At 72.0% G+C, this 225,512-nt stretch carries 205 protein-coding genes and 5 pseudogenes (1 of these 210 only partly in view); 115 read left to right on the top strand and 95 right to left on the bottom strand.

Features of this window, described 5'->3' with window-relative positions:
- The 6 genes from AB0D74_RS22850 to AB0D74_RS22825 form a co-directional block, all read left to right on the top strand.
- Positions 1–916 carry the 3' portion of an ABC transporter permease gene (locus AB0D74_RS22850; protein ID WP_362589822.1) on the top strand. It extends 110 nt beyond the left edge of the window, so the window shows 916 of its 1,026 coding nt (coding positions 111–1,026); the start codon falls outside the window, past its left edge; its stop codon occupies positions 914–916.
- Between the two features lie 71 nt (positions 917–987).
- A complete protein-coding gene (locus AB0D74_RS22845; protein WP_362589819.1) occupies positions 988–2,337 on the top strand; it encodes an L-fuconate dehydratase in 1,350 nt (449 codons plus the stop codon).
- On the top strand, positions 2,334–3,089 hold the full coding sequence (locus AB0D74_RS22840) for an SDR family oxidoreductase (protein ID WP_362589816.1): 756 nt from the start codon (positions 2,334–2,336) through the stop codon (positions 3,087–3,089). The genes AB0D74_RS22845 and AB0D74_RS22840 overlap by 4 nt, the downstream gene beginning before the upstream one ends.
- Entirely contained in the window at positions 3,086–4,072 is a 987-nt protein-coding gene (locus AB0D74_RS22835; RefSeq protein ID WP_362589813.1) for an aldo/keto reductase, read from the top strand. The genes AB0D74_RS22840 and AB0D74_RS22835 overlap by 4 nt, the downstream gene beginning before the upstream one ends.
- On the top strand, positions 4,069–4,383 hold the full coding sequence (locus tag AB0D74_RS22830; RefSeq protein WP_362589811.1) for an L-rhamnose mutarotase: 315 nt from the start codon (positions 4,069–4,071) through the stop codon (positions 4,381–4,383). Before AB0D74_RS22835 ends, AB0D74_RS22830 begins: the two co-directional genes overlap by 4 nt.
- On the top strand, positions 4,380–5,210 hold the full coding sequence (locus AB0D74_RS22825) for an amidohydrolase family protein (RefSeq protein WP_362589808.1): 831 nt from the start codon (positions 4,380–4,382) through the stop codon (positions 5,208–5,210). The genes AB0D74_RS22830 and AB0D74_RS22825 overlap by 4 nt, the downstream gene beginning before the upstream one ends.
- Here AB0D74_RS22825 and AB0D74_RS22820 read toward each other — a convergent pair.
- A complete protein-coding gene (locus tag AB0D74_RS22820; protein WP_362589805.1) occupies positions 5,198–6,619 on the bottom strand; it encodes a lipase maturation factor family protein in 1,422 nt (473 codons plus the stop codon). The two genes, AB0D74_RS22825 and AB0D74_RS22820, sit on opposite strands and share 13 nt — an antisense overlap.
- A 155-nt stretch (positions 6,620–6,774) precedes the next feature.
- Here AB0D74_RS22820 and AB0D74_RS22815 point away from each other — a divergent pair, with 155 nt between their 5' ends.
- On the top strand, positions 6,775–8,874 hold the full coding sequence (locus tag AB0D74_RS22815; RefSeq protein WP_362589802.1) for a SpoIIE family protein phosphatase: 2,100 nt from the start codon (positions 6,775–6,777) through the stop codon (positions 8,872–8,874).
- A gap of 136 nt (positions 8,875–9,010) precedes the next feature.
- Complete coding sequence (locus tag AB0D74_RS22810; RefSeq protein ID WP_362589800.1) at positions 9,011–9,874, top strand: DNA-formamidopyrimidine glycosylase family protein; 864 nt, start codon at positions 9,011–9,013, stop codon at positions 9,872–9,874.
- A 19-nt stretch (positions 9,875–9,893) separates the two neighbouring features.
- Here the strand turns inward: AB0D74_RS22810 and AB0D74_RS22805 are convergent, their stop codons facing one another.
- The 3 genes from AB0D74_RS22805 to AB0D74_RS22795 all read right to left on the bottom strand — a co-directional run bounded on the left by AB0D74_RS22805 (position 9,894) and on the right by AB0D74_RS22795 (position 11,908).
- On the bottom strand, positions 9,894–10,550 hold the full coding sequence (locus AB0D74_RS22805) for a zf-HC2 domain-containing protein (protein WP_362589798.1): 657 nt from the start codon (positions 10,548–10,550) through the stop codon (positions 9,894–9,896).
- A gap of 149 nt (positions 10,551–10,699) precedes the next feature.
- Positions 10,700–11,215, bottom strand: coding sequence for a hypothetical protein (locus tag AB0D74_RS22800; protein ID WP_362589795.1), 516 nt, complete (start codon positions 11,213–11,215; stop codon positions 10,700–10,702).
- Between the two features lie 144 nt (positions 11,216–11,359).
- A complete protein-coding gene (locus AB0D74_RS22795; RefSeq protein WP_362589792.1) occupies positions 11,360–11,908 on the bottom strand; it encodes a sigma-70 family RNA polymerase sigma factor in 549 nt (182 codons plus the stop codon).
- A 221-nt stretch (positions 11,909–12,129) separates the two neighbouring features.
- On the opposite strand from AB0D74_RS22795, the gene AB0D74_RS22790 reads away from it, so the two are divergent.
- Entirely contained in the window at positions 12,130–13,278 is a 1,149-nt protein-coding gene (locus AB0D74_RS22790; RefSeq protein ID WP_362589789.1) for a CapA family protein, read from the top strand.
- Positions 13,279–13,290: 12 nt separating this feature from the next.
- On the opposite strand, the gene AB0D74_RS22785 is transcribed toward AB0D74_RS22790, so the two are convergent.
- Positions 13,291–13,764, bottom strand: a complete 474-nt coding sequence (locus AB0D74_RS22785) for a MarR family transcriptional regulator (protein WP_362589787.1) — start codon at positions 13,762–13,764, stop codon at positions 13,291–13,293.
- A gap of 73 nt (positions 13,765–13,837) precedes the next feature.
- Here AB0D74_RS22785 and AB0D74_RS22780 point away from each other — a divergent pair, with 73 nt between their 5' ends.
- Positions 13,838–14,749 carry an alpha/beta hydrolase gene (locus tag AB0D74_RS22780; protein WP_362589784.1) on the top strand — a complete coding sequence of 304 codons (912 nt, stop codon included), beginning with the start codon at positions 13,838–13,840 and terminating at the stop codon, positions 14,747–14,749.
- Positions 14,750–14,779: 30 nt separating this feature from the next.
- On the opposite strand, the gene AB0D74_RS22775 is transcribed toward AB0D74_RS22780, so the two are convergent.
- Both AB0D74_RS22775 and AB0D74_RS22770 read right to left on the bottom strand, forming a co-directional pair.
- A complete protein-coding gene (locus tag AB0D74_RS22775) occupies positions 14,780–16,192 on the bottom strand; it encodes an amino acid permease (RefSeq protein ID WP_362589781.1) in 1,413 nt (470 codons plus the stop codon).
- A 60-nt stretch (positions 16,193–16,252) separates the two neighbouring features.
- The gene (locus tag AB0D74_RS22770; RefSeq protein WP_362589881.1) at positions 16,253–17,203 is read right to left on the bottom strand and encodes a LysR family transcriptional regulator; all 951 of its coding nucleotides are present in this window, start codon (positions 17,201–17,203) and stop codon (positions 16,253–16,255) included.
- 102 nt (positions 17,204–17,305) lie between these two features.
- Here AB0D74_RS22770 and AB0D74_RS22765 point away from each other — a divergent pair, with 102 nt between their 5' ends.
- Positions 17,306–18,553: an MFS transporter gene (locus AB0D74_RS22765; protein ID WP_362589778.1), complete on the top strand. Its 1,248-nt coding sequence runs from the start codon at positions 17,306–17,308 to the stop codon at positions 18,551–18,553.
- Here AB0D74_RS22765 and AB0D74_RS22760 read toward each other — a convergent pair.
- The gene (locus tag AB0D74_RS22760; RefSeq protein WP_362589775.1) at positions 18,489–18,944 is read right to left on the bottom strand and encodes a universal stress protein; all 456 of its coding nucleotides are present in this window, start codon (positions 18,942–18,944) and stop codon (positions 18,489–18,491) included. The genes AB0D74_RS22765 and AB0D74_RS22760 overlap by 65 nt on opposite strands.
- 235 nt (positions 18,945–19,179) lie before the next feature.
- On the opposite strand from AB0D74_RS22760, the gene lysX reads away from it, so the two are divergent.
- Both lysX and AB0D74_RS22750 read left to right on the top strand, forming a co-directional pair.
- Positions 19,180–22,452 carry a bifunctional lysylphosphatidylglycerol synthetase/lysine--tRNA ligase LysX gene (gene lysX, locus AB0D74_RS22755; RefSeq protein ID WP_362589772.1) on the top strand — a complete coding sequence of 1,091 codons (3,273 nt, stop codon included), beginning with the start codon at positions 19,180–19,182 and terminating at the stop codon, positions 22,450–22,452.
- Positions 22,453–22,569: 117 nt separating this feature from the next.
- Entirely contained in the window at positions 22,570–23,403 is an 834-nt protein-coding gene (locus tag AB0D74_RS22750) for a polysaccharide deacetylase family protein (protein WP_362589770.1), read from the top strand.
- 28 nt (positions 23,404–23,431) lie between these two features.
- Here AB0D74_RS22750 and AB0D74_RS22745 read toward each other — a convergent pair whose 3' ends face one another.
- Entirely contained in the window at positions 23,432–24,106 is a 675-nt protein-coding gene (locus tag AB0D74_RS22745; protein WP_362589767.1) for a class F sortase, read from the bottom strand.
- 335 nt (positions 24,107–24,441) lie between these two features.
- On the opposite strand from AB0D74_RS22745, the gene AB0D74_RS22740 reads away from it, so the two are divergent.
- A complete protein-coding gene (locus AB0D74_RS22740) occupies positions 24,442–25,233 on the top strand; it encodes a hypothetical protein (protein ID WP_362589764.1) in 792 nt (263 codons plus the stop codon).
- Between the two features lie 65 nt (positions 25,234–25,298).
- Here AB0D74_RS22740 and AB0D74_RS22735 read toward each other — a convergent pair whose 3' ends face one another.
- The 3 genes from AB0D74_RS22735 to AB0D74_RS22725 form a co-directional block, all read right to left on the bottom strand.
- Positions 25,299–26,042: a hypothetical protein gene (locus AB0D74_RS22735; RefSeq protein ID WP_362589761.1), complete on the bottom strand. Its 744-nt coding sequence runs from the start codon at positions 26,040–26,042 to the stop codon at positions 25,299–25,301.
- A 197-nt stretch (positions 26,043–26,239) separates the two neighbouring features.
- A complete protein-coding gene (locus AB0D74_RS22730; protein WP_362589758.1) occupies positions 26,240–27,004 on the bottom strand; it encodes a DUF4239 domain-containing protein in 765 nt (254 codons plus the stop codon).
- Between the two features lie 31 nt (positions 27,005–27,035).
- Positions 27,036–27,650 carry a hypothetical protein gene (locus tag AB0D74_RS22725; protein ID WP_362589755.1) on the bottom strand — a complete coding sequence of 205 codons (615 nt, stop codon included), beginning with the start codon at positions 27,648–27,650 and terminating at the stop codon, positions 27,036–27,038.
- 272 nt (positions 27,651–27,922) lie between these two features.
- On the opposite strand from AB0D74_RS22725, the gene AB0D74_RS22720 reads away from it, so the two are divergent.
- The 3 genes from AB0D74_RS22720 to AB0D74_RS22710 all read left to right on the top strand — a co-directional run bounded on the left by AB0D74_RS22720 (position 27,923) and on the right by AB0D74_RS22710 (position 32,145).
- Positions 27,923–28,891, top strand: a complete 969-nt coding sequence (locus AB0D74_RS22720) for an SCO0930 family lipoprotein (protein ID WP_362589752.1) — start codon at positions 27,923–27,925, stop codon at positions 28,889–28,891.
- A gap of 300 nt (positions 28,892–29,191) precedes the next feature.
- Entirely contained in the window at positions 29,192–30,004 is an 813-nt protein-coding gene (locus AB0D74_RS22715) for an SAM-dependent methyltransferase (RefSeq protein ID WP_362589749.1), read from the top strand.
- Complete coding sequence (locus AB0D74_RS22710) at positions 30,001–32,145, top strand: EAL domain-containing protein (protein WP_362589746.1); 2,145 nt, start codon at positions 30,001–30,003, stop codon at positions 32,143–32,145. The genes AB0D74_RS22715 and AB0D74_RS22710 overlap by 4 nt, the downstream gene beginning before the upstream one ends.
- Before the next feature lie 94 nt (positions 32,146–32,239).
- Here the strand turns inward: AB0D74_RS22710 and AB0D74_RS22705 are convergent, their stop codons facing one another.
- Positions 32,240–33,124: a LysR family transcriptional regulator gene (locus AB0D74_RS22705; protein WP_362589743.1), complete on the bottom strand. Its 885-nt coding sequence runs from the start codon at positions 33,122–33,124 to the stop codon at positions 32,240–32,242.
- Between the two features lie 119 nt (positions 33,125–33,243).
- Here AB0D74_RS22705 and AB0D74_RS22700 point away from each other — a divergent pair, with 119 nt between their 5' ends.
- From AB0D74_RS22700 to AB0D74_RS22680, 5 genes are all read left to right on the top strand, one after another.
- Positions 33,244–33,915, top strand: coding sequence for a succinate dehydrogenase (locus AB0D74_RS22700; protein ID WP_362589878.1), 672 nt, complete (start codon positions 33,244–33,246; stop codon positions 33,913–33,915).
- 1 nt (position 33,916) lies between these two features.
- Complete coding sequence (locus tag AB0D74_RS22695; RefSeq protein ID WP_362589740.1) at positions 33,917–35,866, top strand: fumarate reductase/succinate dehydrogenase flavoprotein subunit; 1,950 nt, start codon at positions 33,917–33,919, stop codon at positions 35,864–35,866.
- Positions 35,863–36,612: a succinate dehydrogenase/fumarate reductase iron-sulfur subunit gene (locus AB0D74_RS22690; RefSeq protein WP_362589738.1), complete on the top strand. Its 750-nt coding sequence runs from the start codon at positions 35,863–35,865 to the stop codon at positions 36,610–36,612. Before AB0D74_RS22695 ends, AB0D74_RS22690 begins: the two co-directional genes overlap by 4 nt.
- Before the next feature lie 378 nt (positions 36,613–36,990).
- Positions 36,991–37,755 (top strand): GNAT family N-acyltransferase, encoded by a 765-nt coding sequence (locus AB0D74_RS22685; protein WP_362589875.1) that lies wholly within the window; start codon positions 36,991–36,993, stop codon positions 37,753–37,755.
- Positions 37,755–38,618, top strand: a complete 864-nt coding sequence (locus tag AB0D74_RS22680) for a lysophospholipid acyltransferase family protein (protein ID WP_362589735.1) — start codon at positions 37,755–37,757, stop codon at positions 38,616–38,618. Before AB0D74_RS22685 ends, AB0D74_RS22680 begins: the two co-directional genes overlap by 1 nt.
- Here AB0D74_RS22680 and AB0D74_RS22675 read toward each other — a convergent pair.
- From AB0D74_RS22675 to AB0D74_RS22665, 3 genes are all read right to left on the bottom strand, one after another.
- A complete protein-coding gene (locus AB0D74_RS22675; RefSeq protein ID WP_362589732.1) occupies positions 38,573–39,976 on the bottom strand; it encodes a DUF3500 domain-containing protein in 1,404 nt (467 codons plus the stop codon). The two genes, AB0D74_RS22680 and AB0D74_RS22675, sit on opposite strands and share 46 nt — an antisense overlap.
- A 43-nt stretch (positions 39,977–40,019) precedes the next feature.
- The gene (locus AB0D74_RS22670) at positions 40,020–42,365 is read right to left on the bottom strand and encodes an excinuclease ABC subunit UvrA (RefSeq protein WP_362589729.1); all 2,346 of its coding nucleotides are present in this window, start codon (positions 42,363–42,365) and stop codon (positions 40,020–40,022) included.
- A gap of 74 nt (positions 42,366–42,439) precedes the next feature.
- The gene (locus AB0D74_RS22665; protein WP_362589726.1) at positions 42,440–42,631 is read right to left on the bottom strand and encodes an antitoxin; all 192 of its coding nucleotides are present in this window, start codon (positions 42,629–42,631) and stop codon (positions 42,440–42,442) included.
- A 213-nt stretch (positions 42,632–42,844) separates the two neighbouring features.
- Here AB0D74_RS22665 and AB0D74_RS22660 point away from each other — a divergent pair, with 213 nt between their 5' ends.
- Complete coding sequence (locus AB0D74_RS22660) at positions 42,845–45,316, top strand: ATP-dependent Clp protease ATP-binding subunit (RefSeq protein WP_362589723.1); 2,472 nt, start codon at positions 42,845–42,847, stop codon at positions 45,314–45,316.
- On the opposite strand, the gene AB0D74_RS22655 is transcribed toward AB0D74_RS22660, so the two are convergent.
- Positions 45,313–46,320 carry an LLM class flavin-dependent oxidoreductase gene (locus AB0D74_RS22655; RefSeq protein WP_362589720.1) on the bottom strand — a complete coding sequence of 336 codons (1,008 nt, stop codon included), beginning with the start codon at positions 46,318–46,320 and terminating at the stop codon, positions 45,313–45,315. The genes AB0D74_RS22660 and AB0D74_RS22655 overlap by 4 nt on opposite strands.
- Before the next feature lie 41 nt (positions 46,321–46,361).
- The gene (gene rpmF, locus AB0D74_RS22650) at positions 46,362–46,532 is read right to left on the bottom strand and encodes a 50S ribosomal protein L32 (protein ID WP_362589717.1); all 171 of its coding nucleotides are present in this window, start codon (positions 46,530–46,532) and stop codon (positions 46,362–46,364) included.
- Positions 46,533–46,616: 84 nt separating this feature from the next.
- On the opposite strand from rpmF, the gene AB0D74_RS22645 reads away from it, so the two are divergent.
- The gene (locus AB0D74_RS22645; RefSeq protein ID WP_362589715.1) at positions 46,617–47,108 is read left to right on the top strand and encodes a hypothetical protein; all 492 of its coding nucleotides are present in this window, start codon (positions 46,617–46,619) and stop codon (positions 47,106–47,108) included.
- 10 nt (positions 47,109–47,118) lie between these two features.
- Here AB0D74_RS22645 and AB0D74_RS22640 read toward each other — a convergent pair whose 3' ends face one another.
- The gene (locus tag AB0D74_RS22640; RefSeq protein WP_362589712.1) at positions 47,119–47,334 is read right to left on the bottom strand and encodes a dodecin; all 216 of its coding nucleotides are present in this window, start codon (positions 47,332–47,334) and stop codon (positions 47,119–47,121) included.
- Between the two features lie 196 nt (positions 47,335–47,530).
- Here AB0D74_RS22640 and AB0D74_RS22635 point away from each other — a divergent pair, with 196 nt between their 5' ends.
- Positions 47,531–48,793, top strand: coding sequence for an extracellular solute-binding protein (locus tag AB0D74_RS22635; protein WP_362589708.1), 1,263 nt, complete (start codon positions 47,531–47,533; stop codon positions 48,791–48,793).
- A gap of 115 nt (positions 48,794–48,908) precedes the next feature.
- Here the strand turns inward: AB0D74_RS22635 and egtD are convergent, their stop codons facing one another.
- The 4 genes from egtD to egtA are packed head-to-tail and all read right to left on the bottom strand — an operon-like array spanning position 48,909 to position 53,324.
- Positions 48,909–49,871, bottom strand: a complete 963-nt coding sequence (gene egtD / locus AB0D74_RS22630; RefSeq protein WP_362589705.1) for an L-histidine N(alpha)-methyltransferase — start codon at positions 49,869–49,871, stop codon at positions 48,909–48,911.
- Positions 49,868–50,671, bottom strand: a complete 804-nt coding sequence (gene egtC, locus AB0D74_RS22625; RefSeq protein ID WP_362589702.1) for an ergothioneine biosynthesis protein EgtC — start codon at positions 50,669–50,671, stop codon at positions 49,868–49,870. The genes egtD and egtC overlap by 4 nt, the downstream gene beginning before the upstream one ends.
- On the bottom strand, positions 50,671–51,999 hold the full coding sequence (egtB, locus tag AB0D74_RS22620) for an ergothioneine biosynthesis protein EgtB (protein ID WP_362589699.1): 1,329 nt from the start codon (positions 51,997–51,999) through the stop codon (positions 50,671–50,673). Before egtB ends, egtC begins: the two co-directional genes overlap by 1 nt.
- Complete coding sequence (gene egtA, locus AB0D74_RS22615) at positions 51,996–53,324, bottom strand: ergothioneine biosynthesis glutamate--cysteine ligase EgtA (RefSeq protein WP_362589696.1); 1,329 nt, start codon at positions 53,322–53,324, stop codon at positions 51,996–51,998. The genes egtB and egtA overlap by 4 nt, the downstream gene beginning before the upstream one ends.
- Positions 53,325–53,625: 301 nt before the next feature.
- On the opposite strand from egtA, the gene AB0D74_RS22610 reads away from it, so the two are divergent.
- On the top strand, positions 53,626–54,474 hold the full coding sequence (locus tag AB0D74_RS22610) for a TIGR02452 family protein (protein ID WP_362589693.1): 849 nt from the start codon (positions 53,626–53,628) through the stop codon (positions 54,472–54,474).
- A gap of 4 nt (positions 54,475–54,478) precedes the next feature.
- Here the strand turns inward: AB0D74_RS22610 and AB0D74_RS22605 are convergent, their stop codons facing one another.
- From AB0D74_RS22605 to AB0D74_RS22590, 4 genes are all read right to left on the bottom strand, one after another.
- Positions 54,479–54,928: a type II toxin-antitoxin system PemK/MazF family toxin gene (locus tag AB0D74_RS22605; RefSeq protein WP_362589690.1), complete on the bottom strand. Its 450-nt coding sequence runs from the start codon at positions 54,926–54,928 to the stop codon at positions 54,479–54,481.
- Between the two features lie 172 nt (positions 54,929–55,100).
- Positions 55,101–56,591 carry an SPFH domain-containing protein gene (locus tag AB0D74_RS22600; RefSeq protein ID WP_362589687.1) on the bottom strand — a complete coding sequence of 497 codons (1,491 nt, stop codon included), beginning with the start codon at positions 56,589–56,591 and terminating at the stop codon, positions 55,101–55,103.
- Positions 56,592–56,724: 133 nt separating this feature from the next.
- Positions 56,725–56,943: a hypothetical protein gene (locus AB0D74_RS22595; RefSeq protein WP_362589685.1), complete on the bottom strand. Its 219-nt coding sequence runs from the start codon at positions 56,941–56,943 to the stop codon at positions 56,725–56,727.
- 46 nt (positions 56,944–56,989) lie between these two features.
- A complete protein-coding gene (locus tag AB0D74_RS22590) occupies positions 56,990–58,414 on the bottom strand; it encodes an amidase (protein ID WP_362589682.1) in 1,425 nt (474 codons plus the stop codon).
- Between the two features lie 225 nt (positions 58,415–58,639).
- On the opposite strand from AB0D74_RS22590, the gene AB0D74_RS22585 reads away from it, so the two are divergent.
- Entirely contained in the window at positions 58,640–60,028 is a 1,389-nt protein-coding gene (locus tag AB0D74_RS22585) for a glycoside hydrolase family 43 protein (RefSeq protein WP_362589679.1), read from the top strand.
- 473 nt (positions 60,029–60,501) lie between these two features.
- Here AB0D74_RS22585 and AB0D74_RS22580 read toward each other — a convergent pair.
- The 3 genes and pseudogenes from AB0D74_RS22580 to AB0D74_RS22570 all read right to left on the bottom strand — a co-directional run bounded on the left by AB0D74_RS22580 (position 60,502) and on the right by AB0D74_RS22570 (position 62,423).
- Positions 60,502–61,261, bottom strand: a pseudogene (locus AB0D74_RS22580) (transposase).
- Between the two features lie 230 nt (positions 61,262–61,491).
- The gene (locus AB0D74_RS22575) at positions 61,492–62,085 is read right to left on the bottom strand and encodes a hypothetical protein (RefSeq protein WP_362589676.1); all 594 of its coding nucleotides are present in this window, start codon (positions 62,083–62,085) and stop codon (positions 61,492–61,494) included.
- On the bottom strand, positions 62,085–62,423 hold the full coding sequence (locus AB0D74_RS22570; RefSeq protein WP_362589673.1) for a hypothetical protein: 339 nt from the start codon (positions 62,421–62,423) through the stop codon (positions 62,085–62,087). The genes AB0D74_RS22575 and AB0D74_RS22570 overlap by 1 nt, the downstream gene beginning before the upstream one ends.
- Before the next feature lie 133 nt (positions 62,424–62,556).
- On the opposite strand from AB0D74_RS22570, the pseudogene AB0D74_RS22565 reads away from it, so the two are divergent.
- Positions 62,557–62,975: pseudogene (locus AB0D74_RS22565) on the top strand (transposase family protein); the annotation flags it as partial.
- A gap of 502 nt (positions 62,976–63,477) precedes the next feature.
- Here AB0D74_RS22565 and AB0D74_RS22560 read toward each other — a convergent pair.
- Positions 63,478–66,639 carry a BTAD domain-containing putative transcriptional regulator gene (locus AB0D74_RS22560; RefSeq protein WP_362589670.1) on the bottom strand — a complete coding sequence of 1,054 codons (3,162 nt, stop codon included), beginning with the start codon at positions 66,637–66,639 and terminating at the stop codon, positions 63,478–63,480.
- A 267-nt stretch (positions 66,640–66,906) separates the two neighbouring features.
- On the opposite strand from AB0D74_RS22560, the gene AB0D74_RS22555 reads away from it, so the two are divergent.
- Positions 66,907–68,163, top strand: a complete 1,257-nt coding sequence (locus tag AB0D74_RS22555; protein WP_362589667.1) for a hypothetical protein — start codon at positions 66,907–66,909, stop codon at positions 68,161–68,163.
- A gap of 379 nt (positions 68,164–68,542) precedes the next feature.
- Here AB0D74_RS22555 and AB0D74_RS22550 read toward each other — a convergent pair whose 3' ends face one another.
- Both AB0D74_RS22550 and AB0D74_RS22545 read right to left on the bottom strand, forming a co-directional pair.
- Positions 68,543–70,687, bottom strand: coding sequence for an NB-ARC domain-containing protein (locus AB0D74_RS22550; protein ID WP_362589664.1), 2,145 nt, complete (start codon positions 70,685–70,687; stop codon positions 68,543–68,545).
- A gap of 117 nt (positions 70,688–70,804) precedes the next feature.
- Positions 70,805–71,254 carry a hypothetical protein gene (locus AB0D74_RS22545; protein ID WP_362589661.1) on the bottom strand — a complete coding sequence of 150 codons (450 nt, stop codon included), beginning with the start codon at positions 71,252–71,254 and terminating at the stop codon, positions 70,805–70,807.
- A gap of 902 nt (positions 71,255–72,156) precedes the next feature.
- Between AB0D74_RS22545 and AB0D74_RS22540 the strand changes: the two genes are divergently transcribed.
- The 3 genes from AB0D74_RS22540 (at position 72,157) to AB0D74_RS22530 (ending at position 74,803) form a co-directional block, all read left to right on the top strand.
- On the top strand, positions 72,157–72,951 hold the full coding sequence (locus tag AB0D74_RS22540) for a leucine-rich repeat domain-containing protein (protein WP_362589658.1): 795 nt from the start codon (positions 72,157–72,159) through the stop codon (positions 72,949–72,951).
- Positions 72,952–73,016: 65 nt separating this feature from the next.
- Positions 73,017–73,913, top strand: a complete 897-nt coding sequence (locus tag AB0D74_RS22535; protein ID WP_362589655.1) for an aminoglycoside phosphotransferase family protein — start codon at positions 73,017–73,019, stop codon at positions 73,911–73,913.
- Positions 73,914–74,650: 737 nt separating this feature from the next.
- Complete coding sequence (locus tag AB0D74_RS22530; RefSeq protein ID WP_362589652.1) at positions 74,651–74,803, top strand: hypothetical protein; 153 nt, start codon at positions 74,651–74,653, stop codon at positions 74,801–74,803.
- Here AB0D74_RS22530 and AB0D74_RS22525 read toward each other — a convergent pair.
- The 4 genes from AB0D74_RS22525 to AB0D74_RS22510 form a co-directional block, all read right to left on the bottom strand.
- Positions 74,782–75,057 (bottom strand): helix-turn-helix transcriptional regulator, encoded by a 276-nt coding sequence (locus AB0D74_RS22525; RefSeq protein ID WP_362589649.1) that lies wholly within the window; start codon positions 75,055–75,057, stop codon positions 74,782–74,784. The two genes, AB0D74_RS22530 and AB0D74_RS22525, sit on opposite strands and share 22 nt — an antisense overlap.
- Positions 75,057–75,548 (bottom strand): DUF2975 domain-containing protein, encoded by a 492-nt coding sequence (locus tag AB0D74_RS22520; RefSeq protein ID WP_362589646.1) that lies wholly within the window; start codon positions 75,546–75,548, stop codon positions 75,057–75,059. Before AB0D74_RS22520 ends, AB0D74_RS22525 begins: the two co-directional genes overlap by 1 nt.
- 81 nt (positions 75,549–75,629) lie before the next feature.
- A complete protein-coding gene (locus AB0D74_RS22515; RefSeq protein WP_362589643.1) occupies positions 75,630–76,391 on the bottom strand; it encodes an SDR family oxidoreductase in 762 nt (253 codons plus the stop codon).
- Positions 76,392–76,407: 16 nt separating this feature from the next.
- On the bottom strand, positions 76,408–77,598 hold the full coding sequence (locus AB0D74_RS22510; protein ID WP_362589640.1) for a phytanoyl-CoA dioxygenase family protein: 1,191 nt from the start codon (positions 77,596–77,598) through the stop codon (positions 76,408–76,410).
- A gap of 108 nt (positions 77,599–77,706) precedes the next feature.
- Between AB0D74_RS22510 and AB0D74_RS22505 the strand changes: the two genes are divergently transcribed.
- Positions 77,707–78,804: a LacI family DNA-binding transcriptional regulator gene (locus AB0D74_RS22505; protein ID WP_362589637.1), complete on the top strand. Its 1,098-nt coding sequence runs from the start codon at positions 77,707–77,709 to the stop codon at positions 78,802–78,804.
- Here AB0D74_RS22505 and AB0D74_RS22500 read toward each other — a convergent pair whose 3' ends face one another.
- Complete coding sequence (locus tag AB0D74_RS22500) at positions 78,805–78,981, bottom strand: hypothetical protein (RefSeq protein WP_362589634.1); 177 nt, start codon at positions 78,979–78,981, stop codon at positions 78,805–78,807.
- Positions 78,982–79,071: 90 nt separating this feature from the next.
- On the bottom strand, positions 79,072–79,506 hold the full coding sequence (locus AB0D74_RS22495) for a VOC family protein (RefSeq protein WP_362589631.1): 435 nt from the start codon (positions 79,504–79,506) through the stop codon (positions 79,072–79,074).
- A 230-nt stretch (positions 79,507–79,736) separates the two neighbouring features.
- On the opposite strand from AB0D74_RS22495, the gene AB0D74_RS22490 reads away from it, so the two are divergent.
- The gene (locus AB0D74_RS22490; RefSeq protein WP_362589628.1) at positions 79,737–79,919 is read left to right on the top strand and encodes a hypothetical protein; all 183 of its coding nucleotides are present in this window, start codon (positions 79,737–79,739) and stop codon (positions 79,917–79,919) included.
- On the opposite strand, the gene AB0D74_RS22485 is transcribed toward AB0D74_RS22490, so the two are convergent.
- The gene (locus AB0D74_RS22485; RefSeq protein WP_362589625.1) at positions 79,916–81,154 is read right to left on the bottom strand and encodes a glucuronyl hydrolase; all 1,239 of its coding nucleotides are present in this window, start codon (positions 81,152–81,154) and stop codon (positions 79,916–79,918) included. The genes AB0D74_RS22490 and AB0D74_RS22485 overlap by 4 nt on opposite strands.
- A 190-nt stretch (positions 81,155–81,344) precedes the next feature.
- Positions 81,345–82,010 carry a DUF4097 family beta strand repeat-containing protein gene (locus tag AB0D74_RS22480; protein WP_362589622.1) on the bottom strand — a complete coding sequence of 222 codons (666 nt, stop codon included), beginning with the start codon at positions 82,008–82,010 and terminating at the stop codon, positions 81,345–81,347.
- A gap of 238 nt (positions 82,011–82,248) precedes the next feature.
- Between AB0D74_RS22480 and AB0D74_RS22475 the strand changes: the two genes are divergently transcribed.
- The 4 genes from AB0D74_RS22475 to AB0D74_RS22460 all read left to right on the top strand — a co-directional run bounded on the left by AB0D74_RS22475 (position 82,249) and on the right by AB0D74_RS22460 (position 86,936).
- Positions 82,249–82,962: a helix-turn-helix domain-containing protein gene (locus tag AB0D74_RS22475; RefSeq protein ID WP_362589619.1), complete on the top strand. Its 714-nt coding sequence runs from the start codon at positions 82,249–82,251 to the stop codon at positions 82,960–82,962.
- A 130-nt stretch (positions 82,963–83,092) separates the two neighbouring features.
- Entirely contained in the window at positions 83,093–84,511 is a 1,419-nt protein-coding gene (locus tag AB0D74_RS22470) for a lamin tail domain-containing protein (RefSeq protein ID WP_362589616.1), read from the top strand.
- A gap of 166 nt (positions 84,512–84,677) precedes the next feature.
- The gene (locus AB0D74_RS22465) at positions 84,678–85,763 is read left to right on the top strand and encodes a hypothetical protein (RefSeq protein WP_362589613.1); all 1,086 of its coding nucleotides are present in this window, start codon (positions 84,678–84,680) and stop codon (positions 85,761–85,763) included.
- Positions 85,764–85,910: 147 nt separating this feature from the next.
- Positions 85,911–86,936 (top strand): alcohol dehydrogenase, encoded by a 1,026-nt coding sequence (locus AB0D74_RS22460; RefSeq protein WP_362589610.1) that lies wholly within the window; start codon positions 85,911–85,913, stop codon positions 86,934–86,936.
- Between the two features lie 62 nt (positions 86,937–86,998).
- Here the strand turns inward: AB0D74_RS22460 and AB0D74_RS22455 are convergent, their stop codons facing one another.
- The 3 genes from AB0D74_RS22455 to AB0D74_RS22445 form a co-directional block, all read right to left on the bottom strand.
- Positions 86,999–87,949, bottom strand: coding sequence for a UbiA family prenyltransferase (locus AB0D74_RS22455; protein WP_362589607.1), 951 nt, complete (start codon positions 87,947–87,949; stop codon positions 86,999–87,001).
- A complete protein-coding gene (locus AB0D74_RS22450; RefSeq protein ID WP_362589604.1) occupies positions 87,946–88,890 on the bottom strand; it encodes a polyprenyl synthetase family protein in 945 nt (314 codons plus the stop codon). The genes AB0D74_RS22455 and AB0D74_RS22450 overlap by 4 nt, the downstream gene beginning before the upstream one ends.
- A 114-nt stretch (positions 88,891–89,004) precedes the next feature.
- Positions 89,005–90,774, bottom strand: coding sequence for a SpoIIE family protein phosphatase (locus AB0D74_RS22445; protein ID WP_362589601.1), 1,770 nt, complete (start codon positions 90,772–90,774; stop codon positions 89,005–89,007).
- A 215-nt stretch (positions 90,775–90,989) separates the two neighbouring features.
- On the opposite strand from AB0D74_RS22445, the gene AB0D74_RS22440 reads away from it, so the two are divergent.
- The gene (locus AB0D74_RS22440; RefSeq protein ID WP_362589872.1) at positions 90,990–95,111 is read left to right on the top strand and encodes a bifunctional nitrate reductase/sulfite reductase flavoprotein subunit alpha; all 4,122 of its coding nucleotides are present in this window, start codon (positions 90,990–90,992) and stop codon (positions 95,109–95,111) included.
- Between the two features lie 23 nt (positions 95,112–95,134).
- On the opposite strand, the gene AB0D74_RS22435 is transcribed toward AB0D74_RS22440, so the two are convergent.
- Complete coding sequence (locus AB0D74_RS22435; protein WP_362589598.1) at positions 95,135–96,151, bottom strand: helix-turn-helix domain-containing protein; 1,017 nt, start codon at positions 96,149–96,151, stop codon at positions 95,135–95,137.
- A gap of 194 nt (positions 96,152–96,345) precedes the next feature.
- On the opposite strand from AB0D74_RS22435, the gene AB0D74_RS22430 reads away from it, so the two are divergent.
- The 4 genes from AB0D74_RS22430 to AB0D74_RS22415 all read left to right on the top strand — a co-directional run bounded on the left by AB0D74_RS22430 (position 96,346) and on the right by AB0D74_RS22415 (position 103,212).
- Complete coding sequence (locus AB0D74_RS22430; protein ID WP_362589868.1) at positions 96,346–98,400, top strand: molybdopterin cofactor-binding domain-containing protein; 2,055 nt, start codon at positions 96,346–96,348, stop codon at positions 98,398–98,400.
- Positions 98,401–98,441: 41 nt separating this feature from the next.
- Positions 98,442–98,900 carry a (2Fe-2S)-binding protein gene (locus AB0D74_RS22425; protein WP_362589595.1) on the top strand — a complete coding sequence of 153 codons (459 nt, stop codon included), beginning with the start codon at positions 98,442–98,444 and terminating at the stop codon, positions 98,898–98,900.
- 196 nt (positions 98,901–99,096) lie between these two features.
- Entirely contained in the window at positions 99,097–101,052 is a 1,956-nt protein-coding gene (locus AB0D74_RS22420; RefSeq protein ID WP_362589592.1) for a right-handed parallel beta-helix repeat-containing protein, read from the top strand.
- A 126-nt stretch (positions 101,053–101,178) separates the two neighbouring features.
- Entirely contained in the window at positions 101,179–103,212 is a 2,034-nt protein-coding gene (locus tag AB0D74_RS22415; RefSeq protein WP_362589589.1) for a TerD family protein, read from the top strand.
- A gap of 7 nt (positions 103,213–103,219) precedes the next feature.
- Here the strand turns inward: AB0D74_RS22415 and AB0D74_RS22410 are convergent, their stop codons facing one another.
- A complete protein-coding gene (locus tag AB0D74_RS22410; protein WP_362589586.1) occupies positions 103,220–104,194 on the bottom strand; it encodes an alpha/beta hydrolase in 975 nt (324 codons plus the stop codon).
- A 289-nt stretch (positions 104,195–104,483) separates the two neighbouring features.
- Here AB0D74_RS22410 and AB0D74_RS22405 point away from each other — a divergent pair, with 289 nt between their 5' ends.
- Positions 104,484–105,365, top strand: a complete 882-nt coding sequence (locus AB0D74_RS22405) for an LLM class F420-dependent oxidoreductase (RefSeq protein WP_362589583.1) — start codon at positions 104,484–104,486, stop codon at positions 105,363–105,365.
- 137 nt (positions 105,366–105,502) lie between these two features.
- On the opposite strand, the gene AB0D74_RS22400 is transcribed toward AB0D74_RS22405, so the two are convergent.
- Positions 105,503–106,060 carry an NAD(P)H-dependent oxidoreductase gene (locus tag AB0D74_RS22400; RefSeq protein WP_362589581.1) on the bottom strand — a complete coding sequence of 186 codons (558 nt, stop codon included), beginning with the start codon at positions 106,058–106,060 and terminating at the stop codon, positions 105,503–105,505.
- Between the two features lie 102 nt (positions 106,061–106,162).
- Here AB0D74_RS22400 and AB0D74_RS22395 point away from each other — a divergent pair, with 102 nt between their 5' ends.
- The gene (locus tag AB0D74_RS22395; protein WP_362589579.1) at positions 106,163–106,843 is read left to right on the top strand and encodes a TetR/AcrR family transcriptional regulator; all 681 of its coding nucleotides are present in this window, start codon (positions 106,163–106,165) and stop codon (positions 106,841–106,843) included.
- On the opposite strand, the gene AB0D74_RS22390 is transcribed toward AB0D74_RS22395, so the two are convergent.
- Positions 106,818–107,984, bottom strand: a complete 1,167-nt coding sequence (locus AB0D74_RS22390) for an NAD(P)/FAD-dependent oxidoreductase (RefSeq protein ID WP_362589576.1) — start codon at positions 107,982–107,984, stop codon at positions 106,818–106,820. The genes AB0D74_RS22395 and AB0D74_RS22390 overlap by 26 nt on opposite strands.
- Before the next feature lie 360 nt (positions 107,985–108,344).
- On the opposite strand from AB0D74_RS22390, the gene AB0D74_RS22385 reads away from it, so the two are divergent.
- On the top strand, positions 108,345–109,379 hold the full coding sequence (locus tag AB0D74_RS22385) for a LacI family DNA-binding transcriptional regulator (protein ID WP_362589573.1): 1,035 nt from the start codon (positions 108,345–108,347) through the stop codon (positions 109,377–109,379).
- Positions 109,380–109,431: 52 nt separating this feature from the next.
- On the opposite strand, the gene trxA is transcribed toward AB0D74_RS22385, so the two are convergent.
- On the bottom strand, positions 109,432–109,812 hold the full coding sequence (trxA, locus tag AB0D74_RS22380; protein ID WP_362589570.1) for a thioredoxin: 381 nt from the start codon (positions 109,810–109,812) through the stop codon (positions 109,432–109,434).
- Between the two features lie 136 nt (positions 109,813–109,948).
- Between trxA and AB0D74_RS22375 the strand changes: the two genes are divergently transcribed.
- The gene (locus tag AB0D74_RS22375) at positions 109,949–111,376 is read left to right on the top strand and encodes an NAD(P)/FAD-dependent oxidoreductase (protein WP_362589567.1); all 1,428 of its coding nucleotides are present in this window, start codon (positions 109,949–109,951) and stop codon (positions 111,374–111,376) included.
- 115 nt (positions 111,377–111,491) lie between these two features.
- Here the strand turns inward: AB0D74_RS22375 and AB0D74_RS22370 are convergent, their stop codons facing one another.
- On the bottom strand, positions 111,492–112,136 hold the full coding sequence (locus AB0D74_RS22370; RefSeq protein ID WP_362589564.1) for a peptide deformylase: 645 nt from the start codon (positions 112,134–112,136) through the stop codon (positions 111,492–111,494).
- Between the two features lie 124 nt (positions 112,137–112,260).
- Between AB0D74_RS22370 and AB0D74_RS22365 the strand changes: the two genes are divergently transcribed.
- The 3 genes from AB0D74_RS22365 (at position 112,261) to AB0D74_RS22355 (ending at position 115,076) form a co-directional block, all read left to right on the top strand.
- Complete coding sequence (locus tag AB0D74_RS22365) at positions 112,261–113,667, top strand: PepSY domain-containing protein (protein WP_362589561.1); 1,407 nt, start codon at positions 112,261–112,263, stop codon at positions 113,665–113,667.
- 65 nt (positions 113,668–113,732) lie between these two features.
- Positions 113,733–114,149 (top strand): BlaI/MecI/CopY family transcriptional regulator, encoded by a 417-nt coding sequence (locus tag AB0D74_RS22360; RefSeq protein WP_362589558.1) that lies wholly within the window; start codon positions 113,733–113,735, stop codon positions 114,147–114,149.
- 6 nt (positions 114,150–114,155) lie between these two features.
- Positions 114,156–115,076 carry a M56 family metallopeptidase gene (locus tag AB0D74_RS22355; RefSeq protein WP_362589555.1) on the top strand — a complete coding sequence of 307 codons (921 nt, stop codon included), beginning with the start codon at positions 114,156–114,158 and terminating at the stop codon, positions 115,074–115,076.
- Between the two features lie 19 nt (positions 115,077–115,095).
- Here the strand turns inward: AB0D74_RS22355 and AB0D74_RS22350 are convergent, their stop codons facing one another.
- Positions 115,096–115,443: a tetratricopeptide repeat protein gene (locus AB0D74_RS22350; protein WP_362589552.1), complete on the bottom strand. Its 348-nt coding sequence runs from the start codon at positions 115,441–115,443 to the stop codon at positions 115,096–115,098.
- 177 nt (positions 115,444–115,620) lie between these two features.
- On the opposite strand from AB0D74_RS22350, the gene AB0D74_RS22345 reads away from it, so the two are divergent.
- The 3 genes from AB0D74_RS22345 to AB0D74_RS22335 all read left to right on the top strand — a co-directional run bounded on the left by AB0D74_RS22345 (position 115,621) and on the right by AB0D74_RS22335 (position 117,519).
- Positions 115,621–116,193: a dihydrofolate reductase family protein gene (locus AB0D74_RS22345; protein ID WP_362589549.1), complete on the top strand. Its 573-nt coding sequence runs from the start codon at positions 115,621–115,623 to the stop codon at positions 116,191–116,193.
- A 101-nt stretch (positions 116,194–116,294) separates the two neighbouring features.
- Positions 116,295–116,510, top strand: coding sequence for a hypothetical protein (locus AB0D74_RS22340; protein WP_362589546.1), 216 nt, complete (start codon positions 116,295–116,297; stop codon positions 116,508–116,510).
- A gap of 148 nt (positions 116,511–116,658) precedes the next feature.
- On the top strand, positions 116,659–117,519 hold the full coding sequence (locus tag AB0D74_RS22335; protein WP_362589544.1) for a chitosanase: 861 nt from the start codon (positions 116,659–116,661) through the stop codon (positions 117,517–117,519).
- A gap of 73 nt (positions 117,520–117,592) precedes the next feature.
- Here the strand turns inward: AB0D74_RS22335 and AB0D74_RS22330 are convergent, their stop codons facing one another.
- From AB0D74_RS22330 to AB0D74_RS22320, 3 genes are read right to left on the bottom strand one after another with little or no spacing between them, the layout of a single operon-like run.
- Positions 117,593–118,399, bottom strand: a complete 807-nt coding sequence (locus AB0D74_RS22330) for an SAM-dependent methyltransferase (RefSeq protein ID WP_362589541.1) — start codon at positions 118,397–118,399, stop codon at positions 117,593–117,595.
- A gap of 38 nt (positions 118,400–118,437) precedes the next feature.
- Positions 118,438–118,725, bottom strand: coding sequence for a DUF397 domain-containing protein (locus AB0D74_RS22325; protein WP_362589538.1), 288 nt, complete (start codon positions 118,723–118,725; stop codon positions 118,438–118,440).
- Positions 118,722–119,597, bottom strand: coding sequence for a helix-turn-helix transcriptional regulator (locus tag AB0D74_RS22320; protein WP_362589534.1), 876 nt, complete (start codon positions 119,595–119,597; stop codon positions 118,722–118,724). The genes AB0D74_RS22325 and AB0D74_RS22320 overlap by 4 nt, the downstream gene beginning before the upstream one ends.
- 279 nt (positions 119,598–119,876) lie before the next feature.
- Here AB0D74_RS22320 and AB0D74_RS22315 point away from each other — a divergent pair, with 279 nt between their 5' ends.
- From AB0D74_RS22315 to sbnA, 7 genes are all read left to right on the top strand, one after another.
- Positions 119,877–120,317, top strand: coding sequence for an ATP-binding protein (locus AB0D74_RS22315; RefSeq protein WP_362589531.1), 441 nt, complete (start codon positions 119,877–119,879; stop codon positions 120,315–120,317).
- A 78-nt stretch (positions 120,318–120,395) separates the two neighbouring features.
- On the top strand, positions 120,396–120,674 hold the full coding sequence (locus tag AB0D74_RS22310; RefSeq protein ID WP_362589528.1) for a hypothetical protein: 279 nt from the start codon (positions 120,396–120,398) through the stop codon (positions 120,672–120,674).
- A 358-nt stretch (positions 120,675–121,032) separates the two neighbouring features.
- Positions 121,033–123,612 carry a Pls/PosA family non-ribosomal peptide synthetase gene (locus tag AB0D74_RS22305; protein ID WP_362589525.1) on the top strand — a complete coding sequence of 860 codons (2,580 nt, stop codon included), beginning with the start codon at positions 121,033–121,035 and terminating at the stop codon, positions 123,610–123,612.
- 13 nt (positions 123,613–123,625) lie between these two features.
- Positions 123,626–126,898 (top strand): amino acid adenylation domain-containing protein, encoded by a 3,273-nt coding sequence (locus tag AB0D74_RS22300; protein ID WP_362589522.1) that lies wholly within the window; start codon positions 123,626–123,628, stop codon positions 126,896–126,898.
- 39 nt (positions 126,899–126,937) lie between these two features.
- A complete protein-coding gene (locus AB0D74_RS22295) occupies positions 126,938–127,942 on the top strand; it encodes a TauD/TfdA family dioxygenase (RefSeq protein WP_362589519.1) in 1,005 nt (334 codons plus the stop codon).
- Positions 127,939–129,009 carry a 2,3-diaminopropionate biosynthesis protein SbnB gene (gene sbnB / locus AB0D74_RS22290; protein WP_362589516.1) on the top strand — a complete coding sequence of 357 codons (1,071 nt, stop codon included), beginning with the start codon at positions 127,939–127,941 and terminating at the stop codon, positions 129,007–129,009. Before AB0D74_RS22295 ends, sbnB begins: the two co-directional genes overlap by 4 nt.
- A gap of 36 nt (positions 129,010–129,045) precedes the next feature.
- Positions 129,046–130,164, top strand: coding sequence for a 2,3-diaminopropionate biosynthesis protein SbnA (gene sbnA / locus AB0D74_RS22285; RefSeq protein WP_362589514.1), 1,119 nt, complete (start codon positions 129,046–129,048; stop codon positions 130,162–130,164).
- Between the two features lie 81 nt (positions 130,165–130,245).
- Here the strand turns inward: sbnA and AB0D74_RS22280 are convergent, their stop codons facing one another.
- Positions 130,246–131,451, bottom strand: a complete 1,206-nt coding sequence (locus tag AB0D74_RS22280) for a cytochrome P450 (protein WP_362589511.1) — start codon at positions 131,449–131,451, stop codon at positions 130,246–130,248.
- An 86-nt stretch (positions 131,452–131,537) separates the two neighbouring features.
- A complete protein-coding gene (locus AB0D74_RS22275) occupies positions 131,538–132,305 on the bottom strand; it encodes a hypothetical protein (RefSeq protein WP_362589508.1) in 768 nt (255 codons plus the stop codon).
- A gap of 157 nt (positions 132,306–132,462) precedes the next feature.
- Between AB0D74_RS22275 and AB0D74_RS22270 the strand changes: the two genes are divergently transcribed.
- Complete coding sequence (locus tag AB0D74_RS22270) at positions 132,463–132,981, top strand: adenylate kinase (protein WP_362589506.1); 519 nt, start codon at positions 132,463–132,465, stop codon at positions 132,979–132,981.
- Between the two features lie 40 nt (positions 132,982–133,021).
- Here the strand turns inward: AB0D74_RS22270 and AB0D74_RS22265 are convergent, their stop codons facing one another.
- Positions 133,022–133,420 carry a VOC family protein gene (locus AB0D74_RS22265; protein WP_362589503.1) on the bottom strand — a complete coding sequence of 133 codons (399 nt, stop codon included), beginning with the start codon at positions 133,418–133,420 and terminating at the stop codon, positions 133,022–133,024.
- Positions 133,421–133,538: 118 nt separating this feature from the next.
- On the opposite strand from AB0D74_RS22265, the gene AB0D74_RS22260 reads away from it, so the two are divergent.
- Positions 133,539–134,534: a YafY family protein gene (locus AB0D74_RS22260; protein ID WP_362589500.1), complete on the top strand. Its 996-nt coding sequence runs from the start codon at positions 133,539–133,541 to the stop codon at positions 134,532–134,534.
- A gap of 34 nt (positions 134,535–134,568) precedes the next feature.
- Here the strand turns inward: AB0D74_RS22260 and AB0D74_RS22255 are convergent, their stop codons facing one another.
- Together AB0D74_RS22255 and AB0D74_RS22250 are read right to left on the bottom strand one after the other, a co-directional pair.
- The gene (locus AB0D74_RS22255; RefSeq protein WP_362589497.1) at positions 134,569–134,997 is read right to left on the bottom strand and encodes a VOC family protein; all 429 of its coding nucleotides are present in this window, start codon (positions 134,995–134,997) and stop codon (positions 134,569–134,571) included.
- Between the two features lie 58 nt (positions 134,998–135,055).
- Positions 135,056–136,543 (bottom strand): FGGY-family carbohydrate kinase, encoded by a 1,488-nt coding sequence (locus AB0D74_RS22250; RefSeq protein ID WP_362589494.1) that lies wholly within the window; start codon positions 136,541–136,543, stop codon positions 135,056–135,058.
- Positions 136,544–136,892: 349 nt separating this feature from the next.
- On the opposite strand from AB0D74_RS22250, the gene AB0D74_RS22245 reads away from it, so the two are divergent.
- From AB0D74_RS22245 to AB0D74_RS22230, 4 genes and pseudogenes are all read left to right on the top strand, one after another.
- A complete protein-coding gene (locus AB0D74_RS22245; protein WP_362589491.1) occupies positions 136,893–139,613 on the top strand; it encodes a lectin in 2,721 nt (906 codons plus the stop codon).
- 135 nt (positions 139,614–139,748) lie between these two features.
- The gene (locus AB0D74_RS22240) at positions 139,749–141,422 is read left to right on the top strand and encodes an esterase-like activity of phytase family protein (protein WP_362589488.1); all 1,674 of its coding nucleotides are present in this window, start codon (positions 139,749–139,751) and stop codon (positions 141,420–141,422) included.
- 119 nt (positions 141,423–141,541) lie between these two features.
- Positions 141,542–142,306, top strand: coding sequence for an SDR family oxidoreductase (locus AB0D74_RS22235; protein WP_362589485.1), 765 nt, complete (start codon positions 141,542–141,544; stop codon positions 142,304–142,306).
- A gap of 7 nt (positions 142,307–142,313) precedes the next feature.
- Positions 142,314–142,613, top strand: a pseudogene (locus AB0D74_RS22230) (IS630 family transposase); the annotation flags it as partial.
- Between the two features lie 855 nt (positions 142,614–143,468).
- On the opposite strand, the gene AB0D74_RS22225 reads toward AB0D74_RS22230, so the two are convergent.
- Positions 143,469–144,287: a MerR family transcriptional regulator gene (locus tag AB0D74_RS22225; RefSeq protein WP_362589482.1), complete on the bottom strand. Its 819-nt coding sequence runs from the start codon at positions 144,285–144,287 to the stop codon at positions 143,469–143,471.
- Between the two features lie 167 nt (positions 144,288–144,454).
- Between AB0D74_RS22225 and AB0D74_RS22220 the strand changes: the two genes are divergently transcribed.
- The 3 genes from AB0D74_RS22220 (at position 144,455) to AB0D74_RS22210 (ending at position 146,049) form a co-directional block, all read left to right on the top strand.
- Entirely contained in the window at positions 144,455–144,811 is a 357-nt protein-coding gene (locus tag AB0D74_RS22220; protein WP_362589479.1) for a nuclear transport factor 2 family protein, read from the top strand.
- An 8-nt stretch (positions 144,812–144,819) separates the two neighbouring features.
- Positions 144,820–145,677, top strand: coding sequence for an SDR family NAD(P)-dependent oxidoreductase (locus tag AB0D74_RS22215; RefSeq protein ID WP_362589476.1), 858 nt, complete (start codon positions 144,820–144,822; stop codon positions 145,675–145,677).
- An 84-nt stretch (positions 145,678–145,761) separates the two neighbouring features.
- Positions 145,762–146,049: a hypothetical protein gene (locus AB0D74_RS22210; protein WP_362589473.1), complete on the top strand. Its 288-nt coding sequence runs from the start codon at positions 145,762–145,764 to the stop codon at positions 146,047–146,049.
- 62 nt (positions 146,050–146,111) lie between these two features.
- Here the strand turns inward: AB0D74_RS22210 and AB0D74_RS22205 are convergent, their stop codons facing one another.
- Positions 146,112–146,810, bottom strand: a complete 699-nt coding sequence (locus AB0D74_RS22205) for a helix-turn-helix domain-containing protein (protein WP_362589470.1) — start codon at positions 146,808–146,810, stop codon at positions 146,112–146,114.
- Between the two features lie 237 nt (positions 146,811–147,047).
- On the opposite strand from AB0D74_RS22205, the gene AB0D74_RS22200 reads away from it, so the two are divergent.
- Genes AB0D74_RS22200 through AB0D74_RS22175 form a run of 6 tightly spaced genes read left to right on the top strand, consistent with a single transcriptional unit; the run spans position 147,048 to position 153,993 of the window.
- Positions 147,048–148,715: a CocE/NonD family hydrolase gene (locus tag AB0D74_RS22200; protein ID WP_362589467.1), complete on the top strand. Its 1,668-nt coding sequence runs from the start codon at positions 147,048–147,050 to the stop codon at positions 148,713–148,715.
- Positions 148,712–150,346, top strand: a complete 1,635-nt coding sequence (locus AB0D74_RS22195) for an ABC transporter substrate-binding protein (protein WP_362589464.1) — start codon at positions 148,712–148,714, stop codon at positions 150,344–150,346. Before AB0D74_RS22200 ends, AB0D74_RS22195 begins: the two co-directional genes overlap by 4 nt.
- Before the next feature lie 5 nt (positions 150,347–150,351).
- Positions 150,352–151,311, top strand: coding sequence for an ABC transporter permease (locus AB0D74_RS22190; RefSeq protein WP_362589461.1), 960 nt, complete (start codon positions 150,352–150,354; stop codon positions 151,309–151,311).
- Positions 151,308–152,180 carry an ABC transporter permease gene (locus tag AB0D74_RS22185; RefSeq protein ID WP_362589458.1) on the top strand — a complete coding sequence of 291 codons (873 nt, stop codon included), beginning with the start codon at positions 151,308–151,310 and terminating at the stop codon, positions 152,178–152,180. The genes AB0D74_RS22190 and AB0D74_RS22185 overlap by 4 nt, the downstream gene beginning before the upstream one ends.
- Positions 152,177–153,181: an ABC transporter ATP-binding protein gene (locus tag AB0D74_RS22180; protein ID WP_362589455.1), complete on the top strand. Its 1,005-nt coding sequence runs from the start codon at positions 152,177–152,179 to the stop codon at positions 153,179–153,181. Before AB0D74_RS22185 ends, AB0D74_RS22180 begins: the two co-directional genes overlap by 4 nt.
- The gene (locus tag AB0D74_RS22175; RefSeq protein ID WP_362589452.1) at positions 153,178–153,993 is read left to right on the top strand and encodes an ABC transporter ATP-binding protein; all 816 of its coding nucleotides are present in this window, start codon (positions 153,178–153,180) and stop codon (positions 153,991–153,993) included. Before AB0D74_RS22180 ends, AB0D74_RS22175 begins: the two co-directional genes overlap by 4 nt.
- A 75-nt stretch (positions 153,994–154,068) precedes the next feature.
- Here AB0D74_RS22175 and AB0D74_RS22170 read toward each other — a convergent pair.
- Positions 154,069–154,365, bottom strand: a pseudogene (locus tag AB0D74_RS22170) (transcriptional regulator); the annotation flags it as partial.
- A 207-nt stretch (positions 154,366–154,572) separates the two neighbouring features.
- On the opposite strand from AB0D74_RS22170, the gene AB0D74_RS22165 reads away from it, so the two are divergent.
- Positions 154,573–155,259, top strand: coding sequence for an alpha/beta hydrolase (locus AB0D74_RS22165; RefSeq protein ID WP_362589449.1), 687 nt, complete (start codon positions 154,573–154,575; stop codon positions 155,257–155,259).
- 33 nt (positions 155,260–155,292) lie between these two features.
- Here the strand turns inward: AB0D74_RS22165 and AB0D74_RS22160 are convergent, their stop codons facing one another.
- The gene (locus AB0D74_RS22160) at positions 155,293–156,042 is read right to left on the bottom strand and encodes a TetR/AcrR family transcriptional regulator (RefSeq protein WP_362589446.1); all 750 of its coding nucleotides are present in this window, start codon (positions 156,040–156,042) and stop codon (positions 155,293–155,295) included.
- Positions 156,043–156,119: 77 nt separating this feature from the next.
- Between AB0D74_RS22160 and AB0D74_RS22155 the strand changes: the two genes are divergently transcribed.
- Entirely contained in the window at positions 156,120–157,085 is a 966-nt protein-coding gene (locus AB0D74_RS22155) for an NAD(P)-dependent alcohol dehydrogenase (protein WP_362589443.1), read from the top strand.
- Between the two features lie 80 nt (positions 157,086–157,165).
- Here AB0D74_RS22155 and AB0D74_RS22150 read toward each other — a convergent pair whose 3' ends face one another.
- The 11 genes from AB0D74_RS22150 to AB0D74_RS22100 form a co-directional block, all read right to left on the bottom strand.
- Positions 157,166–158,185, bottom strand: coding sequence for an NADPH:quinone reductase (locus AB0D74_RS22150; protein WP_362589440.1), 1,020 nt, complete (start codon positions 158,183–158,185; stop codon positions 157,166–157,168).
- A 105-nt stretch (positions 158,186–158,290) separates the two neighbouring features.
- Complete coding sequence (locus tag AB0D74_RS22145; RefSeq protein ID WP_362589438.1) at positions 158,291–158,446, bottom strand: hypothetical protein; 156 nt, start codon at positions 158,444–158,446, stop codon at positions 158,291–158,293.
- A complete protein-coding gene (locus tag AB0D74_RS22140; RefSeq protein ID WP_362589435.1) occupies positions 158,443–158,997 on the bottom strand; it encodes a TetR/AcrR family transcriptional regulator in 555 nt (184 codons plus the stop codon). Before AB0D74_RS22140 ends, AB0D74_RS22145 begins: the two co-directional genes overlap by 4 nt.
- Positions 158,998–159,155: 158 nt before the next feature.
- A complete protein-coding gene (locus AB0D74_RS22135; protein WP_362589865.1) occupies positions 159,156–159,617 on the bottom strand; it encodes a type II toxin-antitoxin system CcdA family antitoxin in 462 nt (153 codons plus the stop codon).
- 399 nt (positions 159,618–160,016) lie between these two features.
- On the bottom strand, positions 160,017–160,412 hold the full coding sequence (locus tag AB0D74_RS22130) for a hypothetical protein (RefSeq protein ID WP_362589432.1): 396 nt from the start codon (positions 160,410–160,412) through the stop codon (positions 160,017–160,019).
- A complete protein-coding gene (locus AB0D74_RS22125) occupies positions 160,409–161,026 on the bottom strand; it encodes a WHG domain-containing protein (protein WP_362589429.1) in 618 nt (205 codons plus the stop codon). The genes AB0D74_RS22130 and AB0D74_RS22125 overlap by 4 nt, the downstream gene beginning before the upstream one ends.
- Positions 161,019–161,846, bottom strand: coding sequence for an alpha/beta hydrolase (locus AB0D74_RS22120; protein WP_362589426.1), 828 nt, complete (start codon positions 161,844–161,846; stop codon positions 161,019–161,021). Before AB0D74_RS22120 ends, AB0D74_RS22125 begins: the two co-directional genes overlap by 8 nt.
- 167 nt (positions 161,847–162,013) lie before the next feature.
- Positions 162,014–162,913: a homocysteine S-methyltransferase gene (mmuM, locus tag AB0D74_RS22115; protein WP_362589423.1), complete on the bottom strand. Its 900-nt coding sequence runs from the start codon at positions 162,911–162,913 to the stop codon at positions 162,014–162,016.
- Positions 162,914–162,927: 14 nt separating this feature from the next.
- Positions 162,928–163,677 (bottom strand): amino acid ABC transporter ATP-binding protein, encoded by a 750-nt coding sequence (locus AB0D74_RS22110; RefSeq protein WP_362589862.1) that lies wholly within the window; start codon positions 163,675–163,677, stop codon positions 162,928–162,930.
- Complete coding sequence (locus tag AB0D74_RS22105) at positions 163,677–164,507, bottom strand: amino acid ABC transporter permease (protein ID WP_362589420.1); 831 nt, start codon at positions 164,505–164,507, stop codon at positions 163,677–163,679. The genes AB0D74_RS22110 and AB0D74_RS22105 overlap by 1 nt, the downstream gene beginning before the upstream one ends.
- Positions 164,504–165,406 (bottom strand): ABC transporter substrate-binding protein, encoded by a 903-nt coding sequence (locus AB0D74_RS22100; protein ID WP_362589417.1) that lies wholly within the window; start codon positions 165,404–165,406, stop codon positions 164,504–164,506. Before AB0D74_RS22100 ends, AB0D74_RS22105 begins: the two co-directional genes overlap by 4 nt.
- Positions 165,407–165,575: 169 nt before the next feature.
- Between AB0D74_RS22100 and AB0D74_RS22095 the strand changes: the two genes are divergently transcribed.
- Positions 165,576–166,358 (top strand): IclR family transcriptional regulator, encoded by a 783-nt coding sequence (locus AB0D74_RS22095; RefSeq protein ID WP_362589414.1) that lies wholly within the window; start codon positions 165,576–165,578, stop codon positions 166,356–166,358.
- Between the two features lie 140 nt (positions 166,359–166,498).
- On the opposite strand, the gene AB0D74_RS22090 is transcribed toward AB0D74_RS22095, so the two are convergent.
- Positions 166,499–167,248, bottom strand: a complete 750-nt coding sequence (locus AB0D74_RS22090; protein ID WP_362589411.1) for an IclR family transcriptional regulator C-terminal domain-containing protein — start codon at positions 167,246–167,248, stop codon at positions 166,499–166,501.
- Between the two features lie 25 nt (positions 167,249–167,273).
- On the opposite strand from AB0D74_RS22090, the gene AB0D74_RS22085 reads away from it, so the two are divergent.
- From AB0D74_RS22085 to AB0D74_RS22045, 9 genes are all read left to right on the top strand, one after another.
- Positions 167,274–168,551: a TetR family transcriptional regulator gene (locus AB0D74_RS22085; RefSeq protein ID WP_362589409.1), complete on the top strand. Its 1,278-nt coding sequence runs from the start codon at positions 167,274–167,276 to the stop codon at positions 168,549–168,551.
- A gap of 318 nt (positions 168,552–168,869) precedes the next feature.
- Entirely contained in the window at positions 168,870–169,874 is a 1,005-nt protein-coding gene (locus AB0D74_RS22080; protein WP_362589406.1) for a TetR family transcriptional regulator, read from the top strand.
- Between the two features lie 280 nt (positions 169,875–170,154).
- Positions 170,155–171,675, top strand: a complete 1,521-nt coding sequence (locus AB0D74_RS22075; RefSeq protein WP_362589403.1) for an ABC transporter substrate-binding protein — start codon at positions 170,155–170,157, stop codon at positions 171,673–171,675.
- Positions 171,676–171,714: 39 nt separating this feature from the next.
- Positions 171,715–172,653 (top strand): ABC transporter permease, encoded by a 939-nt coding sequence (locus AB0D74_RS22070; RefSeq protein WP_362589400.1) that lies wholly within the window; start codon positions 171,715–171,717, stop codon positions 172,651–172,653.
- On the top strand, positions 172,653–174,473 hold the full coding sequence (locus AB0D74_RS22065; RefSeq protein ID WP_362589397.1) for a dipeptide/oligopeptide/nickel ABC transporter permease/ATP-binding protein: 1,821 nt from the start codon (positions 172,653–172,655) through the stop codon (positions 174,471–174,473). The genes AB0D74_RS22070 and AB0D74_RS22065 overlap by 1 nt, the downstream gene beginning before the upstream one ends.
- Positions 174,470–175,324: an ATP-binding cassette domain-containing protein gene (locus AB0D74_RS22060; protein ID WP_362589394.1), complete on the top strand. Its 855-nt coding sequence runs from the start codon at positions 174,470–174,472 to the stop codon at positions 175,322–175,324. The genes AB0D74_RS22065 and AB0D74_RS22060 overlap by 4 nt, the downstream gene beginning before the upstream one ends.
- Positions 175,321–175,989, top strand: coding sequence for a cyclase family protein (locus tag AB0D74_RS22055; RefSeq protein ID WP_362589391.1), 669 nt, complete (start codon positions 175,321–175,323; stop codon positions 175,987–175,989). Before AB0D74_RS22060 ends, AB0D74_RS22055 begins: the two co-directional genes overlap by 4 nt.
- Positions 175,990–176,019: 30 nt before the next feature.
- A complete protein-coding gene (locus AB0D74_RS22050) occupies positions 176,020–178,515 on the top strand; it encodes a glycoside hydrolase family 3 C-terminal domain-containing protein (RefSeq protein WP_362589388.1) in 2,496 nt (831 codons plus the stop codon).
- Between the two features lie 67 nt (positions 178,516–178,582).
- Positions 178,583–179,482 carry an arginase family protein gene (locus AB0D74_RS22045; RefSeq protein WP_362589385.1) on the top strand — a complete coding sequence of 300 codons (900 nt, stop codon included), beginning with the start codon at positions 178,583–178,585 and terminating at the stop codon, positions 179,480–179,482.
- Positions 179,483–179,585: 103 nt separating this feature from the next.
- On the opposite strand, the gene AB0D74_RS22040 is transcribed toward AB0D74_RS22045, so the two are convergent.
- The 4 genes from AB0D74_RS22040 to AB0D74_RS22025 all read right to left on the bottom strand — a co-directional run bounded on the left by AB0D74_RS22040 (position 179,586) and on the right by AB0D74_RS22025 (position 184,658).
- The gene (locus AB0D74_RS22040; RefSeq protein WP_362589382.1) at positions 179,586–180,167 is read right to left on the bottom strand and encodes an NAD(P)H-dependent oxidoreductase; all 582 of its coding nucleotides are present in this window, start codon (positions 180,165–180,167) and stop codon (positions 179,586–179,588) included.
- Positions 180,168–180,256: 89 nt separating this feature from the next.
- A complete protein-coding gene (locus AB0D74_RS22035) occupies positions 180,257–181,012 on the bottom strand; it encodes a dienelactone hydrolase family protein (protein WP_362589379.1) in 756 nt (251 codons plus the stop codon).
- Positions 181,013–181,038: 26 nt separating this feature from the next.
- Positions 181,039–182,673 (bottom strand): MFS transporter, encoded by a 1,635-nt coding sequence (locus AB0D74_RS22030; protein ID WP_362589376.1) that lies wholly within the window; start codon positions 182,671–182,673, stop codon positions 181,039–181,041.
- Between the two features lie 104 nt (positions 182,674–182,777).
- Positions 182,778–184,658, bottom strand: a complete 1,881-nt coding sequence (locus AB0D74_RS22025; RefSeq protein WP_362589859.1) for an amidohydrolase — start codon at positions 184,656–184,658, stop codon at positions 182,778–182,780.
- Positions 184,659–184,818: 160 nt separating this feature from the next.
- On the opposite strand from AB0D74_RS22025, the gene AB0D74_RS22020 reads away from it, so the two are divergent.
- The 6 genes from AB0D74_RS22020 to AB0D74_RS21995 all read left to right on the top strand — a co-directional run bounded on the left by AB0D74_RS22020 (position 184,819) and on the right by AB0D74_RS21995 (position 189,891).
- Complete coding sequence (locus AB0D74_RS22020; protein WP_362589373.1) at positions 184,819–185,757, top strand: LysR family transcriptional regulator; 939 nt, start codon at positions 184,819–184,821, stop codon at positions 185,755–185,757.
- 170 nt (positions 185,758–185,927) lie between these two features.
- Positions 185,928–186,890 (top strand): hypothetical protein, encoded by a 963-nt coding sequence (locus AB0D74_RS22015; RefSeq protein WP_362589370.1) that lies wholly within the window; start codon positions 185,928–185,930, stop codon positions 186,888–186,890.
- Between the two features lie 22 nt (positions 186,891–186,912).
- Positions 186,913–187,314, top strand: a complete 402-nt coding sequence (locus AB0D74_RS22010; protein WP_362589367.1) for a carboxymuconolactone decarboxylase family protein — start codon at positions 186,913–186,915, stop codon at positions 187,312–187,314.
- Positions 187,315–187,389: 75 nt separating this feature from the next.
- The gene (locus AB0D74_RS22005) at positions 187,390–188,124 is read left to right on the top strand and encodes a YoaK family protein (RefSeq protein ID WP_362589363.1); all 735 of its coding nucleotides are present in this window, start codon (positions 187,390–187,392) and stop codon (positions 188,122–188,124) included.
- A complete protein-coding gene (locus AB0D74_RS22000) occupies positions 188,121–188,909 on the top strand; it encodes an aquaporin (protein ID WP_362589360.1) in 789 nt (262 codons plus the stop codon). The genes AB0D74_RS22005 and AB0D74_RS22000 overlap by 4 nt, the downstream gene beginning before the upstream one ends.
- Before the next feature lie 16 nt (positions 188,910–188,925).
- The gene (locus AB0D74_RS21995; RefSeq protein WP_362589357.1) at positions 188,926–189,891 is read left to right on the top strand and encodes a D-2-hydroxyacid dehydrogenase family protein; all 966 of its coding nucleotides are present in this window, start codon (positions 188,926–188,928) and stop codon (positions 189,889–189,891) included.
- A 117-nt stretch (positions 189,892–190,008) separates the two neighbouring features.
- On the opposite strand, the gene AB0D74_RS21990 is transcribed toward AB0D74_RS21995, so the two are convergent.
- The gene (locus tag AB0D74_RS21990) at positions 190,009–190,797 is read right to left on the bottom strand and encodes an SDR family NAD(P)-dependent oxidoreductase (protein WP_362589354.1); all 789 of its coding nucleotides are present in this window, start codon (positions 190,795–190,797) and stop codon (positions 190,009–190,011) included.
- An 86-nt stretch (positions 190,798–190,883) separates the two neighbouring features.
- Between AB0D74_RS21990 and AB0D74_RS21985 the strand changes: the two genes are divergently transcribed.
- Positions 190,884–191,372 (top strand): MarR family transcriptional regulator, encoded by a 489-nt coding sequence (locus AB0D74_RS21985; RefSeq protein ID WP_362589351.1) that lies wholly within the window; start codon positions 190,884–190,886, stop codon positions 191,370–191,372.
- A 40-nt stretch (positions 191,373–191,412) separates the two neighbouring features.
- Here AB0D74_RS21985 and AB0D74_RS21980 read toward each other — a convergent pair whose 3' ends face one another.
- Positions 191,413–191,568: a hypothetical protein gene (locus AB0D74_RS21980; RefSeq protein ID WP_362589348.1), complete on the bottom strand. Its 156-nt coding sequence runs from the start codon at positions 191,566–191,568 to the stop codon at positions 191,413–191,415.
- An 89-nt stretch (positions 191,569–191,657) separates the two neighbouring features.
- On the opposite strand from AB0D74_RS21980, the pseudogene AB0D74_RS21975 reads away from it, so the two are divergent.
- A pseudogene (locus AB0D74_RS21975) lies at positions 191,658–191,891 on the top strand (ABC transporter substrate-binding protein); the annotation flags it as partial.
- A gap of 11 nt (positions 191,892–191,902) precedes the next feature.
- Here the strand turns inward: AB0D74_RS21975 and AB0D74_RS21970 are convergent.
- Entirely contained in the window at positions 191,903–192,901 is a 999-nt protein-coding gene (locus AB0D74_RS21970) for a DMT family transporter (RefSeq protein ID WP_362589346.1), read from the bottom strand.
- Between the two features lie 21 nt (positions 192,902–192,922).
- Here AB0D74_RS21970 and AB0D74_RS21965 point away from each other — a divergent pair, with 21 nt between their 5' ends.
- Complete coding sequence (locus AB0D74_RS21965) at positions 192,923–194,473, top strand: PLP-dependent aminotransferase family protein (RefSeq protein ID WP_362589343.1); 1,551 nt, start codon at positions 192,923–192,925, stop codon at positions 194,471–194,473.
- Between the two features lie 42 nt (positions 194,474–194,515).
- Here the strand turns inward: AB0D74_RS21965 and AB0D74_RS21960 are convergent, their stop codons facing one another.
- From AB0D74_RS21960 to AB0D74_RS21950, 3 genes are all read right to left on the bottom strand, one after another.
- Positions 194,516–195,463, bottom strand: coding sequence for an NADP-dependent oxidoreductase (locus AB0D74_RS21960; protein ID WP_362589340.1), 948 nt, complete (start codon positions 195,461–195,463; stop codon positions 194,516–194,518).
- A 64-nt stretch (positions 195,464–195,527) separates the two neighbouring features.
- Entirely contained in the window at positions 195,528–195,824 is a 297-nt protein-coding gene (locus tag AB0D74_RS21955) for a DUF2218 domain-containing protein (RefSeq protein WP_362589337.1), read from the bottom strand.
- 53 nt (positions 195,825–195,877) lie between these two features.
- Positions 195,878–196,459 (bottom strand): GTP cyclohydrolase, encoded by a 582-nt coding sequence (locus tag AB0D74_RS21950; protein ID WP_362589334.1) that lies wholly within the window; start codon positions 196,457–196,459, stop codon positions 195,878–195,880.
- A 178-nt stretch (positions 196,460–196,637) separates the two neighbouring features.
- On the opposite strand from AB0D74_RS21950, the gene AB0D74_RS21945 reads away from it, so the two are divergent.
- Together AB0D74_RS21945 and AB0D74_RS21940 are read left to right on the top strand one after the other, a co-directional pair.
- Positions 196,638–197,117: a MarR family transcriptional regulator gene (locus AB0D74_RS21945; protein WP_362589331.1), complete on the top strand. Its 480-nt coding sequence runs from the start codon at positions 196,638–196,640 to the stop codon at positions 197,115–197,117.
- 87 nt (positions 197,118–197,204) lie between these two features.
- Positions 197,205–197,576, top strand: a complete 372-nt coding sequence (locus AB0D74_RS21940) for a DoxX family protein (RefSeq protein WP_362589328.1) — start codon at positions 197,205–197,207, stop codon at positions 197,574–197,576.
- Positions 197,577–197,597: 21 nt separating this feature from the next.
- Here the strand turns inward: AB0D74_RS21940 and AB0D74_RS21935 are convergent, their stop codons facing one another.
- Positions 197,598–197,969, bottom strand: a complete 372-nt coding sequence (locus tag AB0D74_RS21935) for a DoxX family protein (protein WP_362589325.1) — start codon at positions 197,967–197,969, stop codon at positions 197,598–197,600.
- Between the two features lie 179 nt (positions 197,970–198,148).
- Entirely contained in the window at positions 198,149–199,108 is a 960-nt protein-coding gene (locus tag AB0D74_RS21930; RefSeq protein WP_362589322.1) for a LysR family transcriptional regulator, read from the bottom strand.
- A gap of 155 nt (positions 199,109–199,263) precedes the next feature.
- Here AB0D74_RS21930 and AB0D74_RS21925 point away from each other — a divergent pair, with 155 nt between their 5' ends.
- The 3 genes from AB0D74_RS21925 to AB0D74_RS21915 are packed head-to-tail and all read left to right on the top strand — an operon-like array spanning position 199,264 to position 202,261.
- A complete protein-coding gene (locus tag AB0D74_RS21925) occupies positions 199,264–200,265 on the top strand; it encodes a fumarylacetoacetate hydrolase family protein (RefSeq protein WP_362589319.1) in 1,002 nt (333 codons plus the stop codon).
- Positions 200,262–201,326: an amidohydrolase family protein gene (locus tag AB0D74_RS21920; protein WP_362589316.1), complete on the top strand. Its 1,065-nt coding sequence runs from the start codon at positions 200,262–200,264 to the stop codon at positions 201,324–201,326. The genes AB0D74_RS21925 and AB0D74_RS21920 overlap by 4 nt, the downstream gene beginning before the upstream one ends.
- Positions 201,323–202,261, top strand: a complete 939-nt coding sequence (locus tag AB0D74_RS21915) for a VOC family protein (protein WP_362589313.1) — start codon at positions 201,323–201,325, stop codon at positions 202,259–202,261. The genes AB0D74_RS21920 and AB0D74_RS21915 overlap by 4 nt, the downstream gene beginning before the upstream one ends.
- 61 nt (positions 202,262–202,322) lie before the next feature.
- On the opposite strand, the gene AB0D74_RS21910 is transcribed toward AB0D74_RS21915, so the two are convergent.
- Together AB0D74_RS21910 and AB0D74_RS21905 are read right to left on the bottom strand one after the other, a co-directional pair.
- Complete coding sequence (locus AB0D74_RS21910) at positions 202,323–202,739, bottom strand: ATP-binding cassette domain-containing protein (protein WP_362589310.1); 417 nt, start codon at positions 202,737–202,739, stop codon at positions 202,323–202,325.
- Positions 202,740–203,137: 398 nt separating this feature from the next.
- Complete coding sequence (locus AB0D74_RS21905) at positions 203,138–204,277, bottom strand: FAD-dependent monooxygenase (protein ID WP_362589306.1); 1,140 nt, start codon at positions 204,275–204,277, stop codon at positions 203,138–203,140.
- A gap of 651 nt (positions 204,278–204,928) precedes the next feature.
- Between AB0D74_RS21905 and AB0D74_RS21900 the strand changes: the two genes are divergently transcribed.
- From AB0D74_RS21900 to AB0D74_RS21885, 4 genes are read left to right on the top strand one after another with little or no spacing between them, the layout of a single operon-like run.
- Positions 204,929–206,032, top strand: coding sequence for a 3-hydroxyacyl-CoA dehydrogenase NAD-binding domain-containing protein (locus AB0D74_RS21900; RefSeq protein ID WP_362589303.1), 1,104 nt, complete (start codon positions 204,929–204,931; stop codon positions 206,030–206,032).
- Positions 206,029–207,489, top strand: coding sequence for an aldehyde dehydrogenase family protein (locus tag AB0D74_RS21895; RefSeq protein ID WP_362589300.1), 1,461 nt, complete (start codon positions 206,029–206,031; stop codon positions 207,487–207,489). Before AB0D74_RS21900 ends, AB0D74_RS21895 begins: the two co-directional genes overlap by 4 nt.
- A complete protein-coding gene (locus AB0D74_RS21890) occupies positions 207,486–207,968 on the top strand; it encodes a nuclear transport factor 2 family protein (RefSeq protein ID WP_362589297.1) in 483 nt (160 codons plus the stop codon). Before AB0D74_RS21895 ends, AB0D74_RS21890 begins: the two co-directional genes overlap by 4 nt.
- Positions 207,965–208,801 carry an enoyl-CoA hydratase-related protein gene (locus tag AB0D74_RS21885; RefSeq protein ID WP_362589294.1) on the top strand — a complete coding sequence of 279 codons (837 nt, stop codon included), beginning with the start codon at positions 207,965–207,967 and terminating at the stop codon, positions 208,799–208,801. Before AB0D74_RS21890 ends, AB0D74_RS21885 begins: the two co-directional genes overlap by 4 nt.
- A 5-nt stretch (positions 208,802–208,806) precedes the next feature.
- Here the strand turns inward: AB0D74_RS21885 and AB0D74_RS21880 are convergent, their stop codons facing one another.
- Positions 208,807–209,457, bottom strand: a complete 651-nt coding sequence (locus AB0D74_RS21880; protein WP_362589291.1) for a helix-turn-helix domain-containing protein — start codon at positions 209,455–209,457, stop codon at positions 208,807–208,809.
- Between the two features lie 307 nt (positions 209,458–209,764).
- On the opposite strand from AB0D74_RS21880, the gene AB0D74_RS21875 reads away from it, so the two are divergent.
- The 6 genes from AB0D74_RS21875 (at position 209,765) to AB0D74_RS21850 (ending at position 214,986) form a co-directional block, all read left to right on the top strand.
- Complete coding sequence (locus AB0D74_RS21875) at positions 209,765–211,006, top strand: NAD(P)/FAD-dependent oxidoreductase (protein ID WP_362589288.1); 1,242 nt, start codon at positions 209,765–209,767, stop codon at positions 211,004–211,006.
- 98 nt (positions 211,007–211,104) lie between these two features.
- Positions 211,105–212,118: a cyclase family protein gene (locus AB0D74_RS21870; RefSeq protein ID WP_362589285.1), complete on the top strand. Its 1,014-nt coding sequence runs from the start codon at positions 211,105–211,107 to the stop codon at positions 212,116–212,118.
- A 1-nt stretch (position 212,119) separates the two neighbouring features.
- Positions 212,120–213,070, top strand: a complete 951-nt coding sequence (locus AB0D74_RS21865) for a fumarylacetoacetate hydrolase family protein (RefSeq protein ID WP_362589282.1) — start codon at positions 212,120–212,122, stop codon at positions 213,068–213,070.
- A 12-nt stretch (positions 213,071–213,082) separates the two neighbouring features.
- On the top strand, positions 213,083–213,763 hold the full coding sequence (locus AB0D74_RS21860; protein WP_362589279.1) for a nuclear transport factor 2 family protein: 681 nt from the start codon (positions 213,083–213,085) through the stop codon (positions 213,761–213,763).
- A 22-nt stretch (positions 213,764–213,785) separates the two neighbouring features.
- Positions 213,786–214,343, top strand: coding sequence for a hypothetical protein (locus AB0D74_RS21855; RefSeq protein WP_362589277.1), 558 nt, complete (start codon positions 213,786–213,788; stop codon positions 214,341–214,343).
- A 34-nt stretch (positions 214,344–214,377) separates the two neighbouring features.
- Positions 214,378–214,986: a TetR/AcrR family transcriptional regulator gene (locus AB0D74_RS21850; protein ID WP_362589275.1), complete on the top strand. Its 609-nt coding sequence runs from the start codon at positions 214,378–214,380 to the stop codon at positions 214,984–214,986.
- Positions 214,987–215,065: 79 nt separating this feature from the next.
- Here the strand turns inward: AB0D74_RS21850 and dacB are convergent, their stop codons facing one another.
- The 3 genes from dacB to AB0D74_RS21835 form a co-directional block, all read right to left on the bottom strand.
- Positions 215,066–216,403 (bottom strand): D-alanyl-D-alanine carboxypeptidase/D-alanyl-D-alanine-endopeptidase, encoded by a 1,338-nt coding sequence (gene dacB, locus AB0D74_RS21845; protein WP_362589272.1) that lies wholly within the window; start codon positions 216,401–216,403, stop codon positions 215,066–215,068.
- Positions 216,404–216,557: 154 nt separating this feature from the next.
- Positions 216,558–218,030, bottom strand: coding sequence for an APC family permease (locus tag AB0D74_RS21840; RefSeq protein ID WP_362589269.1), 1,473 nt, complete (start codon positions 218,028–218,030; stop codon positions 216,558–216,560).
- Between the two features lie 51 nt (positions 218,031–218,081).
- Complete coding sequence (locus AB0D74_RS21835; RefSeq protein ID WP_362589266.1) at positions 218,082–218,816, bottom strand: FCD domain-containing protein; 735 nt, start codon at positions 218,814–218,816, stop codon at positions 218,082–218,084.
- Positions 218,817–219,032: 216 nt separating this feature from the next.
- On the opposite strand from AB0D74_RS21835, the gene AB0D74_RS21830 reads away from it, so the two are divergent.
- Positions 219,033–220,457, top strand: coding sequence for an amino acid permease (locus AB0D74_RS21830; RefSeq protein WP_362589263.1), 1,425 nt, complete (start codon positions 219,033–219,035; stop codon positions 220,455–220,457).
- Positions 220,458–220,551: 94 nt separating this feature from the next.
- On the opposite strand, the gene AB0D74_RS21825 is transcribed toward AB0D74_RS21830, so the two are convergent.
- Positions 220,552–221,016, bottom strand: coding sequence for a MarR family winged helix-turn-helix transcriptional regulator (locus AB0D74_RS21825; RefSeq protein ID WP_362589261.1), 465 nt, complete (start codon positions 221,014–221,016; stop codon positions 220,552–220,554).
- 90 nt (positions 221,017–221,106) lie between these two features.
- On the opposite strand from AB0D74_RS21825, the gene AB0D74_RS21820 reads away from it, so the two are divergent.
- The 3 genes from AB0D74_RS21820 to AB0D74_RS21810 all read left to right on the top strand — a co-directional run bounded on the left by AB0D74_RS21820 (position 221,107) and on the right by AB0D74_RS21810 (position 224,632).
- On the top strand, positions 221,107–222,033 hold the full coding sequence (locus AB0D74_RS21820; protein ID WP_362589258.1) for a zinc-binding dehydrogenase: 927 nt from the start codon (positions 221,107–221,109) through the stop codon (positions 222,031–222,033).
- Between the two features lie 47 nt (positions 222,034–222,080).
- On the top strand, positions 222,081–222,965 hold the full coding sequence (locus AB0D74_RS21815) for a pirin family protein (protein ID WP_362589255.1): 885 nt from the start codon (positions 222,081–222,083) through the stop codon (positions 222,963–222,965).
- A 143-nt stretch (positions 222,966–223,108) separates the two neighbouring features.
- Positions 223,109–224,632 (top strand): amidohydrolase family protein, encoded by a 1,524-nt coding sequence (locus AB0D74_RS21810; protein WP_362589252.1) that lies wholly within the window; start codon positions 223,109–223,111, stop codon positions 224,630–224,632.
- 117 nt (positions 224,633–224,749) lie between these two features.
- On the opposite strand, the gene AB0D74_RS21805 is transcribed toward AB0D74_RS21810, so the two are convergent.
- On the bottom strand, positions 224,750–225,478 hold the full coding sequence (locus AB0D74_RS21805; protein WP_362589249.1) for a class II aldolase/adducin family protein: 729 nt from the start codon (positions 225,476–225,478) through the stop codon (positions 224,750–224,752).
- Positions 225,479–225,512: the final 34 nt, after the last annotated feature.

The following is a 225,512-nucleotide window of genomic DNA, read 5'->3' as shown; positions in this document are numbered from 1 at the left end:
GGTGCTCCTCATGGTGCTCGGCGCGGTGGTCAACGACTCGTTCCTCACCGAGCGCAACCTGATCTCCATCCTCGGTGCCTCCGCCGCCCTCGCCATGGTGGTGCTCGCCGAGTCGCTGGTCCTGATCACCGGCAAGTTCGACCTCTCCCTGGAGTCGGTCGTCGGCATCGCGCCCGCCGTCGGCGCCCTGCTGGTGCTGCCGTCGGCCGAGTCCGGCTGGGGCACCGAACTCCCCGCCGCCCTCGCCATGGTGGCGATCCTCGTCGTCGGCGCGGCGGTCGGCGCCTTCAACGGCATCCTGGTCGTCAAGTTCAAGCTCAACGCGTTCATCGTGACGCTCGCGATGCTGATCGTGCTGCGCGGTGTGCTGGTCGGCGCGACCAAGGGCAAGACGCTGTTCGGGATGCCCGACAGCTTCTTCACCCTGGCCACCTCCACCTTCCTCAGCGTCCCGATGTCGGTGTGGCTGGCCGCGGTCGCCTTCGCGGTCACCGGTCTCGTGCTGAAGTACCACCGCGTCGGCCGCGCCCTGTACGCCATCGGCGGCAACGCCGACGCCGCCCGCGCCGCCGGCATCCGCGTCGACCGGGTGATGCTCGGGGTGTTCGTGGTGGCCGGGGTCCTCGCCTCCGTCGGCGGGATCATGCAGACCGGGTACGTGGGCGCGATCAGCGCCAACCAGGGCAACAACATGATCTTCACGGTGTTCGCCGCCGCGGTGATCGGCGGCATCAGCCTGGACGGCGGCAAGGGCACCATGTTCGGCGCCCTGACCGGCGTACTCCTTCTGGGTGTCGTACAGAACCTGCTCACCCTGGCGCAGGTGCCGTCGTTCTGGATCCAGGCCATCTACGGCGGCATCATCCTGGTCGCCCTCATGATCGCCCGTGTCACCACGGGACGGGCGCAGGACTGACCGACGGCGGCACGCCGGCCGCCGCCGTGACCCACCCGCGTCCCGAACTCCCCCCGAAGGAAAGGCAATCCGTGTCCCCGAGCCCCGGCCCCTCCGCCCGCGTCACCGCGCTCGAAACCCACGACATCCGCTTCCCCACCTCGCGCGAGCTCGACGGCTCCGACGCGATGAACCCGGACCCCGACTACTCGGCGGCCTATGTCGTGCTGCGCACCGACGCCGCCGACGGGCACGAGGGGCACGGGTTCACGTTCACCATCGGGCGGGGCAACGACGTCCAGGTCGCCGCGATCGACGCGCTGCGGAACCATGTGCTCGGGCGCCCGGTCGACGCCCTCTGCGACGACCCCGGATCCCTCTACCGGGACCTGATCGGCGACAGCCAGCTGCGCTGGCTCGGCCCCGAGAAGGGCGTGATGCACATGGCGATCGGCGCGGTGACCAACGCCGTCTGGGACCTCGCCGCCCGCCGCGCCGGCAAGCCGCTGTGGCAGCTGCTCGCCGACGCCGAGCCCGAGTGGATCGTCCGCCAGATCGACTTCCGCTACCTCACCGACGCCCTCACCCCCGAGGAGGCCCTCGCCATCCTCCGCCGGGGCCGGGAGGGTGCAGGGGAGCGCCGGGCCCGGCTCCTGGAGCGCGGCTTCCCCGCCTACACCACCTCCGCCGGCTGGCTCGGCTACGACGACGAGAAGCTGACCCGGCTCGCCGCCCAGGCGGTCGCCGAGGGCTTCCGGCAGATCAAGCTGAAGGTCGGCGCGGACCTGGCCGACGACATCCGGCGCTGCCGGGTCGCCCGCCAGGTCGTCGGCCCGGACATCCGGATGGCCGTCGACGCCAACCAGCGCTGGGACGTCGACGAGGCGATCCGCTGGACCCGGGCCCTCGCCGAGTTCGACCCGTACTGGATCGAGGAGCCCACCAGCCCCGACGACATCCTCGGCCACGCGGCGATCCGCCGGGCGGTCGCCCCGGTCAAGGTCGCCACCGGCGAACACGTCCAGAACCGGATCGTCTTCAAGCAGCTGCTCCAGGCCGGTGCCCTCGACATCGTCCAGATCGACGCGGCCCGGGTCGCCGGCGTCAACGAGAACCTGGCCATCCTGCTGCTCGCCGCCAAGTTCGGCGTCCCGGTCTGCCCGCACGCGGGCGGGGTCGGGCTGTGCGAACTCGTCCAGCACCTCTCGATGTTCGACTACCTGGCCGTCGCCGGCACCACCGAGGACCGGGTCATCGAATACGTCGACCATCTGCACGACCACTTCCTCGACCCGGTGGTGATCCGCGAAGGTCACTACACGGCACCCACCGCACCGGGCTTCTCGGCCGCCATGCGACCGGAGTCCGTCACGGAGTACACCTACCCCGGCGGCACCTTCTGGGCCGCCGACCCCGAGACACAGAAGGGACAGGCGGCATGACCGACTTCGAGGGTCTGAGGGCCCTGGTCACCGGCGGCGCGTCCGGGATCGGGCGGGCCACCGCCGAACTCCTCGCCGAGCGCGGCGCCCAGGTCGCCGTCCTCGACCTCGACCCGTCCGCCGTCGAGAAGCCGCTGCTCGGCTTCCGCGCCGACGTCACCGACGACGCCTCCGTGCGGACCGCCGTGGCGAGCGCCGCGGAAGCACTCGGCGGCCTCGACGTCCTCGTCAACAACGCGGGCATCGGCGCCCAGGGCACGGTCGAGGACAACGACGACGACGAGTGGCGCCGCGTCTTCGACGTCAACGTCCTCGGCATGGTCCGCACCGCCCGCGCCGCCCTCCCGCACCTGCGCCGCTCCGCGCACGCGGCGATCGTCAACACCTGCTCCATCGCCGCCACCGCCGGCCTGCCGCAACGCGCCCTGTACAGCGCCACCAAGGGTGCCGTGTACTCGCTCACCCTGGCCATGGCCGCCGACCACGTCCGCGAGGGCGTCCGGGTCAACTGCGTCAACCCCGGTACCGCGGACACCCCGTGGATCGGCCGCCTGCTGGACCGGGCGCCCGACCCGGCCGCCGAGCGCGCCGCCCTGGAGGCCCGCCAGCCCTCCGGCCGCCTGGTCTCGGCCGCCGAGGTCGCGGGCGCCATCGCCTACCTGGCGAGCCCGCTGTCCGGCGCCACCACCGGTACCTCCCTCGCCGTCGACGGCGGCATGCAGGGCCTCAGGCTCCGGCCGGTGGACCGGTGAACGCGCTCGGCCGCAGCGGCGTCCGGGTCAGCCCGCTGGGCCTCGGCGCCGCCGTGATCGGCAACCTGTACACCGAACTCCCCGACCAGCAGGCGTACGACACCGTCACCGCCGCCTGGCAGCAGGGCATCCGCTACTTCGACACCGCCCCGCACTACGGCCTGGGGCTGTCCGAGCGGCGGCTGGGCGAGGCCCTGCGGCCGTACGACCGGGACGCGTACACCCTCTCCACCAAGGTAGGCCGCCGCCTGAAACCGGGCCCTGGCGACGGCGACGACCTCGCCCAGGGCTTCGCGGTGCCCGACACCCTGCGCCGGGTCTGGGACTTCACCGCCGACGGCATCCGCCGCACCCTGGAGGCGAGCCTGGAGCGGCTCGGCCTCGACCGGGTCGACGTCGTCTACCTGCACGATCCCGACGACCACGCCGAGCAGGCCTTCCGCGAGGGCTACCCGGCGCTGGAGAAGCTCCGCGCCGAGGGGGTCGTGGGCGCGATCGGCGCCGGCATGAACCAGACGGCCATGCTCACCCGGTTCGTCCGCGACACCGACGTCGACGTGGTGCTGTGCGCCGGCCGGTACACCCTGCTCGACCAGAGCGCCCTCACCGACCTGCTCCCGGCCGCCGCCGAACGCGGCACCTCGGTGGTGATCGGCGGGGCCTTCAACTCCGGTCTGCTGGCCGACCCGAGACCGGACGCCACCTACGACTACGCCCAGGTCTCCGACGAGCTGCTGTCCCGCGCCCTCCGCCTCAAGGCGCTCGCGGAGGAACACGGGACCACGCTGCGCGCCGCCGCCCTCGCCTTCTGCGCCGCCCACCCCGCTGTGGCGAGCGTCCTGGCCGGTGCCCGCTCGGCGGCCGAGATCGCGGACGGGGCGGAGCAGTTCGCCGCCCACGTCCCCGCCGCCTTCTGGCAGGAGCTGCGCGCCACCGGCCTGCTGCCCGCCGACGCCCCCGTACCCCCGGAGGACCGGTCATGAGAGTCGCCCTGCACACCAAGGTCCGGGCCGACCGCATCCCCGCGTACGAGGCCGCCCACCGCGAGGTCCCCGCCGAACTCACCGACGCCATCCGGGCCGCCGGGGCCACCTCCTGGACCATCTGGCGCAGCGGCACCGACCTCTTCCACGTCCTGGACTGCGCCGACTACGGCCGCCTCCTCGCCGAGCTGGAGAAGCTCCCGGTCAACGTGGCCTGGCAGGCCCGGATGGCCGAACTCCTCGACGTGGTCCACGACTACTCCGAGGCGGGCCCGGCGGCCGGCCTGCCCGTCGTCTGGGAGCTGCCGTGACGATCGACGCCCACCACCACGTCTGGGACCTCTCGGTACGCGACCAGGACTGGATCACCGGACCCGGACTCCAGCCGCTCCGGCGGAACTTCACCGTCGAGGACCTGGCACCCGAGGCGGCGGCGGCCGGGGTCACCCGCACGGTCCTCGTCCAGACGGTCACCGTCGCCGAGGAGACCCCCGAGTTCCTCGCTCTCGCCGACACCCACGACCTGGTCGCCGCGGTCGTCGGCTGGACCGACCTGACCCGTCCGGACGTCGCCGACGAACTCGCCCGCCTCCGCGAACTCCCCGGCGGCACCTGCCTGAAGGGCATCCGCCACCAGGTGCAGGGCGAACCCGACCCGGAGTGGCTGCTGCGCCCGGACGTCGGCCGGGGCCTGGCCGCGCTCGCGGACGCGGGCCTCGTCTACGACCTCGTCGTCCAGGCCCACCAGCTCCCGGCCGCCGTCAAGGCCGCCGAGTCCCACCCGGACCTCACCTTCGTCCTCGACCACCTGGGCAAGCCCCCCATCGCCTCCGGCGCCCTCGAACCCTGGGCCACCGCCGTCCGCGCCCTCGCCGGCCGCCCCAACACCGTCTGCAAGCTCTCCGGCATGGTCACGGAGGCCGACCCCGCCTCCTGGACCGTCGACGACCTGCGCCCGTACGCCGCCACGGTCCTGGACGCCTTCGGCCCCGACCGCCTGATGTTCGGCTCGGACTGGCCGGTGTGCGTCCTGGCCGGGACGTACCGCGAAGTCTTCGACGCGGCAGCCGAGTTGACCGCCCCGGCCGACCGCACCGCCGTCTTCGAGACCACCGCCGCCCGCGTCTACGGCCTCTGAGCCGCCCCCGCCAGCCGGGTCGGCGGCAGGAACTCCCGTACGTACGTCCGCTCCCAGCACGCGCCCGTCTCCCGAAGCTCCCGCCAGGTGGTGTAGCGGTAGCGGAAGAGGCGGGCGCGGACGAAGCGCGGGGGCCGGCCGGGCGGGAACGGGGAGCGGCGCAGCAGCCGCAGGGTGTCCCGGTCGTTCTCCAGGAGGCGTTCCACCAAGCCGCCGAACCAGTCGCCGGCGTACGCGGGGGAGAGGGCGGCGAACCACATCAGCCAGTCCAGGCGGAGGTGGTAGGGCGCGAACTGGCGCGGCCAGCGCCGGGGATCGCCCGGCTTGCCCCTGAACTCGTACTCCCGCCAGTCCGATTCCTCGTGCGGCACGGCGTCCAGGGTGCCCTCGACCACCACCTCGTACCGGATCCGGCTGACGCTGCCGAACGCGCCGTAGGTGTTGACCAGATGGAGCGGGTCGAAGGAGCGGTTCATGACCTGGCGGCGGGAGACCATGTTCAGCACCGGGTGGTAGCTCAGGCAGAGCAGCAGCGCGGTCACGGCGAGGACGACCACCTCGTACCAGAGGGGGGTGGGCGGTGCGGCGGTGCGGTCCGTGGGCAGCCGGAGCGCGGACAGGGCGAGCACGATGGTGATCCAGTTCAGCCAGGAGAAGTTGCCGGAGACCACCAGCCACAGCTGGGTGAGGACCATCAGGGCCGCGGCTGCGGTCGCGATCGGCTGCGGGGTGAACAGCAGGACCGGGACCAGCAACTGGGTGACGTGGTTAGCGGCCACCTCCGCCTTGTGCACCGGCCCCGGCAGATGGTGGAAGAACCAGCTCAGCGGGCCCGGCATCGGCTGGGTCTCGTGGTGGTAGTGCAGGCAGGTCAGCTTCCGCCAGCAGGCGTCCCCGCGCATCTTGATCAGCCCCGCCCCGAACTCCACCCGGAACAGGATCCAGCGCAGCAGGAACAGGACGAGGACCGGCGGGGCCACCTCGTCGTTGCCCAGGAAGACGGCCAGGAAGCCGGTCTCCAGGAGCAGGGACTCCCAGCCGAACGCGTACCAGGTCTGGCCGACGTTGACGATCGAGAGGTACAGCGCCCAGGGGACCAGCCACAGCACCATCGCGGCCCACAGCGGGAGTTCGGAGTCCGCGCCCGCCAGCAGCGCCGTGGACACCGCGCAGCCCGCCCAGGCGCAGCCCGCGAAGAGACGGTCCGAGTAGCGCAGGTGGAACAGGCTCGGCGCCCGCCGGAAGGGGACGCGGGCCACGAACCGCGGGATCGGCAGCATCCCGCGCTCGCCCAGCAGGGCCCGGAACTGCAGCGCCGCCGTCAGGAACGCCACGAGGTACACGCCGGCCAGAGCCCGCTGGAAGACCAGCCGGCTCAGCCAGTACCCGGGGGCGGTGAACCAGTCCACGGCCGCGCGCTCCTCCCACTCTCCGGTGACAGGCCCCGTCCCGCAGGGGCCTGTCACCCTGTGTACCGCGCCTCCCCGCTTGCGTAACCCGAGCGAGTGAAGCAGACAATAAGGGATGAATTGCTCATAAGGGGTTCCCCTGGCATGGTGGCCCCATGGCTGACCGGGGAGCGAGCGCTCCGTCACTCCCGGACGACTGGCCCGCTCATCTGGACCACCCGATCCTGGCGCTCAACCACATGGGCACCTTCGACTGGGACCTCGACGCCGGCCTGTTCCACATGGACACCCAGGCGTACGAGGTGTTCGACCTGACCCCCGAGGAGTACGACGGCCGCCCCGAGTCCCTCGCCGTGCGGGTACCCCCGGCCGAGTCCAGCAGGCTGGACGCGGTGGTCTCCCGGGCCATCAAGGACGGCAGCGAGAACTACGGGACGTACTTCCGCATCCGGCGCCGCGACGGCACCCCGCGCTGGACCCACACCCAGGGCTACATCCGGCGCGACGAGACGGGCCGCCCGCGCCGGGTCGTCGGGATCGTCCGGGACGCCACCCAGGAACTGGAGGACAGCGAGGCCCGCAACCTGCGGGACGCCCAGGGACAGGCGCTGCGCCGGCAGACCGGCGTCGTCCAGGCGGTCACCGCCGCCCTCGCGCACGCCAGCAGTGTCCAGGAGGTCATCGACGTCCTCAAGGACACCCACGGCATCCCCAACCTGGGCGCCACCAGCCTGGTGATGGGCCTGGTCGAGGCCGGCCGGATCCGGCTGGTCGCCGAGGGGCCGGCCGGCAGCTTCGTGCCCGGCACCCGGATCACCCGGATAGACGAGCCGTACCCGATGGGCGAGGTGGTGCGGACCCTCAGCCCGTGCTTCATCGAGTCGCCGGAGGAGTTCGCCGACGGCTACCCGATACTGTGGCCGCACATCGTCGACCTGCACATCACCTCGGCCGCCTACCTGCCGCTGATCGCCCAGGCCCGCCCGATCGGCGCCATGGGCCTGCTCTACAACGACCGGCTCGGCTTCTCCACCGAGGAGCGCGCCGTCCTGGTCGCCCTCGGCAGCAGCATCGCCCAGAGCCTGCAGCGGGCCATGCTCTTCGAGCAGGAGAAGGACCTCGCCCAGGGCCTCCAGCAGGCCATGCTGCCGCGCACCATCCCCAGCGTGCCCGGCGCCGACGTCGCCGTCCGCTACCGCTCCGCCGCCGCCGGCGGCTCGCTGGGCCGGGACATCGGCGGCGACTGGTACGACCTCATCCCGCTCCCCGGCGGCCGGGTCGGCGCGGTCATCGGCGACGTCCAGGGCCACGACACGCACGCGGCGGCCGTCATGGGCCAGCTGCGCATCGTGCTGCGCGCCTACGCCGCCGAGGGCCACGCCCCGGCCACCGTGATGGCCCGCGCCTCCGTCTTCCTCGACGAACTCGACACCGACCGCTTCGCCACCTGCCTGTACGCCGAGGCCGACCTGGCCACCGGCGTCGTCCAGGTGGTCCGCGCCGGGCACATCGACCCGCTGGTGCGTGCCGCCGACGGCGGCTGCCGCCGGATGCCCGTCGAGGGCGGGCTGCCGCTCGGCCTGTCCGCCGAGTTCCAGAGCCTGGAGTACCCGGTCTCCACTCTGGAGCTCGACCCGGGCGAGACGCTGCTGCTGTGCACCGACGGGCTCGTCGAACAGCCCGGCAAGGACCTCGGGGACGGCATGCGGGCCCTGACCGGGCAGGTCACCGAGGGCCCGGAGGACGTGCGCGACCTCGCCGACCTGCTGATCGAGATCGCCGACGAGCGGGGCGGCGACGACGACGTGGCCCTGCTCCTGCTGCGCCGCCGCGGCTCCGACACCGCACAGACCGTCGGCCGCCTCCAGCAGCACGTGGCCTCCGGGGACCCCGAGGCGCTCGCCCTGGCCCGGCACATGGTCCGCGCCGCCGTCCGCGCCTGGGGCGCCGAGGACCGCGCCGACGAGATCGAGCTGGTCGCCGACGAACTGATCACCAACGCGCTGATGCACACCGAGGGCTCCGCGATCGTCACCCTCCGGGTCCTCGGCGGCAGCGACCGCCGGCTCCGCGTCGAGGTCGAGGACTCCTCCAGCGCCCTCCCGCGCCGCCGCGAGGCCGGCGAGGAAGGCGTCTCCGGCCGCGGCCTGCTGCTCGTCGACCAGCTCGCCGACGCATGGGGCGTGGAGGCCCGCGGCGGCGGCAAGGCGGTCTGGTGCGAGTTCCGCATGCCGGAGAAGCCGGACGGGACCTGATTCCCTACGGTTGGGCAGCGCCCCGTCAAGGGGCGCGGGGAACTGCGCGATCAGCCCCCACGCAGCCACAGCCGCAAGACGACCCGACGCGGCACTTCCGGCGGAGCGCACGCGCAGCGGATGGCACTCTGGACGCATGCCCGAACTGCCCGAGGTCGAAGCGCTCAGGGACTTCCTGACCGAGCACCTGGTCGGCCGCCAGGTCGTCCGCGTGCTGCCGGTCGCCATCAGCGTCCTGAAGACCTACGACCCTCCGGTGACCGCCTTCGAGGGCAGCGAGGTCGTCGCCGTGCACCGGCACGGCAAGTTCCTGGACATCGAGGGGGACCGCGGACTGCGGTTCGTGACCCACCTGGCCCGTGCGGGCTGGCTCCAGTGGAAGGACCGGCTGCCGGACGGGCTGCCCCGCCCCGGGAAGGGCCCGCTGGCGCTGCGGGCGGCCCTGGAGACCGGCGCGGGCTTCGACCTCACCGAGGCCGGCACCCAGAAGAAGCTGGCGGTGTACGTCGTCCGCGACCCGCAGGACGTCCCCGGTATCGCCCGGCTCGGCCCCGACCCGCTCGCCGCGGACTTCGACGAGGCCCGCCTGGCGGCCCTGCTGGCCGACGAGCGACGGCAGCTCAAGGGCGCCCTGCGCGACCAGAGCCTGATCGCCGGGGTGGGCAACGCCTACAGCGACGAGATCCTGCACGCGGCGAGGATGTCCCCGTTCAAGCTGGCCGCGTCCCTGACACCCGAGGAGACGCACCGGCTGTACGAGGCGCTGCGCACCACCCTCACCGAGGCGGTGGAGCGCTCCCACGGCCTGGCGGCGGGGCGGCTCAAGGCCGAGAAGAAGAGCGGGCTGCGGGTCCACGGCCGGACCGGCGAGCCCTGCCCGGTCTGCGGCGACACCATCCGCGAGGTCTCCTTCAGCGACTCCTCGCTGCAGTACTGCCCGACCTGCCAGACCGGCGGCAAGCCGCTCGCGGACCGCCGCATGTCACGGCTGCTCAGGTAGCCCGTTCGCACACCCGTGCTCACTTGGGGTCCAGGGTCACCAGGCGCTGCCCGTCCGCGTTGCGCACCTCGTAGCGGTCGATCTCGTCCGGGTGCATCGAGGAGCCGCCCGTCATGGTGCTCACCCGGCCGTCGTGGTCGCGCTCCGCCCAGGTGGTCACGATCTGCTCGGAGCCGTCGTCGCCGACCGCGATCAGGCGGCAGGAGCGCGGCCCGTCCGGGTCCTTCACCTGCAGCTCGATCGTGCTGCCGGAGTCCGTGTCCTCCGACTTCACCTGCGCCCAGATGCCGGACTGCGCGTCGGTGGCCGCGGTGACCTGCACGGACGGGGCCGCGTCGTGGCCGACGTAGGTCGCGATGCCGGGGCCGGCGACCGCGAACACCACCGAGGCGGCCAGGCCGTACAGCAGCTTGCGGCGCTTGGCCCGGTGCCGGGTCGCGACCTCGGCGAGCAGCCGGTCGAGCAGCCGGGGCCCGGGCTGGGCCATGGGGTGCACGAAGCGCGGCGTGGCCCGGCGGTACAGCATCAACTGCCGTGCCGCGGGGCCGAACTCGGTCACGTGTGCCGTACAGCTCGGGCACTCCATGAGATGGTCCTCGAAGCGGAAGGCCTCCGCCTCGTCCAGCACGCCGAGCGCGTACGCGCCGACGTCGCGATGCCTTTCCAGGGACCTCATGCCGAATCCTCGTGCCGATGGGTGCGGGTGGGGGTTACTCGTTGTTCCTTGCTCCCACCCGTACGCAGTCGGCAGCCGTTTCACTCAAGCCACGTACAGAATCGTAATCAACGGATTCGGAGCGGCCGGGCCCGCGGATTGGTCCTGAATCAAAAAAGATGGATCGCGAGGTGTCCGAGGGGCAGACCGAGCCGCCAGGCGGGGGTCCACACCTTGGGTCCGTCGTCCTCGCCGAACACCGAACCGCCGCCCGGCACCGCGTCCAGGTCGGGCGCGAGCAGCTCGGTCTCCTCCAGCCAGCGCCAGGCGGCCGTGGCCAGATCCAGGTCCGGTGACGGCCCGCCCGACTGGGCCGTCTCGGCCGTCACCACAGCCATACGTTCACCGACCCAGTCCTGCCAGGCCTGGTCGTACGCCGTCAGCGAAAGCCAGTTCTCCAACTGGGAGACGACCCGGATGCCCGACAGTTCGCCGTCCGTGTCGGAGAGGAAGATGGTCAGCGCCAGCGCGTCGCGGCCGGCCCGGAACTCGAAGGACGTCGGTGGCATGAGATCGCCGGTGCGCAGCAGCTCGTCGGCGATGTACTCGGCGTACAACCAGGCCATCGGGACCGCCAGTTCCCCGCTTCCGGCCCCGTCCGTGCTCTCTTGACCTCTGTGCAGCATCCCGTCCTGCCTTCCTCCGGTGCGCGCGTGGCCCCGACCCCGGGTCCGTCCCTCTCCCGGTGCGGAACACGGATGAAGACAGCTGATTGCTCAAACACGGTCCTCAGCAAGGCGCTTTACCGAGGTTTGACCTGGCTCACGGTTTCATCGCAGGTCGGGTGCATAACCGGGCAGAACTCGGCGCAGGGCGCGCAGCGCGTAGTACGCCCGCGATTTCACGGTACCGGGTGGAATACCCAGGGTCTCGGCGGCCTCCGCCACACTCGCCCCTTGGAAATACACCAGCACCAGGACTTCACGGTGTTCGGGGGTGAGAGTCTTCACAGCCTCCCGGACGTCGAGCGTCGCGGCGGCGCGTTCGGCGTGGTCGCCGGCGGCCCGGGTGTTCTCCAGGACGGCGTCGTGCACCTCGGCGGGCCGCGCCTGCCGGGCCCGGCGCGCGTCGATGGCGAGCCGCCGGCCGACCGTCAGCAGCCATGGCAGCACGGAGTCGAAGTCGTCGGCGCGCAGCGCCTCGGGATGCTGCCAGGCACGTACGAGGGTCTCCTGGACGAGGTCCTCGGCCCGCTGCCGGTCGCCGTCGCTGAGCCGGAGCAGCAGCGCGAAGAGCGGTCGCCCGTGCGCGCGCTGGAGCGCGACGAGCTCGTGCTCGGCGGTCGTCGTCCCGTGGGGAAGGGTGGTTCCGGCCGTCATGGCCGTATGGCATCGCAGGGCCGGGCCGGGGGACAGGGGGCGTACCGGGATGTGCGGCGGACGGTCGATCGCGTCGGCGAACGGTGCGACGAACGGTTCCTCATCCCCCGTACCCGACCCGGATGGGTCAATCGGGGCGCCTGAGTTGTTTGCGGTCGCCTCCACCTTCGTACCCATTGATCTGTAAATCGGACAAGGCTTGCGACTCTGGGGTGCTCCTGATGATCAATCGCAGACGCCAGGCGGCCCTGGCCCTGACCGCCCTGCTCGCCGCCGCTGCCGCCTGTCAGAACCACGTGCGGGAGGAGAGCGCCGCCCCGCCCCCGCAACCGGCACCGGCCGTGCCCGCCACCGGCTTCACCCTCGTCGCCTCCGGTGACGTCATGCCGCAGAAGTCCGCGCTCGACCACGCGAACTTCGACGCGGGCGGTACCGGCTACGACTTCCGGCCGATGCTCGTCGGCGTCCAACCCGTCGTCTCCCGCGCCGACCTGGCGCTCTGTCACCTGGCGACCGTCACCGCCGCGGACGGCGCCCACGCCGGCCTCACCTCCCCGCCACAGCTCGCCGAGGCCCTCGCCGCCACCGGCTACGACGGCTGCTCCACCGCCTCCGACCGCGCCCTCGACGACGGCGCCGCGGGCATCCAGCGCACCCTCGACGCCCTGGACCGGGTGGGCCTCAAGCACTCCGGGACCGCCCGCACCCAGTCGGAGGCGGGCACCCTCAGCCTGATGACCGCGGGCCGCGCCCGGGTGGCCCAGCTCTCCTACACCTACGACGTCAACGGCAACTCCCTGCCGCCCGGCCAGCCCTGGGCGGTCGGCCTCCTCGACGAGAACCGCATCCTCGCCGACGCCCGCGCCGCCCGGCAGGCCGGCGCCGACGTGGTCGTGGTCTCCGTGCACTGGGGCACCGAGGGCACGGACGCCCCCGACCAGCAGCAGCTCACCCTCGCCAAACGGCTCACCGAGGCGCGCACCGCCGGCCGCCCCGACATCGACCTGATCCTCGGCACCCACGCGCACATCCCGCAGGCGTACGAGAAGGTCAACGGCACCTGGGTGGTCTACGGGCTCGGCGACCAGCTGGCCGGCGAGATGTACAACAGCCAGGGCCGGCAGGACCCGCGCGGCAACCAGTCCACCCTCGCCCGCTTCACCTTCACCCCGCCCACTGCCCCGGGCGGGCGCTGGGAGGTCGCCAAGGCCGAGTTCGTCCCCCAGCTCTACGACGTCGACGCCGGCCGGGTCGTCGACCTCAACGCGGCCATCGACCAGGGCGCCGACTTCACCGCCGCCCGGGACGCCATCCGGGACGTCGTGCTCAGCCGCGGCGCCGCGAAGGACGGGCTGACCATGGGGGAGTAGCCCGTGCGGCCGTCACTCCACGTCGACGTGGTCGAAGGTCGCCAGCAGCTGCTTCAGCACCCGTACGCACGCCGTGATCTCGGCGTCGGTCAGGTCGCCGCCGACCTGCCGGTTCAGGGCGTGCTCGCGGGCCAGGACCGCGGTGACGGTCGCCCGCCCCTCCGCCGTGAGCCGGATCAGGGAGGACCGCTGGTGCGCCGGGTTGGGGGTCATCTCGGCCCAGCCGCGCGCCACCGCGTCGTTCACCATGCGCTGCACGAACTGCCGGCTCAGCGCCATGATCCGGCCCATCTGGGGCACCGTCATGGGCTCGTACCGGCGCAGCAGGTCCAGCACCGAGCGCACCCCGACCGAGGCCCCCTCGATCTGCTCGCCCTGCTCGATCTTGCGGAAGGCGCGCCGGTAGAGCGGTCCGATCAGATCGAACACCTCGGTGATGCGCTCGCCCAGCTCGTCGGGGGCGAGGGGCTTGTCGATGTCGTTCACCCGGCCATCATGCACCCCGATCAACATGACAACTCGGTTGTCAAAACTCCACGAAGATGACACCTTGGTTGTCATGAATGGTGCTGCGGACATCCGCTTCTTCCCGTCCTCCGACGGCGATCTCGCCCACCTCGACACCGGCTCCGGCGACCCGGTGGTCCTGCTCCACGCCGGGTACGTCGACCACCGCTTCTGGTACCGGCAGATCCCGGCGCTGGTGGCCGCCGGGTACCGGGTGATCGCGCCGGACGTACGCGGCCACGGCTTCTCCGCCCACGCGAGCGAGCCGTTCCGCTGGGCCGACGACCTCGCCGCACTCCTGCGCCACCTCGACGCGGGGCCCGCCGTGCTCGTCGGCCTGTCCATGGGCGGGGTGATCGCCACCGACACCGTGCTGGAACATCCCGAGCTGGTCCGGGCGGTGGTCACCTGCGGTGCCGCCACCGGCGACTTCCGGTACGCGGACCCCTGGCACACCGAGCTCCGGGCCGAGTACGCCCGCACCCTGGGCGCCGGCGACATCGAGGGGTGGCTCGACGCCTTCGTGAAGGTCGTGGCGGGCGAGCACCGCACCCCCGACGCCGTCGACCCGGAGATCCCGCGCCGGCTGCGCGAGCTGGCCCTGCACACGATCTCCCAGCACACGCCCGACGAGCCCGACCGGCTGGTGCGCGTGACCGACTCCTGGCCCCGGCTGCCCGAGATCGGCGTACCGGTCCTCGCGATCAACGGCGGCCTGGAACCCGCCGACCTCCTCGCCGCCACCGACCGCCTGGCCCGCGAGGTGCCGAACGGCCGCGCCGAGATCGTCGAAGGCGTCGGGCACTACCCGAACCTGGAGAAGCCGGAGGAGTTCAACGCCCTCCTGCTCGGCTTCCTCCGCGGCCTCCCGGCGAGCCCGTCGCCCTCCGCCGGGCTTCGCCGGCGCCCCGTGCGGGGCGCGGGGAACGGCGCGACCGGCCACGATGGTGCCGCGGTCGGCTGACGGCAGGTCGCGGGACTTCCAGCGGAGCGTTCAACGCCCAGCCAGCCGCGACCTCTTGTACGAGTAGCCGAAGTAGATCACGCACCCGATCACGAACCAGACCGCGAACCGCACCCAGGTCTCCCACTTCAGGAACGTGATCAGCCAGATCGAGAAGACGACACCCAGCGCCGGCACGAACGGCATCCAGGGCGTACGGAAGGTGCGCGGCAGCTCCGGCTGCCGGTAGCGCAGCACGATCACCGCCGTGCACACCACCACGAACGCCAGCAGGATGCCGATGTTGGTGAGTTCGGCCGCCTCGCCGATCGGTACGAACCCGGCGAGCAGCGCCGAGGCCACTCCCACGATCCAGGTCACCCGGGTCGGCACGTGCCGTGTCGGGTGCGTCTTCGCGAACCAGCCCGGCAGCAGCCCGTCCCGGGACATCGAGAACCACACCCGGGTCACGCCCAGCATGAACGTGAACATGACGGTCAGGATGCCGATGATCGCGCCCACCGCGATCACGTCCGCGAGACCGCTCAGCCCCACCGACTTGAACGCCGTCGAGAAGCCGCTCTCCGGGTCGATCTCCTTGTAGTTCTGCATGCCCGTCAGGACCAGACAGGCCGCCACGTACAGCACCATCGAGATCGCCAGCGAGTAGATGATCGCCTTCGGCATGTGCCGCTGGGCGTCCTTCGACTCCTCGGCCGCCGTCGACATCGCGTCGTACCCGAAGACGGCGAAGAACACGGTCGCCGCCCCGGTGAACGCGCCGCTGATGCCGAACGGGAAGAAGGGGTGGTAGTTCGACGTGTTGATGTGGAACACGCCGACGGCGATCACCAGCAGCACCACCAGCACCTTGAGTACCACCACGATCGTCTCGAAGCGCGCGGCGCTGCGGATGCCGAGGTTGAGCAGGTAGGCGATGAGGAGACAGAGCAGGGCGGCGAACAGGTCGACCCGGTGGCCGTCGCCCGTGCCGGGCGCGCCGAGCATCCAGTGCGGCAGGTTCGCGCCCATCTCCTCGACCAGGAAACTGAAGTACCCCGAGATGCCGATCGCGACCACCGCCACGATCGCCGTGTACTCAAGGAGCAGGTCCCAGCCGATGAACCAGCCCGCGAACTCGCCGAGCACCGCGTAGCCGTACGTGTACGCCGACCCCGCCTTCGGGATCAGCCCGGCGAACTCGGCGTAGGACAGCGCGGCGCAGGCGCTCGCCACCCCGGCGATGAGGAACGAGACCAGGACGGCGGGACCGGCCGTCTCGTTGGCGACCGTGCCGGCGAGGGTGAAGATGCCCGCGCCGATGATGCCGCCCACGCCGATCGCGGTCAGCTGCACCAGCCCGAGCGATCTGTCGAGCCGGGCGCCCTCGGTGACCTCCGTCTCCTCGATGTGTTCGATGGGTTTGCGACGGAGAATTCCTTCACCCATACGGAGCTTGGCCATGTGCCTCACCTCTTCGCCGATCGCGAACGGCTGACGGCCGATCATGATGGCCCAGAGGCGTCAGGGACGGAAGACGCCACGCACGGTCTCGGCCCAGCCCGGCGTCCAGCTGCGGGCGGCGGTGCGCGGCGGGCGGGCCCCGGCGAGATGCGCGCGCAGGGCGGTGAGCGCCGGGTGCGGGTTGGCGGCGGCCCAGAGCAGGGAGTGCGGGTAGAGCGGGGTCGGGTCGAGCAACGGGATCCGGCGCAGGCCGTGGCCGTCCGGCCAGACCAGCCCGGTCCGCTCGCTGACGAGGGTCGCCAGGCTGCCGGAGCCCGCGAGCGCGTCCTGCAGAGCCCCGGAGAAGTTGGGGCCCGAGGAGTCGATGGCGAGCCCGAACTCGGCGGCGAGCGAGGCGTAGTACGCGGCCCACTCGGTGCCCTCCACGATCCCCGGGATCCAGATCCGGTGCCCGGCCAGCTCGCCGGGCGTCACCGAGGTCCGCCCGGCCAGGACGTGCCCGGGGCCGGTGAGCAGCTGGACCGGCTCGTCGTACACCCGGGCGGCCTCGATGCCCCGCGGCAGCGGCCGGCCGGGCATGGCGACCGCCCGGAAGGACGCGTCGACCGCACCGGAGCGCAGCGCGGTCAGCGCCGACTCCACGTCGAAGAGGGTGACGACGTCCAGGGCGAGCTCCGGGTGCGCCTCGTGGAAACCGCGCAGCAGCGCCGCCGGCGCGAGCCGGGCGCCGACCACGTCGACCCGCAGCGGGCGCCCGCCCCGCCGTACCGAGGCGGCGGCCCGCTCCTCGGCCAGCAGCAGCTCGCGCGCGTACGGCAGGAAGGCCCGCCCGTCCACGGTCGGCTCGGCGCCCCGGGCGGTCCGGGTGAACAGCCGGACCCCCAGCTCCCGCTCCAGCGCCGCGATCCGCTTGGACACCGCCTGCTGGGTGACCCCCAGCACCGCCGCGGCCTCCTGGAACTGCCCGTAGTCGGCCACGGTGACGAAGGTGCGCACGGCGGTGAGGTCCACGTCCTCACCGTACAACCGGTGGTTGTGGCAGTCGCCCCGGGAGTTGTTTGATTCGGCGGCCACCTGCGCGTTTTCATGTCCCGGGTCAACGGGAGGTTGTGCATGGGGCGGCGGTTCGGATGGCTGTGGGCCGCGTACTCGGTGAGTGCGCTCGGCACCTGGCTCGCCTTCGACGTGTTCTCGGTGATCGCCGTCATCGCGCTGCACGCCGGGCCGGCCGAGGTGGCGCTGCTCGCCGCGACCGGGCCCGCCGTGGGCGCGGTCGCGGCGCTGCCGCTCGGGCCGTGGGTGGAGTTCCGGCGCAAGCGGCCGGTGATGATGGCGATGGACCTGGTCAGGTTCGCCGCGCTGCTCACCGTCCCCGCCGCGTACGCCCTCGGCGCCCTCGGTCTCGGGCAGCTGCTGCTGGTCTCGATGATCGTCGCGGCGGCCGACATCACCTTCAACGCGGCCTCCGGCGCCTTCCTGAAGTCCCTCGTCCCGGCCGACGGGCTGCTCACCGCGAACGCCCGGTTCGAGTCCACCAACTGGACCGCGCTGGTCCTCGGCCCGCCCCTCGGCGGTGCCGCGATCGGCCTGTTCGGGCCGGTGACGACCGTCGCGGCGAACGCGGTCAGCTTCCTGCTGTCGGCCCTCGGCATCCGGGCCGTCGGCGGCGGCGAACCCCCGCCCGCACGCCGGGACGCACAGCGCCTGCGCGCCACCGACCTGCTCGACGGCTGGCGGTTCATCCTCGGCAGCCCGGCCCTGCGGCCCCTCTTCTTCAACAGCCTCGCGGGCAACGCCCTGATCATGGTCGCCGCACCGCCGCTGGCCGTCCTCATGCTCGGCCGGCTCGGCTTCACCCCCTGGCAGTACGGCCTCGCCTTCGCCGTGCCCTGCCTGGGCGGTCTCCTCGGCGCCCGGCTGGCCCGGCCGCTGGTCGCCAGACACGGCCAGTGGCGGGTGCTGCGCACCGCGAGCGCCCTGCGCGCCGTCTGGCCCCTCGGGCTGGCCTTCGTCGGACCCGGGCTGCCCGGACTGCTCCTGGTGATGGTCCTGGAGTTCGGCGTGATCACCTGCTCGGCCGTCTACAGCCCGGTGTACGCCACCCGCCGCCTGGAACACACCCCGGACGACCGGGTCGCCCGCACCCTGTCCGCCTGGTCGGTCACCGGCAAGGCCACCACGGCCGCCATGACCGCCCTGTGGGGCCTGCTGGCGAGCCTCACCGGCCCGCGCACCGCGATCGCCCTCGCCGGGATCCTGCTCCTGGCGACGCCGCTGCTGCTCCTGCGGGAGACCGCTACGGCACGACCGTCACCGGCCACCGTCCCGCCTTCACCAGACGGATCGCGACCGAGCCGATGAACCGGTGGCCGGCCTGCTCGGAGGCGCCCACCACGACCGCGTCGGCCTTCAGCTCGTCGGCCGCCTTCACCATCCCGTTGAAGGCGTCCCCGCGGAAGGTGTGGAACTCCCAGCGCACCTCGAATATCCCCTTGAGCCGCTCGGCAGCCTCCCGGATCTGCGCGACCAGCTCCTCCGCGATCTCGTCCGTGGTCTCCGCCACCGGCGCCCCGAGCGCCGCGCCGGCCGCCAGGACCGGCTGGACGTACACGACGGCCAGCAGCGCGTGCTGCCGCCGGGCCAGACCGGCGGCGTAGGAGGTCGCGCGCCACGAGGAGTCCGAGCCGTCCATACCGACCACGATGACCTTGGGGCCGTCCGTGCCCCGCTCGAACTGGTGTTGTTCCGCCACGATCCGAGGCTATCGGAATCCACAGGTCCGGTCAGTGCCCGGGGCCTCCCGCCGGGTCGGCCGTGCGCTGTTCGGGTGCGGGCCGGTGGGGGCTGGTCGCGCAGTTCCCCGCGCCCCTGAAGGGGCGCCGTGCAACCCCCTGCCTTCAGGGGCGCGGGGAACTGCGCGAGCAACCACCCACGGCCCGCACCCGCTCGACGGGCGAGCCCGCCGCCCCCTTCCTACAGTCGGAGACATGAGTGCCGCCGTGGAGCCCGCCACGGGCAAGGAGCCGGCGGGCCCGATACGCCCGCCCCACGACGGGCGGCTGACCTGGGTTCCGGAGGCCTTCGGGACCTTCTTCGGTGCCCTCGCCCTGCTGTGCGCCCTGCTCTCCTTCATCGCCCCGCTGCGCCTGCTGCTCCGCCCCGTCGTGCACTTCGTGGACGCCGTCGTGGTGCCGGTCAGCCCCAACCTGGCGTACGCGGTCTTCCTGTTCCTGCTCGGCGGCGCCACCGCCGCCCGCAAGAAGGTCGCCTGGTGGCTGGTGGTGATCTACCTCGGCCTGCTGGTGCTGGCCGACGTCCTGACCGTCGCCTTCCGCTTCGACTGGTACTCGTTCAGCTCACTGCTGGTCTGCGGACTCGCCCTGGCCCTGCTGATCGTGGCCCGCCGCGAGTTCTACGCCGCCTCCCGCAGAGCCGCGGTACGCCGGGCCCTAGCCGTCCTGCTGATCGGCCTGCTGGTCGCGATCCTGGCCGGCTGGGGCCTGGTCTCGCTCTTCCCCGGCTCGCTCCCGCACGGCCAGCACCTGGCCTGGGCCGCCGACCGGGTCTGCGGCGGCCTGGTCTCCGGCGGCAGCTACGGCGGTCGCCCGCCCCGCTTCGTCGCCTTCCTGCTCGGCCTGTTCGGCGCCCTCGCCCTGCTCAACGCCGCCGCCACCCTGTTCCGTTCGCAGCGTCTGGAAGCGGCCCTGCACGGCGACGAGGAGGCCCGCATCCGCGCCCTCCTCAAGGCCTACGGCGACCGGGACTCCCTCGGCTACTTCGCCACCCGCCGCGACAAGGCCGTGGTCTTCTCGCCCAGCGGCAAGGCCGCCGTCACCTACCGGGTCGAGGCCGGCGTCTGCCTGGCCAGCGGCGACCCCGTCGGCGACCCCGAGGCCTGGCCGCACGCCATCGCCGCCTGGCTGGACGCGGCCCGCCGGCACGCCTGGGTGCCCGCGGTGATGGGCGCCTCCGAGGACGGCGCCAGGGCCTACGTCCGGGCCGGCCTCGGCGCCCTGCAACTCGGCGACGAGGCGATCCTGCACGTCGCCGACTTCGACCTGGGCGGTCGCGAGATGCGGGTCACCCGGCAGGCCGTCAACCGGGTCCGGCGCACCGGCGCCACCTGCCGTGTCCACCGCCACGCCGACCTCACCGAGACGGAGATGGAGGAGGCCGTCGACAAGGCCGACGCCTGGCGCGACACCGAGACCGAGCGCGGCTTCTCCATGGCCCTGGACCGGCTCGGCGACCCCGCCGACGGCGACTGCCTGCTCGTCGAGGCCATGGCCGAGGACGGCCGGCTGCTCGCCCTGCTCTCCTTCGTGCCCTGGGGCGGCGACGGCATCTCCCTCGACCTGATGCGCCGTGACCGCACCGCCCCCAACGGGGTCATGGAGTTCATGGTCGCCGACCTGTGCGCCGCCGCCCCCCGGCTGGGCGTGCACCGCATCTCGCTGAACTTCGCCGTCTTCCGCTCGGTCTTCGAGGAAGGCGCCCGCATCGGCGCCGGACCGGTGCTGCGGCTGTGGCGCCGGCTGCTGCTGTTCTTCTCCCGCTGGTGGCAGCTGGAGGCCCTGTACCGCTCCAACGCCAAGTACCGCCCCGAGTGGTACCCGCGCTTCCTCTGCTACGGCGACGCCGGCTCCCTCGCCCGGATCGGCCTCGCCTCCGGAATCGCCGAAGGCTTCGTCTCCGTACCGTCCCTGCGCAAACTCTGGGGAAAGGGGCACCCGCAGACCGGACCGCCGCCCGCCGAGGCACCGCGGTCCGCGCCGGTGCCCGGTGTCGACGGAGGGGACGGAACCGGGCCCGGCGCACCGGACGCCGGCCTGCCGGACCAGTTCCGGGTCCGGCGCCGCAAGCTGGACCGGCTGCGGGCGGCGGGCGTCGACCCCTACCCGGTGGCCACCGGCCCACCGCCCCGCGCCCTCACCGGCGTCCGCGACGGCGAGACGGCGACCGTCGCCGGGCGGATCATGCTGGTCCGCGACTTCGGCGGCATCGTCTTCGTGACGCTGCGCGACTGGTCCGGCGACCGGCAACTCGCCCTCACCCGCGAAGGGTCGGGCCCCGCCCTCGACCGGTTCACCGCCGACACCGACATCGGCGACCAGATCACCGCCACCGGCCGTCTGGGCGTCAGCGACCGGGGCGAACCGACCCTCTTCGTCACCGGCTGGCAGCTCACCGCCAAGTGCCTGCGCCCGCTGCCCGACAAACACCGAGGCCTCGCCGACCCCGAGGCCCGGGTCCGCCGCCGCTACCTCGACCTCGCCACGGGACCCGCCGCCCGGGACGTGGTCCGCGCCCGCTCCGCCGCCGTACAGGCGCTGCGCCAGGGCCTCCTGGACCGTGGCTACCTGGAGGTCGAGACCCCGATCCTCCAGCAGATCCACGGCGGCGCCAACGCCCGCCCCTTCACCACCCACAGCAACGCCTACGACCTCGACCTCCACCTGCGCATCGCGCCCGAGCTGTACCTCAAACGGCTCTGCGTCGGCGGCCTGGAGAAAGTCTTCGAACTCGGCCGCACCTTCCGCAACGAAGGCGTCTCCCACAAGCACAACCCCGAGTTCACGATGCTGGAGGCCTACCAGGCGTACGCCGACTACGACGTGATGCTCGACCTCGCCCGCGAACTGGTCCAGGGCGCCGCGACCGCCGCCCTCGGCGCCCCGGTGGCCCGCAAGGACGGAGCGGAGTACGACATCTCGGGAACCTGGCCGGTGAAGACCGTGTACGGGGCGATCTCCGAGGTGCTGGGGGAGGAGATCGGCCCCGGCACCGAACTGCTCCGGCTGCACCGGCACTGCGACCGCCTCGGGGTGCCGTACACCGCCGACGACGGACCCGGCGACGTGGTCCTCGAAATGTACGAGCGACTGGTGGAGGAACGCACCGAGCTGCCCACCTTCTACAAGGACTTCCCGACCGACGTCTCCCCGCTCACCCGGCAGCACCGCACCGACCCCCGGCTTGCCGAGCGCTGGGACCTGGTCGCGTTCGGCACCGAACTCGGCACCGCCTACTCCGAACTGACCGACCCCCTCGAACAGCGCCGCCGGCTCACCGCCCAGTCGCTGCTCGCGGCCGGCGGCGACCCCGAGGCGATGGAACTCGACGAGGACTTCCTCGACGCCCTCGAATACGCGATGCCGCCCACCGGCGGGCTCGGCCTCGGCGTCGACCGGCTGGTCATGTTCCTCACCGGCCTCACCATCCGCGAGACCCTCCCCTTCCCGCTGGTCCGCCGCCACTGACGTTTTTTAGGCCTTTTCTTACCCAAACCTCCCCCTGCTGGTCCGTGCGGGTGCTTTCCCACCGCCGCACCGGTGTTGATGTGCTGCGCCGGACTCCTGCCGGGCGACTGATGACTCATGCAGAAGGATCAGTTGTTCACCCGACGCCGGCTGCTGCTCGCCGGCGGCGCCGCTCTGGGAGCCGCGGGCACCGCGGGCATCGTGCTGGCGAGCAGCGCCGAGGAGGCGGGCGGCGGGGCCGTCCCGGCCGCGGGACCGCAGGCCCGCCCGGCGCTCAAGTCCTCCGCCTTCCGGCTCCAGCCGCTCACCGGATACGGCCCGCCGCGCACCGCGCCGCGCAAGCTCAAGGTCCGCAAGGAACCCATCACGGAGATCTCCCGCAGCGGCAGACGCATGATGCTCACCTTCGACGACGGCCCCAACCCGAACTACACCCCGCACATCCTGGACACCCTCGCCAAGTACGACGTGCGGGCGATGTTCTTCCTGTGCGGCGAGTGCATCGTCGTCAACCGGGAACTGGTCGCGCGGATGGCCGAGGCGGGCCACGTCGTGGGCAACCACACCTGGACGCATCCGCTGTTGACCACCCTGAACCGCCGTGAGATCCGCGACGAGATGACGAGCACCAGCGACGCCATCGAGGACACCTACGGCGAACGCCCGCAGTGGTTCCGCGCCCCCTACGGCGCCTGGAACCGGGCGGCCTTCCAACTCGGCGCCGAGATGGGCATGGAGCCGATGGCCTGGACCGTCGACAGCACCGACTGGACCGAACCGGGCACCCGCACCATCGTCGACACGATCGAGAACGGCTCCGCCCCCGGCGTCGTCGTCCTCTCCCACGACGCCGGGGGCGACCGCTCGCAGAGTGTCCAGGCCCTGCGCGAGTACCTGCCCTACCTGCTGGACAACGGCTACCGCCTGACCGTGCCGCGCCGCCGGACCTGAACGGGACCGCGCCCGCCCGGTGGTGGCCTCAACGGGCCTCGACCAGGCGGGCGAAGACCACGACGTTCCCGTCGTAGCCGTTCTGCTTCGAGAAACCGCCGCCGCAGGTGATGACCCGCAACTCCGGTGTGCCCTTGGAACCGTAGACCCGGTCGCCCGGGAAGCCGGCCTTCGCGAAGACCTCGATTCCGTAGATCTCGAACACGGCCGTCCGGCCGTCCTGGCGGTCGACCTCGATCCGGTTTCCCTTCTTCAGGGAACCGAGCCCGTAGAAGACCGCCGGGCCCTTCGTGTTGTCGACGTGGCCCACGACGACGGCCGTGCCCTTCTCGCCGGGCGAGACGCCCCCGCTGAACCAGCCGGCCAGATTCGGGTCGTCCGGCGGCGGCGCCGCGATCCAGCCGTCCGTGTCCAGACCCACCGGCATCACCGGCGCGTCGACCCGGATCGCCGGGATCCTGATCCGGTCCGCCGTGGCGAACGGCAGGGCGGCCGGCGCCGTGGCGAAGGTGCCCGGAACCGTGGTACGGCTGTCCGGGGCGGCGGCCGAGGCCGGCTGCGGCGGACCGGTGTCGAACTCTCCCGAACCGTTCCGGATAAGTGCCAGACCGGTCAGCAGAACGAGCGCTATCACGCCCCAGGGGGCACGCTTCCGCCGCCGCTCCTCCTCTTCGGCCACCTCGGAAAGTCCGGACGCAGACATTCGCCATCCCCTCTCGACGCGGTCGCCTTCGGGTCCGTATCGGGCATGGGAAAAAGCTAAGTCCCCCGCGCGCGTGCGGCGACGGGGCGACGGGCGAACGGGTGGCCCGCGCGTATGCGGGTGCGCCATCCGAGTTGCCGTTCCCAGGATTTTTCTGACGGTCCGTGACCTGCGGCAATATCCGATTGTGTGCTTTTCGCGCGGCGTGTCCCCTCACCAGGACGGACCATTCTCGAAATGCGGGCGTGTTCCGCGCATCTGAGGGTCTATTCGGGAGGTGCTTTCTCGCCGATCCACCGGGGACCGTTCCCGGGGCGCCTTCCGCGGAGGAAGAGATGCGAAACTCACGTGCGCTGGCGGCCGCGTGCACCGTGGTCGCCGTTCTCGGCGCCGCCGCCCCCATGGCCGTCGCCGACGGACTGGGCAACCCCGGCGGCCCGCCCAACACCCAGGCCCCGGTCGTCGGTGGGACGGGCGTCGCCCCCGGGACCGGAGTCGGCGGTGTCGGTGGAGTCGGTGGAGTCGGTGGAGTCGGTGGTGTCGGCGGGGTCGCGGGTGTCGGCGGTGTCGGCGGAGTCGCCGGTGTCGGAGTGGTCCCCGGCGTCGTGGTCCCCGGATACGCGGTGGGCGGGATCGGCGACGGGCGTTTCAACGGCGGCTACCGAGGCCGGGGCGACGAGGGGCGCTTCGACGACTTCGGCGGCCGGGGCGACGACTTCGGCGACCGGGGGGACGGGGGCCGCGACATCAACGTCCAGCCCCGGTCGATCGCCACCGGCCAACGGCTCACCGTCACCGTCAACAACTGCCGCAGCGGCTCCATGACCTCCCGCGCCTTCCGTACGACATCGCTGTTCCCGTTCGGCGGGGACATGGCCCGCGGTGTCGCCACCATCGAGCGCAACGCCAGCCCCGGCCCGTACGACCTGACCGTGCGCTGCGACGGACGCACCCTGGTCCGGCGGGACGCGTTCTTCGTACTCGGCGGGGTGCACGGCGGGCTCGGCGGCAGCGTCTCCAGCGGGGCCACCCCGGCGGACATGGCGATCGGCGGCGGCCTGGTGGGCGCGGCCGTGCTCGCCGGCTGCGGGTTCTGGCTGCGCCGCCGGAGCGAGAAGCGCTTCTGAGCCGGCGGGCTCGTGTCCCGGTCCCGCGGCGGACCGGGACGCCGGCCGGGCCGACCGCACCGTGCTCAGGTGCCTTCCTCGCCGGCGTGCCTGCGCGAGCGCCGGTACGCCGTACCGACCGACCCCACGACGAGCGCCGCGCCGAGGCCGATCTCCTGGAGGTCGAACCCGTCGATGCTGCCGCCCTCACCGGCCTGGACACCCCGTCCGGGCGGCAGGGGCTGCGGGTTGAGCCCCACACCGCTGCCGGAACCGTCGCCGACCGTACGGCCGTCGGCACCGGCACCGGCACCGGCGTCCGCACGACTGTCGCTGCCGCCGGAGGTGTCGCCGTCGCTACGCGTGTCCGTGCCGCCGTCGGTACGGCCGCCGGTCTGTGTGTCGGTGCGTCCGTCAGCCGCGGTGTGCTCGTCCGGGTGCCCGTCGGCGTGCCCGGCCGCCGTGCTGCTCGCGATGGCCAGCTGGGTCGACATGCTGGAGCCGTCGCAGTTGAACGTCACCCGGTACGACGACTGCGACTTCGCCGTCCGGTCGACCGTGGCCGTCACCGAGTCCTGCTCCGACGGGATGCGGACCGTGTCGAACAGGCCCGAGGTGACCGTCGCGGTGCCCCGGCAGCCGCTGCCGCGGTCCAGGTGCAGGCTCACCCGGCCGCCCGCCGCCACGGTGGTGGGCGTGACCCGGAAGCCGAAGTGCGCGCCGTCGGCCCGCCGGGCGTCGCTGGTGTCGCTCGCGAGGATGACCGGAGCGGAGAGGGCGAGGCCGCCGAGACCCAGCAGTGCGGCCGAAGCAACGCGTATCGCGCGCATGGTGGTTCCTCCGGTCCGCGAGGAGCGGCACGCGGACCAGTTCCGCCAGTGCCGGAAATGCACCTCGCTGATCGGAACGCTAGAAACCTCCGTACACGCGCGCGAACGCTGTAGGGCGAACGGGGGAGAGACGTGGGCCGTACGGGGGACACCGGCGGCGTGGCGCGGTGCGGCGCCGGTGTCCCCGGGGACGTCCGCTACCCCTTGATGTGCGGGAAGAGGTTCAGGAACGGCTGTGCCGTCGCCGTGATGCCCCGGCTGTACGGTTCGTCGAAGTCCCAGATCAGGAACAGCATGAAGGTGATGGTCGCGGAGAACAGGCCGGCCAGGATCAGCTCGCGCCTGGTGCGCCTGATCTGCAGCGCGAAGACCATGCCGATGGTGATCGCCGCCCCGGTGAGCAGTCCGATCCACACCACGTTCGGCATGGTCGCCCCGGTCGAGTCGGCCCGGGCGCTGCGCGCCTGGTCGAGCGCGGCGACCTGGTCCACCAGCGGCTGGTAGGCCTGCGCCTGGAAGTCGGTCTTCGGCTGGTAGTCGGTGACGTCCTGCCGGATCTGCGCGAGCAGTTCGGCACCGTGCTGGGAGAGTCGGCCGTGGTCGGCCATCTCCTTCCACTCCTTGTCGACGACCTGGGCCACGTACGCGTCGACGTCCGCCCGGATCCGGTCACGTGTGTCGGGCGGATAGACCCGGACCCGTTCGTAGATCTCGTGCAGCGCCTGCGCCTCCGCCTGCACGTGGTCCTGGGCGGCGCTGCGGGCCTCCCACACCCCGGCCACCGCCAGCCCGAGGACGATGGCGTAGATGACGCCGATCCACATGGTCATGTACTCGATGACGTCCGGCGTCTCGGAGGGATCCTCGTCCTCCGCCGCCCTCTTGTCGCGGACGAGGGTGATGATGACGACCACGGCAACGGCCGCGAGCATCGCGAGGACGAGAACAAGCCAATCCGGCAACGGAAGCCTCCAGGAATCAGTGGGCCGGCCGTCAGCGCGCGCGGAACGCGGCGACGGCGATGATCGCGGGTACGGCGATGAGCAGGACGTAGGTGACGGGGGAGGTGCGGTTCGGGGCCGTCGCACCGGCCGACCGGACGTGGTACGGCGGGTAGGTCACCGGGGTCGGCGAAGGCCGCGGAGTGGGCTTCGGCGGCGGGGTGGGGGTCGGCGTCGGCTTCGGCCGGGGTGCCGGTGGTGGTGGGGTGGGCGTGGGCTTCGGGGCCGGTGCCCGCCGGGGCGGTGGCGGTGGGGCCGGGCGCGGCGCCGGCGGGGTGGTGCGCGGCGGCTTCGGCGTCGGCGTGGGCTTGGGTTTCGGGGTGGGCTTGGGCGACGGGGTCGGTGTCGGCGTGGGGGTCGGTGTGGGCGTGGGCGTGGGGGTCGGTGTGGGGCAGGGCGGCGGGGTGGGTGTCGGACACGGCGGGGGAGTGGGCCAGGAGCCCCCGGCGACGGCCACCGCGTAGCTGCCGTCGGGGCCCGTCGAGGCGTAGGCGCAGGCGTCGGCCGATGCCGTGCCGACCGGGCAGCCCACCAGGGTCCACGTCAGCGTCAGCAGGGCCAACACCCTCGGGACGGGCGCGAGTCTGGTCGCTTCGGGTGCATGCACGACGGAGATCATGGGGCGTCGGGCGCCGTCGCACGCCGGAGTACCGGATGATTGGCCCGAACGGGGGACATGTGGCGTAAACCGGTTTGAATCACACCGTCTTGCGAATGGCTCGAAGCGTACGCCCGTGCGGGACGCGGTCCGCGGGCACGGTGCGCCGAAAGAAATTTGTGCGCCCGTTGAACACTCCGGCCCCCGGCATCCGTACCTGGTGTCGTGCGGCGGCACAGAGGCGCTGCGATAACCAGGCGATTGATTATGGGGAGTTGACGATGAAGACCTCGTGGAGGAGCGCCTCGCTGGTGGCCACGGCCGCGGGGGTGATGGTGTTCGCGACGGCGTGCGGTCAGGACAACACGACCACTCCGTCCTCGGCGGCCCAGAACGTCGGCGCCACGGCGCCGGCCGGCATCGGCAGCATCACCAACCCCTCCGCCTCCACCGGCACGGGCAACGGCTACGGCGCCGACGGCAGCCAGGCCTCCAGCTCCCCGGCCGTGGTCGCCCCGGCCGGCAAGCTGACCGTTGCCTCCAACCCCGACCTGGGCAAGGTGCTGACCGACGGCAGCGGTCTCACCCTCTACCGTTTCGACGCGGACACCGCCAATCCCCCCAAGTCCAACTGTGACGGCGACTGCGCCACCACCTGGCCGCCGGTGCCCGCCGACGACGCCACGGCCGGCGAGGGCATCGACAAGGCGCTGCTCGGCGAGGTCACCCGTACCGACGGCACCAAGCAGCTGACCGTCGCCGGCTGGCCGGTCTACCGCTACGCCAAGGACGTCAACGCCGGTGACGTCAACGGCCAGGGCGTGGGCGGCAAGTGGTTCGCGGCGGCCCCCGACGGCAAGAAGGCCACGCTGGCCGCTCTGCCCGGCCTGTCGGTCCGCAAGGACGCCAAGCTCGGTGACATCGTCGTCGACAAGAACGGCATGACGGTCTACCGCTTCATCAAGGACAAGGCATGGCCCAAGTCCGTCTCGAACTGCACCGGTGACTGCCTCGCGAAGTGGCCGGCCGTCGCCGAGGTCGCCTCCAGCGACACCAAGGGCGTCGTCAAGAAGGGCCTGATGGGCTTCACCCGCCCCGACAACGGCGAGAAGCAGCAGACGGTCGACTGCTGGCCCATCTACACCTTCTCCGGTGACGCGAAGGCCGGGGACACCAACGGACAGGGCGTCGGCGGCACGTGGTACGCCGTCTCGCCCGAAGGAAAGCTGGTCGGCGCGCCGAGCAACTAGGGATCACCTCCCCAGGGTTGATCGCCCCGCCCGAGTCCACGTTCGCGCATCGCGGAAGGGAGGGCAGAGGCCAGCGAGAGTCCCGGAAGACGACACAACGGCGCACGACCGCCCGCCCCCTCCACACCGCACGGAGGGGGCGGGCTTCTGCGCGTCCCGGTCCGGCGCCCCGAACCCGCACACCGAATTCCCTGCTCCTGACCGGGAACGGACGGTCAATTTCCGTTTCGGCTACCCCCGTTCGCAGGCGATCAGTAGCCTCAGCTCGAACACCGGATCGCCTCAGCCTTGGAGAGATACATGGAGCGTCCCGCCTGGGCCCCACGGAGCATCGACATCTCGGTGCCGAGCGTTTCGCGTATCTACGACTACTACCTGGGCGGTTCGCACAATTTCGAGGTCGACCGGGAAGCGGCCCGCAAGGCGATGACCCACCTGCCGGGACTGCCGAAGATCATGCAGGCCAACCGCGCCTTCATGCGCCGCGCGGTCCGGCACGCCGCGGACTCCGGCATCGACCAGTTCCTGGACATCGGCTCCGGCATCCCCACCTTCGGCAACGTCCACGAGGTCGCGCAGGCGGCGCATCCCGGCGCGCGCGTGGTGTACGTCGACCACGACCCGGTGGCCGTGGCCCACAGCAACGCCGTACTGGCGGGCAACGAGGACGCGGACGTGGTCGCCGCCGACCTCCGCAAGCCCCAGGAGATCCTGTCCAGTCCCCAGGTGGAGCGCCTGATCGACCTGAATCGGCCAGTGGCGTTGCTTCTCGTTGCCATACTGCACTTCGTGGAAGACGCGGACGACCCGTACGGGGCAGTGGCACAGCTGCGCGACGCACTCGCGCCCGGCAGCCTGCTTGTTCTCACGCATGCCTCGTACGAGGGAATCCCGCTGCCGGCCGAGCGGGCCGAGGGGGCGGTGGACGTATACAAGGACATTCGCAACCCACTGATCATGCGCTCGCGCGACGAGATCGCGCGGTTCTTCGAGGGGTACGACATGGTGGAACCCGGACTGGTGCCGATGCCGCACTGGCGGCCGGAGTCGGCGCCGGAGGACGAGGATCCGTATGCCTTCTCCGGATTCGCCGGCGTGGGGATCGCGGCGTGACCGCGGAGCCGGGCGGCCCGGAGGACAGACTGCGCAGGTTCGCGACGATCTGGAGCCGGGCGGTGTTCCCGGTGACCTCGACGTCCCTGACCCGTCCCGAGTTCGAGGAAGAGCTGCTGCCGCTGGCCCGCCGGCTGAGCGAGATCCTGCTGGCACACGGCTTCGACACCGACGAGGCCCGGCAGGTCGGCGCCGCGCTGATCGACGCGCACTGCACCGACCCGGAGGCGCTGACCCGCTCCCTCGACTGCGTCGACGCGTACCTGGTCCTGTACTGCGGCGAGGACGGCCCCCAGGACGAGCTGCGGATGCGCTCCTCGCGGATCCAGCACGCGATGGCAGCCGGGTTCGCCCAGGCGCTGCGCGAGCGCACCCTGGCCGAGCAGGAGGCCATCGCCCAGGCCGCGTTGCGCGCCCAGGGCGTGGTGGCGCAGGCGCTGCACGCCAGCGAGGCCCGCTTCCGCGCCGTCTTCGAGGGCGCGGCGATAGGGATCGGCATCGCCGACCTCGAAGGCAACGTGCTCCAGGTCAACGGCGCGCTGCTGCGCATGTTCGGCGGCTCGGAACAGACTCTGCGCGGTCGCAACGTCCTGGAGTGGGGGCATCCCGAGGACGCGCCGCAGACCTGGCGGCTCTACGAGGAGCTGGTGCGCGGCGAACGCGAGCACTACCACGTCGAGAAGGCCTTCAACCGCTCCGACGGGACGGTCCTGTGGACCAATCTGACCGTCTCCCTGCTCCGGGACGCGGACGGCGAACCGCAGTACCAGCTGGCCCTGATGGAGGACACCACCGAGCGTCGCCTGCTCAACCTCCGGCTGCGCTACGAGGCCACCCACGACGCGCTCACCGGCCTGCCCAACCGCACCCTGTTCTTCGAGCGGCTGGAGAAGGCGCTGTCGGCCGGCGAGGGCCAGCGCTTCGGCCTGTGCTACCTCGACCTGGACGGCTTCAAGACCATCAACGACAGCCTCGGCCACTCGGCCGGCGACCGGCTGCTCGTGGAGGTCGCCGACCGGCTGCAGTCCTGCGCGACCGCGCCCGGCGAGATGGTCGCCCGGCTCGGCGGCGACGAGTTCGTGGCCCTGACCACCGGACCGGCCACCCAGCGCGAGGTCGACGACCTGGCCGACCGCATCATGAACGCCCTGGTCACCCCGATCAGCATCGACGGCCGTGAGCTCATGGTCCGCGGCTCCATCGGCATCGTGGAGGGCCCGGCGGGCGAGCGCACCCCGGCCGAGGTGCTGCGCAGCGCCGACATCACGATGTACCGGGCCAAGTCGGCGGGCGGCAACCGCTTCGAACTGGCCGACCCCGAGGCGGACGCCCGCGCGATCACCCGGCACGGCCTGACCACGGCACTGCCGGCCGCCCTGGACCGGGGCGAGTTCTTCATCGAGTACCAGCCGCTGGTCCACCTCGGCGACGGCAGTGTCCGCGGCGCCGAGGCCCTGGTCCGCTGGCTGCACCCGCAGCACGGCGTCCTCGGCCCCGACCGGTTCATCCCGCTCGCCGAACACACGGGGCTCATCGTCCCGTTGGGCCGCTGGGTCCTGGAGGAGTCGATCCGCCAGGCCCGCGAGTGGCGAGAACGCTACGGTGACCACGACGGCGCCGGCCCGCTGCGGATCAACGTCAACCTCTCCCCGTGCCAGCTCTCCCACCCGGGCCTGGTCCAGGACACGGTGGACATCCTGGAGCGGACCGGGGTGGCCCCAGACGCCCTCTGCCTGGAGGTCACCGAGTCCGCGCTCATCGGCGCCGACGACGACCTCCTCAAGCCCCTGCGGCGCCTCGCCGAGATGGGCGTGGACATCGCCCTGGACGACTTCGGCACCGGCTACTCGAACCTCGCGAACCTGCGCCGCCTGCCGGTGAGCATCCTCAAGCTGGACCGCTCCTTCACCCAGAGCATGCAGCAGTTCCCCGCGGACCCGGTCGACCTCAAGATCGTGGAGGGCATCGTCACCCTGGCCCACAGCCTGGACCTCGCGGTCACCGTGGAGGGCGTGGAGACCGGGGCCCAGGCGGAACAGCTCCGGATACTGGGCTGCGACACGGCCCAGGGCTGGTACTACGCCCGCCCGGGCCCACCGGAGAGACTGCACGACCTCGCATTGGTGGATGCGACGGGTTGAGCGCCCCCAAGGGGCGCGGGGAACTGCGCGACCAGCCACGCACAACCCCCGCGCCCCGCACGGCGATCCACCACAACGGCGTGACCGGGCACCGTCACCTCTCCAGCAGCATCCGCTGAAGCTCCCGCGCGGCCCGAGGCGGCGCCACATCGCTCCGGTGCGCCAACGCGATCGTCCGATGCAACCCCGGCCGGGCCAGCGGAGTGACCCGCAACCCCCGCCCCGACCGCGCCGCCACCATCCGCGGCACCACGGCCACCCCCAGCCCCGCCCGCACGAACCCCAGCACCGCGTCCATCTCACCCCCCTCGACCGCGAACCCCGGCTCGAACCCCGCGGAGCGGCACGCGGCGACGGTCAGCTCCCGCAGGTCGTACCCGTGCCGGAACATCACCAGGCGCTCCCCTTCCAGATCCGCGATCTTCACCCCGCCCCGCCCCCGCCCGGGCACCGTCGCCTCGGGCGAGGACACGACCACCAGGTCCTCCCGCAGCAGCTCCACGGTCGTCAGCGCGGGCGACGCCGGCGGCAGCGGCAGCACGATCAGGGCCAGGTCCAGCGCCCCGCGCGCCAGCTCCCGTACGAGATCGTGCGAGCCGCTCTCCTCGATCAGCAGCTGGATCCCCGGGTACCGGTCGTGGAAGGCCCGCAGCACGTCCGGCAGCAGCCCGGTGCACAGACTGGGCGTCGCCCCCAGCCGCACCCGCCCGCTCCGCAGCTGCACCAGTTCCTGCACCTCGTGCCGGGCGGTGTCGGCGTCCGCGAGGATCCGCCGGGCCAGCGGCAGCAGCGCCTCGCCCGCGTCGGTCAGCGTGATGTTCCCGCGCGCCCGCAGGAACAGATCCGCCCCGAGCTCCCGCTCCAGCGTCTTGATCTGCTGGGACAGCGACGGCTGGGCGACATGCACCAGCTCGGCGGCCCGCGTGAAGTGCCGGGTCTCGGCCACGGCGACGAAGTACTGAAGCTGCTGGAACTGCATGGTGACACGATAGCTTCCGGCTATGGAATCAAGCCGGACCATGTCTTGGACCGATCGGGTGGTCCGGCCCTAGCGTCGTCCCCATGGCTCTGGCAACGCGGACGGACCGACGGCCGTCCATGGCGCGCACGATGTGGGACAGCTCCGTCGGCAAGAAGACCGTGATGGCCGTCAGCGGCCTGATCATGCTGCTCTACCTGGTCGTCCACATGATCGGGAACCTGAAGATCTACTTCGGGGCGGGCGAGTTCAACCACTACGCCCACTGGCTGCGCACCGTCGGCGAACCGTTCATGCACTACGAGTGGACGCTCTGGCTCATCCGGATCGTCCTGGTCGTCGCCGTGGTCGCCCACGCCACGTCCGCCTACCAGCTCAGTCGCCGAGACATCAAGGCACGCCCCAGCAAGTACGTGCACAAGAAGCCACGGGCCTCCTACGCCACCCGCACCATGCGCTGGGGCGGGATCATCCTCGGCCTGTTCATCGTCTGGCACATCCTGGACCTGACCACCGGCACCGTGCACTCGGGCGGCTTCCAGGAGGGCCACCCGTACCAGAACGTCGTGGACACCTTCTCCACCTGGTACGGCGACGTCATCTACATCGTCGCGATGCTCGCGCTCGGCCTGCACGTGCGGCACGGCTTCTGGAGCGCCGCCCAGACCCTCGGCGTCGGCAGCCGCACCCGCGACCGCGCCCTCAAGATCACGGCCGACGTCCTCGCACTGCTGCTCACGGCCGGCTTCATCGCCGTACCCGTGGGCGTCATGACCGGAGTGGTGAGCTGACATGACCGACTACGTGAACTACCCGACCGGCACGCCCGTCTCCGACGGCAAGGCCCCCGACGGCCCGGTCAACGAGCGCTGGGACAAACGCCGGTTCGAGGCCAAGCTCGTCAACCCCGCCAACCGGCGCAAGCACACCGTGATCGTCGTCGGCACCGGTCTCGCGGGCGGCTCCGCCGGCGCCACCCTCGCCGAACAGGGCTACCACGTCGTCCAGTTCTGCTACCAGGACTCCCCGCGCCGCGCACACTCCATCGCCGCCCAGGGCGGGATCAACGCGGCGAAGAACTACCGCAACGACGGCGACTCCGTCCACCGGCTGTTCTACGACACCGTCAAGGGCGGCGACTTCCGGGCCCGCGAGTCGAACGTCCACCGCCTCGCCCAGATCTCCGTCGAGATCATCGACCAGTGCGTGGCGCAGGGCGTGCCGTTCGCCCGCGAGTACGGCGGTCTGCTCGACACCCGCTCCTTCGGCGGCGTCCAGGTCTCCCGCACCTTCTACGCCCGCGGCCAGACGGGCCAGCAGCTGCTCCTCGGCGCCTACCAGGCGCTGAGCCGGCAGATCGCCGACGGGAACGTCGAGATGCACCCGCGCACCGAGATGCTCGACGTGATCGTCGTCGACGGACGGGCGCGCGGGATCGTCGCCCGGGACCTGATCACCGGGAAGATCGACACGTACTTCGCGGACGCCGTCGTCCTCGCCAGCGGTGGCTACGGCAACGTCTTCTACCTGTCGACGAACGCCATGAACTCCAACGCCACCGCGATCTGGCGGGCGCACCGGCGCGGCGCCTACTTCGCCAACCCGTGCTTCACCCAGATCCACCCCACCTGCATCCCGCGCACCGGCGACCACCAGTCCAAGCTCACCCTGATGAGCGAGTCGCTGCGCAACGACGGCCGGATCTGGGTCCCCAAGGCCAAGGGCGACACCCGGCCCGCGAACCGGATCCCCGAGGACGAGCGCGACTACTACCTGGAGCGCATCTACCCGTCCTTCGGCAACCTCGTCCCGCGCGACATCGCCTCCCGCGCCGCGAAGAACGTCTGCGACGAGGGGCGGGGCGTCGGCCCCGGCGGGCAGGGTGTCTACCTGGACTTCGCCGACGCCATCCAGCGGATGGGGCGCAAGGCCGTCGAGGCCAAGTACGGCAACCTCTTCGACATGTACCAGCGGATCACCGACGAGGATCCGTACGAGGTGCCCATGCGGATCTATCCCGCCGTGCACTACACGATGGGCGGGCTCTGGGTCGACTACGACCTCCAGACCACCGTTCCCGGCCTGTTCGCGGTCGGCGAGGCCAACTTCTCCGACCACGGCGCCAACCGGCTCGGCGCGAGCGCGCTGATGCAGGGCCTGGCCGACGGCTACTTCGTGCTCCCGGCCACCATCAACGACTACCTCGCCCGCAACCCCCACCAGGACGCGGTGACCGACGAACACCCCGCCGTCCAGGAGGTGCTGGCCGAGACCGAGGACCGGCTGAACCTGCTGCTGTCCGTCGACGGCGACCGTACGCCGGACTCCTTCCACCGCGAACTCGGCGAACTCATGTGGGAGTTCTGCGGCATGGCCCGTACGGACGCCGGGCTGCGCAAGGCACTTGAGCGGATCCCGCAGATCCGTGAGGAGTTCTGGCGGCGGATCAAGGTGCCTGGGACCGGTGAGGAGTTCAACCAGTCCCTGGAGAAGGCCAACCGCATCGTCGACTACCTGGAACTGGCCGAGCTGATGTGCCTCGACGCGCTGCACCGCGCCGAGTCCTGCGGCGGCCACTTCCGGGAGGAGTCCCAGACGCCCGACGGCGAGGCCGCCCGCAAGGACGACGAGTTCGCCTACGCGGCGGCCTGGGAGTTCACCGGCACCGGGGACGCCCCGGTGCTGCACAAGGAAGACCTGGTCTTCGAGTACGTCCACCCCACCCAGCGGAGCTACGCATGAAGCTCACCCTGCGCGTCTGGCGGCAGCGGAACGCCGACGCCGACGGAGCAATGTCCACGTACGAGGTGGACGGCATCTCCACCGACATGTCGTTCCTGGAGATGCTCGACACCCTCAACGAGGAACTCATCCTGCGCGGCGAGGACCCGGTCGCCTTCGACCACGACTGCCGCGAGGGGATCTGCGGCGCGTGCTCCCTCGTGATCAACGGGGACGCGCACGGGCCGGAGCGGACCACGACGTGCCAGTTGCACATGCGGTCCTTCAAGGACGGCGACACGATCGACGTCGAGCCGTGGCGGGCGTCCGCGTTCCCGGTGATCAAGGACCTGGTGGTGGACCGGTCGGCGTTCGACCGGATCATCCAGGCCGGCGGGTACATCACCGCGCCGACCGGGGCGGCGCCGGAGGCCCACGCCACGGCGGTGCCGAAGGCCGACGCCGACTTCGCCTTCGAGCACGCGGAGTGCATCGGGTGCGGGGCGTGCGTCGCGGCCTGCCCGAACGGGGCGGCGATGCTGTTCACGTCCGCCAAGGTGAACCACCTGAACGTGCTGCCGCAGGGGGCGCCGGAGCGGGAGACGCGGGTGCTGGACATGGTGGGGCAGATGGATGCGGAGGGGTTCGGGGGGTGCACGCTGACGGGGGAGTGTGCGACGGCTTGCCCGAAGGGCATTCCCCTGGTGTCGATCACCAGTATGAATCGGGAGTGGCTGCGAGCTGCCCGGAAGGCCGGGAAGCGGTAGCGCCGTCGGGGACTGCTGCGTCGCCGTGGCTGGTCGCGCCCGCGCGGCGGTAGCCGCATATCGAATACAGCCCCGCGCCCCTTCGGGGCGCTCCAGTGCGGGGCGCTGCCAAGTGAAAGACGTTCGCCGGAAGGTGCGGACGGGCGGGGTCGGGGAGTGGTGCTCACCGGCCCCGTCTCGCGTTCTTTACGGCCGTTTGATCACGGTGGCGTTACTCTCAGGCGTCTGTGAGTGACCGGAAAGGGGGCGACCCCCGGCATTCAGCAGTCGCACATCCACGGGTCCCGCGCATGTCACGCCGAGTCCAGCCTGCCACGGAAGAAAGCAGGTGCAGATTTCCTCAGCTTCCGCTCGGCGCAGGAGACCTCCATGACCGCCATGCCCGCCTCACCCCCCGCTCTCGCCGCCCCAGCCGGGGACTCCGGCTACCTGGTGCAGCTCGCCCGTGACGAGGACGACGTCCGGGCCGCACAGCGGCTGCGCTACCAGGTGTTCGCCGGAGAGATGGGAGCCCGGCTCGACGGGCCGGAGCCGGGACTGGACGTGGACGCCTTCGACGCGTACTGCGACCACCTCCTCATCCGCGAGGCCCTCACCGGCGAGGTCGTCGGCACCTACCGGCTGCTGCCGCCGGAGCGTGCCGCGGTCGCCGGCCGCCTCTACTCCGAGGGCGAGTTCGACCTGAGCACGCTCGCCCCCATCCGCTCCGGCCTCGTCGAGGTCGGCCGCTCGTGCGTGCACCCCGCCCACCGCGACGGTGCCGTCATCGGCCTGATCTGGGCCGGGATAGCCCGGTACATGGTCGACCGCGGCCACGAGTGGCTGGCCGGCTGCTGCTCTGTCCCGCTCGCCGACGGCGGCGCCCTCGCCGCCGCCACCTGGGACCGGGTGCAGGCCAAGCACCTCGCACCGGAGGAGTTCCGGGTACGGCCCCTGAACCCCTGGGTCCCCACCGTGCCGGCCGCCGAGGGCCGTACCGAGCTGCCCGCCCTGCTGCGCGGCTACATCCGCCTCGGTGCCTGGGTGTGCGGCGAGCCCGCGCACGACCCGGACTTCGGGGTGGCCGACATGTACGTGCTGCTGTCGATGCGCCGTGTCAACGCGCGCTACCTGCGGCACTTCCTCTCGCTCGTCCCGGCCTGATGAGCGTCTGGCTGCCCAGCGCGCCCTGCACACCGGGCGCGTGCGTGGGGCGTGCGGGGTCCCTGACGACCCTGCCCCGGGCCGTGCTGCGGTTCGCCGCGGTGGTGTTCCTGATGCTCGTCGCGATCGCGCTGCTCCCGCTCGGCGGGCGAATCCCCACCGAGTGGGTGCGCCGGTTCTCCCGGACGCTCGTCCGGGCGGCCGGGGTCCAGGTCCGGATCACCGGGAGCGCGCCGGGCACCGGCGGCGTGCTGCTGGTCGCCAACCACATCTCCTGGATGGACATCCCGCTGCTGGCCGCCGTGCGGCCGGCGCGGATGCTCGCCAAGAAGGAGATCCGCGAGTGGCCGGTGGCCGGCGCGCTGGTGGCCGGGGCCGGGGCGCTGTTCATCGACCGGGACCGGCTGCGCGCGCTGCCGGACACGGTCGGCCGGATCGCGGGGGCGCTGCGCGAGGGCGCCGCGGTGGTCGCCTTCCCCGAGGGCAGCACCTGGTGCGGCCGGGCCCAGGGCCGGTTCCGGCGGGCCGTGTTCCAGGCCGCGCTGGACGCGGGCGCGCCCGTGCAGCCGGTGCGGCTGCACTACCGGCTGGAGGCGGGAGCGGCCAGCACCGTGCCCGCCTATGTCGGCGCGGACACGCTGCTGGCCTCCCTGTGGCGAGTGGTGTCGACCCGCGGCCTGGTGGCCGAGGTGGACATACGGCCGCTGATAGCGGCCGGCAGCCACCCGGACCGTCGCACCCTCGCCCGCGCCGCCCAGCCGGTGACCCACGAGCCGGCCTGGACGCACGCGGCTCTGGTGAGCTCCGAGCGGGCCTCTCAGTGGTCGGTCTCCAAGTGGAGCCTGAGCAAGTCGACACCGTAGTCGCCGCCGTTGGGCGTGCGGATGATGGTGTGGATGTGCTGCTGGGTGGGCGTGCCGTTCGGGCCGCCCATGCCACCGCCGCCGCCCGGCCCACCGGAGGGCATACCGCCGGTGGGCTGCCCGGTCATCTGGCCGGTGGGCTGTCCCGAGGGCTGACCCGAGGGCTGCCCGCCGCCGGTGCCGGTCTTCGTGCCGTAGGCGAGCGGCGACTGGGCGTCGTACTCGATGAGCACGACGGGGCTGTGCACCCGGTAGTAGAAGGCCGAGGTGTCCTTGGTCTTGCCGAGCCAGTAGAAGTACGTCTGGTCCAGGTGCTTCTCCACCTCGGTCATCTTCACCTCGGCGTGGCCGTCGTCCATGTATCCGACGTAGACGCGGACCAGGTCCAGGAGCTTGTCCCGCTGGGCCGAGGTGAGTTCGGAGCCGGGCAGGCCCTGGTAGGCGAGCTTGAGGTTGTCGGAGCCGGCGCCCGCCTTCATGTCGGTGCCGGACTTGCTCACCTTCGAGTCGATCGCCTTGGCGCGCTGGGTCGCGGTGAGGGAGCGGATCACGGCCAGACCGGCCTCGGTCTCCGGCTTGAAGAGGGTGATCTTCTCGCCCTCGTAGGTGGCCGAGGTCGGCTCCGAGCCCATGAAGGTCGGCGTCATCACGACCTGGTCGCCGAGGACGAAGTAGTTGATGGCGACATGGTGGCCCTCGTACTGGAAGCCCCACGGCTTGCTGGTCGACGGCGTGCCCATGAAGGTGAAGAAGTAGGCGCCCTCGGTCAGGGTCTCCCGGTTGCCGCCGTTGTAGTCGCCCAGGAACTGGTTGAGCTTCATGATGTTCCGGGTCTGGGTGAGACCCTTCGCGGACAGCGCCGAGCCGAGCAGCGCGAACCCCGACTCCCGCTTCTCGTCCGTGATGTCGCCCATCCGGACGCCCTTGCGCTCGTACCCGTCGACGTTGCTCCAGGCCAGCCACTCGTCGTCGGCCACGTCGAAGGTGCAGGACGTGCGTTCCTTCGCGCTGAGGCCGTCCAGGAACGCCTGCGCGGCCTTGACGACCTTGTCCGTGGAGACGCCGGTGGAATGGACCGAGTACAGGCCGTCGACGACCTTGCCGTCCGTGGTGAGGCCCGTGAAGTCCTTGTACTTGACCTCGGTCTGGCCGGGGCCCATGCCGCCGGCTCCGCCGGGGCCGCCCGAGGGCATGCCGCCGCTCGGGGCTCCCGAGGATGAACTCGACGCGTTCGAGGAGCCGTCGGAGCAGCCGGTCATGGTCGCCAGCGCGGCGACACCGCCGGCGAGCAGCGCCTTGTTCATGAACCAGCGGCGGCTGCGTTCGGCTTCGGGGGTGCGGGGGTGGTGTCCGTGCATGCGCCCAAGGTTCCGGGGCAACCTGAAGCGTTCCTGAAGACCGTCAGGGCAGGGAGCGGGACAGATAGGGCGCGGTGACGCTGCCCTCGGCCCGGGCGACCTCGGCCGGCGGGCCCGCCGCGACGATCCGGCCGCCCCGGTCCCCGCCGCCCGGCCCCAGGTCGATCACCCAGTCGGCGTCCGCCACCACCGTCATGTCGTGCTCGACCACCACGACCGTGTGCCCGGCATCGACCAGCCCGTGCAACTGCTGCATCAGCACCTCGACATCGGCCGGGTGCAGTCCCGTCGTCGGCTCGTCGAGGAGGTAGAGGGTGTGGCCGCGCCGCCCGCGCTGCAACTCACCGGCCAGCTTGATGCGCTGGGCCTCGCCACCGGACAACTCCGTGGCGGGCTGCCCGAGTCGCAGGTAGCCGAGACCCACGTCGAGCAGTGTCGCCAGGCTGCGTACGGCGGCCGGGGTGTCCGCGAAGAACTCCGCCGCGCCCGCCACGGTCAGGTCCAGCACCTCGGCGATGTTCCGCCCCCGGTACGTCACTTGCAGGGTCTCGGGGTTGTAGCGCGCCCCGCCGCAGTCCGGGCACGGTGCGTAGGTGCTCGGCAGGAACAGCAGCTCCACGCTGACGAACCCCTCGCCCTGGCAGGTCTCGCAGCGGCCCCCGGCCACGTTGAAGGAGAACCGTCCGACGCCGTAACCGCGCGCCCGTGCCTGCCCGGTGTCCGCGAACACCTTCCGTACGACGTCGAACAGGCCGGTGTAGGTGGCCAGGTTGGACCGCGGGGTGCGGCCGATCGGCTTCTGGTCGACGGAGACCAGGCGGCCGACCTCGGCCGGTTCCCCGGTGATCTCACCGATCAGCGTCGACTTGCCGGAGCCGGACACCCCGGTGACGGCGGTCAGGACGCCGAGCGGGAACTCGGCGGTGACCGCGCGCAGGTTGTGCCGGGTCACCGGGCCGACCGTCAGCCGGCCCCTGGCGGGACGCGGTGCGCGTACCGGGGCGGGATCCCGCGCGAACAGGTGGCGGGCGGTGGCGGACTCCGCGACCCCGGCCAGCTCCGCGACCGGTCCGCTGTGCAGCACCTCGCCGCCGTGCTCGCCGGCCCGCGGACCCACGTCCACCAGCCAGTCGGCGCCGCGCACCACGTCCAGGTGGTGCTCCACCACGAACACCGAGTTCCCGGCCGCCTTCAGCCGCGCCAGGACGGTGAGCAGCGCCTCGGTGTCCGCCGGGTGCAGGCCTGCCGACGGCTCGTCCAGGACGTAGACGACACCGAAGAGCCCGGAGCGCAACTGGGTGGCCAGGCGCAGGCGTTGCAGCTCGCCCGCGGAGAGGGTGGGCGTGGCCCGGTCGAGGCTGAGATAGCCGAGGCCCAGCTCGGCGACCGGGTCGATACGGGAGACGAGGTCCGCGGTGAGCACCCGCACGGTCTCCGACCCGCTCCGGTCGGCGGCGTCGCCCAGCAGCCCGGCCAGTTCGGTCAGCGGCAGTGCGACGAGGTCGGCGATCGTACGGCCGGCGAACGTCACCGCGAGGGCCTCGGGCCGCAGCCTGCCGCCGCCGCACAGCGGACAGGGCGCACTGGTCAGGAACCGCTCCGCCTTCGCCCGCAGCGCGGGGCTCTTGGAGTCGGAGAAGGTCTTCAGCACATACCGGCGGGCGCTCGTGTACGTGCCCTGGTAGGGCCGTTGGATGCGGTCGGCGTCCCGGACCGGATGCACGGTGACCACCGGCTGCTCGTCCGTGAAGAGGATCCACTCGCGCTGCCCGGCGGGCAGGTCGCGCCACGGCCGGTCGACGTCGTGGCCGAGCGCGTCCAGGATGTCCCGCAGGTTCTTGCCCTGCCAGGCGCCCGGCCAGGCGGCGATCGCGCCCTCGCGGATCGACAGCGACGGATCGGGGACCAGCGACTCCTCGGTCGTCCGGTGCACCCGGCCAAGGCCGTGGCACTCGGGGCACGCGCCCGCCGCGGTGTTGGGCGAGAACGCGTCGGAATCGAGCCGCTCGGCGCCCGGCGGATAGTCCCCGGCACGCGAGAACAGCATGCGCAGGGAGTTCGAGAGGCTGGTGACCGTGCCGACCGAGGAGCGGGAGGTGGGGGCCGAGCGGCGCTGCTGCAGCGACACCGCCGGCGGCAGCCCGCTGATCTCCGCGACCTTCGGCGCCCCCACCTGGTGGATCAGCCGGCGCGCGTACGGCGCGACCGACTCGAAGTAGCGCCGCTGGGCCTCGGCGTAGATCGTGCCGAACGCCAGGGACGACTTCCCTGAGCCGGACACTCCGGTGAAGACGGCCAGCACATCCCGGGGGATGTCCACGTCGACACCCTTGAGGTTGTGCTCACGGGCACCGCGCACCCGGACGTACGGGTCATGGGGGCTGTGCATCGAACGGACACTCCGTGACGGACGGCTCGCGGGGCAGGGACAAACCCCGCGATCCTAGCCCTCGCAGCCGCTTGCTACTGCGGAGGGTTGCCCTGCCCGCGCTCCCGTTCGATGTAGTCGTCGGCCTGCTTCTGGGCCATGTCGACCTGGGACTGGTACTTGTTCCCGGTCCGCTGGTCGATCATGTCGCCGCCCTTTTGGACGCCTTGCCTGGCCTGGTCCTCGTGGCCCTTCAGCATCCCCTTGAGCTTGTCCAGCATGGACATGGCAGCCCTCCTCGCTGGTTGCGGCTTCCACCCCCAGCGTCACCGGCCGGGGCGCCGTCCGCATCTCGGCGGATGTCCCCGTGCGGGCCCGGCGTGCCTGTGCGAGCTTGGAAGACGCGGATTTCCGCCGATCGCGGAGCCCTCCGGAGAGGCTCCCGCGCAGCCGCCCCGCGGAGCCGCCCCACACAGCTGTCCGCAGAAAGGCCCGGCCCCATGAGCACTTCCGGTTTCGGATTCGGACGCAGTCCCTTCGAAGACTTCGACGAGCTGATGTCCCGCTTCTTCGGCGGCTCGGCGGCGGGTGCCCAGCCCCGCCGCCCGCAGCGCGTCGACATCGGCAGCCTGCTGTCCGAGCGGGCCCGGGAGCTGGTCGCCGAGGCCCGGGACCTCGCCGCCGCCGAGGGCAGCGAGGAACTGGACGCCCGGCATCTGCTGGCCGCGGCCACCACCCTCGACTCCACCCGGCGGATGCTCACCGAGGCGGGCGCCGACCCCGACCAGCTCCGGGCACGGCTCACCGCGGGGCACGGCGGCGGCGCGAGGACCGAGCCCACCGCGCTCACCCCGGCCGCGAAACGCGCCCTCCTGGACGCCTACCAGATCTCCCGCGCCGAGGGCGCCTCCTACATCGGCCCCGAGCACCTGCTGCGCGCGCTCGCCGCGAACCACGAGTCGGCGGCCGGCCGGGCGCTCGGCGAGAGCGGCTGGGAGCCGACCCGGATGCCGGCCGAGGGTGCGGCGGAGCGCAGGAAGCCCAGCACCACGCCGACCGTCGACGAGTACGGCCGTGACCTCACCGAGGACGCCAGGGCCGGGCGCCTGGACCCGGTGATCGGGCGGGACGAGGAGGTCGAGCAGACCATCGAGGTGCTCTCCCGGCGCAGCAAGAACAACCCGGTGCTGATCGGTGACCCGGGTGTCGGCAAGACCGCCATCGTGGAGGGCATCGCGCAGCGGATCGTCGCCGGGGACGTGCCCAAGATCCTCGAAGGCAAGCGGCTGGTCTCCCTGGACCTGGCCGGGATGGTGGCCGGCACCAAGTACCGGGGCGAGTTCGAGGAACGGCTGAAGAAGCTGCTCGACGAGGTCCGCGAGCACGGCGACGAACTCGTCCTGTTCCTCGACGAGTTGCACACGGTCGTCGGCGCGGGCGGCGGCGGGGACGGCTCCCTCGACGCGGGCAACATCCTCAAACCCGCCCTGGCCCGTGGCGAGTTGCACCTCATCGGTGCGACCACCGTCGACGAGTACCGCAAGCACATCGAGAAGGACGCGGCTCTGGAACGCCGGTTCGCGCCCATCCTGGTCGGCGAGCCCACCGTCGACGACACCATCGAGATCCTGCGCGGCCTGCGCGACCGCTACGAGGCCCACCACCAGGTCCGCATCACCGACGAGGCGGTGGTCGCGGCGGCCGAGCTGTCCGACCGCTACATCACCTCCCGGTTCCTGCCGGACAAGGCGATCGACCTGATGGACCAGGCGGCGGCCCGGGTCCGGCTGCGCTCGAAGACCCCGCCCACCGACACCCGGGACATCGAGGACCGGGTCGCCGCCCTGAACCGGGAGAAGGACCAGGCCGTCGCCGACGAGGAGTACGAGCGCGCCAAGGAGCTCCGCGACCGCATCAAGGCGACCGAGGCCGAGCTGGAACAGGCCGGCACCGCGGAGGAACACGCGCCCAAGGTCACCGCCGAGGACATCGCCGAGGTCGTCTCCCGCACCACCGGAATCCCGGTCGCCGAGCTCACCGAGGAGGAGCGGGAGCGGCTGATGAAGCTGGAGGAGCACCTGCACGAGCGGGTCGTCGGCCAGGACGAGGCGATCACCGCCGTCGCCCGTGCGGTCCGCCGCGCCCGCGCCGGCATGAGCGACCCCAACCGGCCCGTCGGCAGCTTCCTCTTCCTCGGCCCGACCGGCGTCGGCAAGACCGAACTGGCCCGCGCCCTGGCCGCCGCCCTCTTCGGCGACGAGACCCGCATGATCCGCCTCGACATGAGCGAGTTCCAGGAGCGCCACACGGTCTCCCGGCTGGTGGGCGCCCCGCCCGGATACGTCGGCCACGAGGAGGCCGGGCAGCTCACCGAGGCGGTGCGCAGGCAGCCGTACGCCGTGCTCCTCCTCGACGAGGTGGAGAAGGCGCACCCGGACGTCTTCAACACCCTGCTCCAGCTCCTCGACGACGGCCGCCTCACCGATGCCCAGGGCCGCACCGTCGACTTCAAGAACACCGTCGTCATCATGACGTCGAACATCGGCGCCGACCGCATCCTGGCCGCCGGCACGGAGGACTACACCAAGGTCCGCGAGGCGGTCATGCCGGCCCTCCAGCAGCACTTCCGGCCCGAGTTCCTCAACCGCATCGACGAGATCATCGTCTTCCGCGGCCTGGACCGCACCCAGCTGCGCGAGATCGTCGACCTGCTCCTCGAACACACCCGGAGCCGGCTGCGCGCCCAGGACGTCACGCTCGAAGTCACCGACGCGGCGGCCGTGCTGCTCGCCAACCTCGGCCACGAACCGGACTTCGGTGCCCGTCCGCTGCGCCGCACCATCCAGCGCGAGGTCGACGACCGCCTCGCCGACCTGCTGCTCTCCGGCCAGCTGGTGGCGGGCGAGCGGGCGGTGGTGGATGCGGAGCACGGCGAGATCGTGATCCGCTCGGACAAGCCGGCGACGGTCTAGACGGTCCGGGGGCGCACGATCGAGGCCAGTCGCCGGTAGGAGTCCAGCAGGGCCGTCCGGTCGTAGGTGCTGGTGGTGACCAGGACCTCGTCGGCGGCGGTCTCTTTGAGGACCGTCTCCAGTTCGTCGGCCACCTGGTCCTCGGTACCGGCGAGGTGCCCGGCGAGCCCGGACTCGTAGAGGCCGCGTTCCTTCGCGGTCATCGTCCGGGCCTCGACGGCCTCGACCGGGGGCAGCGGCGGGAACGAGCCGTGCGTGCGCGAGTACGCCATCGACCAGGCCTCCGGCACGAGCAGCCGGTGCGCCGCCTCGGGCGTGCCGGCGACGGCGACCGTCCCGGAGATCACCACATACGGCTCGGCCGCCCACGGGGAGGGGCGGAAGCGGTCGCGGTAGTGGTCGATGCCGCGCCGCATCTTCTCCCGGTTGCGCAGGTCGCCGATGACCATCGGCAGCCCGGCGCGGGCCGCGATGTCGGCGCCCTCGCCCATCGCCAGCACGAACGGCGGCACGCGCAGCCCCTCGGCCGGGCGGGCCCGCACCCCGGTCGGCGACGTCCCCTCGAACCAGCCGAGCAGCTCGCCGAGCTGTGCCGCGAAGTCCTCGGCGTCGTCCCGGTCGCGGCCCAGGGCCTTGCGCACCCCGCCGGTGAAACCCACCGACCGGCCGAGCCCCATGTCGATCCGCCCCGGGTACAGCGACTCCAGCACGCCGAACTGCTCAGCCACGACGAGGGGTTGGTGGTTCGGCAGCATCACGCCGCCGGTCCCGACCCGGATGGTCCCGGTCGCGGCGGCCACGGCGGCGGCCAGCACGGTCGGCGCGGAACCGGCGACCCCGGGCACACCGTGGTGCTCCGAAACCCAGAAGCGGTGATAGCCCAGCGCCTCCAGCTCCCGCGCCAGCGCCACGGTGTCCCGCAGTGCCTCGGCGGGCGAGTGGCCCTCCCGGGTGCGGGAGCGGTCGAGGACGGAGAACCGGGTCCGGGCGGTCAGCGCGTTCACAGAGGGTTCAACACCGGCGCGGCCACAGGATTCCCGCCGGCTCAGCCCCCGGGGCGCAGCAGCCCGCGCTCGTAGGCCCTGACCAGGTGCTGCGGGACCAGGTGCCGGACGCCGTCGACCGTCACCGGTACCAGCGGCGGGGTGCTGGCCTTCCACCGGGCGCGGCGGTGGCGGGTGTTGCTGCGGGACATCCTGCGTTTGGGAACGGCCATGGAGCTTCTCCTCGGTGCTGTGGCGGGCAGACACCGGGACGCTGTATGAAAATGGATCCCATGAGCAATTGATAGGGTGGCCGGGTGGCAGAGAGCAGCAGGCGTCCGATCGCCGTGTTCGACATCGACAACACCCTCGCCGACACCGCGCACCGGCAGCGGTTCCTGGAGGGCGGACCCCGGGACTGGGACGCGTTCTTCGCGGCGGCGCCGCACGATCCGCCGATCGCCGAGGGGGTCGCGCTGGCCGTGGCGACCGCCGAGGAGTGCGACATCGTCTATCTCACGGGGCGGCCCGAGCGCTGCCGGCGCTCCACGCTGGACTGGCTCGCCGCCCACGGGCTGCCCGAGGGCCGCGTGCACATGCGGCGCAACGCCGACCGCAGGCCGGCCCGGCAGACCAAGCTGGAGATCCTGCGGCGGCTCGCCGAAGGGCGTTCGGTCCGTGTCCTGGTCGACGACGACGAGCTGGTGTGCGACGCCGCCGAACGGGCCGGTTTCACCGTCGTACGGGCCCGCTGGGCCGACCGCTCGGCCGCGCTGGAGCAGGCCCAGGAGGGGGAGGGGCGGACCTGACGGTACGGCGTCAGCCCTCTTCGTCGATGCGGAAGCCCACCTTCAGGCCCACCTGGTAGTGCTCGATCCGCCCGTCCTCGATCTGGCCCCTGACCTGCGTCACCTCGAACCAGTCCAGGTTGCGCAGAGTCTGGTTGGCGCGCGCGACACCGTTGCGGACGGCCTGGTCGATGCCCTCGTGCGAGGTGCCGACGATCTCGGTGACCCGGTAGGTGTGGTTCGTCATCGGGAAGCTCCTCTCGTCGTCACTCCACGGTGCCGCATCAGGAAGCGGAGCGCGAGGCGTCGGTTCCGAAACGCAGACAGCCCTTGACCCTCCGTATTGGTCCATACCAAAATCCCGTACACCCGCACGAGCCCCGGTGCTCGCTCCCCCCACGTCGGGCCTCTTCGCCTGTCCGCCAGACAGAACAGGAACCCTCGTGACACATCGCCGCCCGCTCGCCCTCGCCTGTGTGTCCGCCGCCCTGCTGAGCGCCTGTGGAGTCCTGCCGGGCGAAGGGGGCGGGCGCCACACGGTCACGGTCTGGCTGATGCGGAACAGCGCCTCGGCGGACTTCCTGCACCGGTTCACCGCGGACTTCGAGCGCACCCACAAGGACATCCGCCTGGACATCCGCATCCAGGACTGGACCGGCATCGTGGACAAGGTGCAGGCGGCCCTGAAGAGCGACTCCGCCGACGCGCCCGACGTCATCGAGGTCGGCAACACCCAGGTCCCGCAGTACGTCGAGGACGGCCGGCTCACCGACCTCACCCTGGAGTCGATGCGCGACTGGGGCAAGGAGCACTGGCTGCCCGGCCTCGCCGAACCCGGCCGGGACGACTCCCGCCAGTACGGCATCCCCTGGTACGCCGCCAACCGGGTCGTCATCTACCGCAAGGACCTCTTCGAGAAGGCCGGGATCACCGCCCCGCCGAAGACCCGCGAGGAGTGGCTGGCCGACACCGAGAGGCTCAACTCCGGTGGCGACCAGGGGATCTACCTCGCCGGACAGGACTGGTACACCCTCTCCGGGTTCATCTGGGACGAGGGCGGCGACCTCGCCCGGGAGTCGGACGCGGACTGGAAGGGCACCCTCGACAGCCCCGCCGCGCTGCGCGGGATGGACTTCTACCGGCAACTCCAGGCCCTCGGCAAGGGACCCGTCGACGCCGACGAGGAACACCCGCCCCAGGCCCAGGTGTTCGCGGGCGGACAGGTGGCCCAGATCGTCGCGGTGCCCGGCCTCGCCCAGTCCGTCGTGCAGGAGAGTCCCGAACTGAAGGACGAGATCGGCTACTTCCCGGTGCCGGGGCTCACCGCGGACCACCCGGGCGCCGTCTTCACCGGCGGCTCCGACCTCGTCGTACCGCAGAACACCGACCGGCCCTACGACGCGACCGCCGTCGTCGGCGCGCTGACCGGCGCCAAGTGGGACACCGACCTGGCCCGCACCATGAACTACGTGCCCAACAAGACGACGCTGGCGGGTGCGGTGGCCGGGGAGGAGGGGGTCGCCGCCATGGCGGCGGGCGCCGCACGGGGACGGGCGACCCCCCACACCCCGGACTGGCCGGCGGTGGAGGCCGAAAACCCGATCAAGACCTACATGACCAAGGTGCTCCGCGGAGCGGACCCCGAGACCGAGGCCCGCCACGCCTCCCAACAGATCACCGACCTACTCGCACCGGACTTCGGGTGAGCGTCCGCGCCCCGCAAGGGGCGCGGGGAACTGCGCGACCAGCCACGTCGGCGCCGCAGACGACCGACGACGTGGCACGGCCCCCCGCGGAGCGTCCGGCGCCCGGCGGACTACTTCAGCGCGCCACGCTCAGCGACAGCGCAAAGCGCCCCTCCGCGTCGGTCCACCAATTCGTCAGCTCCAGCCCCGCGGCGGCCAGTTCGCCCGTCACCCCGGCCCGCCGGAACTTCGCCGACACCTCGGTCCGCAGCTCCTCGCCCGCCGCGAAGTCCACGGCCAGATCGAGCGCCGGCACCTTCACGGTCTGCGCCACCCGGGAGCGCAGCCGCATCTCGATCCACTCGTTCTCCGCGTCCCACAGGGCGACATGGTCGAAGGCGTCCGGGTCGAAGTCGGCGTCCAGCTCCCGGTCCACGACGGCGAGGACGTTCTTGTTGAACTCGGCCGTCACCCCGGCCGCGTCGTCGTACGCCCGGACCAGCACCCCCTCGTCCTTGACCAGGTCGGTGCCGAGCAGCAGCGCGTCGCCCGGCGCGAGCCGCCGTCGGACCGAGGCCAGGAACTCCGCCCGCTCGGCGGGCAGCAGGTTGCCGATCGTGCCGCCGAGGAACACCAGCAGCCGGGGCCCCGGCGACTCGGGCAGTTCGAGGCGGCCGGTGAAGTCGGCGATCAGGGCGTGCACGGTCAGCCCCGGCCGCTCCGCGACGAGCGCCTCGCCGGCCTGGGTCAGCGCGCTCTCGCTCACGTCGACCGGGACGTACACCTCGAGTCCGGTGAGCGCGTCGATGAGCAGGCGGGTCTTCTCGGAGGAGCCCGAGCCCAGCTCCACCAGGGTGCGGGCCCCGCTCGCGGCGGCGATCTCGCCGGACCGGGTGCGCAGGATCTCCCGCTCGGCCCGGGTCGGGTAGTACTCGGGCAACTCGGTGATCTGCTCGAACAGCTCGCTGCCCCGGGCGTCGTAGAACCACTTCGGCGGCAGTGTCTTGGGCGTTGCGGTGAGGCCGGTCAGGACGTCGGCGCGCAGCGCGGCGTCCGTCGCGTCCTCGGGAAGGGTGCGGGTGACACGGAAGGGACTCACGTACAAGGCTCCTTAGGTGGTACCGATGCCAGGTCCTCGACCGGGTTCTCGACCGGGTCCTCGACGGGCGTGAGAGCGACGCCCGCGCGGCTCGCGGTGAGCAGTGTGCGGTCGGGGACCTCCTGCCAGCGCGGGTCGTCGTCGTACGGCTCGGAGGCGACGACGGTGCGCAGGCCGGGTTCCACGAGGTAGTGGAGGCTGTCGCCCCAGGTGGTGGCGGTGATGGTCTCGCCGTCGGTGAGGAGGAGGTTCAGCCGGGCCGCGGGTGCCGCCCCGGCCACCTGCTGAACCGTTTCGGCAAGGGCCGGGCCCGGCTCCGTGCCCGACCGCAGCCGGTGCAGGGCCAGCGCCCAGACGAACGCCGAGTCGGTGCGGGCCTCCATCGACAGCAGGTCGGCCGGGGGCAGCAGCGGGACCAGGGGCGCCATGGCCCCCGGCCAGCCCGGGATCGCCCCGTTGTGGCTGAACAGCCAGCGGCCCGCGGCGAACGGTGCCGCCGCGGCCTCCCCGTCCGCGCCCGCCAGGGTCGCGTCCCGTACGGCGGCCAGCAGCGCGCCGGTGCGTACGACCCGGGCCAGGTCGGCGAAGGACGGGTCGGCCCAGATCGGCCCGGCGCGCCGGTAGCGGGCCGGCTGCGGATCACCCGGGGCGTACCAGCCCACCCCGAAGCCGTCCGCGTTGACCGTCCCGTACCGCTGGTGCCGGGGTGCCCAGGACTGCCGGTAGAGGGAGTGCTCGGGCTCCACGAGGAGCCGGCCGAGCGGCTCCTCGGGTCCCAGGCAGGCCAGGTGACGGCACATCAGGCGGTCTCCGCGTCACGGGCGGTGCGGAAGCCGGAGAAGATCTGCCGCCGGATCGGGTAGTCCCAGTTGCGGAACGTCCCCCGGCAGGCCACCTGGTCCACGGCGAACGAACCGCCGCGCAGCACCTTGTACTCGGGGCCGAAGAACACCTCCGAGTACTCCTTGTACGGGAAGGCGGCGAAGCCCGGGTACGGCTCGAAGTCGCTGGCCGTCCACTCCCACACGTCACCGATCAACTGCCGTACGCCGAGCGGGGACTCGCCCTCCGGGTAGCTGCCGACCGGGGCCGGGCGCAGGTGCCGCTGGCCCAGGTTGGCGTGGTTCGGCGCCGGGTCGGCGTCGCCCCACGGGTAGCGCCGGGACCGGTTCTCGCCCGGGTGGTGCCGGGCGGCCTTCTCCCACTCGGCCTCGGTGGGCAGCCTGCGCCCGACCCAGCGGGCGTAGGCGTCCGCCTCGTACCAGGACACGTGCAGCACCGGCTCGTCGGGCGGTACGACCTCGGTGACCCCGAACCGGCGGCGCAGCCACTGGCCGGCCTCCCGGTGCCAGAAGTGCGGCGCGGAGATGGCGTGTTCCCGGATGTGCGCCCAGCCCTCGGGCGTCCACCAGCGCTCGTCCTCGTAGCCGCCGTCCTCGATGAACGCCAGGTACCGGCCGTTGGTCACCGGGACGGTGTCGATCCAGTAGGACGCCACCTCCCGCCGGTGTGCGGGGCGTTCGTTGTCCAGCGCCCAGGGCTCGGTGGAGGTGCCCATGGTGAACGGGCCGCCGGGGACCAGGACTTCGGCCGGGCCGGTGAACGGCGGCACCGGGGCCGGGTCCGGGGCGGTCAGGGCCTGCGGGCCCTTGCGGAGCTGATGGGTGATCAGCATCGTCTCGTCGTGCTGCTGTTCGTGCTGCGCGATCATCCCGAAGGCGAAGCCCGCCTCGGTCAGCCGGGTGCCGCCCTGGAAGGCCGAGCTCTCCAGCAGGTCCAGGGCCCGGCCGCGCACCTCCGCCGCGTACTGCCGGGCCTCCGCGGGCGGCAGCAGCGGCAGCGAGGGCCGCTCGGAGCGCGGGTGCTCGAAGGCGTCGTAGAGGCTGTCGATCTCCGGGCGCATCGCCTCCCGGCCGCCGACGTTGCGCAGCAGCCAGAGTTCCTCCTGGTTGCCGATGTGCGCGAGGTCCCAGACCAGCGGGGACATCAGCGGGGAGTGCTGGGCGGTGAGGTCGGGCCCCTCCACGCAGCTGGTCAGCAGCGTGGTGCGGTCGCGGGCCGTGATGAGGGACTTCAGCGCCCGGTCCCGCAGGGTCTCGATATCGATGTCGGCGTCGGTCTCGGTCATGCGCTGATGTCCTTCCCATGGGCGCGACCGGCCGTGCCGCGCAGTCGGTCCAGCAGGTCGTCGGCCGGGCAGCGGCCCCGCAGCACGTACCGGTCCCGGAACGCCGCCACGGCGTCCGTCACCTCGGGGGCCGCGCCGATCCTCGGCAGGGCCTCCAGGGCTGCCGTGAAGCAGGCGACGGCGGCCTCGTGCAGCTCGGGGTCGCGGAGCCCGGTGCGGGCCGCGTCGATCCACAGCGGGTTGTTCGGGGCGGGGCGCGGCCCCGCCCGCTCGGCCAGCGGCTTCACCGTCCGGTACGCGGTCTCGGCGGCCTCCGGGTCGTCGAACAGCGCCGCCGTCACCGCCAGCGGCACGATCCACCCGTCGTCGCCGGGCTGCGCGTCGATCATCCGCAGCTCCAGATGACCCCGCGGCCTGACCGGCGGGAACAGGGTGGTGAGGTGGTACGCGAGATCCGCGCCGGTGGGCGCCCCCGACCGGGTCCAGGCCCGGAAGGTCAGACCCTCGGGGACCTCCCAGGGGCCGCCGTCCCGCCGTACGCACATCACCGGTGCGTCGAGCACGTGCCGGGCCCAGGCGGTGCGCGGGTCGCCGTCCAGCGGGGGCCCGCCCGCGCGGCCCGCGCCGATCTCCATCCACAGCAGCTGCCGGGTGGAGAGCCAGCCGGTGGGCCGTTGCCCGACCAGCGGGGAGTTCGCGAACGCGGCCACCAGCACCGGGCCGAGCTGATGGGTCAGCCACCAGCGCCGGACGTACCCGAGCGGGCCGGGCTCCTCGTGGCCGGCGTCCAGGCAGACCTGGACGGACGCCGAGGAGCACATCATGTGGCGGCCGGCCGTGCCGGTGCGGTCCAGGCAGCTCTCCATCGCGTCGTAGCGCGGCTCGCGCAGGAAGCGGCGGGGGATGTGCCAGGGATCGTGACCGACGCCCACAAGCCCGAGGTCCTGTGCTGCGAGGACCCTGCGGACGGCGTCCAGGTCGGCGGAGACGGTGCCTATGCACTCCGTGAGGGAGGCGGCGGGCGGCGAGCTGAGCTCCAGCTGGCCGCCGGGTTCGACGGTGAGCGCCGACCCCAGGGGCACCGTGCGCAGTGCGGCGTAGGCCGCTTCGAGTCGTTCGGGTGTCACCGGGAGCTGCGGCCTGCGCAGCTCGTGGACCAGCCATTCCACTTCGACCCCGAGCGTGCGGGGCGGGCCGGTCTTGAAGCAGATGCCCTTGACCAGGGCCTCCACCTCGGCTTCGGTGACAGCCGTGCGGTCGTCCGAGAAGTCGGTTTTCACCGACCCGTCGGTACAGTCGCCGCTGTCGGATATTGAGTCGGACATGTCGGGATCCTCCTGAGATTCCACCATGCCACCGTCCCGGCCGTGGATACGTCCGGGGCGGCATCGTCCGTCCCACCCAAGACCTTCACGTCCGTTCGCACAAGGGCACCTATCGGCACGTTCTAGATCGGTAACCTCTGCTTCCTCGCCGCTTCGTTGCTCCTTCGTTGCCTGTTTCCAGCCGGTTTCGGGCCAGGGAAACTCCGTTGCACGGCACCACCAGCATCGCCCAGGATGCGTGCATGAGCACGACGGGGGAGGCCGCGCGGGCCGCGGCCATGGCGTCCACGGGGGTGGCGCCATGAGCGCGCGCCTGCGCGGCATCGCACGGCAGACCGAGGAGATCGTGGCGGCGGGGAGCTACCGTGCGCCCGACGGCCGGGAGGTCCCGCTGGCCGCCGACATCGCTGCCGCACGGGCCGGGACGCGGCTGTACGGCCCGGAACCGGTGCCGGTCCCGCCGTCCCCGGATCGCGATCCCGTCCCGGCCGTTGCGGACACCGTCTTCGAGGTCACCGGCGAGAGCAGCCTGGAGGCCGCCCGCCGACTCGCCGACGCGCCGGTGGCCGTGCTCAACTTCGCCTCGGCCCGCAACCCGGGCGGCGGCTACCTGAACGGCGCCCAGGCGCAGGAGGAGGCCCTGTGCCGGGCCTCCGCGCTGTACACGTGCGTGCGCGAGGCCGCCGCCTACTACGACCACCACCGCGCACACCGCGACCCCTTCTACACGGACCGCGTGATCCACTCCCCGGCCGTCCCGGTCTTCCGCGACGACCGCGGCGCACTGCTCGCCGAGCCCTACCGCGCGGGCTTCCTCACCGCCGCCGCGCCCAACGCGGGCGTGATCCGCCGTACGGCTCCGGAGCGCGCCGGTGAACTGCCGGCTGCCCTCGCCGTACGGGCCGAGCGGGTACTGGAGGTGGCCGCCGCGCACGGCTACCGGCGGCTGGTGCTCGGCGCCTGGGGCTGCGGGGTGTTCCAGAACGACCCCGCGCAGGTCGCGGGCGCCTTCCGGGAGCTGCTCGGCCCCGGCGGACGGTTCGCGGGCACCTTCGCACACGTGGTGTTCGGGGTCCTGGACCGCACGCCGGGATCCGCGGTCCGGGGAGCCTTCGCGGAGGCGTTCCGGACCGTCGCCGTCCGCGACTAGCGGCTCACTTCCAGCCGTAGCGCTCGTGCAGCCGGTGGCGTACGAGGTTGAAGCGGCCGCGGTCGAGTGCGCAGGCCTCGCGGCGCATGCCGTCCTCGTGCAGGCGCAGGACGCGGTCCACGTCCACCCAGGAGTCGCGTCCGGTGCGGTCCCACGGCCCGCTGCCGATCGCCACCCACTCGCGGTCGTTGTCGTGCCGCTTGCTGGACAGCTGGACGGCGAGCAGGGTGCCCTCCGCCTCCCGGGCGACGACCAGCACCGGCCGGTCCTTGCCCCGCCCGTCGTTCTCCTCGAACGGGACCCAGGTCCACACGATCTCACCCGGGTCGGGGTCGCCGTCGTGGGCGGGGGAGTACTCGGTGCGCACCGGGCCGACCTCGCGCGGGTCGGCCTCGGCGGTCGCGGTGGGGCCGTACCGGCCGGGGATGTTCTCGTCGTCGATATACGCAGTCACGAGGGCACCCTAAGGGGCCTCAGCCTGCGAGAACAGGCGGGGTGCCCGGGCGGTGCAGTTCCGCCTCGACCAACTCGGCGATCATGTCGGGTCGTTCGAGGTGCGGCAGGTGAACGAGGGTGCCCCCGGCCGCGGCCGGGGGCACCCCTGCGCTCCGGTCGTTCGCCGGCTGCTACTCGCCGCCCTCCTCCACCTGCACCTTCTGCGACGGCGGGGCCGTGACCCCGTTGAGGGCCGGTGAAGTCCCGTTCGGCGTCTGCCCGTTCTGGTTCATCGACGCGAGGAGCTGACGGGCGAGACCGAGCCCCGTGCCGCCCATGGTGAGCGCCTTGGCGAACAACTCGGCCATGCCGTCGGCGCCGTTGAGCAGCACCATGTTGTCGACGTTGCCGAAGGCGGACGCGCCCGCCTTGACGATCTCCGGCCAGTTCTCGGCGAGTTGCTGGGCGACGACCGCCTCCTGGTTCTCCGCGAGGGCGGCGGCACGGGCCTTGATGGCCTCCGCCTCCGCGAGTCCCTTCGCCCTGGCCGCCTCGGCCTCCGCGAGCCCCTTGGCCTGCGCGGCTGCCGCCTCGGCCTCACCGGTGGCCCGGGTCGCCGCCGCGGTGGCCGCACCCCGGGACTTGGTCGCCTCGGCCTCGGCGCCCGCGGCCGCCTTGACCCGGGTCGCCTCGGCCGCCGCCGCCAGCTCCGTCTCCTTCGCCTTGGCCTGGGCCGCCGAGATACGGGCGTCACGCTCGGCCTCGGCCAGCGTCCGCTTCTCGTAGGCCCTGGCGTCGGCCGGCTTGCGGACGTCCGCCTGGAGCTGCTGCTCGCGCCGCTGCGCCTCCAGCTCGGCGACCCGCGTCTCCTGGACCACGACCTCCTGCCGGGAGGCCGCGTCGGCGAGCGGACCCGCCTGGCGGGCTTGGGCCGCCGCCTTGTCCCGCTCGGCCTGGTAGCCGGCCTGGAGGATCTCGCTGTCCCGGGTGGCCTCCGCCATCCGGGCGAACGACTGCTGCTCCGCCTCCGTGGCGAGCCGGTTCGCCTCCGCCTGCGCGATCCGCGCGTCCCGCTGCACGGCCGCCGCGTGCGGCATCGCCAGGTTCCGTATGTACCCGGTCGGGTCCTCGATCTCGTGGATCTGCAGGGAGTCCACGATGAGCCCCAGCTTCTCCATCTCGGTGCCGCAGGCGGCCCGGGTCTGCCCGGTGAGCTTGTCCCGGTCGCGGATCATGTCCTCGACCGTCAACCCGCCCACGATGGACCGCAGATGACCCGCGAACACGTTGTGCACCCGCTCGGACATCATCTTCTGCTGGTCCAGGAAGCGGCGGCCCGCGTTGGCGATCGACACGAAGTCGTCGCCCACCTTGAAGATGACCACGCCCCGCACCTTCAGCGGAATGCCCTGCTGGGTCACGCAGTCGACCGACAACTCGGTCTCGTTGAGATCCAGGGACAGCTTGCGCACCGCCTGCACGCCCGGCAGCACCAGCGTGCCCCGCCCCGTGACGATCCGGAACCCCATGCCCTCTTCGAGCCCCTCGGTCCGATGCTTCGAACCGGAGATGATGAGCGCCTCGTTCGGCTCGGCGACCCGCCACATCATCTTGAACACACCGATCAGCACGAGAACGGCGAGAACCGCCACCCCCGCAACGACGCCGACAACCATCGGCATACGCCCCCTTTGAATGGTGCCCTTTCGGCACCGAACGAAGGGAGTGTGCGCCCGCGCGGGCGCCGGGTGAAGACGCTGACGATTCCTTGTTGCAATCTTGACGCATACGCCCCTCACCTGGGGCTTAGCGCGCTCAACTGTCGTACGCGGGCGTGACGTAGACCGTGCGCGGCGGCAGGTACTCGACCACCATCACCACGGTGCCCCGCTCGATCCGGCCGGCGCCGTCGGCGGCGTACGCGAGGAAGTGCTCGGCGCCGCCGCGGACCCGGACGATCACCTCGCCGACGAGCCCGGGCCCGACCGTTCCACTGACCCGCCCCACGAGCCCGACCATCGCCGCATCGTCCATGGTCAGAGGGTACGGGCAGGTCAAGCGAGGGGAAAGTGGCCTGCTCCTATGCCGCCGGGGCGTCGACGGCCGCGGCCTGCGGCGGCCAGAGCTCGTGCCAGCGCAGTTCGGCCTCCAGTTGGGCGGCGACGGAGACGAGCAGCGGCTCGCTGTCCGCCGGCCCGAGCAACTGGGCGCCCACCGGCAGCCCGTCCCCGACGAACCCGGCCGGCACGTTCACCCCCGGCCACCCCAGCACGTTCCACGGCCAGGCGTAGGGGCAGGCGGCGATCATCGCCCGGTCGGTGGCGAACTGACCGAGGCCCAGCAGCGCGCCGACGCGGGGCGGGGGCGCGGCGGTGGTCGGCGCGAGGACGACGTCGTACGACGTGAAGAAGGCGCCGATCCTGCCGCGCAGGGCGGCCTCCGCGCGCCGGGCGGCCCGCAGCGGGGCCCCGCCGAGCAGCCGGCCCAGGCGGGCCGCCTCCAGCGTGCGCGGGTCGAGCAGGTCCGGGTGCGGGGCCTCGCGGACCCGTTCGGCGATCCCGACGGTGGCACGCGGGACGAAGGTGAGCCCGATCTGCCCGTAGGGCGGGTCGGCCTCCTCGACGGTGTGGCCCAACGCGGCGAGCCTCTGGGCGAGTTCGAGGACCCGGGTGCGCACCTCCGGCTGGAGGCGCGCGGGGAGCGCGGTGAACGGCGGCTTGAGGGAGAGCGCGATACGCAGCCGGCCGGGGTCGCGGCCGACCGCGTCGGTGAGCGTCAACGGGGTCGGCCGGTGCGGGTCCTGCGGGTGGTTCCCGCTCGCCGCGTCCAGCAGCAGGGCCGCGTCGGCGACCGTGCGGGCCAGGGTGCCGTTGACCGTGATGCCCTGGAAGGACTCGCCGCGCGGCCAGGTGGAGATGCGACCGCGCTGCGGTTTGATGCCGACGAGGTGGGTCCAGGCGGCCGGGATGCGCACGGATCCGGCGCCGTCCGAGCCGAGGGCGGCCGGCACGAGACCCGCCGCGACGGCGGCGGCCGACCCGCCCGAGGACCCGCCCGGCGTGTGGCCCGGCTGCCAGGGGTTGCGGGTGGCGCCGAAGGCCGGCCCCTCGGTGAACGGCCACTGCCCCAGCTCACATGTGTTCGTCTTGCCGACGATCACGGCCCCGGCCGCGCGCAGCCGCCGTACCGCCTCGCCGTCCTCCGCCGCGGGCGGGAACTCGCCCGGGCAGCCGAAGGCGGTCGGCTCGCCGGCCACGTCCGTGTCGTCCTTCACCGCGACCGGCACCCCGAGCAGCGGCCGGCGCACCCCGGCCACCAACTCACGGTCGGCGGCGTCCGCTTCGGCGAGGGCGGCGGAACGGCGCACGATCCGGAAGGCGTTGAGGGAGCCCTGGGTGGCCTCGATCCGCGCGAGGCACTCCTCGATGAGCTGACGGGACGTCAATTCACCTGCGGCCAGCGCGCGCACGGACTCGGCGAGGCCTGCGGAACGGTCGTACGGCATGCGGTGACCCACCTCCGGGCGCGGCGTTTACCGGAGAGTAACGTCGATCCGGCTCCGGCAGGACAGGTTTCGCACAGCCGGCGTCCAGCTGCGCCCCAGTCCTGCGCAAAGCATTGACGTGCACCTGGCGTGACTTCTACTTTCTGCGTCGACTTATCGAACTCAGTTCGAAATACCGGACGCTTCGCCGTGTCCGGGTCTGCACGAGCCCCCCGGAGAGCCGCCGTGACCACACGTCCCCCCGCCCCGTCCCGTCGCACCCTGCTGCGCGCCCTGGCCGCCCTGCCCGCGACGGCCCTGGCCCTGGGCGAACTGCCCGGCCTGCTCGGCACGGCCGACGCCGCCGCCCCCGCGAGCGGCTACGCGACCCGCTACACCATCGTCCCGTTCCTCGACAGCGACGACGGCACCGTGAACGTCTACCAGTCCGACGACGCCACCGACTTCCGCCTCCTGCAGGCCTCGGCCTACACCCCGCCCAGCAACCGCATCCGCGACGCGAGCGTCTTCAGGCACACGGACGGCTACTACTACGTCACCTACACCACCCACACCTGGGAGGACGAGAGCACCACGATCGGCTTCGCCCGCAGCGCCGACCGGGTCGGTTGGAGCTTCCTGTACGACTACACGGTCCCCCTCGCGAACCTGTCCCGGGCCTGGGCGCCCGAGTGGTTCGTCGACAGCGACGGCAGTGTCAACGTCATCGTGTCCTGCTCGACGACCGACGACGAGTGGATCTTCACGCCGTACCTCCTGACGGCGACCGACTCGGCCCTCACCGCCTGGACTTCACCGGTAGCCCTGTCCGGCATCGGCACGAACCACATCGACACGTACATCGTGCGGATCGGCTCGACGTACCACGCCTTCACCAAGAACGAGACGGCCAAGTACATCGAGTACGGCACGGCGACCAGCCTCAAGGGCCCCTACACGATCTCCAGGACCGGCGACTGGGCGGGCTGGGGCAGCTACCGCGAGGGTCCCTCGGTGATCCAGCTCGACAACGGCGGCTGGCGGATCTTCTTCGACGGCTACGGCGACGGCACCTACTACTACAGCGACAGCTACGACACGTTCGCCACGTGGTCCACGCCGACCGCCCTGCCGACCCTCTCGGGTACGGCCCGGCACTTCACGGTGATCAAGGAGACGGTGTCCGGCGGCACGTCGGTCACGAAGAACGCGACCCGCTCCTTCCGGTCGGCCAACTACCCCACCAGGTACTGGGAAGAGGTGTCCGCCCTCCTCAACCTCCCGGTGGTGACCAGCTCCAGCGCCACCGCCGACAAGCAGGCGGCCACCTTCACCGTCGTCGCGGGCCTCGCCGACGCCAACGGCTGCTCCTTCCGCGACGCCAGTGGCAACTACCTCCGCCACTACGACTTCCGGGGCCGCTTCGACGCCAACGACGGCACCACGACGTTCGCCCAGGACGCCACGTTCATCGCCCGCACGGGCTCGGCCGACGGCTCGGTCCGCTTCGAGTCGTACAACTACCCCGGCCGCTACCTGCGCCACTACAACTACCAGCTCCGCGTGGACATCCCGGACGGCACGGACCTGTTCCGCCAGGACAGCTCCTTCGTACCGGTGACGGCCTGGGCTTGAGCTGGGGCGTCGCTGACCTGGGTGGATGTGCCAGCAGCAGCGGAGGACTCCCCTCCAGTTCCTGGGTTTTCCCGGGAGATACCGCGAAAACGTGCACTGGTTGTGCACTGGACCCGGTGAGATGGGAGTGGGGTGGCCGGTTGGTGAGCAGGCCGGCCACCGCGGGCATCGAGGTGGACAGGACGGTGCCGTCGATCGAATTGGCTGACCAGGCCGCTACCCCAAGCCGTGCGACCGATTGATTACCCGCACGGTCGGCAGGTCGGCCATCGTTCGGAGCTGTGCAGGCTACGGACACCGTCACCACGATCCGGGCATCTTTCCGACAAACGTCATGGGGGAACCAGGGGTGATCTCACTGCCGGTAAGTGGGAAGGCGTTCCGCACGGTCAAGCGGCTGTCTGCGGTGATCTGGCGCTCAGCGTGCCGCCCCTCGCGGTCATCGGCCTGCTCACAGCCTTGTGTAACACCGTTTAAGGGCTGTCCCATAAATGATTGCTGAGCCACTGAGGGGTGGGTCGCCATGCGGCCCTTGCCTGTCCGATGAGGGCAAGGTTGTGCATGCGGGCGATGCCGAGCATCGCGTGGTGGACACCGTCTCCCATGAGGCGACAGCCGCGTAGGATCTTCCAGGTCTTCATGCGGGCGAAGACGTGTTCGCCCCGGGCCCGGACCGGCTTGTGAGACCAGTTGTGCTCTTCTTTCCAGTCCGGGAGTTCGGGCTGGACGCGCTCGCGACGGTGCGGGATGACGAGTCCGGTGCCCGAGTAGCCGCCGTCGGCGATCACGAGGGTCTTGCCGACCGCGGCCTTGGCGCTGGACTCCTCCCCGGCCCTGCAGTCGTTGCGGTTCCCGGCGAGTGGCCGACCGATCATGACGACGCGCCGAGTGTCGGCGTCGATGGCTCGGTGATCATGTGGTCCCGGGTGGGGACCAAGGTCCCATCCACGATGAGCACGGTGCCCTTGGTGAGAAACTGACGGCGCTGAAGTGCGAGCTTCGGTCCGAGGTGATCGATGATCAGGTCCGCCGCCGACTTGGACGCACCTAATAGCGGGGCGAGCTGGCACATGGTCAGGTCCGTACGCCAGTACGCGGCCACCAGCAGGGCCCGGTCCTCCAGCGGGAGGCTCCACGGCTGGCCCTTGCGGACACCATATCGGTACCTTCACGTCGCAGCACGGTCACCAGCTTCCCGAAAGCGCGAAATCTCAGCCCTGAAGATGCGGCGATCCAAGACGGCTCTCACACCGCAATCACACCAGCCACACCGTGATTTTTCCGCCCAAGCGAGGCCGAGCGAGTGCTCTCCGCCCAAGTCCCAGCGGCTTCCGGGCCTTTGCCCGCCGACAAAGAAATGGGTTAGCACATCGAGCGGGGGGATGGGTACCACCGCAATTGGATGTACGACCTGGTCGCGCGGGATGCGCTGCACCACAGGTTCACGATCTTCTGACTATCATTCAGTGCAGGAACAGGAAAACGGCGATCGCCGCGATGCCGACCGCGTACATACATCGGGTCTTCCAGTCCTGAAGCTCCTGCTCCAGCTTCTTCAGCTTCGCGGTGTACTGCCGTTTACCCAGCTCCTCCTGCCGGTGATACCTTTCCGCGAGGGCTACCACGTCCAGCTTGACGAGGGAATTCTTCGCTTCCGCGAGCCCTCGGTTTGCTTCGGCGATGAGGGACAGCGTTTCCCTCTTGGTCTCCACCAGCTTCTTCATGTCCTCCAGGACCCGGCCAAGGTCCGAGACCGCGGGATCGCTCTCCAGGTAGTTCACGGCCCGTGAGAAGTCTTCCAACCGCCTCGAATCCACCAGATGCGCGGTGCTGGCGAAACCTTCGAGGATATCCATGCTCAGACCGTTGGCCGCCTGGCTGAACATCTCGGCCATCGACCAGTTCATCTTGTTCGACAATGCGTTAGAGAAGTCCTTGAGGACCTTTGTGTCCAGGCGGTTGAGGGCTGACGCGACCTCGGGGAACTCCTTCGCCACTTCGTTGATCACGACGTGGGTGTCCCGGCCGGAGTGGAAGGAGAGGTGCTTGTCGCCCATCAGAGGTTGATGGTGCCGCTGAAGTCTCTGCCCACGTTGTAGTTGGTCTGAGCGTGCACTTCGCCGAACGTCACGGTGGAGGTCGAGTTGTCGACCGTCAGGTTGTGCTGGATGAGCCTGACCCTCCAGTAGGTGGCGATGTCCTCCAGCGAGAGAGCTTCCTCCCTGAGTAGGACCGCGTGGTCGGCAGCCTCCTCCGCGTACCGGTCCTGGACTTCCCGGGGCACACCGGAGACGAGCGCCCTGACGCGTTCGCGTACGCGGTCGAGGAGCCCTGTGGCTGCGCCTGCGGCGACAGCTTCGGTGACTGCGACGGCGGCTTCAGCGGCGTTGACCATGCGAGGAAAGTATCGAAGCGGGACATCCGTCGCAGGGAAATGCGATATTTGGCAGGTATGGAACTGGAGCGGCTGCTGGACTAGCTGGAGACGCCGGCGGCAGGCAAGAACGCGAGGTGCGACAGCGCTTTGGCGGCTGGTGACGGTTCTGCGGCACAGGGGTGCGGGCGCGGTCCACAGAGCCAGCCGCGGAGTCTTCCGCTTGAGGACCGGGCCCTGCTGGATGCGGCGTACTGGCGAACGAACCTTACGGTGCGCCAGCTTGCCCCGCTGTTCGGGATCTCGAAGTCGGCAGCGGACCGTATCATCGACTACGTCGGACCCAGGCTCGGGTTCCGGCCCCGCAGATGCTTCGTCAAGGACACCGCGCTCATCGTGGACGGCACCCTGGTCCCTACCCGCGACCACGCCATCGCCGAGCGGTCGAAGAACTACCGGTACTCCACCAATCACCAGGTTGTCATTGATGCCGACACCCGCCTTGTCGTCGTGGTCGGCCGGCCGCTCGCCGGGAACCGTACCGACACCAATGCACGGGAGGAGTCCGGCGCTGCTCGCTGCGGTTGAGTCCGGTTCCATGACGACATCCTGGACCGAATCGATCGGATCGTCCCGTCGGCATCCTTGACCCATCCTGCATCGGCTACACCCTGCCCGTCCTCGCTGATGCCGGGCAGCGGCGCAGGGCAGCCCGTCTCACTGAATCCGGATGATTGTGGGCTGTACAGCCTGACGGCGATCCACGACCAGGGGAATGCGCTGCGAACGACAAGTTCTGACAACTGATCATCTCTTGATGATCGCATCGCTCCTACCACGCCTGTTGGGCTTTCGCAAATGGGCAGTATTGCTCCTGGTGTCTCCGCTACGGTCTGTCGAGCCGGTGATCATCCGCGCTTGACCAGGGAAAACCGCACGCATTGAGGGACAACTTGAAGACTCTCCTGAAGCTTTGCCCCGCCGCTTTCCACGTCATGGGCGTCGCCTCCGTGTCAGTGGTGGTGCTTCGCTGGATGTGGTGACAGCGCGCGTCGACCGGCTTCTGAAGATGAGTTCAAGAGCCGGTCGACGCGTGCCCCGCCAGCACTTGAAGCAACTGGTCCGCCTCGTTGTCGGCTCCGAGGCGCCGGTACAGTGCGACCGCCTGCTTGCCGTACTGCCGGGCTTGGTCGGTGCCGTCAGGGCGTAGGAAAGCCGTCCGGGCCAGGCCGGCGAGTGCGTGGGCCGAGCCCAAGGGAAAGTTGACGCTCTGAGCCACCCCGAGAGCTTCTTCGTAGCCGTGGCGCGCGATCCCGAGCCTTCCGGATTCGCGCTGGACGTCCGCTGCCCCGATCAACGCCCGCAGCCGCTCGTAAGGGTTGTCTATACGGGCAGCGACCTGTTCCGCCATGGTGAAGTGCAACAGCGCCTCGCCCCTGCGCCCCGACTGCGTGTGGGCCATCCCCATGCTGATCAGGGTATCGGCCTCGCCCAGAACATCGCCGCTGGTCTGGTGGGCGGCAAGGGCTCTGCGATAACAGGCCAGAGCACGGTCCGTGTGTCCTGCGGCCTGATGCACCGCACCTAGATTGGTGTCGAGGATCGCGAGCTCCTGGCGGCCGCCGTGCTCACGCATCAGGACCAGGGACTGTTCGTAGCAGTCACGGGCTTCGTCGTAGCGTCCTTGGAGATAGTGCAGCTCTCCTCGGTTGTTGAGTGCCTGTGCCAGTCCGTACGGGTCCGGTAACGTCTCGTAAATGTGTTGCATGAGCTGTACCCGTTGAAGGGCCTCGCCGTACTGGCCTGCGTAGTACAGCAGCGCCCCCTGCACATTGAGGCTCTCGGCTTCTCCGGACCGGTCGCCGACCTCGCGGTACAGAGCCAGCGACTGTTCCAGGGCGAGCATGGCCGGCCCGCCGCGGCCGGCTGCGAACCGAGCGCGGCCCGACTGAAGGAGTGCGTCGGCGCGACCGCTGGCGTCGCTCAGATCCTCGTAGATCGAGAGAGCCTCGGTCGCGCAGCGTAAGGCCTCTCCGTGGTTTCGCTGTGCCAGCAGTTCGGCCCGGTCCGTCAGGGCGCGAGCAAGTACGGAGCGGCTGCCGGAGGATCGGAGAACCGGGATAGCCGCGTCAAACAAGTCTGCCGCGAACTCCCACGTTCCCCACAACTTGAGGGAGCGTGCTAGGACGCTGGGGAGCAGTCCGGCATACTCCGGGTGCTCCAGCGCCGCGGTACGGGCGATTGCCAGGAGATTGGCGCGTTCCACCGTGAGCCACACCGAGGCCTCGTCCGGGTCGGAGAACTCCAGAGCGTATCGGGAGGTTTGCTCTGGACTCAGGGAGAGAGCTCGACGGTGGGGATGGGCCAGCCGGTCGGCCCGTTGGGCAGTCGTGAGATGGAAGGCGACAAGACGGCCGACCGACGCGTGACGGGTGTTCTGGTAAGGCGTCACTGCGCCAGTCCGCAGAGCGAAGGCCCGGGTCAGGTCATGGAATCGGAACCGCCCGCGCACCGGCTCGTCCAAGAGGCTGAAGTCGAGGAGTTCCTCGACGTGTCTCTCCAGCGGCTTCGGATCACTCCGCAGGCTCGGTCCGACCAAGGCCGCTGCCGCCTGCAGAGTGATGTCGGGACCAGGGTGCAGTGCGAGCTGACGGAACAACTGCTGGGCGGAAAGGCTGAGTTCGGCATACGAGAACTGGAAGACAGCCAAGATCCGTTCGTCGAATTCTTCGAGCGATCCGGTTGCGCCCGTGAGACGGTCGAGCAGGTCCTGTACGGCCCAGGAATTCCGGTGGCGGAAGCGGCTCGCTATGAGCTGCAGGGCCAGGGGATGGCACCCGACCGCGTCAACGAGCTTCACCAGGACTTCGGGCTCTGTGGATACTCTCGCAGGGCCGACGATGCGTGTGAAGAGAGCGGCCGCCTCCGCTTGGGACAGGGCGTCAACAGATACCGAGGTGGCACTGTCGAGTTCGGCCAGTCGGCTGCGGCTGGTCACGATGGCCCGGCAGGTGGGGCTGCCGGGCAAAAGAGGCCTGATCTGGCCGACGTCCCTGGCGTTGTCGAGCACCACGAGGGCGCGTCGCCGCGCGGTCCACTCCCGCCACTTGGCCGCCCGTTGCTCCAGCGTGTCGGGCAGGTCGCCTGACCAACCGGTCGAGTGCAGGAGGATGGCCAAGGCTTCCGTCGGGTCGAGCGGCTGTGGGCTGCTGTAACCCATGAGGTCTACGAAGAACTGGCCATCGGGGTAGTCGGCAGACAGCCTATGCGCGGCATGCAGCGCTAGCGCGGTCTTGCCGATGCCCGGCATACCGTATACGAAGGTGACCGGTAGGGCGGTAGTCGGCTCGCACTCGGTCGGCTCCAGCAGGATGCGCAATTCTCCGGCCCGCCCGGTGAAGTCCCGGGTGTCTCTGGGCAGGCAGTTGCGGGATTCCCGTAGCACTGTCGAGTCGGGTGGCGACATCTCCGTGTGCAGGAGGGTGCGGTCCTGGCCGAGCATGCGCAGATGCAGGTCCTGAAGTTCCACCCCCGGTTCGATGCCCTGGCTCTCGTGGAGCCTTTCGCGTGTGTCCCGGTAGACGGCAAGGGCCTCGTCGTGGCGTCCCGAGCGGTACAGAGCGAGCATCAGCGAGCTGATCACCTTCTGTGCGAAGGGACTTTGCGACGCAAGCTCCTGGAGCTCGCCGATCAGGTCCGCGTGCCGGCCCAACTCCATTTCCAGGCCGATCCGCTCCTCCCGCACCCGGCGGTGGTCCTCGATCAGCCGTGAACGTGCCGACAGCGCCCAGGCGTTGTCGGTGAACTCGGTCAACGGTTCGCCCCGCCACAGCGCTTCGGCCGTGTACAACAGCCCGATGGCCAGCTCGCGTTCGCCCCGCTTCGCTGCCGCCGCCGCGTCCGTACGCAGGCGCTGGAAGCGCAGCAGGTCGATGTCTTCCGGATCGGCGCGCAACTGGTAAAGCCGTGGTGAGGGGTGCGCTACCTGTGCCAGTTCGTCGCCCACCGCCCGGCGCAGCCGCCTGCGCAGGCGAGACAGATAACTGTTGAGCGTATCCAGAGCGGTTGGTGGCGGCTCGCCATTCCAGACGCGATCCATCAGCGTGTCCACGGAGACTGGTTCACCCCGAGAGTGCAGCAACGCGATCAACACGCAGCGTTCCTTGAGAGAACCGAGTTGGTACTGCTGCCCGCAGTGCCACAGCTCAAGAGGTCCCAGAGCGAGAAGATCCACCATCACCCCCGACGGGTGCGCTTCTGCCTGCCACCTTCGACAGTGTCCGCACAAATGTGCGTCACTCACTCAAATGTTCAGCGATGAGTGCGGGGGAGACAGGGGCGCACGGGGGCGTGTCAGGCGCACAGGGGCGTGTTCAAGCCGAGGTCCACAGGAGTGCAAGGTTCCTGCAAGTCCGCCATCCCGTCTCCCGGGCACCCCTCAGTCGAGGCCGCGGAAGCCGCGGTGAAGCCATCGAACGCACGAAGGGAACCGGGGGATACGACGATGAGCGTGACACAGTCCGAGTCGCACTGGCGGCATGTGCCGGTACGGCTGGACGTCGACCGTTGGGCCACCCGTCGGACTCGCAGGCGAGTCCTGGTTGTGGTTCACACGGTGATCGCGGGGGAGAGGCTCCTCGACGCGATACATCTACTGGAAGGCGATGTCAGGGTACAGATCATCTTCACGCAGGCGCCCGATGTGTTCAGCAATGGTGTGGGCGAGTTCCTGGAAAAGCTGAGCGGCTTGGTACTTCCGTGGGGCCAGGCGGTGGAGACGCACTTCGACCTCGCACTGGCCGCAAGCCACGGCAGTCTCCATGAATTGCATGCACCCGTGATCGTGCTTCCTCACGGGGCCGGACACAACAAGATCACCCCAGCTGACCGGAACGGTGTGACGGCCGCACAGCGTGGTGTGTACGGCCTCAGCCGACAGCGACTCGTGCGAGACGGCGCTGTCGTCCCCGAGGCGATCGTCCTGGCCCATCACGAAGAGCTGACCAGACTCGGTCGTGAGTGCCCCGAGGCCGTGCCGGCGGCGGAGGTGGTGGGCGATCCGTGTTACGACCGTATCGCGGCCAGCCTCGGCTTCAGGGCGCTTTACCGGGACGCCCTGGGGACCAGGGCTGGGCAGCGGCTGGTCCTCGTGTGTTCTACCTGGGGACCCGACTCACTCCTGGGGCGGGGATGGGACATCCTGGAACGACTTGTCGGCGAGCTACCGCGCGACGAGTTCCGTATCGCCGCGCTCCTGCATCCCCACGTCTGGAACGCGCACGGCAGATGGCAGGTCCGTGCCTGGCTCGCCGGTCTGGCGCGCTCAGGGCTGATCCTGGTCAGTCCACACGGAGACTGGGCCGGGGCGGTCGTCGCAGCCGACTACGTCGTGGGCGACCACGGTTCGGTTTCGCTCTACGGTGCGATGACCGGTGTGCCGGTACTGATGGCGGGCCAGCCCGACGCCGACGTGGATCCGGGCTCTCCTCTTGCCGAGCTCATGTCCTTCGCACCGCGGTTGTACGGGGACCGTCCGATGCTTCCCCAGCTGAAGCGGAGTTCCGGGACCAGCCGCTCGCGTCGGTACGAGCGGGTCGCCGCCCGCATTTCGTCGGAGCCCGGCCGCTTCGCGCACAAGATGCGCGCGCTGCTCTATCGCAAGTTGCACCTTCGGCCTCCTGCCGCGCGCACGACGATACAGCCGGCGCGCCTCCCCCTGACGGTCCGGTACGACGAACCGGGCAGCGTGACAGTGCTATGACCTCGGGACGCCAGGTACATGTCGTGCTGGTGAACCCGGTATCCGGAGCCCTGATCGAGGATGAGCACCGGAGAGCTCGGCTTCCCGCCGCCGCCCGTTGGTCTCAGCTCAGCGACGTACTGCTCGAGCACGGCCAAGGGGCGACGAGGGCCGCAGCAACGGCGGTATCCCATCCGGGCGTTCTGGTGGCCGCGGTGTACGAGGGCTCTCGCTGCTGGATGTGCCTCGGTCCCGAGAGGGTGGTGCGTGAATTCGAAGTTGAAGGTTCCGGTGACCCGGAAGACGTGTGGGCGACTCTGACCTCGCTGGCTCATGCGTGGCTGACGGCCGGGTTGCCGGCTGCGGAGTTCGGAGCAACCCCGCTGTGGGTCCTTCGGATTCAGTCACCGGGCTCAGCAGGATCCGACTCCTGGAGTCGGCGTAACGCGGACTCGGCGTTCTCCGCTTGCCGGGACCGCCCCACAGAGGAGTAGAGAGCCATGGCGTTGCGATAGTGGTCCTGGGCAGCGCGCGCGTTCCCGCGCTGCTCGGCGGCCACTGCAAGGCCCTCGACGGCACGGGCGATCTCGTAGTTCGCGGTCATGTTACGCAGCGTGGTCAGCGCCGCGGACAGGCATTCTTCTGCCTTCCCTGGCCGCCCCAGCGCGAGATGCCCGAGCCCAAGCAGTGTGTCCGCCCGTGCGGTGTTGTACGTGTCGCCCGCGTTCCGAAGTTCGACGCGGGCGACACCGCCTTGTCGGACCGCCTCTTCCGGTTGTCCGGTGGTGAGGGCGATGTCCGCGAGGTTCAGCCGGGCCAGTGCGCCGGCCCGCGGATCTCCGCAAGCCGGCAGCTCCGTAGCGGCGAGCCGAAAGAGTCTGGCGGCCTCGCTCGGTCGTCCGAGACGTTGCACTGCGAGTCCGCGGTAGTTGAGCGTACGCGCCTGGCCTAGCCGGTCGCCGCGATGCGAGAAGAGGTGGGCCGCACGCTCGAACATCTCCAGTGCGAGGAGATGGTTTCCAGAGCCGAGCTCCCCGACTCCGCCAGAGGTGAGCATCCGGCATTTCGCCACCGTGTCTCCGAGCTCCGTTGCCGCTGCCAGTCCTTCCTCATGTGCGGCGTGCCAGTCGTCGTAGAACTTGCGCCGGAGGAAGAGAGGCCACAAGGCGTCGGCGAGCTGCCATGCGATCGTCGGGAACCCTTCGGTTCGGGCATGGCGGATCACCGACATCAGATTGGGCAGTTCCTGCTCCAGCCAGTCCAGTGCGGCCTCCGCGTCGTCACCCACACTCGCTGTGACCAACGGCCCGGGACCGTAGTCACGGGCCATGGTGCGATGTTGCGGGTCGATGATTCCCTCGGCGTGTGTGGCGCTCACGAGATAGAGGTCTGCGATACGACGGGCTGCCTGTGCCCGATCTTCGGGCGATTCGTCTTCCTGCGCCATCATGGCAGCGTGCAGGCGTACGAGATCGTGAAAGCGATAGCGCTCTTCTCCGGCGTCGACGAGGAGGCTTGCGTCATGCAGGGTCTCCAACAGGTCGGTGGCGTTCTGCTCGCCGGCGAGCACGGCGGCAGCAACCGGGCCCCCGAACTCCGGGCCGGGGTGCAGTCCCAGCAGCCGATACAAGCGGGCTGCCGAAGGTGAGAGAGATCGATAGGACAGATCCAGCGTCGCCCGCACGTCGTGGTCGCCGTCGATCGCCAACGCCTCCAGACGGTCATGCTCCTCGGTAAGGGTGCGCACCATTGTCGTGATACGCCGCTGCGGCCTCGCGGCGAGCAGCGCACCGGCGACACGAACGGCCAGGGGCAACCCGGCACACAGGTCGACCAGGGTGCGTGCTTCATCGGGCTGTGCTGCCACTCGGCCGTCGGACAGGGTGTGGTCGAGCAGTTCCACCGCGGCCTCGGGAGCGAGCGACTCCAGATGGATGGGATAGCAGCCGTCGACGGTCAGTCCAGGCAGTCGACTACGGCTGGTCACCGCTGCCACGTTTCCGGAACCGGGCAGCAACGGGCGCACCTGCGCCGCGGTCGCGGCGTCGTCCAGCAATACCACGAGCCGTCGGTCTGCGGTCAACGACCTGTACATTGCTGTCCGTTCGGCAAGTGTCGCGGGAACCTGTTGCGCAGGAACACCCAAGGCACGCAGGAACCGTCCGAGTACCTCAGCCGGGATCGTCGGCCCACCGGCAGCCTGCGCCCCGAGATCCCCGTAGAGCTGGCCGCCTGGGAAGTGGGGGCGCAGTGCGTGCAGCCATCTCAGCGCGAGGGCGGTCTTGCCGACGCCGCCCAGACCGCTTACCGCGGTGAGGATGGGGCGCCCCTCTCGCAGGGCACGAGCTCGGTGCCGCTCCAGTGCCTCAAGTTCCGGTGACCGGTCGACCATGTGTCCTGCGGATGGAAGCTGCCAGGGCGTCCCTCCGGCGAGATTCGCCTCGGAACCGATGTGCACACTGCCGTAGATCACACCCGCCTGGACGGTCGCGCCGTGCACTGTGCCGCTCAACTCGTTGTGCGCACCGAACTCGTGCCCCTGCACTCGTCCCCCCGAAACGCCTGTCAGTACCGAAGCCCTGAGTAGATCCTTTCCGTACAAGGAGTCGATACCCACAGGTGAGAGAAAATCCGCTGAGGGGCACCGCCGTAGGCCTTCTTCTCAGCCAGTTCGATCCGGAGGGGTGTCCCCAGGAGCGTTGATGGTCAGGTGCGTGAAGGTGTGCCCCTGGACGACTGGGCCATGTTGCGTGCCGCCGGTGATGCTGTTGCGCACGGTGCCTGAGGGGTCGATGAGGCTTCTGGAGGCGAACTCCTCAACCAAGGCACGGAGTTCGGGTACCGCGTCGGGGTTCTGCTCTACCAGTCGGCGCAGCCTGAGCCGTAGCGAGGCCGTCAGGTCGGAGGCGTGGTCCCCCTCGTCACGGGTACCTGTTGCTGCGATCAGAGCTGTGCGGGACTCCTCCAGGTCCACGGCGATGGCGTTGCCGTCACTGCCGCGTGCCAGGAGCCGCACTACGCGCTGCTTCGCCTGTTCCCAGGCATCGGTGACCATGAGAGCGACCAGCGTCGTCGCTCCGGTTCCGACCAGGCTCACCAGTTCCGCTTCCACGGGGCTTCCTCGTCTCTGCCGGTCTTTCGCACTGCGAGCTGTTGTGCCAGTCGTCCACCGTATGGCGCGACTCGCAGTCGATGCCATCGATAGCCGGCGGGCAGGTGCATCTGCGAGATGGCCCGTTTTGCCGGCGTACAAGGAGTATTCGTTCTCTGGCAAAGGGGAGCGGCGCTCTCGCCTGTGCAAGCATTCCGAAACTGAGACTGGCTTCGTACGCGAGGTGACTACGGCTACGGCGCGCGCAGCTTTCGCGGTGGCGTCCGCGGAAGTCCTCGTGATCACCTCCACCGAACTCGCAGCACCCGAGACGAACCGCCCCCCCATTGGCGGGGTGATCCATCTCCGCGCCGAGGAGGACCATCGTTGTGGCACCGGTTGACCGCGACACCGGGAGATTGGATCCGCTGAACAGCGCGGCGAGCGCCCACCACGTCGACGGTCGCCAGTGCGGACTCCACCTCAGCCCGGCGAGCAGATCCGCTCGCGGGGCACGCCGTAATTGAGGCAGGCCCACGCGGGCGGGCAGCAGCGAGGTGATCCCGGACACCGAGCCCGGCTGATTCGCGAGTTCATTGCGCGGCGGAGTTCCGCAACTTGGCCAGTAACTTGTTCTGCCTGGCCAGTATCCGTGTCAGGATCCGCCGCGCTGCTCGTGCCAGGCCGGCCACACACCCGCCTGCCAGTTCATAGACGGCGGTCGAGTCCTCGCGGGCCGACGCAACGATTCTCGAGTGGCGCCGCGCCGCCAATGTCTGGCCTACGCCGAACATGACGCACCGGCCCCGATCCTCCCCTTTCGCGCAGAACCTCTGCCTAGACCTCGACGCCGTCACCTGTGACGCCCTGGGCCTGACCGGCAGACGGTGCCGCACCGGGCACCGACTCCCTAGTGTTGCGCCATGACGGACGAACAGCTGCCCGCGCAGGTCTTCCCGAACCGCTTCCCCGAGGCGGTGGATTCCCGGCCCGGAGTGCCACAGGACCACTGCGACTGCTTCAGCCAGGGCCGGGTGAGTCCGCCCGGCGCGACGGTGTCCTTCCACACCGAGATCCAGGACACCGGTGCTCCGGGCTGGCTCCGGCTGCTGGAGCTGATCGAGGAGGCGGCGGCAGACGGGCGGGAGGAGTTCCGCCCGCTGCCGGAACTCAGTCCTGACGAACGGCGGCAGATCGTCACGCTGCCCGCGTCGATCGGGCGGCTGACGGCGGTGCGGACCCTCGTGCTGTACGGCAGCAACCTGGTCCGGATACCTCCGGAGATCGGCGGCATGACAAGCCTGGAGGAGTTCAGCCCCTACACCTCACGACGGCTGCACTGGTTCCCGTACGAGGTCACGCGGTGCGCCCGGCTGGCGAACAGCACGGTGAGCACGCGCTCGATCTACGGCAACCACAAGTACCGGCCACCGTTCCCGCGGCTCCTCCCGCCCGGCGACACGGTCCTGGACCTCGGCGGCCTGGCGCCCGCCCGCTGGGGCACCACCGCGGCCCGCACCTGCAGTGTCTGCACCGGGCCCGTCCCGGCGACGGGCCCGCACCAGGCATGGCTCTCGCGGGCGGTGGCGACCGATGTGCTGCCGATGCTGGTCAACGCCTGCTCGCAGGCGTGCCTCGACGCTCTGCCCCCTGGGACGAAGGGCTATATCCCGACACCCCACCGGGGCGGCGCGATCGAACAGCCGCCGAGGCGCTGACCGCCGGCACCGGGAGTGACGCGGAGCGCTGCCTCCGAAACGGCCGACAAGTACGGTGACTTCGCATGAACGAGACCGAGACCGAGATCACCGCGGACCTGGTCCGCGACCTGTTGCGGGAGCAGCATCCGGACCTTGCGGGGCTGGCCGTCCGCGAGGTGGCGGGCGGCTGGGGCAACCAGATGTGGCGCCTCGGGGACGAGTTGGCCGTGCGCATGCAGCGCATGGATCCCACCCCGGAACGCCAGCTGAAGGAGCGGCGGTGGCTGCCCGTGCTGGCGCCGCGCCTGCCGCTCCCGGTGCCGACCCCGGTGCGGTTCGGTTCGCCCTCCGAGCGTTTCCCGAAGCACTGGACCGTGATGACGTGGGTTCCCGGCGAGCCGCTCGACCACGGCTCGATCACCCGCGGCGCGCACGCGGCCGACACGCTGGCGGGCTTTCTCCGGGCGCTCCACGTGCAGGCGCCCGCCGAGGCACCGAGCGCCACGGACCGCGGTGCCCCGCCCAGGGACTGCACGGACGGTTTCGAGAAGTTCTTCCGGGCCGTCGTCCCCGACGACATCGCCGCCGACGTCCGGGCCGTCTGGGACGACGCCGTTGCGGCCCCCGTGTGGGAGGGCCCGCCGGTGTGGGTGCACGGCGACCTCCATCCCGCGAACGTCGTCGTCTCGGACGGAACGCTCTCGGGCATCGTCGACTTCGGTGACATGTTCGCCGGAGACCCGGCGCTGGACCTCGCCGCCGCATGGGCGCTGCTACCCGCGGGTACGGCCACACGGTTCTTCGACAGGTACGCGCAAGCGGACGAGGCGGCGATCCGGCGCGCCCGCGGGCTGGCGGCCATGAGGAGCCTCTTCCTGATGCTCATGGGGCAGAACGGAGACCGGGGCATTCCCGGCGGCAAGCCGCACTGGGGGCCGGTGGGCCGGGCGGCCCTCGACCGTGTGCTGCGGGGCCTGTGACGCACGCTTCTGCGGCCGTCCGTCTTCGCGGGTTCGCCGACGGCCCCGGCTTGAGGCCGTCGGCGTTCGGATAGACAGTGAGAATCATGAACCGGCACCGGCAGCCACCGCGACGGGCTCCGTGGATCGTGGGCGGAGCGGCCGTGGTCGCCCTGGGGGGCGGTCTGGCGGCCTGGGCGCTGCTGTCGTCCGGCGGCGGCAGCGCCCCCCACGCGACGCCGTCACCCACGCCGCCCCCCACGGCGTCGGCGTCGGCGTCAACGTCGACGCCGAGTCCGTCCCTGTCCCCTTCGCCGCGACCGTCGGCCACGCGCTCACCGGCCCCGGCGACCCCGGCGACGCCGAGGCCCACGCACACTCCCGCGCCCCGGCCGACCCGGACCGTGCCGCCGGCGCCGACCGCCCCGGTGCCGACCGCCCCGGTACCGACTGCGCTGGTGCCGACCGTCACCCGTCCGGCCCCCCACGGAACGACCTCGGCTCTTCCGCCGCCGCCCGTGCACACGCCGACCACGAAGCCGGCACCTCCCCACACGCCGACCCCCAGACCGTCCGTGACCTCGCCCCGGCCGAGCCCGCCCCCGCCGTCCCCGACGCTGACGCGGCCGAGCCCGCCCCCGCCCCCGCTCACCGCGCGGCCTTCGCGGACATCAGCGCCCCTGACTCCGGCGACTCCGGCCCCGACGACGACCGGCAGCGGACCGGGAACGACCACCTGGGTCACGTCGCCGGAGGCCGTGGCCGCCGCCAAACGGATGGCCGCCGCCCAGGTGGTCGGCGACCCGGTCTGCTCGCTGTCGGCCGTGGGGCAGCCGAACCCGAACCTCGTGCCCCGCGTCGGGCGCATCGGCATCGGGCACTACGGCGACTACTGGTGCTTGATCTGGTAGCCCGGGGCGGCGGGGGTGGGCCGGCCGTTCACGGTCTCCTCCTCGTCGTCCTCGGCCTCCCAGCGCAGCAGGTCGCCCGGCTGGCACTCCAGGACCTCGCAGAGTGCGGCGAGCGTCGCGAAGCGCACTGCCTTGGCGCGGCCGTTCTTGAGGACCGCCAGGTTGGCGGGGGTGATCCCCACCCGGTCCGCGAGTTCGCCCACGGACATCTTCCGCCTGGCCAGCATCACGTCGATGTCGACGGCGATCGGCATCAGATGACCTCGTCCAGCTCGGCCTGCATCTGCGTCGCCTCGACGTCGCGGGCGACCGCCTGGGCGAGCAGCATCCGCAGTACGAGCACGATGAGCGCCACCCCGAGGACGGCCACGCCGATCCCGGCCATGATGACGCTGACGCCCGGGTCGTCCCGCTGGCCCGGCGCGTTGACGGCGGTCACCGCGAACCACAGGAGCGCGATCGCCACGATCGCGCCGATCACACCGTCCACGTACCGGAAGGCGGCGTGGGAGAACACGGTTCCGCTTCGCACCATCGTCACCAGCCGCCACACGCAGACCACAGCGACCTGGACCGAGGCCATGCCCAGGATCGTGATCAGGCGGAACGCGGTCAGCGGGAGCGTTCCGTCCTCCGGGTCGTTCCCGCTGACCAGCGTCCACAGCATCATGACCTGTATGAGCACGGTGCCACCGAGCACCAGCGCGAGCACGGCGCGCAGCGCGCGTACGGTCAGCTTTCCCACAGCCCATCCTTCCATCGACTCACGATGGGAATCTATCGAGAATCGATAGATTGAGCAAGGGGTCCACGGCGGGCGGCGTACTCAGTCCATGCCGCCGAAGACGTTCTGGTCCCAGTCGATGACGGATCCGGTCACCACCCCGCTGCGGTCGGAGAGCAGCAGGACGACGAAGTCGGCGATCTCGTCGACCTGGCCGAGCTTGCCCATGGGCTGGGCGGCGGCGGCCTTCTCCCGCCAGTCGTCGTCGGCGTCGTGGAAGGCACGCTGGACGGCGTCCTCGCCCTCGGTGTCGGTCCAGCCGATGTTGAGGCCGTTGATCCGGATCCGGTCCCAGCGGTGGGCGTGGGCCGCGTTGCGGGTCAGCCCGGCGAGTCCGGCCTTGGCCGCGGAGTAGGGCGCCAGGAAAGGCGGGCCCCCGTGGGCACAGTTGGAGATGATGTTGACGATGGTGCCGGGTGCCTCGCGGGCCTTCATGTCGGCCACCGCCGCCTGCATCGCGAAGAACGGTGCCCGCAGGTTGATCGCCATGTGCTGGTCGAACAACTCGGGTGTGGTGTCCAGGAGCGAGCCGCGGGACGTCAGGCCGGCCGCGTTGACCAGGCAGTCGATCCGGCCGTGCGCCTCCACGGTGCGTGCGACGGAGTCGCGGGCCTGCGCCGGGTCGGCGAGGTCGGCCCGTACGAAGCGCGCGCCGGTGTCGGCGGCGAGTTTCCCGCCCACCTCGGGGCGCCGGCCGGTGAGCACGACGGCCGCGCCCTCGCGTACGGCCGCCCGCACGATGCCGGCGCCCACGCCCTGGCTGCCGCCGTTGACCAGGACGACCTTGTCCTGAAGAAGTGCCATGAGTGCGGTGTTCCCTTCAGCCGTGGCGGCGTTCGGCGCCGGCGCGGAGTTCCCGGCGCAGCCGCTCGGGGGTCCAGCCCTCGTCGACGGCCTGTCGGAGGGTGTCCGCCTGGGAGGGCGGGGCGAGACCGTCGACCGGCGGGTCGAGGTCCAGGTCGGTGGGGAAGGGATAGCCCTCGGCGGTGGCGGCGACCACCCGGTGTAGCCAGTCCTGCGAGACGCCCTCCGCCTTGCGGCGCAGCAGCACCGGGAAGACGGCGTTCGCCATCGCCTCGCGGTCCACCGTCTCCATCGCGCGCCCGAAGGCGGAGGAGACCTGGAGCAGGTTCGCCATGCGGCGGATGCCGGTGGAGCGGTTGTGCCCGGCGGCGTGGAAGAGCGCGGGATTGAAGAAGACCGCGTCGCCCTTGTCCAGGGGGAGCTGGACGTGGTGGGCGTCGAAGTACCCGACGAACTCGGGGAGCCGCCAGGCGAGATAGCCGGGCTCGAACTTCTGCGAGTGCGGCAGGTAGAGGGTCGGGCCGGACTCGACGGGCATGTCGCAGTGGGCGACGGCGCCCTGGAGGGTGAGGACGGGCGACAGGCGGTGGACGTGCGCCGGATAGCCGGCGGCGCGTTCCTGGGAGAGGAACCCGAGGTGGTAGTCGCGGTGCACACTCTGCGCGGCGCCGCCCGGGTTGACGACGTTGACCTGTGAGGTCACCTGGTAGGCGGGGCCCAGCCAGGCCTCGGCGACCAGCGCCAGCAGGTCGTTGGCGTAGTAGTCGGCGAACACCTGCGGCGCCCGTACGGCCATCTTGTCCAGCGCGTTCCAGACGCGGTCGTTGGCGCCCGGCCGGGCGAAGTGGTCGCCGCGAGCGGTCCCGCTCGCACGCTCCTCCTCGATGAGGGCCGTGAAGGCCTCGGTGGCCCGGTCGACGACGTCCGGGTCGCCGAACGCGCCCTTGAGGACGACGACACCCGGGCCGTCGAGCAGCGCCCCGACCAGCTCGTCCTGGATTCCGATGCGGCCTTCGTCGGTGGTGGCGAGGGTGCGCAGCCGGTCGCTGTCGTAGAGGGGCACGTTCTGTTCCACGCGCTCCGCGCGAGGGTGGTCGGCGGCGTCGGTCTGCTGCTCGACGAGCGAGCGGAACGCGTCGAGGTCGCAGTCGGCCTCGGTCAGCCGAGTCGTCGGCCGAGTCCGCCGTGCCGTGGTCTGGGAGGGCATCCGGGTCCTTTCGCCGTGCCTGTTCTTCTGCCAGTCTTGAGAACCCGAACCCATCATTCAATCCTCAGCAGTGCATCAAAAGTCCATCACCGTCCACCGGGATCCGTCATGCGCCACCCCTATACGGTCAGGGAAATCGCCCGTCAGGCAGGGCTGAGCACGGCCACCGTCGACCGTGTCCTCCATCAGCGGGGCAATGTCCGGGAGGGCACCGTCCGCGAGGTCCACCAGGCCATCAAGGACCTGGACCGGCAGCAGGCCCAGGTCCGCATCGGCGGCCGTACCTTCATGATCGACATCGTGATGCAGGCCCCGGACCGGTTCTCCACCGCCGTACGCGAGGCGCTGGAGGCCGAACTGCCCGCCCTGCACCCGGCCGTGGTGCGCTCCCGGTTCCACTTCCGCGAGACCTGCCCGCCCCGGGACCTGGTCGCGGCCCTGGAGAAGATCGCCGGGCGCGGCACCCAGGGCGTGATCCTCAAGGCCCCCGACGTGCCGGAGATCACGGCCGCGGTGGGGCGGCTGGTCGCGGCCGGGATCCCCGTCGTCACCCTGGTGACCGACCTCCCGCACAGCGCCCGCCTCGCCTACGTCGGCATCGACAACCGGGCGGCCGGCGCCACCGCCGCCTACCTCCTCGGACAGTGGCTCGGCGACCGGCCCGGCAACGTGCTCACCACCATCAGCCGCGGCTCGTTCCGCGGGGAGGAGGAGCGCGAGATGGGCTTCCGCGGCGCCATGCGCGCCGACCAGCCGCGGCGGACGCTGGTCGAGGTCACCGACAGCGACGGCCTGGACGCCACCCAGTACGACCTCGTGCTCGACGCGCTCGAACGCGACGAGGACATCGTCGCCGTGTACTCCGTGGGCGGTGGCAACCACGCCACCCTGGAGGCCTTCGCGGCCCTCGGACGCGGCTGCGCGGTGTTCGTCGCGCACGACCTCGACCACGACAACACCCGTCTGCTGCGCGAGCGCCGCCTGTCCGCGGTCCTCCACCACGACCTGCGCCAGGACATGCGCCGCGCCTGCCAGATCGTCATGCGGGCCCACGGGGCACTCCCGGAGGACGGCCCCGCCCTGCCCTCGGCCATCCAGGTCGTCACGCCGTTGAACCTGCCGCCCGGGACCGCGACCGCCGCACCGGCCGGTCAGCCGTACCGGAACTCCCGGGACTCGCCGGGCCCACGGCCGCGGAACGCGTGATCAGCGGCGTCGGCTGCGGTACGACCAGCCGGTGCCGATGCCCGCCACGTGCAGGGCAAGGGCGGTCAGCCCCAGCAGCATCACGTTCGTGGAGGTGAACGTGTCGTTGGTGCTGATGTCCGCCGCGTTGATCAGAAAGGCGATGAAGAACAGGACTGCCGCAACAATGCCGGGCATGGACGGGCTCCTCTCGATGGGGTGACATCCCGTATGCCCGCACATCGCCTCCACAAGCCCGTCACCCGACCGCACCGGCTCGACGGACGCTCAGTCGAGGCAGAACTCGTTGCCCTCGACGTCCTGCATCGTGATGCAGGACTCGTTCTCGTCGTCGGCGGGCAGCAGTTGCACGCGCACCGCGCCGAGCGCGACCAGCCGTGCGCATTCGGCCTCCAGCGTGGTCAGGCGTTCTTCGCCCACGAGTCCGGTGGCGGCGCGCACGTCGAGATGGACGCGGTTCTTGACGACCTTGCCTTCCGGGACGCGCTGGAAGTACAGCCGCGGGCCGACCCCCGAGGGATCACTGCAGGCGAACCACGCACCCCGGTCCTCGGGAGGCAGCGAGCGGTTGGCGTCGTCCCAGGTGGCGAAGCCCGCGGGTGGCGGCGGTGCGACGTACCCCAGCACCTCGCACCAGAAACGGGCGACGCGCTCGGGTTCCGTGCAGTCGAAGGTGACCTGGAACTGCTTGATCGACGACATCGGCGCACCATAGCAGGGGCCTTGGCAGGGGTTCGCCCACGGACAATCGTCAGTTCCCTCTGATAACGGGTCAATTACCTTGCGGATTTCGCAATGTGGCGCGACAGCCGGGGAAGGCGGCCAGAATGTGGCGGTGAGGCCGGTGGTGTGGGGCGCCGGTTGTCGCGTGCTGTGAAAAGAGAGTTCCGTCTTCGGGCAACGGCGTACGCTCCGCGTCGAAGGAGGGTGCCATGGCCGCTCACGCGAAAGCGATCGGGATCTGGTGGCTGGCCACGATGGCCGCCCTGACCACGGCGGTCATCGCGGTCGTCCTCATGGTCCAGGCCGACTCGGGGGAGGCGTCCCCGCCCTCGCCGACCCCGCTCACCGCACCGCCGGCCGACACGCCCCGGACGACGGGCGCCACGCCCTAGCGGTCGTCGGCGACCGTCGACAGGTCGATCGCGCGGTCCAGGTCGTGCGGTCGCAGGACGCGCAGGATCGCTTCGAGGAGGTAGTAGTCGGCGTAGGGGAGGGAGATCTCGATGCCGTCCTCGGCCGGGCGGTTGCGGGTGCAGCGGGCCACCACGGCCTCGGCGCGGGTGGAGTGGGTGGTGAGGCAGGTCCCGCACAGGGCGCCGAGGATGCGCAGCGCGGTGGTGCGGTAGCGGCCACGGCCCGTGGCGGCGGCCAGGTCGAGCAGTCCGCAGGCCATGACGGCCGCGGCGGAGGCGTCCTTGACGTCGTACGGCTGCTGCGGTGCGCGGTAGTCCCAGACGGGTATGTGGTCCGGGCCCAGGGCCTGGACGGCGTAGTCCGCGAGGGCGCGGGCGGTGTCCAGGAACCCGTGGTCGCCGGTGCGGCGGTACATCGTGGTGAAGCCGTAGATGCCCCAGGCCTGTCCGCGGGCCCAGCAGGAGGTGGGGCTGTAGCCCTGCACGGTGTTCGGGCCGATGGGCGTGCCGGTTGCGGGGTCGAGGTCGTAGACGTGCGGGGTGGAGCCGTCAGGTCGTGGGAAGAGCCGCCGGGCGGTCTGCGCGTGTCCCACCGCCGCGTCCATGAACGCGCCGTCGCCGGTCTGCCGGGCGGCGAAGACGAGCAGGTCGAGGTTCATCATCGTGTCGATGATCATGCGCCCCGCGTTGTCGGAGGTGTTGAGCGCACCCCAGGCCCGCAGGTAGCGGCCCCGCGGGTTGTAGCGCTGGAGCAGTGAGCGCGCCGCCTGTACGGCGCCGTCCCGCCAGGACGTGTCGCCGGTCAGCCGCCAGGCGGTGACCCAGGACGGGGTGAACAGGAAGCCCAGGTCGTGTGTGCCGGTGTCGTACTGGCGCGGGGCCAGTTTCGCGGCCGACGCGAGGGCGAGGGAGCGCAGGCCGTCGTCGCCGCTGTACAGCCAGCTCATCCAGAGGACGCCGGGCCAGAACCCGCCCACCCAGTCGCCGTTCTGGGAGTAGACCCACTTCTCGGACTTCGTCCCGGTGGGGAAGCCGCTCACCCCGGGCGCGACGGCGCGCACCTTCGCGACCGCGTAGTCGGCCGCGTCGCGCAGCACCGCCTCAGTCGCCGTCGGCGCCCGGCCGGTGAGCGCCTGCGCGGACTGCGGTACGGCGGCGGAAGCGACCGCGGCGCCGCCTGCGGTGGCCAGCACGGCCCTGCGGGACATGTGCATGGGCTGCCTTCCTCTCCAACTGAACTGATGAGTGGGGGAGTTGAAGGAGTCTCGCATGCGGCGACGCGTGCGTACATGCATGTGCGCAATATTCAGATACGTGAACATCCTCTTGGGTGGTGCCGGTCAAGCCGACGGGCCCGGCGCCCCGCGCGCCGGGCCCGTCGGGGCGGACGGTCGGTCAACCCGCCTACAGGCTGCGGGCGGTGATGTCGCCGCGGGACGTGGTGGCGCGGATGTCGAGCTCGGTGGTGCCGTCGTTCTTCAGGGCGTTGCTGGCGCGGCCGTGGCCGGTGCCGGCGTCCAGGGCGGCCGAGACGCCGGTGGCGGCGGCGATCGAGATGTCGCCGTCCTGGGTGCGGAGCACGACCGTGCCGCGGGTCGCCTCGCCGATCCGGATGTCGCCCCGTGCGGTGCTGATCTCCGCGGGGCCGTCCAGCCGGCCGACCTCGATGTCGCCGTCGGTCGCGGTGAGGCGGAGGCTCGCGGCCTCGTCGATCTTGATCTCGCGGTACGCGCCGTCGAAGACGACGTCGCCGAGGCGTCCGACGCCGCGCAGCTCGGTGCCAGCTGCCTTGACCTCGACACGGGAGCCGGTGGGCAGCTGAACGGTGACCTCCACGGAGCCGGAGGGGCCGAAGAGCTGGTTGCCGGGGGTTCCGGACGTGATCCGCAGGACGCCGTCGGCGTAGGAGACGGCGGTCGCCTCCGCCGCCTTCACGTCGCGGCTCCTGGCGGGGCCGGTGGGCAGAACCTCGACGGTGGTGTCGGCGCGGTCCGCCGCGATGAACTGGACGCGTCCGGCGGGGATGTCCAGGACGGCGGAGATCGGGGCGGGGGTGTCGAACTTCTGCATCGTGGTCTCCCGTTGGTCCTCGTTGTTTCTGACATCGGAAACGCTACGTTGCTTTCCATGTCGCGACAACAAGTTCGTTGCGTATGGATCAAATAGAAGCAGGTCAGAGTGTATAAACTGTTGCAACGACCCGGAAGATAACGCAACGCCAGACGGGCTCACCATTGCAATGAGTCGAGAGTGAACGCTATGCTCACGAGGTCAGGGACCGCCCTGCGGGAACAGCGAGGAGATCGCGATGCCGGGAGGCAGGCTCAGCCAGCAGGAACGCCAGCAGATCGCGCTGGGGCTGGCCGACAGCCTCCCCTACGCCGAGATCGCCCGCCGTATCGACCGTCCGACCTCGACGGTCACGCGTGAGGTGATGCGCAACGGCGGTCCCGCCGCCTACCGCGCCGACCTGGCCCACCGCGCCACCGAGCGCCGCGCCCACCGCCGCCGGCCCGCCTCCTCCCGGGGCCCGGGGGCGGTCCCACAGCCGCACGGACGGGACGCCGACGCCGTGGCCGAGTACCAGGAGACGCTCACCACCGTCTTCATGCAGTCGGGCACACCCAAGATGATGGCCCGGGTGCTGGCCTGTCTCTGCATCAGCGACGCGGCCAGCCTCACCGCGTCCGAACTCGTCCAGCGGCTCCAGGTCAGCCCCGCGTCCGTCTCCAAGGCGGTCGCGTTCCTGGAGGAGCAGGGGCTGGTCCGCCGGGAGCGCGACGAACGCCGCCGCGAGCGGTACTTCGTCGACGACGACGTCTGGTACCAGTCGATGCTGGCCAGCGCGCGCGGTACCGCCCAGGTCGCCGAGACCGCACGACAGGGGGTCACCGTCCTCGGCCCGCGCACCCCCGCCGCCGACCGCCTGGAGAACATCGCCCGCTTCCTCGACTTCGTCAGCGAGAGCATCGCCCGCGCCGCCGAGCAGGCCCGCGAAGTCCTGCACAGCAGACGCGCGTAGGCGCCCGGCCGGATCGATCTTGGTGGTTCGCCCACCGTTCACAACCCCCTCACCTGCGCGAAGGCGGCCGTTCGGGCTGCGCAGGAAAGGTCCTGGCGGCCTGTCACAACGACACCCCAGGACGGACTTCGTGACCGAATCACGTGCACGCCGGTGGCGCCGCAGCCTCCGTGTTCTGCTCGTCGCCGTCGCCGGACCGACGCTCGCCGTCGGCGCCCTGACTGCGTCGCCCGCCCACGCGGCGGCGGCCGACGACATCCGGATCAACGAGGTGGTGACCACCGGAGACGTCAACGACTCCGTGGAGCTCTACAACAAGGGCACCGCCACGGTGGATCTCTCCGGCTGGATCCTCCGGGACGACAACGACAGCTCCAAGTACGCGATAGCCTCCGGCACCACGCTCGCCCCCGGTGGCTTCGTCGCCTTCGACGTGCACAGCTCCTTCGGTCTGGGCTCCGACGACGAGGCGCGCCTCTACCTCGCCGACGGCACCACTCTGGTCGACAGCTTTGCCTGGACCCAGCACTCCGACCCGTCGTGGTCGCGCTGCCCCGACGGCACCGGCGCCTTCGGCTCGGCCGCGCTCACCCTCGGCGCCGCCAACGACTGCGGCTCCGGCGGCATTTCGGCGACCGCGTGGCCGGGCGGCAGCTCGGTCGCCACCGCCGACACCAAGAACGCCTTCGGCTCCGACATGAGCGGCCTCTACCAGGAGGGCAGCGTGCTGTGGGCGGCACAGAACAGCGGCAAGCTGTGGCGGCTGGTGCCGAACGGCTCCACCGCCTGGAAGGCCGACACCGCCAACGGCTGGACGTCCGGCAAGACGCTCAAGTTCCCCGGCGGTTCGGGCACGCCCGACGACGAGGGCGTCACGCTGGCCGGCTCCGGTTCCGCCGGGGGCGTCTTCGTGTCGAGTGAGCGCAACGCGGACTCCTCCGGCACCAGCCGGCTCTCCGTCCTCAAGTACGACGTGAGCGGCACCGCCACCACCATCACCGCCTCCACCGAGTGGAACCTGACCTCCGACCTGCCGTCGGTGGGCTCCAACCTCGGCCTGGAGGGCATCACCTGGGTCCCCGACGCCACCCTGACCGCCGCCGGCTTCAAGGACGCCTCGACCGGCGCCGCCTACAACCCGGCGAACTACGGCTCGCACTCCGGCGGGGTTTTCTTCGTCGGCGTCGAGGGCACCGGCATGATCTACGGCTACGTCCTCAAGGACGGCGGCACCTTCACCCGCGTCGCGTCCGTCAGCAGCGGCATGGCCGGCGTCATGGAGCTCCAGTGGGAACCGCAGGCGTCCCGCCTCTGGGCGGTCTGCGACGACACCTGCTCCGGCCAGCACCGCACCCTGCAGATCAACTCCTCCGGCGTCCTCGCCACCACCGCCGTCTACAACCGCCCGACCGGCATGAGCAACTACAACAACGAGGGCTTCGCCGTCTCCGGCTCCGACGCGTGCAGCGGCGGCACCAAGCCCGTGTGGTGGTCCGACGACAGCAACGACAGCGGCCACGCGCTGCGCAGGGGCACCATCACCTGCTGAGGCCTGCCGGGCCGCCCGCACCGCGCTGTATCGTACGCGCGGCATCACACGCACCACCGGAACATGCGTCAACTCCCGTACCGGCACGTCGACTTCACCGACGTGCCGGTTCCTTTCGCCGCTCCCCGGAGGAACCGTGGCAACCAGCCGCCCGCACCGTTTCCGTGTGCCGCTGACCCGACGCAGATCCCTCGCCGTGACGGCCGCGCTGGCCGCGGTCTGCGCTGCCGGTCTCACCCGGCCGACCCCCGCCGCCGCGGACGCCGCGACCGACCGCGCCGCCCTCGCCCAGTGGTGGGCCCCGGTCAACTTCCAGGACGTCGACTCCACCGGCGAGACCGCGCTCGGCGGCAAGTCCGACTACATCACGTCGTACGACTACGACGGTGACCTCAACGGCCGCAACAACTGGGAGAACACCAGCCAGTTCCCGCTCGCCGCGCACGTCTACTACTCGGTCGTCCAGACCCCGTCCTTCTCCTACCTGCTGTACACGTACTTCCACCCGCGTGACTGGTCGGACGGTGTCCTCGACAACTACCAGGAGGACCTCACCGAGCACGAGAACGACGCCGAGGGCGTCCTGGTCGTCGTGGCCAACGACGGCTCCGCGCACGGTCAGTTGAAGGCGGCGATCACGGTCGCGCACAGCAACTTCTACTCCTGGGTGCCCGCGGGCAGCGACTTCACCAGCGGCCAGGAGAGCGTCGACGGCACGCTGAAGCTCCAGGGCGACCCGCACGACGACGGGCACGGGCGGCCGTTCACCACCCAGCAGCCCAACACCCACGCCGCCTGGGCCGAGGGCTACCTGTCCCAGGAACGCAGCCAGTACGCGAGCGGCGACGGCATCGTCTACTACCCCGGCTCCACCGCCGAGGTGCCGTCCGGCTCCGACGACCGTGACGTGCAGTACACCCTGACCGACGTCTTCGCCGCGAACGGCATGTGGGCGAACCGCACCCTGACAACGTTGTTCGCGACACCGGACAACTTCGCCGGCGACGACAGCTCCAACCCCTACGGCGCCAAGTGCGGCGCCGGTGGCGTCCTCGGCCCGGCCAACGGCGCCTGCGACACCGACGCCGCCAACCCGCCCTGGGCCTGGGACGACGCCGACGACCTGCCCGGCCGCGGCTACCTCGCCACCAACCCCGCCGAACTCGTCTGGGACTACTTCGACTGGCCCGGCAAGCCCTCCTCGCCCGACCTCGCCTACACCTGGGACCAGTACAACGGCATCACCTCCTGACCGGGCCTTCCCCGCGCCCCGTCAGGGGCGCGGGGAACTGCGCGACCAGCCCCCCACCGGCCCGCACTCGACGCGCGGGATCGGCCCGGAGCTGGTGTGCTGGGGGAGGGGTGACCCTACCCGTCGTACCCGTTCCGGGAGAGACGCATGAGTAGCTACCGAGTCGCGCAGGTGACCGCTCCGGGCGGGCCTTTCGAGATCGTCGAGCGGGAGGTGCCGAGGCCGGGTCCCGGCCATGTGCGGATCGCCGTGGAGGCCTGCGGCGTCTGCCACAGCGACGCCTTCTTCGTCACCGCCGCCCTGCCGGGCGTCACGTTCCCGGTGGTACCCGGTCACGAGATCGCCGGGCGGATCGAGGAGCTCGGCGAGGGCATCGAGGACTGGGGCTGGCAGCTCGGCGACCGCGTGGGAGTCGGCTGGTTCGGCGGCAGCTGCGGCCACTGCAAGCCCTGTCGGCAGGGCGACTTCATCGTCTGCGAGAACCTGAAGGTGCCCGGCTGGACCTACGACGGCGGCTTCGGCGAGCAGGTGATCGCACCGGTCGACGCCCTGGCCCGCATCCCCGACGGACTGACCTCGGCCGACGCGGCGCCCCTGGGCTGCGCGGGCGTGACCACCTTCAACGGCCTGCGGCGCAGCCCGGCCGAGCCCGGTGACCTGGTGGCCGTCGTCGGCCTCGGCGGACTCGGTCACCTCGGCGTGAAGTACGCGGTGGCCATGGGCTTCGAAACGGTGGCCGTCGCCCGCGGCGCCGACAAGGCCGACTTCGCCAAGCAGCTCGGCGCCCACCACTACGTCGACTCCACGGCCCCGACCCCGGTCGCGGAGGCGCTCCAGTCGCTCGGCGGCGCCAAGGTCGTGCTCGCCACCGCGGGCAACTCCCAGGCGATCACGGCGGCCGTGGACGGACTGGCACCCCGCGGCGAACTGGTGGTGATCGGAGCCGACCCCGAGCCCCTCGGGATCAGCCCGCTCCAGCTGCTGCTGAGCGGCCGGGTGCTCCGCGGCCATCCGTCCGGCACCGCACAGGACGTACAGGACACCATGGAGTTCAGCGCCCTGCACGGGATCCGCCCGACGATCGAACCCGTACCGCTGGAGCAGGCCGGCGAGGCCTACCAGAAGATGATGACCGGGGCCGCACGCTTCCGCATGGTCCTCACCTACGACTGAACCTTCGACTGAAGCTACGACTGGGCCTGGGCCTACGGTGGGCCTGCGGCCGAACCCAGGGCTCACGCACCGATCGCGCCGCCCTTCTCGTACGGCTCGGGCCGCAGCATCGGCCGGGACGTCAGCCGCAGCACCCCGGCCGAGGCCGCCGCGACCGCCACGGCGACGGCGGTCCTGCCAGTCAGCGCCCACAGCGCCGCGGGCAGCAGCACCCGCTCGTACATGTGCAGTTCGACGGCCCGGTCCGGACAGCGCCGCACGGTGCCGAGCACCGCGACGGCCGTTGCCGCGGCGGCCAGGCCCAGCAGCAGGAACACGGGTGCGCCGGCCGGCCCGAGCCGGCCCGGCACGAGCGGCACTCCCGCGTACTCGGCCGCCGCCAGCGCGGTCAGCACCGTCCGCGCCCGGCCGGGACCGTGCCGTACCGGCAGGGTGCCGCAGCCCGCGCGCAGGTCGTGCGGACGGTCGTCGAGGGCGAGCAGCAGATTGCCGAAGGTGCCCTGCAGGCCCAGCAGCAGCGCCGGTGCCACCAGCCGCGCGGGCGGCCAGGGCGCGGCGCAGCAGGCCCCCGCGAGCAGCGTGCACGACCACCCCGAGAAGCCGACGGCCAGGTCCCCCCACAGCCCCCGGCCCTTCAGGCTCCGCCCGTAGGCGTCCTGGGCGAGGACCGCGAGGCCGACGAAGAGCAGGGAGCGCCAGTTGGCCCACATGGCCAGCACGAACGCAGCCAGCCACAGGAGGACCGCGCACCGGCGTGCGGTGGCGGCCCGCAGCCGTCCGGAGGGGACGGGACGGTACGGCTTGGTCCGCGCGTCCTCGTGCCGGGTGAGGTAGTCGGCGGTGTAGAGCGCCCCGGCACAGGCCGTGAGGCCGAGCATGCCCGCCAGGACCAGCCGCGCGGGCTGGACGGAGGGAGCTGCCAGCGCGGCGCCGAGCGCCGTGATGACGGGGATGACCACCAGGTCGTACGGGCGCAGCGTCTCCAGATGGCCGGACAGCCGTGCCGACCTCAACCGGTACCGCCCGCACGCCACGGCCCGGGTGCCAGCGCCTCGGCCGTCCGGCACAGCGCGGCCCGGTGCGGGCCCGGCGGCAACGCGTCCAGCTCCCGGCGGGCCCGTTCCGCGTAGGCGCGCGCGAGCCGCGTGCACTCCTCCAGCGCGCCCGTCTCCACCAGCAGCCGCCCCACCTTCTCCGGATCCGCCGAGACCGGCCCGGCCAGCAGCAGGGGCAGGCTGGGCCGGTCGTTGCGCAGGTCGCTGTCGGCGGGCTTGCCCTCCCGGCCGGCCTCCGGGCCGTACGGCAGCAGGTCGTCGCGGATCTGGAACGCCACCCCGAGCGCCTCGCCGTACCCGGCCAGGGCCCGCGCCTGCCCCGGCGAGCCGCCGCCCAGCACCGCGCCCGCCTCGCAGCACGCGCTCAGCAACGCCGACGTCTTCAGCCGGACCATCTCCAGATACCCGACCACCGGGTCCGGCGTCCGCACCGGGTCCAGTTCCCGGGCCACCCCCTGCGCCATCCGCCGGCCGGCCCGCGCCAGCGTGCCCACGGCCCGGAGCACGGCCGCCTCCGGCACCCCGCGCCCACCGCACTCCACCACCTGCTCGAACAGCGCGAACATCAGCGCGTCACCGCCCAGGACGGCCGCGCCGGGACCGAACCTGGCGTGCCCCGACGGCTTGCCCCGGCGCAACCGGTCGTCGTCGAGGATGTCGTCGTGCAGCAGGCTCGCCACATGCACCAGCTCCACCCCGACCGCCGCCGGCATGACCCGCTCGTACGCCCCGCCCACGGCCGCCGCCGACTCCAGCAGCAGCACCGGCCGCACCAGCTTTCCCGGCGGGTGCAGCGCCCAGCGGTGCACCTCGGCGAGCGGCTCCCCGGCGGCCCGGGACAGCCAGTCCCGCAGGCCCTGCTCGACGGAGGCCGCCGTGCCGTTCTCGTCGTACCGCATACCCGGTCCTCACTGCTGATCGTTCCCCTGGCGGTGAACGAGCCACGCTCGGCGGTGTCACGAGGCTGCCGGAGGCACGACGGGCGCGCGCCCCGGCGTACGGGCGCGTCCGGCTCAGCCGGATACCACGCGCGCCGCGAGCAGCGCGATGTCGTCCTCGGAGCCGGCGGCGAGGTGCGCCAGGACTGTGTCCAGGATCTTGTCCAGCGGATCGGTGGGGCACAGCGACAGTCCCGTCAGCCGGGCCAGACCGCGGTCGATGTCCTCGCCGCGCCGCTCCACGAGACCGTCGGTGTACAGGAGCAGCACCCCGCCGCGTTCCGGGGTGACACCCTGCTCGTACCGGCCGAGTCCGCTGCCCAGCGGCGGCCCGACCGGCACCGGGACCAGCTGCATCTCGCCCTGCGGGGTGAGCCAGACCGGCGGCAGGTGGCCGGCGCTGGCATAGGTGAGCGTGGCGACGTCCGAGTCGCCGAGCGCGAGGAAGCAGGTGGCCACCCGCTCGAAACCGGAGTCGGCGACCATGCGGTCCGCGTGCTGGAGGATGCGGCGCGGCGAGAGTCCGGCGAGGGCCAGGGCGCGCAGCGTCGAACGGTAGTGGCTCATCGCCACCGCCGCGTCCACCCCGTGGCCCATCACGTCCCCGATGACCAGCATCGTGCGGCCGTCGGGCAGCGCCAGGACGTCGTACCAGTCGCCGCCGATCAGCGAGCCGTCGTCGGCGGGACGGTAGCGGGCGGTGGTCTCCACACCGCCGTGCCGCTGCAACTGGCCGGGCTCGGCCAGCAGGGCCCGCTGCAGCTCCAGGGCCATGGTGTGCTCGCGTTCGAAGCGGACCGCCCGGTCCAGGGCGCGGGCGGCGCGGGCGGCGAGCTCGCGGGCCACCGTGGCGTCCTCGTTCGAGAACGGCGCGGAGTCCCCGGCCCGGGCCAGCATCAGGATGCCGAGCACCCTGCCGTCGGAGACCAGGGGCGCGAGCAGCACCGAGTGGACCCGGGCGGTCAGACACGCCTGGGCGGGCGCCCAGCGCGGGATCAGCGACCGCCACTGCGCCACGGTGATCGCGTCGCGCCGCCAGATCCGGCCCGCCGCCAGGTTCCGCCGGGTCCCGGTGGCGCGCGGCCAGCCGACCAGCTCCCCGCGCGCGTCGAGGGCCGCGAGACCGGTGACCAGCCCGGGACGCGTGGCGTACGCCGCGAGCCGGGTCGGCGTCCGCCGCGCCGACGCCGTGTCCGGCGGAGTGAGCTCCACCCCGGCCGCGTCCGCCAGTTCCGGTACGACGAACTCCGCCAGCTCCCGGCAGGTCCCGGCGACGTCGGTGCCGGTGCCGATCCGGGACGCGGCCGAGTCCAGCAGCGCCAGCCGCCGGTGGGCGCGCTCCAGCTCGTACACGTACTGCTGCGGCTCGCTGATCTCCAGGCCCACCGCCGCGACGCCCACGACCTTGCCGGTGCCGTCCACGAGCCGGTGGTAGACGCACCGCCACTCCCGGACCTGGTACGGCGAGTCCACCCAGGTGCGTCCGGTGACGATGGCCTCGCGCGGCCGTCCGTCGTGGAGGACGTCCCGCAGCACCTGGTCGGGCCGCTGGATGTGCGGCAGCACCTCGTGCTGGGTGCGGCCCAGGTAGGCGGCGGCGGGCAGGCCCGTCGCCCGGGCCATGTGCGGGTTGACGTACAGGTAGCGCAGATCGGTGCCGAGGACGGCGAAGCCGACGGCCGCGCCCTCGACGATCCCGCGCAGCATGTCGAGGTAGGCGATGCCGTCGGGGGGTGCGTCCGCGGCGGCCGGAGCCGGTGCGCCCCGCGCGCCCGGCGTCTTCGGGGCGTCCCGTGCGGTCGCCGCCGGTGCGGTCGCTCGTCGTGAGGAGGTGTCCCTGTCCACCCGGTCCTCCTCGCCTGCCCCCTCCCTCGGCCGCCCTCATCGTGCAACAGGTCCCGGCACGGCGCATCCCGGGCGGATCCGCTCACAGCGTCCCGAGCGCGGCTGTGCGGCGGCCTTAACCCCCGTTGATCAGGAGCGGTGACGCCGGTGTAATCAGCCGTACCTACCGTCGGGGTCGGATGGAAGAAGCCGACCAGCAGGAACAGGGGGCGCCCGTGGCCGCGCCGGACTCGCGCAGCACCGACACCGGCAGGGTGCGGACCGTCTGCTCGTATTGCGGGGTCGGCTGCGGCATGGTCCTGGACATCGGCATGGGCCCGGACGGCCGCCGTACCGTCCTGAAGGCGTCCGGCGACAAGGAGCACCCGGCGAACTTCGGCCGGCTGTGCACGAAGGGCGCCACCACCGCCGACATGCTCGCCGCGCCCGGCCGGCTGACCACCGCCCTGCTGCGGCCCGAGCGGGGCGCGGAGGCGGTGCCGTCGGCCGTGGACGCGGCCGTCGCCGAGACCGCCCGGCGGCTGCGCGCGATCGTCGACGAACACGGCCCGGACGCGGTCGCCCTCTACGTCTCCGGGCAGATGAGCCTGGAGGCCCAGTACCTCGCCAACAAACTCACCAAGGGGTATCTCCGCACCAACAACATCGAGTCCAACTCCCGGCTGTGCATGGCCAGCGCCGGCACCGGCTACAAGCTCTCGCTCGGCGCCGACGGCCCGCCCGGCTCGTACCAGGACCTCGACAAGGCCGACGTCTTCCTCGTCATCGGCGCCAACATGGCCGACTGCCACCCCATCCTCTTCCTGCGCCTGATGGACCGGGTGAAGGCGGGCGCGAAGCTCATCGTCGTCGACCCGCGCCGCACCGCCACCGCCGCGAAGGCCGACCTGTTCCTCCAGGTCAGGCCGGGCACCGACCTCGCGCTCATGAACGGCCTGCTGCACCTGCTGCACGCGAACGGGCACACCGATCCCGACTTCGTCGCCGCTTGCACCGAGGGCTGGGAGGCGATGCCGGAATTCCTCGCCGACTATCCGCCCGCCACGGTCGCCGAGGTCACCGGCATCCCGGAGGCCGACCTGCGCGCGGCGGCCCGGCTGATCGGCGAGGCGGGGGAGTGGACCAGCTGCTGGACCATGGGCCTCAACCAGTCCACGCACGGCACCTGGAACACCAACGCCCTGGTCAACCTGCACCTGGCGACCGGGAAGATCTGCCGCCCCGGCAGCGGCCCGCTCTCCCTCACCGGCCAGCCCAACGCCATGGGCGGCCGGGAGATGGGGTACATGGGACCGGGCCTGCCCGGCCAGCGGTCGGTGCTCGTCGACGCGGACCGCGCGTTCGTCGAGGAGCGATGGGGGCTGGCGCCCGGTTCGATCCGCGCCGACGGCGTGGGCAAGGGCACGGTGGAGATGTTCCGGAAGATGGCCGACGGCGAGATCAAGGCCTGCTGGATCATCTGCACCAACCCGGTCGCCTCCGTCGCCAACCGCAGGACTGTCATCGAGGGCCTGGAGGCCGCCGAGTTCGTCGTCACCCAGGACGTCTTCACCGACACCGAGACCAACGCCTACGCCGACGTCGTCCTGCCGGCCGCCCTGTGGACCGAGACCGAGGGCGTCCTCGTCAACAGCGAGCGCAACCTCACCCTCGCCCGCCCCGCCGCCGACCCGCCCGGCGAGGCCACCGCGGACTGGCGGCTGATCGCCGGGGTGGCCCGCGCGATGGGATACGAGGACGGCTTCTCCTACGACAGCGCGGAGGAGATCTTCGAGGAGATCAAGGGCTTCCACAACCCGCAGACCGGCTACGACCTGCGGGGCGTCACCTACGACCGGTTGCGCGCCACCCCCGTCCAGTGGCCGGCCGCCACCGCGGAAGGACCCGACCGCAACCCCGTCCGGTACGTGAACGCCGACGGCTCCCTCACCTTCGCCACAGCCTCCGGACGCGCCGTCTTCCACGCCCGGCCGCACCTCGATCCCGCCGAGATGCCCGACGACGACTACCCGTTCGTCCTGAACACCGGCCGCCTCCAGCACCAGTGGCACACCCTGACCAAGACCGCGAAGGTCGCCAAGCTGAACAAGCTCAACCCGGGCCCGTTCGTCGAGGTCCACCCCGAGGACGCGGCCGGGCTCGGGCTCGCCGACGGCGACTCCGTGGAGGTCGCCTCCCGGCGCGGCCGGGCGGTGCTGCCGGCGGTGGTCACGGACCGGGTGCTGCCCGGAACCTGCTTCGCGCCCTTCCACTGGAACGACCTGTTCGGCGAGTACCTCAGCGTCAACGCGGTGACCAGCGACGCGGTCGACCCGCTGTCGTTCCAGCCCGAGCTGAAGGTGTGCGCGGTGTCGCTGACCAAGGTGGCCACAGCGGTGAGCGTGCAGGCACCGGGTGCCGAGGCGACCCCGGCCGTCGCCGCCGCACCCACGACTGCTTCCGCCGCCGTACCCGGTGCCGCCGCGCTCCCCGCCACCGTCGCCGTCGCGCCCACCGCGGTGCCGCTCTCCGCCGCCTCCGTCTTCGGCCTCGACCCCGCCCCGCCGCCGGTCCTCACCGCAGCCGAACGGCAGTACCTGGTCGGTTTCCTGGCCGGCGTCCCGGTCGGCGTCCCGGGCGTGCCCGTGCTGCCGCCGGACGCGCCGTTCAGCCCCGAGCACGCCCGGTGGGTCAACGGCACCCTCGCCGGCATGTACTCCCGGTCCGCCGCGACCCCGGCTCCGCCGCCCACGCCCGGCCGCCAGGTGGTGGTCCTCTGGGCCTCGCAGACCGGCAACGCCGAGGACTTCGCCGCCACCACCGCCGAGCGCCTCACCGCGGGCGGCCACGCGGCCTCCCTCGTCGCCATGGACCAGGCCGACCCGGCCGCCCTGCCCGCGGGCGCCGACCTGCTCCTGATCACCAGCACCTTCGGTGACGGCGACGCCCCCGACAACGGCGCCGGTTTCTGGGACGGCCTCGCCGCCCTCGACAGCGGGCGCCTCGAAGGCCGCCGGTACGCCGTGCTGGCCCTCGGCGACTCCAGCTACGACGACTTCTGCGGGCACGGGCGGCGCCTGGACAGCAGGCTGGACGAGCTCGGCGCGGTCCGGATCGCGCCGCGCACCGACTGCGAACCGGACTACGAGACCCGGGCGGAGGCCTGGCTCGACCAGGTGCTGACCGCGCTCAAGGACGGCCCCGCGGCACCGCCCCCCGCCCCCGCCAGGCCCCGGCGCCCCGCCCCCACCACCGCCCGCCTCGTCGGCAACCGGCCGCTCAGCCTGCCCGGCGCCGGCAAGGAGGTCCGGCGCTTCACCTTCGACACCCGCGACAGCGAGACCCCGCTGGTCTACGAGGCGGGCGACGCGCTCGGCGTCCGCCCCCTCAACTCCGCAGCCCTGGTGACGGAATGGCTGACCGCCACCGGACTCGACGCCGCAACCGGCGTGCAGGTCGACGGAGTCGGCGAAGTCCCCCTCGCCGAGGCCTTCTCCCGCCACCTGGACATCACCCGCGTCACCCCGGACCTGCTCCGCTTCACCGCCGAACGCGCCCGTGACCCGCGTGAGTTGCGCAAGCTGCTGCGCCCCGACAACAAGGACGAACTGGCCAAGTGGTCCTGGGGCCGGCAGGCGGTCGACGTCGTCGCCGAGTTCGGCGTCCGTGCGCCCGCCCAGGAGTGGGCGGGCGTCCTCGGCAGGCTCCAGCCGCGCCTGTACTCCATCTCGTCCAGCCCGCTGACCGACCCCCACCAGGTCTCGCTCACCGTCTCCGTCGTCCGCTACGAGAACCTGCGCGGCACGCCCCGGCAGGGCGTCTGCTCGCCGTTCCTCGCCGACGCCGAACCCGGGACGCCGGTCCCGGTGCACGTCCAGCGCTCCCCGCACTTCCGGCCGCCCGCCGACCCCGCCACCCCCATGGTCATGGTCGGCCCCGGCACCGGTGTGGCGCCGTTCGTCGGCTTCCTGGAGGAGCGCCGGGCCCGCGGCCACCGCGCTCCCAACTGGCTGTTCTTCGGCGAGCAGCACCGGGCCACCGACTTCTACTACGAGCAGGAACTCACCGCCCTGCTCGCCGAGGGGACCCTGAGCCGCCTCGACACCGCCTTCTCCCGCGACCAGCGGGCCAAGGTCTACGTCCAGGACCGGATGCGCGAACACGGCCCGCTGCTGTGGTCCTGGCTCCAGGACGGCGCCCACTTCTACGTCTGCGGCGACGCCTCCCGGATGGCCAGGGACGTCGACCGGGCCCTGAAGGACATCGCCACGGTGCACGGCGGACTGACCGAGGACGAGGCGACGGCGTACGTCAAACAGCTGGCCGCGGACCGGCGTTACGTCCGGGACGTCTACTGACCCCCGCTGACCTGCACTGACCTCTACTGGTTGTCCATCAACTGGTGCATGGTGAGGGCGAGTTGCAGCCGGAACCGGCCCTGCGGGGTGCGCACCGACCAGCCCAGCAGATGCTCGGCGTGCGTCAACCGGTCCTGGAGCGTGGAGTGATGGACGCTGACGTCGGCCGCCGCCGCCCGCAGGCTCGCCGTCGACGCGACCGCGTGCAGCGTACGCAGCATCCACGGCGCGTCCGCCGCGGCGGCCCGCACGGCACGGACGTCCGGTGCCGGTTCCGCACCGGGCACGACGAGATCGGCGAGCAATGCGACCCCGCCCAGCTCGTCGGCGTGCACGACGGGCTGGCCGCCGGGCTCCCGCGCGCCGCCGTCGGAGGTGAACCGCAGCGCGGTACGGGCCGCCGACCAGGACCGGGGGAGGTCCACGGCGGCCACGGCCGTCCCCACGCCCGCACGTCCCGCGGGCAGGACCGGCGGCGGCCCGGCGGCCACGATCAGGGGCGGCCCGCCGGCCGCCGCCACCGCACGGTAGCGGGCCGCCGGGTCGGTGGTGTCCAGGCCGAGCCTGCGGGCCGCGTGCAGCCGGGCGGGCAGCGGGGCGCCGGCGTCCAGGACCGTCTCGACCAGCGCGGGGTCGTCCACCGGCGGCCCCGGGGCCCGCCCCCGGGTACGGTCGAGCACCGATCGTACGGCCGCCGAGGCCCGCTCCAGGATCACCGCGTCGACGACGCTCGGACCGTCGGCCCCGGACCGCTCCAGCCACAGCGCCGGCGGCCCGTCCGGCACCAGCGGGGCGCACGGCCACCCGGGCTCGGGCGCGCCCACCAGATCCGTCCGCCGCCCGTCCGGCTCCACCCGCACCCGGACCCGCCGCTCCTCGTCGGTCAGCCGCGCCGGACACCCGGCGAGCACGGCGGCCCCGCGCACCAGCGCCTCCAGACCGGCCCTGGTCTCGGCCAGCCGGTCGAAGTAGGCGATGACCGCGACGGCGGCCCCGGCATCCGGGTCCACCGCGGCCAGCCGCCCCGCCAGCTCTTTCATACGGCCATGATGCGCCATCCGGCCCGGAGCCGAGGAGAGCCCGGCACGGCAGGCAACCGATGCGGGCGCCCGCCCCTCCTAGCTGTCGAGACCGGGCGGCGCACAGCGCCGGCACAGGAACCCGACCGAAGGAGCCCCGCTTGGACCGCCACGAGCCCGCGCGGGCCGCCGCCGGACCGTCCCGCCGCAGATTCATGGTGTACACGGTGGCCGCGGCCACCCTCACGGTCGCCGCCCCGCTCGGCTGCGACGCCCCGCGGGCCGACGGCGCCACCGCGGCCCCCGGCGTCCTGGTCACCGGCACCGACGAGGAGATGCTCGTCCTGGAGGTCACCGCGGCCAACGAGGTCGTCGTACGGCTGCCCCGCGTCGAGGTCGGCCAGGGCATCACGACCGCCGTCGCCATGATGATCGCCGAGGAGCTGGACGCCCGCCTCGCCGATGTCCGGATCCCGCTCGCCGACGCCCGCAGCAAGGGCAACCAGTACACCGGCGGCTCCAGTTCGGTCAGCTCGCTGTACGGCCCGGCCCGGCAGCTGGCCGCGACCGCGCGCGCCCGGCTGGTGACCGCCGCCGCCCGCCGCTGGCGGCTGCCCGCGCGCAGCCTGCGCACGTGGAACACCATGGTCGTGGCCCCCGACGGCCGGCTCGCCACCTTCGGCTCCCTGACCGCGAGCGCGGCCCGGATCCGCACCCCGGACGTCTCCAGCAAGCCCAAGCCGGCCTCCCGGCACCGGGTGATCGGCAAACCGACGACCAGGATCGACGCCCGGGACATCGTCACCGGCGCCGCGAAGTACGCCGGGGACCTGGCGGTGGCGGGTGCCAAGCCGACCGTGGTGGCCCGGCCGCCCACCCTGCGCGGCAAGCTGGTCTCCCTGGACGACACGGCGGCCCGCGCCCTGCCCGGCGTCCACGCGGTCGTGCGGGTGCCGGGTGGGGTCGCCGTCGTGGCGGACACCTTCCACCACGCCTTCCAGGCCCGGGACGCGCTGCGGATCACCTGGGCCGACGGCCCGCTCGCCCCCCTGTCCGACAAGGAGATCCGGGCCCGGCTGCGGGCCGCGGTGCCCCGGCTCGGCACCCCGCCGCGCGGATCGACTCAGGTCGAGGGCGAGTTCGCGTTCGCGTTCGTCAGCCATGCCCCGATGGAGGTGCTGACGGCCGTCGCCGACGTCCGCGCCGACCGGGCCGAGCTGTGGTTCGCCACCCAGACGCCGATGGAGGCCCGGGAGACCGTCGCCGACCTGCTGGGGCTGTCGAAGACCGCCGTACGGGTCCATGTGCTGCGCGGCGGCGGCTCGTTCGGGCGGCGGCTCAATTTCGACCAGGCGATCGAGGCGGTCCTCGTCTCCAAGGCGGCCCGCCGGCCCGTCAAGCTGATGTGGAGCCGCAACGACGACATCCGGCACGGCAGGATGCGCCCCGCCGACCACCACCGGATCCGGGCCAGTGTCGCCGGAGGCCGGGTGGTGGCCTTCCAGCACATGACGGCCTCGGTGGGGGAGTCCTCCGACGAGCCGGGCGCGACCGCGCAGTCCGCCGGCGTACGGCCGTTGCCCAGTGACAGCGGGCTGTACAACTTCGGCCGGGTGGGCGGCGATTCGGGCGGCATCGAACTGCCGGTGCCGCTCGGCGCCTGGCGCTCGGTGGACTCCGGCACCATGCGCACGGCGGAGGAGATCGTCGTCGACGACATCGCCCGCGCGCTGGGCCGGGACCCGGTCGCCTTCCGCCGTACCACGTTGCGCGGCAAGGCGGTGAAGGCCGTCCTCGCCAAGGCCGCCGCCGCCGGGCACTGGGGGCGCCGGATGCCCGCGGGTACCGCGCAGGGCGTCGCCGTCCACGAGGAGTACGGGTCCGCCGTCGCCTGCCTGGCCGAGATCGACGCCACCGACCCGAGGAACCCCCGGGTCACCAAGGTGGTGATGGCCGCCGACGTCGGTACGGCCGTCAACCCGCGCGGCCTGGAGGCGCAGCTCATGGGCACCGTCGTCGACGGCATCTCGACCGTGCTGCGCGCCGGGCTGCACATCGACCGGGGCGCGGTCCGCGAGGGCAGCTTCGCCGACTTCCACTACGCCCGCCAGCGGCACGCCCCGCTGGTCTTCGAGGCGCACATCGTGCCGTCCGGCGGGGACCCGGGCGGCGCCGGTGAACTCGGCGTCCCCGCGGCGGCGGGCGCGGTCGCCAACGCCTACGCCCGCGCCACCGGCAGGAAGCCGCGCAGCTTCCCCCTCGACTTCTGACCGCCGCCCCTCCCGCCCTTCCCAACTCCCAGAAGGCACCGATGCGTTCGTATTCCTTCGTGCTCAACGGCAAACCGGTGACGGTCGAGGCCCCCGCCGACATGCCCCTCCTCTGGGTCCTGCGCGACCTGCTCGGCGTCACCGGCCCCAAGTACGGCTGCGGGGTGGGCGTCTGCCGCGCCTGCACCAGCCACCTCGACGGTGAGGAGATCCAGCCGTGCACGGTCCCGGTCGCCGACTGCGCCGACCGCGCGGTCACCACCATCGAGGGCCTGGCCGACGGCGACACCCTGCACCCCGTCCAACAGGCCTGGCTGGACTGCGACGTGGCCCAGTGCGGTTTCTGCCAGCCCGGCCAGATCATGGCCGCCGCCGCCCTCCTGAAGCACACCCCGCACCCGACGGACGCCGACATCGACGCCATCGAGAACGTCTGCCGCTGCGGCACCTACTCCAGGATCAGAGAGGCGATCAAGAAGGCCTCGGCGAACGGGGGTTGAGCCCCGGCCCGCTCCACCGCCCGACGTGGGGACGGCGACCGAGGACGATGGTTCAGGGACTTATGGAGGCCGAGGCACCGACGTAGGGACGCTCAGACATAGACGAACGGACGCCCTGACACAGCCCATCGGCCGACGCCCCCGAACCCGCTCCCGCCCCACGATGGGTCCAGCCGACGAGCGGGAGGTACGAGACGTGAGGACAGCACGGGGGAGGGCGGTCGCCGCCGCCCTGGTCATGGCGGCGGCCGTACCGGCGTCGACGGCCGCCGTACCGGCCCCGCACCACCACCGCCACCACCCGTCACCACCCACCCGGCTCTACGTGGCCCCTTGGGGTGACGACCACGGACCCGGCACCTTCGACCGCCCCTTCGCCACCCCGGCCCGTGCCCAGCGCGCGGTACGGGCCGTCGCCCCGCGCATGACCTCGGACATCACGGTGAACCTGCGCGGCGGCACCTATCGCCTCACCTCCCCTCTCCGCCTGACCACCGCCGACTCCGGCCGCCACGGTCACCGGGTGGTCTACCAGGCGTACGGCTACGGCACCGCACACCAGGAGCCGGTCACCCTCAGCGGCGGCCGGCCGGTCACCGGCTGGCGCCCCGACCCCGCCCGGCCCGGCGTCTGGCGGGCCGACGTGGGCGGCCTGGAGACCCGCCAGCTGTACGTCGACGGCCACCGCGCCCCCCGCGCGTCCCTCGGAGCCGCCCTGCCCGGCAAACTCACCGTGACCGCCACCGGCTACACCACGACCAGCAGGATCCCCCGCTCCTGGCACCGCCCCGCCGACCTCGAAGTCGTCTACCGCTACGACTACGTCGAAGGCCGCTGCGGTGTGAAGGCGGTCTCCGCGTCCGCCCCCACCAGGACCACGATCACCATGGACCAGCCCTGCTGGCGGCTGGCCCGGGCCCTCTACGGCGCGGACGCCGTCACCCGCACCCACGACGTCGAGAACGCCCCCGACTTCCTCACCCGGGCCGGCACCTGGTACCTGGACCGCTCCCGCCCCGGCCACCACACCCTCCTCTACCGCCCCCGCGCGGGCGAGGACATGACCCGCACCGAGGCCGTCGCGCCCACCCTCCGGACGCTGCTCGCCGGCACCGGGGCCTCGGCCTCCCGCCCCCTCCACGACCTCACCCTGCGCGGCCTGACCCTCGCCCACGCCACCTGGCTGGCACCGAACGAACCGGCCGGTTTCGCCGCCGCCTGGAGCATGTACATGCGCCCGGGCCGGGGCGGCGACATCACCGCCCTCACGGTCCCCGGCAACGTCACCTTCCGCCACACCGACCGCATCACCCTCACCGGCAACCGCTTCGTCCACCTGGGCGCCCAGGGCCTCACCCTCACCGCCGGCACCTCCCGCACCACGGTCACCGGCAACGTCTTCACGGACATCTCCGACGGGGGCATCTCCCTGGGCGTCCTGCCACCGGCCACCCGCGGCACCAACACGGGCAACCGCATCACGGACAACCGGATCCACCACGTCGGCGCCGAGTACCGCGCCGCCTCCGGCATCTGGAACAGCGCCACCCAGGACACCCTCATCGCCCACAACCAGGTCGACCACGTCCCCTACACCGGCATCCTCTCCGGCCCCAGTGAGGACCTGCGCGGCCTGACCCGCCGCAACCGCATCATCGGCAACCGGGTCTTCGCCACCAACCGCCTGCTGGCCGACGGCGGCGGCATCTACCTGCGCGGCGACCAGGGCCCCGGCTACGCCGACGGCGCCCTGGTCGCCCGCAACGCCGTCACCGACAGCCCGGGCACCGTCTGGAACGTCGGCATCTACACCGACGACTCCAGCAACCACATCACCGTCCGCGACAACGTCGTCCACGACTACGTCGCCTCCATCGGCGGCTGCAGCGAGAACTGGGGCAACCGCCCCGTCCGTAACATCCGCTACACCGGCAACTACTGGGACGACAAGGTCCCCGCCTGGCTCGCCCGCCGCCCCTACCCGGGAGCCTGGCCCCCCGCCCCCGACTGCGGCGACCCCCACCACCTCCACTTCACCTCCAACACCCTCCTCACCCCGACCACCCCCTGCACCACCCACCCGACCTGCACCACCATCACATCCACCGCGGGCCCGAGGCCGCCGTACCGCAGGGTGCTCGGCCTGCGCTGACCAGGAGCTTCCCCGCCCACCTGGTCAAGATCGTAAAAAGTCGGTCGTTTCCGGACTGAAGGCGCCGCCGAGCTCGGTGCGCACTACAGTTAGCCGAGCTCAACGGTGGGGATCCTGGGGGGATTCATGCAGGAGATGGTGAAGGGGTCCAACGTCACGTTGTCGGCCCTGAGCGAGAACGTCGGCTCGGTGGTCGTCAGCCTGGGCTGGGTCAGCTCCAGCGGCGAGGGCGACGCGGACGTGTCCGTCCTGCTGGTCGGCGCCGACGGCAAGGTGCGCGGGGACACCGACTTCTACTTCTACAACAACCCGGTGGCGGCCGACGGCAGTGTGCAACTGCTCGGCAAGACGCCCACGGAGGCCGGCGACGAGGACCGGATCGGCTTCGACCTGACCGCCGTACCGCAGGACGTCGACCGGATGGTCGTGGCGGCCAGCCGGTACCGGGACGCACGCTTCGGCGAACTGGAGAACCTCACCGTCACCCTGGCCGACGCGGCCGGCGACGGGCTGCTCCGGTTCACCATCGCCGACGCCGACGCGGTGAGCGCCGTCATCTTCGGGGAGCTGTACCGCAGGGCGGGGGAGTGGAAGTTCCGGGCCGTCGGCCAGGGATACGCCGACGGACTGGCCGGTCTGGCGACCGACTTCGGCGTCGACATCGACGACGACGCCGCGCCGCAGGAAGCGCCGGCAGGCCCCGCCGACGACGAACGGGCCGGTCCCGAGCCCGTGGTCGAGCAGGAGGCGGCGGACAACCTGGACGGCGTCCCCGCGCCCCGCCCGCCCGCGGACGACACCGCGGCGAAGCCGTCGGCCGCCCGGCCCCGCACGGCGAAGAAGAAGGTCACCCTGCCGAAGGCCGCCGGGAAGTCCCTCGCGGAGAACGAGTCCTGGCGTCGGGCCCGGCTCTTCCCCGTCTCGGCCCTGAAGAGCGACCGCGACCGCGAGACGCGCGCCACCTCCGTCCTGCTCTCGGTGATGGCCCAGGTACCCGAGTTCGGCCGACGGCTCACCGCGGGCTTCGGCGCCCCGGCCGGACGCATGGAGACGTTCACCGAGGTGTCCCTGCCGCACGGCGACACCCCGCGGCGCCCCGACGGGGTCGTGCGCGTCGAGCGGGCCGGCAAACTGTGGACGGCCCTGGTCGAGACGAAGACCAACGGCAACGCCCTGAGGTCCGAGCAGGTGCAGGCCTACATGGACATCGCGGCCCGCCGTGGCTACGAGGCCGTGATCACGCTCTCCAACGACGTCGCCCTCGACGGCAGTCCGCTCGTCGACGTCAAGATCGACGGGCGGCGCAAGCACAAGGTGGCGCTGCGCCACCTGTCCTGGGCCGAGGTCGCCCACCAGGCCCAGATGCTGATCCGGCACGAGGGCGTCGGCAACAAGGCGCACGCCTGGCTGCTCCAGGAACTGCTGCACTACCTCCAGCACGAGAACTCCGGCTGCCACGGCTTCCAGAACATGGGCCCCGCCTGGGTCCCGGTGCGCAACGGCATCGACGACGAGACCCTGTGCCAGGGCGACCCGCGCGCCCTCGACGTGGTGGAGAGCTGGGAGCGGCTGATCCGGCAGGTCTGCCTGGGCCTGGGCGGCGAACTCGGGCAGAAGGTGCTCCCGGTCCGTGGCTCCAGGGCCGGCCGGGACCCCAAGGAGCGCCGCGGCCTGCTCGCCGACCAGCTGTGCCTGCAGGGCCGGCTCCAGGCCGAGCTGCGCATCGAGGGCACGCCGGGCGTGCTGGAGATCGAGGCCGATCTGCGCACCGGCCGGCTCCGCACGGCCATGCAGATCCCGGCCCCGGAGCAGGGCTACCCCCTGAGCTGGGCCAAGCGGCTGGTGCGGTCGCTGGCCGAGGCGCCGGCCGATCTGCACATCGAGACCCTGGTCGAGGGCGACACCGCCGGTCCGCGCGGCACCCTCGAACGGCTCCGCCCCGAACCGGCCGACCTGCTGCCGAAGGCGGACGGCGCCCGGATCACCGGCTTCCGGCTCTCCCTCCTCAAGAGCATGGGCAGCGGCCGGGGCAACGCCGAGACCGGGTTCATCCGCAGCGTCGACGACGCCGTGCAGCGGTTCTACGGCACCGTGGCGGTCCACCTGGACCGGGCGACGGCCCGACGGGCCCCGGCGAAGCAGCCGGAGCCCGTCGGCTGACGGCCGCTCAGCCCGCCAACAGCCTTCGCAGCCAGTCCACATGGGCCGCCCGGGCCGACTGGGAGAGGGCGGCCTGTGGGGCGAAGCCGTCGAAGCCGTGGAAGCCGCCGGGCCAGACGTGGAGTTCGGCGATGCCGCCGGACTGCCAGATGCGGGAGGCGTAGGCGACGGTCTCGTCGCGGAAGGTCTCCGCGGAGCCGACGTCGAGGAAGGCCGGGGGGAGGTTCGTGAGGTCGGCGGCGCGGGCCGGGGCCGCGTAGGGGGAGACGTCGGGGCCGCCCCGGCGCTCGCCGAGCAGGGCGGTCCAGCCGGTCTCGTTGGAGGTGTGGTCCCAGACGCCGAGGCCCTTCATCTGGTGGCTGGACGGGGTGTCGTTGCGGTCGTCGAGCATCGGGCACATCAGCATCTGGCCGATCACGGAAGGGCCCTGACGGTCCCTCAGGAGGAGAGCCAGGGCCGCGGTGAGGCCGCCGCCCGCGCTGGCACCGGCGATCACGATCCGCTCCGGGTCGCCGCCGATCTCCGCCGCGTGCTCCGCGGTCCACAGCAGGCCCGCGTACACGTCCTCCACCGGGGCCGGATGCGGATGCTCGGGCGCCAGCCGGTACTCGACCGAGACCACCACCGCGCCCAGCTCCTTCGCCCAGGCCAGCGGGACGTCCACGCCCACCCGGTTGTTGCCGAGAACCATGCCGCCGCCGTGCACGTGGTAGATCACCGGGAGCGGACCGGCGGCGGCAGGGGCGACCGGGCGGCAGATCAGGAGCGAGATCTCCGGCGCGTCGACCGGGCCGGGCACCGTGCGGTCCTGCACCTCGAACGTGCCCTCCACCGTGAGGTCCAGCTCCGCGAGGAGCTGAATCCCCGCGCCCTGCCGGATGTCGGCGATGTCCGCCATCGTGAACGACGGGGAGATCACGTCCTTGATCAGCTCCAGGGCGGCGGAGAGTTCGGGGTCGAACGGGGGCGGTACGGAGGTCATGGCGGCTCCTCGTGGTGGTGCGCTGCGGCTCGTACCCCCATGATCCGCGCGGTCCTGCGCTCCCCGGGGGCCGCCGGACGGCGGAACCTCCCCGCCATCCGGCGGGTGCTGTCCGGAAACCCGCCAGGACACGCCGGGCCGACGGTGCCGGGGCTTGACTTCGAGCGCGCTCCAGGATCTAGCGTCGAGGAGGCAGAAGACGATCAGCGCGGAACATCCGTGCGGAACATCGTGCGGAACACCACTGCCGACATCGGTGCAGAACATCCGGGCGGAACGGAGAACGGCCATGCGCGTGGGCGTGCACATCAACCGGTTCAACCACCCCGGCGGCGGACCCGCCCTCGGCGCCGAACTCGCCGCCGCCGGTGCCGCGGCCGAGGCGGCGGGCGTCAGCTGGGTCTCGGTGATGGACCACTACTTCCAGATGGAGTTCAACGGCGGCGCCGAGGACCCCATGCTGGAGGCCTACACGACCCTCGGCTACCTGGCCGGCCGTACCTCCACGGTGCAACTCGGCGCCCTGGTGACCGGGGTGACCTACCGGCACCCCGGACTCCTCGCCAAGATCGCCACCACCCTGGACGTGGTGTCGGGAGGCCGCGCCACCCTGGGCATCGGCGCCGCCTGGTACGACCGTGAGCACCACGGACTCGGCGTGCCCTACCCGCAGCTCGCGGAGCGCTTCGAGCGGCTGGAGGAGACGCTCAGGATCTGCCTGCAGATGTGGGACCCGGAGAACGACGGCCCCTTCGAGGGCCGGTACTACCAGCTCGCCGAGACGCTCTGCGTGCCCGCGCCGGTGAGCACCCCGCACCCCGAGATCATGATCGGCGGCCAGGGCGAGAAGAAGACCCTGCGCCTGGTCGCCCAGTACGCCGACGCCTGCAACCTCATCCCGTCCTCCCCGGAGGAGCTGCGGCACAAGCTGGAGGTGCTGCGCGGCCACTGCGACACCGTCGGGCGGGACTACGACACCATCCGCAAGACCATCGCGTACGGCGCCGAGCCGGCGACCGCGGGTGACCTGGACGCCTTCAGCCGGGACATCGAGGGCTACGCCAAGCTCGGCCTGGACACCGTCATCCTGTCCCCGCGCCTCGGCGAGACGTCGGGGTGGATGGAGACCTTCGTCGCGCCGGCCGTGGAGCGGCTCGCCGGGATCGAGTGACCCACCGAGTGACCGATCGACTGATCGGGAGCGGGACCTGGAGGACGCGAAAGGGGACGTGAAAGGGGACGCGAGGGAGGACGCGAAAGGGGCCGGCGGGTGCCGGCCCCTTTCAGGTGGTGCCTCGGGGGGGTGCCTCAGGCGGCCACGCCCACGTTGCCGTGCAGACGGGCGACGACCTCGGTCAGCTGGGCGGCGACCTCGGTGTCGTCGGCCGGGTGGGTCTCGGCGAAGCGGGTCACCGAACCGGGGATCGACAGCTTGATGTCCTCGATCACCTTGCCGCCGGCGATGCCCACGGCCTTGCGGGCCTCGTCCTGCGCCCACACGCCGCCGTACTGGCCGAAGGCCGTGCCGACGACGGCGACCGGCTTGCCGCCGAAGGCGCCGGCGCCGTAGGGGCGGGACAGCCAGTCGATGGCGTTCTTCAGGACGGCCGGGATGGTGCCGTTGTACTCGGGGGAGAAGAGCAGGAACGCGTCGGCGGCCTGGGCGGCCTCGCGCAGCTTCGCGGCGGCGGCCGGGACGTTGCCCGCGACGTCGATGTCCTCGTTGTAGAACGGGATCTCGGCCAGGCCCTCGAAGACCTCGACGACGGCACCCTCGGGGGCGAGCTTGACGGCCGCCTCCGCGAGCTGGCGGTTGTGCGAACCGGCGCGAAGGCTGCCGACGAGCGCAAGGATGCGGACAGACATGGGGAACTCCAAGTGGGGGTGAAACACTGCCGTAACGAATCCGGACCGAGGTCCGCTTAATTTCTAACACCTTAAACGGACCTCGGTCCAGTTCTGTTCCTCATGCTTTACGCTGTCTTCATGTCCAGCGTCCTGCCGCCCCTTCCGCAGCCCCAGGAGCCCTTCGACACCCCGCAGTTGCTCGAAGTCGGGCCTGGCCCCGAGGAACCGTGCCTGCGCGCCGACGCGGCCCGCAACCGCGCCCGCCTGCTGGAGGCCGCCGCCAGACTGATCGCCGAGCACGGGGTGGCCGGCGTGACCATGGAGGCGGTGGCGGCGGCGGCCGAGGTGGGCAAGGGCACGGTCTTCCGCCGCTTCGGGGACCGCACCGGACTGCTGATGGCCCTGCTCGACCACTCCTCGCGGCAGCTCCAGGCGGATTTTCTCGGCGGCCCGCCGCCACTGGGCCCCGGCGCCCCGCCGGTGGAGCGGCTGCGGGCGTTCGGCGTCGCGGTGCTCTACCGCGCGGCCGAGCAGCTGGACCTCCAGCTGGCCGCCCAGCCCGAGCCCACCCGGCGCTACGCCAACCCGCCGATCCAGGCGCTGCGCACCCACGTCACGATGCTGCTGCGGCAGATCGAGCCGGGCGCCGACTGCGAACTGCTCGCCCAGACGCTGCTCGCCTACCTCGACCCCGCCCAGATCCACCATCTGACCAGGCAGTGCGGGATGCCGATGGAGCGCCTGGAGGCCGGCTGGACCGACCTGGTCGACCGCGTCACGCGGACGCTGCCGCCCCGCTGACGTCCGGCCCGGCAGCGGTGAACATGTCGACCAGGCCCTGCGGCGCGTCGGTGCGGAACAGCAGGACCCCGCCCCGGGCGGAGTCGGCCGCGGACCGCTCGGCGCGCGCGAACATCTTCTCCTCGTAGGCGGCCACGGCGGCCTCGGTGTCGTCCGGGTGGGCGACCAGCGCGAGGGCCAGGTCCGCGCCGTCGATCAGCGCCAGGTTGGCGCCCTCGCCGGCGAACGGCGACATCAGGTGCGCGGCGTCGCCGAGCAGCGTGACCCCGGGCGTCCGGTCCCAGCGGTGCCCGGTCGGCAGGGCGTGGATCCGCCGGGGCACCGGCGCGCCCTCGGCGTCCGCGACCAGTGCCCGCAGGCTCTTGTCCCAGCCGCCGAACTGATCGAGCACGGCCCGCTTGGCCGCGTCGGCGTCCGTGAAGTCGATCCCGTCCAGCCACTCCTCGGGCGCCTCCACCGCCGTGTACACGTGCAGGCTGCCGTCGGTCTCCCGGTGGGCGAGGAACCCGCGGCCCGCGCCGAGCGCGAACAGCGCGCCGCCGCCGACCACCTCGGCGCTCACCGGATGCCGTACGTCCGCGTCCGGCAGGTCCGTCTCCACGAACGAGATCCCGGTGTACGCGGGCCGCGCGTCCGAGACCAGCGGGCGGATCCGGGACCAGGCGCCGTCCGCGCCGACCAGCAGGCCGGTGGTGAAGGAACTGCCGTCGTCGAGGTCCACCTCGTGCCGGCCGCCGCCGAGCGGGCGGGCGCCGGTCACCTTCGCGCCCCAGCGGATCACGCCCTCGGGCAGGGAGCCGAGCAGCAGCCGGCGCAGCTCGCCCCGGTCGATCTCCGGCCGCCCGCCGGCGCCGTCGTCGGGCAGGTCGAGCATGACCCGGGCGTCCTTGTCCAGCACCCGAGTCGCCTGGCCGCCCGCGTGGACGTGCGCCAGGAACACGTCGTGCAGCCCGGCCGCGCGCAGCGCCGACTGGCCGGAGTCGTCGTGGATGTCGAGCATGCCGCCCTGGGTGCGGGCCGCGGGGGAGGCGTCGAGGTCGAAGACGGCCGCCTCGACACCGTGCACCCGCAGCACCCGGGCGAGCGTGAGCCCGCCGGGACCGGCTCCGACGATCGCGATGGGGTGGTGGGGAGTGGACATGTGGGTCTCCTCGGCATGGGGGCGCTCCCGGCGGAAACGGGGAGGCGCTGACACGCGACCACCATAACGAACGTGTTCGGCGCGAACAAGTTCCTGACGAACATGTTCGGCCCGTGCGACGGCAGACCCGTGGATCGGATACGACGACCGCACGGATCAGATGCGACGAGCGCACGGATCAGGCGCGACGGGCCCGCGGATCAGGTGTAACGAGCCCGACGGATCAGGTGCGACGGGCCTGGCCGATCGGGTGCGGCGAGCCCGCGGATCAGGCGGGCGAGTGCCCCAATTTGTCGAACGGTCAACCACCTTGACCCGCCGGTCCCCCTTCCCCGGGCTTCTGCCAAGATGCCGTACGTCATGGTGCACATCCCGAAACCGCCCTCGGCAGCGTCGCCGGTTCCGCGCTCGGTCCCCACGAGCGCCGATGTGGCCCGCCTGGCCGGCGTGTCCCGCGCGACCGTCTCCTACGTCCTCAACAACACCAGTGCCGTCCGGATCAGCGAGCCCACCCGCCGCCGGGTTCACGAGGCCGCGAAGGAACTGGGGTACGTCCCCCACGCAGCCGCCCGCAGCCTGCGCGCCGGTCACAGCCGGATGGTCCTGATGCCTGCCCCGGCCATCGCGATGGGCCCGCTGTACGGGCAGTTCATCAACGATCTCCAGTGGGCCCTCAGCCGCCTCGACTACACGGTCGTCCACCACGGCACCGCGGGCCTGCGCGGTGACGAAGCCGCCCGCGCCTGGGCCGAGTTGAGGCCGGTGGCCGTGCTGGTCCCCGGCTCCGAACTCGGCCCCGAAGGCGTCGCGGTCCTCAAGCGGGCCGGCGCCCGCGCCGTGGTCACCTTCGGCCCCGAACGCGTCGAGGGCGCCCACGCCCTGCTGATGGACCACGACGCCGTGGGCCACTGCGCCGGACGGCACCTGTACGCCCGTGGCCGGCGCCGGATCGGCGTGGTCGTGCCCGAGGAGACCGGCCTGGAGACCTACTCCCGGCCCCGGCTCGAAGGCGTACGCCAGGCGCTGCGCGGCACCGACGCCGAGGTGACCGGGGTGCCGCTCGGCTACACGGAGGAGTCGGCGGCCGAACTCGCGGCGCGGTGGCCGGAGTTGGGGATCGACGCGGTGTTCGCGTACAACGACGAGTACGCGATGCTGTTAATGCGCGCCCTCCAGGACGAGGGCGTGCGCGTTCCCGAGGACACCGCGGTGCTCGGCGCGGACGACCTGATGCTCGGCCGGCTGCTGCGGCCCCGGCTCTCCACCATCCACATCGACCTGCCCTCCGGCCGGGACCTCGCCGGACTCGTCGACCGCGTGGTGCGCGACCCCGGCGGCGAACCGGAGACGCACCGGGTGCTCGGCGCGTCGGTGGTCCAGCGCGAGTCCAGCTGATCCCGGCCTTCCCGACCTTCCCGGCTTCTCGGAAGCAGAGGCCTGCCGGGCCTCACTCGCCCTGCGCACCGCCCTGCTGTGCGGCGATGCTCTTGCGGACCTCGTCCATGTCCAGCTTGCGGGCCTGGCCGATGACGTCCGTCAGGGCGGCCTCCGGCAGGGCGCCCGGCTGGGCGAAGACGGCGACCTGGTCGCGGACGATCATCAGGGTCGGGATCGACTGGATGCCGAAGGCCTGCGCCAGCTCCGGCTGGGCCTCGGTGTCCACCTTGCCGAACACCAGGTCGGGATTGGCCTCGGCGGCCTTCTCGTAGACCGGGGCGAACATCCGGCACGGGCCGCACCAGGACGCCCAGAAGTCGATGAGGACGAACTCGTTCTCGGTGACCGTCTGGTCGAAGTTCTCCTTGGTGAGCTCCACGGTGCTGCTCATGCGTGCTTCCCTCTTCCTGATGCGGGGGGCGCCCCGGGGCGGGGCGGAACCGCTCGCGACAACATGTCCGGCCGGGCAGGTATTCCGGCTGCCTACCCGTGTGGCCTCCGCGCACACCACCCGCAAGACTGGCCCCATGACGGAAACGGAAACCATCGCTTACGACGTCGTGGTGCTCGGGGCCGGGCCCGTGGGGGAGAACGTCGCCGACCGCACCCGTGCGGCCGGCCTCACCACCGCGGTCGTGGAGAGCGAACTCGTCGGCGGCGAATGCTCGTACTGGGCCTGCATGCCCAGCAAGGCCCTGCTGCGCCCGGTCATCGCCCAGTCCGACGCCCGCCGCCTGCCCGGCCTCGCCCAGGCGGTCCAGGGCCCCCTCGACACCGCCGCGGTCCTCGCCCGCCGCAACTACTTCGCCTCGGACTGGAAGGACGACGGCCAGGTCGCCTGGCTGGACGGCATCGGCGCCGACCTCCACCGCGGCCACGGCCGCCTCGCCGGACCCCGCACGGTCACCGTGACCGGCCCCGACGGCACCCTGACCACCCTCACCGCACGGCACGCGGTCGCCGTCGCCACCGGCACCCGCGCCCAGCTGCCCGACCTGCCCGGCCTCGCCGAGGTCAAGCCCTGGACCAGCCGCGAGGCCACCAGCGCGCAGGAGGCGCCCGGCCGGCTGATCGTCGTCGGCGGCGGTGTCGTCGCCACCGAGATGGCGACCGCCTGGCAGGCCCTCGGCTCCCGGGTCACCCTCCTGGTCCGCGGCAAGGGCCTGCTCAACCGCATGGAGCCGTTCGCCGGCGAGTTCGTCGCCGACGCGCTCAAGGAGGCCGGCGTCGACGTCCGCACCGGTACGTCCCTCCGGTCGGTCACCCGGGAGAACGGCACGGTCGTGGCCGTGACCGACGGCGGCGACCGCATCGAGGCCGACGAGATCCTCTTCGCCACGGGACGCGTCCCGCACACCGACGACATCGGCCTCGACACGGTCGGCATGGAGCCGGGTTCCTGGCTGTCCGTCGACGACACGCTCCTGGTCGAGGGCACCGACTGGCTCTACGCCGTCGGGGACGTCAACCACCGGGCGCTCCTCACCCACCAGGGCAAGTACCAGGCCCGGATCGCGGGCGCGGCGATCGCGGCGCGCGTCGCGGACACGCCGCTCCTGGACGCGCCGTGGGGTGCGCACGTGGCCACCGCCGACCACCACGCCGTACCGCAGGTCGTGTTCACCGACCCGGAGGCGGCGGCCGTCGGGCTCTCCCTCGCGGAGGCGGAGCAGGCCGGGTACCGGGTGCGGGCCGTCGACGTCGAGTTCTCGTCCGTCGCCGGGGCCGGGCTGTACGCCGACGGCTACAAGGGGCGCGCCCGGATGGTGGTCGACCTGGAGGCCGAGATCCTGCGCGGGGTCACGTTCGTGGGGCCGGGGGTGGGCGAGCTGATCCACTCGGCGACGATTGCGGTCGCCGGGGAGGTGCCGATCAGCCGGTTGTGGCATGCGGTGCCGTCGTATCCGACGTTGAGCGAGGTGTGGCTGCGGCTGCTGGAGGCGTACCGGGGGTAGGCCGAAGGGGGCCCGGGTCGTCGGTCTTCGGCGGCCCGGTGGGGGCTGTTCGCGCAGTTCCCCGCGCCCCTTTCGGGGCGCTGACGAGCACCGCGCCATGTGAAGCGCTGTCAGTTCACGGAAGGTGGAAACCCAGGGCCTCCGCCGCCGTCGCCGGGGTCGGCTGGGTCCAGCGGTCCGTCATGGCGGCGTTGGAGGACAGGGAGCGCAGCTCGGCCCGGTCCAGGTAGAGCATGCCGTCGAGGTGGTCGGTCTCGTGTTGGACGATGCGGGCCGGCCACCCGGTGAACACCTCGTCCAGCGCGTGCCCGTGCTCGTCGGCGCCGGTCAGCCGGACGCTCGTGGGCCGGGCCACCACCGCCTGCCAGCCCGGCACGCTCAGGCAGCCCTCGAAGAACGCGGCACGGGCGGTGCCGACGGGCGCGTAGACCGGGTTGACCAGCACCCGGAACGGCTGCGGGACCCGGCCCCTGGCCGCCGCCACCTCCTCCGGTACCGGTGCCGGGTCCTCGATGACCGCGATGCGCAGCGGGACGCCCACCTGGGGCGCGGCCACGCCCACGCCCGGTGCCTCGTGCATGGTGACGCGCAGTGCCTCGACGAAGCGGGCCAGCAGGGCCGGGGCCAACTGGCCGTCGTACGGCTCGGTTCCGCGCCGCAGGACCGGGTCGCCGGCCGCGACGATGGGCAACGGGCCGCCGGGGGCGAGGAGTTCCTCGACCCGCTCGGCAAGAGGTGCGCGATCACTGGGAGATGCCATCGGGCCAGCATGCCATGGCATGGCCCTGTGACTCAGGTCACTTCGGCCGTGGGGAACTCGGCCCGGGTGCGGTCCGACTACTGGACCGTCCCCGCTCCGCCACCAGTCCCCGGAGAAGCCCCCGATGTCCATCGCCCCCTCGACGGCCACGGACGAGGTCCCGCAACCCACCGTCCCGGCCGCGTCCCCGAGCCGCTGGGCCCCGCTGCGCCCCCTCGTCCTGCGCCTGCACTTCTACGCCGGCCTCCTGGTCGCGCCCTTCCTGCTCGTCGCCGCCGCCACCGGCCTGCTGTACGCCTTCTCCTTCCAGGCCGAGAAGCTGGTGTACGCCCAGGAGCTGACCGTCCCGGTGGGGAAGACCGAGCTGCCGGTCTCCGAGCAGGTCGCCGCCGCCCGCAAGGCCCATCCCGAGGGCACGGTCTCCGCGATACGGCCGGCGCCCGAGGCGGGCGCCACCACCCGGGTGCTGCTGTCGGGGGTCGAGGGGGTGAACCCGGACCACACCCTCGCGGTCTTCGTCGACCCGTACACCGGCAAGGTGCGCGGCGCGCTCGAACAGTACGGCTCGACGGGCGCGCTCCCGCTGCGCACCTGGATCGACGAGCTCCACCGCGACCTCCACCTCGGCGACACCGGACGGCTCTACAGCGAGCTCGCGGCCAGCTGGCTGTGGGTGATCGCGGGCGGAGGCCTGGTGCTGTGGTTCGCCCGGCGGCGGGCACTGCGCAAGGTGCGCGGCACCAGCGGCCGGCGGCGCACGCTCGGCCTGCACGGCACCGTCGGCGTCTGGGCCGCCGCGGGTTTCGTCTTCCTCTCGGCGACCGGCCTGACCTGGTCCACCTACGCCGGCGCCAACATCGACGAGCTGCGCACCTCCCTCGGCCAGGCCACCCCGTCCGTCTCCGCCGCCGCGAGCGGCGGCGAGCACGCGGGGCACGGCGCGGCGGCCGGGATCGGCGGTGACGCCGAGCACGGCGTCGGCCTGGACAAGGTGCTCGCCGCCGCCCGCGCGGAGGGACTCGGGGACCCGGTCGAGATCGTCCCGCCCGCCGACGCGAACAGCGCCTACGTGGTGCGGCAGGTCCAGCGCAGCTGGCCCGAGAAGCAGGACTCCGTCGCCGTGGACCCGGGCACCGGCGAGGTGACCGACGTGCTGCGCTTCGCCGACTACCCGGTGCTCGCCAAACTCACCCGCTGGGGCATCGACCTGCACACCGGCATCCTCTTCGGCCTGGTCAACCAGCTCGTCCTGGCCCTGCTGGCGCTCTCCCTGATCCTGCTGATCGTGTGGGGCTACCGCATGTGGTGGCAGCGCGGCCGTGGCTCGGCCTTCGGCCGGCCGATCCCGCGCGGCGCCTGGGCGCAGGTCCCGCCGTACCTCCTCGTCCCGGCGATGGCGGTGGTCGCGGTCCTCGGCTACTTCGTGCCGCTGCTCGGGATCCCGCTGGCCGCCTTCCTCGCGGTGGACATCGTGCTCGGCGAGATCGCGCACCGTCGCGGCAGGCGGACGTACGGGGGCGGGCCGGCGTGAAGTAGCGTGGTGAGACGCGCTGGTGAGCCTGTCACCAGACGCCGACGCCGGAGGGAGACGGGACTATGGCGCGGGCCCGGCGGGGGCAGGGGGAGCTGGAGGGCCAGGTGCTGGGCGCGCTGCGCGAGGCCGGCGGTCCCGTCACCGCCGCCTGGGTGCAGGAGCGGCTCGGCGGCGACCTCGCCTACACCACCGTCGTGACCATCCTGACCCGGCTGCTCGCCAAGGACGTCGTCGCCAGGGAACGGCAGGGCCGCTCGTTCCTGTGGACCCCGACCGCCGACGTGGCCCGGCTCGCCGCCCTGCGGATGCGCCGGCTCCTCGACGGCGAACGGGACCGCGAGGCGGTGCTCGCCAGTTTCGTCACCGCCCTGCCGCCCGGTGACGAGCAGGTGCTGCGGTCCCTCCTGGAGGCCGCCGGGCCGGGCCCGGTGAACACTCGGCACGTCCCGCCCGCGGACCATGGCGGTACGGAAGACTGACCGTCCATGGGGGTCTTCGTCTTCCTGCCGCTGGTCCTGCCGCTGACCGCGTGGCCCGTCGCCCGGCTGGCCGAGGGGCGGCTGCATCCGCGCACCGCCACCCGGCTGCTCACCGCGATGGCCGTGGTGATGGCCGGGTGCAGCACGCTCTGCCTCGCCCTGCTGATGGTGGTCGGCACCGCCCAGCTTCCAGGCAACCCCCTCCCGGACGGCTGGTCCGACCCGGAGGTTCGGGCCGCCGTCCCGCACGACGAGATCGCCGGCCGTGCCGCCATCCCCGCCCTCGCCGCGGTCGCGGTCGTGGGCGGCCGTACCCTCCTGCGGCACCGCCGGGTCACCCGGCGGGCCCGCCGGGCGCTCACCGGGCTGCCCGGCCGTGCGGTCGCCGTGCTGCCCGACAGCACGCCCTACGCCTACGCGCTCCCCGACCGGATCGTCGTCACCAGCGCGCTCCTGGACGGCCTCGCCCCGGGCGAGCGCCGGGCCCTCTTCGCCCATGAGCGCGCCCACCTCGCGGCCCGGCACCACCGGCACCTGCTCGCCGTCCACCTGGCGGCACGCGCCAACCCCTTCCTGCGGCCCCTGCGCACCGCCGTCCGCTACACGGCCGAGCGCTGGGCGGACGAGGAGGCGGCCCGCTCGGTGGGGGACCGGCGCACGGTCGCCCGGGCCATCGGCAAGGCGGCCCTGCTGTCCGTGGGCACCCCGGCGCCGACGCTGCCCGCGGTGGCCGCCACCGGTCCCGTGCCGCGCCGGGTCGTCGCCCTGCTCGGGCCCGCCCCGGTCGCCCGCGACTGGCCCTCCGCCTTCACTGCGGCCGGGCTCGCCGTCTGGGGCGCCGCCGCGGGCACCGTCGTCTCGGCGATGTCCTCCGCGAACTCCGCGGTGACGCTGTTCCTGATCCTGCGCGCCGCCGCGCCGCTGTGACGGTGCGGCCGGCGGTTTCTCACTGCTCCGGGAAGTCCCCGGCCAGCACCGAGGCGATCCGCAGGTGCGACTCCGCCTCCTCGTGGCGGGCCTGCCGCTGGAGCGTACGGCCCAGCATCAGCCGGGCGTAGTGCTCCACCGGGTCGCGCTCCACGATCTCGCGCAACTCGGTCTCCGCGCGGCGCAGTTGGGCCGAGTGGTAGTAGGCGCGCGCCAGCAGCAGCCGGGGTCCCGTCTGCTCCGGCACCTCCTCGACCAGCCCGGCGAGCACCTGCGCGGCGCCCGCGTAGTCCTTGGCGTCGAAGAACAGCTGGGCCCGGGCCCAGCGTTCGGCGGCGGTTCCCTGGTCGTAGTACGTCGTGTCCACCTCTGACCTCCTTCGCCGCCGACAACAGGCGGAGGTTGTTGAAAATTCCACCAACTCGACCCCGGGGACCCTTCACCGACAAGATGAGTTTCCTTGACAAATTTTGTTGTCGGATGAAGGGTGTGGAGGGCGGTGCCGCGGAGCGCCGCGGCAGATCCCGGACGGCGAGGAAACCCGATGCGAACCCTGATCAGCACTGCCTTCATCTCCCTCGACGGAGTCGTCGAGGGTCCGGGCGGCGAGCCCGGCTACCGGAACTCCGGGTGGACCTTCAAGGACATCGCGTTCGTCCCCGAGGTGTTCGAGATCAAGGGCCGGGAGCAGGAGGAGTCGACCGCGCTCCTGCTGGGCCGGGCCAGCTACGCGGCGTTCAGTCCGGTCTGGCCGGACATGCCGGAGTTCGCGCGCTACCGGACGCTGCCGAAGTACGTCGTCTCCACCACCCTCGCCGACGGCGACCTGGTGCCGGACTGGGGCGAGACCACGATCCTGCGCTCGCTCGACGAGGTCGCCGCCCTCAAGGAGACCGAGGGCGGCCCGGTCATCGTGCACGGCAGCGCCTCGCTCCACCACGCCCTGTCCGACGCGGGCCTGATCGACCGCTACCACCTGCTCGTCTACCCGCTGCTGCTCGGCGCGGGCAAGCGCCTGTTCAGTGCGACGGACAAGGACACCCAGCAGCTGAAGCTGGTCGAGCACGAGGTCTACGCCAACGGCGTGCAGAAGAACGTCTTCGACGTCGTCCGCTGAGCCGGCGCCGCCGCCTTGCCCGCCCTGGGCTCTGCCCCCCAGAGGGGTGCAAGCTGCGGGGTTGCCGCATGATCCGTGCCGCTCGGGGGCATCCGGACACTATGGAAGGCGCGCCTGTGATCGTGCAGCCGCCGGGCCCCGACGGCGGCCGGCGGGTCACCATCCGCGGAGAGTATGTCGGCACCGCGTACCACCTGCTCGACATCGTCGAGTTCCTGCGCCGCGCGGGCCTGCCCGAGGCCAGTACGACGGTCGACGACCCCGAGCTGATCGAGTGGCGTGGCATCGGCCCGAGGGCCTGGACCGCCACGGGCTGAACCCGGCCGGCCGCCCCGGACCGCCCCGGATCGCGTCGGCGGACTTGTTCGACCCTACGAACTTTCTGCGTGACGGGTACACATCAGTGGGTTCAACTGATAGGAAACCTTCCTATCGGTGAACTTCTCACCCCCCACTGGAGCCACTGTGCGGAACCCGAACGACACCACCACGACGCACCCCGTCCTGACCTCCCGCCGTACCCTGCTCGCCCTGCTGGGCGCCTCCGCGGTCGGCGCCGGAGCCGTCCTGCTGCGCCCGGAGCACGCCTCGGCCGCCGCCCCGTCGGCGGCGGGCTGCGTGGGCCTCGACGACCCGGCGAAGAAGGAGATCGCCATGAAGCTGGTGTCGAGCGCGGAGAACTCCTCGCTCGACTGGAAGGCGCAGTACAAGTACATCGAGGACATCGGCGACGGCCGCGGCTACACCGCCGGGATCATCGGCTTCTGTTCCGGCACCGGCGACATGCTCGACCTCGTCCAGCTCTACACCGACCGCAAGCCCGGCAACGTGCTCGCCAAGTACCTGCCCGCCCTGCGCCGGGTCAACGGCACCGACTCGCACAGCGGCCTCGACCCGAACTTCCCCGCGGACTGGCGCAAGGCGGCCCAGGACAGCGCCTTCCAGCAGGCGCAGAACGACGAGCGCGACCGCGTGTACTTCAACCCTGCGGTCCAGCAGGGCAAGACGGACGGGCTGGGCACGCTCGGGCAGTTCACCTACTACGACGCCATCGTCATGCACGGCGACGGCGACGACCCCACCAGCTTCCGCAACATACGCAAGCGCGCCCTCGGCCACGCCAAGCCGCCGGCCCAGGGCGGGAACGAGACGACGTACCTCAACGCCTTCCTCGACGCCCGGGTCTGGGCCATGAAGCAGGAGGAGGCGCACAGCGACACCACCCGGGTCGACACCGAGCAGCGGGTCTTCCTGAAAAAGGGCAACCTGTGCCTGAACACCCCGCTGGACTGGAAGGTGTACGGCGACAGCTACCACATCGGCTGACACCCCCGGGCTGTCGTACCGCACCCCCATGCGGTACGACAGCCCGGAGGCTCTTCCCCCCTCGCGGTGGCTCCTACGGCTTGATGCCCACCCCGGTCCACAGGCTGACCTCCGCGTCGGTGGCGGTCGGCTCGCTGTCCGGGCGCCAGCGGTGGCCGACGGACACGCCGGGGTCGAGCAGTTCCAGCCCGTCGAAGAACCGCGTCACGTCCGCCTGCGAGCGGAACTGCACCGGCGTACCGGCGTTGTTGTAGATGTCGGTGACCTTCTGCCAGGTGTCCGGGTCGAAGTCGGGCGTGCAGTGGCTCAGGGCGAGCGCGCTGCCCGAGGGCAGCACGTCCAGCAGCCGGCTCACGATGCCGTACGGGTCCTGCGCGTCCGTCACGAAGTGCATCAGGGCGTTGAGCGAGAGTGCCACCGGCCGCCCGAGGTCCAGCACCTCCGCCAGTTCCGGGGCGTCGAGCAGCGTCTGCGGGTCGTTGACGTCCGCCTCTATGTAGGTGGTACGGCCCTCCGTCGTGCTGCGCATCAGCCGCTCGGCGTACTTGAGCACCAGCGGGTCGTTGTCGGCGTACACCACCCGGGCCTCCGGGACCACGGACTGGGCCACCTGGTGCAGGTTGGGCTCGGTGGGGATGCCGGTGCCGATGTCGAGCCACTGCCGGATGCCGTGCTCGCGGGCGAGGACGCGGGTGGCCCGGTGCATGAAGGCACGGTTCTCCCGGGCGCAGACGAAGATGCCCGGGTAGGCGGACGCGACGGTCTCGGCGGCGACCTTGTCGACGTCGAAGTGGTCCTTGCCGCCCAGGTAGTAGTCGTACATGCGGGCGGAGTGGGGCCTGCTGGTGTCGATGTCCCGCGCCGCGTGCGAGTTGGTCATCCTGAACCTTTCAAAAGGGGGGAGCGTGGGGGGAGAGGTCAGCCGGTGGTGAGGTGGTCGGCGAGGCCCCGTTTGACCCCCGCGACGAACGCGGTGATCTCCTCCGGGGTGTAGATCAGTGCGGGGCCGGCCGGATCCGTCGACTGCCGCAGCGCGATCCTGCCGTCGGCGAGCTGCTTCGTCTGTACGCACTGACCGCCGTTGGGACCGCTCCAGGGCGACTCCCAGCCCTGTTCCCCCAGGTCCGATGCGGGCATGCCGTTGTACACGTCGTGGGCGCGGCCGTCGAAGACACTGCCGTCGAAGGAGGTGCCGAAGGTGGTCATGAGTACTCCTTGCGCATGTGGTTCAGGAGCGCCCTGCTCTGCGCGTCGGAGGTGAGCAGGGACATGCGGTTGTGCGCCTCCAGATGGGCGACGACGTCGGAGCGCTGGTCCAGGTACATCGCGCCGGAGAGGACCTCGGTGTAGACGACGTCCGGCAACTCCGGCTCCGCGAAGCGGAAGTAGGTGAACGGGGCGCACACGCCCACATGGGCGCCGGCGGTGAACGGGACGACGTCGACGCTGACGTGCGCCAGCTCCGAGACCTCCAGCAGCCGCTCGATCTGCTCCCGCATCACCTCGGGACCGCCGACCACCCGGTGCAGGACGGCCTCCTCCATCACCACCCACAGCGTCGGCGCGTCGGAGCGCTCCAGCAGGGCCTGACGGCGCAGCCGCAGGTTCACCCGCCGCTCCAGGTCCTCGTCGCTGTCGTTGGGGAAACCGCCGCCGAGCACGTGGCGCGCGTACTCCCGGGTCTGCAGCAGACCCGTGGCGTAGTGCGGCTCGTACGTGCGCAGGGTCGTCGCGCCGGTCTCCAGGCTCACATAGGCGCTGAACCAGGTGGGCAGCACATCCCGGTAGGTGTGCCACCAGCCGGGCTCGTTGGCCCGCTCGGCGAAGGCGACGAACTCGTCCCGCTCCTGCCGGTCGGCACCGTAGGTCTCGAGCAGCTTCTCCACGTACAGGGGCTTGAGCGTGACCTCCGCCTTCTCCAGCCGGCGGATGGTCAGACTGGTGACCCGAAGCGCCCGCGCCGCGTCCTCCAGGGACACGCCCGCTCCCTGACGCCGCTCCTGGAGCCTGCGGCCCAGGATCATGCGCAGCACGGTGGGCGCACCGGCGCTCCCCGCGTTCGAACGGCCTTCGCTCACGCCCTACCTCCTGAGGGACTGTCACCCGGAAGAGTGTGACAGGCACTTGCTGAAGCGACCAGACCGATACCGGCATTCTGAAATTATCAGGGAGTCGGTTGCAGCCTGAACTTGCATGCGCGCATGATTACTTGAGTAAATCGCGGTCACGATCACGGGCGATGTCGCGCTCCCTGTGCGGTCGTTGCCCCGTCCTGCCCGCTGTGCCGCTCTCCGCTCCGCCCGTTCTGCCTGCTCAGCCCGCTCTTCGCCGCGCCCGCCTTACGGAAGGCAGCCATCGTGTCCCCCCACGCGACCTCCCCCCGCGACCTGTTAGACGTAGCCGCGCCCGACCGTGCGCACTGGATCGAGCTCCCCTCGCACCGCTCCAGCGTCAGAGTCGCCCGCCGCTCCGTGAGAGCCCGGCTCACCGAGTGGGGACTCTCCCGCGAGCTGTGCGAGGACGCGGTGCTGCTGGTGTCCGAGCTGGCCACGAACGCCGTCATCCACACGCTGAGCGTGCGGATCCTGTGCGGGATGGGGCTGGTCGCCGACGGATGCCTGCGACTGGAGGTCCACGACCACGACTACTCCGGCCACGGTCTGCCCCGGCGCGATCCGGGCCCCGACGACGAGGGCGGCAGGGGGCTGCTGCTCGTCGAGCAGCTCGCCGACTCGTGGGGCGTCGACCGGTCGCGGCTCACCAGCGGCCACGCGGTCTGGGCGACGCTGACGGCCTGACGCGGGAGTGAACAGGGGTTCGAGGGGCCGCAGTTGCCGATTTCGTGCGGGTGCACGGACCCGCATATGATCTTGGTCGTGACTGTGCAGAACTCTGACAAAACGCTGTCCCGCAAGCAGCGGCTCCAGGAGAAGCAGCGCCGCCAGCTGGCGGTGGTCGACACCGTGGACAAGGCCGAGGTCAAGGTCCGCAAGGCGGAGGTCGAACTGGCCGTGGCCGTCGCCGAGGCGGTGCAGGCGTTCGGTGACGAGCATGCCGCCTCCGAGGGCCTCGACATGCCCGTGGAGGCCGTACGCCGCTTCGTCGGCATCGCGGCGCACGAGACCGCCGCGGCGCCGGACGGTGCCGACGACTGACCGTGCCGACGACCGACGTCATCCGAGGAAGCCGAGGATCCGTGCCCATGCGCCGCCGGTGAGGACACCCGCCGGCGCGGCACGGATCCGGGTGCGGCCCCTCGGCCCTCCCCCCATGTGACGGCCCCGTTCCCCGGCCGATGCCGGTGCCCGCGAGGCGGGCTGCCGGCCGGGGGGCCGCCGTTCGGGTGATTCGCACGCCCCCCTTCCGGGCGTGAAACCAAGGGAATGCGGGCCTGACGGCTCATGCCGGGCGCTCGCTGCCCCCCATGGGACAAGTGGCACGTGAAGCCCTTATCCGGACAGACTGAATCCGCCGGTTCGTGATCAGGAACATCCACGTTCTCCAGGAGATCGCATGGTGGAACAGTCCTCCGAGGTCGTTTCGGAGCCGGATGAACCTGCCGTCGCCCTGAGCGGAACCGGCCCCGGAGGGGCGGAGACCGAGCGGAGGCTCGCGCAGGCACTGGCCGACCTCCTCGACGCCGAGACCGTCCCGGTCGGCAGCCACTTCTTCACCGACCTCGGTGCCAACTCCCTGGTCATGGCCCAGTTCTGTGCCCGAATACGCAAGGCCGACGATCTCCCGTCGCCGTCCATGCGGGACATCTACCGGCACCCCACGATCCAGAGCCTGGCGGCGGCACTGGGCCCGACCGCCCCCGCTCCCGCCGATCCGGTGCCCGCCCCGCAGCCGCCCGTGCCGTCACCGGCACCGGGCCCGCGCGCCGGCCGGTGGAACCATCTGGTCTGCGGAACCCTCCAGTTGCTGGTCTTCCTCGGCTACTCCCTGGTATCCGGATTCGTCACCGCCAGGGGATACGAGTGGATCGCCACCGGCAAGGGACTGGCCGACGTCTATCTGCGGTCGCTGCTCTTCGGCGGCGGCGCGTTCGTGGCGCTGTGTGCCTTCCCCGTCGCCGCGAAATGGCTGCTCGTCGGCCGCTGGCGCCCTCGTGAGTTCCCCGTCTGGGGCCTGACGTACTTCAGGTTCTGGCTCGTCAAGGCGCTGCTGCACGCGAACCCGATGGTCTTCCTCACCGGGACCCCGCTGTACGTGCTGTACCTGCGGGCCCTCGGCGCACGGATCGGCAAGGGCGTCACGATCCTCTCCCACTCCGTTCCCGTCTGCACCGACCTGCTGACCGTCGGGGCGGGTACGGTGATCCGCAAGGACTCCTTCTTCCTCGGCTACCGGGCGCACGCCGGACACATCCAGACCGGCCGCATCACCCTCGGCACCAACGCCTTCGTCGGCGAGAAGACCGTCCTGGACATCGACACCTCCCTCGGTCACGGAGCCCAGCTCGGCCACTCCTCCGCCCTGCACCGCGGCCAGGCCGTCCCGGACGGCGAGCGCTGGCACGGATCCCCCGCGGAGCCCACGCGGACCGACTACATCAGGATCGCCCCGGCGAACTGCGGCCCCCTGCGCCGCGCCTGGTTCGGCCTGGGCACGCTGCTCCAGCTGCTCGTCCTGTACGTCCCGCTGGCCGTCGGCGGCGCCTACATGCTGTTCACCGAAGTACCGCTGATCGGCAAGCGACTCGACCCGAACACGGTCTCGCTCGGCTGGTCGGAACTGCTCCCCGACGCCCTGCTGCTCTCCGCCGTGCTCTTCGTCGGCTTCCTCGTCCTGGGACTCGCGGCCCTGTGCACCCTGCCGCGCCTGCTGGGCCTCCTGGTCAAGCCCGACAAGGTCTATCCGCTCTACGGCTTCCACTACGCGCTGCAGCGGACCACGGCCCGCATGACGAACGTCAGGTTCTTCGCCTGGCTCTTCGGCGACAGCTCCTACATCGTGGGCTACCTCCGCGGCATCGGCTACGACCTGTCACGGGTCGAGCAGACCGGGTCGAACTTCGGCACCGAAGTGCAGCACGAGACACCGCTGCTGGTCTCCGTCGGCAGCGGGACGATGGTGGCCGACGGCCTCTCCGTCCTCAACGCCGACTTCTCCAGCACCTCCTTCCGGCTGTCCCGGGCCTCGATCGGGGCGCACAACTTCCTGGGCAACAACATCGCCTACCCGGCGGGCGCCAGGACCGGGGAGAACTGCCTGCTCGCGACGAAGGTGATGGTGCCCCTCGACGGCGAGGTCCGGGAAGGCGTGGGACTCCTCGGCTCACCGTGCTTCGAGATCCCCCGCTCGGTGGAGCGCGACGCCGGCTTCGACCACCTCAGGACCGGAGAAACGTTTCACCGGCGGTTGGCGGCGAAGAACCGCTACAACCTCTGCTCCATGGCGCTCATGCTGTTCGTGCGCTGGCTGCACACCTTCGCGCTCACCCTCTTCGGCCTCGCCTCCGTGGACCTCTACGGTGTGGTCGGCCACGTGGTGATAGGCGGCTACCTGGCGCTCACCCTCGCCTTCTCCGCCGCCTACTACGTCCTGGTCGAGCGCTGCCTCGCCTCCTTCCGGGCGCTGCGCCCCCGGCTGTGCTCCATCTACGACCCGTACTTCTGGTGGCACGAACGGCTGTGGAAGGTACCGGACCACTTCCTCAACATCTTCAACGGAACCCCGTTCAAGAGCCTGGTCTGGCGGCTGCTGGGCGTGCACATCGGCCGCCGGGTGTTCGACGACGGCTGCTACCTGACCGAGCGGACCCTCGCCACCATCGGCGACGACTGCACCCTCAACGCCGGCAGCAAGATCCAGTGCCACTCGCAGGAGGACGGCACCTTCAAGTCCGACGTCACCACGCTCGGCGACGGCTGCACCCTGGGCATCGCCGCCCATGTGCACTACGGCGTGACCATGGGCGACGGAGCGGTGCTCGAACCCGACTCCTTCCTCATGAAGGGCGAGGAAGTCCCCCCGCACGCCCGGTGGGGCGGCAACCCCGCGGTGGACATGCCGGACGGCGTGAGCCGGTCCGCCGGCGTCGCCCGGGTCACGACAGCAGCCGACGCCGCCACGGCGACCGTGAGTTGAGGAAGGCCATTCGATGCGAACGCGCGTGGAGACGGACCGGGAGTTCTGGACCCGGACACTGACCGCCGGCGGTGCCACCCCCGTACCCCGCTGGGTCCGGGAACCGGTGCCGGGCACGGCCGGGCACGAGACACCGCTGCCGACCGACCTCGCCCGGGCGGTGCGTGAACTGGCCGCGCGGCACGGCCTGCCGACCGGCACGGTGCTGCTGGCCGCCCACCTCAAGGTGCTGGCCGCGCTCTCCGGCGAGCCGGAGGTGGTCACCGGCCACACCACCGTCTCCGGCGGCGCACCGCTGCCGTGCCGGGTGTCCGTCCCCGCCGGAAGCTGGGCGGCCCTGCTCTCGGCCGCCGCACACGCCGAGGCGGAGGTGCAGGCGCACCAGGACCACCCGGTGGCCGCACTGCGGCGCGAACTCGGCCTGACGGAGCCGTCGTACGAGGTGGTGTGGAGTCCCCCCGGCGCAGCGGGGACCCACACCGACGACGGCGCCCTGCACGTGCGCGGGTCCGACCGGGACGGCCGGCTCACGCTGAGCCTGCGGTACCGCACGGACGTCCTGGACGCCGGGGCCGCCGCCCGCATCGCCGGCTACCACCTGACCGCGCTGCGGCTGCTGACCGCTGACCCCGACGCCGACCACACCCGGCAGAGCCTGCTCTCGGCCGAGGAACGGCACGAACAGCTCGAAGGCCTGGCCGGGCCGCACCGCCCACTGCCGGACGCCCGCGCCCACGAACTGTTCGAGCAGCGGGTGCGGGCGCATCCGCAGGCCGTGGCGGCCGTGCACGGCACCCGGGAGTGGACCTACGACGAACTCAACCGGCGCGCCAACCGGCTGGCCCGCGCCCTGCTCGCCCGCGGCCTGGGCCGGGAGGACGTCGTCGCCGTCGTCTCCGAGCGCACCCTCGACTGGCTGGCGGCGGTGCTGGCGGTGTTCAAGGCGGGCGGCGTGTACCTGCCGATCGAACCGCACTTCCCGGCCGGCCGCATCGAGACCACCCTGTCCCGGGCCGGGTGCCGGCTGGCGCTGACCGAACCCGGCAGCACGGACACCCTGGACCGGGCGCTGACCGCCCTGCCGGACGTCACGAAGCTGCCGTTCGACACGGCCTACGCCGAACCGCACGCCGACGACGACCCCGGGATCCGCGTCGAACCCGGTCAACTCGCCTACATCTACTTCACCTCCGGCTCCACCGGCGAGCCCAAGGGCGCGATGTGCGAGCACGCGGGCCTGCTCAACCACCTCCACGCCAAGATCGACGACCTGGAGATCGGCGCGGGGACCGTGGTCGCCCAGACCGCCCCGCAGTGCTTCGACATCTCCCTGTGGCAGCTCGTCGCCCCGCTGCTGGCCGGCGGGCGGACCCTGCTGGTCGAGCAGGACGTCATCACGGACGTGGCACGGTTCACCGAGACCCTGGAGCGCGGCCGGGTCGGCGTGGCCCAGCTCGTGCCGTCGTACCTGGAGGTCGTGGTCTCCTACCTGGAGCAGCAGCCGCGCGCCCTGCCGGACCTGCGGTACGTGTCGGTGACCGGCGAGGCACTGAAACGGGAACTGGTCCAGCGCTGGCTGGCGGTCCAGCCGGGCATCGGCCTGCTCAACGCCTACGGCCTGACCGAGACGTCCGACGACACCAACCACGAGCTCCTCCGGGAGGTGCCCGAGCGGGTGCTGCTCGGCCGGGCCGTCAACAACGTCCGCGTCCACGTCGTGGACGAGCACCTGGCGCTGGTACCGCTCGGCGCCCCCGGCCTGATCGCCTTCTCCGGCGTCTGCGTGGGCCGCGGCTACGTCAACGACCCCGAACGCACCCGCGAGGCGTACCGCACGGACCCCTACCGGCCCGGTGAACGGCTCTACCTGGGCGGCGACTGGGGGCGCTGGCACCCCGGCGGCAAGCTGGAGTTCCTCGGCCGCCGGGACAGCCAGGTCAAGATCCGCGGGTTCCGGATCGAGATCGGCGAGATCGAGAACTGCCTGCTGCGGGTGGCCGGCGTACGGGACGGCGCGGTGGTCGTCGCCGAACGGACCGGCGGCGGCAAGCAGCTCATCGCCTTCTACTCCGGCACCCGGCAGCGGCCCGAGGCCCTGCGCGAGGAACTCGGCGCCGCGCTGCCCGGCTACATGGTGCCCTCCGCCTTCCACTGGCAGGACAGCCTCCCGCTGACCGCCAACGGCAAGATCGACAAGAAGGCCCTGACCAGGCAGGCCGAAGCCGCCCCGACCGGTGAGGCACACCGGGCGACCGGCGACCCGCACCGGACGGCAGCCGGCGAACTCGGCGCGACCGAACGGCGCGTGGCCGCGGCCTGGGCCGAACTGCTCGGCGTGCCCGAGGAACAGGTCGGCCGCACCGACCACTTCTTCGACTCCGGCGGCACCTCCCTGACCGCGGTCAGGCTCAGCCTCGCCCTCGACCGCGCGGTGTCCCTGAAGGACATCACCCGGCACCCCGTCCTCGCCGACCTGGCCGCCCTCCTCGACGGGCCGGCCCGGCAGCGCCCGGAACTGCTGCTGACCCTGGCGGACGGGACCGGCACCGACGAGTGCGCCCTGGTCTGCTTCCCCTCCGCGGGCGGCAACGCGGTCAACTTCCAGCCGATGGCGAGCGCCCTGGCGGGCAGCGGCCTCACCGTCCTCGCCGTGGACCCGCCCGGCCACAACCTCGCCGCACCCCCCGAGCCGTTCGCGTCCGTCGAGGAGGTCGCCGAGCAGGCCGCCGCCGAACTCGCGGCGCGCGGACCGACCCGGGTCATGCTCTGGGGCCACTCCTCCGGAGCGGCACCGGCCATGGAGACGGCCAGGAGGCTCCAGCAGCGCGGCATGCACGTGGAGCGGCTGTTCCTCGGCGCGCAACTCCTCGGCACCGCCGCCGAACGGCACACCGCCGTCACCGAACTGGCGCACCTGAGCGACCCCGACATCGCGACGCGCCTGGCCGCGGACGGCGGCCACCCCGAACTCGCCGAGCTGAACCCGCGGCACGCCGCCCACATCGCCGCCGCCTACCGGCACGACTGCGTCGCGGCCCACCGCTACTTCGGCACGGCCCTGGAAGCCCCGCCGCCCGTCAAGGTGTCCGCGCCGCTCACGGTGGTCGTCGCCGCCGACGACCCGCACACCGCCGGCCACACGCGGCACCACCGGGACTGGCTGCTCCTGGCCGACCGCGTCGAGCTGCACGAACTCGCCGACGGCGGCCACCACTTCCTGCGCACCCGCCCCGCCGAGGCCGCGCGGGCCGTCCTGACCACCGTCCTCCCCCTCGCCTCCTCCTGACCCGTCACACCCCAGGCGGTCGACCGAAAGGAACCCGAGATGCCGTTCTCCTCCCTGGCATCACCGCTCGACGTGGAGCTGCGGCCGGACAAGCCGGCACTCCTGCGCGTCGATCCCCCCGACGACCCCCCGAAATGGGCGGCCGAGCACCGCGAGGCGCTGCGCGCCCAGGTCACCGAGCACGGGGCACTGGTCGTCCGCGGCCTCGGACTGCGCGACACCGCCCAGACCGGTGCCGTCTTCGGGCACCTGGCCGGGGACCTCATGACGGAGCGCGAGGCCTTCGCCCCCCGCGAGACCCACGGGCCCGGCGTGTACGCGTCCACGCCCTGGCCGGCCAACCAGCCCATGTGCATGCACCACGAGCTGAGCTACCTCCGCCAGGCGCCCGGCCTGATGCTGTTCGCCTGCCTCACCGCGCCCGAGCAGGGCGGGGCCACGGCGGTGGCCGACGCCGAGGAGATGCTGCGGGCGCTGCCCGCCGGGCTCGTCGAACGGTTCGAGCGGGAGGGCTGGATCCTGACCCGCTCCTACAACGACGAGATCGGCGCGAGCCTCACGGAGTCCTTCGGCACCGCCGACCACGCCGAGATCGAGCGCTACTGCCGGGCCAACGCCGTCGACTTCACCTGGCAGCCCGACGGTTCGCTCCGCACCGAGCAGCGCCGCAGCGCCGTCGTCCGGCACCCGGTCACGGGCCGCCGCTGCTGGTTCAACCAGATCGCCTTCCTCAACGAGTGGACCCTCGCACCCGAGGTGCGCGAGTACCTGGTGGACGTCTACGGCGCGGACGGACTGCCGTTCAACACCCGCCACGGCGACGGCACCCCGATCGGCGAGGACGTCGTCCAGCTGATCAACAGCACCTACGAGGCGCACACCCGGCGCGAACCCTGGCAGCGGGGCGACCTGCTGCTCGTGGACAACATCCGCACCGCGCACAGCCGGGAGGCGTTCACCGGAGACCGGCAGGTCCTCGTCGGCATGGGCGAACCCGTCCGGCCGGCCGAGGACCGCCCGGCGACGGAGGCGAGCGAGCGATGACCGACACACTGTCGACCGGCACCCGGTCCGACGCCCCCCGGCGGCCCGCCGTACCGACCTTCGCGGTCATCACCGGCGAGCAGGTGCACCAGGCGCTGAGCGGGCGCGAGAAACAGCTCACGGAGCTGGTCGAGACCGTCTACCGGCTGCACGACGCGGGCGACTCGGTCAACCCGCCCTCGTACTTCCTGCGCTTCACCGACCGGCCGACCTCGCGGATCATCGCGCTGCCGGCCTCCCTCGGCGGCTCCGTCCACGTGGACGGACTGAAATGGGTCTCCAGCTTCCCGGAGAACGTGAGCAGCGGGCTGCCGCGGGCGTCCGCGGTGCTCATCCTCAACGACCAGCAGACGGGCTACCCGTTCGCCTGCCTCGAGAGCTCGATCATCAGCGCCACCAGGACCGCGGCCTCCGCCGCCCTGGCCGCCGACTGGCTCAGCCGCACCCGCACCCGGCCCCGCCGGGTCGGCTTCTTCGGCACCGGACTGATCGCCCGCTACATCCACACCTTCCTGGCCGGCACCGGCTGGGACTTCGACGAGATCGGCGTGCACGACCTGTCCGCCGACAGCGCCGGCGGCTTCCGCGGCTACCTGGAGCAGACCGGCGGCGGCGCGCGGATCACCGTCCACGAGACCGCCGAGGACCTGGTCCGCGGCAGCGACCTCCTGGTCTTCGCCACCATCGCAGGACAGCCCCATGTCACGGACCCGGCCTGGTTCACCCACAACCCGCTGGTCCTGCACGTGTCCCTGCGCGACCTCGCCCCCGAGATCCTGCTGGGCGCGGCCAACTTCGTCGACGACGTCGACCACTGCCTCAAGGCCGACACGTCACCCCATCTGGCCGAACAGCTCACCGGCAGCCGGGACTTCCTCAACGGAACCCTCGGCGACGTCATGGCCGGCCGGGCCGCCCCGCCGCCCGACCGCCCGGTGGTCTTCTCGCCCTTCGGACTCGGCGTCCTCGACCTCGCCGTCGGCAAGTACGTCTACGACGAGGTGTCCCGGGCCGGGGACCTCGGTCTCATCGATGACTTCTTCCACGAACTGCGCCGCTACGGCTGAGGCCGTCGTCCTCGGCCCGGCACCAGGAGGCCCGCCGTGCCTGTCATCTCCGCTCCCTACGCCTTCAACGAGGGCGACCTCTACGTCGACCTGGAGTCGATCTGCGGACACCCGCTCTACCTGAAGTGCGAGGCCTTCAACTTCGCCGGATCCATCAAACTGAAGGCCGCCAACGAGATGGTGGAGAAGGCCGAGCGGGACGGAATCCTGAAAGCGGACTCCGTCCTGGTCGAGTCCTCCTCCGGCAACCTCGGCGTCGCGCTCAGCATGATCGCCGCGAGCAAGGGTTACCGGTTCCTGTGTGTGACGGACTCCCGTTGCAACCTGTCGACCAGGCTCCTGATGGAGGCGCTCGGCAGCGAGGTGCACATCGTGGCCGACCAGGACGCCAACGGCGGGTTCCTGGGCACGCGGATCGAGTACGTCCGCTCGCTGTGCGCGTCGGACGACCGGTACGTGTGGCTCAGCCAGTACACCAACGCGGGCAACTGGATGGCGCACTACCGCACCACCGCCCCGGAGATCGCCCGCCGGTTCCCCGAGCTCGACGTGCTGTTCGTCGGCGCGGGCACCACCGGAACCCTGATGGGCTGCGCCCGCTACTTCCGCGAGTGGCACCGTCCGGTGCGGATCGTCGCGGTGGACGCGGCCGGCTCGGTGGCGTTCGGCGGCGAGCCCGGCCGCCGGATGATCCCCGGTCTCGGCATGAGCATGCGCCCGCCGCTGCTCGACGAGTCCTTCGTCGACGAGGTGATCCAGGTGGAGGAGCCGGACACCATCCGGATGTGCCACCGCATGGCCCGGCACGGCTTCCTCTTCGGAGGCTCCACCGGGACCGTGGTCAGCGGCTCGGCGGACTGGCTGACCCGGCACGACGCCCGTGACCTCACCGCGGTCGCCATCGCACCGGACCTCGGCGAGCGCTACCTCGACACCATCTACCAGACCAACTGGCTGCAGGACCTGTACGGCGACCAGGTGCTCGCCACCGAGGACGTCGGCCGGGTGCCGGGCACCGGCGACGTCGACCGGGTACCCGGCTCCGTGGACGGCGGCCAGGTGCTCGACACCAGGGACACCGCACCGCGCAAGACCCTGCCCCGGGAGCCCAAGTCCGCCTCCCGCGCACCGGCCCGTCGGCGCAGCAGCACCTGACGGCGGCGCAGGCCCGAGCACGGCCCCCCGGAGACGCCCGCGCGGCGCCGCCGGGGGGCCGCGGCATGCCCGCCGGGCCGCTCAGTAGCGCACCGGCAGGGCGCGCAGTCCCCGGGTGCGCAGCGACGGACGCCAGTCCAACCGCTCGACCGGGACGTCGAGTTCGAGGCGGGGGAAGCGTTCGAGGAGTGCGCCGAGGGCGATCTCGGTCTCCAGCCGGGCCAGCGGTGCGCCGAGGCAGTAGTGGATGCCGTGGCCGAGGGCCAGGTGCCCGGTGGCGTCGCGGCCCAGGTCGAGCCGGTCGGGCTCGGGGAAGCGGCGCGGGTCGCGATGGGCCGCCGCCAGGGACAGCAGCACCGTCTCGCCGGCCGGGACGGTGACCCCGCCGACGGTGACGTCCTCGGTCGGGAAGCGGCGGATGGCGAGCGGCGCGGGCCCGTCGTAGCGCATCAGTTCCTCCACGGCGGGCCCGAGCAGGTCCGGATCCGCCCGCAGCGCCGCCAGCTGCCCGGGGTTCCGCAGCAGGGCAAGAGTGGCGTTGCCGATCAGATGGACGGTGTTCTCGTACCCGGCGAACAGGATCAGGAAGGCCAGCGACACCAACTCGTCCTCGCTGAGCCGGTCCTCCTCGTCCCGTACCGCGATCATGGCGGAGAGCAGGTCGTCGGCGGGCTCGGCCCGCTTGCCGGCGAGCAGCCGCGCGAAGAACGCCAGCAGCGCCCCGACGGCCTCCTTCGCCCGCTCGGGCCGGGCGGGGTCCGGGACGACGAGGGCGTCGGTCCAGGCCCGGAAGTCCGGCCGGTCGCCCTCGGGCACGCCCAGCAGCTCGCAGATCACGGCGATGGGCAGCGGTGCCGCGTAGGCGGCGACCAGATCGGTACGGCCGAGGGGTGCCATCGCGTCGAGCAGGGCGTCGGCGGTCCGCCGGACGGGTTCGCGCAGCAGGGCGACACGGCGGGGCGTGAACGCCCGGGACACCAGGCGGCGGACGCGGGTGTGGTCCGGCGGGTCCATGTTCAGCAGGTTGGCGTCGAGCGCGGGCGGCAGCGCGAGCCCGCGGTAACCGCCGGGCTTGGCATGGGCCTTGTCGAGGGAGAGCCGAGGGTCCGCCAGGGCCTGCCGCACGTCGTCGTACCGCGTCACCAGCCAGGCCGGCAGCCCGTCGGTGCCGGCGACCCGGTGCACGGGCCCGGCCTCCCGCAGCCGGGCGTACCCGGCGTACGGGTCGGTGAGCAGCTCTGCGGGGTCAACGACCGCCGGGGCGGGGGGTGTTGTACTGGCGTCCATGCCTCAACCCTAGACAGCGCGGACGCCGACCACGGCCGGTCATCCGACGGCGGTCACCCGGCGGCCGGTCACCCAGTCGCTGCCTGTCACCCGGCGGCCGGGATGCCGTCGGAGGCGTCGGCGGAGTGCAGCAGCCGCAGGAACGCCTTGACGCCCGCGATGAGTTCCTGGTTGTCGGTGAGCCGGTTCACCGTGGACTCGAACTCCCTGCCCAGCGCCGTGATCCTGCGGTCCGCCCGCTCGGCGCGCTCCTCCGAGCCCAGGGCCAACGCGTCGACGGTGCGGCGCAGTTCGGCGAGGGCCCGGTACTGTTCCTCCGCCTTCTCCTCCAGAACCCGGGTCCCGGCCTCGGCGCGGTGCAGCCGGGCCTGCAACTCGACGACGTCGTCCCGCGGATACGTGACGTCCTTCAGGAGGCTGCCCAGGCGCCTGCGCAGCTGGCCGAAGTACGCGCCGGCCGGCCGGAAGAAGGTGCTCAGCAGGAAGAACCCGGCGAACCAGTACCCCGTGAACTCGCCGGTCGCCCACGCGACCGCGACGACGGCCGCGGCCGTGACGACGTGCCCCGCGACCGCCGCCCGGAGCATCGCGCGGGCGATGCGCGCGGCCTCGGCGTCCCGGGCCGCCGGAACCGTCATGCCCTTCTCCCGGCTGACGGAGATCTCGGCGAGCACGGCATGCGCCCGGAAGTACAGGTTCCAGGGCAGGGTGAGCAGGAGCAGCAGCCACAGCAGGCTCAGCACCCCCGCCCCCACCGCGAACACCACCGCCGTCGGCGCCCCCGTCACATACGCGAGGACCAGCGCCGTGGCCGCGGCCACGACCGCCGCCACCGCCCCGAGAAGTCTGCCCATGGTCCGTGCCCCCGTCTCCCGCCCGCCCGTCCGCCGGCACGACCCATCGTCCCCGCCCTGGCGCGGGCCGGCATGAGTAGCGGTACTCAGGGGAGCACGGCACCCGCTGCCGGAGCCGGCCCGGACGAGGGAGTCGCGCGCGGGGTAGGGTGCAGCGGTGGAACGGATCTTGGTGGTGGGTGTGACGGGTGCGGGCAAGTCCACCCTCGCCCGGACCTTGGGCAGCCGTCTGGGCCTGCCGTACCACGAGATGGACGCCCTGTACTTCAACGGCCCCGGCTGGGCCGTCAACGGCGAACTGGCCGAGGACGTCGTACGGCTCACCGCCGGGCCTCGCTGGATCATCGACTCGCTCGGCTATCCGGAAGTCCGTGACCTGCTGTGGGACCGGGCCGACACCGTGATCTGGCTGGACTATCCCCGACGCGTCGTCATGCCCCGCGTGCTGCGCCGGTCCGTCCGGCGCACCGTCACCCGCGAGTCCCTCTTCGGCGGGAACAGGGAGACCTGGTCGGGGTGGCTGAGCCGGGAGCACCCGGCCTGGTGGGCCTGGTCCCAGCACGGCGCCCGGAGCCGCGAGATCGGGCGCCGGGTCGGCGATCCCCGCTTCGCCCCGCTCCACACCCACCGCTTCGCCCACCCGGACGACACGGCGGCCTGGCTGGCATCCCTCTGAGGCCAGGGCCGGGACGCCGGTCGAGAGACAGGCCGGGGCGTCAGCGGCCGAACTTCGCGAGGGCCGCCGGGGTGACGGGGGTGAAGAAGTTGACGAGGTTGCCGTCGGGGTCGCGGAACAGCAGCGACCGGTTGCCCCAGGGCATCGTGGTGGGCCCGGTGACGAAGTCGTCGACGAAGCCCTTCAGGTTCTGGTGGACGCGGTCCACGTCGTCGACGAGGAACTCGGTGATCACACTCTGGTTCGCTGCCGGGCGGGCGGAGCCCGGGGCGAACAGCGGGACGGTGCGGGTACCGGCGATCGCGAGGGTCGCGCCGGCCGTCCGGAGTTCGGCGAAGTCCTCGGTGGCCCAGGTAGCCCGGGCCCCCGTGGCCTGCTCGTAGAACGCGACGAGGCGCGCCACGTCGCCGGTGATGATGCGGATCGAGACGAAGTCCATGGGATCTCCTTGGCCGTGCTGAAGGCGTGCGCTGAACGCGTGCACTGAAGGCGTGCACAGCGCAGGCTAGGAGAAATAGCGGACAGAATCGGTCCGGTATTCGCGCTAGGTTGTACCCATGTCCCGCCCCACCGGCCGCGTGCTGACCCTCCTGGAACTGCTCCAGTCGGGCGGCACCCGGACCGTGGCCGAACTCGCCGACCGGCTCGGCGTCGAAGGGCGTACCGTGCGGCGGTACGTGGACCAGCTGATCGACCTGGACGTGCCCGTCGAATCGGTGCGCGGTCGCTACGGCGGGTACCGGCTCGCCCCCGGGTACCGCCTGCCGCCGCTCATGCTCAGCGACGACGAGGCGCTGGCCGTGCTGCTCGGCCTGGTCGCCGGCCGCCGGGCGGGCCTGACGACGGCGGAGCGCGCGGCGAACGAGACGGCGTCGGCGAAGATCCGGCGGGTGTTGCCCAAGCCCGTCGCCCGGCGGCTCGACACCCTCCTGGAAGCCCTCGCCTTCACGGACCGGCCCGCCGAGTCCGACCCCCCGGACGCCGGGGTCCTGCTCACCGTCGCCGACGCGGTACGCCACCGTCGGCCGGTCTCGATCCGCTACACCGACCGCGACGGACGACGCAGCGAACGCACCCTGCACCCGTACGGGATCGTCGCCCACGCGGGCCGGTGGTACGTCACGGGCAGGGACGCCGGGATCGGCGAGGACCGGGGTTTCCGGCTCGACCGCATCGCGGACGCGCGGACCCTGCCCGGCTCCTTCGAGGCGCCCGAGGGTCCCGCACCGGCGGAGCGCCTGCTGTCGGGGTTCGCCACGGCCGAGTACCGGTACGAGGTGACCCTGCGGATCCACGGGACGGTGCAGCAGATCCGCGCCCACCTGCCCGCCGGGATCGCGAGCCTGGCGGAGCACGCGCCCGCGGCGGGCCGGGACCGGGCGGGGGTGGCCGAACGCTGGTGGCGGGTCGAGCTGCGGGCGGAGCGGCTCGACTGGCTGCCACCCGTGCTCGCCGCGCTCGACCGGCCGTTCGTCATCGAGCGCCCCGACGAACTGCGCGACCTCGTCACCGCACTCGCCGCCCGCCTCGCGTCCCGCGCCCGCGGGGCCTGACGGCGGGGGGAGTCCGCCTCGTCCCGGGGACCCCTCAGTCGATGCAGAACTCGTTGCCCTCGATGTCCAGCATCGGGATGCACGCGTCGTTGCCGTCGTACAGCGTCCGCACGTGTACCGCGCCGAGCGGGACCAGTCGCGCGCATTCGGCCTCAAGCGCGGCGAGGCGTTCCGCACCCACGAGTCCGGTGCCGACCCGCACATCGAGGTGCACCCGGTTCTTGACGGCCTTTCCCTCGGGGACGCGCTGGAAGTAGAGGCGCGGGCCGACTCCGGAGGGATCCACGCAGGCGAACCATGCGTCCCGCTGCTCGGCCGGCTGCGCGTCCTTGAACTCGTCCCAGGTGGCGAACCCCGCCGGTGGCGGCGGTACGACGTACCCCAGCACCTCGCACCAGAAGCGCGCGAGACGCTCGGGTTCCGCGCAGTCGAAGGTGACCTGGAACTTCTTGATCGCTGACATCGGCGCACCATAGCAGGCGGGCTTTCAGGCGGGCTCCGGCCCCGAACGCCCCGCGACGTCACGGAGTTCGGCTCCCGGGGCCGGTGTCCTGGTCGTGGGCCAGGGCGTGGGTGACCGCGGCGGTGCTCTCGTACAGGACCCGGTACTGGGCGAACCGGCGGTCGTAGACGTCCGCGGTGGCGGGGTCGGGCCGGACCACCGACTCGGGCGGGTTCCAGGCCGTGATGTCCGGGCGGCCGGTCAGCCCGGCGGCGAGGAAGGCGGCGCCGTAACAGGCACCGATGGTGGTGCGGGGGACGATCTGTTCGAGACCGGTGACATCGCTGACGATCCGGGGCCACAGCCCGCCCCGGGTGCCGCCGCCCACCGCGACGATCCGCCGGATGTCGGCGCCGGCCGCCAGCATCGTCTCGACGTTGTGCCGGACCCCGTAGGCGGTGGCCTCCAGTGCCGCCCGCATCAGGTCGCCCCGGGTGTGACGCAGCGTCAGGCCCGCGACCACGCCCCGGGCGTCGGGGTCCATGAGGGGGGTGCGCTCGCCCGCGAAGTACGGCAGCATCACCAGGCCGTTCGCTCCCGGGGACGAGGCGGCCGCCTCCGCGAACAGCACCGAGGGGCCGACGTCGCCGAAGAGGTGCCCCAGCCAGTCGGTGACGGCGCCCGAGGTGGCCATGCCGCCGGCCAGGCAGCGGGTGCCGGGCAGGGCACCGACCGTGGACCACATCGACGGGCTGGTCACCAGCCTGTCGACCGTGTTCACCAGGAACATCGTGGTGCCGTACATCAGCATCAGGTCGCCGACGCCGTGCCCGCCCACGCTGACGGCCTCGCTCCACGCGTCGATCGTCCCCACGACGACCGGCGTCCCCGCCGGGATGCCCGCGACGGGCGTGGCCACCCGGCCCGCCTCCTCGCCCGGCCAGCGCAGCGGCGGGAGTTCGATGCCGGGCGCGATGCGCTCGGCCCACTCGGGGATCCAGTGCTGCCCGTGGATGTCGAACATCGGGGTGCACTGGCTCGCGGAGTGCAGGTCCAGCACGTAGGCGCCGGTCAGCCGGTGCGCCAGCCACGACGCGGGCATGAGGAGGCGGCGGGCGCGTGCCCACGCCTCGGGCTCCCGCTCCCGGATCCAGGCGAGTTTCGGCCCGACGGCCTGGGAGGACAGCGCCGAACCGCACCTGCGGAAGATCGTGTCCGGCCCCAACTCCCGGTTCAGCCGGCTGATCTGCTCCTCCGCGCGGGTGTCCACGCCGTACAGCACCGCCGGACGCACCGGCTCTCCCGCGTCGTCGACCAGCAGGGTGCACGGGCCCATGCCGCTGACCCCGACGGCCCGGACGGCGACGTCGTCGCGGTCCAGCAGTTCGGCCGCGAGCGAGACGAACTCGTCCCACCACACCTGTGCGTCCATCTCGACGTGCCCCGGCCGGGGACGGTCGACCACGTGACCGCGTACGGCCTCGCCCAGGATGCGGCCGGCGGTGTCCACGACCACGCCCTTGGTGCTGGAAGTGCCCACGTCCACTCCGAGGACGACGTCGATCATGCGCTGCCTCCCTTGGCGCCGGATGCGCCACCGTAGTCTGCCGCCCGGTCCGGCGAACGGCCGCGGTTCAGGCGGACGACCGCCTGAGATGTCGTCAGATGCGTACCGCGGACCGGCCTGCGGCAGTCGTTGACATGCCCCTGCCTTGTGGCTAGCTTCACGAGGAGTTCCCGCTCTGCTCCTGGGGCGCCGACAGCCCAGGGGTCCATCGAAGCGTTCGCGTCCCAGGCACCTCGTCTCCCTGGTTGGACAACGTTGTCATCCGCGGAGACAACGTTGTCCAATCCTCAACTCCCGAGTACGAGGAGCAAACCCCGTGATCACACGACTGTCGAGACCTCCCGGAACCATGGCGATCGGTCTCCTCGCGGCTGCGGCGCTCGCCGCGGCCGGGCTGTGCACGCCGGCGTGGGCGGTCGGGAAGGCCGCGCTCGTCACCGCGCCCGCGACCCTGGTCAATCCGTTCATCGGTACGTCGAACCAGGCCGACGACTTCCCGGGCGCCGACGTCCCGTTCGGCATGGTGCAGTGGAGCCCGGACACCCCGTCGCGTCCCGACGGCGGCGGCTACGAGTACAACGACTCGTCGATCACCGGTTTCAGCCTGACCCACATCGCGGGCCCCGGCTGCGGCGCGGCCGGTGACATACCGGTGCTGCCCACGGTGGGAGCCGTGAACACCGGTGCCACGGACGCGTTCTCGCACGCCAACGAGTCGGCGTCCGCGGGGTCGTACAAGGTCGCGCTCAACAACCAGGTGACCACCGAGCTGACCACCACGACCCGCAGCGGCATGGCCCGCTTCACCTTCCCCTCGACCAGCCAGGCCAACCTGGTCTTCAAGTTGACGGGCAGTCAGAACGGCGCCAGCTCCACCCAGTTCACCAAGGTGTCGAACACGGAGGTCAGCGGGCAGGTCACCAGCGGACACTTCTGCGGCGCGGGGAACACGTACACCGTGTACTTCGACATGGTCTTCGACCAGCCGTTCGCCTCGCAGGGCAGCTCGCTCGCCAAGGCCTCGGCCGCCACGTCCCCGGCACCGGCCAAGGCGTCGCAGAACGCCGCCGAGAAGCCCAACCGGCCGGTGCTGCACGGCAAGAGCCCCAGCGCCTCCGCCGCCCCCGCTGCCGCCGCCTCGAACGGCTACGTCACCTTCGACACCACGAGCAACCCGGTCGTGCAGGCCAAGGTCGGCATCTCCTACGTGTCGGTCGCGAACGCCGTCGCCAACCGGACCGCGGAGAACACCGGCTGGGACTTCGACGCGACCCGCACCGCCGCGCAGAACGCCTGGAACAGCACGCTCGGGAAGGTGCAGATCGCCGGCGGAACGGCCGCGCAGCAGCAGACCTTCTACACCGCGCTCTACCACTCGCTGCTGCACCCGAACGTGATCAGCGACAGCAACGGCCAGTACTACGGCTTCGACGGCAAGACGCACACCGTGGACGCCGGTCACGGCGCGGTGTACGCGAACTACTCCGGCTGGGACATCTACCGCTCGCAGGCCCAGCTCGAAGCCCTGGTGGCACCCCAGGTCGCCTCGGACACCGCGCAGTCGATGGTCGACGACTACGCGCAGACCGGGATCTTCCCCAAGTGGTCGGAGAACAACGGCGAGTCCTATGTCATGGTCGGTGACCCGGCGGACGCCATCCTCGCCGACTACTACGCCTTCGGCGCCCGGAACTTCGACACCACGACCGCCCTCGCGGACATGGTGAAGCAGGCGAGCACCACCAACAACGACCGGCCCGGACTCGGTTACCTGAACTCGCCGGGATACATGCCGCACGACGGCAGCTACGGCTGCTGCAACTTCTACGGCCCGGTGGCCACCACCCTGGAGTACGACACGGCCGACTTCGCGATCTCCGCGCTGGCCGGAGCGCTCGGCGACACGGCCAACCAGAAGACGTACGCCAACCGCGCACAGGACTGGCGCAACGTGCTCAACCCCGCCTCCGGCTTCGTGGAGCCCCGTAACGCGAGCGGCGCGTGGACCGGCGGCTTCGATCCCACCAGCGGCACCGACATGGTCGAGGCCGACTCGTGGATCTACACCGGGATGATCCCCTTCGACATCGGCGGCCTGGCCCGCGCCAAGGGCGGCAACACGGCGATGAACCACTACCTGGACACCGTGCTGCGCAGCTACACCGGGGCGAACGGCTACGCCTGGGTCGGCAACGAGCCGAGCATCGAACTGCCGTGGGAGTACGACTACACCGGGCAGCCCTACACGACGCAGGGCACGGTGCGGGCCATCCAGGACCAGATCTGGTCGAACACCCCGGGCGGCCTCGCCGACGGCAACGACGACCTCGGCGCGATGAGCGCCTGGTACGTGTGGTCGGCGCTCGGCATGTTCCCCGAGACCCCCGGAACCGCCGACCTCGCCCTCGGCTCACCGCTGTTCACCCAGGCCGTGGTCACCCTTCCCTCGGGCAGGACGCTGACGGTCAACGGCAACGGCGCCGCCGACAACGCCCCCTACGTCCAGTCCGCGGCGTGGAACGGCACGGCGTGGAACAACGCCTACGCTCCCACCACGGCGATCACGGCAGGCGGCACGCTGGACTTCACGCTGGGCACCGCCGCCAACACGTCCTGGGCGACGGCGGCCTCCGCGGCTCCGCCCTCGTACGCGGGGGACACCACGGCACCGGCCTCGCCGCGGATCGGCCCGGTCACCTCGGCGGTGGCCTCGAACCTGTGCGTGGACGACGCCTCCTCCGGCACCTCGGACGGCACCCACGTCCAGATCTGGGGCTGCGACAGCACCTACGCCCAGGACTGGACCGTCGCGGGCGACGGCACGATCCGGGCGCTCGGCAAGTGCCTGGACGCCGACCACAGCGGGACCACCAACGGCACCCTGATCCAGCTGTGGACCTGCAACGGCACCGGCGCCCAGCAGTGGACCGCCGGCGGCAGCGGGTCGCTGGTCAACCCCGAGTCGAAGCTGTGCCTCGACGACCCCAACTCCTCGACGGCGAACGGCACCCAGCTCCAGCTGTACACCTGCAACGGCACGGCGGCCCAGAACTGGACACTGCCGAGCTGAGCCGGCGACGCGGGAGCCGGCCGGACGGTCGCACGCCCGGCCGGCTCCCGTGAAAGGCCGAAAACAGGCCACTTTGAACCGTCGGTTCACCTGATGGCGACTCAGGGTTCATCACCGACCTCCAAGTTCATGGGCATGACCTCAAGACCTCGCTTGCGCAAGCGCACCCGGATCGGCATAGCGATCGTCGTCACCGCCGCGGTGGCGGGCACCGGCACCGTCGTGGCCCAGGCCCACGGCTGGCTGTCGGCCCCGACGCACGACTTCGAAGCGACCGCCGACTCCTATTCCGGCCACCACAAGGTGACCGGCGACGTTCTGCGCAACGACTCCGGCGCGACCGCCGTCGTGCGGCACACCGACCCGGCCCACGGCACGGCGACGGTCAACGCGGACGGCACGTTCACGTACACGCCGAACTCCGGCTTCACGGGCACGGACACCTTCACGTACACGGCGACCGACGCCGTACAGCTGTTCCAGGACACCCAGCGGAACGGCGACCCGCTGCCCGCGCTCGCGACGGTCGCAGGCCCGGGCGGCACCACCACCCGGATCTCCGGCGAGGGCTACGGCTCCTCGCTCGCCCCGGTGCCGGGGAAGTCGGGCCGCTTCTACGGCCTCACCGACCGCGGCCCCAACGCCGACGCGCCCGACGGCAACAAGTCCGAGATGCTCACCGACTTCACGCCGCAGATCGGCGAGTTCAAACTCGACAAGGGCAGGGCCGAACTGGTCAAGAAGATCACCCTGAAGGGACCGAAGAGCCTCGGCGGCGTGCCGTACAGCGGCCGTCCCCCGCACGACACGAGCGAGGTCATCGACGACGTCAACGCCACGAACGCCAACGGCGGCACTCCGGTGCCCGTCGCCCGGGACCCCTACGGCTACGACTCCGAGGGCCTGGTGGCGCTGCCCGACGGCACGTTCTGGGTCTCGGACGAGTACGGCCCGTACCTCACGCACTTCGACGCGAACGGCTACGAACTGGGCCGGCTGACGCCGTACAAGGACAGCCAGGACAACCAGTTCCACAAGATCCTCGGCTACCTGCCGGCCGAGCTGGCCAACCGCCTGAAGAACAAGGGCATGGAGGGCCTGACGGTCACGCCGGACGGCTCGACCCTGGTGGGCGTCATGCAGGCCGCGCTGCAGCAGCCCGACCTCGGCAGCACCAAGGCGTCCAACCTCGCGCCTACCCGCATCGTCACCGTCGACCTGCGGACGTTCAAGACCAAGCAGTACCTGTACCTGCTGGACGACCCGAACACCACGGGCGACGCCAACAGCGAGATCACGGCGCTGTCCGCCACGAAGTTCGTCATCGACGAACGGGACGGCAACTTCGAGCCGTTCGCCCGGAAGTCGCTCTACGAGGTCGACATCAACGGCGCGACCGACGTCAGCGGGCTGACGATCGGCGGCAAGTCGCCCGAGGCGTTCGTCGGCAAGGTCGGCACCAACGCCGCACTCACCGCGCTCACCGGCGCCGGCGTCCAGGTCGCGCAGAAGCAGCCGTACCTCGACCTCGGGACGCTGGTGAGCCAGCTCGACCCCACCGGGAAGTTCTTCGCGCACGACAAGGTCGAGGGCGTCGCCACCACCGACGCCGGCAAGACGCTGTACCTGTCCAACGACGACGACTTCGGCATCGACACCATCGCCGTCGACCCCGACGGGAAGTGGACCGTCCACCAGAAGGTGCTGCCGGCCACGGGCCAGACCGACAACGGCGAGATCCTGAAGGTCGACACCACCAAGCTGCCGGCCGTGCTCAAGACCGTCACGGTGACGATCCGCGTCGACTGACGCGGCCACCGCCCCCTGTCGGGCCCGGCCACCCGGTGGCCGGGCCCGACACGGTACCGGCCTGCCCGTTCGGCTACGCTCGCCCCGGTGACGCGATGTGATCATGACATGGGGGTCCGATGGGCACGCTGAACGGCAGGACGGCTCTGGTCACCGGCGCCGGGCGGGGGATCGGCCGGGCCATCGCCCGCCGTCTCGCGGCGGACGGCGCACTCGTCGCCGTGCACTACGGCAGTGACGAGGCCTCGGCCCGTGCGACCGTCGCACTGATCACGGATGCCGGCGGGCGCGCCTTTCCCCTGCACGGTCCGCTCGACGCATACGACGGCATCGGGACGGTGTACGAGCGGCTCGACGCCGGCCTGCGCGCACTCGGCGAGCCGACCGCGCTGGACATCCTGGTCAACAACGCCGGCTTCAACATCGGGGGCGGTGTCCGCGAGGTGACCCCGCAGGGCTTCGACCGGCTGATGGCCGTCCACGCCAGGGCGCCGCTGTTCCTCGTGCAGGAAGGGCTCCCGCTGCTGCGCGAGGGCGGTCGCATCATCAACATCAGCTCGGCCGCCACCCGTGTCGCCCTTCCGACCTCCCTCGCCTACACCATGGCCAAGGCGGCCCTGGAGGCCCTGACCCACACGCTCGCCAAGGAGCTGGGGGACAGGCAGATCACGGTGAACTGCGTGGCACCGGGCTTCGTCAGGACCGACCTGAACCGCAAGCGCTGGGAAACCCCCGAGGCCGAGGCCCGGCATGCCGCGATGTCCGTCTTCGGCAGGATGGGGGAACCGGCCGACGTCGCGGACATCGTGGCCTTCCTCGCCTCGTCGGACTCCCGCTGGGTGACGGGCCAGTGCATCGACGCGTCCGGCGGCACGGCCCTGTGACACCCGCCGCATCGGCCGCGAAGCCCTACGCATCCTGTTCGTGAGCCGCGGCAGCACCTTCCGGCGCACCAAGACGTGGAAGAAGTCACCCGACCCGGAACGTGACGCCGAGCTCGACCGCATCGCGCACGTCCTGGAGCGCTTCCCGGACCGGGTCTTCGCCTTCGACGAGTTCGGGCCCGAGCTGTGCTTCACCCCGACCTACGCCTCCTGGGTCGACCCGATCGAGGCGCACTTCGGCCCGCTGCGGCAGTTCACCCTGGCCAACTCCCACCACGGCAGCCACCCCGCGCGGACCAGGGCCCTGGAGCACCTCGGCGACGGTGGCCCGGTACGTCCGCAGCGCCTTCAGCCCGGCGGTGTAGCGGTCGCGGTGCCCGGCGATGTCCACGGCCTGGTGCCGCGCCCGCACGGCGTGCCAGAGCTCGGCCGTGTGGTGGCGGCGCTTGCAGGTGACGTCCGCCGCGGCGGTGGCCCGCTCCCGCGCGGTGTGCCGGGTGTTGCCGTCACTGCCCCGCCGCCAGGCGGCGTCCGTGTACGCCGCCACGGGGTCGGGATAGCGCGTGAATCCCTGTTCCGCCACACAGCGGGACCACACCTCCCACGCCGCACGGAGGCGCGGGTCGCGCTTGACGGCCTTGTCGACCTCGATCGCCCTGGTACTTGCGTAGCCCCAGTCCCGCCTGACGTCGATGCCGCGCATCAGCCGCCGGTTCGCCTCCGCGTCGCAGGCGGGGATGTCCGCGTACTCGGCGTTCGTCATCCGCCGTCCCTTCGCCCGCTGCGCCCGGGACTGGGCCGGGTCCCAGCCGTAGCCCCAGCGGCGGGCGGCGGCGAGATCCAGGACGCCGTAGTCGGTGCCGACCAGAGTGGCGACGACGGGATCGCCGGGGTAGCGGGGGTCGAGCGGGAAGTCCGGGTGCCCGTGCTCCGCCATGCACTGCCGGACCAGCAACGCCGACGCCCGCTGAGACCGCTGGTAGTCCTCCGGCGTCCATGCGTAGCGGTCGGCCGGGAGGGGGCCGAGATCCGCCGCCGTACGGATCACCTCCGGCCGTCCCGAACCGGAGAGACAGAGCGCCGCCAGCACCGTCACGACACCCAGTCGCCACCCCCGCATTGTCATGTGCAGGAATGCTAGCGAACGGCGTGCGGCTACCCGTCAGCCGGACGTGGGCGCGAGCCGGAACACCGGCCAGCCGATCTCGGTACGCCAGGCCGCCGGATCCGGGTCGTCGCGCGGGCCGACGAGGTACGTCTCGTGCACCGGGCCGTCGACGGCGAGGGCGTGGTCGACCACCCACGCGCCGAGCCGGCCGTAGGTGACGTCGATGTCGTCGTGCGGTCCGGGATGGACGACCACGGCAAGTTCGCCGGCCGGGAGATCCGTCGGCCGCACCCGGCCCCGGGCCGGCGGGTCCGCCACGGGGCGGTAGACCATCGCCGTTCCCCGGCCGCGGGTGAACAGCTCGTTGGCGTAGTACCCACCCGGCGGCCCCGATGCCGGCAGACCGGCGACCGCGGCGTCGAGTTCGGCCATCGCCGCGTCGTACCAGGAGACCAGCTCCTCGTGGCCGACGACGTCCTCGACCCCGGCGACCGTCCTGGCCGCCACCGGGCGGAGCTCGACCCGCAGGCCGCCGTCGCCGGGCCGCAGCAGACTTCGCAGCGAGACCACGGCGGCCCGGGTGCGGTCCAGCTCCGCCTCCAGCCGCCGCAGGTGCTCACCGACCAGGTCCGCGCGCTCCGCGGCGTCCTCGGTGGCGAGGATCTTGGCCACGTCGGCCAGCGGCACGTCCAGTTCACGCAGCCGATGGATGACCTGCGCGGTGGGGATCTGGTCGCCGGCGTAGTAGCGGTAGCCGCTGACCGGGTCCACCGAGGCGGGCTCCAGCAGCCCGGACTCGTGGTAGCGGCGCAGCGTCCGCACGCTCAGGTGCGTCAACTGGGCGAACTCGCCGATCGTCAATCCCCAGGACATGGTCCCAGTGTGCCTCCGCCGCGCTGGACGTGCTTGACCCTCTCCCCGGGAGAGCCCCCATCGTCGTCGACATGAGCCGGGCGCCGGGGCCTCCTCCTCCCGGCCGACTCACGCCCGGCACCTCACGCCCGGCACCTCACGCACGGCACCTCATGTAAGGCGTCCCCATGACCGACAGCACCGTTCGTATCGAGATCGACGACCTGCCCGCGGCCGTCCGGCAGTTCGTGACCGCGCTCGACACCCGGGACACCACCGTGGTGGCCGGGCTCCTGACCCCGCAGGCGAGCGTGACCGACGAGGGGCACACCCATACCGGCATCGCCGCGATCACCGACTGGATCGCCCACGCCGCTTCCGAGTTCACCTACACCACCACGCCGCTCGCCGCCGAGCGCACCGGCACCCGTCGGTTCACCCTCACCCAGCATCTGGAGGGCGACTTCCCCGGCGGCAGCGTCGACCTCGACTACCGCTTCACCCTCGAAGGTCCGCTGATCAGCGGCCTGGTCATCGCCCCTTGAGGAGCAACATGAAGACCTGGTTCATCACCGGCGGTACCGGTGGTTTCGGCAGGGCCTATGCCGACGTCGCGTTGCGGCAGGGCGACAACGTCGTGCTGACCGCCCGCCGGCCCGGGCAGCTGAAGGAGTGGGCCGACCTGCACGGCGCGCAGGCGCGGGAGCGGATCCTGCTCCTTGAGCTGGACACCACCGACCCCCGGCAGGTCCGGGAGACGGTCCGGGCGGCGGAGGCGCGCTTCGACGGGATCGACGTCCTGGTCAACAACGCGGGACGCGGCTGGTACGGGTCGGTGGAGGGCTCCCCGGAGGCGGACGTCCGCCGCTCCTTCGAGCTCAACTTCTTCTCCGTCGTCGACCTCGTCCGCGCGGTGCTTCCCGGGATGCGGCAGCGGCGCAGCGGATGGATCGTCAACATGTCCTCGGTCGCCGGGATCGCGAGCGTGCCCGGTTTCGGCTTCTACAGTGCCGCCAAGTTCGCGGTGGAGGGCATGACGGACGCGCTGCGCACCGAGGCGGAGCCGTTCGGTGTCCGGGTCCTGGCCGTGGAGCCGGGCGCCTTCCGCACCCGGGCCTACGCCGGCTTCGCCGAGGAGCCGGTGACCGAGACCGTGGCGGCCTACCGGGCGTTCGTGGAGACGGTCCGGGTGGCCATGATCAGCCAGGACGGCCGCCAGCCCGGCGATCCCCACCGCGGCGTCGAGGCCGTGGTCGACGCGATGCGGCAGGACCCTCCGCCCCGCCGCATCGTCCTGGGCAACGGCGGCTACGACACCGTCCACGACCGCCTGCGCGACGCCCTGGCCGAACTACGCGCCCAGGAAACCGCCTCCCGGGCCGCGGACTTCCCCGGTGCGCCTCCACGCTGACCGCTCCATGCTGGCCGCTCCATGCTGGCCGCTCCATGTATCGATGGCTGTCACCCGCGGCGACTCGCGTGAGATCATCCGTCCATGAGCGGCGACGTGGAAGTGAGTGCTCTGGCGATCAACGTCACGATCCCGGAGGCGCTCCGCTGGACGGACACCCGACGCGGTGAATCGTTCACGCTGACCACACTCAACGTCCGTCTCCTCCCGGACGGTCACCTCGCCGCGAAGGCCTACGGCCGTCCGGTCGGGGGTGGTCGAGGCGCCTACGTCTCGTTCCCGGTCCCCGACAGACCCGAACTGGCGGCCCTGATCGCCCAAGCCGCAGGCCGTGCCGGGGGGTTGTGGGCCGCCCATCGCGGTCTCGGCTGAACCCGGCTCGCCCCGACGGCGGACGGCGCCCGGCGACACGCCCCGGCCCGGCCCGGGCCGTCTCACGGCCGGTGCGCGCCGGTGGCCGTGCCGGCCGCCGTGGCCTGGATCGCCTGGATGTGCAGGTCGACCTGGGCGGCGAAGAGCGCGTCCGGGTCGCTGTCGATGGCGAGGGCCGGCATCCGGGAGGCGCGGGGCTCGGCGCGGGCCACGTTGGCGTAGAGGGCGGCCAGCGCGGCGTCGTCCTTGCGGCGGGTGTCCTCGTCGAGGGACTCGCGCATGGCGTCGACCGTGTGCAGGCCCATCATGGTGTCCGTGAACAACTCGTAGTGGAAGAGCGCCTGTTCCTGTGTCAGCCCGGCGTCCAGGAGGAGCCGGAGGATGGCCAGGGCGATGCCCTGGTCGCCGGGGCCGCCCGTGTTGCGGTAGCCCAGCCACGCGAGGGTCACCGCGTGCCGGCGGCCCACCTCCCGGCCCAGCTGCGCGATCCGGTGCAGATCGGCGGCCCAGTCCCCGCTCGGGGTGAAGCGCTCGGTCATCTCCACGAAGATCTGGTCGGCCAGGGCGAGCATCAGCTCGTCCTTGTCGCGGAAGTGCCGGTAGAGCGCCGTGGCGACGACACCGAGGCGGGCACCCAGGGAACGGAAGGACACCTTGGCCGGGCCCTCGGCGGTGCTGATCTCCACGGCCGCCTCGATGATCTGCTCCCGTGTGAGCGTGCTGCCCCGGCGTCGTCCTCCGCTGGTTCCTGCCGCTCCCATGGACTTCCCTTCCGCTGTCTGCCGAGCCTGCGGTGATCCTAGGGAACAGCCGCGTGATCAGTCCAGACATCACCATAGACGTCACCCTAGACAACAGTGTTCACATTGCTGTTCAATCGGGGCCACGTCGACGCCACGTACCCCTCTCGGCGCCACCTTCCGCACGCATCGCGATCCCGGAGCACTCTCCGCACGCGCCGCGATCCGCACCCCGCTTCCCTCCTCCGGAGCCGTGAGATGCCCCTGCCCGTGCACCGTGCCGAACCCGCCCCCGTCCCCGCCGCCGCGACCCAGGTGATGGTCCCGATGCGGGACGGGGTGCGGCTGGCCACCGACCTCTATCTGCCGTCCGGCCACGACCGTCTGCCGTCCGGCGGCGACGGACGGCTTCCGGCGGCGCTGGTCCGGCTGCCCTACGACAAGAACAGCCGCTACGTCTTCATGGACCGCATCGCCGCCCACCTGACCGCGCGCGGCTACGCGGTCGTGGTCCAGGACGTGCGGGGCAAGTTCCGCTCGGAGGGCGAGACCGTGCCCTTCGTCCACGAGGCCGACGACGGCTACGACGCGATCGACTGGATCGTGCGCCAGGAGTGGTCCGACGGCCGGGTCGGGATGTTCGGCGACTCCTACTACGGCACCACCCAGTGGGCGGCGGCCTCCGCCGGTCACCCGGCGCTGAAGGCGATCGCCCCGCGGGTCACCGGCGCGGACGGCATCCGCCCCGAATACTGGGAACGCGACGGCGTCACCCAGCTCTTCGGAGCGCTCTACTACGCCGCGTACTGGACCGACCGGTGGGTGTACGAGTTCGAGCCCGATCTGACCCGCCGTCCCCTGATCGAGGCGCTGACGGAGATCACCGAGGGCATCGGAGCCCGGCCGGCCATGTGGGACTCCTTCGTCCCCGAGGTGAAGGCGGTGCCCGCGTTCCCGCACGGCCACCCCTTCGACGGACCCCCGCTGCCGGTGCTGCACCAGGCCGGCTGGTTCGACAACTGCCTCCAGCCCAGCATCAACGACTGGGCCGAGCTCTCCTCCCGCCCCGACTGGGCGCCCCTCCAGTACCTGCACGCGGACTCCATCGACCACGAGAACTACCACCTCGACGACGTCCCGGTACCGCCCGAACTCGACCACGCGCACGTGGACTCGGCAGTGGACCGGCTGCTGCCGCGCCACCTCGGCCCCCTCGTGGAGTTCTTCGACGTGTTCGTGAAGGGCGAGGGAACGCCGGAGCGCCTGCCCCGGGTGCGCTGGCACCACGGCCACCTCGGCGACCGCACCGCGGACAGCTGGCCGCCCGCCGGGGCCCGCACCCTGCGCCTGCACCTGGACGGGAGCGGCCTGCGCCCGGCCGCGCCGGCCGAGGAAGCGGCCGTCAGCTGGGTGCACGATCCCTCGGACCTGGTACCCAGCCTGCTCCCGGACTCGTTCTCCGCACTCCGGTACCACGTCGACGAATCCCCTCTGCACGACCGCGCGGACGTGCTGACCTTCACCGCCGACCCGGTGACCGAACCCCTGGACCTGGCAGGACCGGTCCGCGCCACGCTGGCCGTCGGCACCGACGGACCGAGCGCGCACGTCTACCTCAAGCTCCTCGACGTATCGCCCGACGGGGCCGCGCACGTGCTCGTACGGGGCCAGCGCCTGATACCGGGCGGCTCGCCCGCGCCGGTCACCTTCGACCTCACCCACACCGGCTACCGGCTGCGCCCCGGACACGCGCTGCGGCTGCACGTCGCCTCCAGCGACTTCCCCACGTACGTGCCGCACCCCGGCACGGCGGAGAACCCGTGGCTCGCCGCCGACGGCAGGACGACCACGCAGACCCTGCGCACCGGCGGGGAACACGCCTCCCGTCTCTCCCTGACCGTCGTCGACGCGGCGAGTCTGTCGTGACCGCGCTGCGACGGCTGCTCCTCGCGGTGCTCGCGTTCGCGTGGGCCGGCTCGCTGGCCGGCTGCACCGGCCTGCCCCGCGCCGAGCTCGGCAGCGCGACCCTGCGCAGCACGTCCGACAAGGCAACCGGGCGGCTCGACTCGCTGGTGTGGGACCTGCCCGCCGGCGAGCCGACCACCCTCGACTACCAGCAGGCGGGGGACTCCTCGCCGTACCTCGTGGTCAGCAACCTCTGTGACAGCCTGCTGCGCCTCAACCCGGACTTCAGCACGTCGCCGGCGCTGGCCCGCTCGTGGGACCAGCCCGACGCCCGGACCCTCGTGCTGCACCTGCGCGACGACGTACGGTTCTGGGACGGCACCGCCCTCACCTCCGCCGACGTGGTCTACAGCCTGAAGCGGCAGCTCGACCCGAACGCCGTCGCCTCCTCCTTCTTCGTCAACGTGAAGTCGATCGAGGCGACCGGCACCCACACCGTCACCGTCCGCTTCACCCGCCCCGACGAACTCTTCCTCAAGGAACTCGCCACCACCGCGGGCACCGTCGTCCAGGCCCGCTACGCCCGGCGGGCCGGCAGGAAGTTCGGCACGGCGGCGGGCGGCGTGATGTGCTCCGGCCCCTTCGAACTGGCCGCCTGGACATCGGGCGCCAGTATCGAGCTCAAGGCCAACCCCCGTTACTGGGACGCCCGTTACCGCGCCCACGCCCGCAAGGTCACCCTGCTCTTCGTCACCGACACCACCGCGCTCACCCAGGCCCTGGCCAGCGGCGCCGTCGACGGCGCCTACGACGTCCCCAACGCCGCGCTGCCCACCCTCAAGGGAAGCGTGGCCGGACAGCTCTACTACGGCCCCAGCCTCAAGTCCGTACAGGTGGCCCCGCTCCAGGAGAAGGGGATCTCCGCGGAACCGGACATCCGCCGCGCGCTGTCCCTGGCCGTCGACCGCACCCAGCTGGCCGACACCGTCTACCGGGGCGCCGCCACCCCCAGCACCACCGTGCTCCCGGCCACCGGCTGGGACCCCGAGACCAGGTCGGTCTACCGGAAGGCCGCCGCCGCCCTGCCCCTCGCCCACCCCACACCCACCGCCGCCGACCTGCGCACCGCCCGCGCACTGGTCGCGAAGCACCCCGCCCTCCGCTCCGGCACCCTCGCCGTGGCGGCCGGAAACCAGGACCAGATCAACGCGGCGGCCGTGATCCAGCAGGCGGCCCGCTCCATCGGCATCACACTGACCATCCGCCAGCTCCCGGCCCTGCAGTTCTCCAGCATGTTCTACGACCCCACCTACCGCCGCGGGCTGGACTTCGTCCTGGCGGAGGCGTTCCTGGACATCCCCGACCCGCTGGACTGGATCCCCAACCTGGTGCTGCCGGACGCCATGTTCAACTGGGCCGGCTTCGACGACCCGGCCGCCACCGCGGCGCTCACCACGGCGCAGCAGACCCTCGATCCGCGCCGGCGCGCCGCGCTGATCACCGACGCCCAGCGGCGCTGGGAGGCCAGGACCCTCGCCGTACCGCTGCTCTCCCCGTACGAGGTGACGTACATGAACAAGCGCATCACCGGCGCCACCACCTCCTTCGCCCAGACCTTCGCCCCGTCCCTCGCGCTGATCGGCAGCAGGTGAGTGTGATGAAACCCTTCGCCCGTACGGCGGCCACCGCACTGCTGCGGCTGCTCGGGGTCGCCGGCAGTGTCCTGGTCGCCGCGTTCGCCCTGTTCGCCGCGCTGGCCGCGGCGCCCGGCGACCCCGCCACCCGCCTCGCCGGCACGCACGCCTCCGCGCGCACCCTGGCAGCCATCCGCCACCGCCTCGGTCTCGACCAGCCTCTCCCGGTCCGCTTCTGGGACTGGCTGACCGGCCTCTTCCACGGCGACCTCGGCACCTCGCTGACGTACCGGCAGTCCGTCTCCTCGCTCGTCGGCCCGCGCGTCGGCGACACCCTGCTCCTCGTCGGGTACGCCGCCGTCCTGATCCTCGCCTTCGGCCTGGGGCTCGGCATCTGGGCCGCGCTGTCCCGCCGGACCGGCACGGTCATCACCGCGCTCACCGGCGTCGGTCTCGCGGTGCCCTCGTTCGTCGCCGCGTCCGCGCTGGTCGCGCTGCTCGCGGTGAAGGTCCACTGGTTCCCGGCCCTGGGCGGCGGCGGGCCCTCCCTCGGCGACCGGCTCCAGCACCTGACGCTGCCCGCCCTCACCCTGGCGCTGTCCTCCGCCGCCTATCTCGCCCAGATGACCAAGGCGGCCGTACGGGAGGAAGCCGACCGCGAGCATGTGGAGACCGCGCGCAGCCGTGCCCTGCCCGGCCGCCGGATCCTGCGCCGGCACATCCTGCGCAACGCCATGATCCCCATCAGCACGGCCGCCGGCCTGACCGTCGGCGGACTCATCGCCGCGGACGTCGTCGTCGAGCAGGCCTTCGGGCTCAACGGGCTCGGCGCCACCCTGGTCGCCGCCGTGGCCCAGAAGGACACACCCGTCGTCCAGGCCGTCGGCCTCCTCATGGTCGTGGTCTTCATCGTCGTCAACGCCGCCACCGACGCCCTGCAGGCGGCCCTCGACCCGAGAATCCGGGCGGTGAGCTCCCGATGAGCAACGTGTCCGCCGTACGGCTCGGCACCCGCGGACTGTCCCTGCGCCTGCCCCTGCGCGGTGCCTCCCCCTCCGCCAAGGTGCTGACCGCCCTGGCCGTGCTCCTCGTGGCGCTGGCCCTGCTCGCCCCCGTCCTCGCCACCCACCGGCCCGACGCCGTCGACATGGCCCAAGCGAGCCGGAACCCGTCCGCGGGGCACTGGCTCGGCACCGACGCCCTCGGCCGCGACCTCTACTCCCGCCTGCTCTACGGCGCCCGGATCAGCCTGCTCGGCCCGGCCCTCGTGATCGTCGGCGCCACCGTGGGCGGTGTCGCCCTCGCCCTGCTGTGCGCATGGCGGGGCGGCCGGCTCGACCGGATCGTCAGTCGGATCAACGACATCCTCTTCGCGTTCCCCGGGCTGCTCCTCGCGGTCCTCGCGGTCGCCGTGCTCGGCCCCGGCCTGACCGCGCCCGTGGTGGCCCTGGCCATCGCCTACCTGCCGTACATGGCACGCATCGTGCGCGGGGTGGCGGTGCGCGAGCGCCGCCTGCCGTACATCGCCGCCCTGGAGGCCGCCGGGATGTCGGCCTGGCGCGTCAGCCTGCGCCATCTGCTGCCCAACCTCGCGCCGTTCGTCGTCGCCCAGGCCACCGCCGCCTTCGGCTCCGCGCTCATCGACCTGGCCGGCGTGTCCTTCCTCGGCCTCGGAGTCCAACCGCCCACCTCCGACTGGGGGTTGATGGTCTCCGAGGGCCAGTCCTCGCTGCTCGCCGGAGCGCCCGGGCAGAGCCTGATGGCCGGCGGCCTGATCGTCCTCACCGTCGTCGTCTTCAACCTCCTCGGGGACACGATGATCGCCCGCAGCCGCCAGGAGACCCTGCGATGACCGCCCCCGCGCCCCTGCTGCGGGTCGAGCACCTCGGCATCGACCTGCACCGCCGCCAGGAACCCCGCACCCTCGTCCGCGACGCCTCCTTCGACCTCGCCCCCGGCGAGGCCCTCGGCCTGGTCGGCGAGTCCGGCTCCGGCAAGTCGCTCACCTCGCGGTCGGTCGTCCGGCTGCTCCCGCGGGACGCCCGCCCCCGCGGCACGGTCGCCTTCGACGGCCAGGACGTGCACGCCCTGCACGGCGACCGCCTCACCCGCTACCTCGCCCACGACGCGGCGATGATCTTCCAGAACCCGCGGGCCCACATCAACCCGGTCCGCACCCTCGGCGACTTCCTCACCGAACCCCTGCTCTGCCACCACGGCCTCGGCCGGGCCGAAGCCGAGGAGCGGCTGGTGCCCCTGCTCGCCGAGATCGGCATCCCGGACGGCAGGCGCCGGCTCGCCCAGTACCCGCACCAGCTCTCCGGCGGCCTGCTCCAGCGCATGATGATCGCCTCCGCGCTGGTCACCGCACCGCGCCTGCTGCTCGCGGACGAGCCCACCACCGCCCTCGACGTCACCACCCAGCAGGACGTCATGGCGATCCTCGACGAGCAACGCCACGAACGGCACCTCGCCCTGCTCTTCGTCACCCACGACCTGGAACTGGCCGGCGCCGTCTGCGACCGCATCGCCGTCATGTACGCGGGCACGATCGTCGAGCAACGCCCCGCCGCCGCCCTGCACTCCGGCCGCCGCCACCCCTACACGGCCGGGCTGCTCGCCGCCCGCCCCGGCGTGGGCGAGCCCGGCACCCGGCTGCCCGTCATCCCCGGCCGACCCGCAGCGGCCCACGAGTCCTTCGAGGGCTGCCCCTTCGCCCCGCGCTGCGCCTTCGCCGAGGACCGGTGCCGCGCCGAACGCCCACCGCTGCGCCCCGACGGCGACGGCGCCGTCGCCTGCCACCGCGCCGACGAACTCGCCGGCGACCTCGACCGGACCAGGGAGGAAGCATGACCGCTCTGCTGGAGGTCACCGGCCTGACCAAACGCTACGCCGTACGACGCGACCACGTGACGGCCTGCGAGGACGTCACCTTCCGGGTGCGCCGGGGCGAAGCCCTCGCCCTGGTCGGGGAGTCGGGCGCCGGAAAGTCCACGGTGGTCCGCCTCATCGCGGGCCTGGAGCAGCCCACCACCGGCCGGGTCCTGCTGCGCGGCAACCCGGTCGACGCCCGCCCCAGGGGACGCACCGAGCGCCTCGCCCGAGCGGCGACCGTCCAGATCGTGCACCAGGACCCGTATTCGTGCCTCGACCCCCGCCAGACCATCGGCGCCGGACTGGCCGAGCTGCTGCAGTTGCACGCCCGCCGCCTGGGCCGGCACCCGGACCGGGCCGCGCGCGTCGCCGAACTGCTCGACACGGTCGGCCTCCCGGGGCTCGCCGACGCCCGTCCCGCCCGCCTCTCCGGCGGTCAGCGCCAGCGCGCCGCAATCGCCCGCGCGCTGGCTGTGGAACCCGACATCCTCCTCCTGGACGAAGCGGTCGCCGCCCTCGACGTCTCCGTCCAGGCCCAGATCCTCAACCTCCTCGCCGACCTGCGTGAACAGAAGGGCACCACCCTGGTGTTCGTGACCCACGACCTTGCCGTCGTCCGCCAGCTCTGCCAGGAGACCGTGGTCATGCGCGGCGGCCGGGTCGTCGAGGAGGGCCCCGTCGCCCGGATCCTCACGACACCACGCCACCCGTACACCCGAGCCCTCCTCGACTCCGTCCCCCGCCCGGGCTGGCGCCCCCGCCGATCCCACCGGCCGACCGCCGACACCTGAGCCGTCGTTTCCCGGCTTCCGGCACGACCTGGGTGAAGCGGTCACGACCGCTGATCAGTGGGGGTTCACGGGTGTTCAGAGGCTGGTGAGCAGGTGCAGGCGCTCGGCGCTGGGGGAGCCCTGGTCGGCGTGGCAGACGACGAGGAGCTGCTGGGCCTCCGGCCTGAGGAACTTCTCGTAGTGCAGTTCCAGCTGCCCGACCAAGGGATGGTCGAACCGCGTGCGGCCGGTGGCGCGGCGCCGCACCTCCCGTCTGGCCCACAGCGTGCGGAAGCGTTCGCCGGCGACCGTCAGCTCGCCGATGGTCTCCAGGAGTTCGGGATCGGCGTCGTCGATGCCGAGGGTCGCGCGAAGCCCGGAGACGGCTTTGGCGGACCAGTGACGAGTACGTGTGCCATGACGCCAGGATCACCAGGCACGACCGCCCGGTTCCGGACACCGCTGTTCCTGGTATCCGCAGGGACAGGCATGACGGCCGTGTCGGGACGGGACGACACGCCCGGCCGTCGGGCAGGGGAGGCGCCGAACGGGCAATATGGTGCAGTGCCGCATATTTAATCTCTTCATAGGAGGGATGTCATGGCGGGCAAGCCCAGCATCGTCTTCGCCCACGGACTCTGGGCGGACGGGTCGTGCTTCAACAAGCTCATCCCCACGCTCCAGGCCGAAGGGCACGAGGTCTTCGCCTCCCAGCACGGTCTCGACTCGCTCGAAAGCGACGTCGCGTGCGTCACCTTCACGCTCAACCACGTCCCCGGCCCGATCGTGCTGGTCGGCCACTCCTACGGCGGGACCCTGATCACCAAAGCGGGCACCCACGACCGCGTAGGTGCCCTGGTGTACATCGCCGCGCTCGCCCCGGACGAGGACGAGACGTCGCAGCAACAGCTGGACAAGTTCCCCCGCACGCCCATCTTCGAGCACGTGGACGTCGTTGACGGCCGTGTGTGGCTCAAGGCCTCGGGCATCCCGGACTTCTGCGGCGACCTGCCCGAAGCGGAGCAGAAGCTCGTCCTGGCGACGGGCGCCGTACCGGTGGCGGACCTCTTCGACCAGCAGGTTCCCGGCACCGCCTGGCGGACCAGGCCGAGCTGGTTCATCGTCGCCGACAACGACCGGACCGTGCCCCCCGACCTGGAGCGGTCCGCCGCCGAGCGCATGGGCGCCCAGGTCCGTGCCGTGGACAGCAGCCACGTACCCATGCTCTCGCGTCCCGACTTCGTCCTCGACGTGATCCGTGAGGCCGCGGAGTCCCTCGACGCCTAGAGGCCGTCGCCCCTCGGCAGGTGCCGCGTCGGGTCAGGCTCCGGGAGCTCGCTGACGCCGGGGACCGTCAGCCGCGATCGGGAGACTGCGCAGGGTCAGCGCACTCGGCGGGGGCAGCGGCTCGTCGGCCGCACCGGCGCGGAACGACTGGAGCAGGTAGGCCACCAGGCGCCGGGAGGCCGCACCGTCACCCGGCAGGGCGGTCACCAGACCGCAGTGCGCCAACAGGACCACGGCGAGGTCGGAGGGGTGGAAATCGGCCCGCAGGGCGCCCGAAGCCTGAGCCCTGCGCACCAGGGTCGTGAAGTCCCGCTCGGCTCGTTGCCGGGACTGCGCCTGTTCCGGCGTGCTTCCAGGGAAGGCCGCGACGAACGCGGCCGGGAACCCGCGTTCCTCCCGTTGCAGGGCGCAGACCGTCTCGACCAGCTGCTGGAATCCCTGCCACGGGTCAGCGGCGGCCAGCGCCCCGGCGAGTGCCCGTTCGCAGGTCGCCATCTGCTGCGCGTACGCGTCCCGCACCAGGACGTCCCGGGTCGGGAAGTGCCGGTACAGCGTCGCCACGCCGACCCCGGCCCGACGGGCCACGGTCGCCATCGGCGCGTCGATCCCGCGCTCCGCGAAGACCGCGCGGGCGGCAGCGAGGACACGCTCCCGGTTGCGCCGGGCATCGGCCCGCCGCCCGTCCTGGGCCGGGACCCGAGGGGACTCGACCCGGGGAGTTTCGCCCCGAGGGGATTCGATCCGAGAGGATTCCACTGTCACTGTCTCTCGCTTCGGGGCCATACGGACGACTGCGTCCGTTTAGGACCCTACCGTCGGTGCCGGTTCCTTGGACGACCCCCGGAGGGAAAGGCCGAACGATGGACGACCGCATGATGAAGGCGGTGCTCTACGACCGCTACGGCGGCCCCGAGGTGCTGTACCTGGGCCGCGTGCCACGCCCCGTTCCGGCCGCCGGCGAGGTGCTGGTGAAGGTGCACGCGTTCAGCGTCAACGGCGGCGAACTGGCGGCCCGTTCCGGCCGCCTCCGCCACCTGACCGGCAGGAAGTTCCCCCAGCGCGTCGGCTTGGACTTCACCGGAGAGGTCGTCGCACCGGGGTCCGGAGTCACGGGGCTTGCGGACGGCGACCGGGTATGGGGGGTGCTGGGCCGCACCTCCGGGTTCGGCAGCGCCGCCCAGTACGTGACCGTGCCCGCCGAGCGGATCGGCCGGGTCCCTGACGGACTGGACCTGGTGGCCGCAGCCGCGCTGCCGATGGCCACCACGGCCATCACCGCCCTGCGGGACAAGGCCGCACTGCGCCCGGGCGAACGACTTGTCGTCCGGGGCGCGGCAGGCGGGGTCGGCAACGCCGCCGTCCAGCTGGGACGGGCGTACGGCGCCGAGGTCACGGGCCTGGCCCGCGCGGCCAGCCTCGACTTCGTCCGCGGGCTCGGCGCGCACAGGGCCGTCGACCACCGGAGCGTCCGGCCGGCGGAACTGGGCCGCTTCGACGTGGTACTGGACACCGCGGGGACAGAGCTGCGGGCCGTCCGGCGCCTGCTGAATCCCGGCGGGCGCATGGTCACCGTCACCTTCGACCTGGAACGGCCCGCCGCGTCGCTCGGCTACGTCGCGGCCAGCGCGGTCCACGGACACGGCAGGGTGCGCCTGTTCAGCGGCAACCCCACGCGGGCGGACTTCGACGACCTCGCCCGGCACGTGGTCGAGGGCAAGCTGACCCCCGCGGTGGACACGGTCTTCCCCCTGGAGGAGACGGCGACCGCCCACCGGGCGCTGGAGGCGGGCGGCGTTCAGGGCAAGTACGTGGTCAGGGTCGGGTAGGAACCCGGGGGCCGGAGTGCCGGTGGTGGCCACGGTGCCTGCTCGCCGCACTGTGGCCGACCGGACGTCACGACGGGATGTCACGACGGGATGTCCACCAGTACTTTGCCGACGGCTCCGCGCTCCACCGCCAGGTGTGCGTCGGCGGTGCGGTCGAGCGGGAAGCGGATCAGCGGCAGGCCGTGTTCCTCGCCGACCGGCAGGGCGCCGTCGCGGACCGCGGCGGCGACGTCCTCGACGGCGGCGGCACGTGCCTGGGGCCCGGCCGTGTAGAGCACCAGGAACTGGAAGCGTGTGTTGAGGACCATGTTGCGCAGCACGTCCAGTTCGACCGGCCGGCCGCCGTCGTTGGCGTAGGTCGCGATCGTGCCGCGGGTTCGCAGCACGGCCAGGTCGAGCGCGAGGTTCGCGCCGAGGGCCACCTCGGCGATGATGTCGACGCCGTCCGGGGCGATCTCGCGGATCGCGGCGGCGGGGTCGCCCTCGCGGTAGTTGATCACATGGTGGGCCCCTGCGGCGGTGGCCAGCCGGGACTTCTGCGGGCCGCTGACCGTGCTGATCACGGTGGCGCCGGCCCACCGGGCGAGCTGGATCACCGCGTGCCCGACCGCCCCGGCTCCGCCCGCGGCGAGCACCACCGTGCCGTCGAGTGCTCCGGGCGCGAGGCGGCGCGGCCCGTCCTCCGCGACGGTGAGCGCGCGGTGCGCGGTGAGCGCGGGCACGCCGAGCGAGGCGCCGACGTCGAAGCCGGCCTCGTCCGGCAGCGGCACGGCCTGTTCGGCGGGTACGAGGGCGAACTCGGCCGCGGTACCGGTGGGCCGGCCCGCAGCGGCCATGAACAGCCAGACCCGCTGGCCGACCCGGCTCGGGTCGACCCCTTCGCCGACGGCGTCGACGGTGCCCGCGCCGTCGAGATGCGGGGTGACCTCGGAGAAGAGCTTGGGGTGGGCGGCGCCCGAACGGGCCTGCCAGTCGGTCGGGTTGACCCCGGACACGGCGACCCGGACGCGTACCTCGCCGGGCCCGGGCGCGGGCAGGTCGCGGTCGACGAGCCGGAGAACGTCGGCGGCGCCGTTGTCACGGTAGATGATGGCCTTCATGATCCGTCCTGGGGGTCTGGCGGCGTGATCTTCAGGCACGGCCCGGCAGCGCGTCGGAGTCTCCCGGCGTGCGGTGCGGTCGCGCCTCGTTCGTGTGGGTCCGGGTCAGCCGAGGGGGACATCGCCGGAGCGCGACTCGACGGCGTCCAGGGCGGCGAGGGCCGCGGCGGCCGGAGCGATCTCACCGCGGCGTGCACCGACGGCTCCGTAACCGGTGCGTAAGACGGTACGACCGGCGGACGTGGCGGTGGAAGTGATCATGATGTCTCCTCGGTCGGTGACCGCAAGGCGTGGTAAAGGAGTTCGGCCTGGTAGAGCGCCATCACCCGGTGAGCGATCGGTGCCGCGCTCTCCCGGGCCTCGTCCGGCCCGTGGTGCTCGACCTTGACCAGCCATGCCGAGACGCAGTCGCGGACCATCGCACGCATCCGGTCGGTCATGTCGAAGACGATGTCGCGGACGGCCGGGTTGGTGGTCGCCTCGCCCCAGGTCTGCACGCCGACCCGCGCCTCGGCCGGGTCGATCGCGGCGATCAGACGGGTGAGCAGTTCGTCGGGGTCGGGTGGGGTGTCGCTTGCGGCCAGCGCGCCGAGAACATCGGCGCGCTCGGCCAGCACGTCACGGGCGGCGGCCTGGACCAGGTCGGCCTTGTTGCGGTAGTGGGCGTAGATCGAGCCCGCCGAAAGGCCCGACTCGGCGATGATGTCGGCGATCGAGGTCCGGTCCAGCCCGTTGCGGCCGAAGCAGCGAACGGCGGCCTCGGCGATCTGGGCACGCCGGAGTTCCTTGCGCGCGTCGGTGAGTCGCGGCACCACGCCTCCCGCAAAAAGAATGCCGGTTCTGCTTGCCAACTCAGGCTAACAGAGCAGCCGTTCTCCTTGGCCGGCCGGAAGCGGCCGGGGGTACCTCGGAAGTCCGCTGACCGCACCATAACCGCCCACGGCGCCCGGTGCCCGATGGTGGCGGGGTCTCAGTGCAACTGATCGGCCACAGCGCCCCAGACCTCACCGGCACCGGCGATGAACCCATCCCAGTACGGGTCCTGCGGCTTGATGGGCGGGACGTGGGTGACCTTCTCGTTCTTCTTGTCGGACATGAACGGGAACAGGCTGCGCAGCGGGTTGCCGCCGTTTCCGGGCTTGTAGGAGGCCATGTACCTCAGTTCGGCCGCCGTGGCGTAGTCACTGGCCCAGGTGATGCCGTCGGCGTGGCCTTCCGCGCGCTTCTCGCGATCGCTCTTGTGCTTCTCGTGGTCCTTGGAGTCGATCGTGCCCCGCAGGCGTTCGACCACGGCGGCGATGTTGCCCGTCACGCCTTCCTTCGCTCGCTCCCGCTCCACCGCCTCCAGCAGAGCGGACTGGCATATCGCCGAAATCGGCAGGCCGCGCGCGCGGACCTGTTCGGCGAGGCTGTCGGGAACCGAGATGTTCATGCGCACACCGGACTCCTTCGGCGTCGTGCAAGGCCAACACATCGACCATACGCACGAGTTGTGTAAGCCCGCAGCGGGGCGCCGTACGAGTAGGGCAGCGGAGACGCGGTGCGGGCTCCTTCGTTCGCGAGTGCCTCGCGCAGGGAGGACGGCCTCGTCGGTGGCGTCGTTCGGGCTGTTCCGTTCGACCGCCGATACCGCGGGCCCTGGTGGCCGGGATTCCCGACCGGGCCGGTGCCTCGGCAGCCGCCGTTCCGTGATGACCGTGGTGCGACCGGCTTCGACGGCAGACGACTCCCGTGCCGCTCCGCACCGCAACGTGCTCCGGCTTCCTCGGGCAACTCCGGTCTGTGCGCGCGGTGTTCCGGATCGTCAGGAGGGCCGGCGGGGACGGATCGCCTACTGGGTCGCGTGCCGAGGCGTGGTCCGGTGGCGCAACAGCCAGCGCCAGCGGGGCTGTTCGAGTACGACCGACGCCGCGGCCAGTACGGTCGACACGGCCGCCGCCCATGCGGGCCACGCGAACCACGGCGCCACCGCTGCTGCGGCCACTTCGAGGAGCACGAGCAGAAGCATCGCCGCGCCGGGGATCGCCACCGGCGGATCGAAGGGGCGGTCGCCGGGTGTCCCGACGACCGCCGGCAGTGCGATCAGCAGGACCAGCGCGGCGATCGCGACCGCCCAGCCGGCCCGGTGCAGCGCCCACGGGGTGGCCGTCCAGCCGATCAGTTCGGTCAGGAACCGCAGTCCGGACGCGGCGTTGGCGCGGTTCGGGGAGTCGGCGGCCTGGGTCATGATCCCTCACCGGCACGGAGCGGCGCGGTGTCGGACCCGCCGAGGGCGGCGGTGACCTCGGCCCGCATGCCGTTGATGAGCATGTCGACGACGAACCGGTAGCTGTCGGCGGGTCCGCGCTCCATCTGGAAGGCGCCGTCGCTTTCGAGTCCCACGAAGCCGTGGATGACGGTGCGCAGGGCTCTGACCGCGTCGATGGCACGCTCGTCGGTCAGCCCGAAGCCGGCGATCACGTCGAACATGATCTGCACCGATTCGAGGGCCACCGCCTGGTATTCCTCGTCGTCGGGGCGAGGGGCGCGGACGCTGGCGGCGTACCGGCCGGGATGGTCGAGGGCCCACTTCCGGTACGACTCGGCGATCGCGCGGACCGCGTCCGGGCCGGACCGGCCGACGGCGGCCCGGGTCAGGACGGCGCCGATGTCACGGACGGCCTGGAGGCCGACGCCCCGCTGGAGGGCGTCCAGCGAATCCACGTGCTTGTACAGCGACGGTGTCCGCACGCCGACCCGCTCGGCCAGCAGGCCCATGGTCAGGCCGGCGAAGCCGACCTCGTCGGCGAGTTCGGACGCGGCGGTGATGACCGTGGCCCGGTCGAGTCCGGCCCTAGGCACGGGCCGTCTCCAGGAACGAGCGCACCAGGCCGACCACCGCCGAGGGGAACTGGACCTGCGGGTAGTGACCCGCCCCCGGAAGCATCTCCAGCCGGCCGACGCCTTCAGGCAGCGCGGCCACGATGGCCTCGCCCTCGGCCTTCGGGTCGCCCCAGTCGGGATCGAGGGTGCCCATGACGACCAGCACCGGGCAGCGCACGTTGCCGAGTTGGGCACCGGCGTCGGCGGCGCTGTTCATCTGCTTCTGGAGCGCCTTCATCCGGCCCGGCTCGTGCAGCATGGCATCGGTGCGCTCAAGGCTCGCGGCCCAGTCCGCCGGGCGCGGCTCGGGGGTCGCGATCTCCAGGTACTTGAGCCACTGCTTGTGGCTGCCGAGCATCGCGACGCCCGAGATCGCCGCCGCGCCCTTGCGGTAGCGGGACACGCCCAGCGCGCTCAGCGAGTACTCCACCTTGCGGGTGAACGGCGCCAGTTCGACGACGGCACTCACCAGGGCCGGTGCCTTGGCGGCGGCGATCGTCGCGGCACCGCCGGAGATGGAGTGGCCGACCAGCACCGCGGGACCGCCGAGGTGCTCGATCAGCGCGATCAGGTCGCCGGCGATGTCGGTGCGGGTGTAGGACGGCCACGTCGCGGTCGACTCGCCGCTGCCGCGCAGGTCCATGGCCGCGACCCGGTAACCGGCGGCCACCAGCTCCGGGGCCATGAACCGGTAGGCGTCGCGGCTCTGGCCGATCCCGTGCGCAAGCACCAGCAGCGGACCGGAGCCGGTCACCTCGTAGGCGAGGGTGCCGCCTTCCACGTTCAGGAACTCAGTCACGTCGACCTCCATGGCTAATGCTGATAGCTAAAAAGCTACTCGCATTAGCCAAGCTCGGTCAAGGGAGCGCCCACCGGGAGGACGGTCTGTCCTGCGGCGGCCCCTCAGCCGTCTGCGACGGCCCCTCAACGGTCTGCCGTGGCGGCTCAGCGGTCTGTCGTGGCGGCTCAGCTGTCTGTCGTGGCAGCGGCGAGGCGGTCGGCCAGCTCCCTGATCTCGGCCGGGCCGACCCGGCAGCAGCCGCCGACGAGCACCGCGCCGGCGGTGAGCCAGGAAGGTGCCAGGTCCGCGATCTCGTCCTGGGCGCCCGACCAGCTCCGGGTTCCGGGGTCCCAGACGCCGCCGCCGTTCGGGTAGACGACGCCGGGCAGCGCGGTGTTCAGGGCCAGCGCCGCGGCCGTGTCGGCGGCGGGGGCGCAGTTCACCCCCGTGGCGAGGACGGCGTCGCTGCTCCGGGCCAGCGCGAAGGCCTCGGCCAGCGGCTGGCCCGCGCTGGTGGTCGTCCCGCGGATGCTGTACGAGAGCCAGGCGGGGATGCCCAGGCCGTCCAGGGCGGTGAGTACGGCCTCCGCCTCCCGGAGGTCGGGAATGGTCTCGACGGCGAAGACGTCGGGGGCCGCCTCCGCCAGTGCCTCCAGCCGGGGGCGGTGGAAGCGGGTCAGCTCGGTCACGGTGAGGCCGTAGCCGCCGCGGTACTCCGAGCCGTCGGCCAGCATCGCGCCGTACGGGCCCACGGACGCCGCGACCCAGGCCGTTCCGGCGGCGTGCTCGGCGGCCTCGCGGGCCAGGCGCACGCTGCGTCGCAGCAGGTCCGTGGTCTCGGTGCGGGAGATGCCCAGCCGGGCGAAACCGTCGTAGGTGGCCTGGTAGGAGGCCGTGATGGCGACCTGGGCGCCCGCGGCGAAGTAGGCGCGGTGGACGGCCGTGATCGCGTCGGGGTCGTCGCGGAGCAGGCGGGCGGACCAGAGGGCGCCGCCCAGGTCGTGGCCCTGGGCCTCCAGCTCGTTGGACATACCGCCGTCCAGAACGAGGGGGCCGGCGGACAGGGCGTCGCGAAAGGTGGTCACAGCCGTCACAGCACTCACAGCACTTTCGTCACGAAGTCGCGGGTTCGGGGGTGGTCGGGGGCCGACAGGACACGGGCGGGCGGTCCGGACTCCAGGATCCGGCCGTCGTCGAAGAAGACGACCTCGTCGGCGACCTCGCGGGCGAAGCCCAGTTCGTGGGTGACGACGAGCATCGTCATGCCGTCGGCGGCGAGGCCCCGCATGACGTCCAGCACCTCCCCGACCAGCTCCGGGTCGAGCGCCGAGGTCGGCTCGTCGAACAGCATGAGCTTGGGCCGCATGGCCAGCGCGCGGGCGATGGCGACCCGTTGCTGCTGGCCGCCGGAGAGCTGGGCGGGGTAGGCGTCCCGCCGGTCGGCCAGCCCGACCCGGTCGAGCAGCGCCAGCGCCTCCTCGGTCGCCTCGGCGCGGGGGCGGCCCGCACCGACCGGTCCCTCGACGACGTTGGCGAGTGCCGTCAGGTGCGGGAAGAGATGGAAGCGCTGGAAGACCATGCCGATGTCACGGCGCTGCCGGGCCAGGTCACGGCGGCGCAGTGCGCGCAGCCCGTCCCGGTACGGCTCGTACCCGATCGGCGCGCCGTCCACCAGGATCCGGCCGCCGTCGGGCCGCTCCAGATGGTTCACGCACCGCAGGAAGGTGGACTTCCCCGAGCCGGAGGGCCCGATCACACAGGTCACCGTCCCGCGCGGCACGGACAGGTCGATCCCGCGCAGCACCTCTTGTCCGGCGAAGGACTTGCGGACCCCGGTGGCCTCGATCATCATCGGCTGCCGCCCTTCGCGAAGTGACGTTCGAGGTAGTGCTGGCCGATGTTCAGCAGGGTCGTGACGGCCAGGTACCAGATGCTGGCGACGATCAGCAGCGGGATCGTCTGGTAGGTGCGGGCGTACACGATCTGCACGGAGTACAGCAGTTCGGCGTAGGCGAGCACGCTCACCAGGGAGGTCGTCTTGAGCATGGAGATGGTCTCGTTGCCGACCGGCGGGATGATCACCCGCATCGCCTGGGGCAGGACGATCCGGCGCAGCGTCCGGGCCCGGGACAGGCCCAGCGCGTCCGCCGCCTCCGTCTGCCCGTGGTCGACCGAGACGATCCCGGCCCGGATGATCTCGGCGAGGTAGGCGGCCTCGTTGAGACCGAGTCCGAGCAGGGCCGCGGCGAAGGTCGTGATGACGGAGTTCGCCGGGACGCTGCCGATCGCCGGCAGGAGGGGCAGGTGCAGCGACAGCGTCGGGTACAGCGCGGAGATGAAACCCCAGAACAGCAGCTGGACGAGCAGCGGCGTACCCCGGAACAGCCAGATGTACGCCCAGCTGACGCTTCGCGCAACGGGGTTGTCCGACAGCCGCATGAGCGCCAGCGCGATGCCGAGCACGAGCCCGATCGCCATCGCGGCGGCGGTGAGTTCCAGGGTGGTCAGCAGGCCGGTCATCACGGTCCGGCTGAACAGCCAGGCGCCGACGGTGTCCCAGCCGAAGCGCCGGTTGGTGATCAGCGACTGGACCAGGCTCGCGGCCAGGACCACGACGACGAGGGTCAGCACCCACTGGCCCGGCCTGCGGCGCCGGTAGACCGGCAACTCCTCGCTCATGAGGCCGCGTTGATCTCGAACGTGTCCAGGGCGCCGGACTCCAGGCCCCACTTGGCGAGGATCTGCTCGTAACCGCCGCTCGCCTTCAGGTCGTCCAGCGCCGACTTGAGCAGCCCGGTCAGCTCGCTGTTCTTCGGTACGGCGATACCGAAGGGCGCGTTGCCGTAGGAGTCGCCGGTGACCTCCAGCTTGCCGCCGGACTGCTTGGCGGCGTAGGCGGCGACCGGCGAGTCGGCCAGGGCGGCGTCGGCACGGCCGCTGGTGACGGCGAGGTTCACCCCGGTGCCGTCCGGGAAGGTGCTGACCTTGATCGGCGTCTTGCAGGTCTTGGCACGGGCCGGCAGGTCCACGAGGGCCTGCGTGGACCCCTTGGCCACGGCGACGGTACGGCCGCACAGCGAGTCGCCCCCGGGCTTGAGCGCCTTCGGATTGCCGGCCGGGACGATCAGGGACGTACCCGCGTCGAAGTAGGTGACGAAGTCGACGACCTTCTCCCGCTCGGCGGTGTCCGTGAAGGAGGAGACGCCGAGCTGGTACTTGCCCGACTGGAGGCCCGGCAGGATCGAGTCGAAGGGCACGTTCACGATGGTGGCCTTGACGCCGAGGACCGTGCCGAGAGCCTTGTCGAGGTCGGCCTCGGCGCCGACGACCGTCTTGTTGTCGGCGGCGAAGAAGTCCATCGGCGGGTAGCTGACGTCACTGGCCACCTTGATCCCGCTCGACCGCAACGCGGCCGGGACCTTGGCGGCGAGCGTGGCGTTCTTCGTGATCGTGGCGGCTGCGGACGAAACGCCGGACGACGTGCCGGGGGAGGTAGCGGCCGGCTCGGAGGGGTCGGCGCAGCCCGCCAGCAGCAGCGTCGCGGAACCGAGGAGTACTAGCGGGCGCAGAGCGGACAAGGCGAACTCCAGACGAGCCTGATATGCGAGGGATGGCTGGAGACTACCTGGCGATGCGTAATGAGCAAATCTAGTTGCTCATCATGCACGCACCTTGCAATGAACCTGCAATGTAGGCGCAACGACGGCGCGCGGCGGTGCCGCGGCCCGGCGCTATGCTCGGCCCGCGATGACCACCGACAGCAGCCTCAAACGCGGCCTGGCCGTGCTCCGACTCTTCGCCGAGCATCCTGCGCAGGACCCACGCGGCCACACCGCCGCCGAGGTCGCCGTGCTCCTGGGCCGCGAACGCAGCCAGGTCTCCCGCATCCTGCGGAGCCTGGAGACGGCCCGGTTCCTGCGCCGGGATCCCGCGTCGCTGCGCTACACCGTCGCCTGGGAGCTGTACGCCCGCGCCCAGCAGATCACCGAGGCACGGCTGCGCCGGGACGGCCGCACCGCGCTGGAGGGGGTCGCCGCCGACACGGGGGAGTGCGCCTACCTGGGAGTCCTGCGCGGCGCCAGTTCGGTGACGATCCTTGAGTCGATGCCGCCTGCGCTGTCCTCGTTCGTGTCCTGGGTGGGTCGCGCCTATCCCGCCTACTGCAGCGACGCCGGCCAGGCCCTGCTGTTCGACGCAGACGACACGGAGGTCGCGGCCGTCCTCGCCCGCACCGCTTTCGTCCGGCACGGCCCCAACACCCCGGTCGACCTGGCCGACTTCCTGGCCCGGCTGGCCGCGGCCCGCGAGCGGGGCTACTCGATCGTCGACCAGGAGGCCGAGCCCGGCCTGTACTCGCTGGCCGCTCCGGTCAGGGACTTCCGCGGGGAGATCGTCGCCGCCGTACAGGTCGTCGGCCCGCGCCACCGCCTGGAGCCGACGACGGCTGCCGGCGCGGACGCGGTGCTCCGCTGGAGCGCCTGGCTGACCGCCGCACTGCGCTCGACGGAGACGGAGACGAACCCGGACTGAGCGTCCCTGGTTCAGCCGGGATCCGCCGGGGTTCGCCGAGACCTGAAGGGACCCGTCGGCGTTCACCGGGATCCGCGAGGTTCGCTGGGCCGCCGAGGGACCCGCCGCGACCCGCCGGGGTTGCCAGGTCCCGCCGAGGCTCAGCCCAGAAGCGACGCCAGTCGGGCCGCCGCGTCGCCGATCGCGGTGATGATCTCGTCCCGGTCGTCCCTGGCCGCCGCGTGCGGGACGACCGCGCTGACCGCCGCCACGACGTCCCCGTGCGGATCCCGCACCGGCGCGGCCACCTCCAGCACGTCCTCGTCGTACTCGCTCTCGCATACCGCGACCCCGCGCCCGGCGTCCGCGGTGACCCGCGCGAGGAGATCGTCCACGGTCCGCGGCGCGTAGGGGCCGCCCGCCCCGATGAAGTCCTCGCCGCCGAGGAGCCGCGTGACCTCCTCCCGCGAGTGGTCGAAGAGCAGCGCGCGTCCCGCCCCGGTGCACCAGACCGGCGTCAGCCGTCCGGCCCGTGCCCAGGAGAACTCGGCCCAGGCCGCCAGCTCGGCCCGCACCGAGAGCACCATCGCCCCACAGAGCACGTCCACGTACGCGCACGCCCCGAACCGGACCACCAGCCCCCGCAGCAGGGCCCGGCTCTCCACCCCCCACGGACCGGCCTCGGCCGCGACGGCCAGCAGATCCGCCCCGGCGCGGAACTCGTGTCCGTCCCGGGCGAGCGTCCCGGTGCCGACCAGGTCCCGCAGCAGCCGCGACGCCTGCCCCTTGTCCAGCCCGCTCTCCTCCGCCAGCCGGACCACACCGGGCCCGCCCCGGCTGTCGAGCTCCCCGCGAACCACCCGCTCCGTCAGCCCGAGCCCCCGGGCCAGTGCCCCCGTCGCCACGTCCATGCGCCGGATGCTACAGACCCCGCGCGTGCCGGCCGAGATCCTCCTCGGGCTTCTGCCGGACGCCGACCGGGACAGGACCCTCCCGCGCACCCCCGCTGTCCTCCTGGACGTCGGCACCGCTCCGTCGACCGCCGCCGCCCTGCTCGGCACCCGGCGGGCGCAATGGGGCCTGTGCGCGGCTGCCGGGGGCGGTCCGCTCGGCTCTGTTCCGGCCATACTGAACGGGTGTGGCCGTCGGCAGCCGACGGCTGAACAGGGAGGGACGGTTGTGGCAGAGGGCGGGTCACGGGTGGAGCGTCGTCCGTACGCGAAGGGGGAGGCGCGGCGTGCGGAGATCCTGGCCGCGGCGCTGGCCGCGTTCGCGGTGCAGGGGTACCGGGGTTCGTCGCTCAGGGACATCGCGGCGGAGACCGGGGTGTCGGCGTCGGGGATCCTGCATCACTTCGGGAGCAAGGACGCGCTGCTGACCGCCGTTCTCGCGGAACGCGAGCGCCTGGACAAAGAGCTTCATCCGGTGGAGAACCGGCCGGCCGAGGCGGCCGACTACTTCCGGAACATGATCGACTACAACATGTCGCAGCCGGGGCTGGTGCGGCTGTTCGCGACGCTGGTGGCGGAGGCGGCCGATCCGGACCATCCGGCGCACGCGTGGTTCGTCGAGCGGTACGAGGGCGCCCGGGAGCATGTGCGGGCGGTGCTGGCCGAGGATCTCGCCCTGCTGGGGGAAGCGGAGCGCGGGGCGACGGTCCAGCTGTTCATGGCGGTGAGCGACGGTCTGCAGACGCAGTGGCTGCTGGACCCGGAACGTGACATGCGGGCCGGAATGGACCTCTTCGTCGACCTCTACGTCCGTGCCAAGCGGTACCGGGAGAACGCGGGGGCGGCGGGCCAGGCGGAGCCCGGGCCCACCGCGACGGCGGAGCCCGGGCGGGTACGGCAGGTGCGGCTGGGACCGAAGGGCGCCGCGGTCGCCGACCGGCTGGAGAGCTACGGGCACCAGGGGCGGCTGGCGGACGGCCGGGTGCCCACGTCCTACGAGGCGGAGGTCGAGGCGGCCTGCGCCGCGCTCAGTGCGGCGCTCACGCGGCGAGGGGCGGGCTGGGGCGACGTCGTCGAGGTGCGGACCCTCCACGTCGACCTGGCCGGCTCGTATCTCGACGTCACCGGCGAGGTGCTGAGCGCCAGGACGGGTGGCCGGGACGTCTCCTGGCTGGCCCAGGCCGCCCCCGACCTCGCCCGTGACGGTGTGCGTGTCGAGGTCGGTGCGGTTGCCCTGGTGCCGCGTTCGGGCGCCGGCGGTTGAAAGGGGCCGTCGCCGCGGGGACTCTGCGGCGACGGGGACCCGGTCCGCGCATGTCCGCGCGGTGGTGAAAGCTCCCGGTGAGACCGGAGCCGTCGGGGCCGTGGAACCCGTTGTCACCGTCCCGGCCGTCTCCCTCGTGTCGGTGCGTCCCGGCAGCGACGGCTTCGGCGACCCGTGACCCGGGCAGAGACTTCCCGTAGACACTGAATGGTCGTACAGCGTTATGGTGAGGCAGTTGGGCCAAACCTGAACGGCACTGTGTCCGCGGCGGCGTGCCGTGGGGGAGCGTGTTCGCGGTCGGCCGGAGAGGGAGTGGGTGTGGCGGAGGACGCGTCTCCGGCGGGTCGCCGTGTCTATGCGAAGGGGGAGGCGCGGCGTGCGGAGATCCTGGCCGCGGCGCTGGCCGCGTTCGCGGTGCAGGGGTACCGGGGTTCGTCGCTCAGGGACATCGCGGCGGACACGGGGGTGTCGGCGTCGGGGATCCTGCATCACTTCGGGAGCAAGGACGCGCTGCTGACCGCGGTGCTGGACGAGCGCGAGCGCCTGGACAGGGGTCTCTTCCCGGTGGAGAGCCGGCCGGCCGAGGCGGCGGGCTACTTCCGGAACCTGATCGCGTACAACATGTCGCAGCCGGGGCTGGTGCGGCTGTTCGCCACGCTGGCGGCGGAGGCGGCCGATCCCGGGCATCCGGCGCACGGGTGGTTCGTCAGCCGGTACGAGGCCGCGCGGGAGCATGTGCGGGCGGTGCTGGCCGAGGACCTGGAGGCGCTGGGGGAGGCCGAGCGGGACGCGACGGCCCAGCTGTTCATGGCGGTGAGCGACGGTCTGCAGACGCAGTGGCTGCTGGACCCGGAACGCGACATGCGGGCGGGCATGGACCTGTTCGTGGAGCTGTACCGGCTGGCACGGAACGCCGGAAAGCCGCGGAACGCCGGATGGCCTTCCGGCGCGCCCGGCTGGGTGCGGCACCGGAGCCTGGGGCCGGACGGGGCGGTCGCGGCCGACCGGCTGGAGAGCTTCGGGCACCACGGGCGGTTGCGTGACGGCCGTACGCCCTCCCGCCTGGAGGCCGAGGTCGAGGCGGCCTGTGCCGCGCTCTGTGCCGCCCTCGCGGCGCGCGGCTACGGCTGGGAGGACGTCGTCGAGATCCGCACCCTGCATGTCGAGGTGACCGACCACGTCCTCGACGTGACGGGAGGGGTGCTGCGGGACAGGGTGGGGGAGCGGGAGGTGTCCTGGCTGGCGGAGGGCGCTCCCGGGCTCGCCGGGGACGGTCTGCGCGTCGAGGTCGGAGCCGTCGCCCTGGCCCACAGGGATAGCTGAACACATGTACTGCTTTTAGGGCCGGACCGGGCGCGGTATGCCCGGTTCGGCCGAAGAAGGTAAACCGTTTGTAACGGAACTGCGTACTCGTCTTGTCAATCTCTGAACGATAGTTCAGTGTCTTCGCATCGGGTTCGGAGAGCATGACGGTGGACGGACCCGAACCCCGCGCGTCGACGGTCCTGACGCCGTAGGCGCGCGGGGTCGGCATCGATCCGTGCCCCCGTCTCCCCCCCACGTCTTCGACCCATTTCTGGCCGGTCCTGAGAAAGACGAGCCCATGAAGAAGAGAATCCTCCCGGTCGCCGCGCTGGCGACGGCGTCCGTACTCGTGCTGGCCGGGTGCGGCGGCTCCGCCTCCGGTGGTTCGGGTACGGCGGACAGCCTCCGCCTCGGCGTCGCCGCCAACCCGACCACGTGGAACCCGGCCAACTCCGACGGCGGCGTCAACACCCTGTTCTTCCAGGCTCTCTACGACTCCCTGCTGCGACTGACCCCGGCTGGCGAGGTCGCGCCGGGCCTGGCCAAGTCCTGGTCCTACGACGCGAACCAGACCGTGCTGACCCTCAAGCTCCGGCAGGGCGCCAAGCTGGGCGACGGCACCGCGTTCGACTCCTCGCTGGTCGCGCCGAGCCTGATGGCCACCAAGAACGGCTCCGGCGGCTTCGCGGCCTCGCTGGCCTCCCTGAAGTCGGTCACGGCCCCGGACGCGTCGACCGTCGAACTGCACCTGAGCACCCCCGACCCCGCCCTGCTGTACAACCTCGGCCTCGGCGCGAGCTACATCCTGCCGCCCGCCGCGCTCAAGGGCAGCGGCCTGACCACCAAGCCGGCGCCCACCGGGCCGTACAGCCTGGACACCGCGCAGACCGTGGCCGGCAGCAAGTACACGTTCACGAAGAACGCCAAGTACTGGGACGCGGCCTCCTACCCGTACAAGACGCTCACCCTCACGGTGATGGCGGACGACACGGCGCGGCTGAACGCCGTGCAGTCGAAGCAGGTCGACGCGATCAACGGCAAGATCACGATGATCGACGCCGCCAAGTCCGCCGGCCTCACCACCAAGAGCGCCCCGCTGGACATGCAGGGCCTGGTGATCGGCGACCGGGCGGGCAAGCTGGTTCCGGCCCTCAAGGACGTGCGGGTCCGCCAGGCGATCAACTACGCCATCGACGGCAAGGGCATCCTGAAGTCCATCGACAAGGGCTACGGCACCGCCACCTCCCAGATCTTCAACCCGAACGGCGAGGCGTACGACCCGGCGCTGAACTCCCGCTACCCGTACAACCCGCAGAAGGCCAGGCAGCTGCTCGCCGCGGCCGGCTACAAGAACGGGTTCACCCTGCCCATGGCGTCGATCTCCGCGGCCTGGGGCAGCTTCGAGCCGGTGTTCAAGGAGCAGCTGGACGCCGTCGGCATCAAGGTGAAGTTCACGACCGTCCAGGCCGCCGACATCATCAAGGCGTTCTCCGACTACCCGGTCTTCATGGTCACCTGGCAGACCGCCAAGGAGTCCTACGTCGACGTCCTCCAGATGCTCAGCAAGACCAGCCTGATCAACCCGCAGAAGACCAGCGACCCGAAGGCCGAGGCGCTGATCGAGAAGATGCGGACCGGCAGCGAGCAGGAGCGCGCCACGGCGGGCAAGCAGCTCAGCGCCTACCTCGTCGACCAGGCCTGGTTCGACCCGTGGGCCACCGTGAACAGCTCGGTGGTGATCGCGAACAAGTCGGTCGAGTTCGACCTGCAGACCGGCAACGTCGTGCCGTCGCTGCGGTTCTTCACCCCGGCCTCCTGACCCACCGAACTCGCCCTCAAGGCCCGGGAGGTGCCTGAGATGTTGACCTACGTCGGCCGTCGTCTGGCCGGTGGCGTGCTCCTCGTCCTCATCGTCGTGACCCTGACGTTCTTCGTGCTGCACGCCTTCAGCGGCGACATCGCGGCGAGCCTGTCCGGGAAGACGGCGACGGCCGCCCAGATCGACGTGCGCCGCCGGCAACTGGGGCTCGACCAGCCCCTGTTCAGCCAGTACTGGGAGTGGCTGTCGCACGCGGTCCGCGGCGACCTGGGCACCTCCTGGACCACCAGCGAGTCCGTGTCCGACGCCATCGACGTACGGCTGCCCGTGACCCTGGTCCTGGCCGTCGGAGCCACCCTGGTCTCCGCCGTGCTGGGCATCGCCGCGGGTACCTGGGCGGCCGTCCGCCGCGGCGCGCTCGACCCGGTCCTCCAGATCTTCGTGGTGGCGGGCTACGCCTTCCCGGGCTTCTGGCTGGCCCTCGTCCTGTCGTCGTTCTTCGCCGTGAAGCTCGGCTGGTTCCCCGCGACGGGTTACGTGCCCTTCACCCAGTCACCCGGCGACTGGCTGTCCTCCATCGTCCTGCCCGTCACCGCGCTGGTGCTCGGGGTGACGGCCACCGTCGCCCAGCAGACCCGCAACGCCACCGTGCAGGTCCTGGGCACCGACTACGTCCGCACGCTGCGCAGCCGGGGCCTGACCACCAGGCGGCTGCTGCTGGTCAACGTGCTGCGCAACGCGGCGCCCGCCTCGCTCACCACTCTGTCGCTGTCGTTCATCGGTCTGCTCAGCGGAACGATCGTCGTCGAGAACGTCTTCGCCCTGCCGGGCCTCGGCTCCCTCGCCAACACCGCGACCACCTCCCGGGACATCCCGGTGGTGATGGGCGTGATGCTGATCATGGTGCTGCTGGTGGTCGCGGTGAACATCGTGCTCGACCTGGCCCAGGCCTGGGCCAACCCGAAGGTGCGTATCTGATGAGCAATCCCCAACTCCCGGCCGTCGGCGCGCTCGACGCGGTCACGGCGCGGCCCGCCGAAGCGGTACGGCGCCGAGGTGCGCTCCGCGCCCTGGTCAGCCGCCCGCTGGCCGCCGTCGCCCTCGCCGTCCTGGTCCTGATCGTGCTGGCGAGCGTGTTCGCCCCACTGCTGACCAGCCAGTCCCCGACCAGGGTCGACCTGAACCTGGTGCTGGCCCCGCCCGGCGGCGACCACCTGCTGGGCGGGGACGGCAGCGGACGGGACGTCTTCGCCCGGCTGCTGTACGGCGGTCGCTCAAGCCTGCTGTCCGCCGCCATCGCGCTGGGCACCGCCCTGGTGCTCGGCGTCCCCGCGGGCCTGCTCTCGGGCTACCGCGGGGGACGCCTCGACGCGGTGGCCACCTGGATCGGCAACCTGCTCCAGTCCATCCCCGCCGTCGTCGCCCTGCTCGCGGTCATCGCCGCCCTGGGCTCCTCGATCGCACCCTCCATGATCGCCTTCGGCGTCCTGCTGGCCCCCGGCGCCTTCCAGCTCACCCGTTCCGCGGTGCGCGGCGTACGCGGCGAGCTGTACGTGGACGCCGCCCGGGTCTCCGGACTGAGCGAGACCCGCATCATGCGCCGGCACATCCTCACCGTGGTGCGCCCGCCCCTGGTCATCTGGGCGACGCTGCTGGTCGGAGCCGTCATCGTCACCCAGGCCGGCCTCCAGTACCTCGGCGTCGGCGACACCACCTCCGCCAGCTGGGGCGCGATGGTCAACGACGCCCAGCGCAACATCTACACACGCCCCTCGCTGCTCTACCCGCCGGGCCTCGCGATCGGCATCACCGCCGCCTGCTTCGGCATCCTCGGCGCCGCGCTCGGCGACGTGCTGACCGGGGACGGCCGCACCCGGCGCGGACGCGGGAAGCAGACGTCCGCACGGACCGCCGTACCGGCCGCCGCGCAGGACGCCGCCGAGCCGCAGCCGGACGCCCTGGTCGAGGTGCGCGACCTGCGGGTCTCCTACACCCGGCCGGACGGGGAGGACAAGCAGGTCGTGCACGGCATCAGCCTCGCCGTCCGCCCCGGTGAAGTGCTCGGCCTGGTCGGCGAGTCGGGATCCGGCAAGACCCAGACCGCCTTCGCCCTGCTCGGCCTGCTCCCGCGCGAGGCCCGGGTCGAGGCGGCCACCCTGCGCATGGCCGACCACGACCTGACCCGGCTGAACTCCCGGCAGTGGCAGGACCTGCGCGGCCGTCGCATGGCCTACATCCCGCAGGACCCCATGTCCAACCTCGACCCGTCCTTCCCCGTCGGCCGGCAACTCGTCGTACCCCTGCGGCGGCATCTGGGCCTGTCCCGCCAGGAGGCGGCCACCCGGGCCCTCGACCTGCTCGACCGGGTGGGCGTGGCGGACCCCCGCAAGACCTTCGAGGACTACCCGCACCAGCTCTCCGGCGGCCTCGCCCAGCGCGTCCTGATCGCCGGAGCGGTCTCCTGCGACCCGGAGTTCCTGGTCGCCGACGAGCCGACGACCGCGCTGGACGTCACCGTCCAGGCCGAGGTCCTCGACCTGCTGCGCGGCCTGCAGAAGGAGTACGGCATGAGCATGCTGCTGGTCACCCACGACCTCGGCGTGGTCGCCGACCTGTGCGACCGGGTCGCCGTCATGCGCGACGGACACCTGGTGGAGACCGCGCCCGCCCGGCAGATCTTCGCCGCGCCGCGGCACGAGTACACGCGCACCCTCCTGGCCTCCGGCCTGGAGCACGCCGACCCCCGCCCGCCGCTCGGCGCCGCCGCCGACGCCGTACCCCCGGCAGGTGCCCGATGAGCCCGCAGACCGCTCCCGTCCTCCAAGTCGGCGACCTGGTCGTCGAGTTCGCCGCGAAGGGCCGGGGCCGCACACCGTTCCGCGCGCTCGACGGCGTGAGCCTCGACGTCAGGCCCGGGGAGACCCTCGGTGTCGTGGGGGAGTCGGGTTCCGGCAAGACCACCATCGGCCGGGCCGTCCTCGGCCTGAACCCGGTGACCTCCGGCTCGATCGTGTTCGACGGCAAGGACATCGCCGGCGCGGGCCCGCGGGAACGCCGGGCCCTGGCCGCCGACCTCCAGGTCGTCTTCCAGGACCCCTACTCCTCCCTCAACCCCGCCCTCACCATCGAGGACATCCTCAGCGAACCGCTGGAGGCGGCCGGTACGGACCGCCGTACGGCACGTGCCCGGGTCGCCGAACTGCTCGACCAGGTACGGCTGCCCGCCGACTCCGGACAGCGGCTGCCCCGCGAGTTCTCCGGCGGCCAGCGCCAGCGCATCGCCATCGCCCGCGCGCTGACCCGCTCCCCGAAGCTCGTCATCTGCGACGAGCCGACCAGCGCCCTGGACCTCACCACCCAGGCCCTGGTCCTGGACCTGCTCATCGAGATCCAGCAACGCACCGGCGTCGCCTACCTGTTCATCTCGCACCAGCTGGGCGTGGTCCGCAGGATCAGCCACCGCGTCGCCGTCATCCACCGCGGCCGGATCGTCGAGTCGGGCCCCGCCACCGAGGTCACCGACAAGCCCCAGCACCCCTACACCCGCAAGCTGCTGCTGTCCGCGCCGGTCGCGGACCCGGCCGAACAGGCCAAGCGCAGGGAAGCCCGGCACGCCCTGGCCGCCGTCACCGGAGAGCACGACTCATGACCCTGATCGACCTCAGCCACCCTTTGGAACACGGCGTGGAGACCTATCCCGGGTTTCCGGCACCGGTGATGCAGGCGCACATCGGCTACGACGAGTCGACCGAAATGATCGCCGAGGGGCGGGAGTTCGGCATCGACCTCATCACCCTCGTCGGCGGCTCGGCCACCTACATCGACGCCCCCCGCCACATGGACCGGCACGGCGCGGACATCGCGGCGCTCCCGCTCGACCGCCTGGTGGACGTGTTCGCCGTCGTGGTCCCGGCCCCGGCCGACGGGCGCCGCGAGTACCTGCCGGCCGATTTCGACGGACTCGACCTCACGGGCCGCGCGGTGCTCCTGGCCACCGGCTGGGACCGGCACTGGGCGACCCCCGCCTACGGAACGGGTTCCCCCTACCTGGGCCCGGCCGCGGCCCACCGGCTCGTCCAGGCCCGGCCCGCCTTCGTCGGCATCGACGCCGTGCTCCTCGACGACGTCGACGACCCCGATCCGCGGCCACTGCGCGAAGCCCACGTCAGCCTGCTCGGCGCGGGCATCGCGATCGTCGAGAACATGACCGGCCTGACCACCCTGCCCTGGACGGGCACCAGGGTCACGGCGGTACCGGCGGCCGTCAGAGGCGTCGGATCCTTCCCCGTCCGAGTCTTCGCCCGCGCGGACTGAACCCCCAACACCACCGAGGAACCCATCTTCATGACGCACGAACCCCGCAGCGGACTGCTGCCCGTGGACGAGGCAACCCTGCGCACCCGCCTGGCCGCGCTGACCCTGGAGCAGAAGGTCACCCTGCTCACCGGCGCCGACGCCTGGCACGTCCCGGGCTGCCCGGAGATCGGCCTGTCGTCCGTGCTGCTGTCCGACGGCCCCAACGGGGTGCGCGGCAAGCGCTTCAACGAGGAGCGCGACCCCGCCCTGCTGCTGCCCAACCTCGCCGCGCTGGCCGCCACCTGGGACACCGCCGCGCTGCACAGGGCCGGCGAGATCCTCGGCGACGAGGCCCGCCGCAAGGGCGTCCACGTGGTGCTCGGCCCCACCATCAACATCCAGCGGGTCCTGAACGGCGGCCGGAACTTCGAGAACTTCTCCGAGGACCCGCTGCTCACCGCCCGGCTCGGCGCCGCCTACGTCGAAGGCATCCAGTCCCGCGGCGTCGGCGCCTGCCCCAAGCACTACGTGGGCAACGAGTCCGAGACCGACCGCACCCGCTACGACGTCCAGGTGGACGAGCGCACGCTGCGCGAGGTGTACCTGGCCCCGTTCGAGGCCGCCGTCGCCGCCGGAGCCGCCACGGTCATGGCCGCGTACAACTCCGTGCGCGGCGCGACGATGACCGCCAACGGACCGCTCAACAACGACGTTCTCAAGGGCGAGTTCGGCTTCGACGGCGTGCTGCTCTCGGACTGGCGGGCCACCCAGCTCACCGAGGGCCCGGCGCTCGGCGGACTCGACCTGGTCATGCCAGGACCGGAGGGCCCCTGGGGCTCCGCCCTGGTCGCGGCGGTGAAGGAGGGCCGGGTCCCGGAGACGGCGATCGACGACAAGGTGCTCCGGCTGCTCCGGCTCGCCGCGCGCGTCGGGGCGCTCGACGCCGCGGCCCCGGAGAGCGGCCTCGCCGCGGCTCCGCCGCCCGCCGAACGCCGCCCGGAACTGCGCGAGTTGACCGCCAGGACCTTCGTCCTGCTGAAGAACGACGGATTCCTGCCGCTGCGCTACGACGGCCCGCGCCGGGTGGCCCTGATCGGGCCCGCCGCCGTCGCCCCCGCCTACCAGGGCGGCGGCAGCGCCGCACTCAACTCCGCGACCCTCACCGACCCCGTCGCGGGACTGCGCTCGGCCCTGCCGAGCGGCACCCGGCTCACGGTCCACCGGGGGGTTCCCTCCCGCACGAACCTCGAACCCCTCGCCGTCGAGGCCACCCTCGACACCGTCACCGGCCGGCCCGGCGGCCTGCTGGAGTTCCTGGACGCCGACGGCGAAGTACTGCTCGCCGAGCACCGGCACAGCTACAGCCTCAGCTGGATAGGCTTCCCCGGCGCGCCCGCCCTCCCCCCGAGCACCGCCCTCATGCGGCTGCGCACGCTCCTGAACGCACCGCGCCCCGGCCGCCACACCTTCGCCCTGAGCGGCACCGGCCCCCTGGAGCTGTCGCTCGACGGCGACGTCGTCCTGCGTTCCGACTCCGCGGCCCGCGACGGCATGGAGGACGTGATGCGCCGCAGCGCCGACAGCCGCGTCACCGTCGACCTCGACGGCGGGGACGTCGAGGTCGAGGTCCTCCTGCGGCCCACCGTCGAGGCCCCGGACGTGTCCCTCGTCGAACTGCTCCTCGGCCACGACGCGAGCCCGCTGACCGAGGACGAGGAGTTCGACGCCGCCGTCGCCGCCGCACGCGAGGCCGACACGGTCGTCCTCCTGCTGGGCACCTCCGACGAGGTCGAGAGCGAGACCTTCGACCGGCCTAACCTGTCCCTGCCGGGCCGCCAGGACGAGTTGGCCGCCGCTGTGATCGCGGCCAACCCCGACACGGTCGTCGTCGTCAACGCCTCGTCCCCGGTACTGATGCCGTGGGCCGAGGACGCCCGCGCCGTGCTGTGGACGTTCTTCGGCGGCCAGGAGTACGGCGACGCGGTCGCCGACGTCCTGTACGGCGTCACCGAGCCCGGCGGCCGGCTCACGATGACCTTCCCCCGGGCCGCCGAGGACGCGCCCGTGCCCGACGCCGTGCCGACCGAGGGCTGCCGCCTGGACTACACCGAGGGGCTCCTGGTCGGCTACCGCGGCTACGACGCCGCCGGCACCGAACCGCAGTACGCCTTCGGACACGGCCTCGGCTACACCGACTGGGACTTCGTCTCGGCCGCCACCGCCCCGGACGCGCGCGAGTCCCTCGCCGCCGGGGAGGACGCCGTGGTCACCGTACGGATCCGCAACACCGGCGACCGCCGTGGCCGTCAGGTCGTGCAGGCCTACGCCGACCGGGTGGACGGCGACGAGGCGGCGCCGCTCCGGCAGCTCGTCGGCTTCGCCTCGGCCGAACTCGACGCCGGTGCCGAGGCCGACGTGGAGGTGAGGATCTCCCGCCGGGCGCTCTCCCGCTACCTCGACGCCGGGTGGGAACTGCCCGGAGCACCGCGCCCGGTGCGGGTCGGGCCGTCGTCGCGCGCGCTGCCGCTCACGGTGACGGTCTGACGTCCGCCCGCGCGGACGGGGAAGACACGTCAGCAATGAAGTACGAGCAACAAGGAAAGGTGATCCCGTGACGGACCACGAGGAAGTCAGCCTGCGCCTGGTCTGGCCCCAGTGGCAGGGCGCCGGGTCCTCCGCTGTCAGGCAGCTCGCCCCCGAGTTCCCGTTCGACGTGGCCCGCCGGGGCTACACCGTCGGCACGGCGGTGCTGGAAGCCGTGCTGCCGCCACACGACGGCCCCACGGCGACGGTGCCGGTGACGATGACCGACGAGGGCACCGAACTGCGCGACGGCGTCGAGGCCAAGGACATCGTCGTCGCGCAGCTGGCGCGCGCCCTGGAGATCATCCGCGCGCACGACCCGGCCCGGATCGCCACGCTCGGCGGCGAGTGCGCGGTGAGCGTCGCGCCGTTCGCGGAACTCGCCCGCCGCTACGGCGACGACCTGGCGGTCGTCTGGATCGACTCGCACCCCGATGTCGACACCCCGGACACCGGGTACGAGGGCTACCACGCGATGGCGGTCTCCGCGCTCGTCGGCCAGGGTGACCCGGACGTGCTGAAGCTGCTCCCGGCGACCGTTTCCCCGGACCGGGTGGCGCTGGTCGGGCTGCACTCGTGGCAGCCCGACGTCACCGCGAACATCACCGGGTGGGGCCTGAAGACCTTCGCGCCCGACGAACTCCGGGAGTCCTCGCAGCCGCTCCTCGACTGGCTCGCCTCCACCGGGTGCTCGCGGCTCGCCGTCCACTTCGACGTCGACACGGTCGACAGCAACGAGATCGTCCTCGGCCTCGGCCCCGAGCCCGACGGCCTCACGAGCAGCGAGGTACGGCGCGTCGTCGCCGACCTCGACGGGGCCGGCGACGTCGTCGGCCTCACCATCGCGGAGTTCATCCCCCGGCAGGTCATGCACCTCCAGCAGATCCTGAAGGGTTTCCCGCTGATCTCCGGGACCACCGAGGACTGACGCCGCCACCGGGGACCGGCCCACCCGGCCGGTCCCCGGTGCCGTACTGCCCGCCGGCCACGTCCGGAGCGGTCGCGGCCCGGGAGCGGTGAACCCCGGTCCGCTAGGACGCCGGCGGCGTCCCGCGCAGTGGGCGCAGGGCCTCCTCGACGCGCACGAGTTCGTCGAGCATCGCCGGGGCGGAGGCGTTCATGACCTCGTTGGCGACCAGGCCCTCCTCCTCGTCGAGGAACTGGTGCACGAAGGGGATCGACACCGACTCGAAGACCGGCGTCATCCGCAGGGTGGTCACCACCTGCTTGATCATCTGGGCGGCCCGGGTTCCGGCCGAGACACCGCCGTAGCTGACCAGGCCGACCGGCTTGTAGTGCCACTCGCGGTGCAGGTAGTCGATGGCGTTCTTCAGCTCGGCGTTGTAGCCGTAGTTGTACTCCGGCATCACGAACACGAAGGCGTCCGCCTCCGCGACCTTGGCGCTCCAGTCCCGGGTGTGCTGGTGCGTGTACTTGCCCAGCCGCGGGTGGTGCGGCTCGTTCATGAACGGCAGGTCCACCTCGGCGAGGTCCACGAGTTCGACCTCGTCGAAGCCGCCGTGCTCCTTGGCACGGGCCTCGAACCACTCGCCGATGGTCAGGCCGATCCGGCCCGGTCGCGTGCTCGCGACGATGATCTCCAGCTTTGCCACGGGCGGCTGCTCCTTGTTCCTGGTTGCTTGTTTCGGAGGCTTGCTGCGGGTTTCCACGGGCTTCCGCGGGTTCCCGCGGGGCGGGATGCTCAGAGGGCGCGGCCGAACAGGCCGAGCAGCGCGGTCCAGTGCCGTTCGGCGGACCCGGCGTCGAAGCGGTCGGTGTCGGCCATCGTGTAGCCGTGGGCGGCCTCGGCGTAGACGTCGGCGTGCTGGGTGACGCCCGCTTCGGTGAGGGCCTTGTCGAGGCGTTCGATCTGCTCGGGCGGCATGGAGGGGTCGTTGTCGGCGTGGCCGAAGTACAGCTCGGCGGTGATCCGGTCGGCGAGCAGGTGGGGGCTGTCGGGGGCGTCGGTGGCCAGGCCCGCGCCGTGGAAGCCGGCCGCGGCGGCGACCTTGCCGGGGTGGTGCCCGGCGGTGAGCAGGGCGAGGCGGGCGCCCATGCAGTAGCCGGTGGTGCCGACCGGTCCGGGGGCGGCCTCGGGGCGGGTGGCCAGCCAGTCCAGGTAGGCGGCGGAGTCGCGGGCCACGACGTCCCCGGTCAGGTCGCCCATCAGCGGGACGATCCGCTCGAAGAGGGCCGGGCGGTCGGCGTCCGCGATGAACTCGGGCAGGGGCACCACCGGGGCGCTCCCGTGCCGGTAGAACACGTTCGGGACGAGCACCGTGTACCCGGCCCCGGCGAGCCGGTCGGCCATGGCCTTCAGCTGCGGGCGCAGGCCGAAGGCGTCCATGTACAGCACCACCGCGGGGTGGGCGGTTCCGTCGGCGGGGTGGGCGAAGTAGGCGTCGGCGGTGCCGTCCTGGGTGCGGATGGACACGTCCGTGCCACGTATGGCGGTCATGGGTTCTCTCTTTCCGGTGTGCTGGTTCAGCCGGTGTGCGCGCTCGGCCCGGTGACGGCGTCGAAGGCATGGGTGACCTCCGGCTCGGTGCCGGGCAGCAGAAGCGCGCGGGCCCGTTCCTCGAAGTGACGGTCGGTGGTGGTGAGGCGGGCGTGGTGCTGGGCGAGGTGTTCCGCCCAGGAGGCGATGAGGTAGTTCTCGATGAAGCGGCCCGGTTCGTTGCCGTCCTCGTACAGGCCCCAGGTGAGCGCTCCGGTACGGCGCCGGGAGCGGGCCACGTCGTGCATGGCGTCGGTGAAGGCGGCGCGGGCGCCGGGCGCGACGCGGTAGACGACGGAGACGAGCACCGGGCCGTCGGCCGGGCCGGGTTCGAAGACCAGCGGCGGGCTGGGCCAGTGGTCGGACGGCGTGGGATCGATGTGGGCGGCGTCGTACAGCGGCCACCGGCGCACGCTCACGGCGGTCAGCAGGAGCAGGGCACCCGCGACCAGCAGGGCACCCGTCAGGCCCAGCCACTGCGCCAGGGCGCCCCACAGGGGTGCGGTGAGGGCCTGGCCGCCCTGGAAGACCAGGAGGTAGACGGCCAGCCCACGGGCCCGTACCCAGCCGGGCAGCCGGGTCTGGGTCGCGGCGCTGAGGGTGGACAGGACGCCGATCCAGGCCAGCCCGGCGGGGAGCAGCGCGAGCGCGACGACCCAGGTGAGGTGGACGGTGGCCAGGACGGCCAGGACGGCCGCGAAGACCACGGCACCGACCGCGAGCGTGCCGTTGGCGCCCAGCGTCCCGCGGATGCGGGGCAGCAGGAACGCGCCGCTGACCGCGCCGATGCCGACGGCGCCCAGCAGCAGGCCGTAGCCGCCGGAGCCGAGGCCGAGCGACTCGCCGGCGACGAGCGGCAGCAGGGACCACACGGCGGCGGCGCCGGGGATGAACAGGGCGGCGCGCAGCAGGATGCGGCGGATGCCGGGCGCGTTGCGGACGTAACGGCGGGCCGCGTACAGGGCGGTGAGGAACCGTTCGCGCTGGGCGGCCGGGACCGGTGGGGCCGGCGGGCGCTTCCACAGCAGCAGCACGATCACGATGCCCAGGTAGGACACCGCGTTGAAGGCGAACGTCCAGCCCGCGCCCGCCGCGGCCACCAGCACACCGCCGACGGCCGGTCCGATGGCGCGGGCCAGGTTCATGTTGACCGCGCCCAGCGCGGACGCCTGCCCCAGCTGGCTCCGGTCGACCAGCTCCGGCTGGATCGCCTGCCACGCGGGGCCCATCAGGGCGGTGCCGCAGCCGAGCAGGAAGGTCAGGGCGAGCAGCGGCCCCGGCGTGAGCCCGCCGGCGAACGCCAGCACGGTGAGGACCGTGGCGACCGCGCACATGGCGAACTGCGCGGCCACCAGCAGCCGTCGCCGGTCGAAGCGGTCGGCGAGCACCCCGGAGGGCAGCGCGAGCAGCACGACCGGCAGGCTGGAGGCGGTCTGGACGAGGGTCACGAGGGTGGCCCCGTGCCCGAGGAGCAGCCACTGGGCGCCGACCGTCTGCATCCAGGTGCCGACGTTCGACACGAACTGCGCGATCCACAGGGCCCGGAACACCGGAGCCGCCAGCGGCGCCCAGGCCGATTCGGCCCGGGAAGCGGTGCTGTCACGCGTCGTCGACGCTGTCATGGTCTGCTCCACAAGGGATGGACGGGTCCCGGCAGATCACCGGGACCACTCCGGCCTACAAGATCAACGGGGTTGCGTGCTACGGCCGTTGGATAAAAGTTGTACTAAAAACAGCCGTCCAGGACGTCGACCGGACCCAGCTGCGGGACGTTGTCGAAGTCACCGCGGCGCTCGCGCCAGGCCCGCTGATCCTCGGAGTCGGCGGCGGCCTCGGTGAGGGCGCGGGCCTGCCGGACGCCACCCGGCTCGGCGGCCTGGAAGCCGCCGAAGCGGGCGACCGGGCTCCAGGCCGGGCTGATCTCCGGCAGCGGGGCCGCGATGTTCTCGTAGTCCAGCGCGGAGTACACCACCTTGCCGCCGGCCACGGTCAGCACGGACTCGATGCGGTCGATGTCCTCGGCGGCCACCGAGAAGTAGTCGGCGGACAGGACGGCCAGGTCGCCGTACCTGCCCTCGCTGATGGTGCCCTTGACGTCCTGCTCGCCGGTGAGGTGGGCGCCCGCGCTGGTGTACAGCTCCAGGGCCTTGGCGCGGTCGAGGCGGTTCTCGGCCGGGTAGAGCCGGGTGCCGCCGATGGTGCGTCCGGTGACCAGCCAGGACAGGGAGAGCCACGGGTTGTGGCTGGAGACGCGGGTGGCGTCGGTGCCGGCGGCGACGTGCAGGCCGGTGTCGAGCATCGCGCGGATCGGGGGAGCGGTCTCGGCGCGCTCGGGGCCGTAGCGGTCGACGAAGGCCCTGCCCTGGAACATCATGCGGTTCTGTACGGAGATGGCCCCGCCGAGCGCCTTGATGCGCTCCAGGCTGCTCCGGCTGACGGTCTCGGCGTGGTCGAACAGCCAGCGGGTGCCGGGCGGGAAGCCGCCGTCCGCGGCGATCTTCTCGAAGACGTCCAGGTCCTGACGGATCGTCTCGTCGTAGGTGGCGTGCAGCCGGAAGCCCCAGCCGTTCTCCAGGAGCAGCCGGGCGGCTGCCTCCAGCTCCTCCTTGGCGCGCGGTGACAGCTGGGGGCGCGGCTCGGCGAAGTTCTCGAAGTCGGCGGGGGACCAGGCGAGGTTCTCGCCGGCGCCGTTGCAGCGCAGCCACGCGTCGCCGTCGCCGGGGGAGACCATGCCGATCCAGCGGCGCAGGTCGTCCAGTTCCTGCCCGGCGGTCTGCGGGAAGAGGTGGTAGCCGATGCGCACGGTCAGTTCGCCGCGCTGGGCGAGTTCGGTGACGGCGGCGTAGTTGTCGGGGAAGTTCTGGAAGCCGCCGGCCGCGTCGATGGCGCTGGTGATGCCGAACCGGTTCAGCTCGCGCAGGTAGTGGCGGGTGGAGCCGAGCTGGTCCTCGGGGGCGAGCACCGGGCCCTTGGCGAGGGTGGAGTAGAGGAGCCCGGCGGCGGGCGCGGCGAGCAGGACGCCGGTGGGGTTCCCGGCGAAGTCCCGGACTATCTCGCCGCCGGGCGGATTGGGGGTGTCGCGGGTGAAGCCGACCGCCTCCAGCGCGGCGCGGTTGAGGATCGCCGACTGGTAGAGGTGCAGGACGAAGACGGGGGTGTCGGGGGCCGCGGCGTTCAGTTCGGCGACCGTCGGCAGGCGCTTCTCGGCGAACTGCTCGCCGGTCCAGCCGCCGACCACCCGGACCCACTGGCCCTTCGGCGTGCGCTCGGCCTGCTCGCGCAGCATGCGCAGGGCGGTGCGCAGCGAACGGACACCGTCCCAGCGCAGTTCCAGCAGGTAGTTGAGGCCACCGCGGATGACGTGCAGGTGGGAGTCGTTCAGGCCGGGGATCACCCGACGGCCGAGCGCGTCGACGACGCGGGTGGCCGGGCCGATGTAGGGGGCCACGGTGGCGTCGTCACCGACGGCCGTGAAGACCCCGTCGGTGATCGCCACGGCGGAGGCGGCGGGGCGGGCGGGATCGCCGGTGTGGATACGGCCGTTGCGTACGACCAGGTCGGCCGGGTGCTGGACGCCTTCGTACGGGCGCACACCGGCCACGGGCATGGTGGTGCTGGACACGTTGCTGCTCCTTGGGTCCCCCCACGCTTTCAGCGGTGAGGAAGAGTCGTCTGGCGGCGCTTCGTCACGCTAGGCTGAGCAGTGAGGATCGGTCCAACACATGAATCCGCTCCCGCCGATCGGCATGACAGATGGATGAGGGCTCATGGAGCTGCGGCATCTGAAGTACTTCCTGGCCGTGGCCGACACCCGCAGCTTCACGCAGGCCGCGGCCAACTGCTACGTCGCGCAGTCCGCGCTCAGCCAGCAGATCGCCCGGCTGGAGAAGGACGTCGGGGCCACGCTGTTCAGCCGCACCAGCCGCTCCGTGCGGCTGACCGCCGCGGGCGAGCTGCTCGAACCGCTGGCCCGGCGCGTCCTCGCCGACGTGGACAACGCCCAGGCCGCCCTGGACGCGCTGGCGGGCCTGCGCCGGGGGCGGCTGCGCCTGGGCCTGGTGCAGACCCTGGCCTGCCCCTTCGACATGGTCGACGTGATGGCCGATTACCACGTCCGCTACCCCGGCATCGACTTCCACGTCACCAACGCGCCCAGCTCCGAGATGGCCGCCGACGTGCTGTCCGGCCGACTCGACCTCGCCGTGGTCGGGCTGGGCCCCCGTCAGGTGCCGGAAGGCCTCGACCACCGGCTGCTGGGCAGGGACCCGCTCGTGGTGGTCGTCTCCCGCGAACACCCGCTGGCCGACCGCGAGATGATCGCTCTCGGCGACCTCCCGGACGGGGACCAGGTCATACAGTTCTCCCGGGGCACCGGGCTGAGCCGTCAGGTGGAGGCGGCCTTCGCCCGCGCGGGCGTGGACCCCGGCCGGCACTTCGAGGTCGGGCAGATGTACGACATGATCCGCCTCGCCTCCCGGGGTGTCGGGGTCACCGTCGTGCCCCGCTCCTCCATCCTCGGGCCCGGATCGGTGCTGGGTCTCAAGGCCGAGGACGAACCGCCGGACGGCGCCCGCATCCTCGCCATCGCGGACGAGGAGGCCGTCCACCACGTCTCGGTGGTCTACGACGGCAAGCGGCTGGCGCCGGCCGCCGCCGCGTTCCTGCACGTCATCGAGCGGCACGGGGACGCGGGGGAGGGCAGGTAGGCGGGCGTCGGCCGGGCCTGGTGGGCGGGTGTCGGCCGGGATCGGCGGGCGGACGGCCTCTGGTCGATCGGTATTGCCGATCGCTGCGTGCTGATCCATATGTTGGACTGCTGGGGCGGTCGGGCCGCAGGCTGGGCGCGAACGCTGGTTCCTGTCCCGAATGGATCCCCATGTCGACCAAGCACGTGGTCTCGTCCGTCGCTGTGACCGCCCTGGCGGCCGGAGCCCTGGCCGCGACCTCCGTCCCGGCCTCGGCCGCCACCGCCCCGGTGTCCGCGCCGCGCATCGTCGCGCACCTGGACCTGGCCGCCGGCCAGCAGCCGGAGAACATCACCCTGCTGCCGCACGGCTCGGTGGCCGTCACCTTCGCCCTGTCCCGCCAGATCGCCGCGATCGGGTCCGACGGCAAGGTGAAGGTCCTCGCCACCCTGCCCGCCCCCGCGGCCGGTTCCACCACCCCTGTGCTGTCCTCACCGTTCCTCGGCGGCATCGTCCGCGCCAAGGACGGCACCCTGTACTTCAACTACGCCACCGGCACCGCCGACCTGACGGGCATCTGGAAGCTGCGCCCCGGCGGCAGGCCGCAGCGCATCGCCGCGCTCCCGGCCAAGGGCCTGCCCAACGGCCTGGCCCTGGACGCCCGTTCCGGTCACCTCTATGCCGCCGACTCGGTCCTCGGCACCATCTGGCGCGCCCCGGTCAAGGGCGGCAAGGCCACCGCCTGGTCCACGGACAAGGCCCTGGCCCAGCAGACCTTCCTCGGTGCCAACGGCATCAAGGTGCACAACGGCGCGGTCTGGGCGACCAACCTCGACGCGGGCGCCGTGCTGCGCATCCCCGTGGGCCGCCACGGCGTCGCCGGTCACGTCCGCACCGTCGCCACCGGCCTCCCGGCCGCCGACGACCTCACCTTCACCGGCAAGGGCGACACGCTGCTCGTCGCCCTCAACAGCACCAACGAGGTGGCCCTGGTGCGGCCCGACGGCAGCCACACCATCGTCCTCACCGCGAAGGACGGGCTGGAGGGCCCCACCTCCCTCGCGATCCGCGGTGACCGGATCCTCGTCCCGAGCGCCGCGTACTTCACCCAGAAGGACCCCAACCTGCTCGGCGCCAAGTTCGCGGGCAACTGAAAGGCACAGGAAAGGCACCGCCATGACGGAGAACGACCGCACGGACAGCAGCCGCTTCGAAGAGGGACTGCGGATCCGCAAGGAGGTGCTCGGCGCCGAGTTCGTCGAACGCAACCTGGCCGCCGCCAGCGACTTCACCCGGCCCGTGCAGGAATGGGTGACGGAGGCCTGCTGGGGGACGGTGTGGAACCGGCCCGGCCTGGACCGTGCCACCCGTAGCCTGATCAACATCGCCATGCTGACCGCGCTCGGCAAGATGAACGAGCTGGCCGGCCATGTGCGCGGCGCCCTGACCAACGGCTGCACCGTGGAGCAGATCCAGGAGGTGCTGCTCCAGACCGGCGTCTACTGCGGCGCCCCGGCGGCCCTGGAGGCGTTCCGCACCGCGGACAAGGTCATCGCCGAGACCACGGCCCAGGACTGAGCGCACACCTTCGGCGGGGGGCCGCACCCGGCCCGGTCCGGCCCCTCGCCCACCCCTCGAACGGGAGTGACACACATGCACGCCGTACTGCGGGACGCGTGGACCACCGTGGTGCCCGACCGGCGGGACCGGCACGGCCCGCTGCCCCCGCTGATGCTCGCGCTGACCGTCGTCACCGGCCTGGTGGACGCCTTCAGTTACCTCGTCCTGGGCCACGTCTTCGTGGCCAACATGACCGGCAACGTCGTCTTCTCCGGCTTCGCCCTCGCCGGTGCCGCCGGCTTCTCGCTCGTCGCCTCGCTGGCCGCGCTCGCCGCCTTCGCCGGGGGCGCCCTGCTGGGCGGCCGGGTGGCCCACGGGGCCCGCGCCCACCGCGGCCGGGTGCTCCACCTGGCACTCGTCGTGGAGACCGTCCTGGTCCTGGCGGCCTACGTCGTCGCCCAGAGCACCGGCGCTCCGTACGACGACACCGCCCGGTACCCCCTGATCGCGCTGCTCGGTCTCGCCATGGGCGTCCAGAACGCCGCCGCCCGTGCCCTGGCCGTCCCGGACCTCACCACCACCGTCCTCACGCTGACCGTCACCGGCATGGCCGCCGACAGCAGGGCCGCCGGCGGCAAGGGCGGCAAGGTCGGCCGACGCGCCCTCTCGGCGTTGGCCATGTTCGCCGGCGGTCTGGTCGGCGCGCTCGCCGTCCGGCACGGCAGCCCCGCGCTGCCGCTGCTCGTCGCCACCCTGCTCCTGGCCGCGGGCACGATCGTCGCCTTCGTACTGACCCGGTCCGACGCCGCCTGGACGGACCCGCTGTGACGGACGCCCTGGACCGGGTGGGCACGCCGACGGCGGCCCGCCCCGCCGAACCCCCTGCGTGGCGGCGCACCCTTCACCGGGCCGCGCTCGAACTCGCCCTCACCACGGCCATGCTGTTCGTGGCGGTCACCGCGACCCGCTGGCTGATGGGCACCCTGCACCCCGCCGATGCCGGCGGCGGCTGGTGGAACACGCCCCATGGCAGGCTGCTCGTGCTCGCCCCGATCGCCGGCTACACCATCACCGCGATCATGCTCTCGCCCTGGGGCCGACGCACCGGCGGTCACGTCAACCCGGCCATCACTCTCGCCATGTGGCGCTACGGCAGAACGCCCGCACGGGATGTACTGCCCTTCGTCGCCGCGCAGTTGCTCGGTTCCGTCCTGGGGACGCTGGCCGGCCGGCTCGCCTGGGGAGGCGTCGTGGCAGGGCCGGGCGTGGACTACGCCGCCGTCCGCCCTGCGGCCGACTGGTCCTGGGCCGCCGTCGCCGCGGTCGAGGCGGCGACCATGTTCGGCATCGTCGTCGTCGCGGGAATCGGCGTCTCCAGCCGGCGACTCGGCCCGTTCACCCCGTGGGCGGTGGGTACCCTGATCGCCGCGCAGATCATCGCCTTCGGCACCCTGTCCGGCGGAGTGGCCAACCCCGTCCGCCAGTTCGGTCCGGCCGTGCTCGCGGGCGACACCCCGTTCCTGGCGGTGTACCTGCTGGCGCCGCTGCTCGGAGCCCTGGCCGCCACCGTCGTCGTCAACCGCCTCACCCGCACCCGGCGTGCGGACCGATGAAAGGCAGAACGCCCGCATGACCCTCCGCTGCGCCGTACTGGACGACTACCAGGGTGCCGCCCTCACCCTGGCCGACTGGAGCCCCCTCGCCGGAGAGGTCGAGGTACGCACGCTCCGCGAGTACATCGCCGACCGGGACGAGCTCGCCGCCGAGCTCGCCGACTGCGAGATCGTCGTGATCATGCGGGAGCGCACCCCCTTCGACGCGGACCTCCTACGGCGACTGCCCCGGCTGCGCCTGCTGGTCACCACCGGCATGCGCAACGCCTCCGTCGACCTCGCCGCCGCTGCCGCCCAGGGCGTGACCGTCTGCGGCACCGCGAGCAGCGCCACCCCGCCCGTCGAACTGACCTGGGCGCTCCTGCTGGGCCTGGCCCGGCACGTCACCACGGAGAACCGCGCCCTGCGCGAGGGCGGACCCTGGCAGTCCACCGTCGGCCAGGACCTCGCCGGCCGCACCCTGGGCCTGCTCGGGCTCGGCAAGATCGGCACCCGGGTCGCCCGGGTCGCCACCGCCTTCGGCATGGAGGTCCTCGCCTGGAGCGAGAACCTCACCGCGGAGCGTGCCGCCGAGGCCGGAGCCCGACGCGCCGCGAGCAAGCAGGACCTGCTCTCCCGCAGCGACTTCGTCTCCGTCCACCTCGTCCTGTCCGACCGCACCCGCGGCCTGCTCGGCGAGCCGGAACTGCGCGCGATGCGCCCGGACGCCTACCTGGTCAACACCTCCCGCGCCGCCATCGTCGACCGGCCGGCGCTGCTGCGCGCCCTGCGCGAGAACTGGATCGCCGGGGCGGGACTCGACGTGTTCGAGACCGAGCCGCTCCCCGCCGACGATCCCTTCCGCTCCCTGCCCAACGTGCTCGCCACACCGCACCTCGGCTATGTCAGCCAGGGCAACTACCGCACCTTCTACGCCGAGGCCGTGGAGGACATCACCGCCTTCCTCGCCGGCACCCCCGTCCGGCTGCTGACGGCCGGCTGAGCACACGCGACGTCCCGCTCCGGAGCCGTCCGCCCGTCGAAGGGTCCGGCGCTGGGCAGGGGGAAGGGGGTTGTGACGGTCCGGTGAGCGCGCCGACACGCTCACCGGACCGTCGGCTCACGCGGGTTGGTCCTGGTGGTAGCGGGCGGCGAGCGTGCGGCTGCCGCCGGCGGCCAGCAGGCCGGACTCGGCGGCCAGGAGCGCGTCGAGCGCGGCGGGCAGGTTCTCCAGGCCCGGAACGCACACCGACTCGCCCAGGTCAAGACCGGCCAGGCTGGCCTTCGCCACGTCCTCCGGGCTCATCGCGGAGGGCAGGCGCTGCCCGTGGCCGCCGTGGAACTCGGTGTCCACCACGCCCGGGCACAGCACCTGGACCCGCACCCCCGTGCCGGCGAGTTCGCCCGCGAGACTCCGGGTGAAGGCCACCACCGAGGCCTTGGCAGCCGCGTAGAGCGTGCGGGGCATCGAGAACCCCTGCCCGGCACTGAAGGCCAGCAGGGACGACACCGTGATGACGGTGCCCTCGCCCGCGGCCAGCATGCCGGGCAGGGCGGCCCGCGCCAGGTGGACGGGGGCCGTGCCGTTGAGGGTGAGCAGGCGGTCGATGTCCGACGGTTCGGTGTCGGCGAGCCGCGAGAACGCGCCCGCTCCGGCGTTGGCGATCAGCAGCCGGACGTCACCGGCCGCGAGTCGGCCGGACACGGCGGCGATGCCCTCGGCGGTACTGAGATCGGCGGGCAGGACTTCTACGGCGGCACCGGCCTTGCTCAGCTCGGCGGCCAGTTCGTTCAGCCGGTCCGCCCGTCGGGCGACCAGGACGAAGTCGAAATGGGGGGACAGGAGGCGGGCGTATGCCGCGCCGATGCCGGAGGAGGCACCGGTGATGAGTGCGATGGTTCGAGACACGCGACCAGCCTTGAGCAAGCACCTGTCAAGAGTCAAGCGTTTGATATCAAGTGTTTGATACATGTGAAATGGCGTACCCTCGTCGCGTGACGAGGGACGACGAGACGACGGACGACAGGTCGAGAGACCACGAGATGCCGCCGCCCACCGGCGGCCCGCTGGACGGACTGCTGTGGGCGCTGCGCCGGGCGGAACTCGCCGTGCAGGGGCTCAAGGGGCAGCGGCTGCGCTCGCTCGGCATGGCGGCGGCGCACTACTCCCTGCTCGTCCTCGTCCGTGACGTCCCCGGTCTCACCGGTGCGGAGGCGGCCCGGCGGCTGAACGTCACTCCGCAGGCGGTGGCCTCCCTGGTGGCCCGCCTCGAAGGACGGGGCCAGCTGGAGCGTCGGCCGCACCCGCGCCACGGCCATGTCCAGGAGCTCCACCTCACCGACGCGGGCCGCGAGCTCCTCGCCTCCGCCGACCTCGTCGTCATCGACATCGAACGCCGTCTCGCCGAGCACCTCGGTGGCGCCGACGCGGTCCAGCTCACCGCGCTGCTCGGCCGGGTGGTGGACGCGGTCCACGAGCCCTAGCCGGCCGCGGCCGTCGGCGGGCCTGTCCGGGCCCCGGGCGTCACCAGACGGGGAGTTCGTTCCGTACCGAGGAGTGGGCGGCGTGGTCGGCGTCGTCGCTGACGTCGAAGACGACCAGGTCCACGGTGCCGGGACGGGCACGCAGCCAGCCGGCGACGGTCGCCCGTGCGACGCGGGCGGCGGGCAGCCGGGGCACGCACGGTCGGTCCGGCCGTGTTGCCGATCCTCCGTGGGAAACCGCGGCCGGACGAGATGACTGGCGGACTCGTCGAGGTCAGAAACGGACTCTCGACGTCCCGGCAGCAGTCCGCGACCGGCTGGTCGGTGCGTACCGACATCACCCCGCCCTCGGGGCTCAGGCCCGCCTGGGAGTACCCCGACGCGCACTTCGCCGAGTTCCCCCGCTTCATGGCCGACCGTGCCGAGGTGGAGCGCTGGAGGCAGACCTTCACGCTGTACTTCGGCGAGGTCCACGGGGACCCGAGCCCCGGGTGGCCGGGTCTGCACCCCGGCGCGTGACCCGGGCGGGCCTAGTGGCGGTCCGCGGGTGTCTGCCCGGCGTGAGCCGAGGTGGGTGCCGAGGTGGGCGCCGGGTCCGTCGCGGGTGGCCGGGCGGTGTCCGCGACCGCACCTTCACCCGCACCCTCGCCCCCGCGCAGGCCACGCGGTCGCAGGCCGACCACCAGGCCGATGACGACGACGCCGATGCCCGCCCAGACCGAGGGGGCGGGCGCGCCGGTGCCCCCGGCGGCGCTCGCCGCCGCCGCGGCGAGCGGGGCGATGCCGGTGAGCAGCCCGGCCCGTCCGGCCCCGACCGCGCGGACCGTCGAGTACCACAGCACGAACGCGACCGCCGTGACCAGCAGCGCCAGATAGCCGACCGCGGCCCACTGGACCCCGGACAACTCCCGTACGGACGAAGGCCCTTCCAGCGCGGTGCCGAGAACCGCCAGCAGTACGGCGCCCAGCCAGGTCGCGTGTACCGACACCCCCCACGGGGTGTGCCGCCGCAGCACCGGAACCGCGAGCAGGGTGAACCCGGCCTCGCACCCGAGGGCCAGCGCCGCCCACGCCACACCGGCGCTGTCCGCGCGCCCCGTACCCTCCACCAGCACCGCGCCCGCCACGACCACGGGCGCGGCCACCAGGACCTGACGGCTCGGCGACCGCCGCTCCAGCAAGGGGCCCACCACCGCGAGGACCACCGGCACACACGCCACGGCGACCGCGATCACCGCGGGCTCCGCATGCGCGACACCGCGCACCACGGCCACGTTGAAGAGCACCAGACCTGTGACCGCCAGTCCGGTCAGCCACAGCCATTCCCGGCCGCGCGGCCACACGAGCCGAGCCCGGGCGACACGGGCGACGACCAGGAGGATCACGGTGGCGACCGCGTACCGGACGGCCTGGGTGGTGAACAGCGGGGCGTCCACGAGCCCGTGCGAGACGGTGACGCTGCTGCCGACCAGCACCATCCCCACCATGCCCGGGACGAGCCGCGCGAACGAAGCCGAAGTCGTATCCATGCCCTCCACCCTGCCCTCACAATGGACGCCATGGGCAGGTCCACGAACCCGGTCCCCCAGGGGTCCAAAAGTCCGGTGGCGAGGGCCACGGGAGTCGGCACGGCGCGTCCCGGCGAGGCCGGTGGATCGGACTTCCTCCAGCTGGACATCGGCCAGGCGCCGCCCGGCGGGCGTACCGTCTGGCTCGCCGAACGGCTGCGGTCGGCCATCGCCGACGGCCGCCTGCCCGTGGGAACCAGGCTGCCCGCCAGCCGGGTGCTCGCCGACGAGCTGAGGGTCACCAGGGGTGTGGTCACCGAGGCCTACCGGCGGCTCGCCGAGTCCGGTCAGATCGCCGGCCGCGGTCGGCTCGGCACGGTGGTCGTGGCGGTGCCCGCTGCGCCCGGTGACCGCGGCCACGGCACACCGGGGCCAGGGCCCGTGCCCTTCGGTTCGGCCGACCGCGAGGGTGTCGTCGACGCCCTGCGGGCGGTGCCGTGCCGTATCGACCTCTCCCCGGGCGTTCCCGACCTCGCCGCGTTCCCCCGGACCAGCTGGCTGCGTGCCGAGCGTGCCGTACTGGCCGACGTCACCCCCGCCGACTTCGGCTACGGCGATCCCCGGGGCGCGCCCGCCCTGCGCCGGGCCGTGGTCGGCTGGCTGGCCCGCAACCGTGGCATCCGCGCCGACCCGGACGAGGTGGTGGTGGTCGCGGGCGTGGCCCAGGCGCTCGGCCTGCTCGGCCGGTTGCTGCTGCAGGAGGGCATCCGCCGTATCGCCGTGGAGGACCCCGGATCGCTCGGCGCACGCCAGCAGTTGGAGTACCGCGGGCACACGGTCGTGCCCGTCCCGGTGGACGCGAAAGGCCTCGACGTCGGGACGCTGCGGGCCTCCGGAGCCCGCGCGGTGCTGCTGACCCCGGCCCACCAGTTCCCCACCGGAGTGGTCCTGGACGGGGAACGCCGCCGGGAGCTGCTGGACTGGGCGGCCGACGGCGGCGTGGTGATCGAGGACGACTACGACGCCGAGCACCGTTACGACCGGCCGCCGGTACCGGCCCTTCGCTCCCTGATGCCCGAGGGGGTCTGCTACGCGGGCAGCGTGTCCAAGCTGCTGGCGCCCGCCCTCCGCGTCGGCTGGCTGCTCGTGCCGCCGGACCGGCTGGATGCCGTCGTGACCGCCAAACGTTACGCGGACCTCGGCAACGGCATCCTCGCCCAGCTCGTCCTCGCCCGTCTGATGGACTCCGGCGAGCTGGAACGGCATCTGCGTCACGTCCGGCTGCGGCACCGGCGACGGCGGGACGTCATGCTGCGGGCCGTCGCGGCGCACCTGCCCGGCGCCCGGGTGCACGGCGCTGCCGCGGGCCTGCACCTGATGGTCACCTTCGACGGGGCACGCGCAGGCGACCTCGACGACACCGGCCTCGCGGCGGCGGCGCTCGACCGGGGCGTCAAGGTGCACCCGCTGTCGTGGCACCGGATGAGCGCCGGGCCGCCGGGGCTGGTGCTCGGTTACGCGGCCGGTCCGGCCCACGAGATCGACGAGGGGATCGCCCTCGTCGGCGCCGCCCTGCGCGGGCTGCTCGCGTGAGGCGGCCGAGTGCCGCGGTGCGTGCCACGAACGGCCTTCGGCTCAGAGCAGGATCACCGTCTTGCCGCGGGCGTGACCGGAGCGGGCGCGGGCCACGGCGGCCGGCGCGTCGTCCAGCCGGATCTCGGCGTCGAGGGTGATGCGGAGCTTTCCGGCGGCGGCGAGGTCGGCGAGGGCCGCCAGTTCCGCCCGGCTCGGATCGTTGGAGAGGTTGACGCCGTGGATCTCCCGGGCGGCCAGCGCGTCGGGGTCGGTGGCGTGGTTGGTGCTGACCAGCCGGCCACCGGGCTTGAGCAGGTCCGCCAGGGGGCCGATGTCGCCGCCCGGGCGGGTGACCAGGTCGAGGACCGCGTCGATGCCCTCGGGATGGGTGGCCAGCACCTGCTCGGCCACGGGAGCGGCGGTGAAGTCGACGGTCTCGTGGGCGCCGAGTTCCCGCAGCCGGCCGGAGACGTCGGGGGCGGCGGTGGCCAGCACCCGGGCACCCTCGTTGACGGCGAACTGTATGGCCGACTGACCCACGCCTCCGGAGGCGCCGTTGATCAGGACGATGTGCCCGGTGTCGAGCCGGGCGGCCTCTATCGCCTGGTAGGCGGTGACGCTCGCGGTGGGCAGGGCCGCCGCGACGCCGAACGGCAGATCCTCCGGCATGCGGGCGATCGTGCCGTCCTCGGCGACCACGGCGTACTCCGCGTACGAACCCCGGCCCCGGGTGACGTTCATGAACTGCCCGTAGACGGTGTCGCCGGGGCGGAAGAGGTTCACACCGGCACCGATGCGCTCGACCACGCCGGCCCCGTCGGAGCCCATGACGAGCGGGAAGCCGTGCTCGACGACGTCCCTGAGGGCTCCGTCGGCGACCTTCCAGTCGAAGGGGTTGAGCGCGGCGGCGTGCAGGCGGACCAGCAGCTCGCCGGGGCCGGGGTCCGGTACGGGCAGTTCGATGAGGGTCGGCTCGGTGCCGAAGCCCGTGACGACCACGGCCTTCACGGCGGTACCTCTTTCTCGCGTGCTGGGAGGGGAACTGAGGGGGTGACAGGGGTGACAGGGGCCGTCAGCCGTCGGTGGGTTCGTCCCAGGTGACGGTGAGTTCGTTGCGGCGGCCGAAGCGTTCGAGATGGCTCGTCACCACGTTCTGGATGGCCGTGAGCGTGGTGGTGTCCGGTGAGGTGACGCTGATGCGGAGGTGGTCGTCCGCGGGTGTGAGGACGACCTCGGACGCCTGGAAGGACAGTCGGTGGCCGCCTTCGGGAGTCTCCTCGACGGGGATCTTGCGGCCGAAGTGCGAGGCGAACTGCTTGGCATAGCGGGCCGCGGCGTCGGTGGTCGTACGGCCGAGGGAAGTGGGCACGGTGGACTCCGGTCTGGAGGTGGGACTGCTTCAGTGGTGTCGGGCGGGGCGGGTCAGCCGGCCAGGCCGAGGACGGGTGGAGTCGTCGCGGGCGTGGAGCGCAGGTAGCTGACGTTCCTGCCGGTGGTGACGGCTCGGACGGGCCGGACGAAGCGCACGTCGATGCCGAGGCAGCGCAACCGGCGGGCCTCGTCCGGGTGGTCGGTGAGCAGGTCCGGCTCGGTGACGCCGAGCGCGGCGAGCATCTGGGCCGCCGCGGTCGCGGTCGCGGACGAACCGGGGCCGTCCCCGGTGGGTTCCACGCCGCAGCCGACCTGGCGCAGGTACAGCAGGACACCGCCGGTCCCGGCGATGATCCGGGCCGCCTCGCGCAGCCGCAGGGCGCAGTCGCAGCGTGCCGATCCGAACACGTCGCCGACCAGGCACTCGGAGTGCAGCCGCACCAGCGGGACCGACGTCGTGGCGCCGCCGCCGAGGACGAGGGCTACATGGTCCCTGCCGTCGGCCAGGCCGTCGAAGGTGACCAGCTCGGCGGTGACCTCGTGGCCGTCGGCCAGCCGCAGGGGAGTCGCCGTGCGGGTGCGCACGGAGGCGTCGAAGAGGTGCGTACGGGGGGTGGGAGGGGTGGGGCGCATGGCTGCTCCGGCGTCTGCGGTCGACACTGCTTCACATCACTGCTTCAAATTTGAATCGATGGAGGGACCGTACCCCTCACGGCTTCAAATTTGAACTACCTGAGGAGTGTTGCTTCGGTCACAGGGGGCCCGGCTTTCCGGGGTTGGTTCGAATTTGAACTCTCGGTAAGCTGGCGGTATGGCTGAACCCAGGTGGTTGAACGAAGAGGAGATGCGTGCCTGGCACGCCTTCCTCGGGGTCGCGGCGTTGCTGGACCGCCGGCTGGATCAGCAGCTGAAGGAAGACGCGGGGATCACGCACCTGCAGTACGAGACCCTCGGGCGCCTCGCCGCGGCTCCCGGCGGGGAGCTGCGCATGAGTGTGCTCGCCGACGTCCTCTACAGCTCCAAGAGCGGACTCACGTATCAGGTCACCCAGTTGGAGAAGGCGGGGCTGGTGCGCCGCCGGTACTGCGAGGAGGACGTGCGCGCGGTGTATGCCGTTCTCACCGACGAGGGCCGGCGCATGCTGGAGCGTGCCGCTCCGGGGCATGTCGCGCTCGCACGGGAGGCGTTCATCGACGTCCTCACCCCGCAGCAGCTCTCGGTTCTCGCCGACGGCCTGGACGAGGTCGCCCGGCGGATGCAGGGCGGCGAGGGTGCTGCGGCGGTGAAGTAGTCCCGGCACCGGGCCCTTGATTCAAATTTGAAGAACCTGCTAGCTTCGCGGTTGTCCAAATTTGGATCTCTACCTCCGGAGCCTGCCGTGAACGTGCTGCTGTGGCTTTTCCAGTCCCTGCTCGCCGCCGCCTTCCTCGCCGTGGCCGCGCTGAAGATCGTGCGGAGCAGAGAGCGACTGGCCTCCGTCTTCGGCTGGGTCGAGGACTTCCCCGATGCCGTGGTGAAGGGCACCGGACTGCTGGACGGACTGGTCGGTCTCGGCCTGGTCCTGCCCGCCGCGACCGGCATCGCCCCCGTCCTCGTCCCCTGGGCTGCCGTCGGCGGGGTCCTGCTGGCGGGGGGTGGCGCCGTCGTACACCTGCGCCGCTCCGAGACGGCGCAGGTGGGCGGCAACCTCGTCTGGGTCGTGCTCCTCCTTGTGATCGCGTGGGGCCGCTTCGGGACGTATGCGTTCTGAGGTGCCGAGCCCGCGGCGCGTTCAGAGGGACAGGGAGAGCGTGACGATCGTGGCCGTCGCTGTCAGGCCCAGGACGATCGGGCCCGTCGCCCCGCCGCGGGCCTTCGGGTCGGCGTAGTCTCCCGCGCGCCCGTGGTAGGCGACGGCGCCGACGAAGACCAGGACCAGGCCGATCGCCGCGGCGATGCCCAGCGGGCGCCAGAAGACGCCGATGGCCAGGCCGACGGCGGCGGCGATCTCGGCGAGACCGATGAGGGGCACCAGTCCGGCTCTCACCTTGAGGTGATCGCGCAGTTGGGCCGGCGCGCTGCCCTTGTCGAGCGCCTTCGGGAAGCCCGCACCCGCCGCGGCGAAGGCCAGCAGGATGCTCAGGACGTCGGCGGCGATGTTCATCGTGGATTGACTCCGATCGTTTCTTGGGTCGGGGAGGGGCGGCATGGGGCCGGTGTCGGGCGACGCACATTTCCATGACGCGTCATTTACTCTACATGATGCGTCATGTATTGCATCGGATTCCGGCCCGCGCCGGTGAACCCGGTGTCAGATGACCGCTGCGGAAGTGTGGAGAACCGTCAGCGCGCTTCGCCGTCGGCCGACGCGTTCGGGGCGGCGTCGTCCTCCGGCAGCGCGGGCAGGGTCGCGGCCGTGTCCGCGATCAGGTCGAGCAGCCAGCGGTGGCCCGGGTCGAGCTGCCGGCTCGGGTGCCACCAGGCCGCCTGGATCAGCGGAGGCATGGGCACCGGCAGCCCGATGCGGCGCAGCGGGACGGCTCCGGTCTCCTCCAGGGTGCGTTCGTGCGCCAGGGTCAGCAGATCCGTGCCGGACACCAGACGGCTGAGCGCGGTGAAGCTCTGCACGGTCACCGTGGACGTCCGCTGCAGTCCGAGCACCGCGAGATGGGCGTCGGCGGGGGAGGACATCGGCGAGGGGGTGTGCGGTACGACCCACCGGGCGGCCCGGACGTCGTCCTCCGTCAGGACGTCGGGCGTGACCTTGTTGTCCGCGCACGCCACGCACACCCAGCGGTCTGTGTACACGTCCCGGTTGGGCACCTCGGACAGCAGGCCGCGCACCATGATCAGCACGTCGATGTCCGCCAGGACCGCGAGCGGGTCGTGCAACAGGGCGGGGTCGACGGGCCGGAAGTCGACACCCGCACCGGGCGCGGCGGTGTGCAGGGCCGCCACCAGCCGCGCGCCCAGCGCGCCGAGCACCGAGTCGGAGCACTGCACGGTGAACCTGCGGGTCGAGGAGGCCGGGTCGAAGCGCGGCTGGGCGGCCAGCAGCCGGGACAGGCGCTGCACGGTGTCGCCCAGTTCCGCCCGCAACGCCTGGGCGACCGGGGTGAGTTCGTAGTGGCTGCCGACGCGTTCCAGGAGGGGGTCGTCGAAGTGGCGGCGCAGCCGGGCCAGGGCCGCGCTGGTGGCCGGCTGGCTGAGTCCGACCTGCTCCCCGGCGCGGGTGACGTTGCGCTCCTCCAGCAGCGCGTGCAGCACGACGACCAGGTTCAGATCCAGGGCCGGAAGCTCCACCCTCACTCCTTGGCGGCCGGTGCGCGGCGGCCATCCGTCCCGTGGATGACCGGCCATACAGATCGTTTGTTGGCCTGCGGGAGGAGCCGGACCGCATGCTGCTGTTCACGGCGACGTTACACGAGCGTCGGTACCGCTTCGACGTGCGAAGGAGCATGCGCATGGTGTCCTCGATCGCTCATGCCGGCGACTGGGCGCTGGGAACCTTCTCCCGGCGGTCCGGCCAGGTCGACCGGGCGGCGTTCCCCGGGCTGATACGCACCGACCGGGTCCTCGGTCTCTCCGCCCGGGACGCGCTGGGCAACCCGGCCTCCACCCTGGAGCTGCTGGAGCGCTGGGACTCCGTCCTCCCCGTCCTGGACGCGCTCGCCGAGACCTCCCCGCCCGGCGACTGGATCCCGCTGGAGGAACTGGACGTGGCCAGTCCCGTCGCCCCGCGGCAGGTCTTCCAGTGCGGGGCGAACTACCGCACCCACGTCATCGATCTCGCCGTCGAGCACCACGACCCGGCCGACGGCCGCACCGTCGAACAGGTGCGGGCCGAGGCCGCGGCCGAGATGGACGCACGGCTGGAGCACCCGCCGTACGTCTTCCTCGGCCTGCCCAGCGCGGTCAGCGGGCCGTTCGACGACGTCGTCCTGCCCCGGGACGGCGAACAGCCCGACTGGGAGCTGGAGTTGGCCGCGGTCATCGGCCGTCCCGCCCGCCGCCTGGAGGTGTCCGAGGCGCTGGACGCGGTGGCCGGCTGGGTGATCGTCAACGATCTGACGCTGCGTGAGCGGGTCCTGCGCCGCGACATGCCGCTGCTGGGCTCCGACTGGGTGGCGAGCAAGAACTTCCCCACCGCCCTGCCCACGGGACCGGTGGTCGTACCCCGCACGTCCGTCCCGGACCCGTCGACGTTCCAGCTCACGCTCAGGCTGAACGGCAGGACGATGCAGGACGAGTCGGCCAAGGACATGATCTTCGACGTGGCGCGGATCGTCGCCCACTGCTCCCAGGTCGCCACCCTGCTCCCCGGCGACCTCGTGCTCACCGGCAGCCCGGCCGGCAACGGCCTGGTGCACGGCCGGCTGCTGCGCCCGGGAGACGTGATGGACGCGACGATCACCGGCCTCGGCGCCCAGCGCACCCCGTGCGTGGCGGAGGCGTCGTGACCTGGCCCGCAGGCGACGGCTCCGTCTTCCGGGAGCTGACGGTCGATCTGCACGCCCATCTCGGGGTGCCCGCCCTCGAACCGCTCATCGCCGACGCCCCCGGCCTGGCACGGCAGCGGGCCACCGAGGTGACCAGCCTCGGCCCCGCCTCCGCGGCGTACAACCGGAAGCACTTCGGCGCGCTGGCCGGCCCTCTCACCGACCTGGACCTGCGGCTCGCGGCGATGGACCGGGCCGGCGTGGACGTGCAGGCGGTGAGCGCGACGCCGGTGTCCTACGCCTGGGCCCAGGCGCCGCTGGCCGAGCGCATCACCGAGGTGAGCAACCAGGCCGTCGCCGACCACTGCGCCCTACGCCCCGACCGTCTGGTCGGCATCGGCACCGTCGCGCTCCAGCACCCGGAGCTGGCGGTCCGGCAACTGCGCTCCGCGGTGACCGACCTCGGTCTGCGCGGAGTGCAGATATCCACCGCGGCGGCCCCCGGCGTCGAGCTGGACAACCCGCGCCTCGCCGACTTCTGGGCCGTCGCGGAGGAGGCCGGAGCGGCGGTCTTCATCCATCCGTTCGGCTGCACCCTGGGCGACAGGCTGAACGCCTACTACATGTTCAACACGGTGGGGAATCCGGTCGAGACGGCGCTGGCGCTGACCCGGATCGCGTTCTCGGGCCTTCTCGAACGCCACCCGCACCTGCGGATCTGGGCCGCGCACGGCGGCGGGTACCTGCCCACCTACCTGGGCCGCGCCGATCACGCCTGGACCGTACGGGAGGACGCCCGCACCACCGTCGAGCCGCCGAGCGCACAACTGAGCCGTGTCTTCGTCGACTCCCTCGTCTACACGCCGTACGGACTGCGGCACCTGGTCGAGGCCCTGGGCCCCGACCAGGTGACCCTCGGCACCGACTACCCCTTCGACATGGGGGTCGAGGACCCCGTCGAGCGGCTGCTGGCGGCCGGTCTCGACGCCGAGACCGTCACGGCGGTCCGGGGCGGCAACGCCCTGCGGCTCCTCGGCCCGCTGCCCCGCACCACCCCCACCCCCACCGGAGGCGTCTCGTGAAGGACCGGCTCATCACCCATCTGCGGCATGTGGACCTCGCCGTGCCCGACTTCGCCAGGCAGCGCGAGTTCTACACCGGGTTGTGGGGCCTCTCGCCGGTCGCCGACGACGACGGGATCGTCTTCCTCGCGGCCGAGGGCTCCCCGGAGCAGTACATCGTGCGGCTGCGCCGCGACCGGGAGAAGCGGCTCGACCTGATCTCCTACGGTGCCCGTGACCGGGCGGCCGTCGACCAGCTGGCCGAGCAACTCGGGCGTGACGACGTCCGGTTGGTGCACGAGCCGCGCGAACTGGACACGGCGGGCGGCGGCTACGGGTTCCGCTTCTTCGACGTCGACGGACGCACCGTCGAGGTCAGTTCGGACGTTGCCGAGCGCACCCACCGCAAGGTCGAGAAGGGCGAGTCCATCCCGGTCCGGCTCTCCCACGTCGTCGTCAACTCGACGAACGTGGAGGCCACCCGGAGCTTCTACGAGAAGCACCTGAGCTTCGACGTCTCCGACAGCCTCACGCTGCCGCACATGGGAACGCTCATGCACTTCCTGCGCTGCAACCCGCAGCACCACAGCCTCGCCATCGCACAGGGCCCGCACACGGCGCTGCACCACGTCTCCTTCGAGATGCGCGGCATCGACGAGTACATGCGCGGCACCGGCCGTCTGCTCCGGGCCGGGGTGCACAAGGTGTGGGGGCCGGGCCGGCACGCCGCGGGCGACAACACCTTCTCCTACTTCCTCGACCCGCACGGCAACACCGTCGAGTACACCACCGAACTGGAGGTCCTCGACGAGGACATCTGGCATCCCAGCACCTACGACGTCTCCCTGCCGGACAACCAGGACCAGTGGGGTACCGCCAACCCGTTCGGCGAGGAACTCGCCAAGGAGTCCTTCAACGACGTCGACCGCGGCTGCTTCGTCGCACCGCCGGTCTGACCGGCCCCGACCCGTCGGATCGTGCGGGCAGTCCACGAGCTGCCCGCACGATCCGGCGTCTTCATGTCCGCGTGTGCGGCCGGGCGAGCCGGGGCACCGCGTCGACGAGCTGCCCGTGCGGCTGCACGACCACGTCGCGGTACAGGTAGCGGATGACGTCGAGGTTGTGGGACACGAAGACCAGGGCCATGCCCGTGCGCCGTTGCAGCGCGCGCAGGAGGTTCAGGATGGACGCCTGATCGCTCACGTCCAGCGCGCTGCGCTCCAGCGGGGAGCCGTCCCAGGTGACCGTGCCCGACGTCGGTTCGACGACGCCCACGAGCATCCGGGCGAAACCGGTCTTGCCCGATCCCGACTCGCAGGCGATGCCGATGGCGGCCCCGGACGGGACCTTCAGGCTCACGGAGTCCACCGCCGGACGGGTCGTCGGCCCGACCCGGTAGGTCAGCGTCACCTGGTCGGCACGCGGCACGGTCATGACACTTGTTCCTTGCTCGTACGCACCTCGTGTTCGAGTGCTTCCCAGGCCGCCAGGTCGATGACGTCGGTGGGGTGTCGCGCGGGATGGTCGCCGGCAGCCGGTCCGGGGCGCCGTCCGGTCCGGCATGGCGGAGCGCCCCCGTCGTTGACACCGGAGCGGAGGCGTCACGAGGCGAGGGGCGCGGCGGCACCCGGCGGATCCCGGCACTGCGCAGGCCCGTTCCCGGGGCGCCGCCCGCCCGTACCGTGCGTTCCCCGCCGGTGAACGCACGGCGGGCTCACCGGCCGCCCGTGCTTCGGGCCCCCGCCGCCCTGTCGACGGTGCTGCCATGGCGGGACGTACCGCCATTCGTTACGACCGGGCCCGGCGGTTAAGCAGGGCCGGTCCGGCAGGCGTCAGTAGGGCCGGGCCAGCCGGGCCTGTGCCTGCGGTACGGACAGTTCCAGCAGCTTCAGGTCCTCGGGGGCGGCCCGGCCCTGTTCCTGGCGCATGAGCGCCGCCGAGTAGCGCTGGACGAGGCCCGCGCGCGGAATCCGGCGCTTCCACCACGCGTCCAGCGCCTCCGGCACGGACGCGGCGCCCTCCAGTTCCTCCGCCAGTACGACGGCGTCCTCGACGGCCATCGCCGCTCCCTGCGCCATGTGGGGACTGGTCGCATGGGTGGCGTCCCCCGCGACCAGGATGCGACCGCGGTACCAGGGTTCCTCCACGGAGACCTCCTCGACGGGCCCGTACGCCGCCGAGCTCTCGTCCGAGACGCGCTCGGCGAGTTCGCCGACCCGGCCGCCGAACCTGCCCAGCATGACCCGCATCTGCACGGTGATCTCGGAGGTCGTCAGCCCGGGCTGGACGGACTCCTCGGGTGCTATGAGCGCGATGTAACTCTCCCCGGAACCGAGCGGAACCAGGGTGGCCTTGAGATCCCCGACGAAGCCGTACACGACCCGGTCCAGCTCGGGCGGGCGGGGCACGCTGACGCGCCAGACCGAGAACCCGGTCGGCCGGGGGTCGTACCTGTCGCCGAACAGATGCCGGCGCAGGGTCGAGCGGATGCCGTCGAAACCGACGATCAGGTCGTAACGGCCCGCGACGGGAGCCTGGTCACCGGCGAAGGTGACGTCGACGCCATGGTCGTCCTCGCGGAGCGTCGCGCTGCTGGACCCGTGGTACGACCGCACGCCGGCCGCCGTCGCCGCGTCCAGCAGTACGCGGCACAACTCCCGCCGCTGGATGGTGTTGGAGCGGGTCGGGACGCCCGGGATCTCGGGAAGCGGGGCGTCGGCCAGCACCGTCCCGTCCGGCTTGATCAGCCGCAGTTCCTCGGACGGATATCCGGCGGACAGGACGGCGCCGAGCGCTCCGATCTCCTTCATGACCCGCAGAGCGTTCACGGGCTGGATGAGGCCCACTCCGAGAACCGAATCCACGGGACGCCTTTCCACGACGTCGACCTCGACGCCGCGCCGGGCGAGAGCGGTGGCGGCGACCAGACCGCCGATGCCTCCGCCCTGGACGAGTACACGTTGGACGATCACGACCACACTCCTGAGGTGATGCGGCACCTGGCCGGCGGGATGGAAGGGGCAGCCAGGGACGGACGGCGCCCGCGGCGGGCGGGTCGAAGGCGGCTCAGGCCACGGCGTCAGGCCGGAGGAGTGGCGAACGGGCCGTGGCCGGCGTCGTCGCGGCGTCCGTTCACCGGCACGTCGTGGTGGCCCGGGTCCCGGCCGGGGGTGCGCTGAGCGAGCCGCCGTCGCGAAGGCGGGTGATCGGGCGATCCCTCATGTCGGCCTGGGCTCCGATCGGTTCGGGAGTGACGAACGGGTGGACGGCGGCACGGACGACCGCCCGTGCCCGGGAAGGCGGTTCACCTTTGCGCAACAACGGCGACACGCGGCCGTCGCGCGATCAGCATCTGCCACCCGGGCCGGACAAGGGAAATAACTGATGTGTATGGCAGGCCATCCGCCCGCCGAATGGGACGCGCCCGGTGCGGAGCCCCGCCGTCGCCCCTCGCTCCGCACCGTCCGGCGGGCCCCCGCGCACGCCATTGACACCGAACCGTCGACAACTTAACGTCACCTACCGTCTGGAAGGTAGATGACATGCCATCGAAAGCTCACGCATCCTCGCCACCGCCTCCCGACGCCTTCGCCGCGGGCGGGCGCGAGCCCTCCGACCCACGGATGTCCGACGCCCTCACGCTCGCCGCGGGCCTGTTCGCCGACGCGGTGGCCATGGCCTCCTCGGGCCTGGCGGCGCCCGCCGACATCGACACGGCGATGCGGCTGGGAGCCGGTCACCCGGTCGGGCCCCTCGGGCTGCTGGCCACCCTGGACCCCGGACCGAGGGCCCGGGCAGGACTCCCCGCCCCGCCCGCCACGGACCCCGGACAGGACCCGGCCGACACCGCGACCGCGCCGGACGACTGGTGTCACCGGGTCGGCATCGCCGGCACCGGCACCATGGCCTCGGGGATCGCCGGGGCGCTCCTGCGGGCGGGGACCGGCACGACGGTGCTGGCACGCTCCACGGCCTCCGCCCGGCGGCTGCACGCCCAGGTCGCCGCCGGTCTGGACAAGGCGGTGGCCAAGGGGCGGCTCGACGGCGGGAGCCGCGACCGTGCCCTGGCCTCGCTGCGGCTGACCGTCGACCCCGCCGACCTCGGCGACTGCGGTCATGTCATCGAGGCGGTGGCCGAACAACCGGACGTGAAGCGGCGGTTGCTCGCCCGTCTGCACGGGGCGCTGCCCGCACGGGCCGTGCTCGCCACCAACACCTCCTCCCTGACGGTCGGCGAGCTCCGCGCCGGACTTCCGCGGGAACGCACCGTGATCGCGCTGCACTTCTTCAACCCCGCGACCGCGATGAAACTGGTCGAGGTCGTCGCCTCCGATCCCGCGGTCGCCGACGCGGCCTGCGCCTGGGTCCGCCGTATCGGCAAGGTGCCGGTCCGCTGCGGTGACGAGCGCGGGTTCGTGGTGAACCGGCTGCTGATCCCGTACCTCAACGACGCCGTACGGCAGTGGGACGCGGGCGCGTACACGGCCGACGAGGCGGACGCACTGATGCGCGAGGTACTGGGCCACCCCATGGGCCCGTTCGAACTCATCGACCTGATCGGCACCGATGTCACCCTCGCCGCCCAGACCATGCTGCACGGCGCCTTCGGCGACGCACGCCTCGAACCCGCCGCCGGCCTGCGGCATCTCGTCGCCGCGGGGCGGCTCGGCCGCAAGAGCGGCCACGGCTTCCACGACCACACCGCCAGCCCCCGGAGCACCGCATGAGCGACCAGCTGATCGCCGACCCCGACCTGACCGACCGCAACGCCCTCTACATCGGCGGGAGTTGGCGGCACCCGGCCGGTGACGCCGCCGACCCGGTGATCAACGCCGCCGACGGCACCGTTCTCGGCGGCGTGCCCCGCGGCACCGCCAGGGACGTGGACTCGGCCGTGGCCGCCGCGCGTACCGCCTCCGCCGCCTGGGCGGCCTCGGACCCGGCCCTGCGCGCTCATGCCCTGCGCGAGCTGAGCGCCGGGATCACGGCACGGCGGGACGCGATCGCCCGGCTGATCAGCCTGGAGGTCGGCACCCCGCTGAAGATCTCGCAGCTCGTCCAGGTCGGGCTGCCCGCGGCGGTCCTGAACGCCTTCGCCGACACCCTCGACTCCTACGTGTGGGAGCACGAGGTCGGCACCTCGCTCGTCGTGCGCGAACCGGCGGGCGTGGTGGGCGCGATCACCCCGTGGAACTACCCGCTGCACCAGCTCGTCGCCAAGGTCGGCGGCGCGCTCGCGGCCGGCTGCGCTGTCGTCGCCAAGCCGGCCGGGGTGGCCCCGCTGTCCGCCTTCGCCCTCGCCGACGTGTTCGCCGAGGTCGCCGGCCGACTCGGCCTCCCCGCCGGTCTGTTCAACCTGGTCCCGGGCCCCGGCGGTGAGGTCGGCGAGGCCATCGCCGGGCACCCGGGCGTCGACGTGGTGTCGTTCACCGGCTCCACCGCGGCCGGCGCCAAGGTCATGCGGAGCGCCGCCGCCCACATCACCCGGGTCTCCCTCGAACTCGGCGGCAAGTCGGCCAACATCGTCCTGCCGGACGCCGATCTGGGCCGGGCGGTGAAGACCGGCGTCAACAACGCCTTCCTCAACTCCGGGCAGACCTGCTCCGCCTGGACCCGCATGCTGGTGCCACGGGACCGGCAGGACGAGGTCGTGGAACTGGCCCGGGCCGCCGCCGACCGGCTCACCCTCGGGCACCCGCTCGACCCCGCCACCCGCCTCGGCCCGCTCGCCTCCGACCGGCAGCGCGAGACGGTACGGGACCACATCCGCCTGGGCGGGCACGAGGGCGCCAAGCTGGTCCTCGGCGGCGCGGAGCGCCCGGAGGGCCTGGCCGACGGCTTCTACGTCCGCCCGACGATCTTCGCCGACGTCGGCAACGCCTCCCGCCTCGCGCAGGAGGAGATCTTCGGCCCGGTCCTGGTGATCATCCCGTACGACAGCGAGGACGAGGCCGTCGACCTCGCCAACGACAGCCCCTACGGCCTGGCCGGGGGAGTGTGGAGCACCGACGCGGAACGCGCCCTGGCGGTGGCCCGCCGGATCCGCACCGGACAGGTCGACATCAACGGCGCCGCCTTCAACCCGGCCGCCCCCTTCGGCGGTTACAAGAAATCCGGCCTGGGCCGCGAGTTCGGCGTCCACGGCATCGACGAGTTCACCGAGACCAAGGCCATCCAGCGATGACCGGCGGCGGCCACCTGGCCACCATCTCCCTTTACTACGACGGCTGCAGCACCGGCGACGCCGACCTGATGCGGCGCACCCTGGCCGACGACGTCGTGCACTGGTTCCTCGCGCCCAACCCCGGTTCGGCACCGGTACGCGGGGGCGAACACCTGGCCCGCTACTGGCGGAAGGTGCACGGGCTCATCGACGCCGTCTGGATCGTCGACCACCTCCTCGACGGCGCCACGGAGGCCGTCATCGAGTGGACGATGTACTGGACGCCCCTGGAGTCCGGACTCCGGGTCTCGACCCGCGGCGCCGAATGGTTCGCCTTCGCCGCCGACGGCCGGATCGCCGAGATCCGCTCCTACTACAGCCAGCACCCGGACCGGGACAGCGAACTGGCCGGCTTCCCCTACCCGGACCGGGGCTACTCGCGCCACGGCGCCGAACGCAGCCGCATCCACACCCCGTCGAGCAAGGAGCCGCAGCCATGACCACCCAGGAGCCGACGGCGATTTCCCTGCGCAGAGCGGTGACCTTCCAGCGCGAGGGCGCCGTCGCGTGGATCACCCTCAACCGACCGGAGCGACTCAACGCCCTGGACGAGCCCACCCGGCGCGCCCTGCTCGACGCCCTGCACGGGGCCGACGACGCGCCGGAGGTCCGCTGCATCGTCCTCACCGGGACCGGCCGCGGCTTCTGCGTGGGCCAGGACCTGGACGCCCGGCGGGAACTGGCGGACGCCGGTGCCACCGTGCGCGACACATACAACCCGCTCGTCACCGCGATCGCCGGCATGGACACCCCGGTGGTCGCGGCCGTCAACGGGCCCGCCGTCGGGGCGGGCATGGGCCTGGCGCTCTCCTGCGACCTGGTCCTCGCCGCGCGGAACGCGAGTTTCGCCTGCTCCTTCGGCAAGGTGGGGCTCGTTCCCGACACAGGCGTCTCCGGCGTTCTGGTGCGCACCCTGGGACATCCGCGGGCCTTCGAACTGGCCACCACCGGACGGTCGCTGAGCGCCGCCGAAGCCCTGTCGCTCGGTCTGGTCAACGCCGTCGTACCGGCCGAGGACCTGGTGGCCGAGGCGCAGGCGCGCGCGGAGGCGCTGGCCGCCGGTCCCGCGCTCGCGTTCGCGCTCACCAAGCGGATCCTGCGGCTGGCCGCCCACGCTGAGCAGGCCACGGTCCTGGCCGCCGAGGCCGACGCCCAGGGCACGGCGGCCCGCGGCCCCGACCACGCCGAAGGCGTCGCCGCTTTCACCGAAAGACGCGCCCCGCGCTTCGCCGGCGCCCCGCTGCTCCCGTCCGGACGGGACGCGCCGCCGTGACCGGCTCACTCACGCGCCAGCAGGTACCGTACGGCGGTCTGTGCGAGGTGCCGTACGTAGGTGTCCTCGTCGACGACGGGCGAGGCGAAGTCGGCGCCGTAGCCGACCCGGAGCATCAGGGCGCCGAAAAGGGTGCCGAAGCACAGTCGCACGGCCGCTTCGGGATCGGGGTGGGTGATCTCCCGCGCGGCGGCCAGCACCACGGCCGTGAACCGGTCGGCCGTCCGCGCGGTGTTGGCCTTCCCGCGGCGGTAGACCTCCGGGTGGGCTCCGGACAGCAGCACGACCGGCTTGAGGAACGCCGTGTGGCGTTCGACGATCCCGGCGAGTTCGGTGACCGCCTCGACCACGAGGGTGCGAGCGTCGAGTCCGGCCCAGCGTTCCGGGTGTCCGAAGACGGCCTCGTCGGCGAGCAGCCGGGCGTAACCGTGCTCGTAGACGGCGAGGAACAGGGCGTCCTTGCTGGTCGTACGGTCGTAGAGGGCACGCGGCGCGACCTGGGCGCGCTCGCAGACGGCCGCGATGGTGAAGGCCTCGTACCCGCCTTCTTCGAGGAGGGCGACCCCCGCGTCGAGGACCCGGGCCCAGGCCTGTCGGGTCCGCTCCTGACGCGGCGGCCGGATCGCGAGATCGGTGTTCCGGTCGGCTGCTGTCATCGCTCCATCCTCTGCGAAGAAGCACGCGGCGGAAACTTCGCCGTGACCCATTGACAGTGCTTCGTGGGCGGCAGAGTCTTGCCATAACCGTAGTGCAGACTACGGTTTTGCGCCCGGCCGGCGCTCGCCCTGCCGCGTCGCGCGACGACAGAGCCGCCGTGCCCACCGCGCCCGGCAGGTTCCGGGGCGGATCCTCCACCACAGCGGAACCTCGCGGCCCGCCCGCGGCCGAGCCCGCAGCACCCGAGAACAGCACCCCGCAGAGCCGCATCAGCGTTCCTCGGAGAAATCGGAGAAAGAAGCCAAGATGAACACGACTCCGCACCGCGGTCGCGTCGCCGTCGTCGGCGGCGGCCCCGCCGGGATGGCCACCGCCCTCTCCGTCCACCAGGCCGGACACGACGTCGTCCTCTTCGAGCGTTACCCGCGGGCCAGGGCGGCCGGCAACATCCTCAACCTGTGGCCGGCCCCCATCAAGGCGCTCACGCTCCTCGGCGTGGACACCGAGGATCTCGGCGCGCCCTGCCACACCACGTTCCGCAACGCCCGCGGACGGGTCCGGGTCGACGTCAAGCTGCCCGAGAGCGTCATCCGCGAGTACCGCGGTGGTTTCATCGGCCTGCTCCGGCCGGAGCTCTACGAGCGACTGCTGAACGCCCTGCCGCCGGAGACGCTCCAGGTCAACCAGACAGTGGAGCGTGTCGAGCAGGACCGGGAAGGGGCGCGCCTGCACCTGTCCGGCGGCCGGGTCCACGCGTGCGACGTGGTCGTGGGCGCCGACGGCATCGACTCCCTGGTCCGCCGCACCCTGTGGGGCGACAGTCCGAAACGTGAGCACCACCTCCACATCTTCGGAGGCTTCACGTTCGACGACACCTTCGCCGCGCGGCGGGGCGAGGCCGTGATCTCGCACGGCAGCACGACCCAGGGAGCCTGGACGGCCATCCGCAACAAGGGGCGCGACGGGTTCCAGTGGTGGGTACTCACGGCCCACGACGCGGACAAGGAGTTCACCGAGGACCTGCACACCGCCGCGAGCGAACTCGCGCGCGGATTCGCCGACCCGCTGCCGCGGATGATCGCCGCCACCGATCCGGCGAACGTGCAGCGGTGGCAGTTGCGCGACCGCAAACCGCTCAGGCAGTGGTCGAAGGGGCGCGCCACCCTCGTCGGCGACGCCGCCCACCCCACCTCGCCCTACGCGGCCTACGGCGCCGGCATGGCCACCGAGGACGGCTACTTCCTCGGCCGTCGGCTCGCCGGCGTGGACCTGAGGGACTACGCCGAGGTGCGCCGGGCACTGGACGAGTTCGAGACGCCCCGCAAACCGCACACCGCCCGGCAGTCCCAGCAGGCCTACATCCTGGGACAGCTCTTCCACCGGGCTCCGGCACCGCTGCGGCCGGTGCGCGACATGGTCTTCGACCACACCCCGCTGCTGCAGAAGGTGGTGGGCGACTCCTCCCCGGCCCAGATCGTCAAGCAGCTCGACGAGATCGACCGCGCCGAGGGCCGCTTCTCGATCGCCACCAGGAACCACTCCGGCTGATACGGCGCCCCCCTCGACGGCCCCTGCCGCCCCCCACTGCCCCGTCGCGAAGCCGTCCTGACCTTGCCGTACGACCCGCATCCGAGAAGGGACTACGCATGAACGCAGCACCACAACGGGGTCCGGACCCCACTGTCGAGTACGGCGCCGATCCGGAGGCGGCGATCGCCGAGGCGGCCAAGCGGTACGGCAACTGGAACCGCTGGGGTCCCGACGACGGCATCGGCACCGTGAACTTCCTGACCGCGCAGAAGCGGGCGGCCGGGGCGGCCCTGGTCCGGCGGGGAGCGCCGTTCAGCCTGTCGTTGCCGTTCGACGAGAACGGCCCGCAGTTCGGCTGGAAGCGCCGGGTCAACCCGGTGCACACGATGACCTCCACCGGTATGGACACAGCCGAGCAGATGGGCCTGCCGCACGGCTTGTCGGTGGCCGACGACGCCGTGTTCATGCCGTTGCAGTGCGGCACCCAGTGGGACGGCCTCGGGCACTGCTTCGACCACGGGGTGGCGTGGAACGGGAGGGTGAGTCACGACGTGGTCACCAGCGAGGGCGACTTCGCGACGGGCATCGAGCGGCTGGCCGAACCGATGGTGGGCCGCGGCGTGCTGCTCGACGTGGGCCGGGCCGTCGGCGAGGACGGCGAACTGCCCGACGGGCGGCCGATCTCCAGCGCGGATCTGGCGGAGACGATCCGCAGGCAGGGGCCGACCTCGCAGGTGGGGCAGGGCGACATCGTGCTGGTGCGCACCGGACAGCTCACCCGGGTGCGCCGGGACCTGGCCGGCGGCAGGGGCTGGGGCTCGTACGCCGGCGGCCCGGCGCCGGGCCTGTCCTTCGAGACCCTGGGCTGGCTGCACCGTACCGAGATCGCCGCGATCGCCACCGACACCTGGGGCGTCGAGGTACGGCCCAACGAATGGCCCGACGCGATGCAGCCACTGCACCAGGTCGCGCTTCCGCACATCGGACTGCCGCTCGGCGAGATGTGGGATCTGGACCGGCTCGCGGCCGACTGCGCCGAAGACGGCGTCTACGAATTCCTCCTCTCCGCGCAGCCCCTGCCCTTCACCCGGGCCGTGGGTTCGCCGGTCAACCCCGTGGCGGTGAAGTGACATGCGACTGACCACCCTGAACACTCCCGAAGGCCCGCGTGTCGGTGTGCTGGACGGCACGCCGGAGGACGGGGCGATCCGCCTCCTGGAGGCGGGTATCACGATGCTCGACCTGATCCGCGGCGGCGAGGAGGCGCTGGCCGACGTCGCGCGCCGCTCCCGCGCCGGCTGCGACGCCGTGCCCGTGGACCGGGCCGCGTTCGGGCCGCTGCTCGAACCGCCCAGCGTCCGGGACTTCTCCACCTTCGAGCAGCACGGCATCGACATGGCGGGCAAGGTCGCCGACGAGTGGTACGACCAGCCGCTGTTCTACTTCACCAACCCGGCGGCGGTCACCGGCGCCTACGCCGAGATCCCGGTCCCGCCGCTGGCCACGCAGTACGACTACGAGCTGGAGGTCGCCGCCGTCGTGGGCAAGGCGGGCTCGAACCTCACCCCCGAGCAGGCCCTCGACCACATCATCGGCTACACGATCATGAACGACTGGTCGGCACGGGACATCCAGCAGCCCGAACTGCGGTCCGTGATGGGACCGTCGAAGTCCAAGGACGCCGCGCTCACCCTCGGCCCCTGGCTGGTGACCGCGGACGAGCTCACCGAACTCGTCGAGGACGGACACCCCGCGCTGACCGCCGAGGTCCGGCTGAACGGCAGGCGGATGGGCGGCGGTACCACCGGGGACATGGCGTGGACCTTCGCCGAACTCGTCGCCTATGCCGCGCGCGGCACCGTGGTCCGCCCCGGTGACGTCCTCGGCTCGGGCACGGTCGGCTCCGGCTGCCTGACCCCTTTCAACCGGCCGGGGTCCGCCGACGCCCCCGGCTGGCTGCGGCCCGGCGACGTCGTCCGCGTCGAGGTCGAACAACTCGGCTTCACCGAGAACCGGCTGGTGCCCGGACCCGAGCCGATCGTGATCCCGCGAGGCCGACGGCGCCTCGCGGCGGACCGCTGAGCGGGCGACGACATGGACCAGGACGCGCTGGAGATCCGCCAGTTGACCGAGAACTGGGCGCTGTGGCGGGACGCCGGCCGCTGGGACCGGTTCGCCACGGTCTGGCATCCCACCGACGGCTACATGAACGCCACGTGGTTCCACGGACCGGCACCCGACTTCATCGAGGCCAGCAGGCAGGGCTTCGAACAGGGCGTTGCCATCTCGCACTTCCTCGGCGGCCACACCAGCGACATCGAGGGCGACCGGGCCGTCGCCGAGACGAAGACGACCATCACCCAGCGCTCCGTCATCGACGGCGTGACGGTCGAGGTGGTCTGCACCGGACGCTTCTACGACTTCCTCGCCCGCTTCGAGGGCGCCTGGAAACTCGTCCGCAGACAGCCCGTCTACGAGTCGGACCGGCTCCACGTCCTCGAACCGGGCGCCTCCCTCGAGCTCGCCCCCGAACTGCTGGACCGCTTCCCCGTCGGCTACCGCCACCTCGCCTACGTACAGGCCAAGGCCGGGTTCGAAGTGGCGGACGGCCTGCCGGGGCTGCGCGGCGAGGCGGTCGAGGAACTGTACCGGCTGGGCGAGGCATGGCTGCGCGGCGCCGCGTCACCCTTCCCGGGCGGTACCGAGGAAAGGCGGACCGAGCACGACGGAACACCGCGGGCGCCGTCGAAGTCCCGGACGAGGTGCGGGAGATGACGCTCGGTGCCTCGGGTGCCCGATGACCGGCCGGCTGCCCGGGCCGCCCGTGCCGGCCGACGAGGAGACCCGGAAGCTCCTGGACCCGTACCGTCTCCCGGACGGCCGCCCGCTGGCCCTCTTCCAGGTCCTCGCGCACAGCCGCGCCGCGCTCGACGACCTGCGCCGCGCGACCTCCGCCTGCCTGAAGGGCATCGCGCTGGACGCCCGCACCCGAGAGATCGCCGTCCTGCGGATCTGCGCCCGGGCCGCCGCGGAGGCGGAGTGGGCGGTGCACGTGGAGATGTTCGCCGCCGAGGCGGAACTCACCGAGGACGAGGTACGGGCGACCGGGACGAGGGGAGTCTGGCGCGGCTGGTCCGCGCGGGACGCGCTGGTGGTCCGGCTGGCCGACGAGATCCACGGCGGCTGCACGGTGTCGGACGGCCTGTGGGCCGGGCTGGCGGACGAGTACACCCCGCGCGAGATCGTGGAGCTCCTGCTGGTCGTCACCCAGTACCTCAAGGTGGCCTGTCTGACGAACGCGCTCGGCCTGCCGGCGCCTGAGGGACTGCCCCGGCTGCCGCATGACCTAGATTGACCGGCGGCCGACAACGAACACGGAAGAGGAGCCGGTGGCGGACGCACGGAGCACGGACCTGCGCATGTCCGGACGGCAGCGCAAGGAGCAGATCATGAAGGTGGCGGCCGGGCTGTTCGACACGCGCGGCTACCAGGACACCTCCATGGAGGCCATCGCCCAGCAGGTCGGCGTGCGCAAGGCCTCGCTCTACTACTACTTCGCCGGCAAGGACGCGCTGCTGGTGCAGATGCACCAGGAGATGATCGACCTGATCATCGACGCCCAGGAGCGCCGCCTCGACGAGGGCGGTCTGGGCCCGCGCGAGCTGCTGTTGGCGATCATGACGGACCTGGTGTCGCTGATGGAGACCCACCCCGGTCATCTGCGGGTGTTCTTCGAGCACTTCCGGGAACTCCCGGAGCAGGTCCGCGACGAGATCGCCGGGAAGCGCGACCGCTACCTGCGGATGCTCGTCGACGTCCTCGAACGCGGCGTCGCCGAGGGCGAGTTCCGGGTCGCCGACCCCCAACTGACCGCTCTCGCGGTCCTCGGCATGTGCAACTGGACCTACCAGTGGTTCCGGCCCGGCGGAAAACGCGACGCGGCCGACGTCGCCCGCTACTTCTACGACACGCTGCTCGGCGGCATCGGCGAGCGCTGACCCCCGCGAAACCCGGCGATGCCTTCCGGGGCCTCCGGAGCGGCCCTAGTGGGGCGGCTCCGGAAGCCGTTCGGCGGTGTTACGCCCAGCAGCCGTTGACCGTGGCGGCGAGGCCGTCCAGGGCGTCCTTGGTGTCTCCCGGGGCGGCGGCCGAGTTGTTCTCGATGAAGGAGAAGATCTTCCAGGCGCCGTCCTGCGCCTTGGTCAGGCCGCTCAGCGCGATCGCGCCGGTGAGGGTGCCGGTCTTGGCCTTGACCTTGCCGACGGCGCACTGCGAGTCCGCGGTGTCGAAGCGGCCCCACTCGGGGCCCAGCGTGGAGCCGGCCTCGCCTGCGACGGGGAGGCCGTCGATGATGGACTTCAGGGTCTGGCTGTAGCGGGGGTCGTCGGCCACGTCGAGGATGTCGGCGATGGTCTGCGCCGGGATCCGGTTGGCGCGGGACAGGCCGCTGCCGTCGTGGATCTCGAAGTTGTCCAGCGAGACGCCGTACCGGGTGAGGACCTGGCGTACGACCGCCGTGCCGTCCTCGAAGGTGGCCGGGCGGCCGGCGGCGAGCGCGGTCGTCCGGAGCAGTGTCTCGGCGTAGTCGTTGTCGCTGACCTTGAGCATGTGCTTCACGAGGGTGGACAGCTTGTCGGATTCGTGCCGGGCCACGGGCACGTCGTGGGTGTCGGCCGTGCCGTGGGTGACGTCCCCGGCGACGGTGACCCCCCGGTCGGTGAGGAGCTTGGCGAAGGTCTGCCCGGCGTCCACGGAGGTGTCCGTGACGTGGTGGCCGTCGACCACCAGCGCCCGTACCGGTGCGACGGAGTCGGGGTAGTAGCCGTCGTTCCACCCGGTCGCGAGCGTCGGCTCCGGGAAGAGACTGTCGTCGACCTGGACCTTCACCGAGGTCAGTCCCGCGTTCTTCAGCCCGGCGACGGCGGTCTTGGCGAGGGCGTCGAGGTCGTCGGAGGTCAGGGACCGGTCGCCGCCGCCGACGAGGGTGAGGGTGCCGTCGCCGTAGACGACCTTGGTGGTGAAGCGGTGGTCGGGGCCGAGGACCGTCAGGGCCGCGGTGGCGGTGCCGAGCTTGGTGTTGGAGGCGGGCATCAACGCGGTGGTCGCGTCGTGACCCCAGACGGTTCTGCCGGACTTGGCGTCGATGACGACACCGCTGACCGTGCTGCCCAGGCGGGTGTCCTGGACGCGGGTGTTGAGGTTGTCCGCGATCTGCTGCTCGGCGGTGTCGAGCGTGGTGGCGGTGGTCTTGGCGACCGCCTTGTCGGCGGCGAAGGCGGACGTGCCGGTCAGGATCGTCCCGGCGACCGGGGCGGTCACCGCGAGCACGACCGCCCGGCGGAGTGCCGGGTTGGGTGCCTTGGCCTTGCGGTGACGACCGCCGGTGCGGACGGATGTGGGGAAGCCGATGGGCATGGGGGAACCTCGGTGCGCTGCGCTGGCTGCGGGGGGTACGAACAAAATCTTGAAAGTAAAAGTAACAGCGCCGACTTGCCCTACCGGTGGGTATTCCGTGAAGAAGGGCATACCTCCGGGACCGTGCGGCACCTGACCCGACCGCCCCCGGGCGTCACTCCGCGTCGGCGACGACCGATCCCACGCGCTGGGCCAGGTGCGGGTCGCGGCGTACCAGGAGGGCGGCGTAGCCGAGCGAGGCGAGCAGGGCGGCCAGGGCCGCGTACGGGAACCAGCTGTACGGGGCGGGCTGGCCCGGCTTGGAGAGGTAGTAGAGGGGAACCAGGATCGCCAGCGTGCCGATCGCCGGGAGCAGGAGGTGCCGTACGGGGTGGAACTCCTGCGGGCGGTAGCGGTGGTAGTAGAACGGCAGGGCGATGTTGGAGGCCAGGTAGACCAGCAGGATCAGGATGGCGCCCAGGCTGGAGGACTCCGTGAAGAAGGCCACCGGGTCCATGGGGCCGCCGTCGCCGAGGAGATGCACCAGGCCCCAGCCGCCGATGATCAGGAGCGCGGTGACGGTGAAGGTGACGATCGCGTTGTTCGGGGTGCGGCGGGTGGGGTGCACGTAGCCGAAGAAGGACGGCAGGAGTCCTTCCCGGCCGGCGTTGAAGATCAGCCGGGCCTGGGAGTTGATGCCCGCGATCAGCACCCCGAGGGTGGAGGTCAGGCCGCCGACGTAGGCGAGGGCGGCCAGCGCGCCGAGGGTGTCCTGGGCGACGTCGATGAACGGGATGGGGGAGTCGCCGAGCCGCCGCACGTCGTAGCCGAAGCCGGTCACCGTGGCGTAGGCGAAGAGGATGTAGCTCACCGTCATGATGGCGACGGAGGAGAACACGGCCCGGCCGACGTTGCGGCGGGGGTTCTCGGTCTCCTCGGCCAGCGCAGCCGAGTTCTCCCAGCCGACGAACAGGAACACGGCGATCGGGAAACCGGCGGCCAGCCCCTGGAGGCCGTGGGTGATGTGCCCGGGCAGGAACGGCGCGGCGGACAGGCTGCCGCGGTGCTGGACGATGGCGGCGGCCGAGACCACGACGAGGACCAGCATCTCCACGGCGAAGAAGTACCCCGCCCACTTGGTGGAGACGACGATCCCGCGCAGCATCAGGACGACCGACACCCCGGTCAGCAGCAGCGTCCAGATGATCCAGGGGAGGTCCACGCCCGTGTAGTGGTGCAGGGTGATCTGCACGAAGCCGCCGGAGATCGCGATGACGGAGGCCATCGCGATGATGTAGCCGAGTCCGGCCAGCAGGGCGGTGGTCACGGCGCTGACCGGCCCGAAGGTCCGGCCGACGAACGTGATGAAACTGCCGGCCGAGGGGTGGGCCCGGGAGAACTCGGCGAGGGTGTTGCCGAGCAGGGCCACGGCGACGCCCGCCGCCACGATGGTCAGCGGGGACGCGATGCCCGCGGTGGTGGCCAGGAAGGCGAAACCGAAGAAGAAGCTCATGGCGGGGCCGACGTTGGCCATGGTGGCGGCGGCGATGTCGGCCATGCCGAGGACCCCGCCGCGCAGCCGCTGGGGTGCGTTGCGGCCGGGGGGACCCGATGCCGGCTGACGGCCGACAGCTGCGGAATCGGGCATGGCACGAACTCCTTCGGGGCGTGTGCGAGCGATACGGGACTCAGGGGTGTGTCAGGCGGGGCCGGCGTGCCGGTGCGCCTTCACCGCGGCCACGGCCGGGGCCATCTCGGCGCGTCCGAGCTCGTGCAGGAGATCGGCGTGATGGCGGTTGCGGGCCCGGACCACCTCCGGGCCCGGCGCGGGCAGCAGCAGGCACTGGCGGCCGAGCAGGTCGGCGGTGAACTCACGGATCCCCGGGCCGCCGAGCGCCTCCGCCAGGTCGAGGTGGAAACGTGTCTCCAGCTCCTGGAGCCGGTCGGGTACGTCGGCCCGGTCCATCTCGTCCACCAGCGCCCGGAGCCCGTCGAGGCGGCCGTCCGGGATGTCGCCGGCCGCGTGGGAGACCAGGCCGCACTCCAGGAGCAGGTGGAAGGCGTCCAGTGAGGCGGCTTCCGCCGGGTCGTGCAGCGCGGCGACGACGGTGTGCCAGTCCTGTGCCACGAAGGTGCCGCCCGACCTGCCCCTGCGGCGGTCCAGCAGGCCGTCCTGGCACATGCCCTCCAGAGCCCGGCGCACGGTTATCTCACCGATCCCGAGCTCCTCGGCGAGGACGCCGGCGTCCGGCAGCCGGTCGCCCGGCGCCTCGGCCTTCAGCCGCACCCGCAGGGCGATCCGGGAGCGCACGAGTTCCGATCCGGTCAGCGCGCGACCGGGCAGGGCGTGGCTGTCCAGCGCGCCGGGGCCCGGCGCGGGCCGTGCGGGGCCCGGTTGACTGTACGGGCCGAACTTGCCCGCTGTATTCACCACGACGCCACCCTAACGGCGACCTTGCTGAGGGTTCGTGCACGAGGGCTCCCCTGGGGCCGGAACAGGGCAGACGGATCGTCGGCGGCAGCGAAGACGCTGCTCAACGCTGAAGCGAAAAATAGAGCAAGGTGAACATTTAAACAAGACTGTTTTTTTGGATCGCCCTGAACTAATTTTCGTGCTCACTCTGGTCCGCACTCCCCGATGGATGTCGAGATGACCACAACCCTCCCCGCAAGCCCGCCCACCGAGTCCGGCCTGAAGGCGGGACTGAAGAACCGTCACCTGTCGATGATCGCCATCGGCGGTGTCATCGGCGCCGGCCTGTTCGTCGGCTCGGGCTCCGGCATCGCCGCCGCCGGTCCCGGCATCCTCGTCTCGTACGCGCTGGTCGGCGTCCTCGTCGTCCTGGTGATGCGCATGCTGGGCGAGATGGCCGCGGCCAACCCCACCTCGGGCTCGTTCTCCGCCTATGCCGACCGTGCCCTCGGACGCTGGGCCGGCTTCACCATCGGCTGGCTCTACTGGTTCTTCTGGGTCGTGGTGCTGGCCGTCGAGGCCACCGCCGGCGCCAAGATCCTCGCCGGGTGGATACCGGCGGTCCCGCAGTGGGGCTGGGCACTGATCGTGATGGTCGTGCTGACCGCCTCCAACCTCGCCTCGGTCAGCTCCTACGGCGAGTTCGAGTTCTGGTTCGCCGGCATCAAGGTCGTGGCCATCGCCGCGTTCATCGTCATCGGCGCCCTGGCCCTGTTCGGGCTGCTGCCCGGCTCGGACCACCCGGCCTCGGGCTTCTCGAACCTCACCGCGCACGGCGGCTTCCTCCCGCACGGCCCCGGAGCCATCCTCACCGGCGTCCTGATGGTGGTCTTCTCCTTCATGGGCAGCGAGATCGTCACCCTCGCGGCCGGCGAGTCCGCGGACCCCCGCGGAGCGGTCACCAAGGCCACCAACAGCGTCATCTGGCGCATCGCCGTCTTCTACCTCGGCTCGATCCTGATCGTCGTCTCACTGCTGCGCTGGGACGACCCGGCGATCCTCAAGGACGGCTCCTACGTCGCCGCGCTCAGTTCGATCGGCATCCCGCACGCCGCGGAGATCATGAACGCCATCGTGCTCACGTCGGTGCTGTCGTGCCTCAACTCCGGCCTGTACACAGCCTCCCGCATGGCGTTCTCGCTCGGTGGCCGCAACGACGCCCCGGCCTCGTTCGCCCGCACCACCCACCGGGGCGTGCCCCGGACCGCGATCCTGGCCTCGGTCGTCTTCGGCTTCGTCGCGGTCGCGTTCAACTACCTCTGGCCGGACACCGTCTTCCAGTTCCTCCTCAACTCCTCCGGCGCGATCGCCCTGTTCGTCTGGCTGGTCATCTGCTTCTCCCAGCTGCGCCTGCGGAAGATCATCGAGCGTGAGGCCCCGGAGCAGCTCGTCGTGAAGATGTGGTTGTACCCGTACCTGACCTGGGCCACCATCGCCCTGATCACCTTCGTGCTGGGCTACATGCTCACCGACACCTCCAACGGCGGCGGCCGTGACCAGGTGGTCCTGTCCACCCTGGTGGCCTTGGGCGTCGTGGCCTTCGCCCTCGTCCGCCGGCGGGTCACCGGCGGGGACAGGGAGCGAAGCTCGCTCCCGAACTGACGACGCGGTCCGGGAGGGTGCGGTCCGGTGACGGACCGCACCCTCCCGCCGCGTTGTCGCCGTGCTCTTGGCGCCCGCGGCCGGGAAGGCCCCGCTAGCCCGTCCGGTCGGCGCCTGCAAGGTGGCTGACCAGCGTGTCGGTGAGTTCCGCGAGGTGGGTCACCTGCTCCGCCGACAGGGCGTCGAAGACCATGGTGCGGACGGCCTCCACGTGTCCCGGGGCCGCCTCCTCGATCGCGGTGCGGCCGGCCGGGGTGAGCCGGAAGGTGGCGCCGCGCCGGTCGGTCAGACACTCCTCCCGTTCGACCAGGCCGCGCCGTTGCATCCGGCTGAGCTGGTGGGACAGGCGGCTCTGCTCCCAGCCCAGGGTCGCGCCGAGATCCCGGGCGCGCAGCCCGTCGCCGGGCCCGTCGTGGAGACGGCCGAGCACCTCGTAGTCGGCGAGGGAGATTCCGTAGTCGTCCTGCAGCTGGCGCCCCAGCACGGTCTGGAGCTGGGAGGTGAGGTGCATCAGCCCGCGCCAGGCCTGCTGCTGCTCGGTCGATAGCCACTTGGTCATGGGCCCAGTCTACCGGAATACATGATGCGTCATGTATGTTGCATGACGTGTCATTCGGTTTTCGGGTGGCCCGGCAGACCAGGAGCGATCATGAAGGCCTTGACCGTCACCGCATTCGGTGCGCGGCCCCTGCTGCGGGACGGCGTCCCGGAACCGGTCGCGGGCCCCGGGCAGGTCCTGGTCCGGGTCCGGGCGTCATCGGTGAACTGGCTGGACGCGGACATCGCCACCGGTCTCTTCGCCGACCAGGTCCCGCACGGGCTGCCCGTCACCCTCGGCCGCGACTTCGCGGGGACCGTCGAGGCGGTGGGGGAGGGTGTCGGTTCCGTCGAGGCCGGCGACGAGGTGTTCGGGGAGATTCCGGCGCGCGAGCCGGTCCGCGGGGCGTGGGCCGAACTCGTGGCGACCGGCGAGCACACGCTCACCCGCAAACCCGCCCGGCTCGGCATGGCCGAGGCCGGCGCCGCCGCCCTGGCGGGCACCACGGCCGTCATGTCCGTCGACGCGCTGGAACCGGTGCCCGGCGACACGGTCCTCGTCGTCGGCGCGACGGGCGGCGTCGGCGGCGTCGCCGTACAACTCGCCCGCGCGGCCGGGGCCACCGTCCTCGCGCCGGGCCTGCCGGAGGACGCGGAGTACCTGCGCGGCCTCGGCGTGAGCGTCGTCCTCCCGCGCGGCGGCGACGTCCGTGCCGCAGTGCGCGCCCTGTGTCCCGACGGCGTGGACGCGCTGCTCGACGCGGTCACCGCGTACGAGATCACCCCGTACGCCGAACTGGTCCGGGACGGCGGCCGGATCGCCTCCCCCACGGATGCGGCGGGCTACGGCCCCGGACGCACCAACATCATGCACGGACCCTGCTCGGAGATCCTGCGACGCGTCGCGCGACACCTCGCCGACGGCACCGTCACCGTGGGCATCCAGCAGACGTACGACCTCACCGAGGCGGCCGAGGCGCTGCGGGCCCTGGCCACCCGCCACACGCGCGGCAAGATCGCCCTGCGCGTCGCCGCCTGATCCGTGCCTCCCCTCCCCTCCCCTTCCCATCCCACCGGAGCAGCACCATGAACACACCGCTGGCGGGTCAAAGGACCCTGGACCGCATCACCGAGAAGCAGCAGTTGGGCCCCGACGCGCAGGTCGACGACAAGGCCCTCGTCTTCGTGCCGACCGACCCGGCCCTGACCGACCCGTTCCTCGCGCTGGTCGAGGACTGGTTCTCCACGCCCGGCTTCGAGTGGCACCCCCACCGTGGCCTGGAGACCGTCACCACCGTCGTGGACGGTGTCCTGGAGCACGGCGACAACCTCGGTCACGCCGGCGCGCTGGAGGCCGGCGAGGTGCAGTGGATGACCGCGGGCCGGGGCATCATCCACCGGGAACTCGCCTACCGCGACGAGCACGCGCACGTCCTGCAGATGTGGCTCAACCTCCCGGCCGGGAAGAAGATGACACCGTCGCGGTACCAGGACCTCACCCTGGCCGCCATGTCCCGGGTGCAGGCGCCCGGCGTGCGCATCGACGTGCACGCCGGCACCGTCGACGGCGTCACCGGCACCGCCGACACGCACCACCCCGTGCAGGGCCTGGTCGCCACGCTCGACCCCGAGGCCTCCTACGACCTCGAAGTACCCGCCGAGCACCGGCTGTTCGCCCATGTGATGGACGGCCGTCTGCTGGTCGGCGGTCGGGAGCTGCGCGCCGGTCGGACCGGCTGGTCCGACCCGGTCGCCGGTCGCGCGACCACGACCCTGCAGCTTGCGGCCGTCGACCCGGACAGGCCCGCCCGGGTCATGGTCTACAGCGGCACCCCGCTGCGTGAATCCGTCGCCGTGGGCGGCCCGTTCGTGATGAACACCAAGCTGGAGATCACCAAGGCGTTCACGGACTTCCACGCGGGCGACTTCGGCCCGGTCCCGCGCCTGGCCCGCATCGCCTACGACCGCTGAGCCGCGCGGGCGACCGGGCGTCGGCCGTCCTGTCCGGGCCGTCGGCCGTACAGGGCCCCTGTGGCCACGTCCACGAGACCCGACACCTTGTTTTCCGCCTCGGCGACAGAGCCGGGTCGGCAGCGCACGATTCGGAGTACATCATGAACATGACAGACGGCGCGTTTGCGGGATCCGATGCCGGTTCGGCCGACCGGGGCGGACCACGGACCGGCCGGCGCCAGGTGCTCGCCGGTGCGGCGGCGCTCGGCGCCACCGCCCTGGCCGCCGGTGCCGTCACGGCGACCCCGGCCGCCGCGGCCCCCGGGCCGCGCACCTTCGCCGCCGGCCGGCCGATCCTCTTCCGCGGCGCCACCGTGGTCACCATGGACCCGCGCCGAGGTGTCCTCCACGACACCGACGTGCTGGTGCACGGCACCGACATCCAGGCGGTCGGAAAGCACCTGCCGGCGCCGCACGGGACGACGGTGGTGGACACGGCCGGGGCGCTGCTCCTGCCCGGCTTCGTCAACACGCACCAGCACATGTGGCAGGCCGCGCTGCGGGGCGTGGGCGCTGACTGGACCCTGACCCAGTACTTCAACACGATCATCATGAAGTGGGGAGCGCTGTTCCGGCCGCAGGACATCTACGCGGCCAACTACCTGGCGATGGTCGAGTCGGTCAACGACGGTGTGACCACCACCATGGACTTCTCGCACGGGCTGGCCACCCCCGAGCACGCCGATGCCGCCGTGGACGCCCTGTTCGCCGTACCGGGACGGGCCCGGTTCGGTTACAGCAGCCTGGCGCTCGACCTGAGCTGGGTCTACGACGGACGCGTCGACAGGATGCTCAAGGAGCGCTTCTCAGGCTCCGACCAACTGGTCACCATGCAGCTGGCGTTCGACGTGTACGCCCTCACCGACGACGCCCGCCGGGCTCTGAGGCACACCCGCGACCTCGGTCTGCCACTCAGCACCCACGCCGGTCTGTTCGGGTTCGTCGGTGACGACGGCCTTCGCTTCCTGCAGGACAACGGCGCGCTCTCGCCGACGACCACCCTCGTGCACGCCGCCACACTGAGCGACGACTCCTACCGGCGCATCGCCGACAGCGGCGCCTACATCTCCCTGTCGGCAGAGAGCGAACTCAACGCCGGGCAGGGCTACCCGCCCAGCGCGAAGGCACGCGAGTTCGGCATCCCGATCTCGCTGTCCCAGGACACGGTCATCTGGTGGAGCGCCGACATGTTCTCCGCCATGCGCGCCACCCTCAGCGCCGACCGGGGCCTTGCGCACCTGCAAGCCCACCAGGCGGGCAAGTCGCTGTCCAGCAACGCGCTGCGGGCACAGGACGTGCTCGAGTACGCGACCATCGGCGGCGCGCGGACTCTCGGCCTGGACCGCCTCATCGGCTCGATCACACCGGGCAAGCGCGCGGACCTCGTGCTGCTGGGCCGGTCCAGCCCCGCCATGTCCGTCGTCAACAACCCGGCCGGACACATCGTGTTCCAGGCCGGCCGCGGTGACGTGGACACGGTGCTGGTCAACGGGCGGGTCCTCAAGCACCGCGGCACGCTGGTCGGGGTCGACCTCCAGCGGGCCCGGCACCAGGTCCAGCAGTCCCTGGAGTACCTGCGCTCGAAGATCCCGGCCAAGGAGTGGCAGCAGGCGATGGGCGCGTGAACGGGCGCCCTCGGGCGACTCTCCGTGTCTCTCGGTTCCCGGCTCTCCTCAGCGAGTCGCCTCCAGGCACCGTGGCCGCTCCACGCACCATGCCGGGTCCGCGCACGGCCGCGCCGGCTATACCTCCGGCGCAGGCGCACCCCCGGTCGACGCGGCCTTCCGTACGAGGTACCGGTACCCGGCGCGGATCTGTTCCGGTGGCCATACCTCGGCCTGCTTGAGCCGCAGTTCCTCGTCGTCGGACCACAGCACGGGGTGACCCGCGGCCATGGCGCGCAACTGCTGGGCACAGGCCCGGTCGAGCAGCATGGCCCGCATGACGGCCGTGGCGAGGTCGGGTCCCACCGTGACCAGGCCGTGCTGCGGGATGAGGCAGCCGGGCCCGTCACCGATGGTGTCGGCGAGGGCCCGGCCCAGCTCCGCGGTGCGGACGAGGCTGCCGGTGCGGGTGCAGCGGGGGACGGGCGGCAGCGCGAACTCGACGCCGTCATGGGAGAGTGCGCGCAGAGGTACGGCCAGGGAGGCGAAGGCGGTGGCCGCCGCTCCGTGGGTGTGGACGACGCTCCCCACGTCGGGGCGGGCCGCCATCACCTCCAGGTGGATGGGAAACTCGATGTGCCGCCTGCCGGTGCCCGCGACGACACTGCCGTCCCTGGCCACCAGCACCACCCGCTCCGGCGTGACCTCCTCGAAGCCCCAGCCGGAGGCCTTCATCCAGGCGCCGCGGCCCGCCGGGTCGCGCAGCGAGGCGTGTCCCCAGACCAGATCACTCTGACCGGCCGTGGCCAGCGCGTTGTTGCCCATCGCGACCTCACCGGCGAGGCTCGCGTCGTCACCCGTCGGCACGGGCGCCCTCGGGCACGGAACGCGGGTCCGGCCG

This window comes from Streptomyces sp. NPDC048278 (genome assembly GCF_040652195.1).
Taxonomy (GTDB): Bacteria; Actinomycetota; Actinomycetes; order Streptomycetales; family Streptomycetaceae; genus Streptomyces.
Note: the sequence above shows the minus strand (reverse complement) of the source record. Positions and strands in the feature narration are given on the sequence as shown.

What these genes read in the sequence shown, in the direction of transcription:
- AB0D74_RS22840 (WP_362589816.1), top strand. Translation starts at nt 2,334, where the DNA reads ATGACCGACTTCGAGGGTCTGAGGGCCCTGGTCACCGGCGGCGCGTCC.
- AB0D74_RS22830 (WP_362589811.1), top strand. Translation starts at nt 4,069, where the DNA reads ATGAGAGTCGCCCTGCACACCAAGGTCCGGGCCGACCGCATCCCCGCG.
- AB0D74_RS22815 (WP_362589802.1), top strand. Translation starts at nt 6,775, where the DNA reads ATGGCTGACCGGGGAGCGAGCGCTCCGTCACTCCCGGACGACTGGCCC.
- AB0D74_RS22810 (WP_362589800.1), top strand. Translation starts at nt 9,011, where the DNA reads ATGCCCGAACTGCCCGAGGTCGAAGCGCTCAGGGACTTCCTGACCGAG.
- AB0D74_RS22805 (WP_362589798.1), bottom strand. Translation starts at nt 10,550, where the DNA reads ATGAGGTCCCTGGAAAGGCATCGCGACGTCGGCGCGTACGCGCTCGGC.
- AB0D74_RS22800 (WP_362589795.1), bottom strand. Translation starts at nt 11,215, where the DNA reads ATGCTGCACAGAGGTCAAGAGAGCACGGACGGGGCCGGAAGCGGGGAA.
- AB0D74_RS22795 (WP_362589792.1), bottom strand. Translation starts at nt 11,908, where the DNA reads ATGACGGCCGGAACCACCCTTCCCCACGGGACGACGACCGCCGAGCAC.
- AB0D74_RS22790 (WP_362589789.1), top strand. Translation starts at nt 12,130, where the DNA reads ATGATCAATCGCAGACGCCAGGCGGCCCTGGCCCTGACCGCCCTGCTC.
- AB0D74_RS22780 (WP_362589784.1), top strand. Translation starts at nt 13,838, where the DNA reads ATGAATGGTGCTGCGGACATCCGCTTCTTCCCGTCCTCCGACGGCGAT.
- AB0D74_RS22775 (WP_362589781.1), bottom strand. Translation starts at nt 16,192, where the DNA reads ATGGCCAAGCTCCGTATGGGTGAAGGAATTCTCCGTCGCAAACCCATC.
- AB0D74_RS22765 (WP_362589778.1), top strand. Translation starts at nt 17,306, where the DNA reads ATGGGGCGGCGGTTCGGATGGCTGTGGGCCGCGTACTCGGTGAGTGCG.
- lysX (WP_362589772.1), top strand. Translation starts at nt 19,180, where the DNA reads ATGAGTGCCGCCGTGGAGCCCGCCACGGGCAAGGAGCCGGCGGGCCCG.
- AB0D74_RS22750 (WP_362589770.1), top strand. Translation starts at nt 22,570, where the DNA reads ATGCAGAAGGATCAGTTGTTCACCCGACGCCGGCTGCTGCTCGCCGGC.
- AB0D74_RS22745 (WP_362589767.1), bottom strand. Translation starts at nt 24,106, where the DNA reads ATGTCTGCGTCCGGACTTTCCGAGGTGGCCGAAGAGGAGGAGCGGCGG.
- AB0D74_RS22740 (WP_362589764.1), top strand. Translation starts at nt 24,442, where the DNA reads ATGCGAAACTCACGTGCGCTGGCGGCCGCGTGCACCGTGGTCGCCGTT.
- AB0D74_RS22735 (WP_362589761.1), bottom strand. Translation starts at nt 26,042, where the DNA reads ATGCGCGCGATACGCGTTGCTTCGGCCGCACTGCTGGGTCTCGGCGGC.
- AB0D74_RS22720 (WP_362589752.1), top strand. Translation starts at nt 27,923, where the DNA reads ATGAAGACCTCGTGGAGGAGCGCCTCGCTGGTGGCCACGGCCGCGGGG.
- AB0D74_RS22715 (WP_362589749.1), top strand. Translation starts at nt 29,192, where the DNA reads ATGGAGCGTCCCGCCTGGGCCCCACGGAGCATCGACATCTCGGTGCCG.
- AB0D74_RS22705 (WP_362589743.1), bottom strand. Translation starts at nt 33,124, where the DNA reads ATGCAGTTCCAGCAGCTTCAGTACTTCGTCGCCGTGGCCGAGACCCGG.
- AB0D74_RS22700 (WP_362589878.1), top strand. Translation starts at nt 33,244, where the DNA reads ATGGCGCGCACGATGTGGGACAGCTCCGTCGGCAAGAAGACCGTGATG.
- AB0D74_RS22695 (WP_362589740.1), top strand. Translation starts at nt 33,917, where the DNA reads ATGACCGACTACGTGAACTACCCGACCGGCACGCCCGTCTCCGACGGC.
- AB0D74_RS22690 (WP_362589738.1), top strand. Translation starts at nt 35,863, where the DNA reads ATGAAGCTCACCCTGCGCGTCTGGCGGCAGCGGAACGCCGACGCCGAC.
- AB0D74_RS22685 (WP_362589875.1), top strand. Translation starts at nt 36,991, where the DNA reads ATGCCCGCCTCACCCCCCGCTCTCGCCGCCCCAGCCGGGGACTCCGGC.
- AB0D74_RS22680 (WP_362589735.1), top strand. Translation starts at nt 37,755, where the DNA reads ATGAGCGTCTGGCTGCCCAGCGCGCCCTGCACACCGGGCGCGTGCGTG.
- AB0D74_RS22675 (WP_362589732.1), bottom strand. Translation starts at nt 39,976, where the DNA reads ATGCACGGACACCACCCCCGCACCCCCGAAGCCGAACGCAGCCGCCGC.
- AB0D74_RS22670 (WP_362589729.1), bottom strand. Translation starts at nt 42,365, where the DNA reads ATGCACAGCCCCCATGACCCGTACGTCCGGGTGCGCGGTGCCCGTGAG.
- AB0D74_RS22665 (WP_362589726.1), bottom strand. Translation starts at nt 42,631, where the DNA reads ATGTCCATGCTGGACAAGCTCAAGGGGATGCTGAAGGGCCACGAGGAC.
- AB0D74_RS22660 (WP_362589723.1), top strand. Translation starts at nt 42,845, where the DNA reads ATGAGCACTTCCGGTTTCGGATTCGGACGCAGTCCCTTCGAAGACTTC.
- rpmF (WP_362589717.1), bottom strand. Translation starts at nt 46,532, where the DNA reads ATGGCCGTTCCCAAACGCAGGATGTCCCGCAGCAACACCCGCCACCGC.
- AB0D74_RS22640 (WP_362589712.1), bottom strand. Translation starts at nt 47,334, where the DNA reads ATGACGAACCACACCTACCGGGTCACCGAGATCGTCGGCACCTCGCAC.
- egtC (WP_362589702.1), bottom strand. Translation starts at nt 50,671, where the DNA reads ATGTGCCGTCACCTGGCCTGCCTGGGACCCGAGGAGCCGCTCGGCCGG.
- egtB (WP_362589699.1), bottom strand. Translation starts at nt 51,999, where the DNA reads ATGACCGAGACCGACGCCGACATCGATATCGAGACCCTGCGGGACCGG.
- egtA (WP_362589696.1), bottom strand. Translation starts at nt 53,324, where the DNA reads ATGTCCGACTCAATATCCGACAGCGGCGACTGTACCGACGGGTCGGTG.
- AB0D74_RS22610 (WP_362589693.1), top strand. Translation starts at nt 53,626, where the DNA reads ATGAGCGCGCGCCTGCGCGGCATCGCACGGCAGACCGAGGAGATCGTG.
- AB0D74_RS22600 (WP_362589687.1), bottom strand. Translation starts at nt 56,591, where the DNA reads ATGCCGATGGTTGTCGGCGTCGTTGCGGGGGTGGCGGTTCTCGCCGTT.
- AB0D74_RS22595 (WP_362589685.1), bottom strand. Translation starts at nt 56,943, where the DNA reads ATGGACGATGCGGCGATGGTCGGGCTCGTGGGGCGGGTCAGTGGAACG.
- AB0D74_RS22590 (WP_362589682.1), bottom strand. Translation starts at nt 58,414, where the DNA reads ATGCCGTACGACCGTTCCGCAGGCCTCGCCGAGTCCGTGCGCGCGCTG.
- AB0D74_RS22575 (WP_362589676.1), bottom strand. Translation starts at nt 62,085, where the DNA reads ATGGGCGACAAGCACCTCTCCTTCCACTCCGGCCGGGACACCCACGTC.
- AB0D74_RS22570 (WP_362589673.1), bottom strand. Translation starts at nt 62,423, where the DNA reads ATGGTCAACGCCGCTGAAGCCGCCGTCGCAGTCACCGAAGCTGTCGCC.
- AB0D74_RS22560 (WP_362589670.1), bottom strand. Translation starts at nt 66,639, where the DNA reads ATGGTGGATCTTCTCGCTCTGGGACCTCTTGAGCTGTGGCACTGCGGG.
- AB0D74_RS22555 (WP_362589667.1), top strand. Translation starts at nt 66,907, where the DNA reads ATGAGCGTGACACAGTCCGAGTCGCACTGGCGGCATGTGCCGGTACGG.
- AB0D74_RS22540 (WP_362589658.1), top strand. Translation starts at nt 72,157, where the DNA reads ATGACGGACGAACAGCTGCCCGCGCAGGTCTTCCCGAACCGCTTCCCC.
- AB0D74_RS22535 (WP_362589655.1), top strand. Translation starts at nt 73,017, where the DNA reads ATGAACGAGACCGAGACCGAGATCACCGCGGACCTGGTCCGCGACCTG.
- AB0D74_RS22525 (WP_362589649.1), bottom strand. Translation starts at nt 75,057, where the DNA reads ATGCCGATCGCCGTCGACATCGACGTGATGCTGGCCAGGCGGAAGATG.
- AB0D74_RS22515 (WP_362589643.1), bottom strand. Translation starts at nt 76,391, where the DNA reads ATGGCACTTCTTCAGGACAAGGTCGTCCTGGTCAACGGCGGCAGCCAG.
- AB0D74_RS22510 (WP_362589640.1), bottom strand. Translation starts at nt 77,598, where the DNA reads ATGCCCTCCCAGACCACGGCACGGCGGACTCGGCCGACGACTCGGCTG.
- AB0D74_RS22505 (WP_362589637.1), top strand. Translation starts at nt 77,707, where the DNA reads ATGCGCCACCCCTATACGGTCAGGGAAATCGCCCGTCAGGCAGGGCTG.
- AB0D74_RS22500 (WP_362589634.1), bottom strand. Translation starts at nt 78,981, where the DNA reads ATGCCCGGCATTGTTGCGGCAGTCCTGTTCTTCATCGCCTTTCTGATC.
- AB0D74_RS22495 (WP_362589631.1), bottom strand. Translation starts at nt 79,506, where the DNA reads ATGTCGTCGATCAAGCAGTTCCAGGTCACCTTCGACTGCACGGAACCC.
- AB0D74_RS22490 (WP_362589628.1), top strand. Translation starts at nt 79,737, where the DNA reads ATGGCCGCTCACGCGAAAGCGATCGGGATCTGGTGGCTGGCCACGATG.
- AB0D74_RS22485 (WP_362589625.1), bottom strand. Translation starts at nt 81,154, where the DNA reads ATGCACATGTCCCGCAGGGCCGTGCTGGCCACCGCAGGCGGCGCCGCG.
- AB0D74_RS22480 (WP_362589622.1), bottom strand. Translation starts at nt 82,010, where the DNA reads ATGCAGAAGTTCGACACCCCCGCCCCGATCTCCGCCGTCCTGGACATC.
- AB0D74_RS22475 (WP_362589619.1), top strand. Translation starts at nt 82,249, where the DNA reads ATGCCGGGAGGCAGGCTCAGCCAGCAGGAACGCCAGCAGATCGCGCTG.
- AB0D74_RS22460 (WP_362589610.1), top strand. Translation starts at nt 85,911, where the DNA reads ATGAGTAGCTACCGAGTCGCGCAGGTGACCGCTCCGGGCGGGCCTTTC.
- AB0D74_RS22450 (WP_362589604.1), bottom strand. Translation starts at nt 88,890, where the DNA reads ATGCGGTACGACGAGAACGGCACGGCGGCCTCCGTCGAGCAGGGCCTG.
- AB0D74_RS22435 (WP_362589598.1), bottom strand. Translation starts at nt 96,151, where the DNA reads ATGAAAGAGCTGGCGGGGCGGCTGGCCGCGGTGGACCCGGATGCCGGG.
- AB0D74_RS22430 (WP_362589868.1), top strand. Translation starts at nt 96,346, where the DNA reads ATGGTGTACACGGTGGCCGCGGCCACCCTCACGGTCGCCGCCCCGCTC.
- AB0D74_RS22425 (WP_362589595.1), top strand. Translation starts at nt 98,442, where the DNA reads ATGCGTTCGTATTCCTTCGTGCTCAACGGCAAACCGGTGACGGTCGAG.
- AB0D74_RS22415 (WP_362589589.1), top strand. Translation starts at nt 101,179, where the DNA reads ATGCAGGAGATGGTGAAGGGGTCCAACGTCACGTTGTCGGCCCTGAGC.
- AB0D74_RS22410 (WP_362589586.1), bottom strand. Translation starts at nt 104,194, where the DNA reads ATGACCTCCGTACCGCCCCCGTTCGACCCCGAACTCTCCGCCGCCCTG.
- AB0D74_RS22405 (WP_362589583.1), top strand. Translation starts at nt 104,484, where the DNA reads ATGCGCGTGGGCGTGCACATCAACCGGTTCAACCACCCCGGCGGCGGA.
- AB0D74_RS22400 (WP_362589581.1), bottom strand. Translation starts at nt 106,060, where the DNA reads ATGTCTGTCCGCATCCTTGCGCTCGTCGGCAGCCTTCGCGCCGGTTCG.
- AB0D74_RS22395 (WP_362589579.1), top strand. Translation starts at nt 106,163, where the DNA reads ATGCTTTACGCTGTCTTCATGTCCAGCGTCCTGCCGCCCCTTCCGCAG.
- AB0D74_RS22390 (WP_362589576.1), bottom strand. Translation starts at nt 107,984, where the DNA reads ATGTCCACTCCCCACCACCCCATCGCGATCGTCGGAGCCGGTCCCGGC.
- AB0D74_RS22385 (WP_362589573.1), top strand. Translation starts at nt 108,345, where the DNA reads ATGGTGCACATCCCGAAACCGCCCTCGGCAGCGTCGCCGGTTCCGCGC.
- trxA (WP_362589570.1), bottom strand. Translation starts at nt 109,812, where the DNA reads ATGAGCAGCACCGTGGAGCTCACCAAGGAGAACTTCGACCAGACGGTC.
- AB0D74_RS22375 (WP_362589567.1), top strand. Translation starts at nt 109,949, where the DNA reads ATGACGGAAACGGAAACCATCGCTTACGACGTCGTGGTGCTCGGGGCC.
- AB0D74_RS22370 (WP_362589564.1), bottom strand. Translation starts at nt 112,136, where the DNA reads ATGGCATCTCCCAGTGATCGCGCACCTCTTGCCGAGCGGGTCGAGGAA.
- AB0D74_RS22365 (WP_362589561.1), top strand. Translation starts at nt 112,261, where the DNA reads ATGTCCATCGCCCCCTCGACGGCCACGGACGAGGTCCCGCAACCCACC.
- AB0D74_RS22360 (WP_362589558.1), top strand. Translation starts at nt 113,733, where the DNA reads ATGGCGCGGGCCCGGCGGGGGCAGGGGGAGCTGGAGGGCCAGGTGCTG.
- AB0D74_RS22355 (WP_362589555.1), top strand. Translation starts at nt 114,156, where the DNA reads ATGGGGGTCTTCGTCTTCCTGCCGCTGGTCCTGCCGCTGACCGCGTGG.
- AB0D74_RS22345 (WP_362589549.1), top strand. Translation starts at nt 115,621, where the DNA reads ATGCGAACCCTGATCAGCACTGCCTTCATCTCCCTCGACGGAGTCGTC.
- AB0D74_RS22340 (WP_362589546.1), top strand. Translation starts at nt 116,295, where the DNA reads ATGGAAGGCGCGCCTGTGATCGTGCAGCCGCCGGGCCCCGACGGCGGC.
- AB0D74_RS22330 (WP_362589541.1), bottom strand. Translation starts at nt 118,399, where the DNA reads ATGACCAACTCGCACGCGGCGCGGGACATCGACACCAGCAGGCCCCAC.
- AB0D74_RS22325 (WP_362589538.1), bottom strand. Translation starts at nt 118,725, where the DNA reads ATGACCACCTTCGGCACCTCCTTCGACGGCAGTGTCTTCGACGGCCGC.
- AB0D74_RS22305 (WP_362589525.1), top strand. Translation starts at nt 121,033, where the DNA reads ATGGTGGAACAGTCCTCCGAGGTCGTTTCGGAGCCGGATGAACCTGCC.
- AB0D74_RS22300 (WP_362589522.1), top strand. Translation starts at nt 123,626, where the DNA reads ATGCGAACGCGCGTGGAGACGGACCGGGAGTTCTGGACCCGGACACTG.
- AB0D74_RS22295 (WP_362589519.1), top strand. Translation starts at nt 126,938, where the DNA reads ATGCCGTTCTCCTCCCTGGCATCACCGCTCGACGTGGAGCTGCGGCCG.
- sbnB (WP_362589516.1), top strand. Translation starts at nt 127,939, where the DNA reads ATGACCGACACACTGTCGACCGGCACCCGGTCCGACGCCCCCCGGCGG.
- AB0D74_RS22280 (WP_362589511.1), bottom strand. Translation starts at nt 131,451, where the DNA reads ATGGACGCCAGTACAACACCCCCCGCCCCGGCGGTCGTTGACCCCGCA.
- AB0D74_RS22275 (WP_362589508.1), bottom strand. Translation starts at nt 132,305, where the DNA reads ATGGGCAGACTTCTCGGGGCGGTGGCGGCGGTCGTGGCCGCGGCCACG.
- AB0D74_RS22265 (WP_362589503.1), bottom strand. Translation starts at nt 133,420, where the DNA reads ATGGACTTCGTCTCGATCCGCATCATCACCGGCGACGTGGCGCGCCTC.
- AB0D74_RS22260 (WP_362589500.1), top strand. Translation starts at nt 133,539, where the DNA reads ATGTCCCGCCCCACCGGCCGCGTGCTGACCCTCCTGGAACTGCTCCAG.
- AB0D74_RS22255 (WP_362589497.1), bottom strand. Translation starts at nt 134,997, where the DNA reads ATGTCAGCGATCAAGAAGTTCCAGGTCACCTTCGACTGCGCGGAACCC.
- AB0D74_RS22250 (WP_362589494.1), bottom strand. Translation starts at nt 136,543, where the DNA reads ATGATCGACGTCGTCCTCGGAGTGGACGTGGGCACTTCCAGCACCAAG.
- AB0D74_RS22245 (WP_362589491.1), top strand. Translation starts at nt 136,893, where the DNA reads ATGGCGATCGGTCTCCTCGCGGCTGCGGCGCTCGCCGCGGCCGGGCTG.
- AB0D74_RS22240 (WP_362589488.1), top strand. Translation starts at nt 139,749, where the DNA reads ATGACCTCAAGACCTCGCTTGCGCAAGCGCACCCGGATCGGCATAGCG.
- AB0D74_RS22235 (WP_362589485.1), top strand. Translation starts at nt 141,542, where the DNA reads ATGGGCACGCTGAACGGCAGGACGGCTCTGGTCACCGGCGCCGGGCGG.
- AB0D74_RS22225 (WP_362589482.1), bottom strand. Translation starts at nt 144,287, where the DNA reads ATGTCCTGGGGATTGACGATCGGCGAGTTCGCCCAGTTGACGCACCTG.
- AB0D74_RS22220 (WP_362589479.1), top strand. Translation starts at nt 144,455, where the DNA reads ATGACCGACAGCACCGTTCGTATCGAGATCGACGACCTGCCCGCGGCC.
- AB0D74_RS22215 (WP_362589476.1), top strand. Translation starts at nt 144,820, where the DNA reads ATGAAGACCTGGTTCATCACCGGCGGTACCGGTGGTTTCGGCAGGGCC.
- AB0D74_RS22210 (WP_362589473.1), top strand. Translation starts at nt 145,762, where the DNA reads ATGAGCGGCGACGTGGAAGTGAGTGCTCTGGCGATCAACGTCACGATC.
- AB0D74_RS22205 (WP_362589470.1), bottom strand. Translation starts at nt 146,810, where the DNA reads ATGGGAGCGGCAGGAACCAGCGGAGGACGACGCCGGGGCAGCACGCTC.
- AB0D74_RS22200 (WP_362589467.1), top strand. Translation starts at nt 147,048, where the DNA reads ATGCCCCTGCCCGTGCACCGTGCCGAACCCGCCCCCGTCCCCGCCGCC.
- AB0D74_RS22190 (WP_362589461.1), top strand. Translation starts at nt 150,352, where the DNA reads ATGAAACCCTTCGCCCGTACGGCGGCCACCGCACTGCTGCGGCTGCTC.
- AB0D74_RS22185 (WP_362589458.1), top strand. Translation starts at nt 151,308, where the DNA reads ATGAGCAACGTGTCCGCCGTACGGCTCGGCACCCGCGGACTGTCCCTG.
- AB0D74_RS22180 (WP_362589455.1), top strand. Translation starts at nt 152,177, where the DNA reads ATGACCGCCCCCGCGCCCCTGCTGCGGGTCGAGCACCTCGGCATCGAC.
- AB0D74_RS22175 (WP_362589452.1), top strand. Translation starts at nt 153,178, where the DNA reads ATGACCGCTCTGCTGGAGGTCACCGGCCTGACCAAACGCTACGCCGTA.
- AB0D74_RS22165 (WP_362589449.1), top strand. Translation starts at nt 154,573, where the DNA reads ATGGCGGGCAAGCCCAGCATCGTCTTCGCCCACGGACTCTGGGCGGAC.
- AB0D74_RS22160 (WP_362589446.1), bottom strand. Translation starts at nt 156,042, where the DNA reads ATGGCCCCGAAGCGAGAGACAGTGACAGTGGAATCCTCTCGGATCGAA.
- AB0D74_RS22155 (WP_362589443.1), top strand. Translation starts at nt 156,120, where the DNA reads ATGGACGACCGCATGATGAAGGCGGTGCTCTACGACCGCTACGGCGGC.
- AB0D74_RS22150 (WP_362589440.1), bottom strand. Translation starts at nt 158,185, where the DNA reads ATGAAGGCCATCATCTACCGTGACAACGGCGCCGCCGACGTTCTCCGG.
- AB0D74_RS22145 (WP_362589438.1), bottom strand. Translation starts at nt 158,446, where the DNA reads ATGATCACTTCCACCGCCACGTCCGCCGGTCGTACCGTCTTACGCACC.
- AB0D74_RS22135 (WP_362589865.1), bottom strand. Translation starts at nt 159,617, where the DNA reads ATGAACATCTCGGTTCCCGACAGCCTCGCCGAACAGGTCCGCGCGCGC.
- AB0D74_RS22130 (WP_362589432.1), bottom strand. Translation starts at nt 160,412, where the DNA reads ATGACCCAGGCCGCCGACTCCCCGAACCGCGCCAACGCCGCGTCCGGA.
- AB0D74_RS22110 (WP_362589862.1), bottom strand. Translation starts at nt 163,677, where the DNA reads ATGATCGAGGCCACCGGGGTCCGCAAGTCCTTCGCCGGACAAGAGGTG.
- AB0D74_RS22105 (WP_362589420.1), bottom strand. Translation starts at nt 164,507, where the DNA reads ATGAGCGAGGAGTTGCCGGTCTACCGGCGCCGCAGGCCGGGCCAGTGG.
- AB0D74_RS22095 (WP_362589414.1), top strand. Translation starts at nt 165,576, where the DNA reads ATGACCACCGACAGCAGCCTCAAACGCGGCCTGGCCGTGCTCCGACTC.
- AB0D74_RS22090 (WP_362589411.1), bottom strand. Translation starts at nt 167,248, where the DNA reads ATGGACGTGGCGACGGGGGCACTGGCCCGGGGGCTCGGGCTGACGGAG.
- AB0D74_RS22075 (WP_362589403.1), top strand. Translation starts at nt 170,155, where the DNA reads ATGAAGAAGAGAATCCTCCCGGTCGCCGCGCTGGCGACGGCGTCCGTA.
- AB0D74_RS22070 (WP_362589400.1), top strand. Translation starts at nt 171,715, where the DNA reads ATGTTGACCTACGTCGGCCGTCGTCTGGCCGGTGGCGTGCTCCTCGTC.
- AB0D74_RS22065 (WP_362589397.1), top strand. Translation starts at nt 172,653, where the DNA reads ATGAGCAATCCCCAACTCCCGGCCGTCGGCGCGCTCGACGCGGTCACG.
- AB0D74_RS22060 (WP_362589394.1), top strand. Translation starts at nt 174,470, where the DNA reads ATGAGCCCGCAGACCGCTCCCGTCCTCCAAGTCGGCGACCTGGTCGTC.
- AB0D74_RS22055 (WP_362589391.1), top strand. Translation starts at nt 175,321, where the DNA reads ATGACCCTGATCGACCTCAGCCACCCTTTGGAACACGGCGTGGAGACC.
- AB0D74_RS22050 (WP_362589388.1), top strand. Translation starts at nt 176,020, where the DNA reads ATGACGCACGAACCCCGCAGCGGACTGCTGCCCGTGGACGAGGCAACC.
- AB0D74_RS22035 (WP_362589379.1), bottom strand. Translation starts at nt 181,012, where the DNA reads ATGACCGCCATACGTGGCACGGACGTGTCCATCCGCACCCAGGACGGC.
- AB0D74_RS22030 (WP_362589376.1), bottom strand. Translation starts at nt 182,673, where the DNA reads ATGACAGCGTCGACGACGCGTGACAGCACCGCTTCCCGGGCCGAATCG.
- AB0D74_RS22025 (WP_362589859.1), bottom strand. Translation starts at nt 184,658, where the DNA reads ATGCCCGTGGCCGGTGTGCGCCCGTACGAAGGCGTCCAGCACCCGGCC.
- AB0D74_RS22020 (WP_362589373.1), top strand. Translation starts at nt 184,819, where the DNA reads ATGGAGCTGCGGCATCTGAAGTACTTCCTGGCCGTGGCCGACACCCGC.
- AB0D74_RS22015 (WP_362589370.1), top strand. Translation starts at nt 185,928, where the DNA reads ATGTCGACCAAGCACGTGGTCTCGTCCGTCGCTGTGACCGCCCTGGCG.
- AB0D74_RS22010 (WP_362589367.1), top strand. Translation starts at nt 186,913, where the DNA reads ATGACGGAGAACGACCGCACGGACAGCAGCCGCTTCGAAGAGGGACTG.
- AB0D74_RS22005 (WP_362589363.1), top strand. Translation starts at nt 187,390, where the DNA reads ATGCACGCCGTACTGCGGGACGCGTGGACCACCGTGGTGCCCGACCGG.
- AB0D74_RS21995 (WP_362589357.1), top strand. Translation starts at nt 188,926, where the DNA reads ATGACCCTCCGCTGCGCCGTACTGGACGACTACCAGGGTGCCGCCCTC.
- AB0D74_RS21970 (WP_362589346.1), bottom strand. Translation starts at nt 192,901, where the DNA reads ATGGATACGACTTCGGCTTCGTTCGCGCGGCTCGTCCCGGGCATGGTG.
- AB0D74_RS21965 (WP_362589343.1), top strand. Translation starts at nt 192,923, where the DNA reads ATGGACGCCATGGGCAGGTCCACGAACCCGGTCCCCCAGGGGTCCAAA.
- AB0D74_RS21950 (WP_362589334.1), bottom strand. Translation starts at nt 196,459, where the DNA reads ATGCGCCCCACCCCTCCCACCCCCCGTACGCACCTCTTCGACGCCTCC.
- AB0D74_RS21945 (WP_362589331.1), top strand. Translation starts at nt 196,638, where the DNA reads ATGGCTGAACCCAGGTGGTTGAACGAAGAGGAGATGCGTGCCTGGCAC.
- AB0D74_RS21935 (WP_362589325.1), bottom strand. Translation starts at nt 197,969, where the DNA reads ATGAACATCGCCGCCGACGTCCTGAGCATCCTGCTGGCCTTCGCCGCG.
- AB0D74_RS21925 (WP_362589319.1), top strand. Translation starts at nt 199,264, where the DNA reads ATGCGCATGGTGTCCTCGATCGCTCATGCCGGCGACTGGGCGCTGGGA.
- AB0D74_RS21910 (WP_362589310.1), bottom strand. Translation starts at nt 202,739, where the DNA reads ATGACCGTGCCGCGTGCCGACCAGGTGACGCTGACCTACCGGGTCGGG.
- AB0D74_RS21900 (WP_362589303.1), top strand. Translation starts at nt 204,929, where the DNA reads ATGTCCGACGCCCTCACGCTCGCCGCGGGCCTGTTCGCCGACGCGGTG.
- AB0D74_RS21895 (WP_362589300.1), top strand. Translation starts at nt 206,029, where the DNA reads ATGAGCGACCAGCTGATCGCCGACCCCGACCTGACCGACCGCAACGCC.
- AB0D74_RS21890 (WP_362589297.1), top strand. Translation starts at nt 207,486, where the DNA reads ATGACCGGCGGCGGCCACCTGGCCACCATCTCCCTTTACTACGACGGC.
- AB0D74_RS21885 (WP_362589294.1), top strand. Translation starts at nt 207,965, where the DNA reads ATGACCACCCAGGAGCCGACGGCGATTTCCCTGCGCAGAGCGGTGACC.
- AB0D74_RS21880 (WP_362589291.1), bottom strand. Translation starts at nt 209,457, where the DNA reads ATGACAGCAGCCGACCGGAACACCGATCTCGCGATCCGGCCGCCGCGT.
- AB0D74_RS21875 (WP_362589288.1), top strand. Translation starts at nt 209,765, where the DNA reads ATGAACACGACTCCGCACCGCGGTCGCGTCGCCGTCGTCGGCGGCGGC.
- AB0D74_RS21870 (WP_362589285.1), top strand. Translation starts at nt 211,105, where the DNA reads ATGAACGCAGCACCACAACGGGGTCCGGACCCCACTGTCGAGTACGGC.
- AB0D74_RS21865 (WP_362589282.1), top strand. Translation starts at nt 212,120, where the DNA reads ATGCGACTGACCACCCTGAACACTCCCGAAGGCCCGCGTGTCGGTGTG.
- AB0D74_RS21860 (WP_362589279.1), top strand. Translation starts at nt 213,083, where the DNA reads ATGGACCAGGACGCGCTGGAGATCCGCCAGTTGACCGAGAACTGGGCG.
- AB0D74_RS21855 (WP_362589277.1), top strand. Translation starts at nt 213,786, where the DNA reads ATGACCGGCCGGCTGCCCGGGCCGCCCGTGCCGGCCGACGAGGAGACC.
- dacB (WP_362589272.1), bottom strand. Translation starts at nt 216,403, where the DNA reads ATGCCCATCGGCTTCCCCACATCCGTCCGCACCGGCGGTCGTCACCGC.
- AB0D74_RS21840 (WP_362589269.1), bottom strand. Translation starts at nt 218,030, where the DNA reads ATGCCCGATTCCGCAGCTGTCGGCCGTCAGCCGGCATCGGGTCCCCCC.
- AB0D74_RS21830 (WP_362589263.1), top strand. Translation starts at nt 219,033, where the DNA reads ATGACCACAACCCTCCCCGCAAGCCCGCCCACCGAGTCCGGCCTGAAG.
- AB0D74_RS21825 (WP_362589261.1), bottom strand. Translation starts at nt 221,016, where the DNA reads ATGACCAAGTGGCTATCGACCGAGCAGCAGCAGGCCTGGCGCGGGCTG.
- AB0D74_RS21820 (WP_362589258.1), top strand. Translation starts at nt 221,107, where the DNA reads ATGAAGGCCTTGACCGTCACCGCATTCGGTGCGCGGCCCCTGCTGCGG.
- AB0D74_RS21815 (WP_362589255.1), top strand. Translation starts at nt 222,081, where the DNA reads ATGAACACACCGCTGGCGGGTCAAAGGACCCTGGACCGCATCACCGAG.
- AB0D74_RS21810 (WP_362589252.1), top strand. Translation starts at nt 223,109, where the DNA reads ATGAACATGACAGACGGCGCGTTTGCGGGATCCGATGCCGGTTCGGCC.